At 51.1% G+C, this 230,686-nt stretch carries 221 protein-coding genes and 3 pseudogenes (1 of these 224 cut by a window edge); 116 read left to right on the forward strand and 108 right to left on the reverse strand.

What is annotated here, in order from left to right; translation table 11 throughout:
• The first annotated feature begins 72 nt into the window (after positions 1–72).
• A protein-coding gene (locus tag OGX89_RS05590) for an IS3-like element ISSen4 family transposase (protein ID WP_136754148.1) occupies positions 73–1,193 on the forward strand; the annotation gives its coding sequence in 2 pieces (ribosomal slippage) (positions 73–331 and positions 331–1,193; 1,122 coding nt in all).
• Positions 1,194–1,688: 495 nt separating this feature from the next.
• Here OGX89_RS05590 and silE read toward each other — a convergent pair.
• From silE to silR, 3 genes are all read right to left on the reverse strand, one after another.
• The gene (silE, locus tag OGX89_RS05595; protein ID WP_000790483.1) at positions 1,689–2,120 is read right to left on the reverse strand and encodes a silver-binding protein SilE; all 432 of its coding nucleotides are present in this window, start codon (positions 2,118–2,120) and stop codon (positions 1,689–1,691) included.
• Between the two features lie 250 nt (positions 2,121–2,370).
• Entirely contained in the window at positions 2,371–3,846 is a 1,476-nt protein-coding gene (gene silS / locus OGX89_RS05600; RefSeq protein WP_032433718.1) for a copper/silver sensor histidine kinase SilS, read from the reverse strand.
• Positions 3,839–4,519 (reverse strand): copper/silver response regulator transcription factor SilR, encoded by a 681-nt coding sequence (gene silR, locus OGX89_RS05605; protein ID WP_038633715.1) that lies wholly within the window; start codon positions 4,517–4,519, stop codon positions 3,839–3,841. Before silR ends, silS begins: the two co-directional genes overlap by 8 nt.
• 189 nt (positions 4,520–4,708) lie before the next feature.
• On the opposite strand from silR, the gene silC reads away from it, so the two are divergent.
• The 7 genes from silC to OGX89_RS05640 all read left to right on the forward strand — a co-directional run bounded on the left by silC (position 4,709) and on the right by OGX89_RS05640 (position 14,378).
• Positions 4,709–6,094 carry a Cu(+)/Ag(+) efflux RND transporter outer membrane channel SilC gene (gene silC / locus OGX89_RS05610; protein WP_126957227.1) on the forward strand — a complete coding sequence of 462 codons (1,386 nt, stop codon included), beginning with the start codon at positions 4,709–4,711 and terminating at the stop codon, positions 6,092–6,094.
• Between the two features lie 28 nt (positions 6,095–6,122).
• Positions 6,123–6,476, forward strand: coding sequence for a cation efflux system protein CusF (gene cusF, locus OGX89_RS05615; protein ID WP_008786772.1), 354 nt, complete (start codon positions 6,123–6,125; stop codon positions 6,474–6,476).
• A 113-nt stretch (positions 6,477–6,589) separates the two neighbouring features.
• Positions 6,590–7,882, forward strand: coding sequence for a Cu(+)/Ag(+) efflux RND transporter periplasmic adaptor subunit SilB (silB, locus tag OGX89_RS05620; protein ID WP_000157620.1), 1,293 nt, complete (start codon positions 6,590–6,592; stop codon positions 7,880–7,882).
• A 10-nt stretch (positions 7,883–7,892) separates the two neighbouring features.
• Complete coding sequence (gene silA / locus OGX89_RS05625; protein ID WP_000574029.1) at positions 7,893–11,039, forward strand: Cu(+)/Ag(+) efflux RND transporter permease subunit SilA; 3,147 nt, start codon at positions 7,893–7,895, stop codon at positions 11,037–11,039.
• An 86-nt stretch (positions 11,040–11,125) separates the two neighbouring features.
• Positions 11,126–11,566, forward strand: a complete 441-nt coding sequence (locus OGX89_RS05630) for a DUF411 domain-containing protein (protein ID WP_126957225.1) — start codon at positions 11,126–11,128, stop codon at positions 11,564–11,566.
• A 126-nt stretch (positions 11,567–11,692) separates the two neighbouring features.
• Entirely contained in the window at positions 11,693–14,140 is a 2,448-nt protein-coding gene (gene silP, locus OGX89_RS05635) for an Ag(+)-translocating P-type ATPase SilP (RefSeq protein ID WP_049042645.1), read from the forward strand.
• Positions 14,141–14,180: 40 nt separating this feature from the next.
• Complete coding sequence (locus OGX89_RS05640; protein WP_004388331.1) at positions 14,181–14,378, forward strand: DUF2933 domain-containing protein; 198 nt, start codon at positions 14,181–14,183, stop codon at positions 14,376–14,378.
• Between the two features lie 33 nt (positions 14,379–14,411).
• Here OGX89_RS05640 and OGX89_RS05645 read toward each other — a convergent pair whose 3' ends face one another.
• Entirely contained in the window at positions 14,412–15,149 is a 738-nt protein-coding gene (locus OGX89_RS05645) for a peptidoglycan DD-metalloendopeptidase family protein (RefSeq protein ID WP_004388332.1), read from the reverse strand.
• 288 nt (positions 15,150–15,437) lie between these two features.
• A complete protein-coding gene (locus OGX89_RS05650) occupies positions 15,438–15,887 on the reverse strand; it encodes a PcoE/SilE family metal-binding protein (protein ID WP_126957221.1) in 450 nt (149 codons plus the stop codon).
• A gap of 234 nt (positions 15,888–16,121) precedes the next feature.
• On the opposite strand from OGX89_RS05650, the gene pcoA reads away from it, so the two are divergent.
• The 10 genes and pseudogenes from pcoA (at position 16,122) to OGX89_RS05700 (ending at position 25,535) form a co-directional block, all read left to right on the forward strand.
• The gene (gene pcoA / locus OGX89_RS05655) at positions 16,122–17,939 is read left to right on the forward strand and encodes a multicopper oxidase PcoA (RefSeq protein WP_000925242.1); all 1,818 of its coding nucleotides are present in this window, start codon (positions 16,122–16,124) and stop codon (positions 17,937–17,939) included.
• A 5-nt stretch (positions 17,940–17,944) separates the two neighbouring features.
• Positions 17,945–18,835: a copper resistance outer membrane transporter PcoB gene (gene pcoB, locus OGX89_RS05660; RefSeq protein WP_001378118.1), complete on the forward strand. Its 891-nt coding sequence runs from the start codon at positions 17,945–17,947 to the stop codon at positions 18,833–18,835.
• Positions 18,836–18,874: 39 nt separating this feature from the next.
• Entirely contained in the window at positions 18,875–19,255 is a 381-nt protein-coding gene (pcoC, locus tag OGX89_RS05665; RefSeq protein WP_000025662.1) for a copper resistance system metallochaperone PcoC, read from the forward strand.
• Positions 19,256–19,310: 55 nt separating this feature from the next.
• Positions 19,311–20,189 (forward strand): copper resistance inner membrane protein PcoD, encoded by an 879-nt coding sequence (gene pcoD, locus OGX89_RS05670; RefSeq protein ID WP_229692861.1) that lies wholly within the window; start codon positions 19,311–19,313, stop codon positions 20,187–20,189.
• Positions 20,190–20,243: 54 nt separating this feature from the next.
• Positions 20,244–20,924 (forward strand): copper response regulator transcription factor PcoR, encoded by a 681-nt coding sequence (gene pcoR, locus OGX89_RS05675; protein WP_001188930.1) that lies wholly within the window; start codon positions 20,244–20,246, stop codon positions 20,922–20,924.
• Positions 20,921–22,321 (forward strand): copper resistance membrane spanning protein PcoS, encoded by a 1,401-nt coding sequence (gene pcoS / locus OGX89_RS05680; protein ID WP_049042647.1) that lies wholly within the window; start codon positions 20,921–20,923, stop codon positions 22,319–22,321. Before pcoR ends, pcoS begins: the two co-directional genes overlap by 4 nt.
• 215 nt (positions 22,322–22,536) lie before the next feature.
• Positions 22,537–22,971 (forward strand): copper resistance system metallochaperone PcoE, encoded by a 435-nt coding sequence (gene pcoE, locus OGX89_RS05685; RefSeq protein WP_004388336.1) that lies wholly within the window; start codon positions 22,537–22,539, stop codon positions 22,969–22,971.
• Positions 22,972–23,200: 229 nt separating this feature from the next.
• Positions 23,201–23,605 (forward strand): IS66-like element accessory protein TnpA, encoded by a 405-nt coding sequence (tnpA, locus tag OGX89_RS05690; protein ID WP_003031976.1) that lies wholly within the window; start codon positions 23,201–23,203, stop codon positions 23,603–23,605.
• The gene (tnpB, locus tag OGX89_RS05695; protein ID WP_021563201.1) at positions 23,602–23,949 is read left to right on the forward strand and encodes an IS66 family insertion sequence element accessory protein TnpB; all 348 of its coding nucleotides are present in this window, start codon (positions 23,602–23,604) and stop codon (positions 23,947–23,949) included. The genes tnpA and tnpB overlap by 4 nt, the downstream gene beginning before the upstream one ends.
• Positions 23,950–23,997: 48 nt before the next feature.
• Positions 23,998–25,535: pseudogene (locus OGX89_RS05700) on the forward strand (IS66-like element ISKpn24 family transposase).
• Between the two features lie 159 nt (positions 25,536–25,694).
• Here OGX89_RS05700 and arsC read toward each other — a convergent pair.
• From arsC to arsR, 5 genes are read right to left on the reverse strand one after another with little or no spacing between them, the layout of a single operon-like run.
• On the reverse strand, positions 25,695–26,120 hold the full coding sequence (gene arsC / locus OGX89_RS05705) for a glutaredoxin-dependent arsenate reductase (protein WP_031591991.1): 426 nt from the start codon (positions 26,118–26,120) through the stop codon (positions 25,695–25,697).
• 12 nt (positions 26,121–26,132) lie between these two features.
• Positions 26,133–27,422 (reverse strand): arsenic transporter, encoded by a 1,290-nt coding sequence (locus tag OGX89_RS05710; RefSeq protein ID WP_031591992.1) that lies wholly within the window; start codon positions 27,420–27,422, stop codon positions 26,133–26,135.
• Between the two features lie 46 nt (positions 27,423–27,468).
• Positions 27,469–29,220, reverse strand: a complete 1,752-nt coding sequence (gene arsA, locus OGX89_RS05715) for an arsenical pump-driving ATPase (protein WP_031591994.1) — start codon at positions 29,218–29,220, stop codon at positions 27,469–27,471.
• Positions 29,221–29,236: 16 nt separating this feature from the next.
• A complete protein-coding gene (gene arsD, locus OGX89_RS05720; RefSeq protein WP_049015829.1) occupies positions 29,237–29,599 on the reverse strand; it encodes an arsenite efflux transporter metallochaperone ArsD in 363 nt (120 codons plus the stop codon).
• Positions 29,600–29,646: 47 nt separating this feature from the next.
• Positions 29,647–30,000, reverse strand: a complete 354-nt coding sequence (arsR, locus tag OGX89_RS05725; protein WP_025376942.1) for an As(III)-sensing metalloregulatory transcriptional repressor ArsR — start codon at positions 29,998–30,000, stop codon at positions 29,647–29,649.
• A gap of 261 nt (positions 30,001–30,261) precedes the next feature.
• On the opposite strand from arsR, the pseudogene OGX89_RS05730 reads away from it, so the two are divergent.
• From OGX89_RS05730 to OGX89_RS05750, 6 genes and pseudogenes are all read left to right on the forward strand, one after another.
• A pseudogene (locus OGX89_RS05730) lies at positions 30,262–30,444 on the forward strand (amidohydrolase); the annotation flags it as partial.
• A gap of 25 nt (positions 30,445–30,469) precedes the next feature.
• Positions 30,470–31,783 (forward strand): LLM class flavin-dependent oxidoreductase, encoded by a 1,314-nt coding sequence (locus OGX89_RS23840; RefSeq protein WP_003833079.1) that lies wholly within the window; start codon positions 30,470–30,472, stop codon positions 31,781–31,783.
• Positions 31,784–31,795: 12 nt separating this feature from the next.
• Positions 31,796–32,728 (forward strand): ABC transporter substrate-binding protein, encoded by a 933-nt coding sequence (locus OGX89_RS23845; protein WP_003833078.1) that lies wholly within the window; start codon positions 31,796–31,798, stop codon positions 32,726–32,728.
• Between the two features lie 10 nt (positions 32,729–32,738).
• Positions 32,739–33,248: a GNAT family N-acetyltransferase gene (locus OGX89_RS05740; RefSeq protein WP_003833076.1), complete on the forward strand. Its 510-nt coding sequence runs from the start codon at positions 32,739–32,741 to the stop codon at positions 33,246–33,248.
• Between the two features lie 9 nt (positions 33,249–33,257).
• Positions 33,258–34,184, forward strand: coding sequence for an amino acid ABC transporter permease (locus OGX89_RS05745; protein WP_063940764.1), 927 nt, complete (start codon positions 33,258–33,260; stop codon positions 34,182–34,184).
• Entirely contained in the window at positions 34,168–34,941 is a 774-nt protein-coding gene (locus OGX89_RS05750; RefSeq protein WP_003833073.1) for an amino acid ABC transporter ATP-binding protein, read from the forward strand. Before OGX89_RS05745 ends, OGX89_RS05750 begins: the two co-directional genes overlap by 17 nt.
• Positions 34,942–35,068: 127 nt before the next feature.
• Here the strand turns inward: OGX89_RS05750 and OGX89_RS05755 are convergent, their stop codons facing one another.
• Genes OGX89_RS05755 through tssD form a run of 3 tightly spaced genes read right to left on the reverse strand, consistent with a single transcriptional unit; the run spans position 35,069 to position 36,356 of the window.
• Positions 35,069–35,500, reverse strand: a complete 432-nt coding sequence (locus OGX89_RS05755; protein WP_003833070.1) for a hypothetical protein — start codon at positions 35,498–35,500, stop codon at positions 35,069–35,071.
• Positions 35,497–35,853 (reverse strand): tlde1 domain-containing protein, encoded by a 357-nt coding sequence (locus tag OGX89_RS05760; RefSeq protein WP_003833068.1) that lies wholly within the window; start codon positions 35,851–35,853, stop codon positions 35,497–35,499. The genes OGX89_RS05755 and OGX89_RS05760 overlap by 4 nt, the downstream gene beginning before the upstream one ends.
• Before the next feature lie 11 nt (positions 35,854–35,864).
• Entirely contained in the window at positions 35,865–36,356 is a 492-nt protein-coding gene (tssD, locus tag OGX89_RS05765; RefSeq protein ID WP_126957215.1) for a type VI secretion system tube protein TssD, read from the reverse strand.
• A gap of 253 nt (positions 36,357–36,609) precedes the next feature.
• Here tssD and OGX89_RS05770 point away from each other — a divergent pair, with 253 nt between their 5' ends.
• On the forward strand, positions 36,610–37,227 hold the full coding sequence (locus tag OGX89_RS05770) for a glutathione S-transferase family protein (protein ID WP_126957212.1): 618 nt from the start codon (positions 36,610–36,612) through the stop codon (positions 37,225–37,227).
• Positions 37,228–37,296: 69 nt separating this feature from the next.
• On the opposite strand, the gene OGX89_RS05775 is transcribed toward OGX89_RS05770, so the two are convergent.
• A complete protein-coding gene (locus OGX89_RS05775; protein WP_003833063.1) occupies positions 37,297–38,607 on the reverse strand; it encodes an MFS transporter in 1,311 nt (436 codons plus the stop codon).
• 74 nt (positions 38,608–38,681) lie between these two features.
• On the reverse strand, positions 38,682–39,878 hold the full coding sequence (locus tag OGX89_RS05780; RefSeq protein ID WP_126957210.1) for an L-talarate/galactarate dehydratase: 1,197 nt from the start codon (positions 39,876–39,878) through the stop codon (positions 38,682–38,684).
• 319 nt (positions 39,879–40,197) lie between these two features.
• Between OGX89_RS05780 and OGX89_RS05785 the strand changes: the two genes are divergently transcribed.
• Together OGX89_RS05785 and pptA are read left to right on the forward strand one after the other, a co-directional pair.
• Positions 40,198–41,202 carry a LacI family DNA-binding transcriptional regulator gene (locus OGX89_RS05785; RefSeq protein WP_185879292.1) on the forward strand — a complete coding sequence of 335 codons (1,005 nt, stop codon included), beginning with the start codon at positions 40,198–40,200 and terminating at the stop codon, positions 41,200–41,202.
• Positions 41,203–41,236: 34 nt separating this feature from the next.
• Positions 41,237–41,464, forward strand: coding sequence for a tautomerase PptA (pptA, locus tag OGX89_RS05790; RefSeq protein ID WP_003833058.1), 228 nt, complete (start codon positions 41,237–41,239; stop codon positions 41,462–41,464).
• A 37-nt stretch (positions 41,465–41,501) separates the two neighbouring features.
• On the opposite strand, the gene OGX89_RS05795 is transcribed toward pptA, so the two are convergent.
• Positions 41,502–43,478: an alkyl/aryl-sulfatase gene (locus OGX89_RS05795; RefSeq protein ID WP_126957206.1), complete on the reverse strand. Its 1,977-nt coding sequence runs from the start codon at positions 43,476–43,478 to the stop codon at positions 41,502–41,504.
• 213 nt (positions 43,479–43,691) lie between these two features.
• The gene (locus OGX89_RS05800; RefSeq protein ID WP_126957204.1) at positions 43,692–44,264 is read right to left on the reverse strand and encodes a flavin reductase family protein; all 573 of its coding nucleotides are present in this window, start codon (positions 44,262–44,264) and stop codon (positions 43,692–43,694) included.
• A gap of 157 nt (positions 44,265–44,421) precedes the next feature.
• Between OGX89_RS05800 and nhoA the strand changes: the two genes are divergently transcribed.
• Complete coding sequence (gene nhoA, locus OGX89_RS05805) at positions 44,422–45,267, forward strand: N-hydroxyarylamine O-acetyltransferase (RefSeq protein WP_126318064.1); 846 nt, start codon at positions 44,422–44,424, stop codon at positions 45,265–45,267.
• Between the two features lie 58 nt (positions 45,268–45,325).
• Here nhoA and OGX89_RS05810 read toward each other — a convergent pair whose 3' ends face one another.
• The 7 genes from OGX89_RS05810 to OGX89_RS05840 all read right to left on the reverse strand — a co-directional run bounded on the left by OGX89_RS05810 (position 45,326) and on the right by OGX89_RS05840 (position 55,245).
• Positions 45,326–46,219 (reverse strand): PhzF family isomerase, encoded by an 894-nt coding sequence (locus OGX89_RS05810; protein ID WP_126957202.1) that lies wholly within the window; start codon positions 46,217–46,219, stop codon positions 45,326–45,328.
• 99 nt (positions 46,220–46,318) lie between these two features.
• Positions 46,319–46,999 (reverse strand): respiratory nitrate reductase subunit gamma, encoded by a 681-nt coding sequence (gene narI / locus OGX89_RS05815; protein WP_003833047.1) that lies wholly within the window; start codon positions 46,997–46,999, stop codon positions 46,319–46,321.
• Complete coding sequence (narW, locus tag OGX89_RS05820) at positions 46,996–47,691, reverse strand: nitrate reductase molybdenum cofactor assembly chaperone (RefSeq protein ID WP_003833045.1); 696 nt, start codon at positions 47,689–47,691, stop codon at positions 46,996–46,998. The genes narI and narW overlap by 4 nt, the downstream gene beginning before the upstream one ends.
• Positions 47,691–49,235, reverse strand: coding sequence for a nitrate reductase subunit beta (gene narH / locus OGX89_RS05825; protein ID WP_003833042.1), 1,545 nt, complete (start codon positions 49,233–49,235; stop codon positions 47,691–47,693). The genes narW and narH overlap by 1 nt, the downstream gene beginning before the upstream one ends.
• Positions 49,232–52,972, reverse strand: coding sequence for a nitrate reductase subunit alpha (locus OGX89_RS05830; protein WP_126957200.1), 3,741 nt, complete (start codon positions 52,970–52,972; stop codon positions 49,232–49,234). The genes narH and OGX89_RS05830 overlap by 4 nt, the downstream gene beginning before the upstream one ends.
• Before the next feature lie 96 nt (positions 52,973–53,068).
• Positions 53,069–54,454: a NarK family nitrate/nitrite MFS transporter gene (locus tag OGX89_RS05835; protein WP_063940753.1), complete on the reverse strand. Its 1,386-nt coding sequence runs from the start codon at positions 54,452–54,454 to the stop codon at positions 53,069–53,071.
• Positions 54,455–54,666: 212 nt separating this feature from the next.
• Positions 54,667–55,245 carry a TetR family transcriptional regulator gene (locus tag OGX89_RS05840; protein WP_003833036.1) on the reverse strand — a complete coding sequence of 193 codons (579 nt, stop codon included), beginning with the start codon at positions 55,243–55,245 and terminating at the stop codon, positions 54,667–54,669.
• A gap of 117 nt (positions 55,246–55,362) precedes the next feature.
• Here OGX89_RS05840 and OGX89_RS05845 point away from each other — a divergent pair, with 117 nt between their 5' ends.
• A complete protein-coding gene (locus OGX89_RS05845) occupies positions 55,363–56,847 on the forward strand; it encodes an MFS transporter (RefSeq protein ID WP_126957199.1) in 1,485 nt (494 codons plus the stop codon).
• 3 nt (positions 56,848–56,850) lie between these two features.
• Here the strand turns inward: OGX89_RS05845 and OGX89_RS05850 are convergent, their stop codons facing one another.
• The 3 genes from OGX89_RS05850 to yddG form a co-directional block, all read right to left on the reverse strand.
• Positions 56,851–57,291: a GFA family protein gene (locus OGX89_RS05850; protein WP_003833032.1), complete on the reverse strand. Its 441-nt coding sequence runs from the start codon at positions 57,289–57,291 to the stop codon at positions 56,851–56,853.
• An 83-nt stretch (positions 57,292–57,374) separates the two neighbouring features.
• Entirely contained in the window at positions 57,375–58,469 is a 1,095-nt protein-coding gene (gene ompD, locus OGX89_RS05855; protein WP_063941987.1) for a porin OmpD, read from the reverse strand.
• A 460-nt stretch (positions 58,470–58,929) separates the two neighbouring features.
• Positions 58,930–59,811 (reverse strand): aromatic amino acid efflux DMT transporter YddG, encoded by an 882-nt coding sequence (gene yddG, locus OGX89_RS05860; protein ID WP_063941986.1) that lies wholly within the window; start codon positions 59,809–59,811, stop codon positions 58,930–58,932.
• Positions 59,812–60,099: 288 nt separating this feature from the next.
• Here yddG and fdnG point away from each other — a divergent pair, with 288 nt between their 5' ends.
• The 4 genes from fdnG (at position 60,100) to OGX89_RS05880 (ending at position 65,426) form a co-directional block, all read left to right on the forward strand.
• On the forward strand, positions 60,100–63,147 hold the full coding sequence (gene fdnG, locus OGX89_RS05865) for a formate dehydrogenase-N subunit alpha (protein ID WP_126957197.1): 3,048 nt from the start codon (positions 60,100–60,102) through the stop codon (positions 63,145–63,147).
• Positions 63,148–63,160: 13 nt separating this feature from the next.
• Entirely contained in the window at positions 63,161–64,045 is an 885-nt protein-coding gene (gene fdnH, locus OGX89_RS05870) for a formate dehydrogenase N subunit beta (RefSeq protein ID WP_003833024.1), read from the forward strand.
• Complete coding sequence (gene fdnI / locus OGX89_RS05875) at positions 64,038–64,694, forward strand: formate dehydrogenase-N subunit gamma (RefSeq protein WP_003020054.1); 657 nt, start codon at positions 64,038–64,040, stop codon at positions 64,692–64,694. The genes fdnH and fdnI overlap by 8 nt, the downstream gene beginning before the upstream one ends.
• Before the next feature lie 129 nt (positions 64,695–64,823).
• Positions 64,824–65,426, forward strand: coding sequence for an inorganic diphosphatase (locus OGX89_RS05880; RefSeq protein WP_003833020.1), 603 nt, complete (start codon positions 64,824–64,826; stop codon positions 65,424–65,426).
• A gap of 80 nt (positions 65,427–65,506) precedes the next feature.
• On the opposite strand, the gene OGX89_RS05885 is transcribed toward OGX89_RS05880, so the two are convergent.
• From OGX89_RS05885 to sra, 3 genes are all read right to left on the reverse strand, one after another.
• Positions 65,507–67,219, reverse strand: coding sequence for an ABC-F family ATP-binding cassette domain-containing protein (locus tag OGX89_RS05885; protein WP_126957195.1), 1,713 nt, complete (start codon positions 67,217–67,219; stop codon positions 65,507–65,509).
• A 309-nt stretch (positions 67,220–67,528) separates the two neighbouring features.
• Positions 67,529–69,226 carry a malate dehydrogenase gene (gene maeA / locus OGX89_RS05890; RefSeq protein WP_020996397.1) on the reverse strand — a complete coding sequence of 566 codons (1,698 nt, stop codon included), beginning with the start codon at positions 69,224–69,226 and terminating at the stop codon, positions 67,529–67,531.
• Positions 69,227–69,405: 179 nt separating this feature from the next.
• Entirely contained in the window at positions 69,406–69,546 is a 141-nt protein-coding gene (gene sra / locus OGX89_RS05895) for a stationary-phase-induced ribosome-associated protein (RefSeq protein WP_003833009.1), read from the reverse strand.
• 227 nt (positions 69,547–69,773) lie between these two features.
• Here sra and osmC point away from each other — a divergent pair, with 227 nt between their 5' ends.
• Positions 69,774–70,205, forward strand: coding sequence for a peroxiredoxin OsmC (gene osmC, locus OGX89_RS05900; protein ID WP_003833007.1), 432 nt, complete (start codon positions 69,774–69,776; stop codon positions 70,203–70,205).
• Between the two features lie 84 nt (positions 70,206–70,289).
• Here osmC and OGX89_RS05905 read toward each other — a convergent pair whose 3' ends face one another.
• From OGX89_RS05905 to OGX89_RS05930, 6 genes are read right to left on the reverse strand one after another with little or no spacing between them, the layout of a single operon-like run.
• Complete coding sequence (locus tag OGX89_RS05905; protein ID WP_257661977.1) at positions 70,290–71,060, reverse strand: 3-hydroxybutyrate dehydrogenase; 771 nt, start codon at positions 71,058–71,060, stop codon at positions 70,290–70,292.
• Between the two features lie 11 nt (positions 71,061–71,071).
• Positions 71,072–72,466 (reverse strand): GntP family permease, encoded by a 1,395-nt coding sequence (locus OGX89_RS05910; RefSeq protein WP_196776256.1) that lies wholly within the window; start codon positions 72,464–72,466, stop codon positions 71,072–71,074.
• A 37-nt stretch (positions 72,467–72,503) separates the two neighbouring features.
• On the reverse strand, positions 72,504–73,427 hold the full coding sequence (locus OGX89_RS05915; RefSeq protein ID WP_003833002.1) for a 3-hydroxyacyl-CoA dehydrogenase family protein: 924 nt from the start codon (positions 73,425–73,427) through the stop codon (positions 72,504–72,506).
• The gene (locus OGX89_RS05920; RefSeq protein ID WP_126957191.1) at positions 73,420–74,622 is read right to left on the reverse strand and encodes an acetyl-CoA C-acetyltransferase; all 1,203 of its coding nucleotides are present in this window, start codon (positions 74,620–74,622) and stop codon (positions 73,420–73,422) included. Before OGX89_RS05920 ends, OGX89_RS05915 begins: the two co-directional genes overlap by 8 nt.
• Before the next feature lie 10 nt (positions 74,623–74,632).
• A complete protein-coding gene (locus OGX89_RS05925) occupies positions 74,633–75,289 on the reverse strand; it encodes a CoA transferase subunit B (protein WP_063941979.1) in 657 nt (218 codons plus the stop codon).
• Positions 75,290–75,291: 2 nt separating this feature from the next.
• Positions 75,292–75,999 carry a CoA transferase subunit A gene (locus tag OGX89_RS05930; protein ID WP_003020020.1) on the reverse strand — a complete coding sequence of 236 codons (708 nt, stop codon included), beginning with the start codon at positions 75,997–75,999 and terminating at the stop codon, positions 75,292–75,294.
• A gap of 142 nt (positions 76,000–76,141) precedes the next feature.
• Between OGX89_RS05930 and OGX89_RS05935 the strand changes: the two genes are divergently transcribed.
• Positions 76,142–77,032 carry a LysR family transcriptional regulator gene (locus tag OGX89_RS05935; protein WP_003020016.1) on the forward strand — a complete coding sequence of 297 codons (891 nt, stop codon included), beginning with the start codon at positions 76,142–76,144 and terminating at the stop codon, positions 77,030–77,032.
• A gap of 19 nt (positions 77,033–77,051) precedes the next feature.
• Here OGX89_RS05935 and OGX89_RS05940 read toward each other — a convergent pair whose 3' ends face one another.
• The 7 genes from OGX89_RS05940 to OGX89_RS05970 are packed head-to-tail and all read right to left on the reverse strand — an operon-like array spanning position 77,052 to position 83,969.
• The gene (locus OGX89_RS05940; protein WP_126957189.1) at positions 77,052–77,987 is read right to left on the reverse strand and encodes an ABC transporter ATP-binding protein; all 936 of its coding nucleotides are present in this window, start codon (positions 77,985–77,987) and stop codon (positions 77,052–77,054) included.
• Positions 77,980–78,966 (reverse strand): ABC transporter ATP-binding protein, encoded by a 987-nt coding sequence (locus OGX89_RS05945; RefSeq protein WP_003832994.1) that lies wholly within the window; start codon positions 78,964–78,966, stop codon positions 77,980–77,982. Before OGX89_RS05945 ends, OGX89_RS05940 begins: the two co-directional genes overlap by 8 nt.
• Positions 78,963–79,859, reverse strand: coding sequence for a D,D-dipeptide ABC transporter permease (ddpC, locus tag OGX89_RS05950; protein WP_126957187.1), 897 nt, complete (start codon positions 79,857–79,859; stop codon positions 78,963–78,965). Before ddpC ends, OGX89_RS05945 begins: the two co-directional genes overlap by 4 nt.
• Positions 79,856–80,878, reverse strand: a complete 1,023-nt coding sequence (locus OGX89_RS05955) for an ABC transporter permease (protein WP_126957185.1) — start codon at positions 80,876–80,878, stop codon at positions 79,856–79,858. The genes ddpC and OGX89_RS05955 overlap by 4 nt, the downstream gene beginning before the upstream one ends.
• A gap of 44 nt (positions 80,879–80,922) precedes the next feature.
• The gene (locus tag OGX89_RS05960) at positions 80,923–82,485 is read right to left on the reverse strand and encodes an ABC transporter substrate-binding protein (RefSeq protein WP_126957183.1); all 1,563 of its coding nucleotides are present in this window, start codon (positions 82,483–82,485) and stop codon (positions 80,923–80,925) included.
• 15 nt (positions 82,486–82,500) lie between these two features.
• Positions 82,501–83,088: a D-alanyl-D-alanine dipeptidase gene (gene ddpX / locus OGX89_RS05965; RefSeq protein WP_232397875.1), complete on the reverse strand. Its 588-nt coding sequence runs from the start codon at positions 83,086–83,088 to the stop codon at positions 82,501–82,503.
• 14 nt (positions 83,089–83,102) lie between these two features.
• A complete protein-coding gene (locus tag OGX89_RS05970; protein WP_003020002.1) occupies positions 83,103–83,969 on the reverse strand; it encodes a MurR/RpiR family transcriptional regulator in 867 nt (288 codons plus the stop codon).
• A 401-nt stretch (positions 83,970–84,370) separates the two neighbouring features.
• Between OGX89_RS05970 and hdeB the strand changes: the two genes are divergently transcribed.
• The 4 genes from hdeB (at position 84,371) to OGX89_RS05990 (ending at position 88,557) form a co-directional block, all read left to right on the forward strand.
• On the forward strand, positions 84,371–84,700 hold the full coding sequence (gene hdeB / locus OGX89_RS05975; protein ID WP_003019999.1) for an acid-activated periplasmic chaperone HdeB: 330 nt from the start codon (positions 84,371–84,373) through the stop codon (positions 84,698–84,700).
• Positions 84,701–84,855: 155 nt separating this feature from the next.
• Positions 84,856–86,799 carry a methyl-accepting chemotaxis protein gene (locus tag OGX89_RS05980; protein WP_126957179.1) on the forward strand — a complete coding sequence of 648 codons (1,944 nt, stop codon included), beginning with the start codon at positions 84,856–84,858 and terminating at the stop codon, positions 86,797–86,799.
• 179 nt (positions 86,800–86,978) lie between these two features.
• Positions 86,979–87,293, forward strand: a complete 315-nt coding sequence (locus tag OGX89_RS05985; protein WP_003832988.1) for a helix-turn-helix domain-containing protein — start codon at positions 86,979–86,981, stop codon at positions 87,291–87,293.
• Entirely contained in the window at positions 87,286–88,557 is a 1,272-nt protein-coding gene (locus OGX89_RS05990; RefSeq protein ID WP_126957177.1) for a type II toxin-antitoxin system HipA family toxin, read from the forward strand. The genes OGX89_RS05985 and OGX89_RS05990 overlap by 8 nt, the downstream gene beginning before the upstream one ends.
• Positions 88,558–88,653: 96 nt before the next feature.
• On the opposite strand, the gene OGX89_RS05995 is transcribed toward OGX89_RS05990, so the two are convergent.
• The 5 genes from OGX89_RS05995 to OGX89_RS06015 form a co-directional block, all read right to left on the reverse strand.
• On the reverse strand, positions 88,654–90,021 hold the full coding sequence (locus OGX89_RS05995) for a glycoside hydrolase family 10-like protein (protein ID WP_003832985.1): 1,368 nt from the start codon (positions 90,019–90,021) through the stop codon (positions 88,654–88,656).
• Positions 90,022–90,033: 12 nt separating this feature from the next.
• A complete protein-coding gene (locus OGX89_RS06000; RefSeq protein WP_032943454.1) occupies positions 90,034–90,321 on the reverse strand; it encodes a VF530 family protein in 288 nt (95 codons plus the stop codon).
• 134 nt (positions 90,322–90,455) lie between these two features.
• A complete protein-coding gene (locus OGX89_RS06005) occupies positions 90,456–91,784 on the reverse strand; it encodes an HlyD family type I secretion periplasmic adaptor subunit (RefSeq protein ID WP_185879291.1) in 1,329 nt (442 codons plus the stop codon).
• Positions 91,784–93,523 (reverse strand): type I secretion system permease/ATPase, encoded by a 1,740-nt coding sequence (locus tag OGX89_RS06010; RefSeq protein WP_057067763.1) that lies wholly within the window; start codon positions 93,521–93,523, stop codon positions 91,784–91,786. The genes OGX89_RS06005 and OGX89_RS06010 overlap by 1 nt, the downstream gene beginning before the upstream one ends.
• 10 nt (positions 93,524–93,533) lie before the next feature.
• Positions 93,534–98,867, reverse strand: coding sequence for a peroxidase family protein (locus OGX89_RS06015; protein ID WP_126957175.1), 5,334 nt, complete (start codon positions 98,865–98,867; stop codon positions 93,534–93,536).
• A 633-nt stretch (positions 98,868–99,500) separates the two neighbouring features.
• Between OGX89_RS06015 and OGX89_RS06020 the strand changes: the two genes are divergently transcribed.
• A complete protein-coding gene (locus tag OGX89_RS06020; RefSeq protein ID WP_063941973.1) occupies positions 99,501–100,688 on the forward strand; it encodes an OmpP1/FadL family transporter in 1,188 nt (395 codons plus the stop codon).
• Positions 100,689–100,925: 237 nt separating this feature from the next.
• Positions 100,926–101,555: a winged helix-turn-helix transcriptional regulator gene (locus OGX89_RS06025; protein ID WP_003832974.1), complete on the forward strand. Its 630-nt coding sequence runs from the start codon at positions 100,926–100,928 to the stop codon at positions 101,553–101,555.
• A gap of 116 nt (positions 101,556–101,671) precedes the next feature.
• Here the strand turns inward: OGX89_RS06025 and OGX89_RS06030 are convergent, their stop codons facing one another.
• On the reverse strand, positions 101,672–102,058 hold the full coding sequence (locus tag OGX89_RS06030) for a KPN_03583 family lipoprotein (RefSeq protein ID WP_063941972.1): 387 nt from the start codon (positions 102,056–102,058) through the stop codon (positions 101,672–101,674).
• A 255-nt stretch (positions 102,059–102,313) separates the two neighbouring features.
• Here OGX89_RS06030 and OGX89_RS06035 point away from each other — a divergent pair, with 255 nt between their 5' ends.
• From OGX89_RS06035 to OGX89_RS06045, 3 genes are all read left to right on the forward strand, one after another.
• Complete coding sequence (locus OGX89_RS06035; RefSeq protein WP_003832969.1) at positions 102,314–104,296, forward strand: alkyl/aryl-sulfatase; 1,983 nt, start codon at positions 102,314–102,316, stop codon at positions 104,294–104,296.
• A 153-nt stretch (positions 104,297–104,449) separates the two neighbouring features.
• Positions 104,450–104,716, forward strand: coding sequence for a type II toxin-antitoxin system TacA family antitoxin (locus OGX89_RS06040; RefSeq protein ID WP_008784769.1), 267 nt, complete (start codon positions 104,450–104,452; stop codon positions 104,714–104,716).
• Positions 104,704–105,186, forward strand: coding sequence for a GNAT family N-acetyltransferase (locus tag OGX89_RS06045; RefSeq protein ID WP_063941970.1), 483 nt, complete (start codon positions 104,704–104,706; stop codon positions 105,184–105,186). The genes OGX89_RS06040 and OGX89_RS06045 overlap by 13 nt, the downstream gene beginning before the upstream one ends.
• A 250-nt stretch (positions 105,187–105,436) precedes the next feature.
• Here the strand turns inward: OGX89_RS06045 and OGX89_RS23850 are convergent, their stop codons facing one another.
• Positions 105,437–105,664, reverse strand: coding sequence for a hypothetical protein (locus OGX89_RS23850; RefSeq protein WP_003832964.1), 228 nt, complete (start codon positions 105,662–105,664; stop codon positions 105,437–105,439).
• Positions 105,665–106,098: 434 nt separating this feature from the next.
• Here OGX89_RS23850 and OGX89_RS06055 point away from each other — a divergent pair, with 434 nt between their 5' ends.
• Together OGX89_RS06055 and OGX89_RS06060 are read left to right on the forward strand one after the other, a co-directional pair.
• The gene (locus OGX89_RS06055; RefSeq protein WP_003832962.1) at positions 106,099–106,476 is read left to right on the forward strand and encodes a hypothetical protein; all 378 of its coding nucleotides are present in this window, start codon (positions 106,099–106,101) and stop codon (positions 106,474–106,476) included.
• A gap of 52 nt (positions 106,477–106,528) precedes the next feature.
• Positions 106,529–107,365, forward strand: a complete 837-nt coding sequence (locus OGX89_RS06060; RefSeq protein ID WP_286560080.1) for a DMT family transporter — start codon at positions 106,529–106,531, stop codon at positions 107,363–107,365.
• Positions 107,366–107,374: 9 nt separating this feature from the next.
• Here the strand turns inward: OGX89_RS06060 and OGX89_RS06065 are convergent, their stop codons facing one another.
• The gene (locus tag OGX89_RS06065; protein WP_003832958.1) at positions 107,375–107,896 is read right to left on the reverse strand and encodes a GNAT family N-acetyltransferase; all 522 of its coding nucleotides are present in this window, start codon (positions 107,894–107,896) and stop codon (positions 107,375–107,377) included.
• Between the two features lie 110 nt (positions 107,897–108,006).
• Between OGX89_RS06065 and tam the strand changes: the two genes are divergently transcribed.
• Together tam and OGX89_RS06075 are read left to right on the forward strand one after the other, a co-directional pair.
• Complete coding sequence (tam, locus tag OGX89_RS06070) at positions 108,007–108,765, forward strand: trans-aconitate 2-methyltransferase (protein WP_003832955.1); 759 nt, start codon at positions 108,007–108,009, stop codon at positions 108,763–108,765.
• Between the two features lie 131 nt (positions 108,766–108,896).
• On the forward strand, positions 108,897–109,274 hold the full coding sequence (locus OGX89_RS06075) for a GFA family protein (protein WP_003832953.1): 378 nt from the start codon (positions 108,897–108,899) through the stop codon (positions 109,272–109,274).
• Here the strand turns inward: OGX89_RS06075 and OGX89_RS06080 are convergent.
• The 7 genes from OGX89_RS06080 to sad all read right to left on the reverse strand — a co-directional run bounded on the left by OGX89_RS06080 (position 109,271) and on the right by sad (position 116,983).
• A complete protein-coding gene (locus OGX89_RS06080; RefSeq protein ID WP_063941590.1) occupies positions 109,271–110,185 on the reverse strand; it encodes a bestrophin family protein in 915 nt (304 codons plus the stop codon). The genes OGX89_RS06075 and OGX89_RS06080 overlap by 4 nt on opposite strands.
• A gap of 215 nt (positions 110,186–110,400) precedes the next feature.
• Positions 110,401–111,852, reverse strand: a complete 1,452-nt coding sequence (locus tag OGX89_RS06085) for a tagaturonate reductase (protein WP_126957173.1) — start codon at positions 111,850–111,852, stop codon at positions 110,401–110,403.
• 106 nt (positions 111,853–111,958) lie between these two features.
• A complete protein-coding gene (locus tag OGX89_RS06090) occupies positions 111,959–112,486 on the reverse strand; it encodes a GNAT family N-acetyltransferase (RefSeq protein ID WP_003832948.1) in 528 nt (175 codons plus the stop codon).
• A 79-nt stretch (positions 112,487–112,565) separates the two neighbouring features.
• Positions 112,566–112,925, reverse strand: coding sequence for a DUF4186 domain-containing protein (locus OGX89_RS06095; protein WP_126957171.1), 360 nt, complete (start codon positions 112,923–112,925; stop codon positions 112,566–112,568).
• Positions 112,925–113,851 (reverse strand): glutaminase B, encoded by a 927-nt coding sequence (gene glsB / locus OGX89_RS06100; RefSeq protein WP_003832944.1) that lies wholly within the window; start codon positions 113,849–113,851, stop codon positions 112,925–112,927. The genes OGX89_RS06095 and glsB overlap by 1 nt, the downstream gene beginning before the upstream one ends.
• A gap of 62 nt (positions 113,852–113,913) precedes the next feature.
• On the reverse strand, positions 113,914–115,491 hold the full coding sequence (locus tag OGX89_RS06105) for a methyl-accepting chemotaxis protein (protein WP_003832942.1): 1,578 nt from the start codon (positions 115,489–115,491) through the stop codon (positions 113,914–113,916).
• A 103-nt stretch (positions 115,492–115,594) separates the two neighbouring features.
• The gene (sad, locus tag OGX89_RS06110; protein WP_126957169.1) at positions 115,595–116,983 is read right to left on the reverse strand and encodes a succinate-semialdehyde dehydrogenase; all 1,389 of its coding nucleotides are present in this window, start codon (positions 116,981–116,983) and stop codon (positions 115,595–115,597) included.
• Positions 116,984–117,085: 102 nt separating this feature from the next.
• Between sad and ptrR the strand changes: the two genes are divergently transcribed.
• Together ptrR and OGX89_RS06120 are read left to right on the forward strand one after the other, a co-directional pair.
• Positions 117,086–117,961, forward strand: a complete 876-nt coding sequence (gene ptrR / locus OGX89_RS06115) for a putrescine utilization regulator PtrR (RefSeq protein WP_003032431.1) — start codon at positions 117,086–117,088, stop codon at positions 117,959–117,961.
• 222 nt (positions 117,962–118,183) lie between these two features.
• The gene (locus OGX89_RS06120) at positions 118,184–119,380 is read left to right on the forward strand and encodes a sugar transporter (RefSeq protein ID WP_126957167.1); all 1,197 of its coding nucleotides are present in this window, start codon (positions 118,184–118,186) and stop codon (positions 119,378–119,380) included.
• 43 nt (positions 119,381–119,423) lie between these two features.
• On the opposite strand, the gene OGX89_RS06125 is transcribed toward OGX89_RS06120, so the two are convergent.
• Positions 119,424–120,089 carry a MarC family NAAT transporter gene (locus tag OGX89_RS06125; RefSeq protein ID WP_063941584.1) on the reverse strand — a complete coding sequence of 222 codons (666 nt, stop codon included), beginning with the start codon at positions 120,087–120,089 and terminating at the stop codon, positions 119,424–119,426.
• Between the two features lie 257 nt (positions 120,090–120,346).
• Here OGX89_RS06125 and marR point away from each other — a divergent pair, with 257 nt between their 5' ends.
• Genes marR through marB form a run of 3 tightly spaced genes read left to right on the forward strand, consistent with a single transcriptional unit; the run spans position 120,347 to position 121,432 of the window.
• Positions 120,347–120,781 (forward strand): multiple antibiotic resistance transcriptional regulator MarR, encoded by a 435-nt coding sequence (gene marR / locus OGX89_RS06130; RefSeq protein WP_003832935.1) that lies wholly within the window; start codon positions 120,347–120,349, stop codon positions 120,779–120,781.
• Between the two features lie 18 nt (positions 120,782–120,799).
• The gene (gene marA, locus OGX89_RS06135; RefSeq protein ID WP_003032424.1) at positions 120,800–121,183 is read left to right on the forward strand and encodes an MDR efflux pump AcrAB transcriptional activator MarA; all 384 of its coding nucleotides are present in this window, start codon (positions 120,800–120,802) and stop codon (positions 121,181–121,183) included.
• A gap of 30 nt (positions 121,184–121,213) precedes the next feature.
• Positions 121,214–121,432, forward strand: coding sequence for a multiple antibiotic resistance protein MarB (marB, locus tag OGX89_RS06140; RefSeq protein ID WP_003832934.1), 219 nt, complete (start codon positions 121,214–121,216; stop codon positions 121,430–121,432).
• 30 nt (positions 121,433–121,462) lie between these two features.
• Here the strand turns inward: marB and eamA are convergent, their stop codons facing one another.
• Positions 121,463–122,362 (reverse strand): O-acetylserine/cysteine exporter, encoded by a 900-nt coding sequence (eamA, locus tag OGX89_RS06145; protein ID WP_126957165.1) that lies wholly within the window; start codon positions 122,360–122,362, stop codon positions 121,463–121,465.
• Positions 122,363–122,560: 198 nt separating this feature from the next.
• On the opposite strand from eamA, the gene ydeE reads away from it, so the two are divergent.
• Positions 122,561–123,748, forward strand: coding sequence for an efflux MFS transporter YdeE (gene ydeE / locus OGX89_RS06150; protein ID WP_003832932.1), 1,188 nt, complete (start codon positions 122,561–122,563; stop codon positions 123,746–123,748).
• A 40-nt stretch (positions 123,749–123,788) separates the two neighbouring features.
• Here ydeE and urtE read toward each other — a convergent pair whose 3' ends face one another.
• From urtE to urtA, 5 genes are read right to left on the reverse strand one after another with little or no spacing between them, the layout of a single operon-like run.
• Entirely contained in the window at positions 123,789–124,487 is a 699-nt protein-coding gene (urtE, locus tag OGX89_RS06155) for an urea ABC transporter ATP-binding subunit UrtE (protein ID WP_003832931.1), read from the reverse strand.
• 9 nt (positions 124,488–124,496) lie between these two features.
• Positions 124,497–125,294: an urea ABC transporter ATP-binding protein UrtD gene (gene urtD, locus OGX89_RS06160; protein ID WP_063941582.1), complete on the reverse strand. Its 798-nt coding sequence runs from the start codon at positions 125,292–125,294 to the stop codon at positions 124,497–124,499.
• On the reverse strand, positions 125,294–126,367 hold the full coding sequence (gene urtC / locus OGX89_RS06165) for an urea ABC transporter permease subunit UrtC (RefSeq protein WP_003832929.1): 1,074 nt from the start codon (positions 126,365–126,367) through the stop codon (positions 125,294–125,296). Before urtC ends, urtD begins: the two co-directional genes overlap by 1 nt.
• Positions 126,367–127,941, reverse strand: coding sequence for an urea ABC transporter permease subunit UrtB (gene urtB, locus OGX89_RS06170; protein ID WP_126957163.1), 1,575 nt, complete (start codon positions 127,939–127,941; stop codon positions 126,367–126,369). Before urtB ends, urtC begins: the two co-directional genes overlap by 1 nt.
• A gap of 43 nt (positions 127,942–127,984) precedes the next feature.
• On the reverse strand, positions 127,985–129,256 hold the full coding sequence (urtA, locus tag OGX89_RS06175) for an urea ABC transporter substrate-binding protein (RefSeq protein ID WP_003832925.1): 1,272 nt from the start codon (positions 129,254–129,256) through the stop codon (positions 127,985–127,987).
• 486 nt (positions 129,257–129,742) lie between these two features.
• Between urtA and mgtS the strand changes: the two genes are divergently transcribed.
• The gene (mgtS, locus tag OGX89_RS06180) at positions 129,743–129,838 is read left to right on the forward strand and encodes a protein MgtS (protein WP_003032406.1); all 96 of its coding nucleotides are present in this window, start codon (positions 129,743–129,745) and stop codon (positions 129,836–129,838) included.
• Between the two features lie 285 nt (positions 129,839–130,123).
• Here mgtS and OGX89_RS06185 read toward each other — a convergent pair whose 3' ends face one another.
• Positions 130,124–131,050 carry a diguanylate cyclase gene (locus OGX89_RS06185; RefSeq protein WP_126957161.1) on the reverse strand — a complete coding sequence of 309 codons (927 nt, stop codon included), beginning with the start codon at positions 131,048–131,050 and terminating at the stop codon, positions 130,124–130,126.
• A 531-nt stretch (positions 131,051–131,581) separates the two neighbouring features.
• Positions 131,582–133,627 (reverse strand): peptidyl-dipeptidase Dcp, encoded by a 2,046-nt coding sequence (dcp, locus tag OGX89_RS06190; protein ID WP_126957159.1) that lies wholly within the window; start codon positions 133,625–133,627, stop codon positions 131,582–131,584.
• 137 nt (positions 133,628–133,764) lie between these two features.
• Here dcp and ydfG point away from each other — a divergent pair, with 137 nt between their 5' ends.
• The 3 genes from ydfG to ydfZ all read left to right on the forward strand — a co-directional run bounded on the left by ydfG (position 133,765) and on the right by ydfZ (position 135,679).
• On the forward strand, positions 133,765–134,511 hold the full coding sequence (ydfG, locus tag OGX89_RS06195) for a bifunctional NADP-dependent 3-hydroxy acid dehydrogenase/3-hydroxypropionate dehydrogenase YdfG (RefSeq protein ID WP_003832919.1): 747 nt from the start codon (positions 133,765–133,767) through the stop codon (positions 134,509–134,511).
• Between the two features lie 86 nt (positions 134,512–134,597).
• Positions 134,598–135,284: a GntR family transcriptional regulator gene (locus OGX89_RS06200; RefSeq protein ID WP_003032396.1), complete on the forward strand. Its 687-nt coding sequence runs from the start codon at positions 134,598–134,600 to the stop codon at positions 135,282–135,284.
• Between the two features lie 191 nt (positions 135,285–135,475).
• Positions 135,476–135,679: a putative selenium delivery protein YdfZ gene (ydfZ, locus tag OGX89_RS06205; protein ID WP_003032393.1), complete on the forward strand. Its 204-nt coding sequence runs from the start codon at positions 135,476–135,478 to the stop codon at positions 135,677–135,679.
• Between the two features lie 74 nt (positions 135,680–135,753).
• Here the strand turns inward: ydfZ and OGX89_RS06210 are convergent, their stop codons facing one another.
• The 4 genes from OGX89_RS06210 to OGX89_RS06225 all read right to left on the reverse strand — a co-directional run bounded on the left by OGX89_RS06210 (position 135,754) and on the right by OGX89_RS06225 (position 140,425).
• On the reverse strand, positions 135,754–137,220 hold the full coding sequence (locus OGX89_RS06210) for a mannitol dehydrogenase family protein (RefSeq protein WP_126957157.1): 1,467 nt from the start codon (positions 137,218–137,220) through the stop codon (positions 135,754–135,756).
• A 161-nt stretch (positions 137,221–137,381) separates the two neighbouring features.
• Positions 137,382–138,716: an MFS transporter gene (locus OGX89_RS06215; protein WP_063941577.1), complete on the reverse strand. Its 1,335-nt coding sequence runs from the start codon at positions 138,714–138,716 to the stop codon at positions 137,382–137,384.
• Positions 138,717–138,776: 60 nt separating this feature from the next.
• Positions 138,777–139,991, reverse strand: coding sequence for a starvation-sensing protein RspA (gene rspA, locus OGX89_RS06220; protein WP_003832907.1), 1,215 nt, complete (start codon positions 139,989–139,991; stop codon positions 138,777–138,779).
• A gap of 107 nt (positions 139,992–140,098) precedes the next feature.
• On the reverse strand, positions 140,099–140,425 hold the full coding sequence (locus OGX89_RS06225) for a YnfA family protein (protein ID WP_003832904.1): 327 nt from the start codon (positions 140,423–140,425) through the stop codon (positions 140,099–140,101).
• Positions 140,426–140,578: 153 nt separating this feature from the next.
• Here OGX89_RS06225 and OGX89_RS06230 point away from each other — a divergent pair, with 153 nt between their 5' ends.
• Both OGX89_RS06230 and speG read left to right on the forward strand, forming a co-directional pair.
• Positions 140,579–140,920, forward strand: a complete 342-nt coding sequence (locus OGX89_RS06230; protein WP_003032382.1) for a DUF1283 family protein — start codon at positions 140,579–140,581, stop codon at positions 140,918–140,920.
• A gap of 35 nt (positions 140,921–140,955) precedes the next feature.
• On the forward strand, positions 140,956–141,516 hold the full coding sequence (gene speG / locus OGX89_RS06235; protein WP_003832900.1) for a spermidine N1-acetyltransferase: 561 nt from the start codon (positions 140,956–140,958) through the stop codon (positions 141,514–141,516).
• A gap of 6 nt (positions 141,517–141,522) precedes the next feature.
• On the opposite strand, the gene OGX89_RS06240 is transcribed toward speG, so the two are convergent.
• A complete protein-coding gene (locus OGX89_RS06240; RefSeq protein ID WP_126957155.1) occupies positions 141,523–142,233 on the reverse strand; it encodes a YnfC family lipoprotein in 711 nt (236 codons plus the stop codon).
• A 102-nt stretch (positions 142,234–142,335) separates the two neighbouring features.
• On the opposite strand from OGX89_RS06240, the gene OGX89_RS06245 reads away from it, so the two are divergent.
• The 6 genes from OGX89_RS06245 to clcB all read left to right on the forward strand — a co-directional run bounded on the left by OGX89_RS06245 (position 142,336) and on the right by clcB (position 148,787).
• Positions 142,336–142,644, forward strand: coding sequence for a DUF1161 domain-containing protein (locus tag OGX89_RS06245; protein ID WP_126957152.1), 309 nt, complete (start codon positions 142,336–142,338; stop codon positions 142,642–142,644).
• Between the two features lie 148 nt (positions 142,645–142,792).
• On the forward strand, positions 142,793–145,234 hold the full coding sequence (ynfE, locus tag OGX89_RS06250; RefSeq protein WP_126957148.1) for a selenate/tellurate reductase subunit YnfE: 2,442 nt from the start codon (positions 142,793–142,795) through the stop codon (positions 145,232–145,234).
• A gap of 10 nt (positions 145,235–145,244) precedes the next feature.
• Positions 145,245–145,862 (forward strand): DMSO/selenate family reductase complex B subunit, encoded by a 618-nt coding sequence (locus OGX89_RS06255; protein WP_126957146.1) that lies wholly within the window; start codon positions 145,245–145,247, stop codon positions 145,860–145,862.
• A gap of 1 nt (position 145,863) precedes the next feature.
• Positions 145,864–146,718: a dimethyl sulfoxide reductase anchor subunit family protein gene (locus OGX89_RS06260; protein ID WP_126957144.1), complete on the forward strand. Its 855-nt coding sequence runs from the start codon at positions 145,864–145,866 to the stop codon at positions 146,716–146,718.
• Between the two features lie 42 nt (positions 146,719–146,760).
• The gene (gene dmsD, locus OGX89_RS06265; RefSeq protein ID WP_063941575.1) at positions 146,761–147,375 is read left to right on the forward strand and encodes a Tat proofreading chaperone DmsD; all 615 of its coding nucleotides are present in this window, start codon (positions 146,761–146,763) and stop codon (positions 147,373–147,375) included.
• Positions 147,376–147,497: 122 nt separating this feature from the next.
• On the forward strand, positions 147,498–148,787 hold the full coding sequence (clcB, locus tag OGX89_RS06270) for a voltage-gated ClC-type chloride channel ClcB (protein WP_032934569.1): 1,290 nt from the start codon (positions 147,498–147,500) through the stop codon (positions 148,785–148,787).
• On the opposite strand, the gene bioD is transcribed toward clcB, so the two are convergent.
• From bioD to ynfL, 3 genes are all read right to left on the reverse strand, one after another.
• Positions 148,743–149,438: a dethiobiotin synthase gene (bioD, locus tag OGX89_RS06275; protein WP_126957142.1), complete on the reverse strand. Its 696-nt coding sequence runs from the start codon at positions 149,436–149,438 to the stop codon at positions 148,743–148,745. The two genes, clcB and bioD, sit on opposite strands and share 45 nt — an antisense overlap.
• A 125-nt stretch (positions 149,439–149,563) precedes the next feature.
• Positions 149,564–150,784 carry a sugar metabolism global transcriptional regulator Mlc gene (gene mlc / locus OGX89_RS06280; protein WP_048214222.1) on the reverse strand — a complete coding sequence of 407 codons (1,221 nt, stop codon included), beginning with the start codon at positions 150,782–150,784 and terminating at the stop codon, positions 149,564–149,566.
• Positions 150,785–150,912: 128 nt separating this feature from the next.
• Positions 150,913–151,812, reverse strand: coding sequence for a multidrug efflux transcriptional activator YnfL/SxtR(Kp) (ynfL, locus tag OGX89_RS06285; RefSeq protein WP_003832887.1), 900 nt, complete (start codon positions 151,810–151,812; stop codon positions 150,913–150,915).
• Positions 151,813–151,919: 107 nt separating this feature from the next.
• Here ynfL and ynfM point away from each other — a divergent pair, with 107 nt between their 5' ends.
• Entirely contained in the window at positions 151,920–153,173 is a 1,254-nt protein-coding gene (gene ynfM / locus OGX89_RS06290; RefSeq protein WP_003832886.1) for a multidrug efflux MFS transporter YnfM/SxtP(Kp), read from the forward strand.
• A gap of 33 nt (positions 153,174–153,206) precedes the next feature.
• Here ynfM and OGX89_RS06295 read toward each other — a convergent pair whose 3' ends face one another.
• The 3 genes from OGX89_RS06295 to OGX89_RS06305 form a co-directional block, all read right to left on the reverse strand.
• Positions 153,207–153,893 carry a CPBP family intramembrane glutamic endopeptidase gene (locus OGX89_RS06295; protein WP_003832885.1) on the reverse strand — a complete coding sequence of 229 codons (687 nt, stop codon included), beginning with the start codon at positions 153,891–153,893 and terminating at the stop codon, positions 153,207–153,209.
• A 143-nt stretch (positions 153,894–154,036) separates the two neighbouring features.
• Positions 154,037–155,527 (reverse strand): sensor histidine kinase, encoded by a 1,491-nt coding sequence (locus OGX89_RS06300; RefSeq protein WP_063941572.1) that lies wholly within the window; start codon positions 155,525–155,527, stop codon positions 154,037–154,039.
• On the reverse strand, positions 155,524–156,246 hold the full coding sequence (locus OGX89_RS06305) for a winged helix-turn-helix domain-containing protein (protein ID WP_126957231.1): 723 nt from the start codon (positions 156,244–156,246) through the stop codon (positions 155,524–155,526). The genes OGX89_RS06300 and OGX89_RS06305 overlap by 4 nt, the downstream gene beginning before the upstream one ends.
• Positions 156,247–156,434: 188 nt before the next feature.
• On the opposite strand from OGX89_RS06305, the gene msrP reads away from it, so the two are divergent.
• The 6 genes from msrP to OGX89_RS06330 all read left to right on the forward strand — a co-directional run bounded on the left by msrP (position 156,435) and on the right by OGX89_RS06330 (position 161,226).
• Complete coding sequence (msrP, locus tag OGX89_RS06310) at positions 156,435–157,439, forward strand: protein-methionine-sulfoxide reductase catalytic subunit MsrP (protein ID WP_003832879.1); 1,005 nt, start codon at positions 156,435–156,437, stop codon at positions 157,437–157,439.
• Positions 157,440–158,066 carry a protein-methionine-sulfoxide reductase heme-binding subunit MsrQ gene (gene msrQ, locus OGX89_RS06315; protein WP_008784717.1) on the forward strand — a complete coding sequence of 209 codons (627 nt, stop codon included), beginning with the start codon at positions 157,440–157,442 and terminating at the stop codon, positions 158,064–158,066.
• A 47-nt stretch (positions 158,067–158,113) separates the two neighbouring features.
• Entirely contained in the window at positions 158,114–159,601 is a 1,488-nt protein-coding gene (locus OGX89_RS06320) for a carboxypeptidase M32 (RefSeq protein WP_126957140.1), read from the forward strand.
• A gap of 137 nt (positions 159,602–159,738) precedes the next feature.
• Entirely contained in the window at positions 159,739–160,134 is a 396-nt protein-coding gene (gene asr / locus OGX89_RS06325) for an acid resistance repetitive basic protein Asr (protein WP_048214236.1), read from the forward strand.
• 86 nt (positions 160,135–160,220) lie between these two features.
• Entirely contained in the window at positions 160,221–160,304 is an 84-nt protein-coding gene (ydgU, locus tag OGX89_RS23855; protein WP_049259791.1) for a small membrane protein YdgU, read from the forward strand.
• Positions 160,305–160,404: 100 nt separating this feature from the next.
• Entirely contained in the window at positions 160,405–161,226 is an 822-nt protein-coding gene (locus tag OGX89_RS06330) for a trypsin-like serine peptidase (RefSeq protein WP_063941568.1), read from the forward strand.
• Positions 161,227–161,260: 34 nt separating this feature from the next.
• Here OGX89_RS06330 and mdtI read toward each other — a convergent pair whose 3' ends face one another.
• From mdtI to OGX89_RS23860, 3 genes are all read right to left on the reverse strand, one after another.
• Positions 161,261–161,590: a multidrug/spermidine efflux SMR transporter subunit MdtI gene (gene mdtI / locus OGX89_RS06335; RefSeq protein WP_003832870.1), complete on the reverse strand. Its 330-nt coding sequence runs from the start codon at positions 161,588–161,590 to the stop codon at positions 161,261–161,263.
• The gene (gene mdtJ, locus OGX89_RS06340; protein ID WP_162623449.1) at positions 161,577–161,942 is read right to left on the reverse strand and encodes a multidrug/spermidine efflux SMR transporter subunit MdtJ; all 366 of its coding nucleotides are present in this window, start codon (positions 161,940–161,942) and stop codon (positions 161,577–161,579) included. Before mdtJ ends, mdtI begins: the two co-directional genes overlap by 14 nt.
• Positions 161,943–162,049: 107 nt before the next feature.
• Positions 162,050–162,220 (reverse strand): protein YdgV, encoded by a 171-nt coding sequence (locus OGX89_RS23860; protein WP_087050578.1) that lies wholly within the window; start codon positions 162,218–162,220, stop codon positions 162,050–162,052.
• Positions 162,221–162,358: 138 nt separating this feature from the next.
• On the opposite strand from OGX89_RS23860, the gene OGX89_RS06345 reads away from it, so the two are divergent.
• Entirely contained in the window at positions 162,359–163,393 is a 1,035-nt protein-coding gene (locus OGX89_RS06345; RefSeq protein ID WP_126957138.1) for an AI-2E family transporter, read from the forward strand.
• A gap of 31 nt (positions 163,394–163,424) precedes the next feature.
• Here OGX89_RS06345 and OGX89_RS06350 read toward each other — a convergent pair whose 3' ends face one another.
• On the reverse strand, positions 163,425–164,621 hold the full coding sequence (locus OGX89_RS06350) for a multidrug effflux MFS transporter (RefSeq protein ID WP_126957137.1): 1,197 nt from the start codon (positions 164,619–164,621) through the stop codon (positions 163,425–163,427).
• 262 nt (positions 164,622–164,883) lie between these two features.
• Here OGX89_RS06350 and OGX89_RS06355 point away from each other — a divergent pair, with 262 nt between their 5' ends.
• The gene (locus tag OGX89_RS06355) at positions 164,884–165,735 is read left to right on the forward strand and encodes an aldo/keto reductase (RefSeq protein ID WP_063941566.1); all 852 of its coding nucleotides are present in this window, start codon (positions 164,884–164,886) and stop codon (positions 165,733–165,735) included.
• Positions 165,736–165,776: 41 nt separating this feature from the next.
• Here OGX89_RS06355 and pntB read toward each other — a convergent pair whose 3' ends face one another.
• On the reverse strand, positions 165,777–167,165 hold the full coding sequence (pntB, locus tag OGX89_RS06360) for a Re/Si-specific NAD(P)(+) transhydrogenase subunit beta (protein WP_003832859.1): 1,389 nt from the start codon (positions 167,163–167,165) through the stop codon (positions 165,777–165,779).
• A 10-nt stretch (positions 167,166–167,175) separates the two neighbouring features.
• Entirely contained in the window at positions 167,176–168,705 is a 1,530-nt protein-coding gene (gene pntA / locus OGX89_RS06365; RefSeq protein WP_003832858.1) for a Re/Si-specific NAD(P)(+) transhydrogenase subunit alpha, read from the reverse strand.
• Positions 168,706–169,230: 525 nt separating this feature from the next.
• Here pntA and ydgH point away from each other — a divergent pair.
• From ydgH to folM, 6 genes are all read left to right on the forward strand, one after another.
• Positions 169,231–170,175 carry a DUF1471 family protein YdgH gene (gene ydgH, locus OGX89_RS06370; RefSeq protein WP_003832856.1) on the forward strand — a complete coding sequence of 315 codons (945 nt, stop codon included), beginning with the start codon at positions 169,231–169,233 and terminating at the stop codon, positions 170,173–170,175.
• 245 nt (positions 170,176–170,420) lie between these two features.
• Positions 170,421–171,803 carry an amino acid permease gene (locus OGX89_RS06375; protein WP_126957135.1) on the forward strand — a complete coding sequence of 461 codons (1,383 nt, stop codon included), beginning with the start codon at positions 170,421–170,423 and terminating at the stop codon, positions 171,801–171,803.
• A 718-nt stretch (positions 171,804–172,521) separates the two neighbouring features.
• Positions 172,522–173,586, forward strand: a complete 1,065-nt coding sequence (locus tag OGX89_RS06380; protein WP_126957133.1) for a hypothetical protein — start codon at positions 172,522–172,524, stop codon at positions 173,584–173,586.
• Positions 173,587–173,658: 72 nt separating this feature from the next.
• A complete protein-coding gene (locus tag OGX89_RS06385; protein WP_003832852.1) occupies positions 173,659–174,186 on the forward strand; it encodes a hypothetical protein in 528 nt (175 codons plus the stop codon).
• Positions 174,187–174,239: 53 nt separating this feature from the next.
• Complete coding sequence (locus tag OGX89_RS06390) at positions 174,240–174,719, forward strand: hypothetical protein (protein ID WP_003832848.1); 480 nt, start codon at positions 174,240–174,242, stop codon at positions 174,717–174,719.
• 278 nt (positions 174,720–174,997) lie between these two features.
• Positions 174,998–175,720, forward strand: coding sequence for a dihydromonapterin reductase (gene folM, locus OGX89_RS06395; protein WP_003832846.1), 723 nt, complete (start codon positions 174,998–175,000; stop codon positions 175,718–175,720).
• Here folM and OGX89_RS06400 read toward each other — a convergent pair.
• Positions 175,717–176,052 carry a GlpM family protein gene (locus OGX89_RS06400; RefSeq protein ID WP_003832844.1) on the reverse strand — a complete coding sequence of 112 codons (336 nt, stop codon included), beginning with the start codon at positions 176,050–176,052 and terminating at the stop codon, positions 175,717–175,719. The genes folM and OGX89_RS06400 overlap by 4 nt on opposite strands.
• Before the next feature lie 117 nt (positions 176,053–176,169).
• On the opposite strand from OGX89_RS06400, the gene rstA reads away from it, so the two are divergent.
• Both rstA and OGX89_RS06410 read left to right on the forward strand, forming a co-directional pair.
• The gene (gene rstA / locus OGX89_RS06405) at positions 176,170–176,913 is read left to right on the forward strand and encodes a two-component system response regulator RstA (protein ID WP_003832842.1); all 744 of its coding nucleotides are present in this window, start codon (positions 176,170–176,172) and stop codon (positions 176,911–176,913) included.
• Positions 176,914–177,159: 246 nt separating this feature from the next.
• Complete coding sequence (locus tag OGX89_RS06410) at positions 177,160–178,500, forward strand: L-cystine transporter (protein WP_126957131.1); 1,341 nt, start codon at positions 177,160–177,162, stop codon at positions 178,498–178,500.
• 52 nt (positions 178,501–178,552) lie between these two features.
• Here the strand turns inward: OGX89_RS06410 and OGX89_RS06415 are convergent, their stop codons facing one another.
• Entirely contained in the window at positions 178,553–179,581 is a 1,029-nt protein-coding gene (locus tag OGX89_RS06415) for a HoxN/HupN/NixA family nickel/cobalt transporter (protein ID WP_126957129.1), read from the reverse strand.
• A 120-nt stretch (positions 179,582–179,701) separates the two neighbouring features.
• On the reverse strand, positions 179,702–180,544 hold the full coding sequence (locus OGX89_RS06420) for an aminoglycoside phosphotransferase family protein (protein WP_003832836.1): 843 nt from the start codon (positions 180,542–180,544) through the stop codon (positions 179,702–179,704).
• Positions 180,545–180,732: 188 nt separating this feature from the next.
• Between OGX89_RS06420 and OGX89_RS06425 the strand changes: the two genes are divergently transcribed.
• Positions 180,733–181,524 (forward strand): MBL fold metallo-hydrolase, encoded by a 792-nt coding sequence (locus OGX89_RS06425; RefSeq protein WP_063941560.1) that lies wholly within the window; start codon positions 180,733–180,735, stop codon positions 181,522–181,524.
• A 26-nt stretch (positions 181,525–181,550) separates the two neighbouring features.
• Here OGX89_RS06425 and OGX89_RS06430 read toward each other — a convergent pair whose 3' ends face one another.
• The gene (locus OGX89_RS06430; RefSeq protein WP_279893193.1) at positions 181,551–181,895 is read right to left on the reverse strand and encodes a DUF1294 domain-containing protein; all 345 of its coding nucleotides are present in this window, start codon (positions 181,893–181,895) and stop codon (positions 181,551–181,553) included.
• Positions 181,896–182,129: 234 nt separating this feature from the next.
• Between OGX89_RS06430 and OGX89_RS23770 the strand changes: the two genes are divergently transcribed.
• From OGX89_RS23770 to tus, 3 genes are all read left to right on the forward strand, one after another.
• A complete protein-coding gene (locus OGX89_RS23770; RefSeq protein WP_126318184.1) occupies positions 182,130–182,648 on the forward strand; it encodes a hypothetical protein in 519 nt (172 codons plus the stop codon).
• Between the two features lie 230 nt (positions 182,649–182,878).
• Positions 182,879–184,180 carry a two-component system sensor histidine kinase RstB gene (gene rstB / locus OGX89_RS06440; RefSeq protein ID WP_003832829.1) on the forward strand — a complete coding sequence of 434 codons (1,302 nt, stop codon included), beginning with the start codon at positions 182,879–182,881 and terminating at the stop codon, positions 184,178–184,180.
• A gap of 73 nt (positions 184,181–184,253) precedes the next feature.
• The gene (gene tus, locus OGX89_RS06445) at positions 184,254–185,183 is read left to right on the forward strand and encodes a DNA replication terminus site-binding protein (RefSeq protein WP_003832827.1); all 930 of its coding nucleotides are present in this window, start codon (positions 184,254–184,256) and stop codon (positions 185,181–185,183) included.
• Here the strand turns inward: tus and fumC are convergent.
• A complete protein-coding gene (fumC, locus tag OGX89_RS06450; protein ID WP_003832824.1) occupies positions 185,180–186,583 on the reverse strand; it encodes a class II fumarate hydratase in 1,404 nt (467 codons plus the stop codon). The two genes, tus and fumC, sit on opposite strands and share 4 nt — an antisense overlap.
• 141 nt (positions 186,584–186,724) lie before the next feature.
• Entirely contained in the window at positions 186,725–188,371 is a 1,647-nt protein-coding gene (gene fumB / locus OGX89_RS06455) for a class I fumarate hydratase (protein ID WP_063941558.1), read from the reverse strand.
• 262 nt (positions 188,372–188,633) lie between these two features.
• Between fumB and manA the strand changes: the two genes are divergently transcribed.
• Positions 188,634–189,809 (forward strand): mannose-6-phosphate isomerase, encoded by a 1,176-nt coding sequence (gene manA, locus OGX89_RS06460; protein ID WP_126956320.1) that lies wholly within the window; start codon positions 188,634–188,636, stop codon positions 189,807–189,809.
• 106 nt (positions 189,810–189,915) lie between these two features.
• On the forward strand, positions 189,916–191,424 hold the full coding sequence (locus tag OGX89_RS06465) for a YdgA family protein (RefSeq protein ID WP_126956318.1): 1,509 nt from the start codon (positions 189,916–189,918) through the stop codon (positions 191,422–191,424).
• A 47-nt stretch (positions 191,425–191,471) separates the two neighbouring features.
• On the opposite strand, the gene OGX89_RS06470 is transcribed toward OGX89_RS06465, so the two are convergent.
• Positions 191,472–192,500, reverse strand: a complete 1,029-nt coding sequence (locus tag OGX89_RS06470; protein WP_126956316.1) for a Mal regulon transcriptional regulator MalI — start codon at positions 192,498–192,500, stop codon at positions 191,472–191,474.
• Between the two features lie 169 nt (positions 192,501–192,669).
• Here OGX89_RS06470 and malX point away from each other — a divergent pair, with 169 nt between their 5' ends.
• From malX to OGX89_RS06485, 3 genes are all read left to right on the forward strand, one after another.
• A complete protein-coding gene (gene malX, locus OGX89_RS06475; RefSeq protein WP_048226592.1) occupies positions 192,670–194,262 on the forward strand; it encodes a maltose/glucose-specific PTS transporter subunit IIBC in 1,593 nt (530 codons plus the stop codon).
• Positions 194,263–194,272: 10 nt separating this feature from the next.
• On the forward strand, positions 194,273–195,445 hold the full coding sequence (locus OGX89_RS06480; RefSeq protein ID WP_126956315.1) for a MalY/PatB family protein: 1,173 nt from the start codon (positions 194,273–194,275) through the stop codon (positions 195,443–195,445).
• A 373-nt stretch (positions 195,446–195,818) separates the two neighbouring features.
• Positions 195,819–196,991: a GGDEF domain-containing protein gene (locus OGX89_RS06485; RefSeq protein ID WP_232397869.1), complete on the forward strand. Its 1,173-nt coding sequence runs from the start codon at positions 195,819–195,821 to the stop codon at positions 196,989–196,991.
• A 44-nt stretch (positions 196,992–197,035) separates the two neighbouring features.
• On the opposite strand, the gene OGX89_RS06490 is transcribed toward OGX89_RS06485, so the two are convergent.
• The 3 genes from OGX89_RS06490 to OGX89_RS06500 form a co-directional block, all read right to left on the reverse strand.
• Complete coding sequence (locus OGX89_RS06490) at positions 197,036–197,212, reverse strand: hypothetical protein (protein ID WP_232397868.1); 177 nt, start codon at positions 197,210–197,212, stop codon at positions 197,036–197,038.
• 12 nt (positions 197,213–197,224) lie between these two features.
• Entirely contained in the window at positions 197,225–197,452 is a 228-nt protein-coding gene (locus tag OGX89_RS06495; protein WP_232397867.1) for a hypothetical protein, read from the reverse strand.
• A gap of 219 nt (positions 197,453–197,671) precedes the next feature.
• Complete coding sequence (locus tag OGX89_RS06500; protein WP_063941553.1) at positions 197,672–197,896, reverse strand: hypothetical protein; 225 nt, start codon at positions 197,894–197,896, stop codon at positions 197,672–197,674.
• Between OGX89_RS06500 and add the strand changes: the two genes are divergently transcribed.
• A complete protein-coding gene (add, locus tag OGX89_RS06505) occupies positions 197,895–198,896 on the forward strand; it encodes an adenosine deaminase (protein WP_126956313.1) in 1,002 nt (333 codons plus the stop codon). The genes OGX89_RS06500 and add overlap by 2 nt on opposite strands.
• A 104-nt stretch (positions 198,897–199,000) precedes the next feature.
• On the opposite strand, the gene OGX89_RS06510 is transcribed toward add, so the two are convergent.
• The gene (locus OGX89_RS06510) at positions 199,001–200,041 is read right to left on the reverse strand and encodes an oxidoreductase (RefSeq protein ID WP_003832806.1); all 1,041 of its coding nucleotides are present in this window, start codon (positions 200,039–200,041) and stop codon (positions 199,001–199,003) included.
• 240 nt (positions 200,042–200,281) lie between these two features.
• Here OGX89_RS06510 and blr point away from each other — a divergent pair, with 240 nt between their 5' ends.
• The 12 genes from blr (at position 200,282) to gstA (ending at position 210,633) form a co-directional block, all read left to right on the forward strand.
• The gene (blr, locus tag OGX89_RS06515; protein ID WP_003029134.1) at positions 200,282–200,407 is read left to right on the forward strand and encodes a division septum protein Blr; all 126 of its coding nucleotides are present in this window, start codon (positions 200,282–200,284) and stop codon (positions 200,405–200,407) included.
• 290 nt (positions 200,408–200,697) lie between these two features.
• Complete coding sequence (gene ydgT / locus OGX89_RS06520; protein WP_003832804.1) at positions 200,698–200,913, forward strand: transcription modulator YdgT; 216 nt, start codon at positions 200,698–200,700, stop codon at positions 200,911–200,913.
• Positions 200,914–201,004: 91 nt separating this feature from the next.
• On the forward strand, positions 201,005–201,445 hold the full coding sequence (locus OGX89_RS06525; RefSeq protein ID WP_003832803.1) for a DUF2569 domain-containing protein: 441 nt from the start codon (positions 201,005–201,007) through the stop codon (positions 201,443–201,445).
• Between the two features lie 76 nt (positions 201,446–201,521).
• Complete coding sequence (gene rsxA, locus OGX89_RS06530; protein WP_003029144.1) at positions 201,522–202,103, forward strand: electron transport complex subunit RsxA; 582 nt, start codon at positions 201,522–201,524, stop codon at positions 202,101–202,103.
• Entirely contained in the window at positions 202,103–202,681 is a 579-nt protein-coding gene (gene rsxB / locus OGX89_RS06535; protein WP_126956311.1) for an electron transport complex subunit RsxB, read from the forward strand. The genes rsxA and rsxB overlap by 1 nt, the downstream gene beginning before the upstream one ends.
• Complete coding sequence (gene rsxC, locus OGX89_RS06540; RefSeq protein WP_126956309.1) at positions 202,674–204,791, forward strand: electron transport complex subunit RsxC; 2,118 nt, start codon at positions 202,674–202,676, stop codon at positions 204,789–204,791. The genes rsxB and rsxC overlap by 8 nt, the downstream gene beginning before the upstream one ends.
• The gene (gene rsxD, locus OGX89_RS06545; protein ID WP_003832796.1) at positions 204,792–205,844 is read left to right on the forward strand and encodes an electron transport complex subunit RsxD; all 1,053 of its coding nucleotides are present in this window, start codon (positions 204,792–204,794) and stop codon (positions 205,842–205,844) included.
• A gap of 9 nt (positions 205,845–205,853) precedes the next feature.
• Complete coding sequence (rsxG, locus tag OGX89_RS06550) at positions 205,854–206,474, forward strand: electron transport complex subunit RsxG (protein WP_063941551.1); 621 nt, start codon at positions 205,854–205,856, stop codon at positions 206,472–206,474.
• A gap of 2 nt (positions 206,475–206,476) precedes the next feature.
• Positions 206,477–207,169 carry an electron transport complex subunit E gene (locus tag OGX89_RS06555; RefSeq protein WP_126956307.1) on the forward strand — a complete coding sequence of 231 codons (693 nt, stop codon included), beginning with the start codon at positions 206,477–206,479 and terminating at the stop codon, positions 207,167–207,169.
• Positions 207,169–207,804 (forward strand): endonuclease III, encoded by a 636-nt coding sequence (nth, locus tag OGX89_RS06560; RefSeq protein ID WP_003029161.1) that lies wholly within the window; start codon positions 207,169–207,171, stop codon positions 207,802–207,804. Before OGX89_RS06555 ends, nth begins: the two co-directional genes overlap by 1 nt.
• Positions 207,805–208,417: 613 nt before the next feature.
• Complete coding sequence (dtpA, locus tag OGX89_RS06565) at positions 208,418–209,923, forward strand: dipeptide/tripeptide permease DtpA (protein WP_003832789.1); 1,506 nt, start codon at positions 208,418–208,420, stop codon at positions 209,921–209,923.
• A 104-nt stretch (positions 209,924–210,027) separates the two neighbouring features.
• A complete protein-coding gene (gene gstA, locus OGX89_RS06570) occupies positions 210,028–210,633 on the forward strand; it encodes a glutathione transferase GstA (RefSeq protein ID WP_003832787.1) in 606 nt (201 codons plus the stop codon).
• Positions 210,634–210,716: 83 nt separating this feature from the next.
• Here gstA and pdxY read toward each other — a convergent pair whose 3' ends face one another.
• The 5 genes from pdxY to anmK form a co-directional block, all read right to left on the reverse strand.
• The gene (gene pdxY, locus OGX89_RS06575; RefSeq protein WP_003832785.1) at positions 210,717–211,577 is read right to left on the reverse strand and encodes a pyridoxal kinase PdxY; all 861 of its coding nucleotides are present in this window, start codon (positions 211,575–211,577) and stop codon (positions 210,717–210,719) included.
• A 64-nt stretch (positions 211,578–211,641) separates the two neighbouring features.
• Entirely contained in the window at positions 211,642–212,916 is a 1,275-nt protein-coding gene (gene tyrS, locus OGX89_RS06580) for a tyrosine--tRNA ligase (RefSeq protein WP_003029168.1), read from the reverse strand.
• A 126-nt stretch (positions 212,917–213,042) separates the two neighbouring features.
• Positions 213,043–213,699, reverse strand: a complete 657-nt coding sequence (gene pdxH / locus OGX89_RS06585) for a pyridoxamine 5'-phosphate oxidase (RefSeq protein WP_003029169.1) — start codon at positions 213,697–213,699, stop codon at positions 213,043–213,045.
• Positions 213,700–213,758: 59 nt separating this feature from the next.
• On the reverse strand, positions 213,759–214,088 hold the full coding sequence (mliC, locus tag OGX89_RS06590) for a C-type lysozyme inhibitor (protein WP_003029170.1): 330 nt from the start codon (positions 214,086–214,088) through the stop codon (positions 213,759–213,761).
• Positions 214,089–214,175: 87 nt separating this feature from the next.
• Entirely contained in the window at positions 214,176–215,297 is a 1,122-nt protein-coding gene (anmK, locus tag OGX89_RS06595; RefSeq protein WP_003832781.1) for an anhydro-N-acetylmuramic acid kinase, read from the reverse strand.
• A gap of 274 nt (positions 215,298–215,571) precedes the next feature.
• Here anmK and slyB point away from each other — a divergent pair, with 274 nt between their 5' ends.
• A complete protein-coding gene (slyB, locus tag OGX89_RS06600) occupies positions 215,572–216,039 on the forward strand; it encodes an outer membrane lipoprotein SlyB (RefSeq protein ID WP_003029175.1) in 468 nt (155 codons plus the stop codon).
• Positions 216,040–216,085: 46 nt separating this feature from the next.
• Here slyB and slyA read toward each other — a convergent pair whose 3' ends face one another.
• Positions 216,086–216,526: a transcriptional regulator SlyA gene (gene slyA, locus OGX89_RS06605; protein WP_126956305.1), complete on the reverse strand. Its 441-nt coding sequence runs from the start codon at positions 216,524–216,526 to the stop codon at positions 216,086–216,088.
• Positions 216,527–216,718: 192 nt separating this feature from the next.
• Here slyA and OGX89_RS06610 point away from each other — a divergent pair, with 192 nt between their 5' ends.
• From OGX89_RS06610 to OGX89_RS06620, 3 genes and pseudogenes are all read left to right on the forward strand, one after another.
• Positions 216,719–216,955, forward strand: coding sequence for a DUF1656 domain-containing protein (locus OGX89_RS06610; RefSeq protein WP_063941548.1), 237 nt, complete (start codon positions 216,719–216,721; stop codon positions 216,953–216,955).
• A 2-nt stretch (positions 216,956–216,957) separates the two neighbouring features.
• Positions 216,958–217,821: an efflux RND transporter periplasmic adaptor subunit gene (locus tag OGX89_RS06615; protein WP_032934449.1), complete on the forward strand. Its 864-nt coding sequence runs from the start codon at positions 216,958–216,960 to the stop codon at positions 217,819–217,821.
• Positions 217,818–219,858: pseudogene (locus OGX89_RS06620) on the forward strand (FUSC family protein). The gene OGX89_RS06615 and the pseudogene OGX89_RS06620 overlap by 4 nt, the downstream one beginning before the upstream one ends.
• On the opposite strand, the gene sodC reads toward OGX89_RS06620, so the two are convergent.
• From sodC to OGX89_RS06635, 3 genes are all read right to left on the reverse strand, one after another.
• The gene (sodC, locus tag OGX89_RS06625; protein WP_126956303.1) at positions 219,834–220,358 is read right to left on the reverse strand and encodes a superoxide dismutase [Cu-Zn] SodC; all 525 of its coding nucleotides are present in this window, start codon (positions 220,356–220,358) and stop codon (positions 219,834–219,836) included. The pseudogene OGX89_RS06620 and the gene sodC overlap by 25 nt on opposite strands.
• Before the next feature lie 81 nt (positions 220,359–220,439).
• Entirely contained in the window at positions 220,440–221,336 is an 897-nt protein-coding gene (locus OGX89_RS06630) for an aldo/keto reductase (RefSeq protein ID WP_126956301.1), read from the reverse strand.
• A 49-nt stretch (positions 221,337–221,385) separates the two neighbouring features.
• Positions 221,386–221,625: a DUF1289 domain-containing protein gene (locus OGX89_RS06635; protein WP_003832768.1), complete on the reverse strand. Its 240-nt coding sequence runs from the start codon at positions 221,623–221,625 to the stop codon at positions 221,386–221,388.
• Between the two features lie 101 nt (positions 221,626–221,726).
• On the opposite strand from OGX89_RS06635, the gene OGX89_RS06640 reads away from it, so the two are divergent.
• The 4 genes from OGX89_RS06640 (at position 221,727) to rnt (ending at position 224,726) form a co-directional block, all read left to right on the forward strand.
• Positions 221,727–222,326 carry a TetR/AcrR family transcriptional regulator gene (locus tag OGX89_RS06640; RefSeq protein WP_003832766.1) on the forward strand — a complete coding sequence of 200 codons (600 nt, stop codon included), beginning with the start codon at positions 221,727–221,729 and terminating at the stop codon, positions 222,324–222,326.
• Between the two features lie 54 nt (positions 222,327–222,380).
• Positions 222,381–223,478, forward strand: coding sequence for an alkene reductase (locus OGX89_RS06645; protein WP_063941544.1), 1,098 nt, complete (start codon positions 222,381–222,383; stop codon positions 223,476–223,478).
• Between the two features lie 97 nt (positions 223,479–223,575).
• A complete protein-coding gene (gene gloA, locus OGX89_RS06650) occupies positions 223,576–223,983 on the forward strand; it encodes a lactoylglutathione lyase (protein ID WP_003832762.1) in 408 nt (135 codons plus the stop codon).
• 95 nt (positions 223,984–224,078) lie between these two features.
• Entirely contained in the window at positions 224,079–224,726 is a 648-nt protein-coding gene (rnt, locus tag OGX89_RS06655; RefSeq protein ID WP_003029200.1) for a ribonuclease T, read from the forward strand.
• A 53-nt stretch (positions 224,727–224,779) separates the two neighbouring features.
• Here rnt and grxD read toward each other — a convergent pair whose 3' ends face one another.
• Positions 224,780–225,127: a monothiol glutaredoxin 4 gene (gene grxD, locus OGX89_RS06660; protein WP_003832760.1), complete on the reverse strand. Its 348-nt coding sequence runs from the start codon at positions 225,125–225,127 to the stop codon at positions 224,780–224,782.
• A gap of 334 nt (positions 225,128–225,461) precedes the next feature.
• Between grxD and OGX89_RS06665 the strand changes: the two genes are divergently transcribed.
• Positions 225,462–226,292 carry a C40 family peptidase gene (locus OGX89_RS06665; protein WP_003832759.1) on the forward strand — a complete coding sequence of 277 codons (831 nt, stop codon included), beginning with the start codon at positions 225,462–225,464 and terminating at the stop codon, positions 226,290–226,292.
• A 127-nt stretch (positions 226,293–226,419) separates the two neighbouring features.
• A complete protein-coding gene (sodB, locus tag OGX89_RS06670) occupies positions 226,420–227,001 on the forward strand; it encodes a superoxide dismutase [Fe] (RefSeq protein WP_003029205.1) in 582 nt (193 codons plus the stop codon).
• A 39-nt stretch (positions 227,002–227,040) separates the two neighbouring features.
• On the opposite strand, the gene OGX89_RS06675 is transcribed toward sodB, so the two are convergent.
• Both OGX89_RS06675 and cydH read right to left on the reverse strand, forming a co-directional pair.
• Positions 227,041–228,210 carry an MFS transporter gene (locus tag OGX89_RS06675; RefSeq protein ID WP_003832758.1) on the reverse strand — a complete coding sequence of 390 codons (1,170 nt, stop codon included), beginning with the start codon at positions 228,208–228,210 and terminating at the stop codon, positions 227,041–227,043.
• Between the two features lie 175 nt (positions 228,211–228,385).
• Complete coding sequence (cydH, locus tag OGX89_RS06680; RefSeq protein WP_003029209.1) at positions 228,386–228,475, reverse strand: cytochrome bd-I accessory subunit CydH; 90 nt, start codon at positions 228,473–228,475, stop codon at positions 228,386–228,388.
• 297 nt (positions 228,476–228,772) lie between these two features.
• Here cydH and purR point away from each other — a divergent pair, with 297 nt between their 5' ends.
• Positions 228,773–229,798 carry an HTH-type transcriptional repressor PurR gene (gene purR / locus OGX89_RS06685; RefSeq protein WP_003832757.1) on the forward strand — a complete coding sequence of 342 codons (1,026 nt, stop codon included), beginning with the start codon at positions 228,773–228,775 and terminating at the stop codon, positions 229,796–229,798.
• Here purR and punR read toward each other — a convergent pair.
• Positions 229,795–230,686 carry the 3' portion of a DNA-binding transcriptional activator PunR gene (punR, locus tag OGX89_RS06690; RefSeq protein WP_003029215.1) on the reverse strand. Its footprint extends 41 nt past the window's final position, so the window shows 892 of its 933 coding nt (coding positions 42–933); the start codon falls outside the window, past its right edge — the gene reads right to left on this strand; it ends in the stop codon at positions 229,795–229,797. The genes purR and punR overlap by 4 nt on opposite strands.

A 230,686-nucleotide genomic window follows, 5' to 3' on the forward strand; every position in this document is an offset into this window, starting at 1 on the left:
TTGACCTGCTCCCCGTTGATTAGTACACCCCGATGTTAGTAATGTCTTCATAAGCCACATGAGGACATCCCCATGAAGAAGCGTTTTTCCGACGAACAGATCATCAGTATTCTCCGCGAAGCCGAAGCTGGGGTACCCGCCCGTGAACTCTGCCGCAAGCATGCCATTTCCGATGCCACGTTTTACACCTGGCGTAAGAAGTATGGCGGTATGGAGGTGCCTGAAGTTAAGCGCCTGAAGTCGCTTGAGGAAGAGAACACCAGACTCAAGAAGCTGCTTGCCGAAGCCATGCTGGATAAAGAGGCGCTTCAGGTGGCTCTTGGGCGAAAGTACTGACGACAGACCAGAAGCGGGAAACCGTGATGTTGATGTGTGATGCGACCGGTCTGTCGCAACGTCGTGCCTGCAGGCTTACAGGTTTATCCCTGTCGACCTGCCGCTATGAGGCTCACCGTCCGGCTGCTGATGCGCATTTATCAGGGCGCATCATTGAGCTGGCACTGGAGCGCAGGCGTTTTGGCTACCGTCGTATTTGGCAGTTGCTGCGCCGTGAAGGGCTTCATGTTAATCATAAGCGCGTGTACCGGCTTTATCACCTCAGTGGCCTGGGCGTAAAACGCAGAAGACGTCGTAAAGGGCTGGCAACAGAACGTCTGCCGCTGCTCCGTCCGGCGGCGCCCAATCTGACCTGGTCGATGGATTTCGTCATGGACGCACTTTCCACCGGTCGCAGGATCAAGTGTCTTACCTGCGTCGATGATTTCACAAAGGAATGCCTGACGGTCACTGTTGCCTTTGGGATTTCAGGCGTTCAGGTCACGCGTATTCTGGACAGCATTGCACTGTTTCGAGGCTATCCGGCGACGATAAGAACTGACCAGGGGCCGGAGTTCACTTGCCGTGCACTGGATCAATGGGCCTTTGAGCATGGTGTTGAGTTGCGCTTAATCCAGCCGGGCAAGCCAACGCAGAACGGATTTATTGAGAGCTTTAACGGACGATTTCGCGATGAATGTTTGAATGAGCACTGGTTCAGCGATATCGTTCATGCCAGGAAAATTATTAATGACTGGCGGCAGGATTATAACGAATGCCGCCCGCACTCCACGCTGAATTATCAGACACCGTCTGAATTTGCAGCGGGCTGGAGAAAGGGTCATTCTGAGAATGAAGATTCCGACGTTACTAACTGAGTGTTGTATCTAATCGTGGGGGCAGGTCAATCACAGAAGGAAAGCAGACAGAGCTGCGCGGCAAAGCAACAAAGGGAGGATATACTGTATGGAAAATGAAATCTGGGCATCCTACCCCAATTTATGTGGCGGATTTAGACAAAGCTGTTAGGGAATGTCTAAAATAGCGAAGCCATAGCATAGAATTTTTAATGGCATTATGATCAGGACATAAAGGACTTCATGCAGGGAAAAAATATCCCAAAAGAAACTGGTCATGTCAGCACACCAAAGGATCCTCGCCGGATCCTTTGGTTTTTCTCAGCCACAATCGCTTAACGTGAGTTTTCGTTCCACTGAGCGTCAGACCCCTATAATAATTCCTTTCAGACAGGTACCGGTTAAGTGTAGCTGAGTCAGACAAAAAAGCCCCCTGACGGGGGGCAAAAATGTAGCAACGTTGTTTCAGGAAAATCTATCAGGGAAAAGGTAACAGCACGGATACTACCGTCGCATTCAGCCTGCATTGATCATGCGGCGGTGCGCTTCGGCCATGGCCTGATGTGGGCCGGATTGCCCGTTATTCATGAATTCATGGGCAACCGCTGCTCTTTCATGCTCATTCATCGCCGCGTAAGACGTTGACGGGACGGTCGTGGATACCGTGTTATTTCCCATCATCTTCTGATGACTTTCCACCATTTTCTGGTGCGCATCCGCCGAACCGTTCGTCATGGTTTCATGAGCAATAATGGCCTGTTCATGCTGGTCCATACCGGTCATACGAGGAGCAGTCCCCTGGATCCCGACAGGAGCCGCAGCAGACTGCATCTGGTGAGCAGGAGCCTGTGCATTGTTGACGCGATCATGGATATTCACGGTTTCAGTGGCCCAGGCCGATGAAATTAAACCAAAGCCCAGCAAAGATGCTAATACGATATTTTTCATGATAACTCTCCATTTCTGAATTAGTGATGTCCGGGGAAGTACAACCGGTGTTTTCAGTTCCATAACTGAAACAAGTTCGGCAGCGTTTATTTCTCCGGAAGAGGGCTGGATATTCATTTCCTGGCGTACTCTGACGCCGGGTATTGATGAAGCAATCCAGCCTTCCTGATAAGTTGCACTAATTATATCGAATGGCTTCTGTTTGCTGCATGACAGGCTAATGACATCTTTGTCATTTACATCTTTATTTTCAGCATTGGGTTTCCGGGATCATTTTCTCCAGTCTGGGCACGGATAAGATAAAACGCGTGGAGCGTACGTCTGATTCCACCTGCACTCTTCCGTGATGTGCTTCCACGATTGACTTCACAATCGCAAGGCCGATGCCGCTGCCTTCTCCTTTTCGTTGTCTGGATGGATCCACCCGATAAAAACGGTCAAACAGCCTTGATAAATGTTCTTCAGGGATCGGTTTCCCTGGATTTTCAATCACAAGGTCAAAAAAGCTCTCCTGCTTTCTTATTGAGACTGTGATGGCCTGTCCCTCCGGGGTATAACGCAGGGCATTGGATAACAGATTATTGATCGCTCTTCTGAACATTTGTGGATCTCCCTCAACCAGGCAGGGCATCCCGTTAAATTTGAGCGTGATATTGCGTTCTTCGGCCCAGGCTTCGAAAAACTCGAAGACTTTCATGACTTCTGCTCTGAGGTCAAAACGGACCCTGTCAGGTATAAGCTGGTTATTGTCCGCCTGTGCCAGAAACAGCATGTCGCTGACCATTTTGGTCATCCGGTTATACTCTTCAAGACTGGAGTAGAGGACATCCTCAAGTTCCTTCTGGGTTCGATCCTGACTCAGTGCGATTTCAGTCTGCGTCACCAGATTGGTGATGGGCGTTCTGATCTCATGCGCGATATCGGCAGAGAAATTGGCCTGGCGGGTAAAGACGTCCTCAATCTTTCCAATCATATGATTGAACGAGATAACCAGTTGCTCCAGCTCAATGGGAACGCGTGTCGGTTCCAGCCGCGCATCAAGATTCTCGGAGGTGATGTTTTTAATGGCATTGCTGACATTACGAAGGGGCAGGTGCCCCTGACGGACAGCGATGCGAATGATCAGAACAATCAGCAGGCTTATCACGACGGCGATCGCAATCAGATTTTTTTTCAGCGCATCGAGGTAATGGAGATGGAAATTAATGGAGAGGCCAGTCAGCATGACATAATTCTGCTGTTTGCCCTGAAATATCGCCTGGCCAGAGGAGGCGATAATCCGGTATGTTTCCATCTTCATTTCAGACCCGGTATCCATCGGTCTCGCAGGATCCTCCACCGTCCAGAGAAAGACATCCCGTGCGCGGCTGTGCTCGCTAAAATCTGCGGAATTCACGGCCGGGTGTAGTGCCGCCCCCTGCGCTGAACTAAAGAGCACTTCCCCCCTGGGATTGAGGAGCAAAAGGGCAACGTTGCGGTAGCTGGCAATCGACTCCTTTATTTTGCTTACTTTTTTTTCATCCGGATCCACCGGGGACTGCAGTATACGGTTCAGGGTAGTGCTGATTTGTTGAAGATCGCTGACATCCTGCTCGGCAAAATGATTTTCAACAGAATGCAGCATAAACCAGGTGAAGGCGATAAAAGCCAGTATCGTGGACAGGCTGATAAAAAAGGTCAGCCGCAGGGCGAGTGAGAAAGGGCGCCTGGAAGGTTTGCTATGCATCCGGGGCCTCCAGCATATAGCCCACGCCCCGGACAGTCTGGATCAGCTTTGTCCCGTAATCGTTGTCTATTTTAGCGCGGAGTCGCTTTACGGCGACATCAATCGCGTTAGTGTCGCTGTCAAAATTCATGTCCCAGACCTGAGAGGCAATCAGGGAACGGGGAAGAACCTCGCCCTGATGGCGAATGAAAAATTCCAGCAGGCTGAACTCTTTACTGGTGAGCACAATGCGGTTTCCGGCGCGACTGACTTTTCTGGATACGAGATCCATCGAGAGATCAGCCACCCTAAACTGGCTTTCCGTGATCATCGCGTTTCCCCGCCTCAGAAGGGTTCTCACCCGGGCCAGCAGTTCGGCAAACGCAAAGGGTTTAACCAGATAATCGTCCGCACCCAGTTCCAGTCCTTTGACCCTGTGTTCGATCGTGCCGAGGGCCGTCAGTAGTAAGACCGGCATACCCTTTCCGGCAGTGCGCAGCATGCGGATGATATCCCAGCCGTTCACATCAGGCAGCATGATGTCCAGAATGACTAAATCATACTCGGCTGTCATGGCGAGATGATATCCGGTAAGACCATTATCAGCGTGATCCACTACGAACCCTGCCTCTGTAAGCCCTTTGCTGAGATATTCACCTGTTTTAATTTCGTCTTCGACGATCAATATTTTCATCTTGCTCCCCGTCTGGCTGCTAATGTCATTCTATTGCGCACACGATCGTAATCAACGAATTACCGTAAAAATGACAACATTGTCATTATTCTGTCACCCGACAAACAGAGTGCATTCTGTAAAGTAACCCTGGTAATACTCTGAACTTCATTTGAACCATTTACCAGGTCTGCCTGGACGAGAAGCAATATGTTCAAATTAAAACTACTCAGCATCAGCACAATCTTCATTCTGGCTGGTTGTGTCTCTCTGGCGCCTGAATATCAGCGTCCGGCAGCACCGGTACCCCAGCAGTTTTCACTGTCCCGTAACAGCCTGACGCCAGCGGTGAATGGCTATCAGGATACGGGCTGGCGTAACTTTTTTGTCGATCCCCAGGTCACCCGGCTGATTACTGAAGCCCTGACTAATAACCGTGATTTGAGAATGGCTGCACTGAAGGTTGAAGAGGCCCGGGCCCAGTTCAACGTCACGGATGCAGATCGTTATCCCCAGCTGAATGCCTCATCCGGGATCACATACAGCGGTGGTCTGAAAGGTGACAAGCCGACCACACAGGAGTACGGCGCAGGTCTGGAGTTCAGTTATGAGCTCGATTTTTTCGGCAAACTTAAGAACATGAGTGATGCTGATCGCCAGAACTACTTTGCCAGCGAAGAAGCCCGTCGGGCCGTACACATCCTGCTGGTATCCAACGTTTCACAAAGCTATTTCAGCCAGCAACTGGCGTACGAACAACTTCGTATTGCGCGGGAAACGCTGAAAAATTATCAACAGTCCTATGCTTTCGTTGAGCAGCAGCTCGTGACCGGGAGTACGAACGTTCTGGCACTTGAACAGGCGCGAGGACAAATCGAAAGTACCCGCGCCGAAATAGCCAAACGAGAAGGCGATCTGGCTCAGGCAAACAATGCCCTGCAACTGGTGCTGGGAACGTACCGCGCACTTCCGTCAGAAAAAGGGATGAAAGGCGGGGAGATAGCCCCAGTAAAATTGCCACCAAATCTGTCTTCACAAATTTTGCTGCAGCGACCGGATATTATGGAAGCGGAATATCAGCTGAAAGCGGCTGATGCCAATATTGGCGCAGCGCGAGCGGCCTTTTTCCCCTCAATTACCCTGACCAGTGGTCTTTCCGCAAGCAGTACGGAGCTGTCCAGCCTGTTTACGTCAGGAAGTGGAATGTGGAATTTTATCCCTAAAATTGAAATTCCTATATTTAATGCTGGCAGGAATAAAGCCAATCTGAAGCTGGCTGAAATTCGCCAGCAACAGTCGGTGGTTAATTACGAACAAAAAATTCAGTCAGCCTTTAAGGATGTTTCCGACACGCTTGCGCTGCGCGACAGCCTTAGCCAGCAACTTGAGTCACAGCAGCGTTATCTTGATTCACTTCAGATAACTCTCCAGCGTGCCAGAGGATTATATTCCAGTGGTGCTGTCAGTTACATTGAAGTGCTGGATGCAGAGCGTTCTCTCTTCGCTACGCAGCAAACCATTCTCGATCTTACCTATTCCCGGCAGGTTAACGAAATTAATCTGTTTACCGCACTGGGTGGCGGTTGGGTAGAGTAAATTTATTTCATTAATCAGGAAATTTAAAATGCGTAATTCACTTAAAGCCGTTTTATTTGGTGCCTTCTCTGTCATGTTTTCTGCCGGTCTTCATGCTGAAACACATCAGCATGGCGATATGAATACTGCCAGTGATGCTTCGGTACAGCAGGTTATCAAGGGCACCGGTGTCGTTAAAGAAATTGATATAAATAGTAAAAAGATCACCATTTCGCACGAAGCAATCCCTGCGGTGGGCTGGCCTGCAATGACCATGCGCTTCACTTTTGTTAATGCAGACGACGCTATCAATGCCCTGAAAACCGGCAACCATGTCGATTTCTCGTTTATTCAGCAGGGTAATATTTCTTTACTTAAAAGCATTAACGTGACGCAGTCCTGATTGGCTGTCCGGAGCGATTACATCCTGTGCGCCTGTACATTCACATAGGTATATGTGTGAGTTAACCGTCAGGCGCATATGCCAGGTGTTTTGATTTTTTAGCGGAAAATTGTATGGCTTCTTTAAAGATAAAATATGCTGCAATAATTATCAGCAGCCTCATAGCAGGGGGGCTGATATCGGTTACTGCCTGGCAGTATGTAAACTCAGCACAAAAGACAGAAAAAACAGAACAAAAGGCACCGGAACGAAAGGTGCTTTTCTGGTATGACCCAATGAAACCGGATACCAAATTTGATAAACCCGGAAAATCGCCCTTTATGGATATGGACCTGGTGCCAAAATATGCTGATGACAGTGGCGATAAAAGCAGTGGCGGGATCCGTATCGACCCAACCCAGGTTCAGAATCTGGGATTAAAAACGCAAAAAGTCACGCGAGGAATGCTGAATTATTCTCAGACAATCCCGGCTAATGTCAGCTATAACGAGTATCAGTTTGTTATTGTGCAGGCGCGTTCTGACGGGTTTGTCGAAAAAGTCTACCCCATGACGATTGGCGATCATGTGAAGAAGGGGACGCCACTTATCGATATTACCATTCCGGACTGGGTGGAAGCACAGAGTGAATTCCTTCTGTTATCCAGCACCGGTGGTACTTCCACGCAAATTAAAGGCGTTCTGGAACGGCTTCGCCTGGCAGGTATGCCGGAAGAGGATATTCAGAGACTGCGTTCTACCCGGAGCATTCAGACCCGTTTTACCATTAAAGCACCTATTGATGGTGTCATTACTGCATTTGACCTGCGCACCGGCATGAATATTTCGAAAGATAAGGTGGTGGCTCAGATTCAGGGGATGGACCCGGTCTGGATCAGCGCTGCAGTGCCAGAATCTATCGCCTATCTGCTGAAAGATACGTCGCAGTTTGAAATTTCGGTACCGGCTTATCCGGATAAAACATTCCATGTCGAAAAATGGAACATTCTTCCCAGCGTGGATCAGACAACCCGTACGCTTCAGGTCCGTCTCCAAGTTTCTAATAAGGATGAGTTTCTCAAACCGGGCATGAATGCCTATCTCAAACTGAATACCAGAAGCCAGGAGATGCTGCTAATACCAAGCCAGGCCGTTATCGATACCGGCAAAGAACAGCGCGTGATTACTGTTGATGATGAAGGCAAGTTTGTGCCGAAACAGATCCACGTTCTGCATGAGTCACAGCAACAGTCCGGCATCGGCTCCGGCCTGAATGAAGGCGATACCGTGGTGGTCAGTGGCCTGTTCCTCATTGACTCTGAAGCCAATATTACGGGCGCACTGGAACGTATGCGCCACCCTGAAAAAACAGAAAGCAGTATGCCAGCAATGTCTGACCAGCCTGTAAATATGCATTCAGGGCACTGAGGAGACGACGATGATTGAATGGATTATCCGGCGCTCTGTCGCCAACCGTTTCCTGGTCATGATGGGGGCCCTGTTTCTCAGCATCTGGGGCACATGGACGATTATTAACACGCCTGTCGATGCCTTGCCTGACCTGTCAGATGTGCAGGTCATTATCAAAACCAGCTATCCCGGCCAGGCCCCGCAGATTGTAGAAAACCAGGTCACCTATCCACTTACCACCACCATGCTGTCCGTGCCTGGCGCAAAAACCGTGCGTGGTTTTTCACAGTTCGGTGATTCGTATGTGTATGTCATTTTTGAAGACGGCACCGATCTGTACTGGGCCCGTTCCCGCGTGCTGGAGTACCTGAACCAGGTACAGGGAAAACTGCCCGCCGGTGTGAGTTCTGAAATCGGTCCGGACGCCACGGGGGTGGGCTGGATATTTGAATATGCCCTTGTCGATCGCAGCGGAAAACACGACCTTTCAGAACTGCGTTCTCTGCAGGACTGGTTCCTGAAATTTGAGCTGAAAACCATCCCGAACGTGGCTGAGGTCGCTTCGGTTGGCGGCGTGGTGAAACAGTACCAGATTCAGGTCAATCCGGTAAAACTGTCTCAGTATGGTATCAGCCTGCCCGAAGTGAAACAGGCCCTTGAATCGTCTAACCAGGAGGCCGGTGGCTCATCCGTTGAAATGGCCGAAGCTGAGTATATGGTCCGTGCCAGCGGTTATCTTCAGAGCATTGATGATTTTAATAACATCGTCCTGAAAACAGGCGAGAACGGCGTGCCGGTTTATCTGCGGGATGTTGCCCGCGTGCAGACCGGGCCTGAAATGCGGCGTGGTATTGCCGAGCTGAACGGCCAGGGCGAAGTCGCTGGCGGCGTGGTGATCCTGCGGTCGGGTAAAAATGCACGCGACGTTATCACGGCAGTGAGGGATAAACTTGAGACGCTGAAGGCCAGCCTGCCGGAAGGCGTTGAAATCGTGACCACCTACGATCGCAGCCAGCTCATCGACCGGGCGATTGATAACCTCAGTTCCAAACTTCTGGAAGAGTTTATCGTGGTGGCCATCGTCTGTGCCCTGTTCCTGTGGCACGTACGTTCTGCCCTGGTGGCGATTATCTCTCTGCCGCTTGGTCTGTGTATCGCCTTTATCGTCATGCACTTCCAGGGACTGAACGCCAATATCATGTCGCTGGGAGGGATAGCGATTGCCGTCGGTGCGATGGTGGATGCCGCCATTGTGATGATTGAGAATGCGCATAAGCGGCTTGAGGAGTGGGATCATCAGCATCCGGGTGAGCAGATTGACAACGCCACCCGCTGGAAGGTGATTACCGATGCCTCCGTTGAAGTGGGACCCGCACTGTTTATCAGCCTGCTGATCATCACCCTGTCCTTTATTCCTATCTTTACCCTGGAAGGTCAGGAAGGACGTCTGTTTGGCCCGCTGGCATTCACGAAAACGTACTCCATGGCGGGCGCGGCCGCGCTGGCCATCATCGTCATTCCGATTCTGATGGGATTCTGGATCCGGGGGAAAATTCCTGCAGAGACCAGTAACCCCCTGAACCGGGTACTGATCAAAGCGTATCATCCATTGCTGTTGCGGGTTCTCCACTGGCCAAAAACAACCCTGCTGGTTGCGGCCTTGTCCATTTTCACCGTTATCTGGCCGCTGAGCCAGGTGGGCGGTGAGTTTCTGCCGAAGATTAACGAGGGCGACCTGTTGTATATGCCGTCGACCCTGCCGGGTGTCTCTCCGGCTGAAGCTGCAGCGCTCCTGCAGACGACGGACAAGTTAATCAAAAGCGTTCCTGAAGTGGCCTCTGTATTTGGCAAGACCGGTAAAGCAGAGACCGCCACGGATTCCGCACCGCTCGAAATGGTTGAAACCACGATCCAGCTCAAACCAGAGGATCAGTGGCGTCCAGGCATGACGATTGACAAGATTATTGAAGAACTCGACAGGACCGTCCGTTTACCGGGGCTGGCAAACCTCTGGGTGCCGCCAATCCGTAACCGTATTGATATGCTCTCAACCGGGATCAAAAGCCCGATAGGTATCAAGGTGTCCGGAACGGTTCTGTCCGATATCGATGCAACGGCGCAGAGTATCGAAGCGGTCGCCAAAACCGTACCCGGCGTAGTGTCTGCTCTCGCAGAGCGACTGGAAGGCGGGCGCTACATTGATGTGGATATCAACCGGGAAAAAGCCTCCCGCTACGGAATGACGGTGGGCGATGTGCAGCTGTTCATCTCATCAGCCATCGGCGGCGCGACGGTAGGGGAAACGGTTGAAGGCGTGGCCCGGTACCCGATTAATATCCGCTATCCGCAGGATTACCGGAACAGCCCGCAGGCCCTGAAACAGATGCCGATCCTGACCCCGATGAAGCAGCAGATCACGCTGGGCGATGTTGCGGATATTAAGGTCGTTTCCGGGCCGACTATGCTGAAAACGGAAAATGCCCGTCCAGCCAGCTGGATTTACATTGACGCGCGCGGCAGGGATATGGTGTCGGTGGTTAATGACATTAAAACGGCGATCAGTCAGAAAGTGAAACTGAGACCGGGTACCAGCGTGTCATTCTCCGGACAGTTTGAACTGCTTGAGCATGCCAACAAGAAACTGAAGCTGATGGTGCCGATGACGGTGATGATCATCTTCATCCTGTTGTATCTGGCATTCCGCCGGGTTGATGAAGCCCTGCTGATCCTGATGAGCCTGCCGTTCGCCCTGGTTGGCGGGATATGGTTCCTGTACTGGCAGGGCTTCCATATGTCTGTCGCAACCGGAACGGGGTTTATCGCTCTGGCCGGGGTGGCAGCAGAGTTTGGCGTGGTCATGCTGATGTATCTGCGTCATGCCATTGAAGCGCACCCGGAATTGTCCCGTAAAGAGACGTTCACACCGGAAGGTCTTGATGAAGCCCTCTATCATGGTGCCGTGCTGCGTGTCCGGCCGAAAGCCATGACCGTGGCGGTGATCATTGCGGGTCTGCTGCCAATACTCTGGGGAACCGGTGCAGGTTCAGAAGTCATGAGCCGTATCGCGGCACCCATGATTGGTGGGATGATCACGGCTCCGCTGCTGTCCCTGTTCATAATTCCTGCCGCCTACAAATTAATCTGGCTGCGCAGACATAAAAAAAGCGTGTCATAACCCTGTAAGGGCATCCTCTGTGGGTGCCCTTCTGTACTGATTCATCCTGACGTCAGGGGTTATATCGATAATATACAGAGGTGAGTATGAAAAAAGTGGTCCTGGTGGCCCTGGCTCTCGGCCTTTCACTGCCCGCAATGGCGAGTGAAAAAGTGATTGATATGTACAAATCTGAAAACTGTGGCTGTTGTTCCCTGTGGGGCAAGGCGATGGAAAAAGACGGGTTTGAAGTACGAACTCACGTCATGAATGATCAGGCGCTGTCAGCCCTGAAAGAAAAGCATGCTATTCCTGCAGGACTACGAAGTTGTCATACCGCGGTTGCCGGTAATTTGATCATTGAAGGCCATGTGCCTGCGACAACGATACATAAGGCAATGCAGTCTGGTTCGGGTATATACGGTCTCGCCACCCCCGGTATGCCAGCAGGAAGTCCTGGAATGGAGATGGGAGCCCGAAAAGAGGCTTACGATGTTATCGCATTCTCACCGGATGAAAGTAAAAAAGTCTTCCAGCGAATCGAATAGTCAGCGGAACGGCTGATAACGGGACGCCGGTAGCAGGCACTCCTGTGCCGGCGATATTCGTGGTAATCGCATCCATGACATACCCTGAAGACAGAAGATGCTTCGGTATGCATAAGGAGAGTTACTGTGAAAAATGACAATGCAGTGCAACACAACAACCAGACTGCTTCTGAGCAGACATTATCCCCGGACGAGGGCCACGTATTGCATAAGGTGAGAGATCCCGTGTGCGGGATGGCCATCCTGCCCGACAGGGCGCACAGCAGCATTCGATACCAGGACCATCAACTTTATTTCTGCTCCGCCAGCTGTGAGAGTAAATTTAAAGCCCATCCCGATCGTTATCTTACCGAAGATGCCAGTGAACATTCCCATCACCATCACCACGATCATCACGAAGTCAGCCCTGATCAGATAAAACAGCCTCACCACCAGGCGGAGAAAGAGAATTCTGAAGGTGTGTGGACATGTCCGATGCACCCGGAGATACGCCGCAGTGGTCCCGGAAGCTGTCCTGTCTGTGGAATGGCACTGGAGCCGCTCGTAGCTACGGCATCCACGGGGCCAAGTGATGAACTTCGCGACATGACAAGACGCTTCTGGCTGGGGTTGTTGCTGGCGTTTCCGGTTCTGGTACTCGAAATGGGATCTCATCTGTTTCCCGCCTTGAGGAATACAGTACCGCCACAGTACAACACATGGCTGCAGCTGCTTCTGGCCTCTCCTGTCGTGTTGTGGTGTGGCTGGCCATTCTTCGCCCGGGCCGGAATGTCGTTACGTAACCGCTCCCTGAATATGTTTACCCTTGTTGCAATGGGCACCGGCGTAGCCTGGGTGTACAGCGTCATTGCAACCGTCTTCCCCTCCTGGTTTCCTGCATCGTTCAGAAACATGGATGGCCTGGTGGCCGTTTATTTTGAAGCCGCAGCAGTTATTACGGTGCTTGTTCTGCTGGGACAGGTTCTTGAGCTGCGGGCACGGGAACAAACCTCAGGTGCCATTACTGCACTACTGAATCTTGCCCCCAAAACCGCCAGGCGGCTGGATCATGACGGTCATGAAACGGATATTAATGCGGAAGATGTTCTGCCTGGCGATAAGCTCCGCATCAGACCAGGAGAGAGTATTCCGGTCGACGGTATTGTGATCGAAGGCAAAACAACCGTTGATGAATCGATGGTGACCGGGGAATCTATGCCGGTTACCAAAACGGAGGGTGACCCTGTCATCGGGGGGACCATTAATCAGACAGGGAGTCTCATCATCCGTGCAGAGAAAGTCGGTGATGAAACAATGCTCTCACGAATTGTTCAGATGGTCGCTGATGCACAGCGTTCGCGTGCCCCCATCCAGAGAATGGCTGACAGCGTTTCAGGCTGGTTTGTTCCTCTGGTGATACTTATCGCGGTTGTTGCTTTCGTGATCTGGTCTGTCTGGGGGCCCGAGCCCAGGATGGCGCACGGTCTCATTGCGGCTGTGTCGGTCCTGATTATTGCCTGTCCCTGCGCGCTGGGGCTGGCCACGCCGATGTCGATAATGGTGGGGGTGGGCAAAGGAGCCCAGGCCGGGGTGTTAATCAGGAATGCCGAAGCCCTTGAGCGTCTTGAAAAAGTGGACACGCTGGTTGTCGACAAAACAGGCACGCTCACGGAAGGTTCGCCTACGGTGACAGGGATTATCAGTCTCAATCCGGGTGGGGAAACATCTCTTTTGCGTGTAACAGCCGCAGTGGAAAAAGGCTCGCAGCATCCGCTGGGTATGGCAGTAGTTAAAGCAGCACAGGAAAAGGGGATCGCAATACCCGCAGTCACTCATTTCGATGCACCGTCGGGTAAAGGTGTCTCAGGCGATGTCGAAGGTCAACGGGTTGTTATTGGTAATGAACTGGCTATGCAGGAAAACAGTATCGTTATTGATAATCAAAAGGCCGTTGCGGATACGTTGCGGATGGAAGGCGCTACCGTTATCTATGTGGCCACAGACGGGGACCTTGCAGGCCTGATAGCTATCTCGGATCCCGTGAAAACAACCACGCCGGATGCGCTTAAAGCTTTGCGTCAGGCGGGGATCCGCATTGTTATGCTCACCGGGGATAACCAGCTTACTGCTGAAGCAGTCGCACGGAAACTGGGAATAGATGAGGTTGAAGCCGGAATTCTGCCGGATGGCAAAAAAGCAGTGATAACCCGACTGAAAGCGTCTGGCCATGTGGTTGCGATGGCCGGAGACGGTGTGAATGATGCCCCGGCGCTGGCAGCGGCTGACGTGGGTATAGCCATGGGAACGGGTACAGATGTGGCAATTGAAAGTGCCGGAGTCACCCTTCTCAAAGGCGACTTGATGATACTGAACAGGGCCCGTCATCTGTCAGAAATCACCATGAAAAATATCCGACAGAATCTGTTTTTTGCATTTATCTACAACGCACTTGGCGTGCCTGTGGCTGCAGGTCTGCTTTATCCTGTGTATGGAATACTGCTGTCGCCAGTTATTGCGGCGGCGGCCATGGCTCTTTCCTCCGTCAGCGTCATTGTGAATGCGTTGCGTCTGAAAAGTGTCAGGCTCGGGAAATAACCCTGAGTGAAGGGTCAGTTACGAACAGAAGGAGTCCGGTATGAAAAGTACCACCTATGCGCTTATTGCTGTCGCCGCGATTGCGGCATTTGCTCTCCTGCGCGAACACTGGTCACATGTGGCAGGCTACTGGCCATATCTGTTACTGCTGCTTTGTCCGCTCATGCATCTTTTCCACGGTCACGGGGGGCATGGAGATCATCAACATCACGGAAGTGAAAACGATAAAAAAAATTAATCCGGCAGACGGGACCGCGTCGCGGTCCCGTTATCAGTCCAGGTATCGTTCGTAGTCTCTGGCATGCGCAAAGGCATGCTGTTCGAGTTTGTTATCAGCGGGTGCCGCCGTCCGGAACGCCAGTGAGTTAACAGGATTGTTATTGATGACCAGCTCGTAATGCAGATGAGGACCGGATGAACGTCCGCTGTTACCGGATAACGCAATAGCGTCTCCCCGGGTAACCCTGGCCCCTTTAGTAACGAGTATTTTATTGAGGTGGAGATAGCGAGTTTTAACACCGGCTTTTCCCGTTACTTCAACAAAATATCCCATGGTACTGTTGTATTCGGCCCGGGTGATTTTTCCGTCGATGACGCTGACTATTTTCGTGTTCATGGGCATGGAATAATCAATGCCATTATGGGGACTCACTTTTCCCGATACCGGGTTAAGTCTTGCAGGATTGAAAGGCGAACTGAGTCTTGCTGTGGCCGGTAACGGATAATCGAGACTGCCTTTCCCGGAAGTATCGGAAAGGTTATAGAACTTTTTATCTGATATACGATACGCCGTGTAATTAAATGAACCGGACGTAAATTTATAGGCCACGACACGTGATTTTCCCGCTTTCTTTTGCAGTACGAGTTTTAATGATTCATTTTTTTTCAAATGCCGCAGATTAAACCGGGAAGGCAAGGAGCGCTGAAGAGTAGCGATCTCGTTCGATTCCAGCCCCGAGCGGGTGGCTGAAAGGTAGGCATTTTCTTTTACGACATCGGTAGAATACATTTACTGGAATTCGCCGTTAGCATGAACACTGCGGCGTATGCTAGGGGTTTTCAGGAGGCGTGTCATCTGTCAGTTAATCGGGAGCACCGTTGATGGTCGTCATTTTTGTAACATATCTTGTTTCCCGTTTGCTCCTGAAGCTCTGGGAACTGTATGACCAGCCCGACGGTGATGATTAACGGGACTGAAACAGGTTACGGCAGAGCAATATGGGGCTCATGTCCTGCTACGTAACCCGTCAGTAAAGCCCTGCTGCGCACCTGACGCTAAGCACTAACCCGCCTGCAGTTACCTGGTCGAATACAGCCCGCGAAGCTTTCTTGCCTGCGTCTGATGTGCTTCCGCACCGGCATTATTGACCTGCTCATGCACGAGAGCGGCTTTTTCTCCGGCATTCAGTTCGTTAAAAAAAGAAGACGAGGTCTTTGAATTTGCATCACTGCCGGACAGCATTTTTTTATGTTCCTCAATCATTTTCTGATGCGCATAGGACGCGCTGTTGTTCATAAATGAATGAGCAACAATGGCCCTTTCATGTTCATTCATTTCAGAGAATGAGGGCGTGTTGTTTTTATTAACCCTGTCCGGTAAATTTTCATGCGTCGAGGAATTCACATGACTGACGGCTGAGGCATTATTAACAAATCGATGTGCTTCATGGGCAATATCACTGGACTGAGCAAAAGCTGCCCCACAAAATAAAGCTGTAAACGCAGTGGTCGTGATTAATATATTCATGTGTAATTACCTTCTGAGGTACATAAAAGATGTCCTTATGATCATATATAAAAATAATCAACCTGTGGGGAAGATGACGTAAATGTAATACAGCTATGTACATTACACGATTGTAATGAATTTGTTTCTTAAGGTGTGCTAGATTCATTTCATTGTAAGTGGATGAACCAGTAATTTAATTTAAATCGGTTCTCGAATTCTGTCAGTAACCATACTTTAAATAAGGGAATGCGCATGCTGTTGAAAACGTCTCGACGAACTTTCCTGAAGGGGTTAACCCTCTCTGGCGTAGCCGGAAGTCTTGGCGTATGGAGTTTCAATGCGCGTTCCAGTCTGAGCCTGCCAGTTGCCGCATCCCTGCAGGGTACTCAGTTTGACCTGACCATTGGTGAAACGGCCGTCAATATCACGGGCAGTGAGCGTCAGGCCAAAACAATCAATGGAGGCCTGCCGGGGCCCGTTCTTCGCTGGAAAGAAGGTGACACCATTACCCTGAAGGTCAAAAACCGTCTTAATGAACAGACGTCCATTCACTGGCACGGCATTATTCTTCCGGCCAATATGGATGGTGTTCCGGGGCTGAGTTTTATGGGCATAGAGCCTGATGATACCTACGTTTACACCTTTAAGGTTAAGCAGAACGGGACTTACTGGTACCACAGCCATTCCGGTCTGCAGGAACAGGAGGGGGTATACGGTGCCATTATCATCGATGCCAGGGAGCCAGAACCGTTTGCTTACGATCGTGAGCATGTGGTCATGTTGTCTGACTGGACCGATGAAAATCCTCACAGCCTGCTGAAAAAATTAAAAAAACAGTCGGATTACTACAATTTCAATAAACCAACCGTTGGCTCTTTTTTCCGCGACGTGAATACCAGGGGGCTGTCAGCCACCATTGCCGATCGGAAAATGTGGGCTGAAATGAAAATGAATCCGACTGACCTCGCGGATGTCAGTGGCTACACCTACACCTATCTCATGAACGGGCAGGCCCCGCTGAAAAACTGGACCGGACTGTTCCGTCCCGGTGAAAAGATACGCTTACGGTTTATCAACGGCTCGGCAATGACCTATTTCGATATCCGTATCCCCGGGCTGAAAATGACGGTCGTGGCTGCAGATGGCCAGTATGTAAACCCGGTTACCGTTGACGAATTCAGGATTGCCGTTGCCGAAACCTATGATGTCATTGTGGAGCCTCAGGGTGAGGCCTATACCATCTTCGCACAATCCATGGACAGGACCGGTTACGCTCGAGGGACACTGGCCACGAGAGAGGGGTTAAGTGCTGCCGTTCCCCCCCTCGATCCCCGTCCTCTGTTGACCATGGAAGATATGGGTATGGGGGGAATGGGACATGATATGGCAGGAATGGACCACAGCCAGATGGGAGGCATGGATAACAGCGGAGAGATGATGTCTATGGACGGTGCTGACCTTCCGGATAGCGGGACATCCTCCGCGCCCATGGATCACAGCAGCATGGCCGGTATGGATCATTCCCGGATGGCCGGAATGCCGGGTATGCAAAGTCATCCTGCGTCAGAAACGGATAACCCACTGGTTGATATGCAGGCGATGAGCGTCTCTCCGAAATTAAATGATCCGGGTATTGGTCTTCGAAATAACGGAAGAAAGGTTCTCACGTACGCGGATTTGAAAAGCCGCTTTGAGGATCCTGACGGACGTGAACCTGGCCGTACCATAGAACTGCATTTAACCGGCCACATGGAAAAGTTTGCCTGGTCATTTAACGGAATCAAGTTTTCAGATGCCGCACCGGTGCTGCTGAAATACGGTGAGCGGCTCAGGATCACGCTGATCAACGATACCATGATGACTCACCCCATTCACCTGCATGGTATGTGGAGCGATCTGGAAGATGAAAACGGTAATTTCATGGTTCGTAAACACACAATAGATGTTCCCCCTGGTACAAAACGCAGTTACAGAGTGACAGCAGATGCGCTTGGCCGCTGGGCGTATCACTGCCATTTGCTCTATCACATGGAAATGGGAATGTTTCGTGAAGTCCGGGTGGAGGAATGATGCGAATGAAGAGAAATTTGAAGGCCATACCTGTTCTGGTCGCCGGTTTGTTTACCTCACAGCTTTCTATTGCGGCGGGCTCCGTCTCTGCAGATCCCCACGCCGGGCACGACATGTCTGCCATGCAGATGCCAGCAGATGAGAATTTCACTGAGATGACGTCAATGGAGCCCATTGTAACTGAGAGCAGAACGCCAATTCCGCCTGTTACCGATGCCGACCGGAAGGCTGCATTCGGCAATTTACAGGGGCATGCGATTCACGACAGTGCGATTAATTATCTGGTTCTGCTGGATCAACTGGAATGGCAACGGTCGGATAACACCAACAATTTCAGCTGGAGTGTTAACAGCTGGATTGGAGGCGACACAGATCGGATTTGGCTAAAGAGTGAAGGTGAACGAAGCAATGGGGAAACGGAGGCGGCTGAAGCGCAGTTACTCTGGGGACATGCGGTTGGCCCATGGTGGGATTTGGTTGCGGGTGTCAGGCAGGATTTCAGACCTGCTTCTGCCCGGACCTGGGCTGCTGTCGGTTTTCAGGGGCTGGCACTCTATAATTTTGAGTCTGAAATTACGGGTTTTGTCAGTAATGGCGGAAAAGCAGCCCTTCGTCTGGGAGGAGAATACGACGTTTTACTGACTAACCGGCTCATACTCCAGCCATCCTATGAGGTGAATTTCTACAGTCAGGATGATGAATCGCGGGGTCGCGGCAGGGGACTGACTGACACAGAGCTGGGGCTCCGGCTGCGCTATGAAATACGCCGTGAGTTTGCACCCTATATAGGCGTTTCCTGGAATCAACTTTACGGGAAAACATCCGATATGGCGAAAAGAGAAGGTGAGAAAGACCATCAGGTAGTATTCCTGGCGGGAGCCAGAATCTGGTTTTAACGCACTGATATAAAACACTCAACTAAACAGGTAAATAAAATGTCGATTTTAAATAAAGCCATTCTTACAGGTGGCCTCGTTATGGGCGTTGCTTTCTCTGCTATGGCCCATCCGGAATTAAAAAGCTCTGTGCCACAGGCTGATTCAGCCGTAGCGGCCCCGGAAAAGATTCAGCTTAATTTCTCGGAAAATCTGACCGTGAAATTCTCAGGTGCAAAATTAACGATGACGGGTATGAAAGGCATGTCATCACATTCTCCGATGCCGGTCGCGGCAAAAGTGGCGCCAGGCGCTGACCCTAAATCGATGGTCATTATTCCGCGAGAGCCTTTACCCGCTGGCACTTATCGTGTTGACTGGCGCGCGGTTTCTTCAGATACGCACCCTATTACCGGTAATTACACCTTTACAGTGAAGTAATATTATGAACGACCTGATTATGATTGTTATTCGTTTTCTTCTTTATCTGGATTTGATGGTAATATTTGGATTGCCATTTTTTCAGATATATGGAATAAGTGGTGTCAGACATGAAACCTATAACCTGACTAATTTCAGGTCGTTTATAACCTTTGCTGTTGTTACAGGCATCATTCTTACTGGCATTAATATGCTCCTGGTATCTAATGCCATGAGTGGAGTAACTGACCTCAGAGAATTATCCATCCATGTTATCGAGATGGTGATAGAAGAAACTGATGTGGGTATTAGCTGGATTGTCAGGCTCTGTGCCCTGTTTACCACACTCGGTGCTTTGTTCCTTTACACTAATAAGAGAGTATTGTCCTGCCTGCTGATGACGATGAGTGGGGGCGTGGCGCTGGCTACACTTGCCTGGGGAGGACACGCCGTTATGCATGACGGTCTGCATTACTATCTCCATTTACTGAGCGATCTGACCCATCTCGGCGCTGCAGGTGCCTGGACAGGTGCTCTGGTTGCATTTGCTATCCTGCTGATGCGCAGAAACGAGCATAATGCACAGAGCGTCATTGTGATATCTGACTCCCTGGCAAAATTTGCCACGGCAGGAACGGTGATTGTTGTAGCCCTGATCCTGAGTGCGCTGGTCAACTATCTGTATATTGCTGAGGGTAACTTAACTCCCTTATTCAACAGTTCCTGGGGGAGGATATTGCTTGCCAAGACGGCTCTGTTTGTTCTGATGCTTCTTCTGGCTGCAGCAAACCGGTTTCACCTGGGTCCCCGGCTTGAAGTTATGGTCAGGGAAGGGAATTATGATCGCAGCGTTGCCCTGATGCGAAACAGCATCCTGACAGAATTCGTTGTTGCGATTATCATTCTGGGCGCCGTAGCGTGGCTCGGAATGCTTGCTCCGTCTCAGGTCAGCTAGGGGACAGCCAAAGCTCATGCGTGAGATTTTTACTTTCATATCAGCGAGTTGACCATGCAGCGTATTTTAATCGTTGAAGACGAACAAAAAACAGGTCGTTACCTGCAGCAGGGACTGGTTGAGGAAGGCTATCAGGCCGATCTCTTTAATAATGGCCGCGATGGTCTCGGGGCCGCGTCGAAGGGACAGTATGATTTGATAATACTGGACGTGATGCTGCCTTTCCTCGACGGGTGGCAAATCATCAGCGCACTGAGGGAGTCCGGGCACGAAGAACCGGTCCTGTTTTTAACCGCAAAGGACAACGTGCGGGACAAAGTGAAAGGACTGGAGCTTGGCGCAGATGACTACCTGATTAAGCCCTTTGATTTTACGGAGCTGGTTGCACGTGTAAGAACCCTACTGCGCCGGGCACGCTCGCAGGCCGCAACAGTCTGCACCATCGCCGATATGACCGTTGATATGGTGCGCCGGACCGTGATCCGTTCGGGGAAGAAGATCCATCTCACCGGTAAAGAATACGTTCTGCTTGAGTTGCTGCTGCAACGCACCGGAGAAGTGTTACCCAGGAGTCTTATCTCGTCCCTGGTCTGGAACATGAATTTTGACAGTGATACGAATGTGATTGATGTCGCCGTGAGACGTCTGAGAAGTAAAATTGATGATGACTTTGAGCCAAAACTGATCCATACCGTTCGCGGTGCCGGATATGTCCTGGAGATCAGAGAAGAGTGAGGTTCAAAATTTCCCTGACCACACGCCTGAGCCTGATTTTTTCTGCGGTGATGCTTACGGTATGGTGGTTATCAAGTTTTATCCTGATTAGCACCCTTAATGGCTATTTCGATAATCAGGACCGCGATTTTCTGACAGGTAAACTTCAGCTCACCGAAGAGTTTCTTAAAACAGAGACGTTCCGGAACAAAACGGATATTAAGTCATTATCAGAAAAAATAAACGATGCGATGGTAGGGCACAATGGTTTATTCATTTCTATAAAAAACATGGAAAATGAAAAAATTGTTGAACTCTATGCCAAAAATTCTGTTGTTCCAGCGGTCCTGCTTAATAAGTCGGGTGATATTCTCGACTATATGATCCAGACGGAAGAAAATAACACCGTGTACCGCAGTATCTCGCGGCGGGTTGCCGTGACGCCGGAACAGGGTAAAAGCAAACATGTCATCATTACGGTTGCCACGGATACTGGGTATCACACCCTGTTGATGGACAAACTCAGTACCTGGCTGTTCTGGTTCAATATCGGTCTGGTCTTTATTTCTGTTTTTCTGGGCTGGCTGACCACACGTATTGGTCTGAAACCGTTACGGGAAATGACCAGTCTGGCTTCCTCCATGACTGTACACAGCCTGGATCAGCGTCTAAATCCCGATCTGGCTCCGCCGGAAATCTCTGAGACCATGCAGGAGTTCAATAATATGTTTGATCGCCTGGAGGGGGCATTCCGGAAACTGTCAGATTTCTCGTCTGACATCGCGCATGAGCTGCGCACACCAGTCAGTAATCTGATGATGCAGACGCAGTTTGCACTGGCTAAGGAAAGGGATGTTTCGCATTACCGCGAAATTTTATTCGCTAACCTGGAAGAACTGAAAAGGTTGTCACGAATGACCAGTGACATGCTTTTTCTGGCACGTTCAGAGCATGGTCTGCTGCGGCTGGATAAACATGATGTGGATCTGGCAGCCGAACTGAATGAATTACGTGAGTTGTTCGAGCCCCTGGCAGACGAAACAGGAAAGACAATCACGGTTGAAGGAGAGGGCGTTGTTGCCGGAGACAGCGATATGCTCCGACGTGCTTTCAGTAACCTGCTTTCCAATGCAATCAAGTATTCTCCCGATAACACCTGTACAGCGATACACCTTGAGCGTGACAGTGACTGTGTGAACGTGATGATTACGAATACGATGTCCGGCCAGGTTCCCGCTAATCTGGAACGTTTGTTTGACCGGTTCTATCGCGCAGACTCATCAAGGTTCTACAACACGGAAGGCGCGGGGCTGGGATTATCAATTACAAGGTCGATCATTCATGCTCACGGCGGCGAGCTGTCAGCAGAACAGCAGGGGCGGGAAATTGTGTTCAGTGTGCGTCTGTTAATGGATTAATACCGTTATTCAGGAGAAACCCGGAAGGTGACAAAAATGTCATCGTTCAGTCACGCGATAAACAGAGGCGGTTTTTTATAATCAGCCATAAATCAGGACAGCGTGATAATTCAATCGCCCGGTTCCTGGCGTGATGATCAACCAGCCCTGAGATCAAATGCTTTCTCTGTTATAAGCATTGATTGTTCGGGTATGAAAACACCGGAGACCCAACCATGAAAAAGATCCTTGTATCCTTTATTGCCATGATGGCTGTCGCTTCATCTGCCTGGGCTGCAGAGACAATGAACATGCATGACCAGGTAAATAATGCCCAGGCGCCTGCCCATCAGATGCAATCATCCGCTGAAAAAAGTGCAGTTCAGGGGGAGAGCATGAAAATGATGGATATGAGCGGTCACGATCAGGCCGCAATGTCCCATGAAATGATGCAAAACGGCAATTCTGCTGCCCATCAGGACATGGCTGAAATGCATAAAAAAATGATGAAATCCAAGCCAGCAGCTTCTAACGAAACAGCAAAATCATTTTCCGAAATGAACGAGCATGAGAAAGCCGCTGTTGTGCATGAGAAGGCGAATAATGGTCAATCTTCCGTTATTCATCAGCAGCAGGCTGAAAAGCATCGCAGCCAGATCACCCAGAATTAACCCGCAGCTCCACTTGTTAGACCCTCATTTGACGCCGAAGTCACTGGCTTACGCTCCCGTCCGGGAGCGTTTTTTTCCCATATATCAAACTTTAACTCTGAAGAGGTGGAAGTATCTGACCAACACTGTCACGTAACGCCAGATAACTGTAAGCGTCGTCTCAGCACCGTCTGGCAGATCCTGAAATTCCTGAGAGGATAATGGACACCAAATATGGTGGACGCTATCCATGAAATCATTAACCGCAGTGCGTAAAAAAAGCCCTAATTATCCCGTTGAGTTCAAAATCAAAATGGTTGAACTCTCGCATCGACCAGAGATCTCCGTAGCGCAACTCGCTCGTGAGCATGGGATCAACGATAATTTGCTGTTCAAGTGGCGCCAGTACTGGCGCGAAGGAAAACTACGTCCTCCTTCAACAACAGAAAACAACGTGCCTGAGCTGCTCCCGATAACACTTGATGCCGAAGATGTTGTCCCTGCAACCTCCCCCCGGTCACAACCTGTAGCTGCTGCGGCACCTGAATCACTCAATATCAGCTGTGAAGTGACGTTCCGGCACGGATCACTCCGTCTGAATGGTGCCATCAGCGAAAATATCCTGAACCTGCTGATACGGGAGCTCAAACGTTGATCCCATTACCATCAGGGACAAAGATCTGGCTGGTCGCTGGCATCACCGATATGAGAAACGGCTTCAACGGCCTGGCGGCAAAGGTGCAGACGATGCTGAAAGACGATCCGATGTCAGGTCACGTTTTTATCTTCCGTGGGCGTAATGGCAGTCAGGTAAAGCTCCTCTGGTCTACCGGCGATGGACTGTGTCTGCTGACCAAACGGCTGGAGCGCGGCCGCTTCGCCTGGCCGTCAGCCCGGGATGGCAAAGTGTTCCTCACACCGGCACAGCTGGCGATGCTCCTTGAAGGTATCGACTGGCGGCAGCCTAAAAGACTGCTTACGTCACTGACTATGTTGTAGGCCTCTTTATCCTGGTCGACGCTGAATGAGCCTGGTAATATACCCGGTATGAACAGCTTACTTCCTGACGATATCGATGAACTGAAACGTCTCCTTGCCGAACAGGAGGCGCTGAACCGTGCCCTTCTGGAAAAGCTGAACGAGCGTGAACGCGAAATAGATCACCTGCAGGCGCAACTGGATAAGCTGCGCCGGATGAACTTCGGCAGCCGCTCCGAAAAAGTCTCCCGCCGTATCGCGAAGATGGAAGCCGACCTTAAGCAGTTGCAGAAAGAAAGCGATACCCTTACCGGCCGGGTGGATGACCCGGCCGTGCAGCGCCCGCTGCGGCAGACCCGTACCCGCAAACCGTTCCCTGAATCACTTCCCCGTGACGAAAAACGGCTGCTGCCGGCAGCGTCATGCTGCCCGGAATGTGGTGGTGCGCTGAGTTACCTGGGTGAAGATGCCGCCGAACAGCTGGAGCTGATGCGCAGCGCCTTCCGGGTTATCCGGACAGTACGTGAAAAGCATGCCTGTACTCAGTGCGATGCCATCGTGCAGGCCCCCGCGCCTTCACGGCCCATCGAGCGGGGTATCGCAGGACCGGGGCTGCTGGCCCGCGTGCTGAGTTCAAAGTATGCAGAGCACACCCCGCTGTACCGCCAGTCTGAAATATACGGCCGCCAGGGTGTGGAGCTGAGCCGCTCACTGCTGTCGGGCTGGGTGGATGCGTGTTGCCGGCTACTGTCACCGCTGGAAGGGGCGCTTCAGGACTATGTGCTGACTGACGGTAAGCTCCATGCTGATGACACGCCTGTCCCGGTGCTGTTGCCAGGTAATAAGAAAACGAAGACCGGGCGGTTGTGGACGTACGTTCGTGACGACCGTAACGCCGGGTCAGAGCTGGCGCCGGCAGTGTGGTTCGCTTACAGCCCGGACAGAAAAGGTATCCACCCGCAGAGCCATCTCGCTGGCTTCAGCGGTGTTCTGCAGGCGGATGCGTACGCCGGGTTCAACGAACTGTACCGCAATGGACAGATAACGGAAGCTGCCTGCTGGGCTCATGCCCGCCGCAAGATCCACGATGTGCACGTTCGCACCCCGTCAGCGCTGACGGAGGAAGCCCTGAAACGGATCGGTGAGTTATATGCCATCGAGGCGGAAATAAGGGGGATGCCGGCGAAGCGACGCCTTGCAGAACGTCAGCAAAAAGCTAAACCGCGGCTGAAATCCCTGGAAAGCTGGCTGCGTGAAAAGGTGAAAACGCTGTCGCGACACTCAGAACTGGCGAAAGCGTTCACGTACGTACTGAACCAGTGGCCGGCGCTGGCTTACTATACTGACGACGGCTGGGCCGAGGCAGATAACAACATAGCTGAGAATGCGCTACGGATGGTCAGCCTGGGCCGCAAAAACTACCTGTTCTTCGGTTCGGATCATGGAGGGAGCGGGGAGCGCTGCTGTACAGCCTGATCGGGACATGCAAACTGAACGGAGTGGAGCCAGAAAGCTACCTTCGCCATGTGCTTGATGTTATAGCTGACTGGCCGATAAACCGGGTCAGCGAACTACTCCCCTGGCGCGTAGCACTGCCAACTGAATAACACATCCCCGTCAATACGGTTCTCGCTGCACGCTTACCCTGTGCAGGCATCATTCCTTTTTGCACGTGACTCATAAAAAGCAGAATAATGTCGCTATGGAAAGCATCATCAAGGGTGGCTGGCAAAGTAAAATATAAAGGGGCAAATGCCCCTTAGGATTTATTTCAGTCGTTTACCTGCATCATCAACGACTTTTTCACCATCTTCTTTGGTGAACGCGTGTTTTTGTGCATCCGGAAGAATATCCAGCACCACTTCTGAAGGACGACACAGCCGGGTCCCCAGTGGCGTCACCACAATCGGGCGGTTAATCAGAATAGGATGCTGTAACATAAAGTCGATTAACTGATCGTCAGTAAAGCGATCTTCCGCCAGCCCTAATGCTTCAAAAGGCTCGACATTCTTACGCAGCAGCGCTCGTACTGTGATCCCCATATCCGCAATAAGTTTAACCAGTTCATCGCGTGATGGTGGTGTCTCAAGATAATGAATAACGGTCGGCTCTGTACCGCTGTTACGGATCATCTCAAGCGTGTTGCGAGAGGTGCCGCAGGCTGGGTTGTGATAAATGGTAATGTTGCTCATATCAGTATCTCATTACAAAGTGAAAGAGAGACGTAGCGCCAGCGCGGCCAGCGTTACAAACAGCACAGGCAGAGTCATGATAATCCCGGTGCGGAAATAGTATCCCCAGGTGATTGTCATGTTCTTCTGTGAAAGTACATGCAGCCAGAGTAGCGTTGCCAGGCTACCAATAGGCGTAATTTTAGGTCCCAGATCGCAACCGATGACATTGGCATAAATCATTGCTTCTTTGATGACACCCGATGCGGTGCTGCCATCGATCGACAATGCGCCAATCAATACAGTAGGCATGTTGTTCATGATGGATGACAGGAATGCTGTCAGGAATCCCGTGCCAAATGTGGCAGCCCAAAGTCCTTTGTCTGCAAATAAATTCAATACGCCAGAGAGGTATTCTGTCAGCCCGGCATTACGCAACCCATAAACAACCAGATACATTCCCAGTGAGAAAATCACAATCTGCCACGGTGCACCACGCAGGACTTTACCGGTGTTAATGGCATGACCTTTTTTAGCCACGAAAAAGAGGATAGCAGCACCCACAGCCGCAATAGCGCTGACAGGAATACCCAGCGGCTCAAGCACAAAAAAACCTACCAGCAGAAGGATTAATACAATCCAGCCAGTTCTGAACGTCGCCGGGTCTTTGATAGCAAGAGCCGGTTCTTTCAGTCGGTTCAGATCATAGGTCGGTGGGATATCTTTGCGGAAAAACAGATGCAGCATCACCAGCGTGGCAATAATGGCGGCAATATCCACAGGCACCATCACGGAGGCATATTCCGTGAATCCCAGATGGAAGAAGTCAGCAGAAACAATATTGACCAGGTTCGACACAATCAGCGGCAGGCTGGCGGTATCGGCAATAAACCCTGCAGCCATTACAAATGCCAGCGTAGCGCTTTTACTGAATCCCAGAGCCAGCAACATGGCAATAACGATCGGCGTCAGGATGAGAGCTGCACCATCATTGGCAAATAGCGCTGCTACCGCAGCACCGAGCAGAACGATATAAGTAAACAGCAGGCGACCCCGGCCATTTCCCCAGCGGGAAACATGCAATGCTGCCCATTCAAAAAAGCCAGACTCATCCAGCAGCAAACTGATGATAATCACGGCAATAAAGGTTGCTGTGGCGTTCCAGACGATATTCCATACCACCAGAATGTCGGTAATGTGTACTACACCAGATATGAGTGCCAGTATTGCGCCAAATATGGCGCTCCAGCCAATCCCTAACCCCTTCGGCTGCCAGATAACCAACACGATGGTCAGGATGAAAATTGCTCCTGCCAGTAACATAAAACCTCCTGACAGGGCAGCATGACTGCCCTGTATATAGTAAAAATTAACCTGCGAGCTGTTTGAGTTTGTCTATACCGGTTGGCTCTGCCGCAAGAACAGGAACCAGTGCAACACGGGTAGCATGCTGGTTCTTTACAGCCTCGATTTGAGGCAGTTCCTGCTGCGAGCGCTGACGAAGCAGCGGTGAACGGGTTTCAGCGATGGAAAGACTGTTATTGATAATCCAGCCCCATGGATGAATCCCGGCACGTTCAAGATCGGCTTGTAAATTTGCAGCCTCAAGAACGGGGGTCGTTTCCGGCAGAGTGACCAGTAATACTTTTGTTCTTTCCGGATCCTGAAGCTGCATCATTGGCGTAGAGAAATGGCCTTTATCTCCCATTTTCTTTGCTATCTCCCGGTGATATGCCCCGGTAGCATCAAGCAGCAACAATGTATGTCCTGTCGGTGCCGTATCCATGACGACAAACCGTTTACCCGCTTCACGGATCACCCGTGAGAAGGCCTGGAACACAGCAATCTCTTCGGTACACGGAGAGCGTAAATCCTCTTCCAGCAGATGTTTCCCTGCTTCATCCAGGTCACGTCCTTTCGTTTCAAGGACATGCTGGCGATAACGTTCTGTTTCATCATGAGGGTCGATTCTGCTGACCTGCAGGTTATTGAGGCTTCCATTGAGGGTTGTGCTCAGGTGTGCAGCAGGATCTGACGTCGTGAGATGCACATCAAATCCCATTTCGGCCAGTCTGACTGCAATGGCCGCAGCCATGGTTGTTTTACCCACGCCACCTTTACCCATCAGCATAATCAGGCCGTGTTCATTAAGGGCAATCTCATCAACCAGAGCAGACAACGACGATATCGCTGGTTTTTGCAGGGCGGACACTTCAGCAAATGAAGCCGTCTCAGGTTGGGAGGTGAGAAGTCCCCTTAAAGCAGACACACCGACCATATTCACTGGTTGAAGGAATAATGTGTCAGTAGGGAGAGCGTCCAGACCAGCGGGAAGACTTGCCAGCGCCTCCTGCTCCCGGCCCCATATTGCAGCCGCCAGAGTATCGTTGACTGCTTCTGTCTCAGGTAACACGCCGTTGATGACCAGATACTGATTTTTGAGACCTATCGCCGCAAGCTCATCATGAGTACGGGCGACTTCCTGAAGCGTTGATTTTTGCAGTCGAGCCACTAAAACCAGCCTCGTACGATCCGGATCAGACAATGCCTGGACGGCGTGTGAATACTGCTCACGCTGTTTCTCCAGCCCTGCCATCGGGCCAAGACAGGAAGCACCATCAGGATTGCTCTCAATGAAGCTACTCCACGCACCGGGCAACTGGAGAAGACGAATAGTGTGACCGGTTGGCGCGGTATCAAAGATAATATGGTCAAAGCGGGTCAATAATGATGCGTCAGTCAACAGACCGGTAAATTCATCAAAAGCTGCAATTTCGGTGGTACATGCACCAGAGAGCTGTTCGTTAATACTGTTAACGACATCATCCGGCAGAATGCCTTTGATAGGATCAACGATTCTGGCCCGATATTCCTGGGCGGCGGCCTGAGGATCAATTTCCAGCGCTGAAAGACCCGGTACAGAGGCCACCGGCAGAATGGTATTGCCAATAGTCTGGCTGAACACCTGGCCTACGTTTGAAGCCGGATCGGTGCTGACAAGCAAAACCCGCTTGCCTTGTTCCGCCAGGCTGATAGCGGTGGCACAGGAAATAGAGGTTTTACCGACGCCCCCTTTACCGGTAAAAAACAGGTAAGGTGGGATATTCTGTAAGAATTTCATATGTCCTCCTGACATTTCAGCAACAAGAAGTATTACCACCGCAGCAGCTTTTAGATGCTAATCCTACTTTATCCAGCGGTATTCCGAACCAGCGGGCCAGCTCTGCACGTTTCGGATAACGCCCCGCCATCACCATTTCGCCGTCCAGCAACAACAATGGAAGCCCTTCAGCCCCGGATGCCTCAAGGAATGCTTTGGCTTTTTCGTTCTGTACAAAGCTCATGGGTTGCTGTGCCAGGTTATAACGATCAACCTGAATTTCACGCTGTTTTAGCCACTGAACATCCGCAGAAAAATCAACCAGAACCTGATCAATATCTGTACCGCAGACGCCGGTACTGCAACACATAGCCGGGTCAAACACCGTTAACGTTTTCATCATGAACACCTCACATTTGAAAAATCATATATGTTCAGGCAAATTTTTTAGATGCAGACAGCCTTGCCGCTACCAGAGCAGTTAGCTGATGCCAGCTTATGGGCGATAGCCTGTACGTCGTCCTGTTGGCTTAACCAGGCCTGCTCAATAACCTGAGCAGCCCATGAAGGAATATGCGGAGATAAGCGGTAGTGAACCCATTTCCCATTCTTGCGATCCAGCAACAATCCGCTTTCACGTAGCATTGCCAGATGACGGGAGATCTTAGGCTGCGACTGTTCCAGCGCCGTGCAGAGATCGCATACGCATAGTTCACCCATCTCTTTGAGGAGAAGGACGATACCCAGACGGGTTTCATCGGACAGGCTTTTAAAGAGTTGTAGGGGTGAAATTGATGACATCGTGACCTCCTGCGTTGAATGAATAGTGTCGCGCTTCTAAACCAGGAAGTCAAAAACATATATGTTATATCGAATTCGTTTAGTGTTAATTCTTCATTGGTAGATAACAGGAACAACGGAGTCGGAGCAATACGGGCAAAATTTCATCTTTGTTGTGAAAAGAAAAAGTTTAACGATAGGGTACTGATAAGTAAGGCAGCACCATACAATGAACAATAAATCACCTTAGCGTGGGATTTTTTCCGTTTTCCAAGCGGACCCCTGCATATGGGCGGGGAGGATTTTGCCGTCTACCTGCAAAATACGCCTGGCGCATTTGTCAGTATTGGCAGCGCCAGTGAATACGGATTACATCACCCGGGATTCAATCCGGACGAGCGTTTAATTGAACCTGCCGCGCATTACTTTACGCAGTTAGCAAAAACGGCATTCGCACACCTTTAAGTTTACCTGTTGGGTAGGGGTTATTATGGCTGAAAATCGACAACTACGGCTCGGCACTATTCTGCATGGCGCATCGGGAAATATGTCCGCATGGCGCCATCCAGCGGCTCAGGCTGATGCCAGTATTAATTTTGATTTTGTCAAAGAGACGGCGCTTATTGCGGAAAAAGGGAAGCTGGATTTTATTTTTGTCGCCGATGGTCTGTATATTAATGAAAAATCAATCCCGCACTTTTTAAATCGTTTTGAGCCGCTGACAGTATTATCCGCTTTGGCCAGCATCACTCAGAATCTGGGGCTGGTTGGCACAGTGTCCACATCATACAGCGAGCCGTTTACGACCGCACGGCAGTTCGCTAGCCTGGACCATCTCAGCCAGGGGCGCGCCGGGTGGAACGTGGTTACGTCTCCTCTGGAAGGATCGGCAAAAAACTATTCTCGCGCTCAGCATCCAGAGCATGCCCAGCGTTATCGTATTGCCGATGAATATTTACAGGTAGTGAAAGGGCTGTGGGATTCCTGGGAAGACGATGCGTTTACCCGTAATAAAACAAGCGGGGAATTTTTTAATCCGCAAAAACTACACACGCTTAACCATCATGGAGATTATTTCCAGGTTGCCGGACCGTTAAATATTGGGCGTACGCCACAAGGCCGTCCGATTATATTTCAGGCGGGAGCTTCAGCAGATGGCAAGAAATTAGCGGCGCAGCATGCTGATGCCATTTTTACCCATCAGGAGTCGCTGGCAGAGGCTAAAGCGTTCTATCAGGAAGTAAAAAGCCAGCTGGAAGTGGCCGGACGACATCCCGATCAACTGCATATATTCCAGGGCGTCAGCGTTATTGTTGGCGACAGCGCAGAGGACGTTGAGCAGCAGTATCAGACTACCGCTGCGCTGGTCTCCGTTACTGACGCGCTGAACTATCTTGGCCGCTACTTTGAACATCATGATTTTGCCCAATATCCGCTGGACGCACCGTTCCCGGATCTGGGCTCTCTCGGACAAAACAGCTTTCGCAGTACGACTGATGAGATCAAGCGCAACGCACGCGAGCGTGGTTTAACACTTCGTCAGGTTGCTCTGGAAGCGGCAAGTCCTCGTCCGCGTTTCAGCGGCACGCCACAACAGGTTGCCGACGGACTGCAGCAGTGGTTCGACGAAAAAGCCGCAGACGGTTTTATCATCCAGGGTGGCACGCCGGATACCTTTCCGCGGTTTGTCGAACAGGTTGTCCCCGAGCTTCAGGCGCGCGGTCTGTTCCGCCATGAATATCCCGGTACGACCCTGCGCGCAAGCCTGGGATTAGCGACACCTGCAAATCAATTCACACAATAAGAGAAAAACGCTATGCAGAAAAAATCACTATTCCTCGCGCTGTCACTGGCTTTCAGCGCTACCGTCTGGGCAAATGAGGTGACGATTAACGGCACGGGCGTAAGCCTGGAAGCGAATAAAGCGCCGATTAATACGGTAAAAAATCCGCAGGCGATTGCGCAGTTACCCGCAAACCTGCACCTGGCCGTACCGGGTAAATTCACCGTGGCGATTGCCGGGCTCAGCCAGCCGCCGCTGACCGTCTTTGCCGATGACAATAAAACGCTGATCGGCAGCGAGGCGGATATCGCGCGTCTGGTGGCTGACAGTTTGGGGCTGGAACTCAACGTTGTACCTACGTCATGGGAAGACTGGCCGCTGGGCGTCACTTCCGGCAAATACGATGCCGCGATCAGCAATATTACCGTCACCAAAGCACGCAAAGAAAAATTCGATTTCGCGACGTATCGGAAGGACTCTCTTGGCTTTTATGTCAAAACCGGTAGCAAGCTGAAGAAAATCGAGCAGGCGGAAGATATCGCAGGACTACGCATTATCGTCGGTTCGGGGACAAACCAGGAAGCCATTCTGTTGGCCTGGAACGATGAGAACGTGAAGAAAGGGTTACAGCCGTTTACGCCGGTGTATACCAAAGATGATGCCGCGCAAACCCTGGCCCTGCAGTCAGGCCGCGCCGATGCCTACTTCGGTCCTAATGTAATCGGCGCGTGGAAAGCTGCACTCAACGGTAAAACGCGATTAGTGGGTAGCGTTGATGGCGGTTGGCCAAAAGCGGCACATATCGCTGTGACGCTGAAAAAAGACAGCGGTCTGGTTCTGCCGGTACAAACCGCCCTCAACGGCGTGATTGGCAACGGCGACTATGACAAGGTTCTGAATCGCTGGGGAGAAGGGGTGGAACGCATTCCACAATCTGAAATCAACCCGGCCGGTTTAGGCGACTAAGGAGGTCATCGTGAGCGATCAATTTCGCGTGCTCTCACCGGAAGCCAGCGAGCTGCAGCCCATTTTGAACGGTCTGTTCGGTGAATATGCCGCCCGCTATGGCGATTACTTTTCTCGCGACGCTGAAGTGGAACTGACCGAATGGTATCTGGCGCCGCAGGGACTTTTTGTGGTACTGGAGCGCCGCGGCGAAATTATCGCCACCGGGGCTTACAAACCTTACGACAAGGACACCGCCGAGATTAAGCGTATCTGGACAAAAAGCAGCCTGCGTCAGCAGGGGCTGGCGGCGCGCGTGGTGCAGGAACTGGAACGTAGAGCGCTGCTCGCAGGCTACAGCCGGATTTATCTGACCACGGGATTTCGCCAGCCGGAGGCCGTCAGACTTTATTTAAGCCAGGGCTACGATCCGCAATTTGATACGACGCGCGATCCCGAAGAGTACAGCCTGCCGCCGTTTGATGGACGGCTGCGCTTTACCAAACTGCTGACTATTGCCGGTCAGGCCAGAATCGCCTGAGGAGAGAAAATGAAAACGACAGATAGCATTAGAGTCGTACCGGCACGTTATCCCATGCGTACCGTAGGCGCGGTCATTGCCTTATTTGCCCTTGCGGTAATTCTCCAGTCCGTGGCGTTTAATCCGCGCTGGGAATGGAGCGTGTTTGCCCGCTGGTTCTTTGATCCGGTTATCTTGTCCGGCCTCGGGCAAACGCTGTTACTGACGCTGATCGGGACGCTGTTGAGTATTCTCATCGGCGGTCTGCTGGCGTTGGCGCGGCTTTCATCTTCCTGGCTGTTGAACGGTCTGGCATGGGGATACATCTGGCTGTTTCGTTCGTTACCGCTGATTGTAGTGCTGATCGTTTTGTACAACTTCTCCTATCTGTACGACACGTTGACGATTGGTATTCCGTTCACTCCCATTCAGTGGGGAAGTTTTGAGACCATCAATGTACTCGGTCAGTTTTCCACTGCGGTGGTTGGCCTGACGCTGGTACAAAGCGCCTATACCGCTGAAATTATTCGGGGTGGATTTTTAGGGGTCGATCACGGTCAGTACGAGGCAGCGGCAGCACTGGGCTTACCGGCAGGGCGACGTACGCTGCGGATCATTCTGCCGCAGGCGCTGCGTACCATTTTGCCTGCTGGATTCAATGAAATCATCAGCCTGGCGAAAGGGACGGCGATGGTATATGTGCTGGCAATGCCGGAGCTGTTCTACACCATCCAGATGATCTATAACCGCACGCAGGAAGTGATCCCGCTGCTGATGGTGGGTGCGGTGTGGTATCTGGTGATCACCAGCGTCCTGTCGTTAATTCAGCACCTGGTTGAACGTGCATTGGCACGCAGCGAACGACGTTCAGCGATCAACACAACCCGGGTGAGGCGTGCGGAAAAACGCAGTCGTCAACGTCCACAGCAGGAGGCCGTCCATGTCCCACTCGCCTGAAGGCCATATTTCTATTACCGGCGTTAGCAAATACTTTGGTCGCCACAAAGCGCTGGATAATGTGTCGCTGGAGATCCCTCCCGGTACGGTAACGGTTATTCTTGGCCCGTCCGGTTCAGGGAAATCCACACTCTTACGAACCATCAACCATCTGGAACGCGTCGATGAGGGGTTTATTCAAATCGATGGCGATTACATTGGCTATCGTCGGCAGGGAGACAAACTGTATGAGCTGAAAGAGGCGGAAATTTTGCGCCAGCGCGTTAACGTCGGCTATGTGTTCCAGAACTTTAATCTGTTCCCGCACTTAACGGTTCTGGAGAATCTGATTGAAGCGCCCATTGCGCACGGACTGGCAACGCGTAAAGCCGCCACCGAGCGGGCATTAACACTGCTTGATGCGGTAGGGTTACGGAATAAAGCCGATGCCTGGTCGCGTCACTTATCCGGCGGTCAGCAGCAGCGTATCGCTATTGCCCGTGCGCTGGCGCTAAATCCGCGCGTCATGCTGTTTGATGAGCCTACATCTGCACTGGATCCTGAACTGGTCGGTGAAGTACTGGATGTCATTAAAGCGCTGGCGAAGTCGGGAACCACGCTGGTTGTGGTAACGCATGAGATTGGCTTCGCCCGAGAAGTCGCAGATCAGGTGGTGTTTATGGTCGATGGCAAAATCGTCGAGCAGGGCAGCAGCGAGCAGGTGCTGAATCATCCATGCCACACGCGCACTCAGCAGTTTTTGTCGAAAGTGCTTTGAGATACATTGCGGCACAATGCTGTGCCGCACAGAGGTTATACAGTGACGACGATTTTGCCTACCTAAAAATCAAAAGTAAGCGGAAGAAAAAACGGCCATGTGATGACCAATGATCGGGTTGGCTATCTTACTTAACCTTGCGGGCGTTGTCTGTCTTCAGTTCGTCATAAGAGGCTTCAAGAATCCAGAGGCATTTTGCCCCAGCAGCCGTGCTCAGTAGTGCCTGACGCGTCCGCTGGTAAAATGCGTCCACCTTGTCCGGGGTTTCCGTCGGCGGGGTGCATACGATATCGGAGCCAATCATGTGGGGCCAGTGTCCGGCGTCGAGAACGTCTAACGCCCTCAGTGCGCCGGTGGTGTTTGCTGTCAGTGCCGCCGCGAGCGAATCCTCAAGTATCTGAGCCTGTTTAACGTCGGCAACTGCTGCTAGTGCCGGAACCTGCTCAAGCCATTGAACCTCACCAGCAGCAATGCCTCGGAATGCGTCCGGCCAGTCAGTGGCTCCTGCCATCGCAGGGAGTGACAGCGCTGCCAACAGTAGAATGGACAGGCGCTTCATCGAACGACCTCAAGGTCGCCACCATCGCGGAGTATCAGTCGTCGGGTGGTCAAGGAGAGGATAATACAACCCTCCGAGGCAAAGCCCGCTGGACCGTGCTTGCGCTCGCCGTGAATGCGGAATTCTGAACGTCCGAAAGTCTCCCCGGAGGTCTGCTCCAGAATGATGGTCACAGGTCCTTTAGAGGTTGAATGGCCCGCTATTTTATACGTTCCACGCGGAAGCGGCCCAAGTCCTTTAACCTGCTGGCGGTCCGGGTTGTTTTTATTGGTAAGTGAACCGGAGTAGCCGCTCTCTATCAGTTTACCGTCTTTATACATGTTGCCGGTCGACTGCTCATACTTCCATCCCATAGTATTTCTCCTTATGCGGTCGCGCGTTCGTTCCAGCTATCTGAGTGCATGATGTTACCGTCGGCATAACGCCAAGTGATTTTTTCGTACAACAGCTCGACCAGCTCAATGTGATTATGTTTCTCATAGCACGGGTCTTTGATGTCCAGCATCATCGGGCAGACGCTGACAATCGTCACGCCTTCCATCAGGGTGGAAAAGTATTCAACCTCCTGACCGGCATTATTAATACGGTAAAATTTCACCTCGGCGGATTTGAGTTTCTGGCCAGAGCTAACGGCCTTGTAGAGATACGGGCTAGAGGAGTCGATCTCCTTGTCGAACGAATAAGGAGAATAGACGCGGAGACTGGTTGCCTTGCCATTGTGTTTATCGGTGGGCTGCATGACGCCATGATTCAGGCCAATAATTTCGATACTTCCTTCACGGCAATGAATGTCGACAGAGCCTTTGATATCAGCGCCGCCGTCGTCTTTTAGCCACAAATACGTGGGAATTGCCATTTGTTTAAAACTCCATTTAAGAAAATTCTATTTAAAGTCCTGTAGTGTTAATCAATTACGCGCCGCACCCACGCTATCGCCTATAAAATCACCCGTCAATTTTGTGCGATGAGGATACAAAGCGATCTAAATTTTCTTTGATACAAATAAAAAAAGGCCGGAATAGTCCGCTCCCTATTTCTGAAAAGTTGGTCCAGAATTGATCACCTCCCCACATGCTCTACACTTAGGGTTTTAACTTTGGGGTTGCTGCATGATTAAGGTCTATGGGGTGCCGGGCTGGGGATCGGCCATCAGTGAAGTGATGCTCACACTGGCGGATATCCCTTACAGCTTTATTGATGTGGACGGTTTTGACAGCGATGGTCCTTCGCGGGAGTTGCTTAAAACAATGAATCCACTATGCCAGGTGCCTACGCTGGTACTGGAAAATGGCAGCGTGTTGACGGAAACGGCAGCGATCGCGCTGATGATCCTCGATCGTCGCCCCGAACTTTCACCACCCGTTGGACACGCCGAACGCCAGCAGTTTCAGCGTCTGCTGATATGGTTGGTGGCAAATGTCTATCCCACGTTTACCTATGCCGATTATCCTGATCGATGGGTACCGGACGCCCCGGCTCAGTTGAAAAAGAACTGTATCGAGTACCGTAAATCCCTCTATATGTGGCTGAACAACCAGCTAAGCGCCGAGCCGTACGCATTTGGGGATCAGCTAACACTGCTGGACATTTACATTGCCGTTATGCGCACCTGGGGACCAGGGCATGACTGGTTTCAGGACAACACGCCGAATATTAGCGCCATCGCTGATGCGGTTTGTCAGCATCCGAGACTGCGTACTGTACTGAAAAGCAATAAGATTATTTGAATAAAAAAACGCTGTTCCGCAGGAGTGCAAATCCCGGAACAGCGGGCGAACTATCGCCATAAGTTTAAATTACGCGACAGAAGGGGTCAGCGTAATACGATCCAATGGACCCACGATAAACAGATAAGAAATCAGGCCAATCAGCCCCATCGAACCGACGTACAGAATGGCGTAATCAAAAGACTGGGTATTCGCCAGAATGACGCCAATTACCAGTGGCGTGATGATACTGGCCATATTGCCGCACATATTGAATACGCCGCCTGCAATACCGAGCACTTCTTTTGGCGAGGTATCGCTAAGTACGCACCATCCCAGATTGCCAAAGCCTTTGGCGAAAAACGCCAGACTCATCGCCGCGATCACCACAAATTCTGACGAAGTGTAGTTGGCGATAACGATGACGCAGGAAAGTAACATCCCGCAGATAACAGGCAGCTTACGGGCAATCGTCAGGCTGTAGCCGCGTTTTAAAAGCCAGTCGGAGAAAACGCCGCCTAATAATCCACCAATAAAACCGGCAATGGCAGGGATACTGGCGACAAACCCCACTTTGAGGATCGACATGCCTTTCGCCTGATACAGATAGGTAGGGAACCAGGTCAGGAAGAACCAGGTAATTGACGTTACGCAGAACTGTCCGATGTAAACGCCAATCATCATGCGGTTGACGCAGACGCTTTTAATTTGCGCAAAGGTAATCTTCTGTGGTTCTTTTTTATTACCCAGCGACGGTTCACCACCGCCTTCCCGGATATAGTCAATTTCCTGCTGGTTCACCTTTGGATGATGCATGGGATCTCTGACTTTGACCAACCAGAAGATGCCAAGAAGAACGCCTATTGCCCCAATGTAATAAAACACAAAGTGCCAACTGAGATTATGCAAAATAATCGTCATTAACGGCGTAATAATCCCTAACGAGATATATTGCGCGGCCTGATAGACTGAGGTAACAAAGCCCCGTTCGTTATTAGGAAACCACTGCACGCTTAATCGGCTATTGGCCGGAAAGGCCGGAGCTTCAATCGCCCCCATCAGTAATCGTAAGATAATCAATACGACAAGCGGGCTGGCGTACAGATAAATGGTGCCCTGAAACATAGTCACCAGCGACCAGCCAATCAGTGCGCAGCCGTATACCAGACGCGAGCCATAGCGATCCAGCAGCCAGCCGCCGGGTAGTTGCATAATGACATAAGAAATACCGAAGGCAGAAAAGGCCAGCCCCATAGCTTCAGGATCAAAACCTAATTCTTTGCTCATAATCGGCGCCACGACGGATAACGTCGCGCGATCGGCATAATTAAATACGGTCGCAAGAAACAGAAATATCAGAATGCCGTAACGCACTTTTGTGCGCTTTATTATTGTGTTCATCACCCACTCCTTTCATAAGGTTGAGAGCGTTTTTGTAGGGGAGGAGGGCGGGTATTGCTTACCCGCCAAATACATTAAGGTCGTTTGCCAAACTCGCAGGTTAATTGCGTCCAGCGGCGCGCCTGCTCGCTAATGCTGAAGCCCAGACCGTGACGATCGGAAACCCACATCCGGCCATCACGCAGCTCAAGTTGTTCATTAAATAACGGGTTCAGCCATTCGAAATGCTCCAGCCATGGTTCGAGTGGATAAGCGGCGGACAGATGCAGGTGAACTTCCATAGCGAAGTGCGGAGCCAGTTTGCGACCATGTTTAGCCGCCAGGTCCATAATTTTCAGGAACGGTGAAATCCCTCCCACACGCGGTGCATCGGGCTGCACAAAATCGCTGGCATTGCCGAGGATCAGCTGTTCATGTTCGCGGAAGCTGGTCAGCATTTCACCGGTGGCAATCGGGGTATCAAGCGCGGCGGCCAGTTGGGCGTGGCCTTCAACATCGTAGGCGTCCAGCGGCTCTTCAATCCAGATTAGATTAAACTGCTCCATTTTACGTCCCATACGGATGGCGGTTTCCCGATCCCACTGCTGATTGGCATCGACCATTAGCGGGAAGTCATCCCCCAGCGCTTCACGCACCGCGGTTAAGCGGCGAATATCCTCGGCGCAGTTTGGCTGACCAACCTTGAGTTTGATACCACCAATGCCGTTTTCACGGGAAATAACCACGTTTTTTAGCACCTGATCCAGCGGCGTATGCAGGAATCCACCGGAGGTGTTGTAGCACTGCACGGAGTCCCGATGCGCGCCAAGCAGTTTTGCCAGCGGCAATCCTGCACGCTTGGCTTTCATATCCCATAATGCGATATCGATAGGGGAGATGGCTTGTACCGCCATGCCGCTGCGCCCCACGGAAGCGCCAGCCCACAGCAGCTTGGTGTAGATCTTGTCAATATCGTTTGGATCTTCGCCTAACAGGTTATCGGCAATTTCTTTGGCATGCGCATAGATTCCCTGGCCGCCAGCCCGCTTGGAGTAACTAAATCCCACGCCTTCAAACCCGTCGCGGCTGCGGATCTCGGCGATGATTATGGCGACTTCAGTTAGCGGTTTCTGGCGACCGGTGAGCACTTTGGCATCGCTCACGGGTGTTGCCAGAGGAAGGAAAGCCAGAGACAGTTTTACCCATTCAATACGGTCACCGGTTTCTGCTGCGGTTTTAGCGTTAGTCGATTTGGCATAGGTCACGGCATCGGAATTGGCACTTAAAGACATATTGTTCTCTCCTGGTGATAACAAATGATTGCGCTATCATTTTTAATGTTAGCGCAATCACTGTGCCAGCGAATTGACTGCGATTTGAACAATTGCTCACAAATTCAGAGAGAGAAGGGTGGTAAATTATAAACGACGTCACATTCCAGTACTTTATGGAGAAATGCACAAATCATTGTGATTGCGCTATCATTTTGAGTGGCGATAATTAACTAAGCTGCTGTTTTCCCTGCGTTATCACTGAGCAACGCTGGCAATAGCCAAAATCATGATGAATAATGCCAAGATAAATCAGCGATTTTTGACAAGGGCATCGACAGTGAAAAATCCCAAACCACCGCGCGCTCCCACGCTGGAAGATGTTGCCCGTACCGCGGGATTGTCACCCATGACGGTGAGCAGGGCGTTGAATACCCCGCAGCTGGTGCGCCCGAAAACGGTTGAAAAAGTGATGCAGGCGGTGCGCGCCACCGGCTATATTCCCAACGCACTGGCTGGGGGACTGGCGTCACGTCGCAGCAAGCTTATCGCCGTGGTTATTCCGCAAATTAACAACAATATGTTTGTCGATACCATCCAGTCATTAAGTGATGAACTGGCAGAACGCGGATACCACATTTTGCTCTGCGTGTCGGGTTATACGCCGCAAACAGAGGCGGAGCTGGTGGCGACGCTGCTTTCTCGTCGCCCGGATGGCGTAGTACTTACCGGTATTCATCATACCGCCGAGCTGAAAAAGGTGATTCTTAATGCGGCCATCCCGGTCGTGGAAATCTGGGATTTAACCCCAACACCCATCGATATGCTGGTCGGCTTTTCGCATGAAAAGGTCGGGCAGGCGGTGGCAGACTATCTGTTGGAAAAAGGTTATCGACGTCCGGGGTTGTTATGGACAGCCGATCGCCGGGCAGGCCAGCGTAAACAAGGACTGTGCGATGCGTTGAGTCGTCATGGTATTGCGGCTGACGCACAGGTGGATGTCCCACTTCCGGCCTCTCTGGCATTGGGGCGCGCAGGATTGACGCAGCTATTGGCGGATCGCGAGTTTGATGTCATTGTCTGTAGCTCAGATACGTTAGCTCAGGGGGCGATCATGGAAGCCGAGAGCCGCGGTATACGCGTGCCGCAAGAGTTAGCGGTAATCGGTTTTGGCGATCTGGATTTTGCTGCCAGCAACCGGCCCGCCATCACCACCGTCAGCGTCGACAGACGGGCCATCGGGCAACGCGCCGCCTCACTGCTTGCCGATCGTATCGAACAAATTCCGCGTGAAGACGATATTATTGATGTCGGTTTTCATCTGGTAGAACGAGAGTCCGCATAAGTTACCTGCAATCCAAAACTATAAGGAATCTGCTATGCCGCACGTTGATATTAAATGTTTTCCTCGCGCTCTTACCGACGAACAAAAAACCGCCCTGGCGGCGGATATTTCCGAGGTTATTATTCGCCATTTGCAAAGCAAAGACAGTTCAGTCAGCGTGGCGCTCAATGAAGTTGAGCCAGAGGCGTGGCAGGGCGTGTGGGATACGGAAATTGCGCCGCAGATGGCGAGATTAATTAAAAAACCTGGCTACAGCATGTAAGAAAAAACGGGCGGATTTCCGCCCGTTTTCGTTGTGCTTATGGTGTAACGATGTTGAACCAGAATTCGAATTTATCCATATAGCCGAGCATAGCATCAAGCTTGGCGCCGTCACCGGTAATCTTCACATCACCACTGTCTTGTGCCTGTTTCAGCGTCACTTCTTTAAGGATGATTTTGTTCAGCGTATCGCGATTAAGCGTGACAGTGGCGTCGGCATCTTTCGCTTCGGCATTGGCGGTATGGTTCAGGACGCCATTCTCCAGTTCAAGCTTATATTTACCGCCATCACTGCCAAGATCGATGTTAAATACAGACTTCGCATCACCCGCTTTTTGTCCGTTAATATGCACTGCCAGATAATCGAAGAACATTTCCGGCGTCATAGCACGAACGGTATCCGGGCTGGCGGTATTCGGGGTTGGGCCTTTGACTACGCCGTTTCGCAGCTCTTGCGCCCCGGTCAGATAGAAGTTACGCCACGGGCCGGATTCAGCCTGATAACCCAGTTGCTCCAGCGCATCCGCTTCCAGATTACGCGCGGCCTGGTTATTTGGATCGGCAAATACCACTTTGCTCACCACCTGAGCCACCCAGCGATAGTTACCCTGGTCATAGTCGGTTTTGGCTTTCTGCAAAATGGCGTCAGCGCCGCCCATGTAGTCGACAAATTTCTTCGCAGACTCTTCCGGCGGCAGCTCATCCAGCGTTGCCGGGTTGCCGTCAAACCAGCCGAGGTAGAGCACATAGGTCGCTTTTACGTCATGGCTCACGGAACCATAGTAACCGCGGTTAGCCCAGGTATGGGCCAGTGAGTCCGGCAGCTTAAAGTTGGTGGCGATTTCATCGCGGGTCAGACCTTCGTTAGCCATGCGTAACGTCTGGTCGTTGATGTAACGATACAGATCGCGCTGGCTTTTCAGCAGGCTGACCACCTTGTCATTACCCCAGGTTGGCCAGTGGTGCTGCGCCATCAGCACTTCGGCTTTATCACCCCAGCGCACAATCGCTTCGTTGATGTATTTGGACCACGGCAGCGGCTCACGAATTTTGGCCCCGCGCAGGGAGTAGGTATTGTGCAGGGTGTGGGTGACATCTTCAGCGGATTCAATCAGTTTCTTCTCTTCGATGTACCACAGCATTTCCGACGGTGCTTCTGAACCCGGGGCCAGCATGAAGTCATAGGTCAGGCCGTCGATGACCTCTTTTTGTCCATCTTTCTCAATGATATTTGTTGGCGCAATCAGGGTAACGGTTCCCGCTGAGGTCGTGGTTCCCAGTCCCGCGCCGACCTGGCCTTTGGCATCAGGTTTTAGCAGGTTGCCGTACATGTAGCTCGCGCGGCGGCTCATGACGTTACCGGCCATGATATTCTCAGCGACCGCAGCTTCCATAAAGCCAGCTGGCGCATAAACTTTCACTTTGCCCGCTTTAACGTCGGCTTCATCGACAACGCCGCGTACGCCGCCGTAATGGTCAACGTGGCTGTGGGTGTAAATCACTGCGACAACCGGTTTTTGACCGCGGTTTTTAAAGTAAAGATCCATCCCGACTTTGGCTGTTTCTGCCGAGACCAGCGGGTCAACAACGGTGATGCCTTCTTTACCTTCAATAATGGTCATGTTTGACAGATCGAGGTTACGAATCTGGTAAACGCCATCCGTTACTTCAAACAGCCCGCTGATGTTGATCAACTGAGACTGACGCCACAGGCTCGGGTTTACCGTATCCGGGGCTTTGTCGCCTTCTTTGATGAACGCATATTGCTGCGGATTCCAGATAACATTTCCCTGTTCGCCTTTGATCACGTCCTGCGGGAGTGGAGCGATAAAGCCTTTGTGGGCGTCGGTAAAGTCGGTGTTATCGGAGAAGGGCAGTTGGTTGTAAAGCGCGTTGTTGGCTTGTTGCGTGGCGGCAGTTGCGTCTTTAGGGGCTTCAGCGGCCATAACGGGAACAGAAAACGATGTGAGTAACCCAGCAAGTATAAAACTTTGTGCGATTCTATTAAGTTGCATCGTAAAACCTCTCTGACACTTCAAAAGTCCAGTTGGGGATGCTGCTTTGACGGATAGCGTTTTGATTAGGTATTTGCGTTAGTGCAAGATTAACTATAATTCACATGAATGATTCAGCAAGGAAGGGCGAGTAATTTATCTAACTGGTTTTTCAGAAGTTTTAAGAAAACAGTTGCGGATGACAGAGCAGAACTGCCATCCGTTAGCATACTATCATTCACCTGCGATAATGCGTTTCCCGCTGGAGATAAACGTTCCTGCCCCAAGGTGATGCAGAGTATTGAGCTTGCCATCATCAAACTGCCAGCGTCCTTCCACGAAGGCTCGCTCATCAGCGGCAGCGGAGACCACTTCCCCAAACAGAGTGTCATATTTTTCCTGTGCCGCCGTGGCTGGCAACAGGCGACACTCCATCCAGGCCAGACATTTCGCTTCTATCAGCGGTAAACCTAGCACTGGTCCTTGCACCACGGGAATGCCGTAACAGTTGAATTTATCTTCCACGCGACCGGAAACGCTGCCTACGGCCCAGGTCCAGTTGACGGCGGCGATACCCGGAATAACGATGCCGAATTTACCGCTACGTTCAATGAGATCCCGCGACCAGGCGGTCTTATCAACAACAATTGCTACCCGCGGCGGCTCAAATTCCACGGGCATTGACCACGCCGCAGCCATCACATTTCGCCGCTCGGTATGCTCATCCCGGCTGGTTATCAATATCGTTGGGCCATGATTGAGTAGCCGACTGGCATGTTTTAATTCGATCGAACGAAAATGGCTCATGGATGCTCCTTGGCTGAGAGATAACACACCACAATAAACATAGATATTAACGGTATTAGCGATTTTGTCGCCTCACAGGAATTAACAACGCACAAAATCGACAGCGTAAAACGAAAAATACGTTATAAGTACTGCATTAATCGAACAGGAACTCCGTATGACGCCTTTTTTAACCGCTTACTTTGCCCGTATTGGCTGGTCAGATTCGGCCAACGTCAACATTGAAACCTTGCAAGCGCTGCATTTACTGCATAACGCCGCGATTCCATTTGAAAACCTGGACGTATTACTGCCAAGAGAGATGCAGCTTGACGATTTGTCGCTGGAAGAGAAGCTGGTAACGGCGCGTCGTGGCGGTTATTGCTTTGAACAGAACGGCGTGTTTGAACGCGCGCTACGCGAAATCGGTTTTAACGTACGTAGCCTTCTCGGTCGCGTGGTACTGGCAAATCCGTCAAGCCTGCCGCCGCGCACGCATCGTCTGTTGCTGGTTGAATTGCAGGGAGAGCAGTGGATCGCCGACGTTGGTTTCGGCGGACAAACGCTGACGGCGCCGATTCGTCTGCAGGCTAACACTGAGCAGAAGACGCCACACGGCGAATACCGGCTGATTCAGGAAGGTGAAGATTGGATCCTCCAGTTCCGTCATCACGAACACTGGCAGTCAATGTATCGTTTCGATCTGGTCGTGCAGCATCAGAGCGATTATCTGATGGGCAACTTCTGGTCCGCACACTGGCCGCAATCACATTTTCGCCATCATCTGCTGATGTGCCGTCATCTGCCCGACGGCGGGAAATTAACGTTAACCAATTTTCACTTTACCCATTATCAGGATGGACATGCGGTAGAGCAGATTAATTTGCCTGACGTCGCCAGTTTGTATGCGTTGTTGCAAGAACGATTTGGACTGGGTGTGGATGACGTGAAGCATGGGTTTACCGAAGATGAGTTAGCGACGGTAATGGCGGCGTTTGATACGCATCCGGAGGCGGGGAAATAGGGGCATCGGAAGTCATGCCGGATGCGGCGTCATCGCCTTATCCGGCTTTCGGGAACAATTAAAAATCTATCGCCCATTCTGCGTGAAACAGGATCACCGCCGAACCGGTAATGGTGACTTTTTTCGGCTGGTTTTCACAGATAGTCACCGTCACATCAACAATCCCGTCGCGCCCGAGCGCACGGCCCTGATGCCCCTGAACACGTAACGTTTTCCCATCATGCGCCATCAGCCCATGGTGGACCAACCATGCGCCCATTGGACCGTTGGCATTGCCGGTAACCGGGTCTTCCACAATACCAATAGCAGGTGAAAACATGCGGCCATCAGTGGCGTTTTCGCCCTCGCGGATTTGAAAAGGGAAGAAACCGTTACAGCCAATTTGTTGGCTGATGGCGGTCAAAGCCGGTAAATCAGGGGAAAGGGCGTCGAGATCCACCTCAGGTTTCAGTGGAATCATCACTTTCGAATGCCCGGTCGTGGCAACCTGAATGGGTAAGCCTGCCAGCATATCGTCTTCGCTCAGGTGCAGCGCATCGAGAATCGCAGTACGAACAGCGCCCTCCAGCGGAGGTTCAAAACCCGGTTCACCTTGCTCAAGGCTAATGCGATAGTCGTTCCCGGTAGCGTCAATATCCACGCGATGACGTCCGGCCAACGAGGTTTGCCAGACCGTGCAGTTACCCAGACTCAGCACCCTGGCCCGCACGTAATGCGCGGCGACGGTAGCATGCCCACAGATAGGAACTTCGACCGTCGGGGTGAAATAGCGGATGCGAACATCGCTGTCGTCACTGGTCAGCAGAAATGCGGTTTCTGAATGACGCAGCTCGCGAGCGATGAGCTGCATCTGCGCGTCGCTCAGTCCATCAGCATGTAAAACCACACCTGCTGAGTTGCCGCGAAAAGGGACCGGGGTAAAGGCATCGACGTGGTAAACCTGTGGTTTCATTAGCGTTCTCCCTGAAATGGAGAAGCATCATAACGCACAAAAAGCGGGATAGCGATGCAGGCCCGGTAAGCGTAAGCGCTACCGGGCATCAGAGTTCAATTATCGGCGGGAACGCACTATTTGGTAGCGACGGGTAAAGTACTCAAACGGCGCACTCCAGACGTGGACCAGGCGAGTGAACGGGAACAGCAGGAAGATAGTCATCCCCAGAACCAGATGCACACGGAAAATCAACGCCACGCCATCCAGATGCGCAGATGCGCCGCCCTGGAAAGTCACCACCGACTGCGCCCAACCGACCAGTTTCAGCATTTCACTGCCGTCTGGATGTTGCGCAGAGAACGGGATGGTGGTTAAGCCGAGGATACACTGAATCAACAGAACGCAGAGGATCAGAATATCGGCGGTGGAAGATGTCGCACGAATACGCGGGTTGGTCAGACGGCGCACCAGTAAACCTGCGCCACCAACCAGCGTTAGCACGCCGCATAGCCCACCGGCAATCATTGCCATCTGTTGTTTCACCGCAATCGGCAGGAACCAGGCATACATCCAGTGCGGCGTTAGCATGCCGAACAGGTGACCGAAAAAGATCCCCAGAATGCCGATGTGGAACAGGTTTGACCACAGCACCATGCCGCGTTTGTCCAGCATCTGGCTGGAAGAGGCGCGCCAGGTATATTGCCCGTAGTCATAGCGTAGCCAGCTGCCGAGGATAAACACCGTACCGCACAGGTACGGGTAGATATCGTAAAAAAAGACGTTCAGGTACTGTATCATTTCGGGCCTCCCGCGCTGACGTCGACATACTGCGGCGCCACGTCCTGGCTAAAGCGTCGTTGATAGTTTTGTAACGGTGAACTGTCGCAGGCGGTGGCGTTATCCTCGATAAACTTCACCTGTTCCTCTTCCCACACCGCATCCAGCGCCTGACGGGTATCATCGCGGGTTTCAGCACCAACCTGCTTAGTGACACTGTCACTCGAAAGAGGGCTTCCGGCAAGCAGCAGCAGGGCGTCAAACAGTTGATACCACGGCGTATCGCGCTGTTTTAAGCGCCCGCCCAGCAGAGCCAGAATCGGTGCAACGTTCTGCAGTCCTTCTTTGGCCTGGTCCTCCGGCAACACGCTCAAATACTCCAGATACAACGGCAGATGATCAGGCAGTTCGCGGCAGTCGAGCTGTAGCCCGACCTTTTCATACTGAGCCAGCAGATCAACCATCGCCTGACCCCGGTCACGGGACTCGGCGTGCACGTGCTCAAACAGCAGCAGAGAGGTGGCCCGGCCCCGGTCAAAGATTTCGCACCATTCCGCTTGTTTATCCAGCAGTGGCGCATTGAGCAATCCCTGGCTAAATTCGGTAAGCATGGGGGCATCGCTGGCCACAAGCGCCAGCGCGTCGTCTTTACACTCCCACAGCAGCTCGTCGGGATATTCCATCAGCAGGCCGATAACCTTCAGGATTTGCATTATTCACCCTCCGCTTTATCGCGCACTTCGGTGATGTCGATCGCATCAATACGGCTACTGTTAAACAGGTTGAATTTGGTATCTGAGCCATGGCAGCCGTCACCGAAGGTAAATCCGCAGCCGTTTTTCTCCGGGAAGGCATCGCGCGCCATTTCACGGTGGCTGGTCGGGATCACAAAGCGGTCCTCATAGTTGGCGATGGCCAGATAGCGATACATCTCCTCAACCTGCTCAACGGTCAAACCCACTTCCTCAATCGCGCGGGTGTCCGTCACACCTTCCACTGTTTGCGCACGCATATAGTGACGCATGGCCATCATACGTTTCAGCGCGCGCAGCACCGGACCGGTATCTCCCGCACTGAGCATGTTGGCGAGGTACTGAACCGGAATTCGCAGCGACTCAACCGCCGGCAAAACGTTACCATTGTGCGGCAGTCCGCCCGCGTCGGCGACCGACTGAATCGGTGACAATGGCGGTACATACCAGACCATCGGCAGGGTGCGATATTCCGGGTGCAGCGGCAGCGCCAGTTTCCAGTCCATCGCCATTTTGTAGACTGGCGAACGTTGGGCCGCTTCGATGACGTTATGCGGAATACCTTGTTTTAACGCCTCTTCAATGACCGCCGGATCGTGCGGGTTGAGGAATACATCGCACTGACGCTCATAGAGATCGGTCTCATGCTCGGTGCTGGCCGCTTCTTCGATGCGGTCGGCGTCGTAGAGCAATACGCCGAGATAACGGATACGCCCAACGCAGGTTTCCGAACATACCGTCGGCTGGCCGGACTCAATACGCGGGTAGCAGAAAATGCACTTCTCAGACTTACCGCTCTTCCAGTTAAAGTAGATTTTTTTGTACGGACAGCCGCTGATGCACAAGCGCCAGCCGCGACATTTGTCCTGGTCGATCAGCACAATGCCGTCTTCTTCACGCTTATAGATAGCACCGCTTGGGCAGGTGGCGACACAGCTTGGGTTCAGGCAGTGCTCGCACAGGCGCGGTAAATACATCATGAAGGTGTTTTCGAACTGGCCGTACATCTCCTTTTGCATCTTCTCGAAGTTACGGTCGCGGGCACGTTTTGAAAATTCGCCGCCAAGCAGTTCTTCCCAGTTTGGACCCCAGATAATCTTGTCCATCCGCTTTCCATCAATCAGCGAACGCGGACGCGCGGTGGGCTGATTCTTGCTTTCCGGCGCGCTATGCAGATGCTGATAATCATAGGTAAACGGCTCATAGTAATCATCGATTTGCGGGATCACCGGGTTGGCGAAAATTTTGGTGATGACGCCCATCTTACCGCCCAGACGCGGTCTTATCTTGCCGTTAACATCGCGAACCCAGCCGCCTTGCCACTCTTCCTGATCTTCCCAGTTTTTTGGATAACCAATCCCCGGCTTAGTCTCGACGTTGTTAAACCACGCATATTCCATCCCTTCACGCCCGGTCCAGACGTTTTTACAGGTGACGGAGCAGGTGTGGCAGCCGATGCACTTATCCAGATTAAGAACCATGCCTACCTGTGAGCGTATTTTCATTTTTTCGCCTCCTGTACCTGATCGCGACCTTCATCATCCAGCCAGTTAATATTTTTCATTTTTCTAATCATGATGAACTCATCGCGGTTAGAGCCGACCGTACCGTAATAGTTGAAGCTGTATGCCAGCTGCGCATAGCCACCTATCATGTGCGTGGGTTTCGGGCAAACGCGGGTCACCGAGTTATGGATCCCGCCGCGCATCCCGGTCACTTCTGAGCCAGGGATATTCATGATTCGCTCCTGAGCGTGATACATCATGGTCATTCCCGGTGGCACGCGTTGACTCACCACTGCACGCGCGGTGAGCGCACCGTTGGCGTTGAAGGCTTCAATCCAGTCGTTATCCTCAATACCCAGCTCTTTGGCATCGGTTTCACTGATCCAGACAATCGGCCCGCCGCGCGACAGCGTCAGCATTAGCAGGTTTTCGCTATAGGTGGAGTGGATCCCCCATTTCTGATGCGGCGTCAGGAAGTTGAGCGCTTTTTCCGGGAAGCCGTTAGGCGGAACCTCGCGCATTTCACTGACGCTTCGGGTATCGATAGGTGGACGATACGCCACCAGACTTTCACCAAACGCACGCATCCACGCATGATCCTGATACAACTGCTGGCGACCGGACAGGGTACGCCATGGGATCAGCTCGTGGACGTTGGTATAGCCTGCGTTATAGGAAACATGTTCACTTTCCAACCCGGACCAGGTGGGGCTGGAGATGATTTTGCGCGGCTGCGCCTGGATATCGCGAAAACGGATCTTCTCGTCTTCTTTGTTCAACGCCAGATGCGTATGGTCGCGTCCGGTCATCGCCCCCAGCGCTTCCCAGGCTTTCACCGCCACCTGACCGTTTGTTTCCGGTGCCAGGGCAAGGATCACCTCAGAGGCATCCAGCGCGGTGTCAATCAGCGGGCGTCCTTTTGCCGGGCCTTCGCGCTTGGTGTAGTTCAGCTTGCCGAGGAAATCGACTTCCGCCTGGGTATTCCACGCAATGCCTTTCCCGCCATTACCGAGTTTGTCCATGAGCGGGCCAAGTGAAGTAAAGCGTTCGTAGGTGGCGGGGTAGTCACGCTCCACAACGGCGATATTCGGTGCCGTTTTGCCCGGGAGGAGATCGCATTCGCCTTTGCGCCAGTCCTGAATGTCAAACGGCTGCGCCAGCTCTGCCGGAGAGTCGTGTTGCAGCGGTTGCAACACGACATCCGTTTCTTGTCCAAGGTGTCCGACGCAAACCTCAGAAAATACTTTGGCGATGCCTTTATAAATTTCCCAGTCGCTCTTCGATTCCCATGCCGGGTCGACCGCCGCAGACAACGGGTGAATAAACGGATGCATATCCGAGGTATTCATATCGTCTTTTTCATACCAGGTAGCGGTTGGCAGAACGATATCGGAGAACAAACAGGTGCTGGACATACGGAAATCGAGCGTGACCAGCAGATCGAGCTTGCCCTCTATCGCCGCCGACTGCCATTCAACCTCTTCAGGTTTAATACCCTCGCTTGAACCGAGCGCTTCCCCCTGGATCCCGCTTTCGGTACCCAGCAAATATTTGAGCATGTATTCATGCCCTTTACCGGAGGAGCCGAGCAGGTTAGAGCGCCAGACGAAGAGGTTGCGCGGATGGTTTTTGCCGTTATCAGGCTGTTCGCAGGCAAAACGAATATCACCCGACTTCAGCGCCTGTGCGGTGTATTGCGCAGGAGATAGTCCTGCATGTTCGGCTTTTGCTTTAACGGTCAGAGGGTTGAGGTTAAGCTGCGGCGCAGACGGCAGCCAGCCCATTCGTTCAGCCCGCACGTTAAAGTCAATCAAATGTCCGCTAAACTTCGACGCATCGGCCAGCGGAGAGAGGAGTTCCTGCGCGGTGAGTTTTTCATAACGCCACTGGCTGGAGTGGTTGTAGAAAAACGAAGTGCTGTTCATCTGACGCGGCGGACGATTCCAGTCCAGCGCAAAGGCCAGCGGCAACCAACCGGTTTGCGGACGCAGTTTCTCCTGACCCACATAGTGCGCCCAGCCGCCGCCGCTTTGTCCCACGCAACCACAGAACACCAGGATGTTAATCATGCCACGGTAGTTCATATCCATGTGATACCAGTGGTTGACGCCAGCCCCGAGAATGATCATCGAACGGCCATGCGTTTTGTGCGCAGTATCGGCAAACTCACGGGCGATCTGTTCGATATGACGGCGTGGCACACCGGTAATTTGCTCGCCCCAGGCCGGGGTGTAGGCTTTCACTTCGCTGTAATCTTGTGCGCTATGAACGTCATCCAGACCACGGTCGAGGCCATAATTCGCCAGCACCAGATCATAGACGCTCACTACCGGGCAACGGCTACCGTCAGCGAGGGTAAGATGTTTTACCGGCAGTTGACGGATCAGCACCGGTTCTTGTTTTACACTGCGAAAATGTGGGTTTTCGTTGCCGCCAAAATAGGGGAATGCGACGCCGGTCACTTCATCATGCAGACCGAGCAGCGAAAGAGAAAGTTCAGTTTCAGCGCCAGCCGCCAGTGGTTCCAGGTTCCATTTGCCTTTCTCCCCCCAGCGAAAACCGATAGATCCGTTCGGGACAACCAGTTCACCTGCGCTGTTAAAGGCTACCGTTTTCCACTCTGGATTGTTGCTTTCGCCCAGACCATCGACAAGGTCTGAAGCACGCATCATGCGTCCAGGCACGTAGCTGCCATCTTCCCGGGCATCCAGTAAAACCAGCATCGGCATGTCGGTATAGCGACGGCAGTAATTGAGGAAATAATCGCTGGGATTGTCGAGGTGGAACTCTTTCAGGATGACGTGGCCCATCGCCATTGCCAGCGCGCTGTCGGTCCCTTGTTTAGGTGCCAGCCACTGGTCGCATAGTTTAGCGACTTCCGAGTAGTCCGGCGTAATGGCAATCGTCTTGGTGCCTTTGTAGCGTACTTCTGTGAAAAAGTGCGCATCCGGGGTACGGGTCTGCGGCACGTTAGAGCCCCAGGCGATGATATAGCTGGAGTTATACCAGTCGGCGGATTCAGGAACGTCGGTCTGCTCGCCCCAGGTCATCGGTGACGCGGGCGGTAAGTCGCAGTACCAGTCATAGAAGCTCAGACAGGTTCCGCCGATTAGCGAGAGATAGCGTGTGCCGGCGGCATAGGAAACCATCGACATCGCAGGGATCGGGGAAAAGCCGACCACGCGATCCGGGCCGTAGGTTTTCACCGTCCAGACGTTGGCGGCAGCAATCAGCTGATTAAGCTCTTTCCAGTTAGAACGGATAAACCCACCGCGCCCGCGTACCTGCTTGTAGCTCTGGCATTTTTGCGGGTCGTTCATAATGGATTCCCAGGCCAGCACCGGATCGGGCTGGCGGGAGAGGGCGTCGCGCCACAATTCGATTAAGCGTTTACGCACCAGCGGATATTTCAGGCGGTTCGCGCTATAGAGATACCACGAGTAACTGGCGCCGCGTGGACAGCCACGGGGCTCATGATTTGGCAGGTCAGGACGGGTACGCGGGTAGTCGGTTTGCTGCGTTTCCCAGGTCACCAGCCCGTTTTTAACGTAGATCTTCCAGCTGCATGAGCCGGTACAGTTAACGCCGTGGGTAGAACGCACAATTTTGTCGAACTGCCAGCGCTGACGATAGCTGTCTTCCCAGTCCCGGTTGGTGTGCATTACTTGCCCATGCCCCTCGGCAAACGTATCGCCCTTTTGTTTAAAGTAGCGAAAGCGGTCTAACAGTTTACTCATGACATAACTCCTGCTTCGATAATATTGCCGACGGTGAATCGAACGCCAGGCCTGATCCGGCCTACCTAAATGTCCGATCCTGCGGTATCCATTTTGTTATTTTTTTTGTGATTTACGGCCATAGACCAACCAGGTCACCAGCACGCAGACGATGTAAAACACGAGGAATATTTTCATGGCACCCACAGGAGAGCCGGTCAATGCCAGCGATGAGCCAAACGCTTTAGGAATGAAGAAGCCCCCCACAGCGCCAATGGCGGAGATAAATCCCAGGGCGGCTGCGGTATCGGTTACCGCTTCCCGCTGAGCTTGCTCTTCAGTACCGCCATGCAGCTTCACCCGATAAATTGTGATTTTGCGAAAGATCACCGCAATCATCTGGAAGGTTGAACCGCTACCCAGACCCGCGGTCAGGAACAAGCCCATAAACACCAGGTAAAACGCGATAAAGCTACCTTCGCCCGAGCCGGGCAAAGTGAGAAACAGCAGGGCGCTGAACAGTGCCATAAAGATGAAGTTAATTAAGGTGACACGTACACCACCAAACTTGTCAGAGATAACACCGCCCGCCGATCGTGCAAGCGCGCCGATGAAGGGGCCGAAGAACGCCAGTTGCAGGATATTCACGTCGGGGAACTGGGTTTTCGCCAGCATGGCAAAGCCTGCCGAAAAACCGATAAATGAACCGAAGGTGGCGAGATACAGCAGACTTAATAACCACAGATGAAAACGCTTGAGGACCGGTAACTGGGAGGCAATTGAGGCCTTCGAGCTGGCAATGTCGTTCATTCCCATGCCCGCTGCCACGGTGGCTATCAGCAGTAACGGCACCCAAATCCATGCGGCATTGGCCAGCGACAATAACGAGCCATCAGCTTGTGGTACGCCCTGTACGCCCAAAAAGGTAAATATGGGCAGAAAGATCACCAGTGGCGCGATCAACTGCATCACGCTGACGCCGAGGTTGCCGAGACCACCGTTAACGCCTAATGCGCTACCTTGCTTCGCTTTGGGGAAGAAAAAGCTGATATTGCCCATGCTGGAGGCAAAGTTAGCGCCAGCAAAACCACACATCAGCGCAATGATAATAAATACACCGAACGGAGTAGTGGTATTTTGCACGGCAAATCCGAGCCAGACACAGGGAATAACCAGAATAATCGTACTAAAAATGGTCCAACGACGCCCACCAAATATAGGTACCATAAAGGAGTAGGGAACGCGCAATATTGCACCAGAAAGAGAAGGCAGTGCCGTTAATAAAAACAGTTGGTCGGTGGTGAAATTAAAGCCAATTTTATTCAGATTTACGGCAACGGCGCTGAACAACATCCAGACGCAGAACGCAAGCAGCAGGCAACTTACTGATATCCAGAGATTTCTGCGCGCAATGTGCTTGCCTTTATTTTCCCAAAAGCCGGGGTTCTCTGGTTTCCAGTCCGTTAAAAGATAACGATTATTTTTCTCATTTGATGATGACATATTATTCTCCATGCACATGCCGTTCATGAAAAAGAAATAAACGCATGCAGCGCCGCGCGGCTTCTTTTTAGAAACTATTGAAAAGTTTTAGGAATATTGACTGAAAGAATAGATAAAAAAGTGCAATAACGCGGCGTGATAGGAGAATTACACGTTGCTTAAGTGTTACTAATTGTAAGCATAAAAGATGTATTGTTAATTCATCTATTACATCAAATAAATAACTCCTGCGTAATCATACGATCAAGATGACGATCGAATGCAGGATCGGCCATTTCCTCAATACCTAATATGTACATACCATCCAGGCCGCAGACTAATGCGATTAAACGCCATGCGACGTCGGCGGCATCAGGCGTGGATGAGAACTCACCGGCTTTCTGTCCTTGGGTAATAATGTTGGCGGTTTCTTCGTGCCACATTCGCATGGTCAACAGATAGGCGCTTTTAATTTCCGGATCTTTACCCGCAACAACCTGTGCTTCACGCCATAGCTTAATATAGGGTTCCAGACCACCATCTTCACTGCCTAGCATCGCATGCAGTCGCTCACGGAAACTGGCGTCTTCGCTGACCAGTTCGGCATCAAGTAGGGTGCGGATAAGGCGCACAAATGCCTGGGATTTGAGCTCACCGGCAGAGGCGAAATGGTGATGTAGCTGGCCCGTCGCGACGTGAGCTTCAGCAGCAATGCGTCGAACCGTCATGGCGGAAAATCCTTCTTCAAGTGCGACACGCATTGCCGCTTGCAGAATCACTTCCCGACGTTCATCCCGATTTAGATAGCTCATCATTCCTCCTGTATCCGTATAGATCGCAGTCTAACAAAAAGTTGGACATATGTTCAATTTTCCGTAGGATCGCTAAAGCTGGACATATGTCCAGTTTTGGTTTCGTTAGGGAGTTTTATGTTTCGTCAGTGGTTAACGTTAGTCATTATTGTGCTGGTCTACATCCCTGTTGCGATTGATGCAACGGTGCTGCACGTTGCCGCGCCCACGCTGAGTATGACGCTGGGTGCCAGTGGTAACGAGCTGCTGTGGATCATTGATATTTATTCCCTGGTAATGGCCGGTATGGTATTGCCAATGGGCGCGCTGGGGGATCGCATCGGCTTTAAACGTCTGCTGCTATTAGGCGGTGGATTATTTGGTCTCGCATCGCTGGCGGCCGCTTTTGCTCATAGCGCAAGCTGGCTGATAGCCACCAGGGCAGTATTGGCGATTGGCGCGGCGATGATTGTTCCGGCAACGCTGGCAGGTATTCGCGCCACGTTCGCTGAGCAACGGCATCGTAATATGGCGCTCGGCGTCTGGGCAGCGGTCGGTTCCGGCGGTGCGGCGTTTGGTCCACTGGTTGGCGGGATGCTGCTGGAGCATTTCTACTGGGGGTCCGTATTCTTAATTAATGTGCCAATTGTCCTGGTGGTAATGGCCTTAACCGCACGCTTAGTGCCACGCCAGGCCGGACGTCGCGATCAATCGTTAAATTTTGGTCATGCGATCATGCTGATTGTTGCCATTCTGCTGTTGGTTTACAGCGCCAAAACCGCGCTAAAAGGGCATACGGCGACCGTTGCCATCGCCCTGACGCTGTTAACCGGCGCTTTACTGTTGTGGCAGTTTGTCCGTATCCAGCTTGCGGCAGCCCGCCCGATGATTGATATGCGTCTGTTCACGCATCGCATTATCTTAAGTGGCGTAGTGATGGCGATGACCGCGATGATAACGCTGGTGGGTTTCGAGTTGCTGATGGCACAGGAACTACAGTTTGTTCACGGTTTAACACCGTATCAGGCAGGGTTGTTCATGCTGCCGGTGATGCTGGCCAGTGGTTTCAGCGGACCGATTGCCGGTATGCTGGTTTCACGCCTGGGATTACGTTGTGTGGCAACGGCGGGCATGGCGCTGAGCGCTGTTAGCTTTTACGGTTTGGCGATGACGGATTTCAGTAGCCAACAGGTACAAGCATGGATTTTGATGGCTTTGCTTGGTTTTAGCGCCGCCAGTGCGCTCCTGGCCTCAACGGCGGCAATCATGGCAGCAGCGCCGGCGGAAAAAGCCGCGGCCGCTGGCGCCATCGAGACAATGGCTTATGAACTGGGGGCAGGACTTGGGATCGCTATCTTTGGCTTACTGCTGAGCCGTAGCTTTTCTGCATCGATTCTGCCGCCAGCCGGACTTAATGCGCAGGAAATGGAACGTGCCTCATCGTCAATGGGGGAGGCGGTACAACTGGCGCACTCGCTCCCGCCGTCACTGAGTGAAGCATTGCTGACGGCTGCCAGAGAAGCGTTCACCTGGTCACATAGCGTGGCATTAAGCAGCGCCGGCAGCATGCTTATCGTATTAGCGATAGGAATGTGGTTCAGTCTGGCAAAGGTACAACGTTAATAACTAGTGAGCTAAATGACAGGGGTAATCCATCTCTTCGACTTCTTTCCCACTCAGTCGAGCGTATTGCCCCGTCAATCTCCAGAACGCAGGCTGTGTTTCCGTATAGATTTCTGCCGCTAATATCAGGCGGCGGCGATCTACCTCATTAAGTTCCAGAAGTGTCCACGGAATAAAGTAGCGATCGCTGTCCGTCAACGTAAACCACAGTGGGCATCCGCAGCCGGAACAGAAGAACCGTTCACCACGATTTGAAGAAGGGAAGTGCGAAGGTTCTGCCGATTCTGGCGACATCAGCGGGTGAGCGCTGGCTTCCAGATACATGGCGATGCCGCCTGACCATTTCTGACACAGCGTACAGTGGCAGGCATAGACATCCAGCATTTCGACGTCAACGGTAAAATGACTCTGTCCGCAAAGACAACGACCAGTGAATGTCTGCACGGCATACTCCTTATGACCGAGTCTACATTAAGAGAAAAAGCCAGCCCTGGAAGGACTGGCTTTGTATTCAGACTACAACAAAATTAGAACTGGTAGTTCAGACCAACAGCAACGATGTTGTCGGTGCTCACGCCGGCAGCGCGAGTGAAGTTGTTGTCATCCAGCAGGTTGATTTTATAATCAACGAAGGTAGACATGTTTTTGTTGAAGTAGTAGGTAGCACCCAGGTCTACGTATTCAACCAGATCCTGGTCGCCGTATACTGCAATGTCTTTACCTTTGGATTTCAGGTAAGCAACGGACGGACGCAGACCAAAGTCGAACTGGTACTGAGCAACAGCTTCAAAGTTCTGTGCTTTATTTGCAATACCGTTGATCTTCTTACCGTTAACAGTACCACCAAAGGTAGTCATGTTACGGGTTTCAGAGTAGGTAGTTGCCAGGTAGATGTTGTTCGCATCATATTTCAGGCCAGCAGCCCAAACTTCAGCGTTCTTACCGTCAGCTTTGAACAGACCATTGTGGTTGTTCTGGGAATCAGTACGGTCAGATTTCGCATAGGTAGCACCTACGCCGAAGCCTTCATACTCGTAAGTAGAAGACAGACCGAAACCGTCGCCATTAGCTTCTTTGTCGTTGTCACGGTCATTTTTGCCCTGGTACTGAGCAGCAAAGTTCAGACCTTCAACCAGACCGAAGAAGTCGGTGTTACGATAGGTTGCAACGCCGGTAGCACGCTGGGTCATGAATACGTCGGTCTGGGTCCAGGTATCACCACCAAACTCAGGCAGGACGTCGGTCCATGCGCCGATGTCGTAAGCTACGCCGTAGTTACGACCGTAGTCGAAAGAACCGTATTCAGCGAATTTCAGGCCAGCGAATGCCAGACGGGTTTTGTCTGCTTCGGAACCCTGGCTTTCGGAACGGTTGCCTTTGAATTCATATTCCCACTGACCAAAACCAACCAGTTGGTCGTTGATCTGAGTTTCGCCTTTGAAGCCCAGACGTGCGTAGGTTTTGTCGCCATCGCTGCTGGTGTCGTCAGAGAAGTAATGCTGAGCGTGAACTTTACCGTAGATATCCAGTTTGTTTGCGTCTTTGTTATATACCTCAGCTGCGTTTACCGCACCTGCCGCCAACAGGCTAGTCACTGCCACTGCAACTAATTTAAGTTTCATTCTAAATAATCCTTATAATTTTTTCTTGGTGTGTTTCCTAAACCATTGCTAAACGAAGGGGTTCGTCAATGGCAAACTATTTTTAAATGACGCAGTGGTATAAGTTCAATAATAAGTTTCATAATATTGCGAAATATTTGAGTTTGTGTGATCCAGATCTACATAATATAGCTGATTGTATTAATCTTTATATGTGACAAATCTGAATGGGTATATTTACGTAGGGGACTATTGTGCCGTCTATGGTTTAAATGGCGTTAGTCACGCAGGTATAATATATACATACTGAGGAATATAGATAAGCATGCAATATTTTCGGGAGTTGATTAATCACCAATTATTTAACATTAAATTAAACAAAAATAAACATAAACCACAAGTGGAATGAACATTTATTATTCATTAATTTGATTACAGTGTAGCCGGGTTTTAGATTTGCGCGATAAAACCCGGATTTTTTTCAGGCGCGGCGTGTTGCCAACCAGCAAAGTAGCGAACCCGCACAAACCATCAATGCCCCCTGCCAGAAAGATAGCGACAACGGGGCGCTGAGTAACACAGCAGCCAGGGCGGAGGAGAGCACTGGGGTAAAATAGGAACCTACGGCCATGATGGTCACGTTGCCATGCAAAATGCCAATATTCCACGCCGCATAGGCAAATCCTAACGTTAATGCCGCTGAGAACATTTTAATAGTCACCGAAGTGCTGAAAATCATTTCTGGTTGCGGAGTCATAAAATAGTAAACCCACAAACTTGCGGCCGTCAGTAAAACGAATACCGTAATGCCGTTAAAGCCTTTTGCATATTTATTGGTCACCGTGCAATACGTTGCCCAGATAAATGCGCCCAAAAAGGCAAGGAAATAGCTCAGCGGACTGCTGGCAACGTTGTTTATAATTTCACCAGGATTAAGGCCGTTTTCACCACCCAATACCCAACAAACCCCGGTCAATGCGATAATTAATCCAGGGATCACCAGCCAGGTTGTTTTTTGACCATTAAATAAAATAGCAAACAATATCGTTAAACTCGGCCAGAGATAATTGACCATACCGACTTCAATAGCCTGGTGACGAGTAGCCGCATAACCGAGAGCCAGCGCTAAACATATTTCATAGGTAACAAAAAGCACGCTACCCGCGATTAAATAACGCACAGGAATCTTTCTTATATTCGGAAAGCCGACGGTAAAAATCAGCAACAGGCCACTTAACGAAAAAATCATTGCTGCGCCGCCCGCAGGACCCAGTCCTTCACTTACCCCACGCATGAGTCCGACCATCGTACTCCAGAGCACAATGGCAATGAGCCCAATTAGCGTTGCTTTTTGTTTTGTCATTCTGATTGTCTGTCCATGGTACTGGCAAAAATTTAAGCTGAAATTTATAGCACCTTTACACCGTAGCGCGCTAATTAATTGCTTTTCACATACTCCCTTATGGGTACAAAGGTTAAACAAAGTGCACTATTTAGTAGCGGAACCGTTTCGTTATTGATTTGACGCAAAAAAAATATGGATATAGCTGATAGTTTCGTCGCGAAGTTGTACATGTCATCTTTCAATTATGCCGCGCTGGCGCGATTTGAGAGATGTCCTGTACGAATCCCTGCAAAAAAGAGGAAAGCAATGGACGTCAGCCGCAGACAATTTTTTAAAATCTGCGCGGGCGGTATGGCGGGAACAACAGTAGCCGCTTTGGGTTTTGCACCCAAAATGGCACTGGCTCAGGCGCGAAACTATAAGCTGTTACGCGCCAAAGAGATCCGAAACACCTGCACATACTGTTCCGTAGGTTGTGGGCTATTAATGTATAGCCTGGGAGATGGAGCAAAAAACGCCAAAGAGTCGATTTACCATATTGAAGGGGATCCGGATCATCCGGTGAGCCGCGGGGCATTATGTCCTAAGGGCGCAGGATTACTGGATTACGTGCACAGTGAAAACCGTCTGCGTTACCCGGAATATCGCGCTCCTGGTTCCGACAAATGGCAGCGTATCAGCTGGGATGAAGCATTCACCCGTATCGCGAAGCTGATGAAAACTGACCGTGACGCCAACTTTATTGAGAAGAATGAGCAGGGCGTAACGGTAAACCGCTGGCTTTCAACCGGGATGTTGTGTGCCTCTGCGGCAAGTAATGAAACCGGCATGCTGACGCAAAAATTTGTGCGCTCACTCGGCATGCTGGCAGTAGACAACCAGGCGCGCGTCTGACACGGACCAACGGTAGCAAGTCTTGCTCCAACATTTGGTCGCGGTGCGATGACCAACCACTGGGTTGATATCAAAAATGCTAACGTCGTGATGGTGATGGGCGGTAACGCCGCTGAAGCACATCCGGTGGGATTCCGCTGGGCGATGGAAGCCAAAAACAACAATGATGCCACGCTGATTGTTGTTGACCCTCGTTTTACACGTACAGCTTCGGTGGCGGATATCTATGCGCCAATTCGTTCCGGCACGGACATTACGTTCCTGTCCGGCGTCTTGCTGTACCTGATTGAAAATAACAAAATTAACGCTGAATACGTTAAGCATTACACCAACGCCAGCCTGCTGGTGCGGGATGACTATGCTTTTGAAGACGGTCTGTTCAGCGGGTATGACGCGAAAAAACGCCAATACGATAAATCGTCCTGGAACTACCAGTTCGATGAAAACGGCTACGCGAAACGCGATGAAACGTTAAGCCATCCTCGCTGTGTCTGGAACCTGTTAAAACAGCACGTTTCCCGCTACACGCCGGATGTGGTGGAAAACATTTGTGGTACGCCGAAAGAAGACTTCCTGAAAGTCTGCGAAGTGCTGGCTTCCACCAGCGCAGCCGATCGCACCACCACGTTCCTGTACGCGCTGGGTTGGACTCAGCATACCGTCGGGGCACAGAACATCCGCACCATGGCGATGATCCAGTTGCTGCTCGGCAACATGGGGATGGCAGGTGGCGGGGTCAACGCCTTGCGCGGCCACTCCAACATTCAAGGGTTAACCGACTTAGGTCTGCTCTCTACCAGCCTGCCGGGCTACCTGACGCTGCCGTCAGAGAAACAGACAGACCTGCAAACCTATCTGGCCGCAAACACGCCAAAAGCGACATTGGCCGATCAGGTTAACTACTGGGGCAACTATCCGAAGTTCTTCGTCAGCCTGATGAAATCTTTCTACGGCAATGCAGCGCAGAAAGAAAATGACTGGGGCTTTGAGTGGCTGCCGAAGTGGGATCAGTCCTACGACGTCATTAAATACTTCAACATGATGGATAGCGGGAAAGTCACCGGCTACATCTGTCAGGGCTTTAACCCGGTTGCGTCCTTCCCGGACAAAAACAAAGTGGTGCAGTGCCTGAGCAAACTGAAGTATCTGGTGGTTATCGATCCGCTGGTGACCGAAACCTCAACGTTCTGGCAGAACCACGGTGAATCAAACGACGTCGATCCGGCATCGATTCAGACCGAAGTCTTCCGTTTGCCATCGACCTGCTTTGCAGAAGAGGACGGCTCCATTGCCAACTCCGGCCGCTGGCTACAGTGGCACTGGAAAGGTCAGGACGCACCGGGTGAAGCCCGCAACGACGGCGAAATTCTGGCCGGTATTTACCATCGTCTGCGCGACATGTATCGCACTGAAGGCGGTAAAGCTGTAGAGCCCGTTCTGAAAATGAGCTGGAACTATAAGCAGCCGGACGAACCGCATTCCGAGGAAGTGGCAAAAGAGAACAACGGCTATGCGCTGGAAGATCTCTATGATGCCAACGGCGTGCTGGTTGCGAAAAAAGGTCAGTTGCTCAACAGCTTTGCGTTGCTGCGCGATGATGGTTCTACGTCATCGTCCTGCTGGATTTATACCGGTAGCTGGACCGAGCAGGGCAACCAGATGGCCAACCGCGATAACGCCGACCCGTCAGGTCTCGGTAATACGCTGGGCTGGGCCTGGGCATGGCCGCTGAACCGTCGCGTACTGTATAACCGCGCTTCGGCGGATCCGCAGGGTAAACCGTGGGATCCAAAACGCATGCTTATCCAGTGGAACGGTACGAAGTGGACGGGGAACGATATCCCGGACTTCAACACCGCGGCACCGGGCAGTGGCACCAATCCGTTTATCATGCAGCCGGAAGGGCTGGGGCGTCTGTTTGCTATCGATAAGATGGCGGAAGGTCCGTTCCCGGAACACTACGAGCCGATGGAAACGCCGCTGGGTACTAACCCGCTGCACCCGAATGTGATCTCCAACCCGGCAGCACGTCTGTACGAAGCGGATAAACTCCGTATGGGCACGAAACAGGACTTCCCGTACGTCGGGACGACCTATCGTCTAACCGAACATTTCCATACCTGGACCAAGCACGCATTACTGAATGCGATTGCCCAGCCAGAGCAGTTTGTGGAAATCAGCGAAACGCTGGCGGCAGCGAAAGGGATCAACAACGGCGATCACGTCAAAGTTAGCAGCAAGCGTGGATTTATTCGCGCAGTTGCCGTGGTCACTCGTCGTCTGCGTACCCTGAACGTCAACGGTCAGCAGGTTGAAACGGTTGGGATCCCAATCCACTGGGGCTTTGAAGGAGTCGCGCGTAAAGGCTTTATCGCCAACACCCTGACGCCGAATGTCGGTGATGCAAACTCGCAAACGCCGGAATACAAAGCGTTTTTAGTTAACATCGAGAAGGCGTAAGGGAGGCGAACATATGTCTATGGAAACGCAGGACATCATCAAACGGTCCGCAACAAACTCCATCACGCCGCCGCCTCAGGCCCGTGATTACAAAGCAGAAGTCGCGAAGCTGATCGACGTTTCCACCTGTATAGGTTGTAAGGCCTGTCAGGTGGCATGCTCAGAGTGGAACGATATCCGCGATGAAGTTGGCCACTGCGTCGGGGTGTATGACAACCCCGCCGATCTCAGCGCCAAGTCCTGGACGGTGATGCGGTTTACCGAAACCGAACAGAACGGCAAGCTGGAGTGGTTGATTCGTAAAGACGGCTGTATGCACTGTGAAGATCCGGGCTGCCTGAAGGCGTGCCCGTCTGCCGGGGCCATCATCCAGTACGCCAACGGGATTGTCGATTTCCAGTCAGAGCACTGCATCGGCTGCGGCTACTGTATTGCCGGGTGTCCATTTAATATTCCGCGCCTCAATAAAGAGGATAACCGCGTGTATAAATGTACGCTGTGTGTGGACCGAGTCAGCGTCGGGCAGGAACCTGCCTGCGTGAAAACGTGTCCGACCGGGGCAATACATTTCGGCACCAAGCAGGAAATGCTGGAAATGGGCGAACAGCGTGTGGCAAAACTGAAAGCACGCGGTTTTGAACATGCCGGTCTTTACAACCCGGAAGGTGTGGGCGGCACGCACGTCATGTACGTTCTGCATCATGCCAACCAGCCTGAACTGTATCACGGTCTGCCAAAAGACCCGCAGATAGATACCTCTATCAATCTGTGGAAAGGGGCGCTGAAGCCGCTGGCCGCTGCCGGATTTATCGCCACCTTCGCCGGACTGATTTACCACTACATTGGTATTGGTCCGAATAAGGAAGTGGACGACGACGAGGAGGATCATCATGAGTAAGTCGAAAATGATTGTGCGCACGAAATTTATCGACCGCGCCTGTCACTGGACGGTGGTGATCTGCTTCTTCCTGGTAGCGCTGTCGGGGATTTCATTTTTCTTCCCGACTCTGCAATGGCTGACGCAAACCTTCGGTACGCCGCAGATGGGACGCATTTTGCATCCGTTCTTCGGCATACTGATCTTCGTGGCGCTGATGTTCATGTTTGTACGCTTTGTGCACCACAACATCCCGGATAAGAAAGATATTCCGTGGCTGAAAAACATTGTGGAAGTACTGAAAGGCAATGAACACAAAGTGGCGGATGTGGGCAAATACAACGCCGGGCAGAAAATGATGTTCTGGTCGATTATGAGCATGATTTTCGTGCTGCTGATTACCGGTATCATTATCTGGCGTCCGTACTTTGCGCAGTTCTTCCCGATGCAGGTCGTGCGCTATAGCCTGCTGATCCATGCGGCTGCGGGGATTATCCTGATGCACGCCATCCTCATCCATATGTATATGGCATTCTGGGTGAAAGGATCGATTAAAGGCATGGTTGAAGGGAAAGTGAGCCGTCGCTGGGCGAAGAAACATCACCCGCGTTGGTATCGCGAAGTTGAAAGACAAGAAGCGAAAAAAGAGAGCGAGGAGGGGGTTAACTAATCCCTGATGTTCCCTCTACGCAATGGCGCTACATCGGTAGCGCCATTTTTTTGCCAAAAAAACGTCATGTTTCTGTCATCTGCTGAACGTAAGGTGTTGTCTTTCCGATAATAGAAGAGTTAAAAGACAATGCATCTGGTGAAAAAATTACTCGCTGTCAGCGTGTTTCTTTGTGCTTCAGCTCAGGCGCAGAACATCCTCGAATTTCCTCAGCCGGAGAACAACCCGGAAGAGTTTTATGCCGTAACCGAAATCCCGGCAGGCGGAATGATTAAATATGAAACCGACGCCAAAACCGGTTTTATCGTTGCCGATCGCTTCCAGTCAATGCCGGTTGCCTATCCCGCCAACTACGGTTCACTCACCCAGTCTTTAGCCGGTGACGGCGACCCGCTGGATGTCATTTTTTATACCCGTGCGCCGCTTGCTCCGGGAACGTTGATTAAGCTGCGCGCTATTGGCGTACTGAAGATGATCGACGGCGGTGAAAAGGACGACAAAATTGTCGCTGTTCCGGCCAGTAAAATTGACCCCACTTATGACGACATCAAAGAGTTAAGCGATCTGCCCAAGATTGAAGTTCAACGTCTGGAATCTTTCTTCCGCGTGTACAAAGATCTGCCGGAAGGGCGCAAGAAGGTCGAATTAAACGGTTTCAATGATGCCGCTACGGCAAAGCAAGAGATCAAACAGGCCTGGGATGCCTGGAAAGAGAAAAAACCGCAGCAATAACGCATTGCCGGATGGCGCTTGCGCTTATCCGGCCTACGTTTTTGTAGGCCCGGTAAGCGTCGCGCCACCGGGCGTTGCTATCAGAGTTTCGCCGTTATCTCCTCTATCTCCTTGCGCCATTGCGCCTGTAACAACGGTTTTTGATGTTTCGGCTTGCGGGCGAGATCGTCGGCCAGACGCTGCTCAAGATCGAGAAGTTGTTCCAGCAATCTATCGCTGTCACCGCTTATTTCAGTTTTCTCTACGACCGCCGTTTTGGGAACGGTTATCTCCGCGGACGTTTCCCGAATACGCGCATTGACCGCCTCCAGATCGTGCCATTCACTGAGTTCGCCATTGTCGATTAACCAGAACCGATTACAGCTTTGGCTGATAAGCTGCCGGTCGTGACTGACCAGCAACACGCCGCCGTTATATCTTTGTAGCGTTTCTGCCAGCGCCTCTTTGCCTTCCATATCCAGATGGTTGGTCGGTTCATCAAGCATCAGCAGACTGTAGCGCGCAAGCGTCAGCCCAACAAACAGTAGCCGGGAGCGCTCACCGCCGCTTAATGTACTGACCCGCTGCGCATGACGAACCCACGGAAATCCTGCGCTAATCAGCGCCATCTTGCGAATCTCTGGCTGCGGGGCAAACGCTTCCAGCGCGTCAAACAATGAATCGTTATCGGCAAGCTGATGCAGCGTCTGGTCGTAATAACCCAGCGTAACGCGCGGGTGTAACACCAGTGAAGTTGATGCTATCTGTGCCTGGAACTGTTGCCAGATAAGCCTTAACAGCGATGATTTCCCGCAACCGTTACGCCCGACAATCGCCACGCGATCGCCGCTTTTTAACCGGATACCGGCAATGGAAAACAGTGTATCTGCACCAGGAGCAGGGGCTACAGACAGATTGGTCATCTCCAGCAAACGATCTGCACGCAGGGCATCACCCTGCAATGTTAGTGCCCACTGACTTCCTGACGTCACTTCTGTTTGTACCTCTTTCAGGCGCTGTACCTGTTTTTCCATCTGCTTGGCCTTGCGGGAGAGATCTTCGTTGTCGTAGACCCGCCCCCAGGTTGCCAGCCGTTTGGCGCTGGCAGTCACCCGGTCTATTTCTTTTTGCTCAGCCTTGTGGCGCAGAGCATCGCTGACATCTCTTTCTGCCAGAGCCTGACGCGCTGCACTACAGGGTAGATCAAACGCATGGAGGGTGCGATCGCGCAAGATCCAGGTTCCGTGAGTCACCGCATCCAGCAGTTGCGGGTCGTGGGAGACCACCACAAAACTGCCAGACCAGTTCTGTAAGAACTGCTCAAGCCACAGTAATGTAGGCAAATCCAGGTGGTTACCCGGCTCATCCAGCAGCAGCAGGTCAGGATTACGCATCAGTGCCCGCGCTAATAGCAAGCGCGTGTGCTGGCCACCGCTCAACGTTTGCGCTGTAAGAGATAAATTCTCTGGCGTAAAACCCATTTCGGCAAGCAGTGCTTCAACTCGCCACTGCTGAGCTGCGCGTTCATGCTCGGGAAGTTGAGCGAGAACGGCTTCCTGCAGCGTAAGAGGCAGTATATCGTCAGGTAGATGTTGTTCTACACGCGCGAGATGGCAGTGATTCGCCTGCGCGATTGCCCCACTGGTGGGCGAGATCGTGCCATCGAGCAGTTTTAACAGCGTGCTTTTGCCGCAGCCGTTGTAACCGATAAGCCCGATGCGGTCGCCTTTTTTCAGGGTAAAGGAAAGATCGTCGAATAGCGTGCCGAATGCCGTATCAACGTGTAAGGATTGTGCGGTTAGTAATGTGCTCATTGTTGCTTACTCAAGAGTTACAGGCGAAAAAACGCCTCGTCAAACATCGCTGACGATAACCCGGTAAGCCCGAGAGAAGGGGATTTAGAAGTTAGCTTCGCTCAAGCGGAAGTTATCGCAGCACGATACCGATAACGCTTGAGCACTGGCGATCGCCAAAAGCATGTGAAACGATAAAACGTTCACAGTACAGCATAAGTATCCTCCTTTTGTTTTTCAGAATGTTAATCGGTGGTGAAAGTGTAATCGTAAGTTGCGCAAAAGCGCAAGTGTTGAACGCCCGGCAGCAGTTTGCCGCCGGGCAAAGCGTCAGATAGAGGTACGACGGTAGTCGCGATATTCTGCTTGCCAGAAATTATCGTCAATCGCCTGTTGCAGCGCTTCGGCGGAGGTTTTCACCGCCACACTTTGCTGCTGCGCCATTTTACCGACGGCAAAGGCAATGGCGCGAGAAACGGTCTGAATATCTTTCAGTTCCGGTAGCACCAGGCCTTCGCCGTTGAGCACCAACGGTGAATACTGTGCCAGCGTTTCACTCGCCGACATCAGCATTTCATCAGTGATGCGCGACGCGCCAGACGCAATCACACCCAGACCAATACCCGGGAAGATATAGGCGTTGTTACACTGGGCGATTGGGTAAATTTTATCTTTCCACAGTACCGGTGCGAACGGACTACCGGTCGCAACCAGCGCGTTACCTTCGGTCCAGGCGATAATATCCTGTGGCGTAGCTTCAACACGGGAAGTGGGATTAGACAACGGCATGACGATCGGACGCGGACAATGCTTGTGCATTTCGCGGATGATCTCTTCGGTAAACAGGCCGGTTTGTCCGGAAACGCCGATCAGGATGTCAGGTTTAACGTTGCGGACCACGTCGAGCAACGACAGCACATCTTCTTGTGTATCCCAGTGCTGGAGATTTTCGCGTTTTTGCACCAGTTTGGTCTGGAAGGAGAGCAGGTTCGGCATTTTGTCTGTTAACAGGCCGAAGCGATCGACCATGAATACGCGTTGACGCGCCGCTTCTTCGCTTAAACCTTCACGCTGGATCTGCGCAATGATCTGCTCGGCAATCCCGCAACCGGCGGAACCCGCACCGAGGAAGACGATGTTCTGTTCGCTCAACTGGCTACCGGCCGCGCGGCTAGCCGCAATCAGCGTACCGACGGTAACCGCCGCGGTGCCCTGAATATCGTCGTTAAACGAGCAAATTTCATCACGATAACGGGTCAGCAGCGGCATGGCGTTTTTCTGGGCGAAATCTTCAAACTGCAACAGCACGTCCGGCCAGCGATGCTTCACGGCCTGGATGAATTCATCAACAAATTCGTAGTATTCATCATCAGTGATACGCGGATTGCGCCAGCCCATATACAGCGGATCGTTCAGCAGTTGCTGGTTGTTGGTCCCCACGTCCAGTACCACCGGAAGAGTATAGGCCGGGCTAATTCCGCCACATGCGGTATACAGCGACAGTTTACCGATTGGAATGCCCATCCCGCCGATCCCCTGATCGCCAAGACCTAAAATACGTTCGCCATCGGTGACAACGATGACCTTGATGTTGTGGTTAGGGACGTTTTGCAGGATATCGTCCATATTGTGGCGGTTCTGATAAGAGATAAACACGCCGCGCGCACGACGATAAATCTCAGAGAAACGCTCACAGGCCGCGCCGACCGTTGGGGTATAGATAACTGGCATCATCTCATCCAGGTGATTATGCACCAGTCGGTAAAACAGGGTTTCGTTGGTGTCCTGGATGTTGCGCAGGTAAATATGTTTGTCGATTTCGGTTTTGAATCCCTGATATTGGATCCAGGCGCGTTCAGCCTGTTCCTCAATCGTCTCGACCACTTCCGGCAGTAACCCCAGCAGGTTGAAGTTACGGCGTTCTTCCACACTGAAGGCGCTCCCTTTATTCAGTAAAGGGAATTCCAGCAGTACAGGGCCAGCGTAGGGGATGTAAAGGGAACGCAGTTTTTTGGTTTCGTTTTCCATGTCACTCACTCTTTTTTGAATAACCGTCCCTGGCGCTCTTTATGATCGTATGTGGCCTGTCCGCCAGGGAAACGGGCGAAGTATAAAGCATTGTGAATGGGTTAAGGGGTTTTATAAGCAAAAACACCACTGCGGTTGCAATGGTGTTTATCTCGTTACTCAGTCAGACGTGCGAAAGGCTACTTGCCGTCAGTGCGGCGCTTTCTTCCAGTAGGATTATTGACCACGTTGGTTTTGTCACCTTCGGTCACGATTTTACGTTGATTTGAGATTTTGTGGTCCAGTCCGAGAATATGACGGGCCTGACGGTTCGATTTCATTCTAACTCCTTAATCCTGTTACTGGTTTCAAGGGCGAGCCCGTATGAGAACGGACGAAATACAACCTGATATAAAGCCGATGTTCAACATAACGGCTTTCTGGATGGTCGGTCATTTTATCTGAAAGGTCAATGCTTAAGCGGCAAATGAGAACTATCCCGTATGTAACATGCTTTTTCCCGGGCGTCCTATACTAGTAACTCCGACGACAACACAGGAGAGCGGTAATGACTATCCATAAGAAAGGTCAGGCACACTGGGAAGGCGACATTAAGCGCGGCAAAGGCACTGTGTCGACCGAAAGTGGCGTGTTGAATCAGCAACCGTATGGGTTTAATACACGGTTTGAAGGTGAGAAAGGCACCAATCCTGAAGAATTGATTGGCGCGGCCCATGCAGCCTGTTTCTCGATGGCGCTTTCGCTGATGCTGGGCGAAGCGGGGTTTACCCCAGATGCCATTGATACCACTGCCGATGTTTCTCTGGATAAAGTAGATGCCGGGTTTGCGATCACTAAAGTCGCGTTGCATAGCCAGGTGAGCGTGCCGGGGATAGACGCCGCCACGTTTGACGGCATCATCCAGAAAGCAAAAGCCGGATGCCCGGTATCGCAGGTACTGAACGCGGAAATTACGCTGGATTATCAGCTGAAGTCTTAATCGTGGCGTGCCGGATGCGACTGCGTCTTATCCGGCCTACGACTGTGCCGGATGTAAGTCAGTCTTATCCGGCACCTGATGATGTTATTGCGCTACCCAACCGCCATCCATATTCCACGCCGCGCCGCGCACCTGCGCCGCACCGTCTGAACATAAGAATAACGCAAGATTCCCTAACTGCTTTGGGGTAACGAATTCACGCGACGGCTGCTTTTCCGCCAGCAGGGCGTCACGCGCAGCCTCAGGCTCTGCGCCTTCGGCAATACGCTTATCGATCTGTTGCTGAACCAGCGGCGTGAGCACCCAGCCGGGACACAGTGCATTACAGGTGACACCCGTCTGCGCGGTTTCCAGTGCGATAGTCTTGGTGAATCCCACCACGCCGTGCTTCGCCGCTACGTAGGCAGATTTCTCTTTTGAAGCCACCAGGCCGTGAACAGAAGCGATATTAATGATGCGCCCCCAGTTTCGCGCGCGCATACCAGGAAGCGCCAGACGCGTGGTGTGAAAAACGGAAGAGAGATTAATAGCGATAATCGCGTTCCATTTATCAATCGGGAAGGTTTCCACCGGGGATACATGCTGGATCCCCGCATTGTTGACCAGAATATCAACACCGCCGAATTCGCTCTCGGCATAGCGCATCATGTCGGCAATTTGCGCTTCATCGCTCAGATCCGCGCCATGATAACCTGGCGTTTTGCCATATTGCGCAACAGCGTCTTTAGCGGCATCCACATCACCAAACCCGTTAAGGATCAGGGTAGCGCCCGCTTGCGCCAGCACCTGTGCGATACCTAATCCGATACCGCTGGTCGAGCCGGTAACCAGAGCGGTTTTTCCCGTTAAGTTCATGATGATTCTCCTTAAACAATTCCGGTAGTGTAGAAGACGCCGATGACAAACAGTACGGCCAGACTTTTAATGACGGTAATAGCGAAAATTCCGCCATACGCCTGACGATGGCTGAGACCGGTGATAGCCAATAAGGTAATGACCGCGCCGTTATGCGGCAGGGTGTCCATACCGCCGCTGGCCATAGACGCCACGCGGTGGAAGACTTCAAGTGGGATATTGGCAGCGTGAGCGGCCGCGATAAAGGTGTCAGACATGGCGGCAAGGGCAATACTCATCCCGCCAGACGCCGAACCGGTGATCCCGGCGAGCGTAGTGATACTGATAGCTTCATTGAGCAGCGGGTCAGGAATAGCCGCCAGTGCTTTTGACAGTACAAGGAAACCTGGCAGGGCGGCGATCACTGCGCCAAAACCGTACTCTGACGCGGTATTCATCGCCGCAAGGATCGCACCGCCAACCGCCGTTCTGCTGCCTTCCGCCAGGCGACCTTTAATGTTGCGGTAGCCGAAGAGCACCACCAGCAGGATCCCAGAAATCAGCGCCGCTTCCACTGCCCAGATAGCGGTGATTTTACCGACTTCGGTGGTAATCGGCTTGGCAAGGCCCGGAAGTTCAAGCTGATGCGTGGCGCCATACCATTGTGGGATCCAGCGGGTAAACAGCAGGTTAAATACCCCAACCAGGATCAGCGGAGAGATCGCGATGATCGGGTTCGGCAGATTAATGTTATCCGGCGTTTCCGGCTCGTTTAACAGTTCAGTGCCATAACCCTCATTCTTAGCCTGTGCTTTACGACGCTGACGTTCGAGATAAACCAGACCAACAACGATGATAAATACGGAACCTATCAAACCCAGCCACGGCGCGGCCCAGGCGTTGGTACCGAAGAAACTGGTCGGAATAATGTTCTGGATCTGCGGTGTGCCTGGCAGGGCATCCATGGTGAAGGAGAAGGCACCCAGCGCAACGGTTGCCGGGATCAGGCGTTTAGGAATATTGCTCTGACGGAACAGTTCAGCCGCGAACGGATACACCGCAAAGGCCACCACAAACAGCGATACGCCGCCGTAGGTCAACAGCGCACATACCAGCACAATCACCGGGATGGCATGACGACGACCGAGGATGTTGATAGCGGCGGCAACAATGGAACGTGAAAATCCAGATAACTCGATTAACTTGCCAAACACTGCCCCCAGCAGGAACACCGGGAAGTACAGCTTCACAAAACCGACCATTTTTTCCATAAACAGGCCGGTGAAGGCAGGGCCGACGGCGCTGGGTTCGGTAAGCAATACAGCACCTAATGCCGCGATGGGGGCAAACAGAATGACGCTGTATCCGCGATAGGCTGCCAGCATCAGCAGGCCCAGCGCTGCCAGGGCGATTAATACACTCATCATGACTCCTTATTATTATATTGGGGTACAGAAAGAGACGTTATGGTTTCAGAGCAAAACGCAGCTGATGCTCTCTGCGTTGCTGGATGTACTCCTTGCGCGAATCATCCCAGCGATAAAATCCCTGACCGCTGCGTAAACCGGTATCACCGTTGGCAACCTTGTCAGCGACCAGCGACATCATGTCGCTGCCGGTTGCCAGTTCCGGAAGCAGATGCCGACAAATGTCCTGCACCGTAGAAAGCCCAGTCATATCAGCAGCCTCCAGCGGACCGACCATTGCATAGCGACGTCCGAGCGAGGCGCGCATCACCTGATCAACCACTTCTGCGCTGGCGATGCCGCTTTTAACGATATGTAGCGCTTCGCGTAGCAGGGCAAACTGTAGTCGGTTGCCGACAAACCCTGGGGCAGCGCGGTCGAGCACCACCGCCTCAAGTTGCATCGCGATCAGCATTTGTTGTAATTCATGGAGATATTCCGGCTTCGTTGCGGTGCCAGGCACAATTTCGACCAGCGGAATAAAATGAGGCGGGTGCCAGAAATGGGCTATCAGCAACCGTTCAGGATGGGCGAGCTTTTCCGCCAGTGCATCCGGCGGCAGGCCGCTGGTGTTACTGGCAATAACGGCCTCCGGCGCGATCAGCTCTTCCAGTTGGGCATACAGTGCATGTTTGAGTTCGAGCCGCTCCGGGATCGCTTCAATCAGTAACCGGCATGCGGCAATATCCTGTAGCGAGGTCGTGCCGTGCAGGCGAGACACGACCGTCGTTTTTTCACCAATGGCAAATTGGTCGGTGGCTATCAGCTCATCCAGGATACCGCCGGCAACCCCGCTTATTTCTGCAATTCGGCTGCTATCGGTATCGTATAACCAGACATCGTGACCATAACGGGCGAAGTGGGTAGCAATGCCGACGCCCATTAAACCCGCCCCCAGGACGCAGATAGGTTTACTATGCATGAGATACCTCCTGTGAACGCTCTACTGCCAGCGCCACACCTTGACCGCCGCCCACGCACAACGTAGCCAGCCCTTTTGCGGCGTTGCTGCGAGCCATTTCGTGCAGCAGTGTTACCAGAATCCGGCAACCTGATGCGCCAATCGGGTGCCCTAGCGCAATTGCGCCGCCGTTCACGTTCACCCGGTTGCTGTCCCAGTTCAGGGATTCGCCAACCGCCAGCGCTTGTGCGGCAAATGCTTCGTTGGCTTCGATAAGATCCACGTCATTCAGCGTCCAGCCAGCACGTTTCAGGCACTGGAGTGATGCTTCTACCGGCCCAATCCCCATAATGGCGGGATCGACGCCAGAAACCGCGTAGCCTGCCACCCGGGCAAGCACCGGCAAATTGAGTTCTGCGGCTTTGGCTGCGCTCATCAACATCACCGCGGCGGCACCATCATTGATGGATGAGGCATTTCCGGCGGTCACCGTACCGTTACCTGGACGAAATGCTGGTTTAAGTTGCGCCAGCTTGTCGGCCTGAGTATCCGGGCGAGGCTGTTCGTCACGATCCACCACACGTGGCGGTTTTTTGCCCTGCGGGACGCTAACCGGCGTGATTTCCGCGCTAAAACGACCCGCTTCAATGGCGGCGGCGGCTTTTTGCTGGGAGCGCAGGGCAAAAGCATCCTGCTGCTCACGGCTGATAACAAACTTATCCGCCAGATTTTCGGCAGTAATTCCCATGTGATAGTCGTTGAACGCATCCCACAGACCGTCATGCACCACGCTGTCTTTCATGCTGGCATGACCCAACCGCAGACCGGCCCGCGCCCCGTCGAGAAAATAGGGCGCATTACTCATGCTCTCCTGGCCTCCGGCAATCACGATTTGCGCATCGCCACAGCGAATCGCCTGTACCGCCTGATGCACCGCCTTCAGACCCGAACCACACACCAGATTAATGGTTAGCGCGGGCGTGGTGACTGGCAGACCTGCGCGTAACGCCGTTTGTCTGGCCGGATTCTGACCGCAGCCCGCGGCCAGAACCTGACCTAAGATCACCTCATCAATTTGCTCGGGTTCCACAGCCGTTTTTTCCAGCAGCGAACGGATCACCACTGAACCAAGCTCAACCGCGGAAAGTGGTGCCAGCGCGCCATGAAAACTGCCAATCGGGGTGCGCGTTGCCGCGACAATGACAACATCCTGCATGGTCAGCTCCTCAGCTAAATTGCATTTCTGGGACATTTTCGGGAACGATGAGATTACCGGCGGTTCTGGCGACAATCTCATCCACGCTGATGCCCGGTGCACGTTCACGCAGAATGAATGCACCGTTGGCAATTTCCAGCAGAGCCAGGTCGGTAAGCACGCGTTTGATGCAGGCCACGCCGGTCAGCGGCAGGGTGCAGGCGGGAAGCAGTTTCGACTCACCGCTTTTGGAAGCATGGGTCATTACCACGATGATATTGTCGGCTCCGGCAACCAGGTCCATCGCGCCGCCCATGCCTTTCACCATTTTTCCGGGGATCATCCAAGAGGCGATATTGCCGTTAACATCGACTTCAAACGCACCGAGCACCGTCAGATCAACGTGGCCGCCGCGGATCATGGCGAAGGATTGCGCTGAGTCGAAAATCGCCGCGCCTTTGCGCGCCGTCACTGTCTGTTTCCCGGCGTTGATCATGTCGGCATCAATTTCGTCTTCTGTGGGAAACGGGCCCATACCCAGCAAACCGTTTTCTGATTGCAGCATCACGTCCATGCCATCAGGGATGTAATTTGCCACCAGCGTGGGAATACCGATCCCAAGGTTGACGTAATAACCGTCGCGCAGCTCGCGGGCGACGCGCATCGCCATTTGTTCACGCGTTAACATGGTCAGGCTCCTTTCTGGCGCAGGGTGCGTTGTTCAATACGTTTTTCAAACTGCCCCTGAATAATGCGGTTAACGAAAATTCCGGGAGTGTGAATCGCCGCAGGGTCCAGTTCTCCGGGAGGGACAATCTCTTCAACTTCCACGACGGTAATGCGCCCGGCGGCGGCCATCAGCGGATTAAAGTTCTGTGCGGTGTGGCGATAGATGACGTTGCCGTACCAGTCGGCTTTCCAGCCTTTAACCAATGCAAAATCGCCGGTTATCGCCTGCTCAAGAATGTAAGGGCGTCCGGCAAACTCGCGAACCTCTTTACCTTCCGCCACGGGAGTTCCATATCCGGTCGCGGTAAAAAATGCAGGGATCCCCGCGCCGCCCGCGCGCAACTGCTCTGCCAGCGTACCCTGCGGCGTCAGGATGGCTTCCAGTTCGCCGCTAAGCACCTGTTTCTCAAACAGGGCGTTTTCCCCTACATAGGACGCGACCACTTTGCGCACCTGACGCGTTTCCAGCAGCACGCCAAGACCAAAGCCATCCACACCACAGTTGTTAGACACAACGGTAAGTCCCTGAACCTCCCGACGGCGGACTTCGGTAATCAGGTTTTCAGGGATCCCACATAAACCAAAACCGCCCGCCAGCAGCGTCATGTTGTCGGTCAGTCCCTCCAGCGCCTCTTGATAAGTGGCAACACGTTTATCCAGTCCAGCCATACACTTGCCTCCCAAGTTGTCCTTGCCGACATCATTGGGGGTGAAAAATGATTTGTTAATTTTAAATTTGTGACTCACTCATTGGGTTTTTTTATCAATTTAATGTTAATTAAAGGTATTCAACAAGTTAAAGGAATGCGAAATGGGAATGAGCATCAAACAGTTACGCGCGTTTTTAGCGGTAGCTCACACTCTGAATTTTGCTCATGCCAGCGAAAGACTGAATATGTCGCAACCCGCGTTAAGCCTGGCGATTAAAGGACTGGAGGATTCGCTGGGTGGGGCGTTACTGTTAAGAACGACCCGCAAAGTGACCCTGACGCAGGAGGGAGAAACGCTGCTGAATATGGGGCGACAGCTGCTGGCGGACTGGGAGAATACGGAAGAAGCCATGCGCCAGCGCTTTACGCTGCAGCGCGGTAAAATATCGATTGCCGCCATGCCCTCATTTGCCGCTAACGTCCTGCCATCGGTACTGAAAACATTTCGTGATTCTTATTCCGGTATCAACGTAACGGTTCATGATGTGATCAATGAACACGTGATTGAAATGGTCAGTGAAGGGCGGGTCGAGATGGGCATAGCCTTCGAGCCGGACTATTCGGGACATCTGCATTTCACGCCGCTCGGTGTGGATCGTTTTATCGCGATTGTGCCGCCAACCTGTCGACTGGCAGACAGGGATCGTATTGCGTGGCGCGAACTGCTGACGCTGGATTTTATCACCCTGCAACGCCCGTCCGCCGTGCGGCTGATGCTGGAAGAACAACTGGTGCAAAGCGGACATACTCTGGAAGTAGCGCTGGAGAGCCATCAGCTGGTGACCGTTGGCCGCCTGGTGGCTAACGGCCTGGGCGGTAGCGCCGTACCTGCACTATGCCGCACGCAAATGACAGAGTTAGGCGCAACCTGTATCGATCTGGATACGCCGGTGATCCAGCGTCGGATCGGGGTTTTGCGTTCGGCGCATCATAAATTATCTACCGCTTCCGAGGTGCTGGTGGATTCACTGAAAAAGGCGTATCGCACCTGACTTTTCTCAACGGCTCTGGTCATGTAACCGCCCGCCAGCAGCGAACGTCACAGCCGGTATCACTCTTCAGCAATGCCTGTTTTTTCTCACAACCGTGGGTTGCCAATGGACATCTGTCACGGAAAAAGCAGCCCTGGGGCAACGTTCGGTTTCCCGGTAGCTCAGTCTTACGTAACACCAAATCTTCCGCCAGCGGTGCGCCCGTTTTAGGGACCGAGTCCAGCAATAATCGTGTGTACGGATGGGCGGGGTGAGTGAGAACCTGTTGGGCATCGCCCAGCTCAACAATTTGCCCGAGATACATCACCGCCACACGGTCACTCATATGGCGGACCACCGACACGTTATGCGATATCAATACGTAGGTCAGGTTTCTACGCGCCTGTAGCGACACCAGCAGGTTGAGAATTTGCGCCTGCACGGAGATATCCAGTGCTGAAGTTGGCTCATCAAGGACGATAACATCCGGCTCTGACGATAGCGCCCGGGCAATAGCAATACGTTGGCGCTGTCCACCGGAAAACGCGTGCGGCAAGCGGTCGAGATATTCAGGACGAATACCCACCTGCCGTGCCAAATCCTCGGCAAGCATGCGTCGTTCACGCTCCGGACTCCGTTTTTGGATCCACACCGGTTCGGTAATTATCCGCCACACCGGTAAGCGCGGATCCAGCGATGAAAGAGGGTCCTGAAAGACCATTTGCATACCGTTATGCTGTTTTTCACCACGGCGAGAATAGCTTCCCTGGCTGGGTTTCAACATGCCCATCAGCAGTAGCGCCAGCGTACTTTTTCCACAGCCGGATTCGCCAACAATCCCCAGCGTTTCACCCTGGTGAATCTGTAAATCCAGACCGTTGAGCGCATGCACCCGTTCCGTAACCTTGCCAAGCCAGTTTTTACGCGCAGGAAAGTTGACATGAACATCCTGCAGCGCCAGTAAATAATCAGACATGTGTTGTCTCCAGTTGCGGATACCAGCAGGCAGATTGTTGATCCGCGCCTCCCTGACTACTTAACGCAGGCATCTCTTCACAACGAGGACCAGCGGCAAAGCAGCGTTCGCGAAACGCGCATCCGGCAGGTAAGCAGGTTAGGTTCGGCACGGTGCCGGGAATGGCGGGCAGCAATGCGCGCGGTTCGCCGTGTTCCGGTGCACATTTCAGCAAGCCAATGGAATAGGGGTGCGTCGGGCGTTGAATAACGGTTTGCGTCGGGCCACTCTCAATCACGCTCCCGGCATACATGACATACAACCGGTCGCATAACTGTGAAACCACCGCCATATCATGGCTGATAAATAACACCGCTGTTCCGCTGGCGCGCGCTTTTAACTTCAGCAAACGCAGCACCTGCAGTTGCACCGTGACGTCCAGAGCAGTGGTCGGTTCATCGGCAATGATAAGCTCCGGCTCGCACGAAAAGGCCAGCGCAATCATCACGCGTTGGCGCATACCGCCGGAAAGCTCAAACGGAAATCGTTTCATGACCTCCGGCGCGTCCGGGATTTGCATCTCTTCGAGTAGAGCAACAGCTTTCTGGCGGGCATCCGTTCGGCTTAACGCCTGATGATGGCGGATCACCTCCACCATTTGCTGGCCGATACGGCGGGTCGGATTCAGTGCCGTCATGGGCTCCTGAAAGATCATCGCGACGCGTGCGCCGCGCCATTGGCGCATTTGTTTCTCACTGGCGTTGAGCACATCTTCACCCAGCAGCGAAACGCGTCCCTGGTGAATACGATAGCTTCCCTCCGGTAGCAGACGCATGGTGAGCATGGCGGTCACGGACTTACCGGAACCAGATTCACCCACCACACCAACAATTTCTCCGCGGTTGATGTGCAGTGATACATGGTTCAGCGCATGCACGTCAGCTTTATAGCCGGGGAAACTCAGATGCAAATCTTCGATTTCCAGTACGGGTTGTGTCATGACTGTTTTCCTCCGGCTTTCGGATCAAGCAGATCGCGAATACCATCGCCAAAGAGATTAAAGCCCACGGCGGTAATCAGAATGGCGGCGCCGGGAAAAGCACAATACCACCACTGATCAAGCACGTAATTGCGGCCAATTGCGACCATCGCACCCCATTCAGCGCTGGGCTGCTGCGCGCCCAGACCGATAAACCCGAGCGTGGCGGCCATCAGGATCGCACTGCCGATATCCAGTGATGCCTGCACAATGAGCGGCGGCAGAGAATTGCGTAAAATGTGCCAGCTAATCAGATGCCAGCGTGAAGCGCCGTAGGTCCGGGCAGCCTGTACATAAGTAAACTGGCGCACCACTAACGTCTGGCCACGGGCGAGGCGTACATAGAAAGGGATACGGACGATTGCAATCGCCAGCATGGCGTTAAACAGGCTGGGGCCCAGCGCGGCGGCCAACGCCATCGTCAGCACCAGCGAAGGGATGGACAGCATAATGTCCATCATCCGCATAATTATCGCGTCGGCACGCCCGCCCATGACACCCGATAAGCAACCCAGCAGTGAGCCCAATCCCCCGGCGATACCCACTACCACCAGACCCGCAACGACAGATTGCTGACTTCCTACCAGGACGCGGCTGAACAGATCGCGACCGACTTCATCGGTTCCAAACCAGTGAGCGGCTGACGGGGGCAGCAGGCGCGCACTCAAATTGATGGCATTCGGATCGTGGGGTGTTATCCACGGCGACAGCACCATCAGCAGCAGTATCAATACGATAATGATCCCGCCAACCAGCGTCAGCGGGCTACTTTTCATCATCCAGAACAGTTTGGCCCAGTCCGTGCGGCGGCGTGCAGTCTGAGGGGCGGTCGGTGTTTCTTGTGTGAGCATCATTCAGCACCTCCACGTCCAATTCGAGGGTCTACCCACAGATAGAGTAAATCCACCACCAGGTTGACCAGCACATAGGCGAACGAGACCACCACCGCAAATCCCATTACCGCCGGGAAGTCGAGTGCCTGAATTGAGGTCACCACCCAGGCGCCCATGCCTGGCCAGGCAAAGACCGTTTCGGTCAATACCGCACCGTAGAGCAGATCGCCCAGCGCCAGGCCGAGGACGGTGATTGATGGAATAAGTGCGTTAGGCAATGCATAGCACAGCACGATGTACCAGCCCGGGAGCCCGCTGGCGCGGGCGGTACGTATGTAATCTTCACTCAGTTGCTCCAGCATGGCGGAACGAATCTGACGGGCAACGATCCCAAGATGCACAAAAGCCAATGTCAGCGATGGCAAAATCAGGTGCTGAAGCGCATTGAAAAAGACTTCGCCGTTGCCTTCCAGCAGAGCATCAATCAGGTAGAAACCGGTGACGTGAGCAGGTGGATCCAGCCAGTCGTCTAAACGCCCACCGCCGGGTAAAATTTGCAGATGACCGTAAAACAGCACGATAACCCCCAGCCCCAGCCAGAATGCAGGCGTGGAGATACCGGTAATTGCCATTAGCCGAACAAGGTGATCAAGCCAGCGGTTACGCCAGACCGCAGATAAAATACCCAGCGGGATACCTATCACCAGCGCCAGCAACAAAGAGCAGAAAGCCAATTCAAGGGTCGCGGGGAAGAAAATGCGCAGCTCATCCAGTACCGGACGTCCGGTGCGAATGGAAGTGCCTAAATCGCCGTGAAAAATATCGCTGACATAGCGAAAAAACTGGACATACAGCGGTTGATTCAGCCCCAGCTGTTGGCGAATATTTTCGACAATTTCATCACTGGCGCGATCGCCCGCCAGCAGCCGCGCGGGGTCGCCAGGTATCAGGTGTGAAATAATAAAGGTGATTACGCAAACACCGATAACCACCAGAATAAGTCCCCAGCATCGCTGGCGTAAAATATTCCAGAACGTCATTAGCTTCCCCTTGCGGAGCCAGAGCGGCTCCGCATAAACGTGGCTTATTTACTCATGGTGGAGATATTGAAGACCTGTTCCAGCATGGGGTTGAATACAAATCCTTTGACATCTTTGTTCATCGCCAGCTGATAGTTTTTCTGGAATAAATAGACGTAGGCCGCTTCATCAATCACGATGGTTTGCGCCTGCTGGTAGTCATTGGTTCTGGCCACCTGATCGGTCGTGGCCAGCGCGCTGCGCAGCAGTTTATCGACCTCACCGTTTTCATAGAACGAACGGTTACCCGGCAAGCCTTTCTTATCTGACTCAAACCAGTAGTTCATAAACATGTACGGGTCGGCAAAATCCGGACTCCAGTTGCCAATGGCAATGTCGTAATCGCCTTTGCCCACGCGGTCGCGCATGGTGGCGTTTGCCAGTTTTTCCAGTTTCACCTTAATACCCAGTTTGCCAAGGCTAGCCTGGGTGGCGAGCGCGATAGGTTCCCAGTTAGGGTCATTATCAGAGTACAGGAAGCTCAGGCTTTCAGGTTTGCTGGCAACTTTGTCCCACGCGGCTTTGGCTTTGGCTTCATCAAAGCTGTACTGCATGGCTTTATCGTCAAAACCCCACATGCCTTCAGGGATCGGGCCACGCATTTGCTTTCCGTTGCCGCTCAGGATCCCGTTGACCATGCCCTTATAATCGGTGGCCCACGAGATGGCGCGGCGTAAATCCACCTGATTAAGCGGGGCCTTACTGTTGTTGAGATACAGATAGGTCACGCGCAATGAGGGATAATCCGCCACGTTCACTTTGCCTTCCTGTTTTAAAGCGGCAAGCTGGTCAACAGGAAGCGCATCGGCAATGTCGATATCGCCACGTGACAGTTGCAGGCGACGGGAGGCGCTTTCACCAATGATTTTGACTGAGACACGCTTAAATGTCGGTTTCGCCCCGGCATAATGCGGATTCGGCACCAGTACCAGTTGTTGTCCCTTTTGCCAGCTCTTCAGCATAAAGGGACCAGAGCCTGCCGTGTTCTGCGCGAGGAATCCGCGGGCATCGTCTGCGGCATGCTCTTTTAAGATGGCCGGGTTAATGATTGAGGCACCGTCATTTGCCAGCGTATACAGAAACGGGGCAAACGGCTGGCTGAGGGTAAATTTCACCGTATTGTTATCAATGACGTCGACCTTCAGATCTTTTGGGAAAGCCTCCGCAGGTCCCTGACCAATTTTGAGCAAACGTTCAAAGGATTGCTTTACCGCATCTGCCGTTACCGGCGTTCCGTCGGCGAATTTGGCATCGTTTTTCAGGGTAAACGTCCACTCTTTCTGATCGTCAGAGGCTTTCCAGCCGCTGGCTAAATCACCTTCAACTTCCGTGGAGCCTTTACCTCCGTCGGTTTTGTATTGAACCAACCGCTGGTAGGAGGGATAGGTGACTGTCCAGTCATTGTTATCGATGGTCACGGCGGGGTCGAGCGTCTGCGGATCGGCGGCTTTACCAATCACCAACATATCTTTGGGAACGGCAGCCTGTGCGGCGGGCAGGGCAAACGCTAACGCAACGGCTATCAGAGCGGGGCGGAAAAAGGCGTTTAACGCAGGTGTAGTCTTCATAACCAGGCTCCAGAATTAAAGTGGATGTTGTGTTGTTATTGGCGTGACAGTGTAACAATCCATTTGATCGTCAAGCAGCGGGTAACGGGCGGCATCAGGTAATTCAAAATGCCACCATTCACTGTTAATACCGACAAAACCACCACCAAACATAATGGCATTGAGCAACAGGCGGTTACGCTGCGCTGCCGGAGGTACAGACGGGTGCCAGGCGTGGGAACGGTCATGCATTTCATCAAAACCGGCACCCATATCAAGGAGATGGCCGCGATCGTCCATCAACGTGACGTCAATGGCCGTACCCCGACTGTGATTGGAACCAATCGCGACATCGACAACATACTGCGGGTCGGGACAGGCATTCCACAGTATCGCCTGCGCCTGCTGGGGGCGATACGCGTCGTACACCACAAGCTGCAGGCCGGCCAGTTGCGCAATACTGATGCTTTTAGCCAGCGCGGTAACCGCCTCAGTGTGCAACAGACAACGCGCTTCCCGGTAGATTGGTGCGCCGGTAATGTTGTCGGCAGTGGCGTATTTAAGATCGATATGCAGCGACGGAAATATCACCGACAGATCGACCAGTTCTGGGAGTTCTGACATAGCACGTATCCTGTTTATTGTTCGAATTGACCAAATTGTTGTTGTAACTGGCGATTGGTTTGCAGGCGTCCTGCGAGGGCGTCACCCAGTTGTGCCACCACCGCAGAAAGTAATAAGTTGAACAGACAGCTCACAGGCGCCAGTGAGTCCCAGAAATGTCCGGTGTCGGTTTTTACCTGTAGTAAATCAATGGAATAATCCCTGGCCCATGGGCACCACACATCGGTAATTAGCGCCAGCGGAATGCAGCGCTCTGTGGCGACACGGCAATATTGTCGCGAAATAGCGGAGTAGGCGCGCATATCGGTAATAACCACGTAAGGCTGGCTGAATCCCGAGTTCAGCGACTCTACCCAACTGCCGGAAAGGCCTTCGGAGTAGCTGACTTTAGGTCGCAGGTATTCCAGGTGACTAAAAAAGGCGTTGGCGATCCCGCGGGTGGACTGGATCCCGAGGATGTACACGGCTTCCGCATGCGCCAGTTGCTGTGCAATGCGTAAAAACGTTTCGCCTTGTGCGAGCTGGTAGACGTGGGTAATAGCGTCGATCTCCAGCAACAGCGACTGATGCGCCCGATCCGGCAGGCTTTGTTGCTGGTGCCAGGAGTCCAGTCGTTCGTTCATTCCCCAGGGCTGATAGGGAACAACGGGAAGCTCACGCAGACTGGCTTTTGCATCCTCCAGGTTACGAAAGCCCAGTTTACGCAGATAACGTCCGACGGTAATGCCGCTGGTGCCGGTTGCTTTGGCGATGCCATCTGCGGTTTCAAATGGGATCTGCACAGCATGGGCTAACAGCCACCCGGCCACGCGCTTTTCGCTGGGCGTCAGCTGGCTAAAGGTTTGCTCTATGCGGGTAAATAACTCTGGTTTGGCTGTCATTACCTTCTCGCTGTTAGTTGCCTGTCAGATACCGTATTTCTGTTAGCGAATTAACAATGCAGGACGCGTGCCATGTGCGTAACAGCGGCACGTCGGCTGTTTTTGTTAAAAATAAACCGATATTCATTAACCAATGATCAACATTTGTGCAATGTAGTTCAGTTTTGGTGCAACGGCAGAGGAAGAGGGGTATGAATCTGCTGATTTCGTCGGAACGATCACATTGTGGGCAACATTTACCCCTCAGACATAAGAATCAGTAATGGGAAATATAAATTTCAGCCATATCAATAACAGTAATCTTTATTCTTATGATGGTAGGGGTATTATTTTTCGCGAGCTACATTAACGGTGTTAAGCGCAAGTGTAGATATTATTTATATTATAAATGGAGTACTACAATGAATAAATTCTCCCTTTCTACAGCAGGTATTCTGGTCGCAGCGCTGTTAACCAGTGTCAGCGTCAATGCAGCAACAGATAACGCTAAAACTGAAGTGACTCCAAAAGGCATGAACTGCCAGGAGTTTATTGATTTAAACCCACAAACTATGGCTCCAGTGGCCTTCTGGGTGCTCAATGAAGACGAAGACTTCAAAGGTGGTGACTACGTCGACTATAACGAAACCGTTACGACTGCAGTTCCTCTGACCGTTGAACTTTGCAAGAAACATCCGCAGAGTGAATTAAGTAAAATAAAAGACGAAATCAAAAAAGAATTATCCAAATAAGATTTAACTGTTATTAAAGCCCAGCCAAAGTGCTGGGTTTTGTTATTTGTGACACTGTCACTAATTTGTTTTGCAATACTTAAGAAAACTTTATAAAGATATAAACGCCTGTGCCGATACTGGATAAAAGTTAGCCTTTTGCAGAAGGAGTTTGTATGGCCTGGTATCCTACTCATATTTCAACGCGTTTAACCATCGGCGGCATTCTGCTGCTTGCAGTAACGAGCCTTGTTATCGTGGTGATTATGCTCTGGCGCGGTCAGCCGCGCGTCGTTGAAATCAACACCGCTCTGATCGAAGAAACAGGGCAAGGTTTAACCCGTCAGTTGAGTACCGTATTGTCCCGAATTGAAGGTGAGACCGTCAGCCTGTCGCGACTGGCTGAAGTGTTGCCTAACGATGAATCACTGTACCAAAGCGTTGTTCCGCATCTTATTGGTGAAGGTAAAGACTCGATTATTACCGGCGGCGGCATCTGGCCAGAACCAGACGCCTTCACCGCAGGTGTGGAGAAAAGAAGCTTTTTCTGGGCGCGTAATGCTGAAGGAAAGCTGGTGTATTCCAATGATTATAACGTCGAAGGATCGAGTGGATACCACAATGAAAGCTGGTATCAACTGGCCAAAGGCCATTCACAAAACAGCTGTTTATGGTCTGACGTTTACCAGGACGCCAGTTCAGGCGTCAACATGGTGACATGCAGCGTGCCTTATCAACAGGCGGGCAAGTTTGCCGGTGTCGCTACCACCGATATCCGTCTGGATAACGTCGCCACTTTCATGCAGCAGCAGGGAAACAGCACCGGTGGTTACGCGTTTGTGGTAGACAAGCAGGGACAAATTCTCTATTTCCCGCAGGCCGACCTGGCAAAATATAAAACCATTAACGATTTGGCGCAAAGCGCGCAGTGGCTTATCCCGGTGCAAAACGGTCTGAAATCCTTGCGCCCGGCGGATGGAGTGAAGACGATTACGCTTGCGAACGACAACGTGTTGAATACGCCATCCCGGGTAATGCTGTTCCCGATGGCGGATACCGGCTGGGTCGTGGGGCTGGTGACACCTGAATCACGCATCGTCGGTCTCGCCAAAGTGATGATGCAGGATGTTCTGGAAGTATTGATCCCTGTCATGACGCTGTTGCTGGTGGGATCATGGCTGGTGGTTCGCCGACTGATTTCGCGTCTCGATGAAACTCGCCAGGCACTTGATGATATTGCGCAGGGCGAAGGCGATCTTACCCGTCGTCTGGATGTTCGTGGCAAAGACGAGATTTCAGCTATCGCCGAGGCGTTTAACCTGTTCGTCGATAAAATCTCGGCCATCCTGATCACCGTCAGAAGCAGTAGCACAGTGGTAGCGAATAACGCCGTTAGCCTGGCTGACAGTAATATGGAGCTTTCATCTCGCGTCACGCAGCAGGCCGCTGCGCTGGAAGAGAGTTCGGCGGCGATGGAACAGTTAAATGCGACCGTTCATCAAAACGCCAGTAATACACAACTGGCGGATGAGCTATCCGATAGCACCGCGCAAACGGCCAACCGCTGCGGCGATGTGATGCAGGGCGTGATCTCAACAATGGATAACGTCAGCGCCTCATCCGGCAGAATGGTGGAAATTGTCGCGGTCATCGACAGCATTGCATTCCAGACCAATATTCTCGCCCTGAATGCCGCGGTTGAAGCCGCCAGAGCGGGGGATGCTGGCAGAGGGTTTGCCGTCGTGGCCTCCGAAGTGCGCACGCTGGCTCAGCGCAGTGCCACCGCCGCCCAGGAAATTAAAACGTTGATTGATGAATCTGTTTCTCATGTAGGTAGCGGAAGTCAGCAAATCCACACTGCCGGCGAACGTCTGGGAGAACTGGTCAGCAATGTGCGTCAGGTGCGCCAGTTGATGGGGGAAATACGCGTTGCGGGTGAAGAACAACGTAAGGGCGTTTCCGAAGTCACGCTGGCCGTTACCGAAATGGACAGCACCGTTCAGCAGAATGCCTCGTTAATTGATGATGCCGCAGCACGGACGCAGGCGCTGAAAGAGGAGGCGGAACAGCTGGCACTGCTGGTCTCATCCTTCAGGTTACCTGAGCCTTCCGTTGCCTGATAACCACACCATATCCGGGTACAGACCTTGTGCCCGGATAACTCCATTATAATGGCTTTTAAGTAAATTTTTCCGGTTTAACTCCCTTTTATTGTGTTTTATAAGATTTTGAATTCCCCACCATTTAACTCTATAATATTGGGTGTAAAGTAGCTTTTATTCTTATAAGGGCCAATATTATGGATTTAACGCTCAATACAGCTGCTGATATCGTCAAACTACTCTGTGACAGATTGCGTAAAGAACGACTCGCGCGGCAAATGACGCAGGCTGATGTTGCCGCGCGTTCAGGTGTCGGTGTGAATACCGTTTCAAATCTGGAAACAGGTAAGAATGTAGGATTTGAGAATCTGGTCAAAGTCGCGATGGTGTTAGGCTATGGCGATGCACTGGAGGGGTTATTCAAACCCAGGATTGATAGTCTGGATGATATTTTGCGTTACGAAAAGAGCGCAACGCGCCAGCGGATCAAAAGGAAAAAACCTGATGCCTGAACAAGTTGATGTCTTCTATGAAGGTTGGGGTGAAAAATGGCTGTGGGGAAAACTGGTGTCTTCCACAGCCCTGACCGGACGTCCGTTGATCGCCTTTGAATACAGTGAAGACGCCTTACGTAGGGGCCTGGAGCTGTCCCGTCTGATGTTACCGCTGAACGGTCCTCGTTTGCGCAGGGATTTCCCGGCTCATCAGTTGGGATTACCCGGACCGGTCTATGATTCGCTACCTGACGGCTGGGGCATGCTGTTGATGGACCGATTATTTAAACGCCGCGGACTCAACGCAGCACGCATAGGTCCATTAGAGCGTTTAACCTGGGTCGGCAACAACGCGATGGGTGCCATGACATTCCAGCCCGTTCAGTCAGATGTCGAGATGCTTTCAAAAGAGGATGTTCCTCTCGAACAACTGTCCGCTGAGGTTCAGGAAGTCCTGAGCGGTGAAGGCGGGGAATTTTTGCACAAACTGCTCCAGATGGGCGGTTCGCCACAAGGAGCAAGGCCTAAGGCGCTACTTTATCGTGACACTGTCACGTCTAAATTCACCACGGTGCCGCAACCCGGGAGCGAAAGCTGGCTGATTAAATTTCCCGCCAGGCATGAGCATGCTGAGGTATGTGCCATCGAAGCGGTTTATGCTGAATGCTTGCGCCAATGTGGGATCACCACGCCTGATACGGCGTATTTCAATCTGCCCGGCGGACAGGCGGCATTTGCCACTCGCCGTTTCGACCGTGACCAGTCGATACGTATTCCTATGCAGAGCCTGGCGGCACTTACCGGGGCAAATTACCAGATACCCGGCGCTTTAGACTACCGGGATTTTCTGCGCGCCACGCAGATTTGTACCAATGATGTCAGAGAAAAGGCAAAAGCGTTCGAACGCGTGGTTTTCAACGTGGCTTTTAACAACCGCGATGATCATCCGAAGAATTTTGCCTATTTAATGTCAGCCGATGGAAACTGGACTCTGGCTCCGGCTTACGACGTCACCTGGTGCGAAGGGCCAGGTGGGTATCACCAAATGGACGTGCTGGGAGAGGCGCTGGATATCGAAAGAAAGCACCTTCAGTCGCTTGGCGTTCAGGAAGCTGAGTTATCTGCTGACCATGTGAACGGCATAATCGAAAAAGTCTGTCACTTTGCCACTGCATTGAGCGCTATCGCCAGGGACAAATACCCCGATCAGATAACGCTATCTACGCTGAAGACGATTCAGAAACAAATTAATGATAATGTCCGCCGGCTAATGTCCCGGTGACGCAGATACGGCCGCAACACTTCCCGGAAAATTAAAGCTGAGCGGGGCAAGGTTTCCCCGCTACATTTCCTCGCTAAACTGACCAGAGGACAACCATTAACGTCCCCAACGATTGCGAATATAGGTCACAGCTTCCTGCGTTTGCGGTTGATTAAGATAATCTTCGCGAAACAGGATCGTGCCGTTGATGTACGGTTCGGATTCGTTTAAATCGAGCTGCTTTTTCAGTTCCGGCACACCGCCTTTTACCGTCCAGTCCGGCTCTTTTCTCGATGGTTCACCGACTTTATACAGCGCTACACCAATGTAGAGGCGAGTGTTGGTTGATTTTACGACATCTGCCCACCATTTTGCCAGTACATCGTAACGCGCTGCGTCACGGGCAAAAGGCCAGTAGAGTTGCGGTGCAATGTAATCCAGCAAACCTAATTGCACCCAACGGCGGGTGTCTGCATACGACTCATCATACGCTGCCGCGCCGCGCGTGTCGGAGCCCGCTGGATCGTGCGAACGGTTGCGCCACACGCCCGCAGGACTAACGCCAAACTCGACTTCAGGCTTGAGTTTCTTGATGGTCCGCGATACCTGGGCAATCAACCTTTGCGTGTTATCGCGCCGCCAGTCAGCTTTGGAAGCGAACCCCTGACCGTATCTTCTGAAGGTCTGGCTGTCATTGAGCGCAGAGCCGGGAGATTCGGTATAGAAGTAATCATCAAACTGCACGCCGTCAACCGGGTAATTCTCAACCACTTCCGCCACGATGCTGGTGATCCAGTCGCGCACGTCGGGAATACCGGGGTCTAACACAAAACGCTCGCCCGCAGTGCGGATCCAGTCCCGATGCAGGACGTATACGCTGGACGGCGTCTGTGACAGCGTGCTGTTTAATTCAGTGACCGTCGAAGGTTTGGTGTTTACGGACACGCGATAGGGGTTAAGCCAGGCATGAACTTTCATTCCGCGCTTATGCGCTTCATCGAGCATAAACTTCAGCGGATCGTAACCCGGATCCTGGCCAATCGTACCGGTCAGGGTATCTGACCACGGTAGAATTTTTGACTTCCACAATGCGGTCCCATCGGGCTTAACCTGGAAAAAAACGGTGTTAATACCAAGCCGTTTCAGGTTGTCCAGCTTATCCGTCAGCGCTTTTTGCTGCAGGCTGATGCGTACGGCAGGCGAACTGATGTTCACGGATGAAATCGGCGGCCAGTCAAGACGTGAAACCGTCGCCAGCCAGATCCCGCGCACTGGCTCCTTGCTCTGCTGGGGTTTGCTCACCGGAGGTAGCGGAGTGGTCTTGTGACCGGGTGGTTGTGAAGAACAGCTGCCAAGTAACAACATACTGCCTACAAGTACAGCAAACCATTTCATGTTGGTCAGCGGTAGTCTGGCACGAGAACGGGCGAGAATCTTCGCCAGTTTTTTCTGATAATTTCCTGAAAAGAAACCGGATGCTGCCATCTGATTTTGCTCTTATTTCTTTTTATTGCGGCTGTTAGCCCAGGGATCGAAGGCCGGTTCGGGGGTGTTGTTTGAGGCCAGGTCATGCAGCGAATCAAGGTACAGCGCTTCAACTTCAGCCCGCGCCCACGGCGTACGGCGCAGAAACTTCAGACTGGATTTAACGCTCGGTTCATTTTTAAAGCAGTTGATATTAATGCGTTGCGCCAGTTCAGCCCAACCATAACGTTCAACCAGGGCATTGACCTGCATTTCAAGCGTTACGCCATGTAAAGGGTCTTTAGAAATATGAGCATTCATATGAAGTCCAGTTCAGTGGTTCCAGATTTTGTCAGTAGTGTGACGGGAAGAAGGTTACAAGAAAGCAAAGCTGCCAGCAACGGCAGAAAGCGGTATGGCGCGACAAGCCGTACGCCATACCGGCAATGGATGGCTCAATACTCTTTAAAAGCCAGTTCCAGACGGGCAATCAACGGTTTAAACAGGTAACTCATCAGGGTTCGTTCACCGGTCTTGATCGTCACGCTGGCGGGCATTCCCGCTTTAATTTTGTAATCGCCCAGCAAACGCGCGCCCTCTGCTGAAACCTGTACTTCCGCAAGGTAGTAAGGCTGCTGAGTGGCTTCATCAATTAAGCGGTCCGCCGAGATAGTCAGAACCCGGGCCGGAACCGACGGCAACAGGGCATGGTTAAGGGCAGGGAAAAGCACATCAACGGTTAAGCCGGGGACCAGTTTATCAATGGCATGCACGGGTATTTTGGCATCAATTTGCATCGGTTGTCCGGCAGCAACGATATCCATAAGATGTTCGCCGGGTTGAATGACGCCGCCCACGGTACTGACTTTAACATCCAGCACAATACCGTTAATCGGTGAGCGAATCTCGGTGTTATCCAGCTCGTGACGGGTGGACGCCAGTTCATCCTCCAGCATTGCCACTTCTTTTTGGTTTTCCGTCAGTTCAGACTCAACTTCACGTAAATATTGATGACGCACCTGGTAGGCTTTAATTTTTAATTCGTTTTGCTGCGATTTCAGTTTGGCAATGTTAAGAATATCTTCTGAAACGCTGCCAGATATTTCTGCTGCCTCGCGCTCCAGCACCAGTAATTGCGCTTTGGGATAATAGTTTTTTTCGCTCAGCGCGCGAATAGCCCCTAACTCCCGGTTAATCAGAGAAAACTGGTGGTCGCGATAGCCTTTTATTTTATTGAGATTATCCGTTTGTCCTACCAGACCATCGAGCGTTTCCTGAATCATCGACAGTTCATCCTGAATCGTTTTGCGACGGGTATCGAAAAGTTTAGCCTGCAGATTTCTGACTTCTGCCAGCCGTTTATTGCCAGATAATTGCTGCGTCAGCGTCGTATTAAAGACGATCGCATCCAGGCCATCGCGTTCTGCCAACAGGCGATCTTCGATACTTTTTGCAGAAATATACTGGGCATTTAACGCGCTGAAACGCATTTCAAGCTGCATTTTATCCAACCGGACGAGGACCTGATTTTTCTTCACCAGGTCGCCTTCTTTGATAAAGATATCCGTTACCCGACCGCCGCTCAGATGCTGAATGGTTTTGCGGTTACTCGATACGGTTACCGTACCATCGGCGACCACGCCCGCATCTAACGGCGCTTGCACTGCCCAGAGGATAAAACTACCGACACCAAGCACAATGACGATCACGCCCCGGATAATCGGCGACCAGATATTAGTATCAACGCCAGCAGAGGCCGCGTTCTCAGATTTCTTTTTCATCATCAGGCCTCACGTTGCTGTTCAGTCGTGGATGGAGAAGGCGTAGCCACTGGTTTCAGTACGTTGGCCTGACGCAAATGGGCAAAAACCTGATCGCGGGTACCAAACTCCTGTATAGCGCCATCGTTAAGCAGCAAAACCTTATTGACCACGCCGAGCAGCGTCGGGCGGTGTGAGATAATGACAGTGGTTTGTCCCTGGGTACGCAGGGTATTGATGGCTTTAACGAGTGCGAATTCGCCCGCGTCGTCAAGATTGGCATTCGGTTCATCAAGCACGATGAATGCAGGATTGTTATACACGGCGCGTGCCAGCCCGATGCGCTGCCGCTGCCCGCCGGAGAGCTGATATCCACCTGCGCCCAACAGCGTGTCATAACCTTGTGGCAAGCGCAGGATCATCTCATGAACGCCTGCCAGTAATGCGGCGGCGACGATAAGCTCACTGTCATTCTGCGCGAAGCGGGCAATGTTTTGCGCGATGGTACCGTCAAACAGTTCCACATCCTGCGGCAGATAGCCAATAGACGGGCCCAGCAGCGCTTTATCCCACTGACAAATATCTGCGCCGTCTAATCTGACTTTCCCTGATAGCGGTTTCCAGACGCCAACCAGAACCTTTGCCAGCGAGGTTTTCCCTGAGGCTGAGGGGCCGATAATCCCCAGAACTTCACCTTGCTCCAGCTGGAATGAGATATTACGCAGTAGCGGGGAAGGCTGGCCGGGGGCTGCGGCGAAGACGCTTTCGACGCTGATGTTGCCGTTAGGACGCGGCAGGGTCAGTACCTCTTTCGGTGCCGGATACTCCTTCAGCAAGGTTGAGAGCTGATGCCACGCGCTACGAAACTGCACGAACTGCTTCCAGCTGCCAATGACTTGTTCTACCGGATTGAGGACGCGGCCAAGAATGATCGAGGCGGCGATCATCAGGCCCGGAGTAATATGGCCGCCGATCACCAGTAAAGCCCCGGCGCCCAGCGCAATAGATTGCAGCAACACCCGCACAAAGCGGCTGAGACTGCTTAACCCGGCCGTTTTGTCGGCAATCTGCGTTTGTAGCGCCAGCACTTTGTTATGTTGCTCCTGCCAGTTGGACTTCAGGGTCGAAAGCATCCCCATCGCTTCAATGGCATCGGCGTTTTGCAGCTGTTTATTCAGTTTGCTGGCATTGTTAATGGTTAAGGCGTGCGCTTGCTGAATCGGGCGCTTGGTAGAGATTTCAGATACCAACGTCAGAATAAATAATAATGTTATTCCGCCGAGAGAAAGATATCCCAGCAGGGGATGGACCAAAAAGGCGATGAACAGATATATTGGCGTCCAGGGAATATCCAGTAAGGCGAACAGGCTATTCCCGGAAAGAAACTGACGAACCTGATCTAATTCGGCTAAAGATTGCGCTGGGTTGTTATCACCGGTAACCATCTTTCTTTTAAAGGCTGCGTTAAAAACCAACTGGCTTAGCTTTATATCCAGCCTGTTGCCAAGCCTGACCATAACCTGCGCGCGGGCAGATTCAATCATGGCAATAACGATGTACAAGCCGACAATCAATAAGGTCAACATTAACAGCGTGGTGGTATTTTTACTGACCAGCACACGGTCGTAAACCTGTAGCATATAAATTGCCGGCGCCAGCATAAGCATATTAATCACACAACTAAAAAACAACAGCATCAGAAAAGTGGGTTTCGTTCCCTTTAATGCATCATTCAGTTCTGTTGGCGTATGCTGGCGCGACATAGTCATCTCCTTATACGATCAATGAACTATTGCCATTGTTACTGGCAAGGGTAGTGGGCATTTCCAGATAAAAGTCACCAATATTCACGGTGTTCGAATTGACGCCCACCAATGTGATGGTATCTGTACCGATAGTCACAATGGTGTTGCCATTGTTTCCGGTGATAGACACGCTGCTGGCAAAATTACCCGCGTTGATACCTAACAAGACGAGATCAAGGAAGTCCTGCCCGCCGTTGGGGTTACTGTCAAAACCGGTAATTCGGTCCTGCCCAAAGTTGGCACCAAAGGCGAAGATATCGCTCCCGGCACCACCGTCCAGAATGTCGTTACCTTCCTGACCATTGAGAATATCGTCCCCGCTACCGCCGGAGAGGGTATCCGCGCCCGCACCGCCAATCATGACGTCGTTACCAACCCCGCCTTGCAGGTTATCAGCGCCATCTCCGCCATCGAGGAAGTCATTCCCGATACCACCAAACAACTGGTCGTTACCGCCCATACCGAACAGATAGTCGTTACCGGTCCCTCCCGTAATGGTGTTCGCAATGGCATTACCGGTACCGATAAAACTGCCGCTGCCGGTAAATACCAGTTCTTCCACGTTATCGGTGAGGTCGTAGCTGCTAATGTTGGTTCGGACAACGTCCGTGCCCCCATTCACACCTTCGATAACTACATCACCGAAATCATCAACGATGTAGGTATCATCGCCCGTGCCGCCGGTCATACTGTCGGCACCAAGCCCGCCATCAAGCGTGTCATTACCAGCATCACCTTGCAGAATATCTTGCCCCGCCTGACCAGAGAGGTTGTCGTTTCCCGCACCGCCGATGAGCAGATCGTCACCTGCACCGCCGAGTAAGGTGTCATTACCGCCTTCACCGCGTAGGATATCGCTCCAGGCAGTGCCGACGAGGGTGTTAGCCCCGTTGGTACCCACAATCAGATCGCCCACGGGCTGGGTGGTGGTCGACGTCAGGACAACAGGGGGGTTGCCTTCATCGTCGACGACGGTAACGACCACCTGCAACGTTCTGCCAACCATAGCCTGACCCGGCGTATAGGTGGCGGAAGTCGCACCGTTAATGTTGACGAATCCGGTTGGCGAACTCATTCTCCATTGATAAGTGAAATTACCGCCGCTCAGACCATCGGCGTCAGCAATGCCTGAAACCACCGCGGTCAGCGTCAGGCTTTCAGTTGGGGTGAGGTCGTTAATTACCGGCACACCGGTCGTGGCCTGATTTCGCGGTAGGATCGCCTGAGTTTGTGCCGACACCAGGGTTTCAGCGTCACCCATGCGGTCGTTAAAACTGGCTACCACACGCAGCGGAGCACCCTGAATAGTGCCAGGCACTCTGAACTCAACACCGGTTGCCTGATCTCGCCATTGGCCGTTGACGAATGCCTGCCAGGTCATGGTGATGGCCACATCCGCCGCCAGGCCGTTACCATCCAGCAAGTTCGCCACGTTGACGCGCAGCAGGTCGCCCACCGAAGGGTTAGGATTGCTGATGGTCAGATCGCCCGTCGCTTGCTGCGCCGTCACCCACAGCTGCTTCCCATCGCCAAACTCCAGTTTTTCGATGTTCAACAGACGATCGATGCCATCATTCAGGTTCAGCGCGGCATCCGGCGTGGCGTGATCGACGCGCAGGCTACCGTCCGCCATACGGGTAAAGACATAGTTGCTGCTGACATCACGGTACACCGCGACGTCAGTTTCCGTGCCGTTACCTTCATGCAGGATTTCTCGCACAATCGACAGCTGATTCGGTTTCAGCGTGCCGGCCAGCATGTACGATTTCAGTTCGGCCATACCTTCGGCGCTGGTGAGTCCCGCCATACCTGTAACGGCAATACGCACGTTGAGCCATGCATCACCATCAATGATATCGTTACCGGCTTTACCCATAATGCGGTCGCTACCGCCACCGCCGAGTAAAATATCGCTACCATCATCAGGGTTCAGTAGTACCGCGTTCGGATTTGTAGAACGCTCTACGCCGAGAATAGCCTGTAAACCGGTGATCCTGTCCGCACCTTCCTGGGTCAGGTTGTTAGAGAGGGGAACGCCCTGAACAGGCGCAGTACCTATCGGCTGTTCTGTCCCGGTCAGGATATCGTCGTATTTCCAGCCTGACAGCCCTTCAACAAGATCAAAACGGTCGCGTAGAATAAACTCCTGCTGGTTGACGAAAATAGGGATCCCAAGGTCAGAGTTAGCGCCATTTGGGTCGCCTTTATGGATAGCCCAGTCGAAACCGGCCATGCCATTATTGCGCTGGATCCCCGCGCCCTGAATCATGATGTCGTCACCGGCTTCGCCATCGTAGTCGGTGTCGTTACCCTGACCGTTGAGGACATCGTGACCGATAATGGTACTGTTGAAGAACAACTCAGAGTTGTCACCCGCCAGCGTGTCAAACCCGTCGCCGCCTTCCAGCCAGTCATCACCTTCGTTGCCCATCAGGAAATCACCACCCGAGCCGCCAAGTGCAAAGTCGTTATCCTGGCCCGAGAAGACCTCCTGTGCATCTTCGCCGACCACCACGAAGTCACTACCGCTGCCACCAAAGACCAGATCGTTTCCGTTACCGGAGAAGATAACGTCATGTCCGGCATCACCGTGCAGGAAGTCCGCATCACCAACAGGCGTACCGGTATCGGTAATAATGTCATCACCGTCACCACCATGGACCACGTCTGCTTCGTCGCCGCCGTCCAGTCGGTCATCTCCGCCATCACCCCACAGACTGTCGATCCCTTTACCGCCGATTAACGTATCATTGCCTGCCGTCCCTCCAAGCACCACATGCCCATCGCCGGTATATTTCAGATACCCGCCATCGGCAAAACTATCGCCGTCAACATCCACTCCTGGGTCGCGACGCACCAACAACGGCGAGAGCAGATCCTTCAGCGGATTACCCCATTTCGGGTCGATTTCCGTTTGCAGCACGCGGTTCACTTCAAAAATATGGTCCGGTGTCTGGAACAGATTAGCGGGCAGGTGGGAGGATCCCTCATCACCAAGATCGCTGTTACGCATTACCAGCGCGGAAAACGAGTTGGCCTCCAGTTCATTGAGTAAGTTCAGTCCCTGAACGCGGCTCAGATAGTAGAAACGATCGCCGTCCTGAAGCATTTCCATTTGTGTTTCAAAGACGAAGTTGAAGGTTGAGCCGAGCATGCCGCCAAATTCATTTTTGCGCTCTGCCAGCCCGCCAATCCAGAAATCGACCATATTCAGGCCGGTCTCTTTGGTTGCCCACGCTCCGGTACTGTTAAAGAAATCCATCGCATCCGCAGGCGGGGCATTGTTAGCATCACCAAACAACAGGAAGTTTACCGCTGCACGCTTACCTTCAAGGCTGGTGGCATTGAGGATCAGCTCATGCTGACCATAGGCGGCCATAAAGTTAATGATTGAAGCGGGATTTTTCAGGTAGGTAGTGAAGTCAGCCCAACTGGTATAAGGCTTCAGTTGACTATCACCGCTTAATGCAAAAAACTGCTCGCGGGCCTGGTTCAGCGTCGGCATTGCGGTGTCACGGCCACGGGCTATATTAAGCGCGCCTAAATCGAGGGGCAGGCCGATGAGATTATTACGCAGCGCATCGGTAATAAATTCATCAATTTCGTTACCCACCTGACGCGTCATACCACGCACAATTGCGCCAATAGCCTGATCGTCCGTGACGGTGGCCCCGTTGATTTGATTAAATGCTACCGGATTCAGGAATGCTGAAATCAGGTCAATATCACCGCTTTGCATATCAATGTCGGTGCGCGCCACGGTTTCTGTCAGCATTGAATGCCCGAAACGGTAAACCACATGCGCAAACTCGGCAAAGATCATCGGGTTTATATCCGCCGTGTTGGAGAAAACAAACGGATCGACGGCGGGTTGAACGGTACGGGCAAACTCCTCGAATACGAGGTGCTGATATTGCATTTCCGTGGAGAAGCGGCCTGCCTGGAATAAGTACTCACCGTTCCATACCAGCGTACTGGTATCGGCAGGTAATTCCGTGATTTGATGATTGGGCATCAACCACTGATTAATGAGGTCGATATCACCGGTTTCCAGCAGTGTTGTTTTATATTGCTCAACCAGACGGTTATGCTCGCTGTGAAAAACGGCGTGCACCGCGGTTAAACCTATATTTTCGTTCCCACGCCCGTCACCGGTAATAAAGTGACGATCGAGCAGTTCGTTATCATAGGTTCCTGCCGGTTGCGCTCCTTCGCCCCCAATCGCAGTGTCATCATCTGCCAGCAGACCCACTTTGGGCGCGGCAGTATGCGCAATATCATCAAGAAACGCATGGCCGGTGCGGAATGTTCCCTCAGGCAACAGACCGCCGTTTGCTTCAACCAGTCCCCCGGTGGTAACAATCTGTACCTTTCCATTTTCACTTAAAATCAAATTACCGTAGCGGTCCGTTGCCAGCAGGGGAACATTAAACACATCCTGATCGGTGAGTTTAATGCCTAGCAGAGTTTCAGCCTGGTTTTTAACGTCGGCCCAGGTCGCCAGTCCACCGTTCGCACCGCCTAATAAATTCCCGGTAGGCTCAGGTTTCCCATCAATAATGACGTATTCGCGGATGAAAATCTGATGTGAAGGATGGGAGGTGTAGGTTTGGTTTTGGTCGATGAAGGGGGTCGTCAGGTTTACTGTCTCTCGGTTTTCATCCACCGTTGCCCGGGTTAATAGCATAAAGTTTGTCGACGACCCTTCCACATATAAAGGGTCATCCGGCTGTAGCGGAATGAAAACGATACCGTTGCCGCCTTTGGGAATCAAATCCAGACCGTGGTCAAAAAACTGGCCAAAGAAGGTCATCCAGCCGTTAAAAGCAGGGGAGAGACCGATATCGGGAGACTGGTTAGGAATGGATAACGTTTCTCCGTCTCCTGTAATAGTCCCCCCGCCGGGAGCATCTTTTAACGCGTTAAATACCTCCAGTGCGGCTGGGTTAGATGCCGTTTGATCGGAAATTAAGTTACTAATAATACGTGGGTCGGCATCAATAACGGTGCCACCAATTTGGATATAACTGGTCATTTGGTCCGCATCTTGCCAGTTTAACGCGGTTAATCTCGGCATTGTCTGGTCGGCAGAGCCATATAACTCCTGGCCTGGTAGAAGATTATTCCATGAACCATCTACCGTGCGAAGTCCATAAGGCAATAGCGGACTGGAAACTAATTCTCTAAGCAATTCAGCATTAACGCTACCATCCGGGTTAGTTGCCGCTTCGGATATTTTGATCTGCTTAAGAATAAAAGCAAGATCGTGCAGAGTGACAGTAAAGTCATATTGTGAGGCCATAAGTCATTACCCCTATCTTTACCTGTATTAGCTATCATCACTCTTTTCTTCCACTTACAAAAACTGACAGAAGAATGAGTCGTATAAGATACCTGATTGTTATTACATGATTAAAACTCCATATTTAAAAAAATGAAGTATCTACGACTTGATTAGCATTATTCTCCTGAAATTTAGTTAGCACAGTAAGATATGCACCTCACTTATATATTAGGTTTGAGCGGTTGATGGTCTTCGTGCCCCATTGAAATTAAAGGTATATTCGAGACACGCAGTTTTGAGAAGACAAGGTCTCCTCAAGGCTGTAAAGGTTTTACTTTTTAAAACGCATATTACAGTTATGTGATGATCATAACTATGGTTTTTCCGTTGGCGACTTCACTCATACTTTATTATGAAAAGATTAAATTTTCATTTCTTTACATTAGAATTTATGTCAAATCTCTTCTTAAGAAGAATTCTCATTAAGTCGACTTTTAAGATGTCATTGTGTTGAATTATAAAATTTAATATTGGATGAAATTTAACACGACATCATTCCTGATGCCTGATTATGCTATTAGCATAAATCAATACAGTGTGATAGCTGACCCTACGTTTAGTAACGAACGCCCCCTCCAAACAGGTAATGCAATGAAAAAAAATATAATTTTTCTCTCCGGGATGATTTTTTCGTCAGTCGGTCACGCCAGTGCGCTCTACTTCTATGAAGTCGGAACGGAGGATACCGCACTGGCTGGTGCAGGGCAGGCCGCTCGTGCTCAGGATGCCTCTACGCTGTTAACGAACCCTGCGGGGATGACCCGTTTACCTGACCATATGGTCAGCGGAGGATTACAGGCGATGGGCGGAGATATTCCCTATACGCTGAACAATACGACAGATGGAAGGCAAAGCCCCGGTAATGTAATGACGCTTTTCCCCAATGCCAGCATGTTTTATACGCAACGGTTAAGTGATACCGTTTCTGCCGGTTTGGGTTTGTACGGCAACTATGGGTTAGGCATCGACTTCGGCAACTGGGCAGGGGATCGGTTAATTAAACAAAGTACCATGGTTGCGATGACGCTGAGTCCCGCCGTTGCATGGAAACTAAGTGATAAGGTGTCGGTTGGCGCAGCTGCAGGGCTAAACTATGGTTTTCTGTCGCTAAGCAGAGATGTCGATGGCCACGATGAGAAACAAAGCGATCATGACTGGGCGATGAATTACCACCTTGGCTTATTAATGGATTTAACCGACAAAACGCGGGCGGGTGTAACCTGGACCAGTAAGACTGATTATCATTTCAATATTGACGGGACAGCGCGTTTTCCCAATATACCTAATATTGGATATGATCTGCCGATCTCCACACAGGTCCGTGCTCCGCAGCAGGTGATGTTTAGTCTGGTTCACGATATCAACAGTCAATGGTCAGTGATGGGCGATCTTGGCTGGCAGGACTGGAGCCAGTTTGGCAGCCCGCAGATTACAATAAATGGTCAGCAAAGCGATCGTGATAATCGTCTGAAAGATACATGGCATACAGCGCTGGGCGTGCAATATCATCCCGATGAGCAGTGGCGCATTAATGCCGGTATTGCCTATGACAGTTCACCGTACAAATCGCAAAGTGATGTAGCGCTTTCGATGCCAACCGGCGATGAATGGCGACTTGCCACCGGTGCACAGTACCAGATTACGCCAGCCAGCAATATTGGCGTTGCCGTTGAGTATTTGCACATGCAGTCGTCAAACGTCAAATCTGATATCTTTGCAGGCCAATATAAGAACCCGTGGTTATGGTTTGCCAGTGTCAACTACAGCTATCAATTCTAGCGCCGTTATTCCCGATTAACTATCTCACGCATTGTTAATAGTCACCATGGCGGATTATCTATCCGACAGTGTCTGGTAACCGTCTGCTGGTGGTCTTATCACACACGCTGGTTTAAATAAAAATAAATTTCTACTTTTATTATTGAGCAATTTATGGTTTTAATATGAATCTGTACTACCTTCATGGAATATAGGTAAAAGTATATTGTTTTCAATCTAAATAATACAGGTTTGATTATGCAAATTTCACCTCCGGTACGCCCAGAACAAAGCATACAACGCTTAATGCAAGCACTTGAACCGATTGCAGAAAAGATGAAGGTTGTGCCGCGGCGGCGTATCATGTGGAAATACAAGAATAAGCCTCAACTCTACCTTTTTTTGCAAGGGGAGCTGTCTATTTTACGTTCTTCTGATGGTCTGTTAATCGTGACCGTCTATGAACCCCATTTGTTCGGTATTGCCGAAATGATCCAACCGGTACACGGCCATTTATTGCGCGCTGAAGCTGAGTCAACATTATTACGCGTCGATGCCGATAAAGCACGAGAACTCTTTCATCAACAAGGCTTGTGGGAAGATGCGGCGGCAGTGCTTTCATATCATACGGGCTATCTCTTTTATCGTGATGATTTAGTCGTACAGCAGCGTACTTATTCAGTGATACGTAACCACCTCGAAGAGATGATTTTGTTGCCGGAAGAGACGCGCACGCGAGTCTCTATTTTAGATTATATTCAGGATCGGACCCACTTATCGCGCAGCAGTGTTTTAAATGTTGTGTCTGCGTTAAAAAAAGGAGGGTATATTGATTTTGAACGCGGAGGGTATCTTACTTCCATCAATAAATTGCCTGAGCGATTTTAAATAAACCCACAAACAAGTTACAAATCGATTATCTAAATTTAATATTCTATTGTTGTGGTATGCCATATATCAATCGTAAGAAATCCTCCTCATCATTTTCTGAGGAGGATTTCTTGTTATTCAATAAGAGAGTTCACGGACTGATTAATGCTTAACAGTCCTGTTTGATTATGCTCCTTATAATAAAAATTGTTCATTTGCTGCATTTGTTCGAGCTTGGTTAAAGAAGCATAAACCTGGTATGCCTGGCTATGAACGTCAAACATCTCTCTTGGCTTAACCTCATGAAGATATTCATTTTTTAATGAACTCGCGACGTTTTCAATTTGCTGTTTATTATCCTGATATAAGGACAGGGATGCCGAGTCACTACTTGATTTTGACTCGGGTTGTGCCTGAACAACAGGGATCACCATTTTATTGATTTTAACAACTTTCTCTGGGGGAGAAGTATTACAGCCAGAAAGTATCCCAACGATGAGAAGTAGATAGAGAGTGCGCATATATAGTGTTCTAAAGACAATGGATGCCAGCTATTATCTTTTTATACAGTCAGGTGTCTACAGCTATTTTGTTTAAATAAAAACAAAAGGAAATTTAAAATTAAATGCCATTGCATTACATTGTTTCATAAGACCATGTTAGCCTACGAGGCATTAGATCATAGAAACCTGATAAGTACAGTATTACGGAAGCTTCTCAACAATCAGAACTGCAGGATTTCTTTCTTCTGGATAATATATTATTAGCGAGGATTTATGAAACTTAATAAACTAGTAAGTTATCTGACTTTAGCTGGCGTGTGTTCAACATCATTAATATCACTACCTGTATTGGCACAGGAAGGAGCAAAAGATGCGACTGCTCAGACCAAAAGTGCGAATGACGCATTATATGGTCAATTGCCATTCACTGATAAAACCGATTTTATGAACGCACATAAAGGTTTTATTGCTCCGCTTCCCAGTGAATTGATTAAAGGGAAGCAGGGAAATGTTGTCTGGGACCCTCAGCAATATGCCTTTATCAAAGAGGGCGAAAAAGCCCCCGACACGGTTAATCCAAGCCTGTGGCGTCAGTCGCAGTTGATCAATATTGGCGGTTTGTTCCAGGTCACTGATGGCGTGTATCAAATCCGTAATCTTGATCTCTCGAATATGACAATTATGGAAGGGAAAGAGGGTATTACGGTCATTGATCCGCTGGTATCTGCAGAAACCGCGAAAGTGGGAATGGACCTTTATTATAAGAATCGCGGTAAAAGACCCGTTGTTGCCGTCATTTATACGCACAGCCATGTTGACCACTACGGTGGTGTCCGCGGCGTGATTGATGAAGCGGATGTGAAATCCGGTAAAGTGAAGGTATATGCACCGGCTGGTTTTATGAAGGAAGCTGTATCTGAAAATATTATGGCAGGTAACGCCATGAGTCGCCGAGCTAGTTACATGTATGGCAATCTGTTGAAACCGGATGCAAAAGGTCAGGTCGGTGCGGGTCTGGGGACGACAACCTCCGCCGGTACGGTGACGCTGATTGAACCCACTAACTATATTACCCACACCGGGCAGAAAGAAGTTATCGACGGTCTAACCTATGACTTCATGATGGCACCGGGATCGGAAGCACCTTCTGAAATGCTGTGGTATGTAGAAGAGAAGGGAATGATCGAAGCTGCAGAGGATGTCACCCATACGCTACATAACACTTATTCATTACGTGGCGCGAAGATCCGCGATCCGCTGGCATGGTCAAAATATATCAATGACGTTATTGGCCGCTGGGGTGGAAAGGCAAACATTATTATTGCTCAGCATCACTGGCCGACCTGGGGTAATGAAAATGTGGTGAAGTTAATGAAAAGTCAGCGTGATATGTACCGTTACATCAACGATCAGACGCTGCGTATGGCTAACCAGGGGCTGACCCGTGACGAAATCGCCGCTAACTTCAAACTGCCGTCTGGTCTGGAAAAATCATGGGCCAGCCGTGGATACTATGGTTCTGTAAGCCATGATGTGAAAGCAACGTATGTCTTTTACCTCGGCTGGTTCAACGGTAATCCGGCAACACTGAATGAATTACCGCCCGTTGATGCCGCGAAGAAATATGTCGATTACATGGGCGGCGCTGATGCAATCATGCAAAAAGCGAAAACGGATTACGCCCAAGGCAATTACCGTTGGGTGGCGCAAGTCACTAACAATATCGTCTTTGCTGATCCGAGCAATAAAGAAGCCCGTAATCTGGAAGCCGATGCCCTTGAACAAATGGGTTACCAGGCTGAGTCCGGTCCATGGCGTAATTTTTATCTGACAGGTGCACAAGAATTACGCAACGGTGTGGTAAAAGGCGCGACGCCAAATACCGCCAGCCCGGATACCGTTAAGGCCATGTCGCCGGAGATGTTCTTTGATTATCTCGCGGTACATATTAACGGAGAAAAAGCGGCAAATGCGCAGGCAGTCTTCAACATCGATTTAGGTGCTGACGGCGGTAAATACAAACTGGAACTGGAAAACGGTGTTCTTAACCATAGCGCTGATGCACAGGCCAGTAATGCTGACGCCTCCATTACGCTTAACCGTGCAACGTTGAACAAAATCATTCTCAAGGAAGAATCGCTGAAACAGGCAGAAGAGAAGGGTGATGTACAAATTTCCGGCAATCATGCCAAGCTTGATGAGTTCCTCGGGTATTTAGATAGCTTTGATTTCTGGTTTAACATGGTAACGCCTTAACTGTAGAGACAAACCATGCCATAACCCGCCAGCACTGGCGGGTTTTTTATTGTTGCTTATCAGAGTATTGAGTTGAACGATGCTGTATAGCAGTTGCTATACATAAGCCTTATGATATGCTTGTAAAGCAATTGCTATACAAGAGGCTTAATAATGAAATCAGATGTCCAGCTCAACCTTAGAGCTAAAGAATCCCAACGCGCGCTTATTGATGCGGCCGCAGAGATTCTACATAAATCGCGTACAGACTTTATTCTGGAAATGGCCTGCCAGGCGGCAGAGAACGTCATTCTCGATCGCCGAGTGTTTAATTTTAATGATGAACAATACGCTGAGTTTATCGAGATGCTTGATGCTCCGGTTGCCGAAGATCCCGCTATCAGGAAGCTACTGGCAAGGAAACCACAGTGGGATTTGTAACCGCACCGGAACCACTAACTCACATTCATCAATTAGCGGAATTTGTCAGCGGAGAAATTGTTCTCGATGATTGGTTAAAGCAAAAAGGGCTAAAAAATCAGGCTCTCGGCGCAGCCAGGACGTTTGTTGTCTGCAAAACAGACACGCGACAAGTCGCTGGCTTTTATTCACTGGCCACAGGTAGCGTCAACCACACAGAAGCAACAGGCAATCTTCGGCGTAACATGCCAGATCCAATCCCCGTAATTATCCTTGCCAGATTGGCCGTAGATCTTTCTGTTCGTGGAAAAGGGTTAGGGGCCGATCTGCTTCACGATGCGGTACTGCGGTGTTACAAAGTGGCAGAAAATATTGGCGTGCGTGCCGTTATGGTACATGCGCTCACAGACGAAGCTAAACGTTTTTATCTTCACCACGGATTCAAAGCATCTCAACTGCAGGAACGAACTCTGTTCCTCAGGCTTTCATGATTGTAATGAGCAGAGGAGGTCAATGGCCAAACGTGGGCCACATGGAGTCTCAACTGAGTACGCAGCAATTGTATTTAACATAATATACATTATGCGCACTAACATAGATAAAGGCGGAATCTGCTGTTTTATGGTCATCCTTGTGCTGCTCAATAATGACGCCTCAAAACTCTTTCAAGCGCAGTTGCCTCAACAGCGCTAACAGTTTTGGATGATGGCTCTCGACTACAGCTGGTTATGCAGTACCGTTTTACGTTCCGCCACCGCCAAACGCGCTCATGGCCGGGGGAATAAACTGCCCATCAACCTGTCGTCCCTTGCCATGCAGAAACAGACCGAACAGGCCGCCGCCATAACCAACGGCCTCCTGAATATTGCTATGCAGTTCATTACGGGCATCTGCCAGTGATACATCCGGCAGCAGGCGCACCTGCAATTCATAGGAAATATACCAGTCCATCAGACTCAGCTGACGCACCAACGGCGGCTGTGAAAGATCAGCACATTAAAAAAGCGATCACAATCCTGTTCATATTCGCCACCGAAAACGCGAGAATTATCGTTATTATTCAAAAAGCCAACGCAAATTTGATTGCTTTTTTAGCATAGACCAGCCTTTCACTTACGCAATGTTAGTGAGAATGAGATCTTCATTTGATGTGAAAGATGACATTTCTCTGGGAAGGCTCTTATCTTCATCGTCGCTAATTTGAAATGCATATCTCTGACCAAAAGTACATAGTCTCAATTATTACGTCATGAGATTCTGTCTTTAGTAGCTTTCATTTAAAAATATAAAGCCGCACATCTGTGATTTTTAAGCAATGGTATGTAATCGTTCGTTATATACTGAACCAGGTGACTTCACTTACTTTCAAAAATACGATAATAAAATTGAGTACATATCGGACAATGCGAAACAAAAAAAGCAAAACCATCCTACGCTTCGCGCTCTTGCTACTATTTACCTCTACGCTGTCGAGCTGCACATTAACCCGTGTTTCCGACAGCACACTCGCCAAAGAGGTCGATGAGCTGAATGTTATTGGTCTGAGCCTGGAGGCAGCAAGGCAAAGAGCAACTGAAAAAGGTTTTGTGTGCAGCGAATACGGAAACGTGAACACGGTTGTAACCGAACAGGGTGAGCATCGATGGCTACAAACTGAGTGCAGCAAGAAAAGTGCAGAGCTGTTCTGCCCGCAAATGCGTTTTGTCGTTCTTAATGTCGAGCCCAGCACGAACACAGTCGTTGATGTTGGTAACTATATTAATCAACACACCTGTTTTTGAAGGCAACACCTGCATATTGCGCTAAACCTCGTATTGACTAAAGGACGCTATCTTGCTCATCAGAATCATCATCGCAATGATCGCATTTGCTGGAAATTCAGTGCGTTGCCGACTCGCATTGAAGGGTATGCATGCTGATGCTATCTCATTCAGCAGCATCAGATTGATAAGTGGCGCAATTGCCCTTTTTTTATTTATCGCGATAACATCTGACAGCAGAAAATTTGAGTTCAAGTGGTTAAATGCCCTGCTCCTTTGCATCTATGTTTTTTCATTCTCCATTGCCTATGTTTCTCTTAGCACCGGCGCTGGTGCCCTGCTGCTCTTTGGTACCGTTCAGCTCGTCATGACGGTATGGGGAATAGCCCAGGGAGAGAAACTCGTAATTTTAAAAATAACAGGAATACTCGGGGCATTGGCTGGAATAGCGATTTTGCTATTTCCTGGTGTGGAGCGTCCTTCCTTTTATGCCGCAATAATGATGGTTATTGCTGGGTTAGCCTGGGCTTTCTACAGTATCACAGGGAAGAAAATCACGGATGCTGCTGCCTCAACCGGGGGGAATTTCATCCTGGCAATCCCGGTCGCATTGATTATTCCTCTGTTCTTCCGCTCTCATCTTCATATTGATATATATGGACTAGTTCTGGGCGTGCTTTCTGGTGCAATTACATCGGGAGGTGCATATCTGCTCTGGTATTCATTGCTCCCCTTACTCCGGTCCACAACGGCCAGTACTATTCAACTCAGCGTACCTTGTCTGGCCACTCTCGGTGGGATCATATTTTTGGGCGAAACGCTCACCGTCAGAATCCTTCTCGCAAGCGTCATTATTTTGGCTGGAATTGGCTTAGTTATTTTCTCTGATATGAGAAAAGGAGCAAAATAGACTGATTAATTATCGGCAAAGACGATACAGAACATGTTGTGCCAATCGATGATCTGGCGGCAACGCGGGATGCGTAAACTCTTCTGTTTTATTCATACCAATTCGTATCATCAGATCCTCTGACGGTTTATTCAGCACAGAAGTAAATGAAACGACTTCATTTAGCGCCAGTACGTCAAAAGCAAATGCAAGACTCGCTTGCGCGGCTTCTAACGCCAGACCCTGGTGCCAGTATGCTTTAGCAAGGCGCCAGCCTATTTCGGTGCAGGGTGAAAAATGAAATTTATCAGGTTGTGGATGTAACCCCACACAGCCCACAAACTGGTGTGTTTCTTTTAGCTCTACGGCCCAAAATCCCCAGCCGCGTTCTGCAATACCTTCACTAAATCTATCGGCCAGGTTATCGCTTTCAGCTTTCTCTAGCGGTGCGGGGAAAAAGCGCATCACGTCAGAATCGGCATTGAGTGCAGCAAAAGGGGCCCGGTCTTTAGCCTCCCATTGTCGTAATATCAACCTTGATGTTTCCAGCATATTCCTGCCCTTATCATTCATTTTCATATAATCTTCTAAAATAAGTGGCTCATCGGCAAGGTCTTATACCGTCCTTTTCCGACTTTTCCTCTCATACTGGAGATTTATAAATGGCCGACTGGAACCCTTCGCTTTATCTGCAATATGCAACTGAACGTTCAAGACCCGCAGCAGAATTACTCAGCCGTGTGGCGTTAGAAAATGTCCGCTCAGTTGTTGATCTTGGTTGTGGTCCGGGAAACAGTACGGCATTGCTGCATCAGCGCTGGCCCACGGCAAAGACAACAGGTGTCGATTCTTCACCTGCTATGCTGAATGAAGCGCGCAACGCATTACCTGACTGCCATTTTCTCGAAGCGGATATTAGCCAGTTTAAGCCCGAGCATCCCGTAGATCTGCTTTATGCAAATGCGTCGTTACAGTGGGTGCCCGATCACTATGACTTATTCCCACATTTGGTCTCACAACTCGGTCACAACGGCGTTCTGGCCGTGCAAATGCCGGATAACTGGCTGGAGCCCACGCATGTACTGATGCGCGAAGTGGCTTATGAACAAGATTACCCCGACCGGGGGCGTGCTCCGCTTCCTGGCGTTCACGCCTACTATGATATTTTGACCGAAGCGGGTTGTGATGTGGATATCTGGCGTACAACGTATTATCACATTATGGATTCGCATCAGGCGATTATCGACTGGGTAAGCTCAACGGGACTCCGCCCCTGGCTGCAGGATTTGAGCGAAAGCGAGCAACGTCATTACCTGGCTCGCTACCATGAACTGCTCCAGGAACAATATCCGTTGCAGGAAAACGGCAATATTTTGCTGGCATTTCCGCGGTTGTTTATTGTAGCCAGACGCAATAGTTAAGCGTTTATCATCAGACAGATCACAGGATTGGGCTACCGAGTATGCGCGCCCTCGCCTTTTTATCATAAGGATCTAGTGGCTATGTCAGGCATCTGCTAGTGTCTTGCCACATGTTTCTGACGGGAGTTGTTATGTCTAAAGTCTACATTGGTGGGTGTCTGTGTGGCTCGATCCGTTTCACAGCCAGCAGTCCTAATAATTCCCATACCTGCTCCTGCGATATATGCCGGAAACATACTGGTGCCCCGACCGTCGTCTGGATTGAGTTTGATGCAGAAAATGTAGAATGGACGGGAAAAGCCGGAAAACCGACAACCTGGCGCTCATCTGAAACCACCAGTCGGGCTTTTTGCCCTCAGTGCGGGAGTTCCGTGGGCGCCATCGATGACGCTCCGGTCATTGCGCTTTTAGCCGGCGCTTTTGACGATCCTAATGATGAAGATCTGGCGCCGGAGTTTCATTCGTTTTCTGATATGAGGCCAGCATGGTGGGAAACAGAACGAAACTAAGTTAGTTGGTAATGTTTATCCGGCATATGTTTTGCTGGCACATTGGTTTCATCGTTCATTTGCAGTAAATCGATTTCGATTGCATTGCAAATCGCATCCAGCGGCAGGTCATTGTTCTCAGTACCAAACGGATCTTCTAGCTCTTCCGCAAGCGCATCGAGCGAGATAAAAGTATAGGAAATAAGCACTGAAATAAACGGCGTCATGTAGTGAAGATCCACCACTAACGCGAATGGCAGCATGATACAAAACAGATAAACAGTGCGATGAAGGATCAAAGTATAAGCAAACGGCACTGGCGTATTCGCAATTCGCTCACAACCTGCCAGTACTGCCGACATATCATTTAATCTGTTGTTTAAACTATGAAATAATATATCGGACAGCTGTCCATCACGTCTGCGCACGGCCAACCACTCCCCCATCAGCAACAAAATGCGGTTTGCTGGCGATTGTGCGGAAAATACCGTCTGCAGATCTTTCTCGCTGAGATATTTCGCCAACGGCTCTGCCTGTGGGTTTCGACGTAACGTCATGCGTAAACAGTGGGCAAATGCGATTTGCAGACGAACAAACTGCCCCAGTTCGGCGTCATCCGGTAAGGTGGTTTTCACCTCGCGAAGTAGTGATCGGGAAGCAATCATCAACTGCCCCCACAGGTGTCGGGCTTCGACATAACGTGAATAGCAGGCGTTATTGCGAAAACCTAAAAAGATAGCAATCGCCACGCCCAGAATACTGAACGGTGCCAGGGTAAATTTGATACCCAACATCGTATACCAGGGCAACATGATGATAACGGCGATGGAGAGCAGGAAATTCAGCAGTAGTCGTGAAAATATTTTAGATAATACGGAACCATGCCAGACGAATATCAGGCGCAGCCAGTGTTGTTGGGGACGAACGATCATGGTTATCTTCGGGAAAATGTGAAATCCGTCACATTAGACGCGATAGCGATCAATGTTGCAAGTTAATCGCAACATTATCTCAACAACTTTTGTCCTGCTTAAAACGAAGTCGCACCTAAGTCACAGACCGGGTTTATGATATAAACCACAAAGTATGTTGTAACTAATGTATATCAAGAAAAAACCCGGCCTGAGCCGGGTTGTCGGTAGTCGTCTTAGCACAGTGGCTTAACGGCTTCACGCATACCTTTTGCCAGAATGGTCTCCAGATCGGCAGAGACCTGTTCCACCAGTCCAGAAACCTGCGTCAGATCTTGTTCCCAGTGATCTTTAACACCCAGTACAGATTTGACCAACGCTTCGGTGCTTATCTGGCGATCGCGATGCTGAGACCACAGCTGTTGAAAACGTTCAATCCAGTGCGCATCATCCTGAACCGGATAAGACTCACCGTTGCGCTCTCCACGATAAAAAGCAATTAACGCAGCAAGCGCAAACGTTAAACGCGCCGGCAGTTTACCGCTGGTCTGTTGCCCTGCCAGCAGTTGCGGCAATATACGGGTGCGGAACTTGGTCATGCCATTCAGGGCAATAGACAGCAGCTGATGCTTGATATACGGGTTGCAGAATCGACCGGTTACCGCGCTGGCAAAAGAAGCTAACTCATCACGTGGCAAATCCAGTACCGGAATGATCTCTTCATAGATCGCTTTCTCCACGAAAGCACAAATCTCAGCGTCATTCATCGCCTCACCCACGGTGTCCAACCCTGCCTGCCAGGCAACAGGGACCAGCGCGGTGTGAGCACCGTTGAGAATCGCCACTTTGCGCTCTTTGTACGGTTTGATGTCATCCACGATCAGGACATTCAGCGGATACTTATCCAGACGTAGTTCTGCGGCTAATGACTTCGGCCCCTGAATGACAAACAGATAGAAATGTTCTGCGGTATCGAGGAAAGTATCATGATAGCCCAGTTCAGCTTCGAGCTTAGCTACCTCATCACGCGGATAGCCGGTAACAATACGGTCCACCAGCGTGGAGCAAAATGCATTGGCCTGATCCAGCCACTGAATAAACGCTTCCGGCAGCGCCCATTCCTGAGCGTAGCGCAGAACCAGTTCACGCAGCGCATCACCGTTATAATCAATCAGTTCGCAAGGGATGATAATCCAGCCTTTATCCAATGCGCCGTTAAAATAGCTGAAGCGTTCGAACAGCAGACGCGTCAGTTTAGCCGGATAACTAACCGCTGGCGCGTCGTCAAACTTATCGCCCGCGTGGTAACTGATACCTGCTTCCGTGGTGTTAGAGAACACAAAACGCATATCAGGATTATGCGCCAGCTTCAGGAACTCATCGTATTCGCTATAGACGCTGATTTCACGGTTAACTGAACGAATTAGACGGGCATCACTGACGGCCTCGCCCTTCTCATTCAAACCACGAATGATAGTGGTATAGAGGCCATCCTGCGTACTCAGCGATGGCGGGAAGGAACTTTCGATAGGACGAACAATGACCACACCAGCGTTCAGATCGGTATGTTCGTTGAGCAGATCTACCTGCCAGTCTACAAAGGCGCGCAGGAAGTTTCCTTCACCAAACTGAATAATGCGTTCAGGATACTGAGCACCGGGGAAATCGCGACGATTTAGTGTTTGCACAATGGGTTCCCTTTATGATTAGTCATACAACCTGATTGAATTGGTCCAATAGGTTAGCAAACTTTAATACATTGAAACCCTGTTTTGATCAATCCCCGGCGACAAATTAGAGCGTTTTATAGAAAAGTGTGGTTCCGGTCAGCGTCCCATCGGGCATTTGGGCATAGTCAGGTATCACCCCTACCTTTTTCCACCCGCAATTGTGGTAGAACAACTCCGCACCACTGCCAGTCGCCGTATCAAGCACCAGCAGCGTTTTACCTTGTTGACGCGCGCAACTTTCCAGTTCGTTCATCAATTCACGGGCCAGGCCACCGCGTCGCACTGAGGGGTGAACCAGCAGTTTGGCGACATCAGCACGATGAGGTTGATTTTCGGGTTGATCGATAATGAGTTGGACGGTACCGACAAGCACCCCCTGCGCATTCTGCGTACCAAGAACGATCCGTTCTCCGCGAGAAACACTTTGCGCGACCTTCATCCAGAAAGGCTCTGATTTTTCGCGATTAAAGGGCAGCATAAAACTGATGGAGGCGCCGTCATTGACGCACTGTTCAAGAACATCGCTGAGCTCGTCGATTCGCGACAGAATCTGTGTCGCGCTCAGCACAAAGCAGGGTTTGCCGGAAGCCATGGTTTCTCCTTAGATTGACCCCTTCATACTGCTTTTAACAATTACACAACACAAGGGGCATATCATAGTAAAATATTATCTATGGCTTGTTCATTTGGAGTACTAACCAGTGGTAAATAACCGTGACAACGTAACGTTGCTGTTCATCGTTTAGCACTACATCCTGAGGTATATCATGCCATTTCGCCAGACACCCTCGACAGCACGTCGCCGTAGCATGTTGAGCGATAAATACTGGGTGACCACGCATAGGAGTCTGTTTACCATCATTGGCGGGAAACGCAGGTGCTAGTCGTTTAGCTATAAAATCCGCAGCATGTTGTTCGATAACTGGCGCCCCTTTATTCAGACAATACTGCCTTTCTTTCTGACCAAGACGAAACCGCGAGCGAAACGTTGATTTCGCCAGCCGGGCAAAAAGAGGATCGAGCGTTTTCATCAGTAAACCGAGCGCCCCAGCTGTTGTGTTAATTGTTCCAGCACGGCGATACCGGCCAGTGAATTTCCCGCCGGATCCAGTTCCGGACTCCAGACAGCAATCGCCATCTCGTGTGGCACGATCGCCACGATGCCGCCGCCGACGCCAGATTTCGCCGGAAGCCCAACCCGCCAGGCAAATTCCCCTGCGTTCTGATACATGCCGCTGGTCGCCATCAGCGCATTGATCTGCCGGGCCTGCATCGGTGTGACCACAGGCTCCGCAAGATGAAAGGCATGCCCTTGATTTGCCAAAAAGACAAAAGTCCGCGCCAGTTCCACACAGCTCATTTTCAGCGCGCAGTAGTGAAAATAGTTCTGCAAAACGGTGGGCACGTCATGGTGAAAATTGCCGAAGGATTTCATCAGCCATGCAATAGCGGCGTTACGCGCCGAGTGCTCAAACTCCGATCGCGCGACCGTCGCATCATAGGCGATATCCGAAACGCCGCTTAATGCCCGCACCACTTCCAGCATCCGTTGACGAGGTGCGCTTAGACGCCCTTGCAGCATATCGCAAACCACCAGCGCCCCGGCATTAATAAAGGGGTTGCGAGGGATACCCTGCTCCATTTCCAGCTGCACCAGGGAGTTAAATGGATGACCGGAAGGATCTTTGCCGACGCGCTGCCAGATCTCCTCTTCCTGATAGTGACGCATCGCCACGACCAGACTGAGCACCTTTGAAATTGACTGAATAGAAAAACGTTCTTGCGCATCTCCCGCCTGATAGTGCTGCCCATCAACGGTACAGATAGCAATACCCAGTTTTGAACCGTCGACGGAGGCTAATGCCGGAATGTAATCAGCGACTTTACCCTGACCAATCAGCGGACGAACCTGCTGCACAATGGTCTCTAAAATTGAATTGTCCATGGCCCTGGCCACAACATGCTCCTTGCTCGCAGGTATGAAAGGCCTGCGAGTATAACAGAGCTGAATACTCAACGTCAGGCCGGAAGGCGGAATCTGGCCACGGCCTGCATAAGCTGGTTAGATTCATGGTGAAGCTGTAAGGAAGAATCAGATGCAGCATTCACCAGATCACTGGTTTGTCGGGCTTCGCCGTTCAGGACATGGAGCTGACGGGTTAACTGGTGAATACTGTTCCCCTGATTTAACGTTGCAGTCGAAATGTCGTTCAGTAACGCGCCGAGGTTTTCCACCAGTGCGATAACCTGCTGCAAATTCTTATCCAGTCCATTAACCGCGTGAAAGCCCTCTTCAATGCCCTGTAACGAGTGTTTAATCAGTGTCTGAATGTTTTGCGTAGACTGACCGCTTTTTCGCGCCAGCAGCCCAACTTCTTTCGCAACCACGGCAAACCCGCGCCCTTGCTCCCCGGCATGTGCTGCCTCGATTGCGGCGTTGAGAGCCAGGATATTTGTCTGAAATGCAATGTTGTCGATAAGCGTTGTAATCCCTCGCATTTCAGACGAGCGAGTCACAATCGCCTGCATTGACGCATTTACCGTCGCCATCATTCGGTCTCCACCTGCCGCAATATCACGCGCCTGCACTGCGCGTTGATTCGCCAGTTCAGCAAAGCCACTGTTATCCTCAACATGCGTTTCCAGAACCGAAATATGCGATGTCACAGTGCTCAACTCTTCACTTTGTTTTGCCGACTGCTGGTATAGCTGTTTATTGTTCTGCGCAAGTTCGTTGATATTTCCTACCATTGCGGTGGTGGCATCATTCACCTGCCGTACCAGCGCGCAGAGCCCCTGCTGCATTGCAGCAATACGCGAACTTAATTGCGTCACTTCCCGATTAAACTGACTCACCTGCGGGGCTGGCCGGGAAAGATCACCCGCCGCTAAAATATCGATATGATCGATCAGCCGTCGCAGCGGCATAATCACCCAACGGAACATACTACGCCAGACCAGAAAGGCGATAACCACCAGTACCAGAGGAATAAACAAAAATAGATTCTGTAAACGCTCAAGACTGGTCAACAGCTGCTGACGCCCAACTTCCGCATGTCGCCCACTGCCCTGCTGAAAGCGCGCGTAATTACCGTTAAAGTCTGTCTGAAAGGCCTGCACGGGTACGGCAAAAAACGCATCAATGGAACCTGACTGCATCAGCCCGTCCGCCTGCTCCTTAATACCGCTATAAAAACGCTGATAGCTCTCTGTTAGATCCGGATCCGACTGCGGCTTCATATCCCGCCAGGCATCCCATGCAATTTTTGACTGCGCCAGCGCCCGATACGCCTCTTCCATTAACGGACGCCAACTCCCGTCCGATCCGGTGGCGGCATCCTGCATAAAATAAATCCCCGCACGGTTAAGTAAATCGCTGGCAGATAATAACGCCACCCGCGCTTCATCGACCTTTGCCTGCTGCAAAAGCGCGAGTTGATTACGCCCTTCATTCTGCTGTGCGTCACTGACTGAGACCGAGAGCATCAAGGAGGACACGACCTGCAAAATTGAGAACAGCGCAATAATGCAAAAAATGCCCGTTAACAGACCGAACTGACGGGGTATTAGACGATGGGAAATTTGCGTTATGTTCATATTACTCTTCTGTATCAAAGCGTTAGTCGCGAGTGTACGGAGAGTAAATGACAGAAAAATTGCAGAAATAAGACAGGTGCCCCCAGCGGAGGCACCCACACCATCAAAGGCGGTTTTTCCAGACGGTCTGCACGTTACAAAACTCATGCAGGCCAAAGTGAGAAAGTTCGCGGCCAAAGCCACTTTTCTTCACACCACCAAACGCAACGCGAGCATCGCTGGCGCTGTAACCATTGATAAATACGCCACCACACTCCAGGCGTGACGCCATCTTCTGCGCCAGCGCTTCATCCGCAGTAAACACCGTGGCGGATAAGCCGAAATCACTGTCATTCGCCAGCGCTAACGCATGTTCCGCATTCTTCGCCACGGTAATTGCCGCAACCGGACCAAACAGCTCCTGGCGGAACGCCGTCATCTCTGGAGTGACATCGCCCAGTACCGTCACGGCATAGTAATTGCCCTGACCCGCAATTTTTTCCCCGCCGAGCAGTAACCGTGCCCCTTCGGCAAGGGTGGCTTCTACCTGCTGGTGCAGTTCGTCACGCAGATCAAATCGCGCCATCGGCCCCAGATCGTTTTCTTCGTTCAGCGGATCACCCATTTTGAGCGCACTCGCAGCGGCCACAAAGCGTGAAGTAAATTCTGCCGCAATCCCTTCTTCGATAATAAAGCGCTTGGCTGCCGCACAAACCTGCCCTGTGTTCTGATAACGCCCAGCGACCGCCGCCTTAACGGCCAGATCGAGGTCAGCATCATTGAGGACAATAAACGGATCGGAGCCGCCCAGTTCAAGCACACATTTTTTCAGCGCGGCACCCGCCTGGGCGCCAATCGCCGCACCGGCACGTACGCTTCCCGTTACCGTTATCGCCGCGATACGCGGGTCATTGATCATTTGACTGACCCCGGCGTTATCGGCATTCACCCAACCGTAAACCCCCGCGGGTACACCAGCATCAGCGAAAACCTGCGCAATAATTGCAGCACAGCCGGTTACGTTAGGCGCATGCTTTAACAGATAGCCATTTCCGGCCAACAGAATCGGGACGGCACCTCGCATTACCTGCCAGAGCGGGAAGTTCCACGGCATGATCGCCAGAATGGTTCCTACCGGACGATACTCAATCACCGCCTGGTTATTCTCCACCAGCGTGGGTTCCGGATTGAGCATCGCCGGTCCATGCTCGGCGTACCAGTCACACAATGCAGCTGACTTGGCGACTTCAGCACGCGCCTGCTTAATGGGTTTACCCATTTCACGTGAGATACACTCCGCCATCTCTTCCGCACGATGGCGCAGAGCTTGCCCGATCTGGCGCAGCGTTTGCGCACGGTGCTCAACGGAAGTATGTTTCCATTCGTTATAGCCATTCGCGGCAAGGTTCAGCGCATGATCAATCTCTTCCGCGCTTGCCCACGGCGTCGCCGTCAGCCTTTCACCGCTGGCAGGGTCAAAGGAAATCGCATGTGTTGCTGCTGTGATAGTCATAAGTGCCTCTCTTTATCGCAGGGTATGGTTATATCATGAGCATATTTACTCTTTCTGAAAAATGAATAATATTAACCATACCATTCACGAATAGAGAATATTATGGATCTGACGCAGTTGGAAATGTTCAATGCCGTCGCGGAGACTGGCAGTATTACGCAGGCCGCCGCGAAGGTGCATCGCGTGCCATCCAATCTCACCACCCGTATACGTCAGCTTGAAGCCGACCTGGGTGTTGATCTGTTTATTCGTGAAAACCAGCGCCTGCGGCTTTCCCCATCCGGGCACAACTTTTTGCGCTACAGCCAGCGGATCCTGGCACTGGTTGAGGAAGCCAGGATGGTCGTCGCCGGGGATGAGCCGCAAGGACTCTTCTCTCTCGGCTCGCTTGAAAGTACAGCAGCAGTTCGCATCCCCGCCACGCTGGCTGAATATAACCAGCGTTACCCCAAAATTCAGTTCGCGCTGGCGACAGGTCCTTCAGGCACAATGCTGGACGGCGTGCTCGACGGTACATTGAACGCTGCCTTTGTCGATGGTCCAATTACCCATCCGGGACTTGAAGGAATGCCTGTCTACCGTGAAGAGATGATGATTGTCACGCCTAACGGTCATCCCCCCATTCAGCGGGCCAGCGACGTCAACGGTTGCAGTATTTACGCCTTTCGCGCCAACTGTTCCTATCGCCGCCATTTTGAAAGCTGGTTTCATGCCGATCGCGCCATGCCCGGCACCATTCATGAAATGGAGTCATATCACGGCATGCTGGCCTGCGTCATTGCCGGCGCGGGTATCGCACTGATCCCGCGTTCGATGCTGGAGAGCATGCCAGGGCATCATCAGGTCAACGCCTGGCCGCTAAGCGAGAACTGGCGCTGGCTGAATACATGGCTGGTCTGGCGCAGAGGTGCAATGACACGTCAGCTGGAAGCGTTTATTGAGGTGTTGAACCCTCAGTTATCACAGAGCCCGGAGTAACTGGCGCTCCTCAAAGAACATGAATACCTGTAAATCCGGGTGAAGTCATACGCCCGGAATTTCATTATTATTGAAATACTTAAAAATACGAGGAATGTTCGGCAGCAAATTGTGGCGCCCTGCCAATGAAATGAGATCCGCATCACAAAATGATTGTATTTTCGCCAGCAAACGTTTTAAGATCGTGACCTTACCTTTTCGCAGCTAATCCTCTTATTTGATATGACAACAGACACTGTTTCCCGCAAGGTCGCGTGGCTACGGGTAGTTACGCTTGCCATTGCCGGTTTTATTTTCAATACCACAGAGTTTGTCCCTGTCGGCTTGCTGTCCGACATCGCACAAAGCTTTAATATGCAGACTGCTCAGGTCGGGATCATGCTGACGATCTACGCCTGGGTTGTCGCCCTGATGTCGCTCCCTTTTATGTTACTTACCAGTCAGGTGGAGCGCCGAAAACTGCTGATCTGTCTGTTTGTTGTGTTTATCGCCAGTCATGTTCTCTCTTTCCTGGCATGGAATTTTACCGTGCTGGTAATTAGCCGTATTGGTATTGCCTTTGCGCACGCTATTTTCTGGTCGATCACCGCATCGCTGGCGATCCGCCTGGCTCCTGCCGGTAAACGTGCACAGGCTCTCAGCCTGATTGCCACCGGCACCGCGCTGGCTATGGTATTGGGCCTGCCCATCGGGCGCATTGTCGGTCAGTATTTTGGCTGGCGCACCACCTTCTTCGCCATCGGCATGGGGGCGTTAGTTACCCTGCTTTGCCTGATTAAGCTCCTGCCCAAACTACCCAGTGAGCACTCCGGCTCTTTAAAAAGCCTGCCGGTGTTATTCCATCGTCCGGCATTGATGAGTCTGTATCTACTGACGGTGATTGTGGTCACCGCACATTACACGGCCTACAGCTATATCGAGCCGTTTGTGCAGACCGTCGCGGGTCTGAGCGCAAACTTTGCTACCGTGCTGTTGCTGGTTCTGGGTGGCGCGGGAATTGTCGGTAGCGTCATTTTCGGTAAGCTGGGGAATCTGCATGCTTCCGTACTGATTAGCAGTGCCATTGCCCTGTTGACGGTATGCCTGGTGTTGTTACTTCCCGCTGCTGACAGCGAAATGCACCTTGCTATCCTGAGTATTTTCTGGGGCGTCGCCATCATGCTGATAGGTCTGGGCATGCAGGTGAAAGTGCTGGCGCTTGCTCCTGATGCGACTGACGTCGCAATGGCACTGTTCTCAGGCATCTTTAATATCGGTATTGGCGCTGGCGCGCTGGTAGGCAATCAGGTGAGTTTGCACTGGTCAATGTCTACGATTGGTTACGTCGGCGCAGTGCCTGCCGTGGTGGCGTTGATATGGTCGGTGATTATCTTTCGTAAATGGCCGGTATCGCTGGAAGAACAGCCTCAGCATTCGTAAAAAATGTGCCCGGTAGACATTACCGATTACCGGGCATAGTGTTCTAAGCGTAGGTTTTAATAATTTCCAGCACGCCGTTAATAATAAACTGCACGCCCATACACACCAGCAGGAAGCCCATCAGACGAGAAATCGCTTCGATACCACCTTTGCCGACGAGGCGCATGATCCCCCCGGAACTGCGCAAACAGCCCCACAGGATAATCCCAACAACCGCAAAAATAATCGGCGGCGCGATCATGATCACCCAGTCCGGAAATTCGGAGCCATGGCGCACGGTTGACGCGGAACTGATGATCATCGCAATCGTCCCCGGACCGGCAGTGCTTGGCATAGCCAGCGGTACAAAGGCGATATTGGCAGTCGGCTCGTCTTCCAGCTCTTCTGACTTGCTTCTCGCTTCCGGAGAATCATGTGCCTTCTGCTGCGGAAACAGCATCCGAAAGCCGATAAACGCAACGATTAACCCACCCGCAATACGGAGTCCGGGAATCGAAATCCCGAAGGTATTCATCACCAGTTGCCCGGCATAGTACGCCACCATCATGATGGCAAACACGTAAACAGATGCCATGAGTGACTGACGGTTACGCTCTGCGCTGTTCATGTTGCCCGCGAGGCCAAGGAACAACGCCACGGTGGTTAACGGGTTTGCCAACGGTAACAGGACTACCAGCCCCAGCCCTATTGCTTTAAACAAGTCCATCATAATGTCATCTTTCCTGTGCGTTAATCGTCAACGGCAAGTATACGGTGAAATCCAGAAGATAAGCCATTTTCGCGATGTAAGGATTCATTTTTCATCCGCACGTATAAACCATAATTATCAGATCGTTAAATTTCCACATTCCAGGTATTGAGTCTGATGATTTAGCAAAACGTGGCATTTGCGGATTCATTCGTTTGACTTATATTTGCCTAAGCAATAATATCAGCCGTGACTAACTACTTGCCAGGGCAACCATTGTGAAAAACACCAGTGATCTGTTTAACGAAATCATCCCACTGGGTCGTTTGATCTATATGGTTAATCAGAAAAAAGATCGTTTGTTAAACGACTATTTGTCACCGCTGGATATCACGGCATCGCAGTTCAAGGTGCTCTGCTCCATCCGTTGCGCGGTGTGCATCACCCCTGTCGAATTGAAAAAAGTGCTGTCTGTCGACCTTGGCGCCCTGACGCGGATGCTGGACAGACTGGCCTGTAAAGGCTGGATAGAAAGGCTTCCGAATCCACATGATAAGCGTGGCGTGCTGGTGAAACTCACCGAGCATGGCGCAGCAATTTGCGAGCAGTGTCATCAATTAGTAGGGCAAGACCTGCACCAGGAACTAACAAAAAACTTAACGGCGGATGAAGTAGCCACACTTGAGCACTTGCTTAAGAGAATCCTGCCGTAACCAGAAAGAGGTATGACGATGTCCAGACGCAATACTGACACAATCACTATTCATAGCATTTTGGACTGGATCGAAAATAACCTTGAATCGCCGCTCTCACTGGAAAAAGTGTCAGAGCGTTCAGGTTACTCCAAATGGCACCTGCAACGGATGTTTAAAAAAGAAACCGGTCATTCACTGGGTCAATACATTCGCAGCCGTAAAATGACTGAAATAGCGCAAAAACTAAAAGAAAGTAACGAGCCTATTCTTTATCTGGCAGAGCGTTACGGTTTTGAGTCTCAGCAGACGCTGACCCGGACATTCAAAAACTATTTTGATGTTCCGCCGCATAAATACCGTATGACGAATATGCACGGCGAATCACGCTATTTGCTCCCACTTAATCAATGTAATTGCTAAACGCCAGTTAACGACGTAACCGAGGAAATCATGAAACTTCTGTCTTATGCAATGCTGGCCCTGCTGTTTGTTGTTTCGGGCCAGAGCATGGCGGAACAGACCGCGCAACCTGCCACCCAGAACAGTCGCGACGCGATGATTATGCCCCCTGCGCACGATCAGTCCCCGTTCGATTTTAATCATATGGGTGCAGGCAGCGACAAGTCCGACGAATTAGGTGTGCCTTATTACAATATGCGCAACCTGTAATTATATTGCCCCGCCACTGCGGGGCTTTTTTTAGCCCCTCACCGACGCAACCTTACGCAACCGAAAGCCAAACACATTGATATACAACCCAGCCATGATCAGTAGCGCACCGAGCAGTTGCAATCCGGTCAGCGTTTCATCCAGCAGCACAACCGCACTCGCCAGTCCAACGACCGGCACCAACAGCGACAGCGGCGCTACACGCCAGGTCTCATAGCGTCCGAGTAACGAACCCCAGATACCATAACCCACGATGGTCGCCACAAACGCCAGATAAACCAGTGACAGAATGGTGGTCATATCTATCGCCACCAGACTTTGGGTAATTTGCGCTGGACCATCGAGAATTAATGAAGCAAGGAAGAACGGAGCAATAGGGATTAACGCGCTCCATACCACCAACGACATAACGGCCGGGCGCGAGGTATGCTGCATGATTTTTTTGTTAAAGATATTGCCACAGGCCCAGCTTAGCGCCGCCGCCAACGTCAGCATAAAACCGAGCATGCCAACATGCTGCCCGTTCAGACTGGCCTCAATCAGCACCAGCACGCCAAATACCGCCAGCGCAATGCCTACCAGCTGTTTACCCTGCAGACGTTCGCCAAAGGCGAATGCCCCCAGAATGATGGTGAAAAACGCCTGAGCCTGTAATACCAGAGAAGCTAACCCGGCAGGCATACCGAATTTGATAGCGCTAAAGAGAAACGCAAACTGCCCAAAACTGATGGTCAGCCCATAGCCGAGCAACAGCGAAAGTGGGATTTTCGGCCTGGCAACAAAGAGTATTGCCGGGAACGCCACCAGTAAAAAACGCAGCCCTGCCAGCATTAAAGGGGGCATATTATGCAGCCCCACTTTGATGACCACAAAGTTCAGTCCCCAAACCACAACGACCAGTAACGCCAATAACCCGTCTTTACGCGACATACCACCGCCCCTGCAAATATTAAATTTTTGTAAACAAGTTAAAGTAACGGAAATCGTTGTGCCGTAACAGATCATTATTTCAGGTAGGCTACGCAAGGCATTTTCGGACAACTTATTGAGTGTACATCACAGTTTTAGCATGCTATTTGTTTCTTATATCTAAAAAAAACATAACAACATGCATTGTCGGGCAGGAAAATGAATATCTCTCTGAGAAGGTCCACTCTCGCGTTACTCGCGTCATCTTTGTTATTAACAATTGGCCGTGGCGCCACTCTGCCATTCATGACGATTTACCTCAGTCGTCAGTATGGCCTGGGTGTCGATCTGATCGGTTATGCAATGACAGTAGCACTGACTATTGGCGTCGTTTTCAGTCTTGGATTCGGCATCCTGGCCGATAAATTTGAAAAAAAACGCTTTATGCTGCTGGCAATTTGTGGCTTTGCGTCCGGCTTTATTGCGATCCCACTGGTGCATAACGTGGTGGTCGTGGTTTTGCTCTTTGCTCTGATCAACTGTGCCTACTCCGTCTTCGCCACGGTGCTGAAGGCCTGGTTTGCCGATAATCTGTCTGCTACCAACAAGACTAAAATTTTCTCGCTTAACTATACCGTGCTGAATATTGGCTGGACCGTTGGTCCACCGCTGGGCACGCTGCTGGTGATGCAAAGCATTAACCTGCCATTCTGGCTGGCTGCCGCCTGTTCAGCATTGCCACTGGTGTTTATCCAGACCTGGGTAAAACGTTCAACAGCACCATCAGAAGGTTTAAACGCCGCGGTGTGGTCCCCTTCGGTACTCCTGCGCGACCGGGCATTATTCTGGTTTACGTTGTCGGCCTTTCTGGCATCGTTTGTTGGCGGTGCTTTTGCGTCCTGTATTTCACAATACGTTATGGTGGTCGCCGATGGCGATTTTGCCGAGAAAGTCGTGGCGGTGGTCCTGCCCGTGAACGCCGCCATCGTAGTATCACTGCAATACGCACTTGGCCGCAGGCTCACCGCCACGAATATCCGCCCGTTAATGACAATGGGTACAGTCTTCTTTGTCGTTGGCCTGATCGGTTTCGCCTTTTCCGGCAACAGTCTGTTGTTATGGGGAATTTCTGCTGCCTTTTTCACTATCGGCGAAGTCATTTACGCGCCGGGCGAATATATGCTTATCGACAACATCGCGCCAGCAGGCATGAAAGCCAGCTATTTTTCCGCCCAGTCGTTGGGCTGGCTTGGCGCAGCGGTTAACCCATTAGTCAGCGGCGTCATTTTAACCACATTGCCGCCATGGTCGCTGTTTGTCGCGCTGATAGTGGCGATCGTTCTTGCCTGGGCGCTCATGATAAAAGGCATGCGCGCCAAGCCCTGGGGGCAGACGGCAGTCTGCTGATGAGTATAGCGACAGAGCCGAAACCGCTCTGTCGCATACCTCAGATTGCAACCAGTCCCCGTACGCCCTCGGCCTCCATATTTTTACCGTCGCCGCGTTGAATAATGCTGCCCCGCGACATCAGCAGGTATTTGTCGGCTAGCTGCTGCGCAAAATCATAGAACTGCTCCACCAGCAAAATGGCCATATCACCCCGGTGCGCCAGTTGAGAAATAACCTGACTAATCTCTTTAATTACCGAAGGCTGAATCCCTTCGGTGGGCTCATCGAGGATCAACAGCTGTGGGCGACTTGCCAGCGCTCGCCCAATCGCCAGTTGCTGCTGTTGCCCGCCGGACAAATCTCCGCCTCGCCGATGCTTCATCTCCTGTAAAACCGGAAAGAGCGCGTAAATATCATCTGGCACATGCCGGGCCTCCGGTGCTGAAAAACGGGAAAGACCGAGCAGCAGATTCTCTTCTACCGTCAAACGCGGAAAAATATCACGCCCCTGTGGGACATACGCCACACCGGCCCTGACCCGCTGATGCGGCTTCCAGTGAGTGACATTTTTATCCTGCCAGAGCACGCTTCCGCTACGGGCCGGAATAATCCCCATCAGACACTTTAGTAGTGTTGTTTTCCCCACGCCGTTACGCCCCAGCAGGCATGTCACCTCGCCGATACGCGCTTCAAAGCTCACCCCGCGCAGAATATGGCTGCCACCATAATATTGATTTAGTTCTTTCACCTGCAGCATATGAACTCCTTAACGCCCGAGATAGACTTCAATAACCTGCTCGTTGGCCTGCACATCGCGAAGGCTCCCCTGAGCGAGGACACGTCCCTGATGTAATACTGTGACGCGATCGGCAATGGTTTCAACAAATCCCATATCGTGCTCAACAACCATCAGAGAGTGCTTACCGGCAAGCTGGCGAAACAGCTCCGCCGTGTATTCCGTTTCCGCATCCGTCATCCCCGCCGCGGGTTCATCCAGTAGCAGTAAATGCGGCTCCTGCACCAGCAGCATGCCAATTTCGAGAAACTGTTTTTGCCCATGCGAAAGCAGTCCGGCGCGGCGGGTCCGCTCATTACCCAGCCGCAACAGCGCCAGTACTTCATCAATATGATCCCGTTGTTCGCCTGAGAGTCGTGCCCGTAGAGAACCCCAGACAGATTTATCATTTTTCAGCGCCAGCTCCAGGTTCTCCTCCACCGTTAATGCTTCAAATACCGTGGGCTTCTGAAATTTCCGTCCAATCCCCTGACGCGCGATGGCGATGGGATCCAGCGTTGTTAAATCGGTCGACTGGTCGTATATCGCACGACCACTTTGCGGTCTGGTTTTACCGGTTATGACATCCATTAACGTCGTCTTCCCGGCGCCGTTGGGGCCAATAATACAGCGCAGTTCCCCGACGCCAATATTGAGCGAGAGATCCGTTAACGCCTGGAATCCGTCGAAATTAACGTTAATTTTTTCCAGTTGGAGTACCGGGTCCGTTTGTTCGCGAAACCGATCGCCCGGCATCTGGCGTGTAAAAAGTCCTTCATCCGGCTGCATTATTTGTCTCCTTTGCGAAACAGGCCAATCACACCACTAGGTAAAAAAAGCGTAACGCCAATAAAGATCAGGCCAAGAAACAGCTGCCAGTATTCCGGCATAATGACGGTAAACAGGCTTTTAGCACCGTTCACCAGTACTGCGCCAAATACCGGGCCGATCAGGGTTCCACGTCCGCCCAGAGCAACCCAAATCGCCGCTTCAATCGAGTTGGTCGGCGACATTTCGCTGGGGTTGATAATCCCTACCTGCGGGACATAAAGCGCCCCGGCCAGGCCGCACAGTACAGCTGAAAGCGTCCACACCAGTAACTTGAAACCTTTCGGATCGTAACCACAGAACATCAGACGGTTCTCGGCATCACGCACGGCGGTCAGAATACGACCAAACTTACTGCGGGCCAGCGCAAGTCCCAGCCATATTGCCAGCACCAGCAGCATAACCGTCGCCAGAAACAGCGCGATCCTGGTGGACGTCGCGGTCACCGGAAACCCCAGAATGGTGGTAAAACCGGTAAAACCGTTATTTCCACCAAAGCCGGTTTCATTGCGGAAAAACAGCAGCATTCCGGCGAAAGTCAGGGCCTGGGTCATGATGGAGAAATAGACCCCTTTGATTTTTGAACGGAAGGCAAACCAACCAAATACCAGCGCCAGCAGGCCCGGCACCAGAACAACCAGCAGCATCGCCCAGAGAAAATGTTGCGTCCCCCACCAAAACCAGGGCAGCTCGCTCCACGACAGGAATGACATAAAGGCCGGTAATCCTTCGCCGGAAGCCTGACGCATCAGGTACATTCCCATCGCATAGCCCCCCAGCGCGAAAAAGATACCGTGTCCCAGCGAGAGCATTCCGGCATAGCCCCACACCAGATCCAGCGCAACGGCCACAATGGCATAGCAGAGAATTTTCCCGGCCAGCGTCAACGTCCACACCGATATGGCCAGCGGATGCTCCGCGGGTAACAGCGCAAGAAACGGCAAAATAATCAACGCCAGCAGTAAGCCCAGACCCAGCACGCGTGTTGCACGCGGCGCTTTACGCGCCAGCGTTATTGTCATTGGCATCGTCATCAGTCAATAACCCTCCCTTTCAGCGCGAACAGTCCCTGAGGTCGTTTCTGAATAAACAGAATGATCAGCACCAGGATCATGATTTTGCCGAGAACCGCCCCCACCTGAGGCTCCAGAATTTTATTGAAGATCCCCAGCCCAAATGCCGCAGCCACGCTCCCGGCAAGCTGTCCAACGCCGCCCAGTACCACCACCAAAAACGAATCGATAATGTAGCTTTGCCCCAGCTCCGGTCCTACGTTACCTAGTTGCGAGAGCGCCACGCCTCCCAGACCGGCAATTCCTGAACCAAGGCCAAAGGCCAGCATATCGACTCGTCCGGTGGGTACGCCGCAGCAGGCCGCCATATTGCGATTTTGCGTCACGGCACGCACGCACAGCCCGAGGCGCGTTTTATTCAACAGCAGCCAGGTGAAGAACAGCACCAGCATGGCAAAGCCAAGCACCACTATTCGGTTCCATGGCAATATCAGATTGGCATAAACCTGAATACCGCCGGAAAGCCATGCCGGATTGGCGACTTCCAGGTTTTGCGCGCCGAAAGTCATTCGCACCAGTTGGATGAGCATCAGGCTGATACCCCAGGTCGCCAGTAGCGTTTCAAGCGGACGGCCATATAAATGGCGTATCACCCCTCGCTCGAGCAGCATTCCTACTGCCGCAGTCAGCAAAAAGGCGACCGGAAGTGCAATAACCGGATACCAGGCTAACCCGTGCGGGAAAAACTGCCCCATCAACTGTTGCACCATCCAGGTACAGTACGCCCCGAGCATTAACATCTCGCCATGCGCCATATTGATGACGCCGAGCAATCCATAGGTTATCGCCAGACCCAATGCCGCCAGCAGCAAAATAGAACCCAGTGACAGTCCCATGAAAGCCTGCCCTAGAAGATCCCCAACCTTCATGCGATGCGAGATGGAATTCAGACTTTCGTCAGCGGCAGCACGCACTCGGGCATCGGGTTCATGTTCAGCCCGGGTGAATGGCTGCAGGCGCGCCTGAGTTTCAGGATCATTTGACGCCCCTAATAGTTCGATTGCCTGAAGCCTGACCTCCGGCGAGGTGCTACTCAGTTGCAGATTTGCCAGTGCAATAGCGAGTGCGGATTTCACATCACCATCTGACTCCTGAGCCAGTCGTTGTTGTAAAAACGGCAGCATGCCCGGCTGCGCCTCACGCTGTAATGTACGAGCTGCCTCTCCCCTTACCGTGACACTGTCACTTAAAAGCTGATGGACAGCCAACGCTCCGGCTACCAAATTACGCAGGCGGTTAGTCAGGCGAGTTTTTTTTAGCTCGCCGTTTGGGGCTGTCGCTGTTCCTAACGGCTGTACGTGCGAGCCGTTCATGATGAAGGCATTTTTCGTGTTATCGGTCAGCAGGTTCTCATCTCGCAGCGCGCTGAGCAGCGGGATGCGCTGAACGTCGGGATTCACCGCCCATTGTTCAAGCAAGGCGGCCTGCTGAGCACGGTTGGCGGCGGTAAAGGAATCAGCATCTGCGGCCTGGGCTATCCACGGCAAAAACCACATCAGCAACAACACACCACGAATCAAGCGCATAGCTTTCATGAGCGTTCTCCAAAGCATTACCCTCCCGCAGGAGGGCGTTAGATCAGTTGCTGGCGGTTTTCACAGGCTGTTCAGATTTTTTATCATTACCAGCGATGTACGGACTCCACGGCTGGGCGCGGACCGGCTCATCGGTTTGCCACACCACGTTAAACTGGCCGTTGCCTTCAATCTCGCCAATCATGACGGGTTTATGCAGGTGATGGTTGGTCGCATCCATGGTCAGGGTAAAACCTGATGGTGCAGCGAAGGATTGCCCCGCCATAGCAGCACGAACTTTATCCACATCGGTAGTTCCGGCTTTTTCTACCGCCTGCGCCCACATGTGCAGGCCAACATATGTGGCTTCCATTGGGTCGTTCGTCACTACCGAATCAGCATTCGGTAATTTGTGCGCTTTGGCATACGCCCGGTAATCAGCGACAAACTTCTTGTTGGCCGCATTATCGACGGACTCAAAGTAGTTCCAGGCGGCAAGGTTGCCCACCAGCGGTTTGGTATCAATACCGCGTAGCTCCTCCTCACCCACGGAAAAAGCCACCACCGGCACATCGGTGGCTTTCAGCCCCTGATTCGCTAACTCTTTATAGAACGGTACGTTAGAATCCCCATTGATGGTTGATACCACCGCCGTTTTTCCCCCTGCGGCGAATTTTTTAATGCTGGCGACAATGGTCTGGTAATCGCTGTGTCCGAATGGGGTGTACACCTCTTCGATGTCTTTATCGGCGACCCCTTTTGAGTGCAAAAAGGCGCGTAAAATTTTGTTGGTCGTGCGCGGATAAACATAATCTGTGCCCAGCAGGAAGAAGCGTTTCGCGCTACCGCCGTCCTCACTCATCAGATACTCAACCGCTGGGATCGCCTGCTGATTGGGGGCTGCGCCAGTATAGAAGACGTTAGGCGACATCTCCTCACCTTCATATTGCACCGGGTAAAACAGCAGACCGTTCAACTCTTCAAATACCGGTAGAACCGATTTACGCGAAACCGATGTCCAGCAGCCGAAAACTGCCGCCACCTTGTCCTGACTCAGCAGTTGTCTTGCTTTTTCAGCAAATAACGGCCAGTTCGAGGCCGGGTCAACCACCACCGGTTCCAGCTTTTTACCCAACACACCGCCCTGAGCATTTATTTCATCGATGGTCATCAACGCCACATCTTTTAGCGGCGTTTCGGATATGGCCATCGTGCCGGATAACGAATGCATGATGCCAACTTTAATGGTGTCGGCTGCCTGAACGCTAAAACTCACGCCCATTGCGACAACAGAGGCAGAAAGTGCAAAAGCTTTTAAAAATGTACGACGCTGCATAGTTTCACTCCTGAAATTAGACTTGCTGAAAGCTCCGGTGCAGCCGGGCAGACAAAACGGTGCAAATTAAGGATGTTCAGAAGTGATAAGGCAAAAACGATGCCAGATATTAAAATATCATATAAAATCAATAAATTAGCATCTCACGCACAAAAATCAGTATTACATTTTCCCGCCAAAAGGATTAATCAAACGAAAAATTGAACCACCATGAGACAACTCTGCATTATAAACGTGCAACAATCTGTATCAGCAGCACACCGTCATAACAGCGTCTCAGGGTTTAAAAACAGGGTTGTTTGTGCGCAGATAAATGTGTCTCGTCACTATTATTTATTTTATTCGACGTGATCATGTCAAAAATTTACTTTTCAGTCGAAATAATCACACAGTTCAGCCTTTGTTTAAGATTGAATTGCTACTATAGTCATAAGCGAGGTGAACTTAAGGTAAGAGAGGAAACTCACAGATAAAGGAGCATTTACTATGCTGGGTAATATGAATATTTTTATGGCTGTTCTGGGAATTATTTTATTTTCCGGTTTCCTGGCCGCGTATTTTAGCCACAGATGGGATGATTGATGAACGGAGATAGTCCTGCACCGACCCGGCCCCTTGTTGCGTAGCTGCACAAGGGGCCATTTTTTTTACCTGAATCGCACTCGCTGTGCCTTTTTCCTGATTTACAGATAAAAAAAACCGCCGGATAAACCAGCGGTAAATGCTTGCATGGATAGATTTGTGTTTTGCTTTTATACGCTATCTGGCAATTCCCTGCGAAGATAACGGATAGTCAGCTAACCTATCATCGACAACCCCAATGAAAGTTAAACGAAACGCAACTACCTCAAAGCGTTTTTCGAAAACTCACGCACTGAGGGGATACGAGGTTCCGTCATTGGTGTCCACCAACGCAATTTGCTCATTTTCATCCATAAACATGCAGCGATTCCTGCCGGTCTGTTTCCCCTGATACATCGCCCTGTCGGCCCGACCAAGCACAGTATCCAGCGTTTCACCCTGTTGAACCCGGGTTATGCCTGCCGTCACCGTGATACCGATCTCTCCCTCAGCGTAGGGAATTTTTTTCTGACCAATCAGACGACAAAGTCGCAAACCCGCCTGGCATGCCTGCTCGTCCGTTTTTGTTCTGATGATGATAATGAACTCTTCTCCACCGTAACGGTACGCCGCCTCATCATATCGCGTCCATGACAATAAATTTGATGCCAGAGCGCGCAATACCACGTCACCGACCAGATGACCGTATGTATCGTTAACGTATTTAAAACGATCGATATCCAACAACAATATATAGAGATTAAGCGGTTCGGCGTCGAGCAACTGCCGATCAAAAGACTCATCGAGCATTCTTCTGCCAGGTAAACCTGTTAATACATCGATATTACTGCGGATACTCAATAAATATATTTTGTAGTCCATTACAGATGAGGTAAATGCCAGAAGCGCGTCCTGGAAACTGTCGAAATGCCATGAATGGCTACGTTTCTCCACTATAGCCAATAGCAACTCCTTGCCTAATAAATGCATCTTTTCGTGAGTGGCACTTATCTTGCTCACGTAACTACAATCATCCTCATTGTACCGCGATTGATTATTAAGCCACAGTCCAAATCGACAAACAAAATGCGAGTTTTCACCCATAATATCAGGCTGTGTTACATCTGAAGACACCACGCAGCGGAACATCTTTACCAGCCATTTGTAGTGGGCATCAATGGACTTGTTCAACTCAATCAAAATTGTATCTATTTCCTTCGTATTTCTCATCATCACGTTCTCTCTCCCTGTTCGAGCGTTTCTGATGGAATTATCTTAACGATAAAAAAGAAAATTTATGTAAATTTTTTAATAGTAATTAATAAGCCGCGATTAACAATAGCATTGCGCTATGCCACTGGTCGCGGCATAGCGTACATCACTCAGTTCATACCAGACTCAAATTGAACACGGCCATTGAGCCTTTTATTTTCGCGGATAGATAAAAACCGCTAAGAAAGCTGATGTGTATGCTTTAAGCTTTTTATAGCTATCTTTTTCCGATTAGAGACCTAAATTGCAAGGTTATTTCTTAGGTAATATAAAAACCGGGCGTTACACCCGGTTGGGAATGCACGAAACGATAGTGAGCAGTAGGCCGGATAAGGCGTTTACGCCGCCATCCGGCAATCTGTTACAAGCAGCCGGATGGCGCTTCGCTTATCCGGCCTACAGCGTAATTCCCTTTTCAGCACAATGATGAATTTATCGGCGTCATTATGTTTAGCTAAGCTGAATTGAGGACTTTCCCCCTCTGAACAAACCTTACGCGCTCAAACCACGATGTTCCAGCATCGGCTCCATTCGGGGATCGCGCCCGCTCCACTGGTGATAGAGTTCAGCTAAATCAGTACTGTTACCGCGGGACAAAATAGCTTCACGGAACTTTTGCCCGTTTTCACGAGTTAATCCGCCCTGCTCTACAAACCACTGATAGCCATCATCGGCCAGCATTTGCGTCCACAAATAGGCGTAATAACCTGCGGCATAACCGCCGCCGAAGATATGGGCAAAATAGCTGCTGCGATAACGAGGCGGCACAGCCTTGAGATCCAAACCTTCAGCCGCCAGCGCCTGCTGTTCAAATTGATAGACCGAAAGAGATAACGCGCTCTTTTCCAGACTGTGCCAACGCATATCCAACAATGCGGCACTGAGCAGTTCGGTCATGTCGTAACCTTTGTTAAACAGGCTGGCCCGCTGCATCTTATCCCGCAACGCCTGTGGCATTTGCTCCCCGGTATCAACATGACGAGCAAAACGAGCAAAGACCTGCGGATGACTCGCCCAGTGTTCGTTGATCTGCGAAGGAAACTCAACAAAATCACGCGGAGTGTTGGTCCCTGAAAGCGTGGCATAACGCTGAGTGGCGAACAGGCCATGCAACGTGTGCCCAAACTCATGAAATAACGTAATAACATCATCCCACAATAACAATGCAGGCTGACCTTTTGCCGGTTTTTGATAATTACACACGTTGTAAATAACCGGCCGGGTTTCATTGAGTTGCGATTGCTCAACAAAATTGCCCATCCAGGCACCACCGCTTTTCGATTCCCGGGCAAAGAAATCGCCGTAAAATAACGCCAGCCCTACGCCATCGTGATCGAATATTTCCCATACCCGAACATCCGGGTGATAAACAGGAATGTCGAACCGTTCTATAAATTTTATGCCAAAGAGTTGATTAGCTGTCCAGAAAACGCCCTCGTTCAGCACCGTATCAAGGGCAAAGTAAGGTTTGAGCTGCGCCTCATCAAGTGCATATTTCTCACGACGAACCTGCTCGGCATAAAATGCCCAGTCCCAGGCCTCGACGTTAAATTTCCCCTTTTCGTGATTTATAACATTCTGGATTTCGGCCTGTTCATCCAATGCCCTGGCTCGCGCAGCGGGAACAATCGCCCGCATGAAATTGAGTGCAGCTTCCGGTGTTTTTGCCATCTGATCGGCAATTTTCCAGGCGGCGTAATTGGCAAAACCGAGTAGTTTCGCCTGCTGCATTCGGATCTCGACCAGTCGCTGAATAATCGCCCGAGTATCGTTAGCGTCATTGTTTTCTGCTCTCGTCCATGCGCGGTTGAACAGATTCTCACGGGTCTGGCGATCGCGTAACGCCGCAAGCGCCGGTTGCTGAGTCGTGTTCAATAGCGGGATAACCCAACGCGCTTCAAGCCCTTTCTCCTTTGCAGCTTCGGCGGCAACAGCAATTTCCTCTGCGCTGAGTCCGTCCAGGTAACGTGCATCATCCACCACCAGAGCACCGGACTTGTTCGCCGCCAGCAGACGTTGATTAAACTGGCTGGTCAACGTGGCGGACTCTGTATTGAGCGCTTTAAGGTTCGCTTTATCGACCTCATTCAGACGCGCGCCGGCTAATACAAAACGCTGGTGGATGACCTCCAGCAAGCGTGATGATTCGCTATCCAGCCCCAGTGAACCTCGCTGTTGCCAGACCGCTTCAACGCGCGAAAAAAGCGCGTCATTAAGATAAATATCATTGGCAAGGCTCGCCAGTTCCGCGGAAAATTCTTCGTCAAGGCGCTGTAGTTCATCGTTGGTGTGTGCCGCCGTCATCGCGAAGAAAATGCTGGTTACGCGTGTGAGCAGCGTGCCACTTTGTTCAAGCGCCAGCAACGTATTGGCAAAATCAGGGGCCTGCGGGTTTTGCACAATCGCCTCGATCTCTGCACGTTTTTGCCGCACGCCTTCATCGAACGCTGGGCGATAGTGCTGCACCTCTATCTGATCAAACTGCGGGGCCTGATACGGCAATGTGCTGTGGTGTAAAAAGGGATTCGTTAACGACATCTTCCACTCCTGAAAACGATTTGTTTACCAGAGTAGACTTCCCGGGAATCAACCGCAATCGCGTTACGCAGGAATAGCTCTGAACGGAAATGACGTGCTATGGTAGTACTACATAAAAAGCGTTGAGGAACAGTGAGATGATCGTTTTAGTAACCGGAGCAACCGCAGGTTTTGGTGAGTGCATTACGCGTCGTTTTATTGAGAATGGGCATAAAGTTATTGCCACCGGACGCCGCCAGGAGCGCCTGCAAGAGCTCAAAGATGAGCTGGGTGACCGCCTCTATACCGCGCAACTGGACGTACGTAATCGTGCATCGATTGAAGAGATGATGGACGCCTTACCCGCAGAATGGCGCAATATTGATGTTCTGGTCAACAACGCAGGTCTGGCGCTGGGCCTTGAGCCTGCTCACAAGGCCAGCATTGAAGACTGGGAGAATATGATCGACACCAACAACAAGGGGCTGGTTTATATGACCCGTGCCGTTCTGCCTGGTATGGTTGAACGCAACCGCGGTCATATTATCAATATCGGTTCTACCGCGGGCAGTTGGCCATACGCTGGCGGTAACGTCTACGGTGCGACTAAAGCGTTTGTTCGCCAGTTTAGCCTGAATTTACGTACTGATTTACACGGCACTGCAATTCGCGTTACCGACATCGAGCCGGGTCTGGTTGGCGGTACGGAGTTCTCTAATGTCCGTTTTAAAGGTGATGACGCCAAAGCTGAAAAAGCCTACGAAAATACCACGGCGCTGACTCCGCAAGATGTTACAGAAGCGGTATGGTGGGTGGCTTCTTTACCGGCTCATGTCAATATCAACACCCTTGAAATGATGCCTGTCACACAGTCTTTTGCCGGGCTGAGTATCCACCGGAGCTAATTTCTCTGCCCGGCCTTGTGCCGGGTATAGATAGCCTGAAAGAAGTGATAAAATATCCGGGTTAACTCTCTAAAAAGTAAGAATGAATGACCGTAGAAACGCAGCTCAACCCTACACAACCAGTAAATCAACAGATTTACCGTATTCTTCGCCGTGATATCGTGCATTGTCTGATTGCACCCGGTACACCGCTGTCGGAGAAAGAGGTTTCTGTACGATTTAATGTGTCACGCCAGCCGGTACGAGAAGCATTCATCAAACTGGCTGAGAACGGTCTGATTCAGATCCGCCCGCAGCGTGGCAGCTACGTGAATAAAATTTCGCTGTCGCAGGTGCAAAACGGCTGTTTTGTTCGCCAGGCAATTGAATGTGCCGTGGTACGCCGCGCCGCATCGCTGATCAACGATCAACAGTGCTATCAGCTTGAACAGAATTTGCATCAGCAGCGCATCGCAATTGACCGAAAACAGATTAATGATTTCTTCCAGCTTGATGATGAGTTTCATCAGAAACTGGCTTTAATCGCCGAGTGCCAACTCGCCTGGGATACCGTTGAGAATATAAAGGCTACAATTGACCGCGTTCGTTATATGAGCCTGGATCATATTTCCCCGCCTGAAATGCTGCTACGCCAGCATCACGATATCTTTGCCGCCCTTGAGAAGCATGATGGCGATGCGGTCGAGCGCGCAATGATGCTCCATCTTCAGGAAATTGGTGAGTCCGTTCAGCTTATTCGTCAGGAAAATAGCGACTGGTTCAGCGAAGATTAATACTACGCTCACCTCACTCCGGGGTGAGTTTCTCCTGCGTTTTCCCCTCTCCCGCATAACTGCATAAAAAAAGCTGTGATTTTGATCGAAAACAAAAAAAATCATTAACGAGAAGCGTATTTATATTGCGCCCGTTACGTGGGACTAAAAGCCCACGGGCTTTGACGGTAAGTTGGAAAGGAGAAAACACCATGAAAACATACGATCGTAACCGTAACGCAATCACCACTGGCAGCCGCGTCATGATCAGCGACACCGGACTCACAGGCCGCATTACAGCGATAGATACCGATGGCCTGACCGCTGAGCAGATTCGCCGCGGGAAAACAGTGGAAATCGAAGGATGTGAAGGCAAATACGCCCCCCTCGAGCTGATTCGTTTAGGCATGAACTAATTGGTGTGAATGCCAGAAAACACAGCGCCATCTGGCCGTTGCAAGCCAGATGGCGACATAAAGCATAATCTTCGTTACATCAGTTTTGCTGCATACTTCGCAACCGTCGCCTTCGCCCCTTCAGCCAGTAAAGTAAGATACGCTTGTGTGACCTGACGGTTGAACAGCTCAACCTGCGGCAGTTCGCGACCAAAAATAGCATCAATTGCCAGCAGCGCCTGAACGCGCTCTTCGCCCTCGTTACTGCTACGCACGGCATTCTGGATCACCGGCAACAATGGATCGCTAATTTCAATCGCCTGGCCCTGTTCATCCACACCACCGACGTAACGCATCCAGCCAGCGACACCCAGTGCCAGCAGCGCAAAGTCACTACCGTGCACAATGTGCCAACGAATGGAATCAAGCATACGCTGCGGCAGTTTTTGGCTACCGTCCATGGCGATCTGCCAGGTACGATGACGCAGCGCCGGATTGCTGTAGCGTTCAATTAACAGATCGGCGTAGCGCTGTAGGTCAACACCTTTTACTTTCAGCGTAGGTGCTTGTTCCTGCAACATCAGCGCACGTGCAGCAAGACGATAGTTTTCATCACCCATGCAATCGTTAATATGTTGATATCCCGCCAGATACCCAAGATACGCAAGGAAAGAGTGGCTGCCGTTGAGCATACGCAGTTTCATCTCTTCAAACGGAATGACATCAGCCACCAGTTCCGCCCCGGCCTTTTCCCATTCAGGACGGCCGGCAACAAAGCTATCTTCAATTACCCACTGGCGGAACGGTTCGCATGCCACGCCTGCCGGGTCGCGTACACCGGTGATATGTTCAATTTTGTCCAGTGTCTCCTGCGTAACTGCCGGGACAATGCGGTCAACCATGGTTGATGGGAATGTCACATGTTGTTCGATCCACGCGGCCAGTTCCATATCCACCGCTCGGGCATATGCAGTGACAACATTGCGCATCACATGACCGTTTTCTGGCATGTTATCGCAGGACATCACGGTAAAGGCGGCTAAACCCGCAGCTTTGCGACGAGCCAGGGCTTCAACCACCACGCCCGGCGCAGTTTTAGGCTGTTTGGGGTTTTGCAGATCGGCTGCAATCATTGGATTGTCTAACATCAGTTGGCCGGTCGCCGGAGAATGGCAGTATCCTTTCTCGGTGATGGTCAGGGAAACGATCGCGACCTGCGGTTCACACATCGCTGCCAGTACGCTTTCCAGACCATCAACCTGCGCATGCAATGCATTTTTCACCACGCCCACGACTCTCGCAGTCCAGGCATCAGCAGACATCTCTGCAACGGTATACAGATTATCTTGCTGTTTCAGATCGAAAATCTGCTGCTCGCCGCCAATCAGGTTCACTTCGCAGTAACCCCAGTCACTGCCGTGATCGGCGGCCAGAATGTCAGCGTAAACACCCTGATGTGCGCGGTGAAACGCGCCAAACCCCAGATGAACAATACGCGGAACCAGTTTTGTACGATCGTAGTCAGGAAGTGCAGCCTTAGCCGCTAAGAGCTTGTTTTGCATGGTATGGCCTACTTATAAATGAAATCAGGACTGTTCCAGAGTAACGCCTGTATGGTTGTATGTTTTGATTTGCATTAAGCTTTTTATGATTGGTATGACATCATTTATTGAGTTATGAACCAAAATCGGTGAGTTTGGCGGCATACTGCCGCCAATCGATATTAGTGTTTCTGCCACTGCTGATATTCACGTTTAAGTCTTTGCGGTGCAGTTTCCGGCATCATCAACAAACCAATAATTGAAATAACTCCAAGCACAATCACATAGGTTGCAAGTCCATAGTAATGTCCACCTGTTACTTGCAGAATTTTTACTGCTACTAAGCCAAGAATCCCGCTGCCTATTAGCGACCCCAGTTGCCAAATTAATGCTATTCCGCTACAGCGAATATGAGTTGGGAAAAGCTCTGGAAAATAAGAGGCCTGAGGTGCGTAGCACATACTATGCCCAATACTCAGAACCAGGATCATTACTATTTGTGTAAGCCAAAAACTATCCTGATTAATCGCAAGAAAGAAAGGAATAATCATAACGACCTGCAGCAACGCGCCGATAATATAAACTGGTTTACGTCCAATTTTATCGCATAGCGACCCCATCAACGGTATTGCAATGATTTCTATTATGACCGCAACGATCATTGTCTCCATCAAAATATTAGCATCAAGATTGTTTGCCTTACCGTAAGCCAAAACAATCACTGTGAACATTGCAAATGTGCAAGCTTCAATTAGTTTCGCACAGACCCCCTTGACAACAATGCCAGGAAAATCGCGGATAACTTCAACTAATGGACGTGATTCTTCTGCTTTTGTCTCCCTAATCTGAGCAAAGACCGGTGACTCATCAATTTTTAAGCGGATAAACAGCCCTACAATAACCAGTAACAGACTCAAAAGGAACGGTATACGCCACCCGTAATCCATCATTGCCTCTGGAGAAAGTGTGGCATTTAACAGCGCAAAGAGTGCTAACGGCAGAAGAAAACCAACCGGGGCACCAATTTGAACCCAACTGGAAAAAAATCCACGATTTTTGGGTTCAGAATATTCAGCAGTCATCAGTACTGCACCGGCTTGCTCTCCTCCAACACCAAATCCCTGTAATACACGAATAAAAATAAGTAAAGCTGGAGCCCAGACACCAATTTTCTCATATGTAGGTAATAACCCGATACAAAACGTCCCCAAACCTACAATTAATATGGTAATAACCAGTGCTTTTTTACGCCCAACCTTATCGCCAATATGACCAAAGACAATTCCTCCTAATGGTCTTGCGAGGAAACCAACAGCATAGGTTGCAAAAGCAGCGAGAGTACTTATTAACGGATCATCACTTGGGAAAAATAAATGACCAAAAAAGAGTACAGCAGCTGTCCCGTATGCAAAAAAATCATAATACTCAGCTGCTGTACCAATTGCGGATGCTGAAGCCACTCGGCGAATAATGGGCTTATTATCTACGTTATCTTTAATATCGACTGAACTAACCATAAGTTTAACCTTCTGTAGGGTATTGGGTTAATCAACATCTTTCGTACGTAAAATTTATATTTACCAGTTCCACAGCGTGCCATCTTCCAGGCGAGCAACGGGCAGATATGCAGGGTCATACGGATATTTCGCCGCCAGTTTTTCGTCAAACTCGATCCCAAGACCAGGTTTGTCTCCTGGGTGCATATAGCCGTTATCAAAGGTCCAGTTATGTGGGAACACTTCCAGCATTTGCTCGGAATAGCCCATATATTCCTGTACGCCGAAGTTCGGCACCCACAGATCAAAATGCAGCGCGGCGGCCATGCACACAGGCGACAGATCGGAAGGTCCATGTGAACCGGTACGAACCTGATACAGCGACGCGAAATCGGCAATCCGGCGCATACCGGTGATACCACCCGCATGGGTGATGGTGGTGCGGATATAGTCGATCAGTTGTTCTTCAATAAGCTGTTTACAGTCCCAGATACTGTTGAACACTTCCCCTACCGCAATCGGCGTGACCGTATGCTGGCGGATCAGGCGGAAGCACTCCTGGTTTTCAGCTGGCGTTGGGTCTTCCATCCAGAACAAACGGTACTGTTCAATGCTTTTGCCAAAACGGGCCGCTTCAATTGGCGTCAGACGGTGGTGCATATCGTGCAGGAGATGTTCGTTGAAACCAAACTTGTCACGCACGGCAGCAAACAATTTTGGTGTGAAATCCAGGTATTTCTCCGTTGACCACAACTGCTCTTCCGGCCATTGCCCTTTGGTGGCGGGTTCGTAGGCCAGTCCTTTGCCTTTAGACATACCGTAAGTGGTTTTCATACCCGGCACGCCGCACTGCACGCGAATAGCTTTAAAGCCCATTTCTTTATGACGCGCATAATCTTCGAGTACGTCATCAACGGTATGGCCTGTGGTGTGACAGTAGACCATAACCCCTTCACGAGAAGCACCGCCGAGCAACTGGTACAACGGCATATTCGCCGCTTTCGCTTTGATGTCCCAGAGAGCCATATCCACCGCAGAAATCGCCGACATGGTGACCGGACCACGACGCCAGTACGCACCTTTGTAGAAAAACTGCCAGATGTCCTCAATACGATGCGCATCGCGACCAATAAGCTGCGGACACACGTGATCTTTCAGATACGACGCCACGGACAACTCGCGTCCATTTAACGTGGCATCTCCCAGCCCGGTGATCCCATCTTCTGTGGTAATTTTCAACGTTACAAAATTACGCCCAGGACAGGTGACAAACACTTCAGCCCCAACAATCTTCATTTCTTATTCCCTACATCTGTTCTTGTGATGCAGGAAATTTACTCAACTGAGCTACTACCATACAAGTATAAAGATCAAAAAAACGCTGTTTGATCACAAAAAAGGCGCTATGCGCGCCCCCATCCAGCCACAATGATCAACATGCCGCACAATGCCACCAGCGCGCCAGACCAGTCATATAAACTGAGTTTTACACCATCGACAATGCGTAGCCATAGCAGCGCGGTCACCACGTAAACACCGCCATAGGCTGCGTATACACGCCCGCTGGCTGCCGGATGCAGCGTCAGCAACCAGACGAATACAGCCAGTGATACCCCGGCGGGTATCAGCAACCAGGCTGTAGCCCCTCGCTTAAGCCAGAGCCAGGGTAAAAAGCAGCCAATGATTTCGCATAACGCGGTGACGAAAAAAAGAAATGTGGTCTTAAGCATTGATGTTATTCAGTTACCTTCGGTTTAACCATGATACGACAGAATCTCGTTAACGTATCCATATCTACCGGGTGGGTATGCCCGCAAACTGGAATAGTGTAGAATTTAACCCTGTTTTATCGTTTTTACCCTTTCCCATAAAAGGAATTCACCATGAAAATTACACTGACCAAACGCCTGTGCCTGACGGCTATGCTGACGCTGGCTGCGGCTGTGTACACCTCTTCCGCATTTGCTGAAACCAGTAAACTGGTCATTGAATCCGGAGACAGTGCGCAAAGTCGTCAACAAGCCGCAATGGAAAAGGAACAATGGAACGATACGCGCCAGCTTCGCCAGAAAGTCAATAAACGTGCAGAGAAAGAATGGGACAAAGCCGATACGGCCTTTGATAGCCGTGATAAGTGCGAGCAGAGCGCTAATATTAATGCATACTGGGAACCTAACACCCTGCGCTGCCTCGACCGCCGTACTGGCCGCACCGTTGCCCCATAATCATTGCACTTTGAAGGATATTGAAAGGATACGATATGACTAGCGCCCTCAGTGTTAAGTTGCGCCCGCTGGAGCGTGAAGATTTACGATTCGTCCATCAGCTTGATAATAATGCCAGCGTAATGCGCTACTGGTTCGAAGAGCCTTACGAAGCGTTTGTTGAGCTGTCAGACCTGTATGACAAACATATCCACGACCAAAGCGAACGTCGCTTCGTGGTGGAGTGCGACGGTGAAAAAGCCGGGCTGGTGGAGCTGGTTGAAATTAACCATGTGCACCGCCGGGCCGAATTTCAGATCATTATTTCGCCGGAATATCAGGGGAAGGGTCTGGCCTCACGGGCGGCTAAGCTTGCGATGGATTACGGCTTTACCGTGCTCAACCTCTATAAGTTGTATCTGATCGTCGATAAAGAGAACGAAAAGGCTATCCACATTTACCGTAAACTCGGTTTTATGGTGGAAGGCGAGCTGATTCATGAATTCTTTATCAACGGCCAATACCGCAACACTATCCGCATGTGCATCTTCCAGCAGCAGTATCTGGCAGAACACAAAACGGCAGGCCCTAACCTGTTGCAACCTACCGCTCAGTAAAGGCGATTAGTAGTAATCGATAGTGTTTTCAATCGAGTAATGATGTTCAACTGCCGGCTTCACGCTCTCGTCAACGATAACGAGCTGGCAGTTGACCGGATTTGCGTATTCATCGTATTTGCACGTTTGTTTGACATTGCCTAACGGATGATTGTTGAGCAGGCTCACCGCGGTGTAATCCAGCTTCTTCAACGGGTCGACCGACGGTTTGGCATCAACCTGTAAGGTATTGTCCTTACTGACGGTTGTTTTACCCAGCGGGTAGCCTTCGGCATCATATCGATACTGCACCTTCATCTCTTTCCCCGTGGCGGAAACGACAAAGCCGTTATCGTCGGTATCCCACACCACACCGGCAGCAGGCAGTTCCGCTAGCTGGCATTTACCTTGTAAGCGGATCTTTTTTTCCAGCGTTTCGGCATCCCGATAGTAGTTAGCATCCAGGACCAGCGCCATACCGGTATTGTTTTCGATATCGTGCAGTTCAAGTGTATCGAAACACCCTTCCTGTGACAGGGTACCAGCGACGCGCTTGGTGACCTCACCTTTGTCGTTGAGCAGCGTCTGACTGAAATCTTTCACCGGCCCGCGCAGCGGATCGAAATCAAATTCATTGGAAAAACTGGCCATTTCCGGCGTAAAGGAAACCAGCCCTTTGGCATTATCACACCCAACCAGCACGACACACAGGAAACCTAACAGGGTCTGTTTCTTCACATTTTTCACCGGGATAAGAAGATAATTCTCAATCATATTAGCAAATACAGTTATTTACACCAGAAATGCTAATCTTAGTCTATGTCGATCATAAAGGAGCTGATGATGAAACACGTAACAGGAATTGCTGCGATCCTACTGGCAGTTGCATCCCCACTGGTTCTGGCGGCGCCCGCGTCATGCGAACGCGTGAAAAGCGATATCGAGCAGCGCATCATCAATAATGGCGTCGCAGAGTCCAGCTTTACGCTGAACATTGTCCCCAACGATCAGGCCGATCAACCTGATTCACTGGTGGTAGGACATTGTGCAAACGATACGCACAAAATTCTCTACACCCGGACTAACAGTGGAAACGCCCCTGCCAACAGCTCGCCTGCACAGGACGGGCACGTCGCCGAACCGCAATAAATCATACCCTCCGTACGCGGAGGGTTACTCCAGTTTGATATGCATTAAAATGCCATACTCATAAATGGGTAAACTCACTCTATTATTAGCATGCTATTAATTTCGCTATAGATATTAATATATAGCGATAACTATAATGGAGTGAGTTATGTCTGATACTGAGCGATATGGAAGTATTAGCCGCAGGATGTTAGTGAAATCCTCGGCTATAGGTTCGTTGGCGCTTGCCGCTGGCGGGTTATCGTTACCTTTTGGGATGCGCACCGCAGCTGCTGCTGCGGTACAACAGGCGATACAACCGGCTGAAGAGAAAGTGGTTTGGGGTGCTTGTTCCGTGAACTGCGGAAGTCGTTGTGCCCTGCAACTCCACGTCAAAGATGACGAAGTCGTATGGGTGGAGTCTGATACGACCGGAGACGATATTTATGGTCAGCACCAGGTGCGCGCCTGTTTGCGTGGACGCTCAATCCGTCGACGGATCAATCATCCGGATCGCCTCAATTATCCTATGAAGCGCGTGGGCAAACGCGGTGAGGGTAAATTCAAACGCATAACCTGGCAGGAAGCACTGGATACCATCAGCACCAGTTTAAAAAATACCGTACAGAAATACGGTAATGAGGCCGTGTATATCAACTACACCTCTGGCATTGTCGGCGGCAATATTACTCGCTCCTCCCCTTATGCCTCGCTGGTCGCTCGATTGATGAACTGCTATGGCGGATTCCTGAGCCATTACGGCACATACAGTACCGCACAAATCGCGGCGGCAATGCCTTACACCTACGGCTCAAATGACGGCAACAGTACATCCGACATTGAAAACACGAAGCTGGTGGTGATGTTCGGCAATAACCCTGCCGAAACGCGCATGAGCGGCGGTGGCATAACATACTTCCTTGAGCAGGCCCGGGAGCGTTCTAACGCCCGCATGATCGTCATCGACCCGCGTTATACCGATACCGCTGCGGGTCGTGAAGATGAGTGGATCCCTATCCGTCCGGGAACCGATGCCGCACTGGTGGCGGGAATCGCCTGGGTCCTGATTAACGAAGATCTCGTCGACCAGGCGTTCCTCGACACATATTGCGTCGGTTATGACGAGAAAACCCTACCCGCTGACGCTCCCGCTAACGGACATTACAAGGCCTATATACTTGGCAATGGCGATGACGGTGTCGCTAAAACGCCCCAATGGGCCTCGCATGTCACAGGGATCCCGGCCGAGCGCATCATTAAACTGGCACGGGAAATCGGTAGTACAAAACCGGCGTATATTTGTCAGGGTTGGGGTCCACAACGTCAGGCTAACGGCGAACTGACTTCGCGCGCGATCGCAATGCTGCCAATCCTGACCGGCAACGTTGGCATCAACGGCGGCAATAGCGGTGCGCGAGAATCAACCTACACCATCACGATTGAACGTATGCCGCTGCCGGATAATCCCATCAAGACCCAGATATCCTGCTTTAGCTGGACCGACGCCATCGCCCGGGGTCCGGAAATGACCGCAACCCGCGATGGCGTGCGCGGGAAGGATAAGCTCGATGTACCGATTAAATTTATCTGGAACTACGCGGGCAACACCATTACTAATCAGCACTCAGATATCAATAAAACGCATGAGATCCTTCAGGATGATACGAAATGCGAAATGATAGTGGTCATCGAAAATTTCATGACATCTTCGGCGAAATATGCCGATATTCTGCTGCCGGACCTAATGACCGTCGAACAGGAAGACATCATTCCTAACGACTATGCAGGCAACATGGGATACCTCATTTTTATTCAACCCGCGACGTCACCGAAGTTCGAACGCAAACCGATCTACTGGATAATGAGCGAAGTCGCCAAACGCCTTGGCAATGATATCTATCAACGGTTTACGGAAGGCCGTACTCAGGAACAGTGGCTCCAGTATCTGTATGCAAAAATGCTGGCCAAGGACCCCGCGCTCCCTTCTTATGACGAGCTGAAAAAAATGGGGATCTATAAACGCAAAGATCCTAACGGGCATTTTGTCGCTTATAAAAAATTCCGCGACGATCCGCAGGCCAATCCGCTCAAAACACCCTCTGGAAAGATTGAAATTTACTCCAGCCGACTGGCGAAAATTGCCAACACCTGGGAGTTGCAAAAGGACGAAGTAATTAGCCCGCTTCCCGTCTACGCCTCCACGTTTGAAGGGTGGGACGATCCCAAACGCAGCGCATTTCCGCTGCAGTTGTTTGGCTTTCATTACAAATCCCGTACGCACTCCAGCTACGGCAATATCGATGTTCTGCAGGCGTCCTGTCGTCAGGAAGTGTGGATCAATCCCGTCGATGCCCAAAAGCGTGGTATTGCAAATGGCGATATGGTGCGGGTCTTTAACGATCGCGGGGAAGTACGTATTCCGGCCAAAGTGACGCCACGGATCCTGCCTGGCGTCAGCGCAATGGGCCAGGGTGCATGGCACGATGCAGATATGGCCGGCGACAAGATTGACCATGGCGCCTGCGTCAATACGCTGACAACACAGCGCCCTTCACCGCTGGCAAAAGGTAACCCACAGCATACTAATCTGGTCGAGATCGAGAAGGTTTAAGGACTAACCCATGACAACTCAGTATGGATTTTTTATTGATTCCAGTCGTTGCACCGGGTGCAAAACCTGCGAGCTGGCCTGCAAAGACTACAAAGACCTCACTCCTGACGTCAGTTTCCGGCGGATTTACGAATACGCAGGTGGTGACTGGCAGGAAGACAACGGCGTCTGGCACCAGAACGTTTTTGCCTACTATCTCTCCATCTCATGTAACCACTGCGAGGATCCGGCCTGCACCAAGGTTTGTCCAAGTGGTGCGATGCATAAGCGTGAGGATGGTTTTGTGGTGGTCGATGAAGACGTGTGCATTGGCTGTCGCTACTGTCATATGGCCTGCCCGTACGGTGCGCCACAGTACAATGCTGCGAAAGGACATATGACCAAGTGTGATGGCTGCCATGAACGCGCGGCAGACGGCAAAAAGCCCATCTGCGTCGAGTCCTGTCCGCTGCGTGCGCTGGATTTTGGCCCCATCGACGAACTGCGCAAAAAACATGGTGAACTGGCTGCCGTCGCCCCGCTGCCGGGTGCGCACTTCACCAAACCAAATATTGTGATCAAACCAAACGCCAATTGCCGCCCGACCGGGGATACCACGGGTTTTCTGGCTAATCCAAAGGAGGTGTAAAATGGGAAATGGATGGCATGAATGGCCGCTGGTACTGTTCACGGTGCTGGGACAGTGCGTAGCCGGGGCGCTGATCGTAAGTGGTTACGGCTGGCTGACCGCTAAGGATGGGCTGGTAAAACGACGTATCGTTCGCAGTATGTTTTTTCTCTGGCTGGTGATGGGCATCGCCTTTCTCGCCTCGGTCATGCATTTAGGTTCGCCGCTGCGCGCGTTTAACTCACTGAACAGAATTGGCGCATCGGCGCTGAGTAACGAAATCGCCGGTGGTTCACTGTTTTTCGCCGTCGGTGGCCTGTGGTGGCTGGTGGCGTTTCTCGGTAAAATGCCCGCAGCGTTAGGTAAAATCTGGCTGCTGTTGAGCATGCTGCTGGGCCTGGTATTTGTCTTTGCGATGACCAACGTCTACCAGATAGACACCGTCCCAACCTGGTATAACGGCTATACTACACTGGCATTTTTCATGACGATGCTGCTCAGTGGACCGCTATTTGCCGCTCTGCTGCTGCGTGCTGCAGGTGTTTCTTTTAACGCCGCCAGATTCGCCGGTATCAGCGTGCTGGCCCTGCTGGTGACCGTGGCGGTTATTGTGCTGCAGGGACTGTCACTCGGCGAGATCCACAGTTCGGTACAATCCGCCAGCGCGCTGGTTCCCGACTACGGCAGTTTACAGGTCTGGCGAGTCCTGCTGCTGGCTGCGGGTCTGGGTTGCTGGATATGTCCGTTGATCCGTTGCAAAGGACCGTCCGTTGGCGGGTTGGCACTCGGATTAATTCTGGTGCTTGTCGGTGAAATCATTGGCCGCGGATTGTTTTACGGTTTACATATGACAGTCGGAATGGCTGTCGCAGGTTAACTTTCGGGTGCGGGGCAACCCGCACTGTTCAGGATTGTTTGCATGACCCATTTTTCACAACGAGACAACTTTTCTACTGCAGCGCGTGTGCTCGGCGCGCTGTTTTACTATGCCCCAGACAGTGCCGAAGCTTCGGCACTGGTCAGTGCGTTAAGAACCGATGGCTGGCAGGCGCAGTGGCCGCTTGAAAAGACAACGCTTTCGCCGTTAGCCGCTCAGTTTCAGGCTGAGGCCGATGAGTCTCTCCCGCAGGCCTGGCAACGTCTGTTTGTTGGTCCTTATGCGCTCCCTTCTCCGCCATGGGGATCCGTCTGGCTGGATCGTGAAAACGTGTTGTTTGGCGACTCCACGCTGGCATTACGTCAGTGGATGCGGGACAACGGCATCCAGTTTGCGATGCAGCAAAATGAGCCAGAAGATCACTTTGGTTCGCTGCTGTTGCTGACGGCCTGGCTTGCCGAGAACGAACGCCACACCGAGTGCGAGCAACTGCTGGCCTGGCATCTCTTCCCATGGTCATCACGCTTTCTTAATGTGTTTATCGAAAAAGCCGACCACCCGTTCTACCAGGCGCTGGGTGAGCTGGCGCGTCTGACGCTGGCACAGTGGCAATCACAGTTACTGATCCCGGTAGCCGATAAGCCTTTGTTCCGTTAATTTCGTCACAGGCAGGAATTGTCCTGCCTGTGGTGCATCATCCTGTTGCGCACGCTGAGCTTTTGCTTCTGTTGCCTAATAGCCGCAAAATAGAGCGTCTGAATTTTCCAGTCTGGCCACTCATGCATCATTTACATGCTTACCCTGACCTGCGTGCCATGTTCCGCCGCCTGCTGATCGCCGCGTTGATTGGCGTCCTTGCTGCGCTGGCCGTCGCAGGATTTCGTCATGCCATGCTGCTTCTCGAATGGTTGTTTCTGAGCAACAACACGGGAAGTCTGGTCAACGCAGCGACAAACCTTTCGCCTTTAAGGCGTATGCTTACACCTGCACTCGGCGGCCTGGCGGCTGGATTACTACTGTGGGGTTGGCAAAAATTTAACCGTTTACGTCCGCAGGCTCCCACTGATTATATGGAAGCCCTGCAAACCGACGGACAATTTGACGTCAGTGCAAGCCTGGTGAAATCGCTGGCCTCGTTACTGGTCGTCGCCAGCGGGAGTGCCATCGGACGTGAAGGTGCCATGATTTTACTGGCGGCCCTGGCGGCCTCCTGCTTTGCTCAACGCTTTACCCCGCGTACAGAATGGAAGTTATGGATTGCCTGCGGCGCTGCTGCAGGTATGGCTGGAGCCTATCATGCCCCGCTGGCGGGCAGTTTATTTATTGCCGAAGTATTGTTTGGCACGCTGATCCTCGCCTCACTGGGACCGGTAGTGGTATCCGCCGTAGTCGCATTACTCACCACCAATCTGCTTAGCGACAGCAATGCGCTGCTGTATACCGTGCACCTGTCGCGGGAATTACATGCTCTGGAATACGTTATGATTGTCAGCACCGGTCTGGCTGCTGGCATCTGCGGACCGCTCTTCATGTGGTTGATGACTGCCAGCCATAATGTATTTTTGCGCTTAAAACTCTCGCCGCCGTGGCAACTGGCGCTTGGCGGGCTGATCGTTGGCCTGCTTTCATTGCTCACGCCAGCGGTCTGGGGTAATGGCTACAGCGTGGTGCAGTCATATTTACTTTCACCACCGCTGCTGGCCGTGGTTAGCGGGATTTTTATCTGCAAATTACTGGCGGTGCTTGCCAGCAGTGGATCCGGTGCGCCAGGTGGCGTGTTTACGCCAACGCTGTTTGTCGGCTTGTCGGTGGGCATGTTGCTGGGTCAGGTATGGGGATTATGGCTTCCAGGCTCGGATGAAATTGCCATTTTGCTGGGATTAACGGGGATGGCCACGCTGCTGGCGGCTACCACGCATGCACCAATAATGTCGACGTTGATGGTTTGTGAAATGACCGGGGAGTATCGCCTGCTCCCCGGATTACTGATTGCCTGTGTCCTGGCGTCGGTGCTGTCGCGTACGTTACGCCACGACTCTATCTACCGACAGCACGCTGCCGAGCATTGACAGGCGGATGTACTGCGACAGTTCACGCTGCTCTGCACGAGGCAGATAAGGCAGTTCACCGATCAGCGGTGCAGGTAATTTTTTACCCAGCACATCAATGATTTCCGCATAATGCGCCAGCCCAGGATTAATGCGATTCGCAACCCAGCCAATCAACGGCAGTCCGTCGCTGGCTATCGCCTGCGCGGTGAGGATCGCATGATTAATACAGCCTTCCTGGATACCCACTACCATCAGCACCGGCAGTTGTTCCTGCACCACCCACTCCGATAACGGACGCAGATCGTTCATCAAGCTCCGCCAGCCTCCGGTGCCTTCCACGACAACGTGATCAACTTTTTCGCTGAGGCTTGCGAGACCGTTGGATAACAGGGTGTAATTGACCGGACCACTATGCGCCACGCTACTTTCATCTTCGCTCAACGCAATTGGGTTAATCGCCTCATAGGGCAGCTCGATAGATGACACACTTTGCAGTACCAGTGCATCTTTGTTGCGCAGACCTTCGGCCGTCTCTTTGCTGCCTTTGGCCACAGGTTTGTAACCCGCAACGCTTTTACCCCCTGACGCTAACGCTTGTAGTAATGCGCGGGAAACCACGGTCTTCCCAACAGAAGTGTCTGTACCTGTAATAAAGAAACGCTTCAGCATCACTAACTCCACCGTTATGCTTTGAAAATATAAGTCAGGAAAATAAAACAGTGGAGAAAGTCTAAGGTATGACGACCAGGATCAGCTTGAGATAGCGCAATTTTTCGTACAACAGTTAAAAAATGTTAACCCTGTAATAGACGAATCAACAAAGAACCGTTATACATCGCGTCCTTCACGAGTGCCGCCCCTGCCATCGTCCCCTGATTGGTAAACTGGGTACTTTCAACGACTATATGCTGACTGTAAGCCGGAAGCGCCTGCTGACGAATGCTGTCAGCGATGGTTGGGAACAAGATATCTGCCGCTTTACTGAGCGGAGAGCCAATCAATATCTTTTGCGGGTTGAACAAATTCACCATGATGGCAAGAATTCGACCGACGTGGGTCCCGACGCCGCTAATGATATCTTTCGCCAATAAATCACCCTGCATGGCCGCCAGACACAGCGCGTCTACCGTTAACGGTTGTCCATGTAGAGAAGAACTCATTGACTGCTTCAGCCGCACCTGCGCCAATTCGAGCACGCTGTCGACGCTGGCGATTGTTTCCAGACAACCATGGTTGCCGCAGTAGCAGCGTTTACCGTAGGGATCGACCTGCGTATGGCCAATCTCCACCAGGCTACTGCTGCCTGCATGCAGCAAATGCCCGTCAGTGATCACCCCTGCACCCACGTTATGATCGATCACCACCTGAATGACGTCGCGAGCACCACGCGATGCGCCAAAAAGCGCCTCGGCCATCGTCCAGGCGCTGATATCGTGCTGAATATACACCGGCACACCGGTATGGTTCTCAAGCGCTTCGCCCAACGGCATCTCTTTGACATCTTCATAAAATGGCATGCGATGAACGATACCGTTTTCAGTATCAATAATGCCGGGTAAGGTGATGGCAATGGAGGTTAAGCGCTCCAGCTTTTGCTGGTGGCGGATGAAAAACTGATCGACCTGCGTAATCACGCGATCCAGCAACGGCGTTTCACTGACCAGTGGCATGTCCAGGCAATCTTCAACCACCAGCTTGCTGCTCAGATCGCGTAGCGCCAGAAAAATCTCGCCGCGACTGATACGAATGGATAAGTAGTGCCAGGCCTCCGTTTCGACAACCAGCCCAACGGCCGGACGACCACGGCTACCCGCTTCCTTGATTTCCAGCTCTTGCACCAGATGCGCTTCGAGCATTTCGCGGACAATTTTGGTAATGCTGGCAGGCGCCAATTGTGCCAGGCGAGAGAGATCAATACGCGATACCGGACCCAGCTGATCAATCAGGCGATAAACCGCGCCCGCATTGGTCTGCTTAATTTGATCGATATGCCCAGGCTGACTATCAGCAACCACCACTTACTCCCTTTATTTTCGCGCTCCGAAATAATCTGCGGGCTATGGTGAAGCACTTCAATGGCTTCCGTCAACTTTTTACTTAGCCTTGTGATTTACTGCACATTTTCGCCCATTTTTAAACTAAATTAACCGCCCTGAACGGCCGCCAGCAACTGCTCACGAAAGCGTTGCGCGGCGTGACTTTGCTCATGGTGCTTTGGCCACACTAACCACATTTCCGAGACAGCATCTTCTTCCGCTATCGGGATCCAACACATTTCATACAGCTGCACCCGTTTAAAAGAAGCAGGAAGTATAGAAACCCCTAATCCTGCGGCCACCAGCCCAATGATAGTCATCGCCTCGCCAACCTCCTGCGCAATCGTCGGTTTCAGTCCATAGCGACGCATCAGGCCCAGAATATCGTCATACAACCCTGTCCCCACATGGGGGTCAAAAAAGACAAATGGCTCATTCGCCAGTTCGGCCAACGTAACCACGGGTTTTTGCGCCAACGGATGCGCACGTGGGATCATTGCCATCAGTGGTTCATGCAGAATGATTTCACGCTCCAGTGTATCCGGTAGCTGCGTATTGCGCAGAAGTCCCAAATCCAGCGTTCCTTCATTGAGCGGGGCAATTTGCTCACGTGTGTTCATTTCACGGGTTTGCATATGCACTGCCGGGTAGCTTTGGCGAAACAGAGATAACGTATCTGAAACCGCTTTGATAAACGGCGCGGACGACGTAAAGCCAATACGCAATTCCCCTGCTTCTCCCAGATGCAAACGCTCAGCCCTGGCGGCGGCTTCATTAACCAGCCCGAGGATCTGCCGACTGTCCGCCAGAAACTGCTTTCCGGCAGAGGTCAGCGCCACGCTACGGTTAGTTCGGGCAAGTAACCGGGCGCCAACCTGCTGTTCAAGGATCTGGATCTGCTGGCTTAGCGGCGGTTGCGAAATGTTTAACCGCGCCGCCGCCCGACCAAAATGCAGCTCTTCGGCAACGGCCACAAAGTAACGTAAATGACGCAGTTCGATATTCATATTTTTAAAATATTATTTGAGATTATTAATATATTAGACAGAATATTGTGATTTTCATACTCTTATGGCTGGTCCTGTAGACGTAATTGAATGAGCAAGGATTTCAAGTGAGCCGTACAACAACTGTCGATACCGCGCCAACAAGCGATGTTGATGAACAGATAGTTACCCCGCCGGATGGTTTTATCAAACGCGGAACATCCCCATTTATGCGCGTCACGCTGGCGCTGTTTTCCGCCGGGCTGGCGACTTTTGCCCTCCTCTATTGCGTACAACCTATACTGCCAGTGCTTTCGCACGAGTTTGGGGTATCTCCCGCCAGCAGCAGTATTTCGCTTTCCATATCAACGGCGATGCTGGCGATAGGGTTGCTGTTTACCGGCCCACTTTCAGATGCTATTGGCCGCAAGCCGGTGATGGTTACCGCGCTGCTGCTCGCCTCTTGTTGTACGCTGCTTTCAACGATGATGACCAGCTGGCACGGTATTTTAATCATGCGTGCTCTGATAGGACTTTCACTGAGCGGCGTCGCGGCGGTAGGGATGACCTATCTGAGTGAAGAAATTCATCCCAGTTTCGTCGCCTTCTCAATGGGCCTGTATATCAGCGGTAACTCGATTGGCGGTATGAGTGGTCGCTTGATCAGCGGCGTATTTACCGACTTTTTTAACTGGCGTATCGCGCTGGCGGCGATCGGCTGTTTTGCCCTTGCCTCTGCACTGATGTTCTGGAAAATCTTACCGGAATCCCGACATTTCAGACCTACGTCGCTGCGCCCGAAAACGTTGTTTATCAACTTCCGCTTGCACTGGCGCGACAAAGGTTTGCCGCTGCTGTTTGCGGAAGGTTTTTTGTTGATGGGGTCGTTTGTCACGCTGTTTAATTACATCGGCTACCGCCTGATGCTCTCCCCGTGGGAGCTCAGCCAGGCGGTTGTAGGTTTGTTATCTGTGGCGTATCTGACTGGGACCTGGAGTTCGCCAAAGGCGGGTTCTATGACCACTCGTTATGGCCGTGGCCCGGTAATGCTCTTTTCAACAGGCGTGATGCTGGTTGGACTGTTAATGACCTTGTTCACATCGCTATGGCTGATCTTCGCCGGGATGCTGCTCTTTTCAGCCGGGTTCTTTGCCGCGCACTCCGTAGCAAGCAGTTGGATTGGACCACGAGCAAAACGCGCTAAAGGCCAGGCTTCTTCCCTGTATCTGTTCAGCTATTATCTCGGATCCAGTATTGCCGGTACGCTGGGCGGTGTGTTCTGGCACAGCTATGGCTGGAACGGCGTGGGCGGATTTATCGCCCTGATGCTGGTGTTGGCGTTGCTGGTCGGTGCGCGTTTGCACCATCGTCTGCACGTATAATCCACGATGCCCGGGTTCCGGGCATCACCTTCATCACCCTGGCTGTAACGTCTGAGCCGCCATCTGCAGAGCAACAACCGTCCCGTTCATCACTATATGCAGCAAAATTGGCATCAACAGACCGTTGCTTTTCAGTCTGGCCAGGATCAACACCTGCGACACAAGAAACAACATCAGCAACGTGCGTAGATCCACATACTGCGTATGCATGATGGCAAAAATGACCGATACCACCACTGACGACAGCCAGGTTTTATTATTGAACCAGTACTGGAACGCGTTGAATAAACAGCCTCTGAAAACAATTTCTTCATAAACTGGCGCGATAAATATCAGGGTCAACGTAGATAACCACAACGCATAACTACTTAAGGATATTTGGCTGGTCACCCACGCTTCAGTTTGTCTGAGACCCAAAATCAATGGCAGGATAAGCTGAATAAACAGCAGCGCCGCGAACAAAATGGCAAACCACCTGGCGTTGAAAATGCCTTTGCCCAGTCCCTCTCTTTTTCTAAAGAAGAAATAATACAGCGGAACCAGCACAACAAATTCCAGCGCAAACAGCAGCGGAAAAAGTAACCCTTTGGCAAGCAGGTCCTGACTCGCGGGGAAAAACAACGGGGTAAACGTGAGGCCAAACATCAGTAAAAACATTGAAAAGCAGCCAGCAACTGCTTTGGTCCTGGCGATATACAGGTTGTCGGCATCCTGTGACATACGATCTCCTTGCGCTCATCGAAGATAAGTTGATGAATTATCTATGCATGATAAAAATTCTCATTATCACTGACAACCTACCAACTTTTACGCAATGCCCATGGGTACAATGCCAAAACCCTCTTTACTCCGGAATTTCACCGTCAGCTACTCAGAGGAGAATCCGCCAGCGGCAACGAGAAACGGAAGCAAGCCCCTGCCGTTGAGCTAACCAGATGGATATCCCCTCCATGCAGCTCGAGCATTCTACGCACGATCAGTAAGCCCAGACCGCCGCGCTCAGCCCGCTGCTCACGGGGAATTAACGCGGTCGGGCGCTGAAACAATACTTCTCGCACAGCTTCTTCTACCCCTGGCCCACTGTCCTGCACTTCGGCTAATAAACGGTCTTCATCACGCCAGACTTTTAGCCGTACTTCGCCTCCGTCAGGCGTATGACGGATAGCATTATCCAGCAAATTCGTCACGACTCTTTCTATCATCGATAAATCGGCATTCACCAGCGGTAAAGGCCCCGTTACGTCAAGGTGCAACTGCAAATGACGCGTGGCAACAGGGAGATCAAATTTCTGTGCCACGTCCTGGATCAATTCACCAATAGCAAAACGTTCACGCTGCGGTTTTATACCGCCATGCTCCAGCCTTGCCAGCTCAAACAGCTGTTGTGACAGATGGCGAACTTTATGCCCCTGGCGCAGCGCGATGCTAAGATAATGCCGATTTTCCTCAGGCGTCATCGTATCGGCTTTCAGCGACAGCATTTCCAGATACCCCAACAGTGAAGTCAACGGCGTGCGTAAATCGTGCGAAATATTGGCAATAAACTCTCTGCGCTGACGATCACTGTCTGCTAATAAATCCCACTGCTGGGCAATTTTCTGCGCTAACTCGATAAACGCATTGTTCAGCAGCGCTATTTCATTCTCCGGTACCGGTTCGGGATTTTTTTGCGCCAGCTGTTTGATGACGCTAATGCTGTCCTGTTCCAGTTTGACCACCTGCCCAGTCAGCCTTTTCACTGGATTCGTCACCCATCGCCACACCAGGAATCCAGCGATTGCACCAGCTAATAAAACCAGTATTAACGTCCAGGCCACGGTATTCCAGAGCGTTTTTTGCCAGGCGGTATTCGCCAGCATATTCAGGTCTTCACCCTGCAGAATAATGTACAAATAGCCATGTAGCTCACCGTTATATAAAACCGGCGCTGCGCTGAATACCTTTTGCTGGCTGCTACGCGGATCGTTGCCATAGACGGGCAACGCATCTGAGTTAAGGAAATCCTGGATCGGCTGCACGCTAATTTTCTGCCGCTGGATATGCCCCGGCGGTGCGGCATCAGCAAGTATTTCACCTGACGGTGAAATCAGATACAGCTCCACGCTGGGGTTGAGCGTCATCAGGTGATTAAACAATCCTTTTAAGGTCTGGCGATTAATCTGCCCGCTGGTATCAATAAGCGACTCACTTTTGACAATCTTGCTCGCCAGCTCCAGCGAGAGCCTTTGCACCATGGCGTCACCATACTGTTTACTGCTGCGGATCTGGACAACACTGACGGTAACCGCACAAATCAGCATAATGGAGGTAAAGACGAGGGTCAGACGCTGGCTCAGCGACAGGCGATAAATCATGGCTGATGCTCCGCGTTAACAGCAGCAAGCTTATAGCCTCGTCCCCAAACCGTGAGAATAATTTCCGGCTCCGCAGCATCCTTTTCAATTTTGGTCCGCAGGCGATTAATATGACTGTTCACCGTATGCTCATACCCTTCATGCTGGTAGCCCCACACCTGATCTAACAGCGCCTGACGCGAAAAGACCTCGCCTGGATGACGGGCGAAAAAATAGAGCAGATCGAATTCGCGCGGCGTTAAATCGAGCGATTTACCATGCAGCCGGACTTCCCGGGCTAATGGGTCAATCTCTACGCCATGAACGGTGATAATCCCCGCCTCCATACGCAGGTTCTGACTCATCGCTTCCTGGCGGCGAAACAATGCCTTTACCCGGGCCATCAACTCCAGCACCGAGAAAGGTTTGGCCAGATAATCATCGGCACCCATTTCCAGCCCCAATACACGGTGCGTTTCGCTGTTGCGGGCGCTGATGATAATGACGGGCAAATAAAAACTCATTTGGCGAATGCGACGACAAATCTCCAGCCCGTCGACACCCGGCAGCATCAGATCGAGGATAACGGCATCCCAGACGTGTTTCTCCAGTTGTTCAAGCGCACGAGCTCCGTCTGCTTCATGAACAATTTCGTAACCCTCATCCTTCAGGCTAAGCTGCAAAAGTGAGGCAATATCGCTGTCATCTTCCACCAAAAATATCTTTTTCGCGCCTGCCATCAGTGTCATCCCCCTCTCGTCGTGCTGAAAGCTTACCTCAGGCAAGGGGCGGAAGTTATCACAAAATTTTTAACTTTTCGTGAGGATCCAGGGATACGCATACGCGCAGTATGTCGTTATAGACACGTCAGACATCAACAGGGAAACGTCGCTTGTTTTCCTTAACATGAAAATAAGAAGGATAATTCATGCTAAAAAAACGTCCACTTCGGGAAGCAGATGTTACAGCCGAGTCAGTATTTTTTATGCAACGACGACAGATCCTCAAAGCACTTGGGATAGGTGCTGCTGCGGCCACGCTGTCCTCCCCTACACAGGCTAATTTGCTGGATTGGTTTAAAGGCAACGATCGTCCACCGGCCCCCGCAGGCAAAGCGCTTGAGTTCACAAAGCCCGAGCGCTGGCAAAACAGCCTGTCACTGACGCCAGAAGACAAGGTGACGGGCTACAACAATTTCTACGAATTTGGTCTGGATAAAGCCGATCCTGCCGCCAATGCCGGTAGCCTGAAAACCGATCCCTGGACGTTAACCATCAGCGGTGAGGTCAACAAACCTTTAACCTTGGATCATGATGCGCTGACCACACGCTTTCCATTAGAAGAGCGTATTTATCGGATGCGTTGCGTTGAGGCCTGGTCGATGGTTGTGCCGTGGGTGGGTTTTCCGTTGCATAAATTACTGGCGCTGGTTGAGCCAACCAGTCACGCCAAATACGTCGCTTTTGAAACACGCTACGCCCCTGATGAAATGCCGGGTCAGAAAGACCGCTTTATTGGCGGTGGGTTGAAATATCCCTATGTCGAAGGTCTGCGATTGGATGAGGCTATGCACCCACTCACACTTCTCACCGTAGGCGTATATGGCAAAGCATTGCCACCGCAAAACGGGGCGCCGATACGCCTGACCGTACCCTGGAAATACGGCTTCAAGGGCATTAAATCGATAGTCAGTATTAAGCTGACGCGTGAGCAGCCGCCGACGACCTGGAATATGTCAGCACCGAATGAATACGGATTTTACGCCAACGTAAATCCGCAGGTTGATCACCCTCGCTGGTCTCAGGCTACTGAGCGTTTTATCGGTTCCGGTGGCATTCTTGATGTACAGAGACAGCCCACGTTACCTTTTAATGGTTATGCCGATGAGGTGGCATCGTTATATCAGGGCATGGATCTTCGGGAGTATTTTTAAGTGAGGTTGACTGCAAAACAGATAACCGGCCTGAAAGTGCTGCTGCATCTCGCCGGTTTTTTACCCCTGCTATGGCTCTTCTGGGCCGCGCAGCATGGCGGGTTGGGTGCCGACCCGGGAAAAGATATCCAGCACTTTACGGGCATTACCGCGCTGAAGTTTTTGCTGGCTACCCTGCTGGTATCGCCGCTCGCACGCTATGCAAAGCAGCCTTTGTTATTTCGTACCCGGCGGTTGTTAGGTTTATGGTGCTTTGCATGGGCCACACTGCATATTACCAGCTATGCTCTGCTGGAACTGGGTATACAAAACCTGGGATTGTTGGGTCGTGAACTGGTTTCACGCCCATGGCTGATGCTGGGTATGGCCGGTTGGATTATCTTATTCCTGTTGACGTTGACCTCGACACAAGCCGCTCAGCGTAAAATGGGCAAACGCTGGCAAACATTGCACAACTACGTCTACCTGGCCGCCATTTTGCTACCGCTGCATTATCTGTGGTCGGTAAAAGTGTTATCACCGCTCCCTATTATCTACGCCATCTGTTTTGTGGTTCTGCTGGCTTTTCGCTATAAAAAGCTGTTACGGAAAACCGGGTACAAAGGTGTGTTTATGAAAAGTGAGTGAATCACGGTAAACTTCTTAACCACACCTAAACAGAACGAGAACAAAAAATGAGTAACAATGATAATTACCATCAGCTCACCCGCACGTTCCAGCGGCTCTCTCGCTTCTCCCACCTCTCGGCAATCGCCAGTTGGGACATGTTTACCATGATGCCGCCAGGAGGCAGTAAAGCCCGAGGCGAAGCGTTGGCCGAGCTGAGCGTGCTTGAACACCAACTGTTAACTGACCCGAAAGTGGCAACGTGGATCGCCGCAGCGCAACAGGAAGATCTCAACGATGTAGAACAGGCGAACCTGCGCGAAATGTCGCGATTGCATCACCAGGCATCCTTGTTGCCCGAATCGTTGGTAGAAGCAAAATCTCTTGCGGGAAGTCGCTGTGAGCATGCCTGGCGTAGCCAGCGACCAGCTAATGACTGGGAAGGATTTTCCGATAACCTGAAAGAGGTTGTGAAGTACAGCCGCGAAGAAGCCCGACTGCGCGCAGAAGCTAAAGGTTGTTCGCCGTATGACGCGCTACTGGACATCTTTGAACCAGGAATGACCAGCGCTCAGTTGGATGTCCTTTTCGCAGACGTTAAAAGCTGGCTGCCCGATCTGCTAAACAAGGTGGTGGCAAAGCAGTCTCAGCAGTCGCTCATTGCCCCGGTGGGTCCTTTCCCAACCGCAATCCAGCGGAAGCTGGGCCTTGAAACGATGGCACAACTCGGTTTCGACTTTACCGCTGGTCGGCTGGATATCAGTGCACATCCTTTCTGTGGCGGCGTACCAGAAGATGTTCGCATTACCACCCGCTATGATGAAAACGAATTACTCAGCGCGCTGTTTGGCGTGATCCATGAAACCGGTCACGCGCGCTACGAGCAAAACCTGCCACGCAGCTGGTCTGGGCAACCTATTGCTCTGGCACGCTCAACCGCCATTCATGAGTCCCAGAGTCTGTTCTTTGAGATGCAACTGGGACGCAGTAAAGCCTTTCTGATGCGGTTGATTCCGGCTGTAACGCGCCACTTTGGCGATCAGGCAGCGTTTGAAGAAAGCAATTTCATCGCCTGGAACCAGCAGGTCAAGCCCGGGTTTATCCGTGTTGATGCCGACGAGGTAAGCTATCCCGCTCACGTGATCCTGCGTTATGAAATCGAACGTGCGCTTATTAATGGCGATATTGAAGTGGATGATATCCCGGCATTGTGGAACGAAAAAATGCAGTCCTGGTTGGGGCTGTCAACGATCGGAAACTATCGTAACGGCTGTATGCAGGATATTCACTGGACCGATGGCGGCTTTGGCTACTTCCCTTCCTATACCCTGGGCGCCATGTATGCGGCGCAGTTGTTCAGTGCCGCTAACCGCGCATTGCCTGATTTGAATCAGTCTATTGCACAAGGTGAGTTTGGTCCCCTGTTTGACTGGCTACGTCAGAACATCTGGCAGCATGGCAGCCGTTTTACCACTGAACAGCTTATTACCCAGGCCACCGGCGAACCGCTCAGCAGCCGTTATTTCCGCGCTCATCTGGAAACCCGCTATTTGTAATCTCATACCGTGAGTCATTGTACATATCGTTACACGCCGAAACCAATGACTCACGGAAGCCCTCTGATTACAGCGATATAGTTATTTCAACGGCCCCGCAGTGGGGTTGAATGAAAAACCAAATCGAGGGTATGAGAATGAAAAAAGTATTAGCTCTGGTTGTTGCCGCTGCTATGGGTCTGTCTTCTGCTGCGTTTGCTGCTGAGACAACTGCTACTACCGCTCCGACTGCTGCTGCAACCACCAAAGCAGCGCCGGCAAAAACCACGCATCATAAAAAACAGCACAAAGCAGCGCCGCAGAAAGCGCAGGCTGCCAAGAAACACGCTAAAAAATCCACCACTAAACCGGCTGTAGAACAAAAAGCGCCAGAGCAAAAAGCTCAGGCTGCTAAAAAACACACCAAAAAAGCGGCAACCAAGCCAGCAGCAGAACAAAAAGCACCAGAGCAGAAAGCTCAGGCCGCTAAAAAACACACCAAAAAAGCCGTAAAACACGACACCGCTAAACCAGCAGCTCAACCTGCAGCATAACGCATTTGTAGTCACTATGGCGTCCCCCACGCCATAGCATACGGCGCTAGATCGACCTGATGTAGCGCCGCCTTTCGGAGGGTAAAATGGTGTCACATTACCGCTTTGAGTTCATTCTTATTACTCTGATAATTTGCGCCCTCATCGCCATGCATTTTTATCTTTCCTGAGTGTAGTTATCTGATTTTACTCCCACTTTCTCGCCGTCTTGTCTATAGTATTAACTGAGGGTTTGCTGTTTATAATCATAATTCCCCACCAGAGTGTGATATGCATAAAACCATTGCTGTATTACTGGGCTCAATTTGTTTTTTTCCCGTTGGTGCGCATGCGGATCAGCCAGCAACGACTACCGCTGAAGCAGAAAACATAAAAACGCTGTTTTTTGGTCATGACGATCGCACAAAAGTGACTGATCCAACGCAATCACCATGGGACGCTATTGGGCAACTGGAAACCGCCAGCGGTAATCTGTGTACCGCCACGCTCATTTCACCGCATCTGGCCCTGACTGCAGGACACTGCTTGCTCGCTCCACCGAAAGGCAAACCGGATAAAGCCGTCGCGTTACGCTTTGTGTCGAAAAAGGGTGTCTGGCGCTATGAAATCCATGGAATCGAAGGACGGGTTGATCCCTCACTTGGTAAACGCTTAAAAGCCGATGGAGATGGATGGATTGTGCCGCCATCAGCAGCCCCGTGGGATTTTGGTCTGGTGGTGCTGCGTTACCCGCCTTCCGGAATCACGCCCCTACCATTATTTGAAGGTGATAAAGCGGCGTTAACCGCGGCGTTGAAAACCGCCGATCGCAAAGTCACACAGTCGGGCTATCCGGAAGATCATCTGGACGATTTGTACACCCATCAGGATTGTGTAGTGACCGGCTGGGCGCAGAATACCGTCTTGTCACACCAGTGCGACACGCTCCCGGGCGACAGCGGTTCACCGTTGATGCTGAAGACAGATTCAGGCTGGCAGTTGATTGGCGTACAAAGCTCCGCTCCAGCGGCGAAAGATCGCTGGCGAGCCGATAATCGCGCCATATCCGTGACCGGTTTTCGCGATAAGCTGGAAGCGTTGGCGAAGGAGTAACACATGCTGCCCGCATTAACGGGCAGCACGGATATCAGGCAAGTTTAATCATCACCATTCCGGCCAGCAACAGCGCCACGCCAATCCAGCCTTTGTTATTCAGGCGCTGACCAAACAACACCCAACCAGCCGCTAACGTCGCGGCAATCCCAAACCCGCCCCACAAGGCGTAGGCAACAGAAAGGTCAATACCTTTTACCGCCTGCGACAGCGCGCTAAAGGCCGCTAACACGGCAGCCAGCGACAGCACGCCATAAATCTTGCGGCGAAATCCATCTGAAAACTTCAAAAAGACGTTAGCGACTATTTCCAGCACGATGGCCATGCCAAGCCAGGCACCATGAACCCACTCAAACTGCTGCATGGGTCACCTCTTTGCTCGTTTTGGCAGGTTTTCGAGTACCAGACTTGATCAGCACAATGCCTAATACCAGCGAGACCAGTCCAGCCACTTTCATCGTGGACAAGGTTTCGTCAAATAACAACACACTAAACAGCGTAATAAATAAAATACCGATACCTTCCCACAAGGCATAGGCCACACCAAGGGCAATTTTTTTAACGGCGAAACTGAGAAAAATATACGATAAGGCGATCATTACCAGCATTAAAATAAAGCCCGAATTACCATGACCGACGCTTGCCCATTTCATTGACAGCGTGCCAGTAATTTCAGCCGCGATGGCCAGACCTAATAATATCCAGTAAAACATGATGCTTCTCCTGCTTGAGAATATAGTCCTTTAGGCCTACTGCATGCAGTAAACCAAAAAATAAAATTAGTTAGCTAAGCGCACAGCGCCAGCTCAGGCAGAAGAAGGGACTAAAGCGCGTTGCGCCAGTGTTGCTCACCCGCAAGCAAGAAAGTGGAGGAGGTACGAAGAAGTGTAGGTAAACGCAAAAACATCCTGAACATATTGTCCATAATATTACAATTATCCGCAGTGTTGCTTCTCATCATCGCGGATGATAATTGTCCTCGGTAGTTAAACACAGATGATTTGTATCATAGCTTCAAGACGAACTCAAAGTCTTTTCACTTCTTTACCTGCCCCGTTTGATTTTTGTTATAACGGCTCGACGCAAATCACATTATTATGCAGATTCAAAAATGAAAAATGCGGGAATACACATGGCGAAACCGATCATCACGCTTAACGGTCTAAAAATAGTCATTATGCTGGGCATGCTGGTTATCATCCTGAGCGGTATTCGCTTTGCCGCAGATATCATCGTCCCCTTTATTCTGGCGTTATTTATAGCCGTTGTGCTCAATCCCGTTGTGCAGCGGATGGTCAAGCTTCGCATACCGCGCGTAATTGCGGTGTCATTGCTTATCGTTATTATTGTAATGTTAATGGTGCTGCTGTTGGCGTATTTAGGTACATCCTTAAATGAACTTGCGCGAACGCTACCGCAATATCGCTCTTCACTGGTTATCCCACTGAAAAATCTTGAACCATGGTTACAACGCGCAGGGATCGGCGTTTCCGTGGACGAACTCGTCAAATATATCGATCCGAACGCGGCAATGACGCTGGTGACCAATTTACTGGCGCAGCTTTCAAATGCTATGTCATCGATATTTTTACTGCTACTGACGGTAGTTTTTATGCTGCTGGAAGTACCGCAACTGCCCAACAAACTCAAACAAATGATGAGTCGCCCCATTGAAGGTATGGCGGCGATTCAACGCGCCATCGACAGCGTCTCCCACTATCTGGTGCTTAAAACGGCAATCAGCATTGTGACCGGGTTGGTCGCCTGGGGCATGCTTGCTGCATTGGATGTGCGCTTTGCCTTTGTCTGGGGATTACTGGCCTTCGCCCTGAACTACATCCCTAATATCGGTTCTGTATTGGCGGCCATTCCCCCTATTGCTCAGGTGCTGGCATTCAGCGGTCTTTACGATGCGCTGGTGGTTCTGGCAGGCTATCTGGTCATCAACCTGATATTCGGGAATATCCTCGAGCCGCGGATCATGGGCCGCGGGCTGGGGCTGTCCACGCTGGTAGTATTTCTGTCGTTAATCTTCTGGGGCTGGTTGCTCGGTCCCGTGGGGATGCTGCTTTCTGTGCCGCTGACCATCATCGTGAAAATCGCGCTTGAGCAAACCAACGGCGGTCAAAGCATTGCCGTGCTGCTTAGCGATCTGAACAAAGAATGAGTTTTCGCCCCGCCATCGCGGGGCATTGCCTTTATCGTTTCGCGCGAAAAGCCAAAACGGCGCTTAACAGCGTAAATAGCGCTATTATCCACGCCATGGTCCAGGGCGTGCCATCACTGAAGGCCGCCAGCAGCAACGATGAGATAATACCGCTGCCATATTGCAACGCGCCAATCAGCGCCGAAGCTGAACCCGCAATGTTCGGTACCGCATCCAACGCCGCAGCAGTCGACGTTGCAGCAATAATGCCATTCATCGAGAAAAACAGAAAAACAGTGATGATAATGGCAACGACGCCACCTGATTCCAGCTTAACCAGCAGCGCAAGCACAACCGCAGCCAGCGCCGCCAGCAGCGTCGCATATTTCAGCAGCTGTTCCAGAGCGTGCCGTTGCACCAGACGGCGGTTAACCACGCTCATCGCCATAACACCGATAATGTTTAGCGCAAACAACCAGCCGTAATGCTGTGGATCAACATGGTAATAGCTAATATAAACAAACGGTGACCCGGTAATAAACGCGTACGCACCGACGTAATAAAACGTCAGGCTCAGGGTATAGCGCATAAAACGCCCATTCGTTAACAACGAACGGTAATTACGAAATGCGCCAGCCAAAGAGGCTTTCACCCGTTTATCTTCCGGCAATGTTTCGGGCAGCCAGTTTAGGGAGATAAACATCAGCGCACCAATCACCACCAGCAGCCAAAAAATAGAGTGCCAGGTGCTCAGGCGAATAATTTGCCCGCCAATCAACGGTCCGGCGATTGGCGCAATCGCCATAACCAACACCAGGGTTGAGAGCATTTGCGCCGCACGAGTACGTGCAAAGAGATCGCGGATCATCGCTCGCGCCAGCATAGGCCCGGTACAGGCTCCAAGCGCCTGAAATACCCGCCAGAAAACAATTTGCGTGATGCTTGTAGACAGCGCACACCCTGCGGAACCAATGATAAATAGCACCATGCCGATAAACAGCGGCTTACGCCGCCCCATATGATCGCTAATCGGCCCCCAAATCAACTGTGCGATAGTAAAACCAATTAAGAAACCAGTAATCGTCAGCTCAACATTGCCATGTAAATCCTCGGCCATCGTCGGCATTGCTGGAAGATAAATATCGGTAGAAAGCGATGTAAAGGCCATCAGGCCACTGAGGATCAGAATAAAAGTAAGACCGGTCTGGCTTGCGGTAGTTACCGGTGAGGCATGTTCACGTGTACGCATAGTGCCCTGTCATGTTCTAAAAAGTCAGGTCGCAGTATATAGACAACGTATTGCCGTGATTAGACGGTTAAAACCGCATGAGTTTATGAACTGAAATCATGAATGGTGAAATCATAGGCGTCATATTTTGTGACTAACTTCCAACAATTACCTTTCAGAAATGAATTCTACTCATAGGTCCATGCGAATTTCACAGACTAATCGTATCAACACAGATTTGCTAATCTGCAGCCAATGCAACGATGATGCTCAGGAGAACCCAATGAATACAACAGTTCTGAATAACGGTGTTGAGATGCCCCTGCTCGGATTTGGCGTTTATCAAATGACCGATGCCAGCGAATGTGAGCAAGCCGTACGGGATGCCATTGATACAGGATATCGCCTGATTGATACCGCTGCCTCCTACCAGAATGAAACTCAGGTCGGCAACGCACTTAAGCAAAGCGGAGTCCCCCGCGAGGCGCTTTTTGTGACTACCAAACTGTGGTTACAGGATACCAACTATGCAGGCGCAAAGGCGCAATTCGCACGTTCTCTGCAACGGCTTCAACTGGATTATATTGACCTTTATTTGATTCATCAGCCCTATGGCGATGTGCACGGTGCCTGGCGTGCGATGGAAGAATTATATGAAGAAGGGAAAATCCGCGCGATTGGCGTGAGTAACTTTCATCCGGATCGTCTGGCGGATTTAATCGCTTTCAATCGCATTATCCCAGCCGTTAACCAAATTGAGGTGAATCCTTTTCATCAGCAGCCGCATGCAGTAGCCTGGATGCAGAGCCGGAATATTCAACCGCAAGCCTGGGCACCGTTCGCTGAAGGACGCAATGACCTGTTTCAGAACCCAGTCTTATCGGCTATTGGTGAAAAATATGGCAAAAGCGTTGGTCAAGTCGTGCTGCGCTGGATTTATCAACGTGGGATTATTTCGCTGGCGAAAACCGTGCGTAAAGCGCGGATGGCCGAGAATATTCAGGTGCTGGACTTTGCCCTAACGGCGGAAGAGATGACGCAAATTGCCGCGATGGACAGCGGAACCAGCGCGTTCTTCTCGCATCGCGATCCGGCTCGTGTGGAATGGATCACCCAGCGTAAACTGGATGTTTAAAAAAACGGCCTCCGCAGAGGCCGTCTTACTTTTACTGGCAATTACAGCGCTTTCAGGATCGCATCCACGCTGGCTTTGGCATCACCAAACAGCATATGGGTGTTATCTTTAAAGAACAGTGGGTTCTGCACACCTGCATAGCCGGTGTTCATCGAACGTTTGAACACGATGACGTTCTGCGCTTTCCACACTTCCAGTACCGGCATGCCGGCGATTGGGCTGCGCGGGTCATCCTGCGCCGCCGGGTTTACCGTGTCGTTGGCACCAATAACCAGTACGGTATCGGTATCGGCGAAATCATCGTTGATCTCATCCATTTCCAGCACGATGTCATAAGGTACTTTGGCTTCCGCCAGCAGCACGTTCATATGACCTGGCAACCGCCCTGCTACCGGGTGAATACCAAAACGCACTTTGATGCCGCGCGCGCGCAGTTTCTCAGTGATTTCCGCGACCGGATACTGTGCCTGAGCCACTGCCATGCCGTAGCCCGGGGTGATGATCACGGAGTGCGAGTTCTTCAGCATTTCTGCTGTGTCTTCCGCAGTAATCTCACGATGTTCACCCACTTCTTCATCAGACCCGGTAGAAGAACCGTCAGAACCAAAGCCACCCGCAATAACGCTGAAGAATGAACGGTTCATCGCCTTACACATAATGTAAGACAGGATCGCACCAGAAGAACCGACCAGCGCACCGGTAACGATCAGCAGATCGTTGCTCAGCATGAAGCCCGCTGCCGCCGCCGCCCATCCTGAATAGGAGTTAAGCATTGACACGACAACCGGCATATCCGCACCGCCGATGGAGGCCACCAGATGCCAGCCAAAGGCCAGTGCAATAATGGTCATCACCAACAGTGCCAGAACCTGCAGGCCCACGCTTTCGGTACGAACAAACACCACCAGCAGCAGGAAAGAAACAACCAGCGCCGCCAGGTTCATTTTGTGACGATTCGGCAGCATCAGCGGTTTAGAGGAAATCTTGCCGCGCAGTTTGCCAAAGGCCACCACAGAACCGGTAAAGGTTACCGCACCGATGAAGATACCCAGGAACACTTCCGTCAGGTGAATGTTCACCAGAATCGGTTCCAGGCCCGTATCGTGATACAGGTAGCTGTTGAAACCCACCAGTACCGCAGCCAGACCGACGAAGCTGTGCAGAATCGCCACCAGCTCCGGCATCTCGGTCATTTCGACTTTCTTCGCCAGACGAATACCAATCGCGCCGCCAATGATCATCGCCACCAGGATCCACGCAACGTTGCCGGTATCCGGACCAAATATCGTGGCAATCAGCGCAATCGCCATCCCGGCGATGCCGTAGTTGTTACCCTGCTGAGAGGTTTCGTGTTTCGAAAGCCCCGCCAGACTAAAAATAAACAGGATCGCGGCAACAATGTATGCAGCTGTAACTAATCCTCCAGACATATGTTACCCCTTAGTTTTTCCGGAACATTTTCAGCATGCGCTGAGTCACGGTGAAGCCACCGAAAATATTAATGCTGGCAATAAGCACCGCGATAAAGCTCAGGAAACTCACCCAGCCACCCTGGCCAATTTGCAATAACGCCCCAACCACGATAATCCCCGAGATGGCGTTAGTCACAGACATCAGCGGAGTATGCAACGCATGTGACACATTCCAGACCACGTAGTAACCCACCACGCAGGAAAGCGCGAACACCGTAAAGTGACCAAGGAACTCTTTCGGCGCGACGTCGGCGAGCCAGCCAAACAAAATCACTACCAGCGCCATCAGCGCATATTTGCGCCACGGAGAGACAGGTTTTTTCTCTTCTTTCGGCGCAGGTGCGGCTTTTGGCGCTGCCTGCGGCTGAGCAGAAACCTGGATCGGCGGCGCAGGCCAGGTGATTTCACCCTCGCGAACCACCGTGACACCACGCACAACCACGTCGTCAAAATCGACAGTGATATTGCCGTCTTTCTCTTTGCACAACAGTTTGAGCAGGTTGACGAGGTTCGTGCCGTACAACTGGGAAGATTGCGTTGGCAAACGGCCAGGCAGATCGGTATAGCCGATAACCTTCACCCCGTTCTCGGTGGTGGTCACCTGATTAGGTACGGTATATTCGCAGTTACCGCCGTTTTGCGCGGCAAGATCGACAATTACGCTGCCCGCTTTCATCGAATCGACCATTTCACGGGTGATCAGTTTCGGGGCCGGTTTGCCCGGGATCAGCGCAGTGGTAACGATAATGTCGACGTCTTTCGCCTGCGCGGCGAAGAGTTCCATTTCGGCTTTGATGAACGCTTCGGACATCACTTTGGCATAGCCATCGCCGCTGCCCGCTTCTTCTTTAAAGTCCAGTTCGAGGAACTCTGCGCCCATACTCTGCACTTGTTCTTTCACTTCCGGACGGGTATCAAAAGCGCGCACGATAGCGCCCAGGCTGTTTGCCGCACCGATCGCCGCAAGACCAGCCACCCCCGCACCAATCACCATGACCTTGGCAGGTGGAACCTTGCCTGCGGCGGTGATCTGGCCGGTGAAGAAGCGACCGAATTCATGTGCAGCTTCAACAATAGCGCGATACCCGGCGATGTTCGCCATCGAGCTTAAGGCATCCAGCGACTGTGCGCGTGAAATACGCGGCACGGAGTCCATCGCCATAACGGTCACGTTGCGCTCTGCAAGTTTTTGCAGCAGCTCAGGGTTTTGCGCGGGCCAAAGAAAACTCACCAGCGTCGTGCCCGGATTAAGTAACGGAATTTCCGCCTCCTCCGGCGCATTGACCTTCAGGATGATCTCTGACTGCCAGACTGCATTTTCATCAACAATTTCTGCGCCTGCTTGAACAAACGCCTTATCGTCAAAACTCGCCAGTTGACCTGCACCGCTTTCAACCGCGACGCTGAAACCCAGTTTAAGCAGCTGCTCAACCGTCTTCGGCGTGGCTGCAACGCGGGTTTCATTGGTTAACCGTTCTCTTGGTATGCCAATTCGCATAATGTTCCCTTCCATCTGTAATTATGATGATGGTTTATCAATGTTCGCACGAGGCATGCGCGCACTCTCGAGAGAGGTCAGTGTTACCTCAATAAAATAAAACAGTAACAAACTCTGTATAACCTACTGAAAATGACGCCTGTGATCTAGCGCCAAAAAACAGTATTTATTATGAAATTCGCGAAATAGAGATGAATCGAACCTCAGACAGATAAAATGCCCTAAAAATAGCCCACAAAGGCTGATAATTCGCTCAAGCGAAGCGGCAAAACATGATTACCTACCTGTCAAAAACAATTGATTAACATTAAATTAACTTATGAAATTCAACTGCTTTATCAGTTTTGGTCACCAAACGCCGAAATTTTCGGCATATCACAAAATGTTATCGCTGTTGTTACCTAACGTGACACGATGAGTGAAAAATGACGCAGACACTGACACAATTTAAATGCAATAATCAGCGACGTTTCTAGTCAATAACAATACCAGTACCTGGTTTGCGCAAGGCGAAGGATTATTTTTATGAAGCTTAAGAACACTCTCCTGGCGTCCGCACTAATTTCTGCGACTGCTTTTTCTGTAAATGCAGCGACAGAATTGACGCCGGAGCAAGCGGCTGCCCTGAAACCCTATGACCGCATTGTGGTCACCGGTCGTTTTAATGCTATCGGTGATGCGGTTGCTGCCGTTTCGCGCCGTGCAGATAAAGACGGTGCAGCCTCCTTTTATGTTGTTGATACCTCAGATTTTGGCAGCGGCGGTAACTGGCGCGTTGTTGCCGACGTCTATAAAGCCGACGCTGAAAAAGCGGAAGCGTCAAAAAACCGTGTCATTAACGGCGTTATGGAATTGCCAAAAGATCAGGCCGTTCTGATAGAACCTTACGACACCGTTACAGTGCAAGGTTTCTACCGTAGCCAGCCGGAAGTAAACGATGCCATCACCAAAGCAGCGAAAGAGAAAGGTGCTTACTCCTTCTATATCGTGCGTCAGGTCGATGCCAACCAGGGCGGCAACCAGCGTATTACTGCATTCATCTATAAAGCTGATGCGAAAAAACGCATTGTACAAAGCCCTGATGCGATCCCAGCAGATTCAGATGCTGGTCGTGCCGCATTAGCAGCAGGTGGCGAAGCCGCGAAGAAAGTTGAGATCCCGGGCGTAGCAACTACCGCTTCTCCGAGTGCTGAAGTCGGCCGCTTCTTCGAAACGCAATCCACCAAAGGCGGACGTTACACTGTCACGCTGCCGGATGGAACCAAAGTTGAAGAGCTGAACAAAGCGACCGCCGCCATGATGGTTCCGTTCGACAGCATCAAGTTCACCGGTAACTACGGCAACATGACGGAAGTCTCTTATCAGGTAGCAAAACGCGCAGCGAAGAAAGGCGCGAAGTACTATCACATTACCCGCCAGTGGTCAGAACGTGGTAACAACGTGACGATCAGCGCCGATCTGTATAAGTAATACCCAATGCCTTATCAGGTCTACAGTCCTTGTAGACCTGATAATTTCGCGCAGTTCTGTTTCCAGACAAAACAAAAACAGCAGTATTAAGACAACTTTTCACACTATTAGTCACAAATCTCTCTATCCCCATTGCATGCGTTCTCTTCTCTCCGTAAAATCCCGCGCCTTAGTGGCTTTCACCATTTTTATGCGGTTTGCCAAAATAATTATTCTCTCACTCTCGTTTTTGTAACTGGATACAAATGGAAAAGAAATTGGGTCTGAGCGCACTGACCGCGCTGGTTTTAAGCTCAATGCTCGGCGCTGGCGTTTTCAGCCTGCCACAAAATATGGCGGCAGTAGCCAGTCCGGCTGCGTTACTGATTGGTTGGGCGATTACCGGTGCGGGTATTCTTTTGCTCGCCTTTGCTATGCTGATCCTGACGCGTATCCGTCCTGAACTGGACGGCGGCATCTTCACCTATGCACGCGAAGGTTTCGGCGAGTTGATTGGCTTCTGCTCTGCGTGGGGATACTGGCTGTGCGCTGTTATCGCTAACGTTTCGTATCTGGTCATCGTCTTCTCTGCGCTCAGTTTCTTTACCGACACACCGGAATTACGTCTGTTCGGCGACGGTAATACCTGGCAGTCGATTGTCGGCGCATCGGTACTGTTATGGATAGTCCATTTTCTGGTGTTGCGGGGAGTACAAACCGCGGCCAGCATTAACCTGGTTGCTACTCTGGCAAAACTACTGCCGCTAGGCCTGTTTATCGTGCTGGCGTTCATGCTGTTCAAGCTCGACACCTTTACTCTCGATTTTACCGGCGTCGCGTTGGGCGTGCCTGTCTGGGAGCAGGTCAAAAATACCATGCTCATCACCCTGTGGGTTTTCATCGGTGTGGAAGGCGCGGTGGTGGTATCTGCCCGCGCCAGAAATAAACGCGATGTAGGTCGCGCCACGCTGTTGGCTGTACTCGCCGCACTGGGCGTTTACCTGTTAGTCACCCTGCTATCTCTCGGGGTTGTCGCACGGCCAGAACTGGCGGAGATCCGCAATCCATCAATGGCCGGTCTGATGGTTAAAATGATGGGGCCATGGGGCGAAATTATTATTGCTGCCGGTCTGATTGTTTCCGTGTGCGGGGCCTATTTAAGCTGGACGATTATGGCGGCGGAAGTGCCGTTCCTCGCCTCCACGCACAAAGCGTTTCCGCGTATTTTTGCGCGACAGAATGCACAGGGTGCGCCATCGGCATCGCTGTGGCTAACCAACATCTGTGTACAAATCTGCCTTGTGCTAATCTGGCTCACAGGCTCAGACTACAATACGTTACTGACTATCGCCTCAGAGATGATTCTGGTGCCCTATTTGCTGGTCGGCGCATTTCTGTTAAAAATTGCCACCCGTCCAATTCATAAGGCTGTCGGTATCGGCGCGAGTATTTATGGCATATGGTTATTGTATGCGTCAGGTCCGATGCATCTGTTGCTGTCTGTGGTGTTGTATGCGCCAGGACTGTTGGTTTTCCTTTATGCCCGTAAAACGCACACGCATGAAAACGTATTAAAACGCCAGGAGATGGCGCTGATCGGCCTGCTGCTTGTTGCTGCTGTGCCGGCTACCTGGATGCTGATGGGGTAACGTTATACCCATCGCTGGCATCGGAAAATATCGGACTATGAATATCCTGATAAAGGATTATCGGGATATCATGGTTAACGCTGATTAATCGAAAATAATAGTTCTCACTCTCCCTTCTTACCCCCACATTATTTGTTGCTGCGTGCGAAACGCTTTGCGCGGTTCCTCAAATGATGAATCATCACATGCCGATGATCACCTCTATTGAGTCCGAGTCATTCTTTCTACACTTCACAATCGCAGACTGCTTTACGACATAACGATCAGTCACGATCATCTGTCTTATCTTCTTATGAATCACAACATAACACACTGAAACACATCATTACTTTCTCAATTTTTTGTTCACTTTTCATATTTGTAAAAGATAAAGGCGAAACACTTAGCGAACACATACAAAGCATAATACATGCATAAGATACGCATAAGGAAAAGAACAATTAATCATCATACAATTAACTATTTGTGCTTTATCTTGTGTTGCATTGATCTTGGCGTTGTGTTGATATTTATGTTTGATGATAATGAAACCCGTGCGCTGGTCCCACCAGCTCCCCCTCCTCGTCAATTATGTCGGAAATTAAATAGGTTTATTAATAGCTGTTACTGCATCGATTAATTATGTAATCGGCAGCATTCAGTCATTGAGGGGCAAACAAAATGATAAATAAAGAATTAATGATGACACCTCCCTATTAATCCTAAATGGAGTATTAAAATGTTTAAGAAATCAGTGGTTGCAGTATTAATGGTTCTTCCAATATCTGCTTTTGCTCATGGTCACGGTGGCCATGGCGGTATGGGCGGTCACAATTTTGGTGGTCATGGTCATGCTGGTAACATTGGTCATGCTTTTAGTGGTCATTCGTTTGGTGGTCACTTTGCGGAGCGCATGAATGCAGGTGGTGGATTCACAGGATTCTCTAAAGGCTCCATCAATATGAGCGATCACCCCATCGCTGACAACACGACACGTTCCATCAGTGTGAAAGATGGTGTCGTCACTAAAAACATTGCCTATAACGGTGTTAATGAACAATATTCCGCGACAACGACAATCAGCAAGGATGGTGCAATGCGTACCTCCACAGTGAATCGTGATGGAGTGACAAAAGAAGCATCAACTGTTGTGTCTGCTGATATGCGCTCTCATAGCGTAGCTGTAACCAATGGCACCGAAACAGCAATGTCGATTCATAGCTATGATGAAGGTGTTGGTGGTCTGAATGTTCATGCTTACAATGATGGTGTAAACACCTATGGCAGCGTTCATGCTTACAATGACGTAGCTAATGCAGCCTACTCCGCCCACGTCATTCATAATGACGAGCTTACGCGTATTGGCTACAACGTTGTTTCTCCAACCCAACGCTCTCACACTGTAGCTGTGAAAGATGGCGATTATACTCACGTTCACACTGCGGGTTATATTGGTAACGAAGATGTTGGATTTGGTTGGAACAAAGGCATCACTCGAGATGGCCAATACGGTTTTGAGCATTCAGTTAATAGTCTTGGGATTGCAACAATCGGTAACTTTGGACCCACTTATTACGGAGAAAAAGCGGCTAACCTGAAAACAGGTGAAGTGAAAACGATCACCAACTATCAACCAGCACCACAACCCACTCCAGTGGTAATTCATGTTACCCCTGCGGTAGTTGTTCATGTTGTCCCAGCATCAATCGTAACCCCTGTTACACCATCTTCTGATGTAACACCAACGACCACTGTGTACCGCGATGGACACGGCGATAGCGTCACCTTGTATTGGAATGCCTAAGAAAGAGTACAGTTTTGTACCTTTAAAAATAATAAGGCTGGACTAATCCAGCCTTTTTTAGAGGAAATAATTATGTCAGATTTAACAGCAGCAGATTTTTTAGAACTTATTGATCTTGAACCATTTAAGAAGCCTAACAATGAAACAGGAGTTTCGGTTCAACGAAGTATTGAGTTAGAAAAACTACGTCATGCTGTAAAAGAAGGTCATGTAAACCTCCGTTTTTTCCTCAAATGGTTAAATGCTGCAGCTGGTTGCCGCTTACAAGAACGATGGTTAAACAAGTTTTTTACCGATGACCTCAGAGAATTTCCCGTACGATCACAGCAACACACTAGTAAGAGCACAGAGGAAAAGCTAAAGGAAGAAGTTGCTCGTCTTACAGAGCAACTAAGAGCATCACAAGAACAGAATCAGGTTATTGCGTCTATCGCTTCAGAAGACAATCAGAAAGCCATTTTTGCGGGTATCGTCGAACGTATCGAAGAAGAATCACAAGCTGAACTAAAAGCCTTTGCAGAGAAAGCAGCAACACAGGCAAAACAGAAAGCAATAGATATGATGATAGCTATCTTTCCTAATTGGAAGCCATCAGATTGAACACAATAGGCTGTGTGTATTATCATGCTTCCTTAATCATTTAAGGGTAGACAATGAAGAACGTAAATCTGATCTTACTCGGAGACAGCACACAGCCACAAGAACGCCGAATGAAAGAAGCGTTAAAGATAAGCAAGGACGTAAAACCTGCCGCTGTGTTAGATGCTGTGAAAGAGGCGTATGAAGGTACAGGCAAGAAACCTAAGCTGAACTATGCACAACTATCACGATGGAGAAAAGGTTTAACCTTCTATCGTTCACCCCCGCCAGAAGACGCTGTAGATCAGTATTCAGATTTATTTTCCCCACTCTACCAACTATTAGAGAATCCGGTGATTGTTGCTTCCATCGACATAACAGAATTTGAACAGAGATTGAAGATTCAGATCAAAGAACGAGAACAGAGATTGATTGAAGCAAGAAGGATTGAAGCAGAGCGTATTCTGCAAGAAGCAGAAGAAAGAGATCACAGAAAGTTTACAGAAGAATTTAATAAAATAATGGATAAGCTGAGAGAGCTTAGGAAGACCTAGTTAAAATGGGGAGCCTGTTTTCTGGTTCCCTTTTTTATTGACTAATCATTGTTAATCCCTCTCTCTCTATTACTCCTGCGACTAAACCCCGACTATAAAGCGGGATTTAACAAGCTCTGCGCTCGCCGCTAAATCAGGATGCTGTAACAAACCCCCAACAACTTTTTTCCTGTGTGCTACTGTGTACAAATGAGTTTGCACCACTCATCAATGTTTCATACACCACTTACACCCTTTATCTTGTAAGATGCTGTTTTTAATGGAGCCTGAGTATAACAATGGGTAAAAAACCTCCTTTGCCAATTCTTATCACCGGAGGTGGTCGTCGTATCGGCCTCGCCGTCGCATGGCACTTTCTGAACCAAAAACAGCCAGTTATCGTCAGCTACCGTACACACTATCCTGCCATTGACGGCCTGCGAGAAGCTGGCGCGATTTGTATCCCTGCTGACTTTTCCACGGATGAAGGCGTGCTGGCCTTTGCTGATGAGGTCAAAGCACAAACCGATGGCTTGCGCGCCATTGTGCATAATGCCAGCGCCTGGCTTGCAGAAAAGCCCGGTACGCCGCTGACTGACGTGCTGTCAGCAATGATGCAGATTCATGTCAATACGCCCTACCTGCTCAACCACGCGCTGGAAGGATTGCTACGCGGTCATGGGCACGCAGCCAGCGACATCATCCATTTTACGGATTATGTTGTGGAGCGCGGCAGCGACAAGCACATTGCTTATGCTGCCAGCAAAGCGGCACTGGACAATATGACCCGCTCGTTCTCGCGCAAACTGGCACCGGAAGTGAAAGTGAACGCGATTGCCCCCTCACTTATCCTGTTTAACGAGGGTGACGATGCAGAGTATCGCCAGCAGGCACTGAACAAATCACTGATGAAAACTGCGCCTGGTGAAAAAGAGGTCATAGATTTAATTGACTACCTACTAACCAGTTGTTTTGTCACCGGACGTAGTTTTGCCCTTGATGGCGGGCGTCATCTGCGTTAGTGCAGTTTGATCCAACAAAAGATCAGCAACCACGCGCTCAGGCTCCAGCACACTACTGCACCGCCGAGCGCGACGGGTAAGCGCATAAACCCGGTGAAATACCACAGTGAAACAAGGTAGACAAAATAGGGAATAATCGACCACATACTGAATACAATGGTTGTACGTAACGCCTCGATCCCACGCTCACTGGCCACGATGTAGTGGGCAATCAACGCAAACGTCGGGAACAGTGGAATTAATCCAGCAATATAGTAATTCTTTGTTTTCGCCAGCAAACCAATCAACACCACCACCAGCGCACCAAGCGCCGCTTTTATAACGAGTCCCATCACTCTGCCTTAACACATCAATAACATCAGCCTCTAGCATAACGGAAGCGTTCTTGTTTAGAAAAGATTAATGGAAGGAAAAACCGGGGCGGTGTATGTTGGCGTTTTATATTCAAAATGAATGATATGAACACCATCGTATTTGTTGAAGATGATCCCGAAGTTGGCTCACTGATTGCAGCCTATCTGGCCCGGCATGATATTGAGGTTATCCTTGAACCTCGTGGTGATTTGGCCGAGGAGAAAATCCTGCACGTTCAACCCGATCTGGTGTTATTAGATATCATGCTGCCGGGAAAAGACGGGATGACTATCTGCCGCGATTTACGCGGGCGCTGGCAAGGCCCGATTGTCCTGCTCACCTCGCTGGACAGCGACATGAACCATATCCTTGCGCTGGAAATGGGCGCCTGTGACTACATCCTGAAGACAACGCCGCCAGCTGTGCTGCTGGCTCGCCTGCGCCTGCACCTGCGCCAGAATGAACACTCAGCACAGTCTAAAGGCATTCAGGCGGCAACCATCACACCGCACACAACGCTGCGCTTTGGCACACTCACTATCGATCCCACCAACCGCTCCGTGCTGCTCGGCGGCGAGCAAATCTCTCTTTCCACCGCTGATTTTGAATTACTGTGGGAGTTGGCAACCCATGCCGGGCAGATTATGGACCGTGATGCGTTGCTAAAGAACCTGCGTGGCGTAAGTTATGACGGTATGGATCGCAGCGTCGATGTCGCGATTTCCCGCTTACGCAAAAAACTTCTCGATAACGCGACTGAACCCTATCGAATCAAAACGGTACGCAACAAAGGTTATCTGTTCGCACCGCACGCCTGGGACGACGAGCCGCAGAAGTAATGCCACCGGGCCGATCTCATTGGTCGGCTGGATTATTCGCAATACGTTACACTGTCACGTGCAATCGTCTACAGAACAGGCATATAAACGCCATCCGAAGCCGTTCCACACTTTTTGTGTGGCTGTAGCCCACCCCCCTCCCTATAATCCGTCGCGGTCCTGAACCCTTATGGTTCATAGGTTTTTTTCGCACTAACAAAACTCTTTCCGGCATTTCAGGTGCTGAATGAGGCAAGAGGCTACAATATGTTCGTAACGCTTGCGTATATCGCGTTCTTTTTGGTTTGTTCATGGGCAATTTTTAGAATCAACCAAAAAAGTCACTCTCTTTCAAAAAGCGTCTTCATCGCTATTTTTATGGGTGCCGTTATCGGCTTATCCCTGCATCTCATTGCTGCTGACGAAAGTAAAACAGTTATCGACTGGTATAATGTTATCGGCAACGGTTATGTTAATTTACTGAAACTGGTTGCGGTTCCGCTGATTTTCATCTCTATTCTCTCAGCCATTAATAAGCTCGAAAACAGCGCTGGCATTGGGAAAATGTCGTTAACCATTGTCGGATGCATGCTCTGTCTGGTAATGATTGCCGGTTTTATTGGGCTGTTGACTGCGCATGTATTAGGTCTGGACGCCAGTGCGTTTGTTCATATGCAGTCCACACTGACTGCAGACGATGTGAGTAAAACTGCCGCCATTTCACTACCTAAACTGGTTACATCTCTGATCCCCACGAATATCTTCCTCGACCTAACAGGAGCCAGAAGCGTTTCCGTCATTGGCATTGTTATCTTCACCCTGCTTGCCGGCGTGGCATTATTAAAGGTCAAACAAGACGCCCCGCAAGAAGGTGAAAAATTAAGTGCTGGTATTAACGCTATCCAGATTTGGGTGATGAAAATGGTGCGCATCGTTATTGCCCTCACTCCTTATGGTGTGATGGCATTAATGGCAGGCGTATTTTCCGCATATCGATTTGAACAATTTGCCAGTTTGTTAGGCTTTATTGCTGCCTGTTACCTTGCGATTCTGATGATGTTTATCGTCCACGCACTGATACTGGTTCTGAGCGGAAATAATCCCGTTCACTATTTTAAAACTGTCTGGCCAGTATTAACTTTTGCATTTGTTTCACGCAGCAGTGCAGCATCTATTCCACTGGCTATTTCCGCACAGGAAAAATTTGGCGTGCAAAACACCATTGCTAATATTGCGGCTTCATTCGGCTCCAGCATGGGGCAAAACGGCTGCGCCGGGATCTATCCGGCTATTATGGTGGCGATGATTGCTCCAACAATTGGGATTGATTCGCTATCAGTACATTTTTTGCTCGCCATGCTACCTGCGATTGCGCTGGGTTCTATTGGGGTGGCGGGTGTAGGCGGTGGCGGAACATTTGCTGCGCTGATCGTCCTTTCAACGCTGAACTTCCCGGTCGCGCTGGTGGGGATTTTCATTGCTATCGAGCCTGTCGTCGATATGGCCAGAACGGCATTAAACGTGAACGGTTCGATGATGTCTGGCGTGCTGGCTAACCGGATCCTGAAAAAGAGTACTGAAAAACCACAACCCGTGAACGCGAATTAGTCAGTTCTAAAAAGATCAAAGCCTTCCTGTTCCTGGAAGGCTTGCTTTTGTGTCAACCAAACGTCAGTCCGTCGTATTTTTTCCAACGGTAGTTTACGGCGGAGATAATCCAGCAGCTGATAAAGACGCCAATAATCGCAAAACCGACATTCCCCATATGGTCACTCAAATTGCTTACGGTATCCCACAAACCACCCTGGAGCGAAAACGCGTCAGAGAGAAGTCCCAGCGCCTCCAGCCCGCCAATAAATAGCGCAACAATCACGGAAGTCCCGGTAATGGTCATATTGTAATAGAGCTTGCGTTGCGGCTTATTGAACGCCCAGCCGTAGGCCTCAACCATCAGAATACTGTCGAGGCAATCAATTAACGCCATACCGCAGGTAAACAGCGCCGGGAACACGAGAATTGACCAAATCGACATGCCACTGGACGCGCTTGAAGCAGAAATTCCCAGCAAAGAAATTTCAGTGGCGGTATCAAAACCCAGACCAAACAGAAAACCGACAAAATACATATGCCAGTCTTTACCTACCAGCCGAAACGCTGAGCGGAAAAGCCAGTTCAGAGGGCCTGAAACCGTAATATCTTCCGTGGAGCCATCGTAAGTACCGGTGCGTTTAAGATGGCGGAATGCCTTCCAGACCTGGCAGAAAATAATGAGATTAATGGTAGCCAGAATCAGCAAAAATACGGCAGAAACCGTAGTTCCTATCAGACCGCCGACATTCTGAAACCATGCCATATGTTGCTTAAACACGCTGGTGGTCAGTGCAATGCCAATGCTTGCCAGTACCACAATGGTGGAGTGCCCCAAAGAAAACCAGGCTCCCGTCGTCAAGGCACGTTTTTTCTGCTGCATGAGTTTACGCGTCGCGCTGTCTATCGCGGCGATATGATCGGCATCTACGGCATGGCGCAAACCATAGCACCACGCAATCAGACTCAGTGCCAGTAATGACGTGTTGTTGCCAAACGCGGTGAAAGCCCATAGCCACGCCACAATGTTTGCCCCGATGAGTAAGACCATCAACAAAACAATATTCGGGCGTTTTTTAAATAATGAAAACAATGCGTTCATTGTTTCCCGCCGATTACATTTGAGCTAAACAACACACCACACCACCGTTCACTGATTAATTAATATAACGTTTATCAGGCTAATGATAACTCTTAAGAATTACTAACCCAGTGTCGTAGATCAAAGTTGATTACCACCTGAAGCAAGTTCCGCCATCGCTAGCTCCGCAATACGCAGAGGTACCGTTGCGCTGTCACCCTCTTGCAGAAACCAGACGGACGACAACCCACACCAGGCAACAATCCACATCAGTAAACGCTGCCGTTCAATTCTGGCGATTTCAGACACAATGTTGACTCGTTGCGTGAATCTTTCCGGCTCAATGGCGACAGGTCTGGTAGGTTCGGCAAGATCGGGGTTAGTAAAGATATTGGCGTAATCAAAGCCACGCTCGCCCACCAGCCCTTTGGGATCGATAGCCAGCCATCCCCTCGTTCCGAAATCAAGAATATTGCCGTGGTGTAGATCGCCATGTAATACGACTTCATCATGGGGTGAAGATAGCAGTACGTTTGCCACCGCAGCACAACGCGTCAGGATACCGCCATGCTTTTTCGCGGCAGGAGCCAGATCGCGAAACCAATGGTGCAGAGGTGTTAACGCAGGCGTAGACGCATTTCGGGAGAGATGGAGTCTACTGGCAGCATGGCAAATAATGCGACAGGCCTGCGCATCGTTGCCAGTCCAGGACATGTCCGCTAAAGACTCTGTCCCTGTCGCACGTTCCAGCAGAATCGCCCCTGCTGCATGAGCAAGTACTTTCGCTGCGCCATTTCCGTTCCACCAGACCATGAGTTCACAGCCGATCCGTTCACTGTCATCGTCGGTAATCTTTAGTATGGCTTTCTGCCCGTCCTTGACCACCACCACAGGCAAAAGCTGCGATGTGTGCGTTTCAAACGGTTCACCATCTGGAGTGAGCCCCCAACGGTTGAGCCAGGTGTTGAACAGACGATTTTCCAAACAATATCCTCATTTTTCTCTGGAAGATGGTAACCAAAGGATCCGTGTCGGCATTATTCCTGTTTTCTTTTGGTTGAGCCACAACCCCCACTTCCATCATCACTGACTTATCGGGTAGAGCACTAACAGGCACATCCTTGTGTATCTGTGTGCCATGCTGACTGTGTTCGGTATATGAGGAGGACACGATGATCTCGTTATGCAAAACCTGTGGAACATCCTATGAGGTAGCTGGCGCCCATCCGGAACATTGCGATATCTGCCTGGATGAACGTCAATATGTCCCCACAAGCGGGCAGAAATGGATCGATTTTGACACCCTGTGTGCATCGCATACAAATAAGTGGAAGCAACACGACAGTACTCTCCTCAGCATCCGCACCGTTCCTGATTTTGCAATTGATCAGCGCGCGTTTCTTGTGCGCACCCCAGAAGGAAATATTCTGTGGGACTGCATTGCCACGCTCGACGATGCCACAAAAACGCTAATAACGTCCCTTGGCGGCCTTAAGGCTATCGCGATTTCGCATCCTCATTACTACACCACCATGCAGGACTGGGCTGCGGAATTTAACGCGCCGATTTACCTTCATGCCAGCGACAGAAGGTGGGTAATGCGCGACAGCCCGTGGATTAGATTCTGGGATGGCGACACCATTGAGTTAACCCGTGACGTCAAGGTGATACGTCTCGGCGGACACTTTGCTGGCGGCTGCGTCCTGCACTGGGCGCGTGACGAAGGCGTCGTGCTTTCTGGCGACATCGTTCAAGTTACACCAGGTGCCCATGCAGTCTCATTTATGTGGAGCTACCCCAATATGCTACCGTTGCCAGCCGCAACCGTCAGCGACATCATCCAACGCCTGAGAACAGTGAAATTTAAGCAACTTTACGGCGCATTTGAAGGAAAAAATATTACGCAAAATGCCGATGAAATTGTGCGCCGTTCAGGTGAAAAATATATTTCCTGCCTCAAATAAACCGGCAGTTTATTCACCAACCATGCTCAGGAAGGTAAAAATGGATAGAACTTATAAATCACGCCTATCACAGAAATACTCACTATCACACTGATAATGAAGTAGGTTTTGAAAGGCTGCTTTTGTGTTTTATGGCGAAAGATTTGTTGACCCGCTATCGCGCCGCCCCACCCGCCCACAACGCCAAACACCAGCAATGTGGATTCCGGCACTCTGCGCCAGTCCTTACGTGCCGCCATTTTGTCCACGCCGTATAACAGCAGCGTCAAAACGTTGGCGAGTAGAAACCATATAACAAGAGGATAAGCGGTGAAAATGCAGCCGACCGCTGCGAAAATGAGTAGCGAATAACAACAGCGATTGAGATTCATATTTTCAGTCACAGCACTTTTCAGGAAGTATCGACACGCATTATACGCAAGGTCAGTCATCCCTGCCACGGGTGAGAATATCCCTTTTATTATTATGCCTATATCCCCAAAGATAGCGCAAATTCTCTGGTCTGCGGCGTACCTAACAATTCAAACAAGAGAGCCGTTTTCATTATTCAAAACAAATGGTAATTTATTAAACCCAAATGGAGAAATTGTTCTGGAGTCGCAAGGATGAGAAAATACTCATATCCATATTTGTTTTTTGTTACCGTCTCATCTCTCGGCGCAATTTTTCTCTTTTATTGGTGGAGGGTAACGATATACAGAGCGACATTTCTCTACCCGCTCACATCCAAATACCTCATGCTTATTTCTCTGGCAGTGTCATTGTTAATTACCTTATTTCTGGTAGGAAATGGGATAATGAAAAAAAGTCCCTTCCAAACTTATCTAAAATTATTTGGTGGTATCAGCATTGCCATGGTGCTGTTTTCAGTGATCATGGTTATGGCGATAACCTGGTTCATTCCGGGTGTCCCCTCGTCCTATACCACCACATACGTCTATGCTACAGGAAGTTCGAAAAGCTGTTCGGGGGCTGATGTTGACGATCCAGACCTTGGGACTAATATCAGAATTTGCTATCCCGAAGGTAACTACGAATATAACAACACCATCTACGTTGAGAAACGAAGTAACCTTTTAGGTGCGGTCGTGACGTACGCCAGAACAACCCCATCCCGATTTTGATTAACTTACAGCATAGAAAGCAATGCGTGATCCAGCGAAAGGTCATTCTGCGCCCGTAGGGGCCATAAGAATGCAGAAAAGAGATATACAGTGTACTCTGCGTGGACAAGCACGCCGGATGGTGATCGGAGAACCTTTCTGAACCCACGCATCGGCGGATACTGCTGTGCCCACTTTTCCCCTGAGGGACACGTGCACTCGCTAACTTATTGAGCATTCGGTGATTTTTTATGAAGAAACTGTTTGTGCAGTTTTACCTCCTGCTGTTTGTCTGCTTTTTGGTGATGACCCTGTTGGTCGGTCTGGTATACAAATTCACCGCAGAACGCGCAGGCAGACAGTCGCTCGACGATTTGATGAAAAGCTCGTTGTACCTGATGCGCAGTGAACTACGCGAAATCCCGCCACGCGACTGGGGTAAGACGCTGAAGGAGATGGATTTAAACCTCTCATTTGACCTTCGCGTTGAACCGCTGAATAAGTACACACTGGATGCCCCAACCATGCAGCGTTTGCGCGAAGGCGATATTGTGGCACTTGACGATCAATACACCTTTATTCAACGCATTCCTCGCAGCCATTACGTGCTAGCCGTCGGCCCGGTTCCTTATCTCTATTTTCTTCATCAAATGCGCTTGCTGGACATCGCGCTGATGGCGTTTATTGCTATCTCACTGGCCTTCCCGGTACTGATCTGGATGCGCCCGCACTGGCAGGAAATGCTCAGACTCGAATCCGCCGCACAACGTTTTGGTGAAGGACATCTGAGTGAACGCCTTCATTTTGACAGTGGTTCCAGCTTTGAGCGCCTGGGCGTAGCGTTTAATCAAATGGCCGACAATATCAATGCGCTGATCGCCAGTAAAAAACAGCTCATCGATGGTATTGCCCATGAGCTTCGTACCCCGCTGGTACGTTTACGTTACCGGCTGGAAATGAGTGATAACCTCACCGAGCAGGAATCTCAGGCTCTGAATCGTGATATCGGCCAACTGGAAGCGTTGATCGAAGAGTTACTGACCTACGCCCGCTTGGATCGCCCGCAAAATGAACTGAAACTCAGCGTACCGGACCTACCTGCTTGGTTAACCACCCATCTGGAGGATGTGCAAAGCGTGAATCCTGACCGTGTGGTGCAATTACGTCATCTCGAAACTGGCGACTACGGCGCGTTGGATATGCGCCTGATGGAGCGGGTCCTGGATAATTTGCTGAACAATGCCCTACGCTATTGCCAGTCTACAGTGCAAGCCAGTCTGCTGCTGAGCGGCAATCAAGCCACGCTGGTAGTGGAAGACGACGGTCCCGGTATTGCACCAGACGCACGTGAACAGGTTTTTGAACCGTTTGTACGCCTTGATCCCAGCCGCGATCGGGCGACCGGGGGTTGTGGGCTTGGGTTAGCCATCGTCCACTCAATAGCGTTGGCTATGGGAGGGACGGTCGTCTGTGGTGAAAGTGAACTTGGCGGTGCCCGTTTTACTTTCCGTTGGCCCGTCTGGCATAACATTCCTGAAATTTCAGCTGCCTGACCTATTCTGCTCGGTGGTCAGGCGATGGATGTTGTGTTATAAAAAAGTATGTTGTAACTAAAATGGTAAACCTATGGCCCGTTACGATCTCGTTGACCGCCTGAACGGCACCTTTCGCCAGATGGAACAAGAACTGGCGCTTCTGAACGAAAACCTGTTGCAGCAGACGCTGCTTATTGCCCGCGTATTCTCGTTACCGGAAGTGGTCAAAGAGGCAGAGCATGCCCCTCTGCAAAACATTGATGTTAAGCAGCACTTAGGCAAAGAGGCTGAAGCGCTGGCATTGCGTCATTACCGTCACCTGTTTATTCAGCAGCAGTCCGAAAACCGCAGCAGCAAAGCGGCCGTCCGCCTACCGGGTGTATTGTGCTACCAGGTTGATAATGCGGCGCAATGTGCTCTGGAAGAACAAATCCAGCGTATAAACCAGTTGAAAACCACCTTCGAGCGCATTGTTACAGTAGAATCAGGGCTGGCGCCGGCAGCACGTTTCGAATGGGTGCATCGCCACCTGCCGGGGCTGATTACACTGAATGCCTATCGCACGCTCACCGTTGTCAGAGATCCTGCCACCCTCCGGTTCGGCTGGGCTAACAAGCACATTATTAAAAACCTGAAACGCGATGAAGTACTGCAGCAACTGGAAAAAAGCCTGACCTCACCGCGCAGCGTACATCCCTGGACTCGTGAAGAATGGCAGCAGAAGCTTGAACGCGAATATCAGGATATCGCCGCCTTACCGCAGCAGGCCCGCCTGAAGATCAAAAGGCCGGTAAAAGTGCAGCCTATTGCCCGCGTCTGGTACAAAGGAGAGCAAAAACAGGTGCAATATGCCTGCCCGACACCACTGATTGCTTTGCTTAATAACGACAACGGTATGACCGTACCGGATATCGGCGAGTTACTGAATTACGATGCCGAAAACGTTCAGCATCGCTTTAAACCTCAGGCGCAGCCGTTGAGATTGATTATTCCCCGGCTGCACCTGTACGTTGCGGATTAACTGCCTGGCCGCATGCTGCCAACCATCAGCTCCGGACGTACCCAGCTGTCGAACTCCGCTTCGGTTAGATATCCCAGCGCCAGAGCGGAGGCTTTTAGCGTCAGCCCTTCTTTATGCGCTTTTTTGGCAATTTCAGCCGCTTTATCGTAACCGATATGGGTGTTGAGCGCGGTCACCAGCATCAGCGACTCATTGAGCAGTTGATCTATTCGTTCACGGTTGGGCTCGATTCCCGTCGCACAATGTTCATTGAAGCTTTCCATACCGTCCGCCAGCAGGCGTACCGACTGCAGGAAGTTGTGGATGACCATCGGTCGATAGACGTTGAGCTCAAAGTTACCTGACGCCCCGCCCATATTGATGGCGACATCGTTGCCCATCACCTGGCAGCAAAGCATAGTCAGCGCTTCACACTGGGTAGGATTGACTTTACCCGGCATGATCGAGCTGCCCGGTTCGTTTTCCGGAATTGAAATTTCGCCAATACCACAGCGCGGGCCAGATGCCAGCCAGCGTACATCGTTGGCGATTTTCATCAGCGATGCTGCCAGCCCTTTTAGCGCTCCGTGGGCATGAACCAGCGCATCGCAGGTGGCCAGCGCTTCAAATTTATTCGGAGCGGTAACGAACGGCGCGCAGGTAATGACCCGCAGTTCATCCGCGACCCGGCGGGCGTATTCGGGATGAGTGTTCAGTCCTGTACCTACCGCGGTTCCCCCCAACGCCAGTTCTGCCACATGCGGTAAACTGTTTTCAATGTGTCTGAGGTTATGTTCAAGCATTGCTACCCAGCCGGAAATCTCCTGGCCAAGCGTAAGTGGAGTTGCATCTTGCAGATGTGTACGACCAATTTTAACGATATCGGCGAAAGCGTGGGACTTATCACTGAGCGTTTTGGTCAACACATTTAATTGTGGGATCAAAGATTTACGCAGCGCCAGCAGTGCGGCAACGTGCATTGCCGTCGGGAAGACATCGTTCGAGCTTTGGCTTTTATTGACATCATCGTTGGGGTGTACTTTCCGCTCCATTCCCCGCTCACCGCCCAGCAACTCGCTGGCCCGGTTTGCCAGCACCTCGTTCATGTTCATATTGCTTTGCGTGCCGGACCCAGTTTGCCAGATGGCCAGCGGAAACTCATCGCGGTGTTTATCTGCCAACACTTCATCTGCAGCCTGCATAATAGCCCTGGCTTTATCCTCCGCCAGCAGCCCCAGATCCTGGTTAACCTTTGCCGCAGCGCGTTTCGTCAGCGCCAGCGCATGGATCAACGAGACCGGCATTTTCTCCGTTGAGATACGAAAATGCTCCAGTGAACGTTGGGTTTGCGCGCCCCAAAGCTTATCGGCAGGAACATCAATCGCCCCCATTGAATCATTCTCGCGGCGTACCGTTACCATTACCTGCTCCTTACATTAACAGTTGATTAGGTTATGTTTCGACATTGCCCATTTGCATTGGTCTTATGAGTATTAACGAGGTTAAATCTGTCGTTTGGTGGTTCGTGCGGTAAAAAAAACCGCCCCGAAGGGCGGCTGACGTTACTTAACGCAGCGTGCGCACTGCGACGTCTGAATTTGCTTGAAGAAATCGTTGCCTTTGTCATCCACCAGGATAAACGCCGGGAAATCTTCCACTTCAATTTTCCAGATGGCTTCCATCCCGAGTTCCGGGTATTCCACGCACTCCAGACTCTTGATACTGCCCTGGGCCAGCACCGCGGCGGGGCCGCCAATACTGCCTAAATAGAAGCCGCCATGCTTATGGCAGGCATCGGTCACCTGCTGGCTGCGGTTGCCTTTCGCCAGCATGATCATGCTTCCACCAGCAGCCTGAAGCTGGTCAACATACGAGTCCATACGCCCGGCCGTGGTTGGCCCCAGCGAACCCGAAGCATAGCCTTCCGGCGTTTTTGCCGGACCTGCGTAATAGATCGGGTGATCTTTAACATACTGCGGCAAACTTTCGCCGTTATCCAGACGTTCTTTCAGTTTCGCATGCGCAATATCACGGCCAACGATAATTGTACCGTTGAGCGACAGTCGCGTGGAAACCGGATACTGGGAAAGCTGAGCCAGGATCTCTTTCATCGGACGATTGAGGTCAACGCGTACCGCTTCGCCCTCTCCCGCCTGGCGCAGCTCTTCCGGTATAAATTTGCCAGGATTATGTTCCAGTTTTTCGATCCAGATACCTTCACGGTTGATCTTGGCTTTGATATTTCGATCGGCTGAGCAAGAAACACCCATACCAACCGGACATGACGCGCCGTGACGCGGCAGGCGGATCACGCGGATATCATGCGCGAAATACTTCCCGCCAAACTGCGCGCCCAGTCCCAAATTCTGCGCCTCAATCAGCAGCTCTTTTTCCAGCTCTACATCGCGGAATGCCTGACCATGTTCGTTACCTTCTGTCGGCAGTTCGTCGTAGTATTTTGCAGAAGCCAGTTTGACCGTTTTCAGCGTGGCTTCTGCCGATGTTCCACCGATTACGAACGCGATGTGATACGGCGGACAAGCCGCAGTGCCCAACGTACGCATTTTCTCAACCAGGTAATTTTTTAATTTGCCCGGCGTTAGCAGCGCTTTGGTTTCCTGGTACAGATAGGTTTTGTTCGCCGAACCACCACCTTTGGCAATACACAGGAATTTGTATTCATCGCCGTCGACGGTATACAAATCGATTTGTGCTGGCAGGTTGGTACCGGTGTTCACCTCTTTATACATATCCAGCGCTGCGTTTTGTGAATAGCGCAGGTTGTCTTCGATGTAGGTGTTATAGACGCCTCGTGCCAGCGCCTCCTCATCGCCCCCACCGGTCCAGACGCGCTGACCTTTTTTACCTACGATAATCGCAGTTCCGGTGTCCTGACAGGTCGGCAAAACGCCTTTTGCCGCGATGTCAGAGTTACGCAGAAATTGCAGAGCCACATACTTGTCGTTTTCGCTGGCTTCCGGGTCGCGCAGAATATCGGCTACCTGCTGTTGATGTGCGGGACGCAGCATAAACGACGCATCATGAAAGGCCTGACGAGCCAACAGGGTTAAGGCTTGCGGTGCAACTTTAACAATCTCCTGCCCTTCAAATTCGGCAACAGAGACATAGTCGCTGGTCAGCAGATAGTATTCGGTATCATCCTTTTTGAGGGGGAAAGGATGCTGATAATGAAAGGGTTTGTTTGACATTGTGCTCTCACTTACTGCTCGGTCTGGTTATTCTCTGGGCAGATGTTCCATTGCCCTGCTTCCCTGCCGCAGATCCGGTTGTAGAAGGAAGAGCTTTCTGCAACCGGAATTACTCAGGGTATTAAAAGCGAGTCACCATATCCTACACATTTTTTTAACAAAAACTGAGACAAGTACGACTTTTTACATGTGCAGGTTACTTCGCTCAGGGTTTCTTGGTTTAATAGCCGTAGAAAATTCAACATTGAAACAGGGCTTGATAATGCAAAAACTCATCAACTCAGTGCAGAACTACGCCTGGGGAAGTAAAACGGCGTTAACGGAACTCTATGGCATTGCCAACCCCACTCAGCAACCGATGGCTGAGCTGTGGATGGGGGCGCATCCGAAAAGCAGTTCGCAGGTTCTCGGCGCTGACGGTCAGACGGTTGCTCTGCGCGACGTTATCGAGCACGATAAATCCGCACTGCTGGGCGATGCCGTTGCCCAACGTTTTGGTGAACTGCCCTTCCTGTTTAAAGTGCTCTGCGCTGCTCAACCGCTTTCGATTCAGGTTCATCCTAACAAGCACAACTCTGAAATTGGATTTGCCAAAGAAAACGCCGCAGGGATCCCGATGGATGCGGCCGAGCGCAACTACAAAGATCCTAATCACAAACCAGAACTGGTATTTGCTTTGACGCCTTTCCTGGCGATGAACGCATTCCGCGAGTTCTCTGAAATTGTTGCATTGTTACAACCCGTTTCCGCCGCACATCCGGCTATTGCGCATTTCCTGGAAGAGCCGAGTGCGGAACGTCTGAGCTATCTTTTCGCCAGCTTGCTGAATATGCAGGATGAGGAGAAATCCCATGCGTTGGCGATCCTGAAATCGGCGCTGAACAGCCAGCAGGGTGAACCATGGCAAACCATCCGTCTGATCGCTGACGTCTACCCGAACGACAGTGGGCTCTTCTCCCCGCTGCTGCTCAATGTGGTGAAACTCAATCCAGGCGAGGCTATGTTCTTATTTGCCGAAACCCCGCACGCTTACCTGCAAGGAGTGGCACTTGAGGTGATGGCTAACTCGGACAACGTGCTGCGCGCCGGACTGACGCCAAAATATATTGATATTCCGGAACTGGTCGCCAACGTGAAGTTTGTCGCCAAGCCAGCAAACCAGTTACTGACCACGCCGGTTGAATCTGATGGTGAACTGGACTTCCCGATCCCGGTTGACGATTTTGCGTTCTCCCTGCATGACCTTACTACCAATGGCGCAGATATCAGCCAGCAAAGTGCAGCCATTTTGTTCTGCATAGAGGGTGAAGCTGTATTGAGCAAAGGTGAGCAACGCCTGGTGCTGCTACCGGGTGAATCGGCCTTTATTGGCGCGAATGAATCGCCGGTTTACATCAGTGGCGCAGGTCGTTTAGCACGGGTTTATAACAAGCTATAGCAAGATACTGATATTTTTAACAACTCTTGCTAAGCTGTAGTGAGTTAAAGACATGTCACTCCTCCAGGCGTCTTCAAACGCCTGGTTTTATTTTATGGATATCGAAATGAAAAAATCGCTGGTAGCTGCGGGTGTGGTGGTTGCGCTGGGTATCGTCTGGACGGGCGGTGCCTGGTATACAGGTAAGAAACTTGAAACGCATCTCACCGAGATGGTGACACAGGCAAACGATCAGTTAAAACGTTTCTCCCCTGAGGCGGGCATTGAACTGAGTTATCAAAACTACCAGCGCGGGGTGTTCAATAGCCAACTGCAATTGGTGGTGAAACCCATCGCCGGGCAGGCAGATTCCTGGCTAAAATCGGGGCAAAGTATCGTCCTGAATGAAACCGTCGATCACGGTCCATTCCCGCTGGCACAACTGAAATCACTGAATCTGGTCCCGGCTATGGCCTCCGTGAGAACGACGCTGGTCAATAACGACGTTACCAAACCGCTGTTTGATATTGCCAAAGGTGAGTCGCCATTTGTCATTAACTCCCGTATCGGCTACAGCGGCGATACCCGTTCCGATCTCTCCCTTAAACCACTGAACTATGAGAAAGGCGACGAAAAAGTAGCCTTCAGCGGCGGGGAATTCCAGTTTACAGCAGACAAAGAAGGTAACGCTGTCTCGCTGACAGGCAATGCGCAAAGCGGCGTGGTCAATGCGGTCAACGAGTATGACCAGAAAGTACAGATGACTTTCAATAACCTGAAAACTGAGGGTTCCAGCAGTATTGCCAGCTTTGGTGAGCGCATCGGCGACCAGAAATTGTCACTCGATAAACTGTCGATTTCCGTCGAAGGTAAAGAGTTAGCGGTTCTGGAAGGCATGGGTATTGATGGTAAATCCGATCTGATCAACGAGGGTAAAACTGTCAACAGCCAGCTGGATTACACGCTGAACAGCCTGAAATTACAGGGGCAGGACATGGGTAGCGGTAAACTGACGCTGAAAGTTGGCCAGATTGACGGTGAAGCACTACACCAGTTCAGTCAGCAGTATAGCGCCCAAACCAAGGCGCTGATGGCGCAGATTGATGTGGTACAAAATCCTGAGCTTTATCAGCAAAAAGTCACTGAAGCCTTCTTCAATGCACTGCCGATTCTGATGAAAGGCGAGCCGGTTATCACCATTGCCCCGCTGAGCTGGAAAAATGCAAAAGGTGAAACCGCATTTAATTTGTCACTGCTGCTAAAAGATCCGACAGCAAATACTGAGGAACCACAAACGCTGGCTCAGGAAGTGGATCGTTCGGTCAAATCACTGGATGCTAAGCTGACGATTCCGGTTGATATGGCGACTGAGTTCATGACGCAGATTGCCAAAATTGAAGGGTATCAGCAGGAACAAGCGGCCGATCTGGCGAAACAACAGGTGAATGGCCTGGCGGCAATGGGTCAGATGTTCCGTATTACAACGATGCAGGACAACGTCATCGGTTCCAGCCTGCAATACGCAAACGGCCAGGTTACGTTAAACGGACAAAAAATGTCGCTGGATGAGTTTGTTGGCATGTTCGGTATGCCTTCTCTCGGCGAACCGGATGCCCCGGCTATCCCGCAACAGTAAATACGCGTGACAACAGGCCCGATAACCGTGTGCTTATCGGGCCTGTTTTATTTTGCCACCACCAGCCGGGCGGAAAGCGTCAGGTTACGCGAATGACCATCATCGTGCCCAATGCGCTGTAGCATGCGCTCAGCAAGGGTATATCCCATTTCACGCGCGGGCGTGCAGGCCCAAATAATGGGGATATCGTCCAGTGCATTTTCCGCTACATCGGCAAATCCGGCTAACGAGATCTGCTGTTCGAAGTAGCGATCTACGCCAATTTCACCACTCTGACGCCCTGCTCTCATCAGGCCAAACCAGGCGCCAACGGCTATCGTTTCGTTGTAGCATACCACTGCGCTGATCGTTGGGTTACGACGTAACAGCGCAGTCACCTCTTCTGCGGCCTGCTTTTGGCTGGATGAGCACTCCAGCACCCAGTCGCTATGAAACGGTAAACCATACTTTAGCAACGTCGTACAATAGCCGCCGACACGCTCTGCGCGAGTCAATGAAGAACTCTGCCCCCCCAACCATGCGATGCGCTGATGCCCATGGCGTATCAGATGTTCAACCAGCAATTGCGCTGCCTGCATGTTGTCAGGCCTGACGGTGTCAACGTCATCCAGGTAGCTGGCCCGAGACGCAAACACTACCGGAATCCCCTTATCGGCGGCCAGTTGTTGCAGGTCGTCGCTACTGCCGGCAGCTCCGGCGATCACCACACCATCAACCCCTTGATTAAGCAGCATAGCGAAACGCTGCGCCAGCTGTTCGCCATCTTTGCCGCCATGTAATAAAAATACCATGCGCCCCTGTGCTTCTAATGCTTCCGTCAGACCCGCCGTCAACTCGGCGTAAAACGGGGTGGAAAGGTCGCGCACGATCAAACCAATTACCCCGCTCTGCCCACCACGCAGCGCTGATGCCTGGCGATTACGCACAAACCCCAGTTGCTCAATAGCGGCATTCACCCGTTCGCCGGTCGCGGATGAAATACGGCCTTTTCCACTAAGCACCAATGAGACGGTACTAACCGAAACGCCCGCGGCCAGCGCAACATCATGGATAGTTATTTTTTTGGCTATAGCCATAAAAACGGAAAACTCCCTGATAACGTGACGGATAAAACGTTTTATCAATCACTTATATTTATACGCTCTATTATCGTTCGATAATGTGATTTGTACCGCACTAAAATTAGGTAAAACGTTTTATCTTCTCGCCATCATTAGTCAGCTAGCTTTTACGAGGAGTCGTTTGATGACGACGAGAACCACACCAAAAATTACGTTATGGGAATTTTTCCAGCAGTTGGGCAAAACCTTTATGCTGCCCGTGGCTCTGCTCTCATTCTGCGGGATCATGTTAGGGATCGGCAGCTCGTTAAGTAGTCATGATGTCTTAACGCTGATCCCGGCATTGGGTAATCCGGTACTGCAGGCTATTTTTACCTGGATGAGCAAAGTAGGCTCATTTGCGTTTAGCTTCTTACCTGTGATGTTCTGTATTGCCATACCTCTCGGCCTGGCTCGCGAGAACAAAGGCGTAGCGGCATTTGCCGGTTTTGTTGGTTATGCGGTGATGAACCTTGCCGTCAACTTCTGGTTAACTGCGAAAGGTATCTTACCTACCACAGATGCCGCGATCCTGAAGGCCAACAACGTGCAGAATATCCTGGGGATCCAGTCGATCGACACCGGGATCCTCGGCGCTGTAATTGCCGGGATCATCGTCTGGATGCTGCATGAACGTTTCCACAACATCCGCCTGCCGGATGCACTGGCCTTCTTCGGCGGTACCCGCTTTGTGCCAATTATCTCTTCGGTGGTGATGGGACTGGTCGGCCTGGTTATTCCCCTGGTTTGGCCGGTTTTCGCCATGGGCATTAACGGGCTCGGCCACATCATCAACAGCGCGGGCGAATTTGGTCCAATGCTGTTTGGTACCGGTGAACGTCTGCTGCTGCCCTTTGGTCTGCATCATATTCTGGTGGCGCTCATTCGCTTCACCGAAGCTGGCGGCACGCAGGAAGTCTGCGGTCACAGCGTAAGCGGCGCACTGACTATTTTCCAGGCTCAACTGAGCTGCCCGACAACACAAGGTTTCTCTGAAAGCGCAACCCGCTTCCTGTCGCAGGGTAAAATGCCGGCGTTCCTCGGTGGTTTGCCGGGGGCAGCGCTCGCGATGTACCACTGTGCTCGCCCTGAAAATCGTCATAAAATTAAAGGGTTGTTAATTTCTGGTCTCATTGCCTGCGTGATCGGCGGTACAACCGAACCACTCGAATTCTTATTCCTGTTCGTTGCCCCTGTTTTGTATGTAATCCACGCCCTGCTGACCGGTCTTGGTTTCACCGTGATGGCGGTGTTAGGCGTCACCATCGGTAACACGGACGGTAACCTGATTGACTTTGTGGTATTCGGCATCCTGCACGGACTCTCTACCAAGTGGTATCTGGTCCCTGTTGTGGCGGCGATCTGGTTCGCGGTGTACTACGTGATCTTCCGTTTCGCCATCACACGTTTCAATCTGAAGACCCCGGGTCGTGACGTCGAAATTGCCAGCAATATCGAAAAAGTCATGGCGGGTGCACCGGGTAAATCCGGTTACAACGTCCCTGCCATTCTGGCGGCGCTGGGCGGTGCGGAAAACATTGTCAGCCTGGATAACTGCATTACCCGTCTGCGCTTGTCAGTGAAAGATATGTCGCTTGTTAACGTACAAGCGCTGAAGGACAATCGCGCCATTGGCGTAGTACAACTCAATCAGCATAACCTTCAGGTCGTTATTGGTCCGCAGGTCCAGTCAGTGAAAGACGAGATCGCCGTTCTGATGAACACCGTACAGGCATAAGGACAACAGTATGTTTGATTTTTCAAAGGTGGTGGACAGGCACGGTACCTGGTGTACCCAGTGGGATTACGTTGCCGACCGTTTTGGTTCAGCCGACCTGCTGCCGTTCACCATCTCCGATATGGATTTTGCCACCGCACCTTGCATTCTGGAGGCGCTGACTCAGCGCCTGTCACATGGCGTGCTGGGTTACAGCCGCTGGAAAAATGATGAATTTCTGGCGGCAATTAGTCATTGGTTTCTTACGCGTCATAATACCCAAATCGACCCTCAGTCGCTGGTTTATGGCCCCTCGGTCATCTATATGGTGTCGGAGCTGATCCGCCAGTGGTCTTCTGCGGGTGATGCGGTGGTAATTCATACACCGGCGTACGACGCGTTTTACAAAGCGATTGAAGGTAATCAGCGCCAGGTATGCGCTGTCGGACTTGAAAAGCGCGCTGACGGCTGGGTTTGCGACATGGTTGCGCTGGAAAAAGCGCTCTCCAGGCCTGAAAGTAAAATTCTTCTGCTTTGCAGTCCGCACAACCCAACCGGTAAGGTGTGGACGCGCGATGAACTGGAAACCATGGCGGAACTGTGTCAGCGCCACGGTGTAAAAGTCATCTCTGATGAGATCCATATGGATATGGTATGGGCAGACCAGCCGCACATCCCGTGGAGTAACGTCGCGCGCGACAGTTGGGCGCTGTTCACCTCCGGTTCAAAGAGCTTCAATATTCCGGCGTTAACCGGGGCTTACGGGATTATTGGGGATGAGCAGAGTCGCAACGATTACCTCAGTGCGTTAAAGGGTCGGGATGGTCTTTCCTCACCTGCAGTGCTCGCGCTTAGCGCACATATCGCAGCCTACCAACAGGGCGCTAGCTGGCTTGATGCGCTGCGGGATTACCTTGTCAGTAACCTGCATTACATCGCGCATGAGCTGAATAACGCATTCCCCGAACTGAACTGGCAGGTTCCGCAATCCACCTATCTGGCATGGATTGACTTGCGTCCACTCAACCTTGATGACCATGCACTGCAGGAAGCACTCATCCATCAGCAGAAAGTCGCCATCATGCCCGGATACACATACGGAGAAGAAGGACGAGGTTTTGTGCGCCTCAATGCCGGATGTCCACGTTCCAAACTTGAAAAAGGCGTTCAGGGGTTGATTAACGCCATCCGCACAATACGTTAAATAGTCTTGCGCAATGAAGAACTCATTGCGCAACTCCTTATATAAAAAAACAAATCTTTTTTCTATCGTTTTTTTAATACCAATTCCTCCCTGACTTTTCCTGCCAGTAAAAATCAACAGCAATAAAAATCAAAAAGACAAAATACAAAGCTGAGAAGATAGCCGAAATATAGCGCTGTTTTATATACATAAAAATCATGAATACAACACAAATAAACATTCACAAAAAGAATTTAACTTTTTTTTACTCCTGTCCCTAACGACATCCATTTTTCTTTGGTATATCCCTTTTAGTAATCAGCGTTATAGCCTCTCTTTTTATCCGGTTATTGCAACCTTTGCTGGTGTATTGCACATTCAGACGGGGTGCTTTATGACGATGAATTACATGAGTTATCGGCGCAAAAAATATCTTTTACCCCTGGCCTGCGCGTTTTATTTCTCGGGGGTTTTCTTATTTCTTGCGCTCTATATTTATTTTTATAAAAACGGCCTTCCTGGTGTCATCTACAATGACATTGCTGTTTTATACTTTATGAGGAACATGTTAATTACGGGGCTGTTTTTTGCAACATACTATTTATATACGTTTAAAAATAAAAAAGAAAAGCATGGTAAAACAGTTATTTACGCCACTTATTTATGGTGCATGTTGCATCTGGTAATGGCTATCCTCTACTCCATCCGTATTACGCCAATATCGTTTCAGTTGGTTGATACAGAAACGTTTGAATGGCTTAGACCCTGGCGTGGTAGCTTTATTTATGTCCTCATTATCTTGTGGACCTGTATCGTTTTATTAGGGGCAAAATTAACCCAGCTAAAAACACAGTTTTGGGTAAGTATGTCACTGGTTGCCCTGAGCAATCTGTTAAGTGTCATCATTATGCTGAAGTACACGCATATAGACTCCGCTGGATGGTATCTCGCCAGAGGCCTGGAGTGCCTTAGCGCAATGGCCGTGATGATCGTGCTCATGTCTGATATTTTCAAGCGCTACAAAGCCTCACGTCAGGCCTATGAATTATCCTATGAAAATTCAGTCCGCGACCCGATGACCCGACTTTTCAACCGTGGCTATTTTTATAACGCACTCAGCAATGAGATTAAAATGACAGCAACCCATAAACCCCTGAGCATTGTCTTTTGCGACATTGATTTCTTTAAGTCGGTCAATGAAACCTGGGGACATTTGCAGGGTGACAGAGTGATAATTAAACTGTCAGAAATTATGCAGCGACTGAGTCGGCGTAACGACATCGTGGCGCGTATTGGCGGAGAAGAGTTTGCTATTTTGCTACCTGAAACTAACGCTGATGCAGCATTTAACATCGCAGAGCGAATCAGAAAACACGTAGAACAACAAACTCAGACCACGACTAAAGGTGATTTTCCACGCATCATCACCATCAGCCTGGGTATCGTAACCTCAGTTGATAACCGTTCAGCCCCTGAACAACTTGCTGATTGCGCAGACCGCGCCCTGTATATGGCAAAAAACCGAGGCCGTAATTGCGTTGTGGCCTATTCTGGTGAAGAAGTTTAATAGCAAAGGAAAAGATCACCACCAGGGCGATCTTTTCCTCATGATCAGTTGGTAATTTTCATGTGCAGCTGGAATGCGTTAGTTTTCCCCTCATCCTTCGCCGCACCTTTTTGATATATTCTGATGGTATACTTACCGCTGGCAGGCAGTGTATTTTTATAAGTGTCACCACTCATCATGCCATCAAAAATGAATTGTTCGCCCGGCGCAATAATACTCATGAAAGGATGAGGCTAGGCGCTTTTCAAAACTGCTTGCATGGTCTGCCCTTTTTTGGCGACAAACGTATAATCTTTTGTTTTATCGCCCGTAATTGTCCCCTTGATATCTGCGCCACTGGTACCTTTCTTAAACTGGATTACATGCGTTTCATCCGCTTTATACGCCGCATGCGTAGGCACAGCTGCCAGCAGCAAACTTCCACAGAACATTGTACTGACAATTAGCTTTACACTTTTCACTTTATTAATACCCTCAGTCGTTATTGTATTTTTATAACATACCTCGCTGCACATTCATAAACTGGAAAGTGTCCATTTTTCGCTATTAGCAATGTTACTCAATAAATATCTGAATAAAATAACACTGACAGGCAGTAATTATATAAAAACGAGGTAAATAATCTTAAAATAAAATCCCTTCATTACACACATGCTGCAGGAAATGCGTTATTGCTTACTTTACGCCCATCTTGCCACCGCAAGGCAAAAGCAGCGTGATACGGTCTCAAGGATCAGGCCGTCGGAACACCACTCTGTTGGAGCGCTAACAGCATGGTCAACAATTTGGCGATACTTGCTTCCCCATACCCCCGAACTCTGCACTGCTTTTTTTAAAGTTTTTAGAGGAACATTTTTCTGTTGTATAATGGCCTGCACTTTACCTAAATACACGAGTGCGACCATGATTGATACTTCCCTCCCCCTGACCGACGTCCATCGCCACCTTGATGGTAACATCCGTGCACAAACGATCCTGGATCTGGGTCGTAAGTTCAACTTAACGCTTCCGGCGCAAACGTTGGAAACGCTGATCCCTCATGTGCAAGTCACATCAACTGAGCCGGATTTAGTGAGCTTTTTATCCAAGCTCGACTGGGGCGTGAAGGTACTGGCCTCGCTGGATGCGTGTCGTCGCGTGGCATTTGAAAATATTGAGGATGCCGCACGTAACGGCTTGCACTATGTTGAACTGCGTTTTTCCCCAGGATACATGGCGATGACGCATCAGCTCCCGGTTGCAGGTGTGGTTGAAGCCGTCATCGCAGGTGTACGCGAGGGTTGCAAGACCTTTGGCGTCGAAGCACGCTTAATTGGCATTATGAGCCGTACTTTTGGCGAAGCCGCCTGCCTGCAGGAACTGGATGCGCTGTTAGCCCACCGAGACCATATTACGGCACTGGATCTTGCCGGTGACGAACTGGGGTTCCCGGGCAGCCTGTTCCTGTCCCATTTCAACCAGGCTCGCGACGCCGGCTGGCGTATTACCGTTCATGCGGGCGAAGCCGCGGGACCAGAAAGCATCTGGCAGGCCATTAAAGAGCTAGGCGCTGAGCGTATTGGTCACGGCGTTAAAGCCGTTGAAGATCGTGCGTTGATGGATTACCTCGCCGAGCACCGTATCGGCATCGAATCCTGCCTGACATCAAACATTCAGACCAGCACCGTTGCCTCACTAGCGAACCATCCGCTGAAAACGTTCCTTGAGCATGGCGTTATCGCCAGTTTGAATACGGACGACCCGGCTGTTCAAGGTGTGGATATTATTCACGAGTACACCATTGCCGCACCCGCGGCAGGGTTAACGCGTGAACAGATACGTCAGGCCCAAATCAACGGTCTGGAAATGGCATTCCTGAGTAACGAAGAAAAACGAGCCTTGCGCGAGAAAGTCGCCGCAGCGTAACAGGTAAAGTGCCGGATGGCGCTAACGCTTATCCGGCCTACGTTGGTTTTGATTGTAGGCCGGATACGATGCCAGGAAGGTATCGCCTTGCGCCATTTACCTAATCAGGCAAGGCACAGCGTCGAACGATGTTTCGCGGATTCGAGACCCAGCTCAATCAGCTCCATAATTTGGATAGCCTGTCTCGCCGGTACCGGGTTTTCACCGTTACCATTTAGCGCATCACGAATGCCAGCATAGTACGCCGGATAGTTGCCCGGTACAGTAAGCCAGGTTTCTTCGACCTGCTCTTCGCCTTCTACTCGCGTCAATACGCCATCGCGCATATCATAACCCCAGTCTTCCTGTGGCAGTCGTTCGCCATTTTTCAGGCGCTCTTCCTGCGGGTCAAGACCATACTTCACATAGCTGCCACGCGATCCGTGCACAATATAGCGGGCCGATTCTGCGGCAGCGAGCATGGTGCCATGCAAGATCACACGACGCTGCGGATACGTCAGGATGGCATGGAAGTAATCCGTCGCCTGCGCGCCCGGGCGCAGCTGGGCAAGGTCTACCGTCAGGCTGACGGGCAAACCAAACAGGTTAATCGCCTGATCCAAAAGATGCGGTGCTAAATCGTACCAGATACCGCTTCCCGGACCGCCCTGTTCACGCCAACGATCACGAACCTGCGGGCGGAAACGATCGAAATGGGATTCGAAATACGCCACCTCTCCCAAAACACCATCCGCCAGCAGAGCTTTCAGCGTCAGAAAATCACTGTCCCAGCGACGGTTATGGAACACAGACAGCACGCGCCCGAGGCTGCGCGCCAGCGCATCCAGCTCACGAGCTTGTGACAGTGTCACGGTAAAAGGCTTATCAACAACCACGTGTTTGCCCGCTTCCAGCGCAGCTTTCGCTAACGGAAAGTGCGTGTCGTTAGGCGTGGGGATCACAATCAGGTCGATATTTGGATCGTTAAAAAGATGCTTAGGCTCAGCAACAACCGCCACCGTAGGCCAGTCTGCCTTCACTTTTGCTTCATCACTACTGGAAACCGCAGCCAGTTCCAGGCCCGGCGTGCCCACAATCAGGGGGGCATGGAAGGTTTTGCTGGCATAACCATAGCCAATTAGCCCAACACGGATGTTGTCACTCATATTATTGCCTCTCAATTCAGGACTGACCTATTTCACACCATACCTTGCAACGTCTCAATAGTTTAATAACCTTTGCGCTACAAAGGTTGTTTTTAACTTAAGTCAAACATATGCCACTTATGCTTAACTTGCAGCGAAAAAGAGGTAGAAATCGTTCCCAATCATCTTGCTGTATTAATGAGAGATTAGTAACATTTGCAGCCTGTGTTTATGGATAAATCAAAGCAAATGTCATCAGTAATGAATCGTCTTATTGAATTAACAGGTTGGATTGTTCTCGCCGTCTCCGTGATCCTGCTGGGTGTTGCCAATCATATTGACAATTACCAGCCGCCAGAGCCCGTTGCCGCAGTGCAGAAAAAATAAGCATCCGCAGCCTTTTATTGCCCGGCAATTAACATTGGTAGTTGCAGGGCTTGCCGGGAAAAGATCGCTTTCTGTCAAAAAAAGGGAATTATGCCGCATCCCGCTCCGCTGCATATTGCCAGCGATCGCTAAGCGCGTTACCCTTGCCAAAGACGCGCATAGCGCCTGCTTTTCACAGGTATGAACACTCTTCTTAAATTTGCACGTAAATCCGCTTTTACCTGTGCACGTTGTTTATTTTTATATTTTCTACTCCGTTGGTATTATTTTATTAATATGGATCTGCATTTATGACTGTTCAGGATTACTTATTAAAATTCCGCAAAATCAGTTCACTCGAAAGTCTGGAAAAGCTGTTCGACCATCTAAACTACACGCTCACCGACGATAGCGACATCATCAATATGTACCGTGCCGCAGACCATCGCCGTGCGGAGCTTATATCCGGAGGCCGTCTGTTTGATGTTGGTCAGGTACCTAAATCAGTCTGGCATTACGTGCAATAAAGAAGAAAGTAGCGCTCAACGTTAAAAGCTTTATAATAATTGCCCCAAAATGAATGGCATGATTGATTGCGCGCGTAAACCTGGAGAAGAGATGACTACCACACCGGCACAACGTATCGGAGGCTGGCTACTTGGGCCACTGGCCTGGCTGTTAGTCGCGTTGTTGAGCGCTTCGCTGGCGTTATTACTTTATGTCACTGCGCTGGCTACACCGCAAACCTTCAAAACGCTGGGTGAGCAAAGTACGGCAAACTTGCTGTTATGGGGCGTCTCTTTTGTTACCGCGATCGCCATGTGGTATTACACACTGTGGCTGACGATTGCGTTTTTCAAACGCCGAGCCTGTGTGCCTAAGCATTACATTCTGTGGCTGCTGATCTCCGTGTTGCTGGCGATTAAAGCGTTTGCGTTTTCACCCGTTCCAGACGCTTTTGCCGTGCGCCAACTGCTGTTCCCATTACTGGCCGCAGCACTGTTGGTGCCCTACTTCAAACGATCGCAGCGCGTTAAATCGACGTTTGTGAACCCGTAATAACCCTACAGTTAACCTGTTGTCGCCTGTTGTAGATTGTCAGATAATAGGCGGCTTTTTTATTTCAGGCCGAAAAATGACTGATTACCTGCTGCTGTTTGTCGGAACTGTACTGGTCAATAACTTTGTACTGGTCAAGTTTCTGGGCCTCTGCCCGTTTATGGGTGTTTCCAAAAAACTGGAAACCGCAATGGGTATGGGCCTTGCCACGACGTTTGTCATGACGCTGGCCTCCATTTGCGCATGGCTGATTGATACCTGGATCCTAATCCCGCTCAATCTCATCTATCTGCGCACGCTGGCTTTTATTCTGGTTATCGCCGTCGTCGTGCAGTTTACCGAAATGGTTGTGCGTAAAACCAGCCCTGCGCTGTACCGCCTGCTGGGGATCTTCCTACCGCTGATCACCACTAACTGCGCAGTGTTAGGTGTGGCGCTACTGAACATCAACCTCGGCCATAACTTTTTACAGTCGGCGCTATACGGTTTTTCCGCCGCCGTCGGCTTCTCGCTGGTGATGGTACTGTTCGCTGCGATCCGCGAACGCCTCGCCGTAGCGGACGTCCCAGCGCCGTTTCGCGGCAATGCGATTGCGCTGATTACTGCTGGTTTAATGTCATTGGCCTTTATGGGCTTTAGTGGTTTGGTGAAGTTGTAATGAATGCTATCTGGATTGCCGTTGCCGCAGTGAGTCTACTGGGTCTGGCGTTCGGCGCTATTTTGGGGTACGCCTCGCGACGTTTTGCCGTTAAAGATGATCCGGTCGTGGAGAAAATTGATGAAATTCTCCCGCAAAGCCAGTGTGGACAGTGCGGCTATCCGGGCTGTCATCCTTACGCTGAAGCGATAGGCTCTCAGGGTGAAAAAATTAACCGTTGCGCCCCCGGTGGCGAAGCGGTGATGTTAAAAATTGCCGCTCTGCTGAACGTCGACCCGCAACCTATTGATGGCGATGAACAAGACGTTACGCCGGTGCGAATGCTGGCGGTCATTGATGAAAATAACTGTATTGGGTGCACTAAGTGTATTCAGGCCTGCCCGGTCGATGCGATCGTGGGCGCGACCCGCTCCATGCACACGGTAATGAGCGATCTCTGCACCGGGTGCAACCTGTGCGTTGACCCGTGCCCGACGCAATGTATTGAATTACGCCCGGTAGCCGAGACACCCGATAGTTGGAAATGGGATTTAAACACCATCCCTGTGCGCATCATTCCCGTGGAACAACATGTTTAAGTTATTCTCTGCATTCAGAAAAAATAAAATCTGGGACTTTGATGGCGGCATTCATCCACCAGAAATGAAAACCCAGTCAAACGGAACGCCGTTGCGACAGGTTCCGCTGGCGCCGCGTTTCGTTATTCCGCTGAAACAACATATTGGTGCGGAGGGTGAACTGTGCGTAAACGTGGGTGACACCGTGCTGCGTGGTCAGGCCTTAACCCGCGGGCGTGGCAAAATGCTTCCAGTCCATGCGCCAACATCAGGCACCGTGGTTGCTATTGCGCCGCATTCCACCGCACATCCTTCGGCACTCGCTGAGCTGAGCGTCATCATAGACGCCGATGGCGAAGACCGCTGGATCGAGCGAGACGGCTGGACCGACTACCGCTCCCACAGCCGGGAAGAGCTGATTGCGCGTATTCATCAGTACGGCGTCGCCGGACTGGGTGGCGCGGGTTTTCCCACCGGCGTTAAACTGCAGGGCGGTGGAGATAAAATTGAAACCCTGATCATTAACGCCGCCGAATGCGAGCCGTACATTACGGCAGATGACCGCCTGATGCAGGACTGTGCCGCTCAGGTCGTCGAAGGTATCCGCATCCTGGCGCACATTCTTCAGCCACGCGAGATCCTCCTTGGTATCGAAGATAACAAACCGCAGGCAATATCTATGCTGCGCGCGGTGCTGGCTGATTCACACGACATTAGCCTACGCGTGATCCCCACCAAGTACCCGTCCGGCGGGGCCAAGCAGTTAACACAAATCCTGACCGGCAAGCAGGTTCCCCACGGCGGACGCTCCTCTGATATCGGCGTATTGATGCAAAACGTCGGAACCGCCTATGCAATTAAACGGGCAGTAATTGACGGAGAGCCGATCACCGAACGTGTCGTGACGCTTACCGGTGAAGCCGTCAGCCGTCCGGGCAACGTCTGGGCGCGTTTAGGCACGCCTGTTCGTCATCTGCTCAACGATGCGGGCTTCTGCCCTTCCGCCGACCAGATGGTGATTATGGGCGGGCCGCTGATGGGCTTTACGCTGCCGTGGCTGGATGTCCCGGTGGTGAAGATAACCAACTGTCTTCTGGCACCCTCTGCCAGTGAAATGGGTGAAACACCGGAAGAGAAAGGCTGCATTCGCTGTAGCGCATGCGCCGATGCCTGTCCGGCGGATCTCCTGCCACAACAACTTTATTGGTTCAGTAAAGGGCAACAGCACGACAAGGCAACGGCCCATAATATCGCCGACTGCATTGAGTGCGGTGCCTGCGCCTGGGTATGCCCAAGCAATATTCCGCTGGTGCAATATTTCCGTCAGGAAAAAGCCGAGATTTACGCCATTAGCCAGGAAGAAAAACGCGCCGCTGAAGCGAAAGCTCGGTTTGAAGCCCGCCAGGCGCGCCTTGAACGTGAAAAAGCAGCGCGTCTTGAACGCCATAAGAGCGCTGCTGCTCAGCCGGCGGCCAAAGATCATGATGCCATTGCTGCCGCGCTGGCTCGTGTAAAAGAAAAGCAGGCTCAGGCGCTACAGCCAGTGATCATTCAGGCAGGCGTAAAACCTGACAATAGTGCCGTGATTGCCGCACGCGAGGCGCGTAAGGCGCAAGCTCGTGCCTCCCGTAAGGAAAATCCGCCGCAAAGTGATGGCAGCAGCACGGGTACAGACCCGCGTAAAGCCGCCGTGGAAGCGGCAATTGCCCGTGCCAAAGCCCGCAAACTTGAACAAGAACTGGTAACGGAAACGGCCGAACCGGCTGATCCGCGTAAAGCCGCCGTGGAAGCGGCAATTGCCCGCGCCAAAGCCCGCAAACTTGAACAAGAACAGGTAACGGAAACGGCCGAACCGGCTGATCCGCGTAAAGCCGCCGTCGAAGCGGCAATCGCCCGCGCCAAAGCCCGCAAACTTGAGCAAGAAGCGGTAACGGAAACGGCTGAACCGGTTGATCCGCGTAAAGCCGCCGTGGAAGCAGCAATCGCCCGCGCCAAGGCCCGCAAGCTCGAGCAGCAGGCGGTAGCTGAAACAGCCGAGCCGGTTGATCCACGTAAAGCCGCCGTCGCGGCCGCTATCGCACGCGCTCATGCTAAGAAAGCCGCACAGCAGCAGGTTGTAAACGAGGAATAAATGGTATTCAGAATAGCAAGCTCCCCTTATACCCATAACCAGCGCCAGACATCGCGTATCATGATGCTGGTATTACTTGCTGCATTGCCGGGGATCGCCGCTCAGCTGTGGTTCTTTGGCTGGGGCACGTTGTTCCAGATAGTTCTCGCATCCATCAGCGCTATTGCTGCCGAAGCGGGTGTGCTTAAACTGCGTAAACAACCCATTGTGCCGATTTTAAAAGACAACTCTGCGTTACTCACCGGGTTGCTTTTGGCCGTCAGTATTCCGCCCCTCGCGCCATGGTGGATGGTGGTATTAGGCACGGTATTTGCGGTTATCATTGCGAAACAGCTGTATGGCGGGCTCGGGCAGAACCCGTTTAACCCTGCCATGATTGGTTATGTCGTGCTGCTCATCTCATTTCCGGTACAGATGACCAGTTGGCTGCCGCCGCATGAAATTGCGGCCACGGTGCCTGGTTTTTTTGACGCCCTGAACGTTATCTTTAACGGACATACCGCCAGCGGTGGGGATATGAATTCGCTGCGTATGGGCATCGATGGTATCAGTCAGGCAACGCCTCTTGATACCTTTAAGACATCCCTGCATGCAGGACGTACCGTTGAGCAGGTGATGCAATACCCGATCTACAGCGGCATGCTGGCAGGCGCTGGCTGGCAGTGGGTGAACCTTGCCTGGCTGGTGGGCGGTATCGTGCTGTTATGGCAAAAAGCGATTCGCTGGCATATCCCGGTTAGCTTCCTGCTGTCACTCGCCGTTTGTGCCACTTTGGGCTGGATATTTTCGCCAGAATCGCTGGCCTCGCCTCAGTTGCACCTCCTTTCCGGCGCGACAATGTTAGGTGCGTTCTTTATTCTTACCGATCCCGTTACGGCATCAACAACCAACCGCGGTCGCCTGATTTTTGGCGCACTTGCTGGCCTGTTAGTATGGTTGATTCGCAGTTTTGGCGGTTATCCTGATGGCGTGGCTTTTGCCGTATTGCTGGCGAATATCACGGTTCCCCTGATTGATTATTACACTCGCCCTCGCGTGTACGGACATCGCTAAGGAGTCCCTATGCTGAAAACGATTCGTAAACACGGTATTACGCTGGCGCTGTTTGCCGCAGGCTCGACGGGGTTAACTGCAGCAATCAATCAATTAACCAAGTCAACCATTGATGAACAGGCCGCGATACAGCAAAAAACGCTGTTCGATCAGGTTCTGCCTGGCGATCGCTACAATAATAACTTGTCTGAAAGTTGCTATCTGGTCGATGCACCGGCGTTGGGCAAAGGTACGCATCGCGTATATATTGCCCGCCAGGACGATCGCCCCGTTGCAGCAATTCTTGAAGCTACGGCGCCAGATGGTTATTCCGGAGCGATTCAACTACTGGTGGGTGTCGATTTCACGGGTACCGTGTTGGGTACGCGGGTTACCGAACACCATGAAACGCCGGGGCTGGGCGATAAAATCGAACTGCGCCTGTCCGACTGGATCACCCATTTTAGCGGTAAAACAATCGCGGCGGGTAATGACTCTCACTGGGCTGTGAAAAAAGATGGCGGCGACTTTGACCAGTTTACTGGCGCAACCATTACACCCCGTGCAGTAGTTAACGCGGTTAAACGTGCCGGCCTGTATGCGCAGACACTGCCTGCGCAACTCCCTCAACTTAGCGCCTGTGGAGAATAACCATGAGCGAAATTAAAGACGTTATTGTCCAGGGGTTATGGAAAAATAACTCCGCGCTTGTGCAGCTACTCGGGATGTGTCCGCTGTTAGCCGTCACCTCTACCGCCACTAACGCGCTGGGTCTGGGACTCGCGACTACGCTCGTCCTGACGCTGACCAACCTGACGATTTCAGCACTCCGTCGCTGGACACCGCCTGAAATTCGCATTCCGATTTATGTCATGATCATCGCCTCCGTGGTGAGCGCGGTGCAGATGTTGATCAATGCCTACGCCTTCGGCCTGTATCAATCTCTGGGCATCTTCATCCCGCTGATTGTGACTAACTGTATTGTTGTTGGCCGTGCAGAAGCCTTCGCCGCCAAAAAGGGCCCTGCGTTATCCGCACTTGATGGTTTCTCTATCGGCATGGGCGCAACCGGTGCCATGTTTGTTCTGGGTTCGCTGCGTGAAATAATTGGTAACGGTACACTGTTTGATGGTGCAGACGGTTTGTTGGGTAGCTGGGCCAAAGTCTTGCGCGTTGAGATCTTCCATACTGATACGCCGTTTCTGCTGGCCATGCTGCCACCGGGCGCGTTTATTGGCCTGGGTCTGATGCTGGCAGTGAAGTATCTGATTGATGAGAAAATGAAGAAACGTCGTGCCGAGGCGGCTGTCGCGGACAGTCCCGCGGGTGAAACAGGGAATGCGTAATGAACAAAGCAAAACGTCTGGAAATACTGACGCGCCTGCGGGATAACAACCCGCATCCGACAACCGAGCTTAATTTTACATCGCCGTTTGAACTGTTGATTTCAGTCTTACTCTCCGCACAAGCGACCGATGTCAGTGTCAATAAAGCGACGGCTAAGCTATATCCCGTCGCCAATACGCCTGCCGCGATGCTGGAGCTCGGTGTTGAAGGTGTTAAGTCCTACATCAAGACAATCGGTTTGTTTAACAGCAAAGCGGAAAACGTAATTAAAACCTGCCGCATTCTGCTGGAACAACACAATGGTGAAGTACCTGAAGACCGTGCGGCGTTAGAAGCTCTCCCCGGAGTTGGGCGAAAGACAGCTAATGTGGTGTTAAATACCGCCTTTGGCTGGCCCACTATCGCTGTAGATACCCACATTTTTCGCGTCTGTAATCGCACGCAATTCGCCCCGGGTAAAAATGTCGAGCAGGTTGAAGAGAAGCTGCTGAAAGTCGTACCCAGTGAATTTAAAGTCGATTGCCATCACTGGTTAATTCTTCACGGCCGCTACACCTGCATCGCCAGAAAGCCGCGCTGTGGTTCCTGTATTATTGAAGATCTCTGCGAATTCAAAGAGAAAGTCGATATCTAATGCTGCCGGGGCATCCTCCTCGGCCCTTACATACATAACGATTAGTTATGCACTCCCCAGCGTTTATTTTCCCGACAATGATGCCATTCAATTGCTCATATCTAATGCAATATTCTTGTTAATTAACACCTGAGCAGGTTAATCGTTTTTTTAGCAAAAGAAATTTCTATCTATACGTGATCCAGATCATCCAGCTAACACAATGTTAATAAATTTTTATTTTTTAGTTAAGGTGACAATTGGATGACCTAACTGCACAGTTTCCAAACAAAACATTACACTGCCTATTTTTCAGATAATGGCCTATATCACTGGATTCAACCTTAAATAGCAGAACATATCGCCACATTGCGGTTTTGACGGTGATTAAACAGTGTAAAAATCTGCCATTTTAGAAATGAAGAAATTTAACGCTAGATAACATTTCACCGCCCCGACGATTTCACCAGTCATGATATATGTAACAGATTATTACAAACCACTTGTCTGAAGGGTCAAGATAGTGAACATTACTTGCCGTTTCCCCTCCCACTATAACAATCGGACGGATGAACTTGACTCATCACGTACCTGAACACCCCCGTTGATATGGGATGTAAAAAAAGAGGTAAAAGTGTCTACTGCAAACAATAAACCAACAGAAAGCGTAAGTTTAAACGCCTTCAAACAACCAAAAGCGTTCTATCTCATTTTCTCTATTGAGCTGTGGGAACGTTTTGGTTATTACGGCCTGCAAGGGATTATGGCCGTCTACCTGGTTAAACAGCTGGGTATGTCAGAAGCGGATTCCATCACCCTTTTCTCGTCCTTTAGCGCCCTGGTGTACGGTCTGGTTGCCATTGGCGGCTGGTTAGGTGATAAAGTTCTGGGAACAAAACGTGTCATTATGCTGGGTGCCGTTGTGCTGGCCATCGGTTATGCGTTGGTAGCATGGTCCGGTCACGATGCGGGTATCGTTTATATGGGCATGGCGGCCATCGCTGTCGGTAACGGCCTGTTTAAAGCAAACCCATCCTCCCTGCTCTCTACCTGCTATGCCAAAGATGACCCGCGTCTTGATGGTGCATTTACCATGTACTACATGTCCGTCAACATCGGTTCATTCTTCTCTATGCTGGCAACGCCATGGTTAGCTGCGCGTTACGGCTGGAGCACCGCGTTCGCTCTGAGCGTCGTGGGTATGCTGATTACCGTTGTTAACTTCGCATTCTGTCAGCGCTGGGTTAAACAGTACGGTTCTAAACCTGACTTTGAACCGATCAACTTCCGTAACCTGCTGCTGACCATTGCTGGCGTTGTGGTACTGATCGCGATTGCAACCTGGTTGCTGCACAACCAGCAGATCGCACGTATGGTTCTGGGCGTCATTGCGCTGGGTATCGTGTTCATCTTCGGTAAAGAAGCCTTCACCATGCAAGGTGCTGCGCGTCGCAAAATGATCGTCGCCTTCATTCTGATGCTGGAAGCGATTATCTTCTTCGTGCTGTACAGCCAGATGCCGACCTCACTGAACTTCTTTGCGATTCGTAACGTTGAGCACTCTATTCTTGGCATTGCTTTCGAACCTGAACAGTACCAGGCACTGAACCCGTTCTGGATCATCATTGGTAGCCCAATCCTCGCCGCTATCTATAACAAAATGGGCGATACCCTGCCGATGCCGACCAAGTTTGCGATTGGTATGGTGCTGTGTTCCGGTGCATTCCTGATCCTGCCGCTGGGCGCGAAATTCGCTACCGATGCGGGCATCGTTTCCGTTAACTGGCTGATCATCTGCTACGGTCTGCAAAGTATCGGTGAGCTAATGATCTCCGGTCTGGGTCTGGCAATGGTGGCACAACTGGTTCCGCAACGCCTGATGGGCTTCATCATGGGTAGCTGGTTCCTGACCACCGCCGGTGCAAACATCATCGGTGGCTACGTCGCTAACATGATGGCTGTACCAGAGAATGTGACTGACCCGCTGATGTCCCTTGAAGTCTACGGTCGTGTGTTCCTGCAGATTGGTGTCGCAACGGCTGTTATCGCTGTTCTGATGCTGCTGACGGCTCCGAAACTGAACCGTATGACTCAGGACGATGACGTCAATGAGAAAGCCTCTAAGGCCGCGACAGCGTAATTCTCAGGGAAACTCATTTTCAGGCCGCTAACTGTTGTTAGCGGCTTTTTTTTTGCCTGAGGTAGCACTACCATACGATATACCTCAGCCAAAAGGAGTTACCGATGAAACTGTTCTACAAACCGGGCGCATGTTCTCTCGCTTCCCACATCACACTTCGTGAGAGCGGTAAAGATTTCACGCTGGATGGTGTTGATCTGATGAAGAAACGTCTGGAAAATGGCGATGATTTTTTCGCGGTAAACCCAAAAGGGCAAGTTCCCGCACTGTTGCTGGATGACGGTACGCTACTTACCGAAGGTGTCGCCATCATGCAATACCTGGCGGACAGCGTGCCAGACCGCCAGCTCCTTGCCCCTACCAGCAGCCTCTCCCGTTACAAAACCATCGAATGGCTTAACTACATTGCGACAGAACTGCATAAAGGCTTTACGCCACTGTTCCGTCCCGATACGCCGGAAGACTTCAAGCCAACCGTTCGCGCGCTACTGGAGAAAAAAATGCAGTATGTGAACGACTCGCTGAAAGATAACCAATGGATCTGCGGCCCGCGCTTCAGCATCGCCGATGCATATCTGTTTACCGTACTGCGTTGGGCCTATGCGGTTAAGCTGAATATGGCAGGATTAAGTAATATTGACGCCTATATGGCGCGAATGGCTGAACGCCCGGCGGTTGCTGCTGCGCTTAAAGCAGAAGGCTTAAATTAATTGTTGTTGCCGGGTGGCACTTGCACATACCCGGCCTACAGCTAAAAATATGCCCGATAAGCGTGAGCGCCATCGGGCATCGATTACAGCTGAGTTGCGCTAAAGTAGTGTTCAGGCTTGGCGATACGGTCCTGCGCGGCCACGACCTGTAGCTCATACTCATGCATCTCTTTGGTAGTGATCATCACTTCGTACACCGCCGCAGTCACATGCTCAAGCGCCTGCTGTAAAGACGCGCCCTGCAGCAGTTTCACCAGTAACAAGCCACTCGTCACATCACCCACACCAACCGGTTGACGTGCGCCAAAATCGACTAACGGGCGACTGATATGCCACGCTTGTTCAGCGGTGACCAGCAGCATCTCGAAACGGTCGGTGCTGATACCTGCGCGTGCCAGATGCTTCACCAGTACAATTTCAGGTCCCTGAGCGATCAGTTCACGCGCAGCTGCAACGGCCTCACCGACATTGTTCACCGCATGCTCGCACAGAATTTCGAGCTCAACCAGATTTGGGGCAATAATGTCACTGGCCGGAAGCGCATGACGTACATGAAATTCCGCCACTCCGGGTGCGACGATACACCCCTTTTCAGGGTGTCCCATCACAGGGTCGCAAAAGTATTTTGCCTGCGGGTTTGCCGCTTTTACTTTGCGAACAATACCCAGAATATGTTCGCCCTGTTCTGCTGAGCCAAGATAGCCGCTCAGTACTGCGTCGCAGGTCTGGAGTTTATCAATATCAGCAATGCCCTGAACAATTTCAGTCAGGTGGCTCGGCGGCATAACGCAACCGGTCCATTTGCCATACTGCGTATGGTTTGAAAACTGAACGGTATTCAGCGGCCAGACATTTGCGCCAAGACGACGCATCGGAAATTCTGCTGCACTATTGCCCGCATGACCAAAAACAACGTGGGACTGGATGGCGAGGATATTCTTCATTTTACTTACCACAACCCTGAAAAAATAAAGGGGCGTAGTTTCCCACGCCCCTGCTAACTCAATCTTACTTCCAGCAAATCAGACAATAGTTCTTCTTGCCACGGCGCAGTAAGGTATAGCGCCCGAACAGGATATCACTCTCCTGGAAGAAATATTCCGGATCGGACTGCTTCTCACCGTTGATGGTCACCGCGTTTGACGCAATGGTCTTACGTGCCTGACCGCGAGAAGGCTGCAGCTCAGAGTCCACCAGCGCCTGCATCAAATCGGCACCTTTGTCCATCTCGATCATCGGCACGCCATCCTGCGCCAGCTGTTCGAAATCTGCTTCACTCAAATCGCTGAGATTGCCGTTGAACAAGCTTTCGGTAATGCGTTTTGCCGCGACCAGACCTTCTTCACCGTGAACCAGACGCGTAACCTGTTCGGCCAGAACATACTGGGCACGCGGCGCTTTACCGCTGTTTTTATCTTCTTCTTCCAGCGCATTGATCTCTTCAATGTCCATGAAAGTGAAGAATTTCAGGAAGCGATAAACGTCCGCATCGGCGGTGTTGATCCAGAACTGGTAGAATTTATATGGACTGGTTTTCTTCGGATCCAGCCACACTGCGCCGCCTTCCGTCTTACCGAATTTGGTGCCGTCAGCTTTAGTAATCAGCGGAACGGTCAGACCAAACACCTGATTCTGGTGCAGACGACGGGTCAAATCGATACCCGAAGTAATGTTACCCCACTGATCAGAACCACCAATCTGCAGTGCCACGCCGTGCAGTTTGTTCAGGCAGGCAAAGTCATAACCCTGCAGCAGGTTGTAAGAAAACTCGGTAAAGGAGATCCCCTGATCGTCACGGTTCAGACGCTGCTTAACCGCTTCTTTGTTGATCATCTGGTTAACGGAGAAGTGTTTGCCGATATCGCGCAGGAAAGTCAGTACGTTCATACCGCCAAACCAGTCGTAGTTGTTCGCAGCAATCGCCGAGTTGTCGCCACAGTCGAAATCGAGGAACGGTGCAACCTGTTTGCGGATTTTATCCACCCACTCCTGCACGGTGTCTTCGGTATTCAGTTTACGCTCGGCGGCTTTAAAGCTCGGGTCACCAATCAGACCGGTTGCGCCACCTACCAGTGCAACAGGCTTATGGCCTGCCTGCTGGAAGCGTTTCAGGCATAACAATGGAACCAGATGCCCCAAATGCAAGCTGTCAGCGGTAGGATCGAAGCCGCAATAGAGCGCGATCGGGCCTTGCGCCAGTCGCTCTGCTAACGCTTCCTCGTCCGTCACCTGGGCCACCAGCCCCCGCTCTTGCAATTGTTTAATCAAGTTACTGCTTGCCATCAAAATCTCCATGTATAAAACGACTGCACCTTTGCCGGTACACGACTTTTCGCCTGATGCGAAAGAAACATAGAATAAAGCGCCGGATTGATCAGCACCAGCGCTTAAAACAAGAAATTTGCATCTTTAGGGGGCCAGGCGATCAATTTTCCACGCGTTATCTTCGCGTTGGTATAAAAAACGATCGTGCAGACGGTTTTCACCGCCCTGCCAGAACTCCATTTGTTCAATACTCACGCGAAAGCCGCCCCAGAAACTGGGCAGAGGAACTTCCCCTTGCTGAAACTTCTGCTTCAGTTCGAGGAATTTGCTTTCGAGAATACCGCGCGCGGAGATCCGACTGGATTGTTTTGAGACCCAGGCGCCAATCTGACTGTCGCGTGGGCGACTGTGGAAGTATTTCACCACTTCGAGTGTGGAAAGACGCTCTGCCTTGCCGATCACCATCACCTGCCGTTCCAGCGTATGCCAGGGAAATAAAAGGCTGATGCGTGGATTTTTCTCGATCTGATGCGCCTTACGGCTGCCAAGGTTGGTATAGAACACCAGCCCTTTGTCATCATAATGTTTGAGTAACACGATACGCTGATAAGGCTGGCCATTTTCATCAACGGTCGCAACGACCATTGCTGTGGGATCGGCCAGTTTGGCATCACAGGCTTGCCCCAGCCAGCGCTCAAACAGCGCAAGGGGTTCGGCGGGAAGATCGCGGCGGCGAAGACCGCCTTTCGTGTATTCACGGCGCAGATGCGCGATTTGCTGCAATTCGTCGTTATCAGACATGATGTTTGGCTACGGATTGTCAGTGGGTGACGCTATTGTGCGCCGCCCAGGTGAAAATCTCAACGCTTCGGGTTCTGTAACTGACAGTTATTTAGCACAATTCTGTCTCGTTTATAGACCGTTGCCTCGTCGCCTTTAGACCAAAATACGTAGATACCATCGGTATAACGTGCACCTGATGCCGACACGCCCTGTTTGAGGTTCAATAGTTGATTATCATAAACAAAGCTTGCCGTCTGGCGGGTATTGTTCAGCTTCACGGTCAGCGGTTTTTCGTCGCAGCGGTATTCAAGCGTATCCGTTTGCATACGCTCGACAAATTGGTTGTACACACTACAACCGCTAAGTAGTACGGGCAGACACACTAACAACAGTTTTTTCATAGCCATATCCTGAAGACTTTCCTGGTCCTGGAGGGTAATGGCACCCTCCCTAATATCCTTAGTTTACCGGCATACCGCGCTGAATAATTTCAGTTAACTCTGAGTTCGCGGATTGGCAGGATAAATTGCCCCTAAAACACTCGGCTCTGACGCCCCAGTCACAGACGGTAAATTTCCCGGCAATCCGGCCAGTGTTCGCCACGCCAACCATGCAAAGGCTAACGCTTCCATATCATCACCGCTGATCCCGGCTTCATCGGTTGAGGTGACCTCTGTACCCGGTAATAATGCCGCCAGACGCATCATCAGCAGTGGATTACGACTGCCACCACCACATACCATGAGTCGATCACAGCCGCCGCTTAACAAGACCTGCTCTGAAATGGTTACTGCCGTCAGTTCGGCAAGCGTCGCCTGTACATCTCGTGGGCTAATTCCCGGAAACTGCGCCAGATGACGCTCTATCCAGCCGTAATTAAAATACTCACGGCCGGTGCTTTTCGGCGCAGGCGCGGAAAAATAAGGGTCGTTAAGCATATTCTGCAGCAACGGTAAGATCACCGTTCCTGAAATGGCCCACTGCGCATCTTTGTCGTAGGGCTGGCCACATTGCCGCCAGATCCAGGCATCCATCAGCATATTGCCCGGCCCGGTGTCGTATCCGCGAACGGGTTGTTGCGGAATAAGCAGAGACAGATTGGCAATCCCGCCGATATTTAACACCATTCGCCGTTCCGTTGGATGTGCCAGCAGTGCCTGATGAAACGCGGGAACGAGCGGTGCACCCTGCCCGCCAAGGGCGATATCACGTCGACGAAAATCGCCGACTACGGTTATCCCGGTACGCGCGACAATCTGGTTGTTATCACCAATTTGCAGCGTGTGCGGCGCAGCACCGTTCGGTTCATGCCACACGGTTTGCCCGTGACAACCAATCGCAACGATATCCTGCGGTTTCAATTTTTCTTGCACCAACAGCGCATTCACCGCCTCAGCAAATAGATAACCGAGCTGTGCATCTAACTGACCAAACTGAGAAAGTGTAAGCTGCTGCCCCTGGCAGATATCCAGAATCGCTTGTTTAACATGAATGGGGATGGGCCAGGTCAGACTCGCCTGCTGCGCAACCATCGTTTCATCTATTGTCGCCAGCACAACATCGACGCCATCAAGGCTGGTTCCAGACATTACACCGATAAAACGGCCCGATTTCATAGGTCATCCTTTTAAGCAAATTAGCCTTGACACTCAACCATAAAGTGTCGACTAATGCCATGCTTCCTTAATGATTTTTGGTGGCTAATCATTACAATGATCGTTTAATTACATCAATTACATGAATGATTCGTTTATACTCGGTTGATCCGATTTCGGTTAAGATTTTCATATTGTTCCAGTAGAACATGTGACCTTAGGCTCACAAATGCCATATAATTTAACCATGAAGGGTGTTTTATTAGCGTTTCGTGGTGACAAAGGAGATTTGTAAATGATTAAACGTGTGCTGATTGTTTCATTAATGGGCGTATCTTTAGCGGGTTGCGTTAACAATGATAGCCTTTCAGGTGACGTGTATACCGCATCCGAAGCGAAACAAGTTCAGAACGTTACCTACGGTACGATTGTTCATGTTCGTCCGGTGCAAATCCAGGGTGGCGATGACGCAAACGTGATTGGTGCTATTGGTGGTGCGGTACTCGGCGGGTTCCTTGGTAACACCGTCGGCGGCGGTACGGGTCGTTCATTAGCGACGGCTGCAGGTGCAGTTGCCGGTGGCGTAGCGGGTCAAGGCGTACAAGGTGCGATGAATAAAACCCAGGGTGTGGAACTGGAAATCCGTAAGGATGATGGTAATACCATCATGGTGGTTCAGAAACAGGGTGCGACCAAGTTTTCAGCCGGCCAGCGCGTTGTTATGGCTAACAACGGCAGCCAGGTTACCGTGTCTCCACGCTAATCGAATTCACGTGTGGTCAGGCTCTGGCCACACGTAACTTATCGTTTCAATCCTGTAACTGCAGTTCAATAATATTGTGTTCGAGTTTGGCAACCAGCTTAATCAGCAGATCAATTTCCTCAGCTGAAATCCCTTCCAGAATTTCTCCACGTGTTTTGTTGATCACCGCTTCCATATCAGCGATCAGCGGCTCAGCCTTCTCTGTCAGTTTAATTCTCTTAGCTCGACGATCGCTGGCGCAAGTCTGTCGTGAAATGAGTCCCTTTTCTTCCAACTGGTCAAGCGTACGTACCAGCGAAGGCTGCTCGATGCCAATCGCTTTAGCCAGCTGAATCTGCGATTGATCCGGCGGCAACTGATGAATGTTGTGCAGCGTAACCCAATGCGTCTGCGTCAACTCCAGAGGTTTCAGGCGATGGTCAATCAGAGCACGCCAAATGCGCACCAACCGTGCCAGATCAGAACCTAATGGCGATTCCAATTTCATCTCCTTATAATTAGCTTGCTAAGTTATTGTGCTGATTTTAGAATAGTGTGCAGCATTTGTATTCCCAAAACAAATGTATTGCCAAATTTGCTTACCGGCTGACATTTTTTCAGACATTATGCGTTACAGAGACTCATTGTCTCTTTTTTGCTAAACCTATAGCAATGCTCTCTTCCGTCAAGGATTTTGCCCGTGAAGTTTATATTTAATGCAACAGGATTGCCCCTACAGGATTTAATGATCGGCGCATCTGTCTACTTCCCTCCTGTTTTCAAGTCGATTGTAGCAGGATTTATTCTCTGGCTGGTTGTTCATCGCCTGCTGCGCGACTGGATTTACTCCGGCGAAATCTGGCATCCCCTGCTAATGGATCTGTCACTCTTTACGCTTTGCGTATGTCTGGCCTTTGTTATGCTGATAGCGTGGTGATTATGTCGCTTAAAACCGTTAAATACTTCTCCACTATTATAGTCGCTGCAATCGCAGTTTTCGCCGGATGGTGGATGTGGAATTACTATATGCAATCGCCCTGGACACGTGATGGCAAAGTACGTGCTGAGCAGGTCAGCATCACGCCGCAAGTGTCAGGCAGCATTAGCGAACTCTATATAAAAGATAACCAGTTTGTGAATAAAGGCGATGTCCTTTTTATTATCGACAAGACGCCATTTCACATTGCTGAACTGAATGCGCAAGCGCAACTGGCAAAAGCGCAGTCTGACCTGGCGAAAGCCAATAACGAAGCCAACCGCCGCCGTCATTTATCGCAAAATTACATCTCAGCCGAGGATCTGGATACCGCAAATCTCAACGTAAAAGCCATGCAGGCAAGCGTTGAAGCGGCTGAGGCCAGTTTGCGCCAGGCCCAGTGGCAACTGACGCAAACGGTGGTCAAAGCCCCCGTAGCGGGTTGGGTCACAAACCTGTCTACCCGTACCGGTGATTACGCCTCAACCGGTAAGCCCCTGTTTGCCCTTGTCGACAGTCACTCTTTTTATGTGATGGGATATTTTGAAGAAACTAAGTTACGCCACATTCGCGAGGGTGCGCCCGCCCTTATCACGCTCTACAGCGGCGATATAAAGTTACAGGGTCACGTTTCCAGTATTGGCCGTGCCATCTACGATCAAAGTGTGGAAAGTGATTCCGGCCTGATTCCCGACATCAAACCCAACGTGCCGTGGGTGCGTCTGGCGCAGCGTGTCCCGGTACGCATCGAATTCGACGCCCTGCCGCGGGAGGTCACGCTGGTGTCAGGTACAACCTGCAGCGTATCCATCGGCCAGCGTAAATGAAACTGCCCCGCCTGACACCAGGCAATTTGCCGTGGTTTAAAGCCACGGCGGCACAGTGGCGTTATGCGCTGCGTAACACCATTGCGATGTGCCTCGCGTTAACTTTTGCTTATTATCTGAATCTGGATGAGCCCTACTGGGCGATGACCTCGGCGGCGGTGGTAAGTTTTCCCACCGTTGGCGGGGTTATCAGCAAAAGTCTGGGTCGCGTGGCGGGTAGCCTACTGGGAGCCACCGCCGCATTGATTATTGCCGGTCATACTCTCAATGAGCCGTGGCTGTTTTTGCTGAGCATGTCAGTGTGGATCGGATTTTGTACCTGGGCCTGTGCGCATTTCACCAATAACGTTGCCTACGCCTTTCAACTGGCGGGTTATACGGCGGCGATCATTGCGTTTCCCATGGTCAATACCGTGGAAATTACACAGTTATGGGATATCGCGCAGGCACGTGTGTGTGAAGTCATCGTCGGTATCCTGTGTGGCGGCGTGATGATGATGATCCTGCCCAGCACCTCCGATGGCACCACGTTACTGACTGCATTGAAAAACATGCATTCACGTTTACTGGAACATGCCAGCCTACTCTGGCAACCAGAAACCACGGATGCCATTCGCACAGCCCATGAAGGTGTTATCGGGCAGATTCTGACCATGAACCTGCTGCGTATTCAGGCTTTCTGGAGTCATTATCGTTTTCGTCGCCAGAATGCTTTGCTCAATTCGCTGTTGCACCAGCAGTTACGCATGACCAGCGTGATTTCCAGTCTGCGCAGGATGCTGCTGAACTGGCCTAATCCTCCGTCCAATACCCGGGAAATCATCGAACAGTTGCTCAGCGAACTAATCAAATCCAATGCGAATAGCTACACTGTCGCACGTATTATTGCCCCACTGCGGCCCGTCGATGCCCGCGACTATCGACACGTCGCCTTCTGGCAACGACTGCGTTATTTTTGTCGGCTCTACCTGCGCAGCAGCCATTATCTGCATTTACTGGAAAATGGTGTTACCGCCGAGCGTATTAATATCGCCCGCACGCCGGGGCTTGCCCGTCATACCGATAATGCGGAAGCTATCTGGAGCGGGTTGCGTACGTTCTGCACTTTGATGCTTATCGGCGCATGGAGCATTGGCGCACAATGGGAATCAGGCTCTGGCGCACTCACGCTCGCTGCGATCAGCAGTGTGCTGTATTCCGCCGTTGCCACACCGTTCAAGTCGCTTTCTTTGCTGATGCGTACGCTGGTTCTACTGTCGCTATTTAGCTTTGTGGTTAAGTTTGGCCTGATGGTGCAAATTTCCGACCTCTGGCAGTTTATTCTCTTTCTTTTCCCGCTACTCGCCACCATGCAACTGTTGAAGCTACAAATGCCTGCCCTGGCAGGTCTTTGGGGGCAGTTGATTGTATTTATGGGTTCGTTTATCGCGGTAACCAATCCGCCGGTATATGATTTTGCTGATTTCCTGAATGACAATATGGCGAAAATCACCGGCGTGGCGCTGTCATGGCTGGCCTTCGCCATTCTGCGCCCCGGATCGGATGCACGGAAAAGTCGCCGCCATATTCGCGCCCTGCGCCGGGATTTTGTCGATCAGCTCAGCCGACATCCATCACTCAGTGAAAACGAATTTGAATCGCTGACCTATCATCACGTCAGCCAGCTCAGCAACAGTCAGGATGCGCTGGCGCGACGCTGGTTATTACGTTGGGGGGTCGTTTTACTGAACTGCTCGCACGTGGTGTGGCAACTGCGTACCTGGGAGGCGCGTTCCGATCCGCTGGCTCGCGTCAGGGACGTGTGTATCTCGCTGCTGCGCGATGTAATGAGCGAGCGTGGCGTCCAGCAACGACCACTGAATGCCACACTGAATGAGCTACAGCGCATCTGCGATACGCTTGCCCACCATCATCAACCCGCTGCGCAGGAACTGTCGGCACTGGTCTGGCGGCTACACTGCTCGCTTTCACAACTCGAACAGGCGCCGCCGCCGGGCACTCTCAGTCGTTGATTATTTGATAACACCACAGGCATAGCGTGCTCCGCCACCGCCAAGCGGTTTCGGTTGATCGGACATATTATCGCCGCCCACATGGATCATCAGCGCTTTACCTTTAACCTCATCGAACGTTTTAAGCCGCGGCGCAACGACCGGCGTTGTAGCGTTACCGTCGTTATTCACCACCAATAGCGGCAGGTCGCCCATATGACCTGCGCCTTCCGGGCCTTCATGTTTGCCGGTTTGGTGCGGATCATAATGGCCGCCAGCCGATTCTGCGGCTGAGGCTTTCCCATCTTTAATTGCCGGTTGGCAGCTGCCGTTCATATGCACATGGAAGCCATGTTCACCTGGCGGCAACGCCTTCAGATCGGGCGTAAACTCCAGCCCCTTTGCGGTTTCAGCAATAGTGACCGTACCAATCGCCTGGCCGACGCCTTGCGATGTGACCAGATTCATCGTCACTTTTTCTTCACTGGCAGCCTGCGCACCTGCACAGGCGAGTAGAGTGATAATGGCCAAACTCAAACGCTTCATAAGACCTCCGTCCAAAAGGTGTCTGATTGTTAAGTGTAAACCAGTGACACAAATTTGAACGGAGATGCGCCAAAAACGCGATTAGGGTACGTCGTAACCCAGCGCCGCTTTACGAATGCGGAACCATTGCTGGCGAGACATGTTCAGCGATTCAGACTCAATGGCAGCACGTACACGCTCTATTTTTCCTGAGCCAATAATCGGCAGCGGCTGAGACGGCAGACGTAAAATCCAGGCGTATACCACCTGTTCAATAGACTGCGCATTCAACTCCTCTGCGATCACGGCAAGCTCATTACGTAAAGGCTGGAAAGCATCATCATTAAACAGGCGACCACCGCCGAGACAGGACCAGGCCATCGGGTGAATACGTAACTGTTGCAGTTGATCTAAAGTACCATCCAACAGGAGCGGCTGATGTACTGGTGAAATTTCTACCTGGTTGGTCGCCAGAGTAAACGGCAGACGCGATTGCAGCAGCGAAAACTGTGAAGGGGTAAAGTTGGAGACGCCAAAGTGACGCACTTTGCCACTATGGTGCAATTTTTTAAAAGCGTCGGCGACATCGTCAGCATCCATAAGCGGATCGGGACGGTGGATCAGCAGCAGATCAATATGATCGGTCGCCAACAGCCTCAGCGACTCTTCTGCACTGGCAATAATATGTGCACTGTCGGTGATGTAGTGGCCCAGCGCATTTTCCGCGCGCGCCGTCGTCGCGATCCCGCATTTGGTCACAATCTGCATTTTTTCACGCAAATGCGGAGCCAGCTTCATTGCCTCACCAAACGCCGCTTCACACTGGTATCCACCGTAAATATCGGCGTGATCGACGGTGGTCACGCCAAGATCCAGATGCTCTTCAATAAAGCTGACTAGCTGGCGCGCGGACATATTCCAGTCCATCAGGCGCCAGTACCCCATCACAAAGCGAGAAAATTCCGGGCCTTGCGGCGCAATAGTAATACGCTGAACCATAGCAGCTTCCTTTTAAGTGAATGTGCCTCGAGTATACGCAATTACGCTTTTAAAAGAGTGAAGGTTGTTGCGGTTCTTCCGAAGGGTTGGCTTTGTTTGCTCGTAATTTACGCATCAGGCGCTGACGACAAAGCCGCAGCACTTCCTGCTTTTGGGTATCACTCATCTTTTGCCAGTTAAAACGCTCATCCCGACTGCGAAAACAGCCACGGCAAAAGCCGCGTTCGTCAGACTGACATATACCACGGCATGGGCTCTGGACGGGGAAAAACTCCAGCTGTTCGGCCACATCCCCTCCTTTAATAAGATTGATATACCTATTGAAGACGTTAACTGAATTTCTCGCAAGCGCTATTGCATTAGACCGACTGGTCTATTACACTCGTTTTCATGAACAAAATCACTGAACACGATACACGCGAACATCTGTTGGCGACTGGCGAACTGCTGTGTATGCAGCGCGGCTTCACCGGCATGGGTTTAAGCGAACTACTGAAAACCGCTGAAGTACCCAAAGGTTCGTTTTATCATTACTTTCGCTCTAAAGAAGCGTTCGGTGTCGCGATGCTGGAACGCCACTATGCTGCCTATCATCGGCGACTGGCTACGCACTTTGATACGGGAGCGGGAAACTACCGCGACCGCATTCTGGCCTACTATCAGGAAACCCTGAACCAGTTTAGCCAGCACGGCATTATTAGCGGCTGTTTAACAGTAAAACTGTCTGCCGAAGTGTGCGATCTGTCAGAAGATATGCGCACTGCGATGGATAAAGGCGCGCGGCACATTATTGTGCTGTTAGCGCAGGCGCTGGAGAAAGGTCAGGCCAGCCATTGTCTGTCTTTTGTTGGCGAGCCGTTACAGCAGGCGCAGGTACTGTATGCGCTGTGGCTTGGCGCCAACCTGCAGGCCAAGATTTCTCGTAGCGCCACTCCGCTGGAAAATGCGCTGGCGCACGTTAAAAACATCATCACAACGCCTGCCGTTTAACAGGCGTTTTTATTTTCTTTATTACTAGACGACCGGTCTATTCAGGAGTATCACATGTCATCTGAAAAACTGTTTTCCCCACTGAAAGTGGGTGCCATTACGGCAGCAAACCGCGTATTTATGGCGCCACTGACGCGTCTGCGCAGTATTGAGCCTGGCGACATCCCTACTCCGCTGATGGCCGAGTATTACCGTCAACGCGCCAGCGCGGGTCTTATCATCAGCGAAGCGACGCAGATTTCCGCACAGGCGAAAGGCTATGCCGGAGCACCCGGCTTACACAGCGAAGCGCAAATTGCCGCATGGAAGAAAATCACTGCTGCCGTACACGCTGAGCAAGGTCATATTGCTGTCCAGTTGTGGCACACCGGACGCATCTCTCACGCCAGTCTGCAGCCAAACGGCCAAGCTCCAGTTGCACCTTCCGCGATTAGCGCTGGAACCCGCACCTCGCTACGTGATGAAAACGGCCTGGCAACGCGTGCCGATACTTCAATGCCACGTGCGCTGGAAACAGAAGAGATTCCGGGTATCGTTAATGACTTCCGTCAGGCGATAGCCAATGCGCGCGTGGCAGGTTTCGATATGGTTGAACTGCACTCTGCCCACGGCTACCTGCTGCACCAGTTCCTGTCGCCAACGTCTAACCAGCGTACCGATCAATACGGTGGCAGCGTCGAAAATCGTGCGCGTCTGGTGCTGGAAGTGGTTGACGCCGGTATTAAAGAATGGGGTGCCGATCGCATTGGTATTCGCGTCTCCCCGATTGGCACTTTCCAGAACGTTGACAACGGTCCGAACGAAGAAGCCGATGCGCTGTATCTGATTGAACAATTGGGCAAGCGCGGAATCGCTTACCTGCACATGTCTGAGCCGGACTGGGCCGGTGGCGAGCCGTATTCCGATGCGTTCCGCGAAAAAGTTCGCGCACGCTTCCACGGTCCTATCATTGGTGCTGGTGCTTACACCCCAGAAAAAGCAGAAGCGCTGATCGAGAAAGGTCTGATCGACGCCGTTGCTTTTGGTCGCGCCTATATTGCTAACCCGGATCTGGTGGCGCGTCTGCAACGCAAAGCAGAACTGAATCCGCAACGTGCCGAGAGCTTCTACGGCGGCGGCGCGGAAGGTTACACCGACTATCCTACCCTCTAACGTCACAATCTCCGTTCTGACATTGATAGCGGCGTAACAACGCCGCTATACTAAAACAACATTTTGAATGTATTAGCCATTTTTGAAGGGGAAAAAGATGCGTTTACTCCATACCATGCTGCGCGTGGGTGACCTGCAGCGTTCCATCGAGTTTTATACCAACGTGCTGGGCATGAAGCTGCTGCGTACCAGCGAAAACCCTGAATACAAGTACTCTCTGGCTTTTGTCGGCTACGGTCCTGAAACCAGTGAAGCAGTAATCGAACTGACCTATAACTGGGGTGTCGACAAGTATGATCTGGGTACTGCCTATGGCCATATAGCCCTGAGCGTAGACAACGCGGCTGAAGCCTGTGAACGTATTCGCCAGAATGGCGGTAACGTAACGCGTGAAGCAGGTCCAGTAAAAGGCGGCACCACAGTGATTGCGTTCGTTGAAGATCCGGACGGCTACAAAATTGAGCTGATCGAAGAGAAAGACGCCGGGCGCGGCCTGGGCGATTAATCTCCCCCTCGGGCGCAGATCGTCTGTGCCCATAGTTTTATACTCATCATTTTGCCATAATACGCGCTGCAATTTTCCCGTATTAAGAGACCCAGATGTCCGATAACGCTCAACTTTCCGGTCTGTGTGACCGTTTTCGTGGTTTTTATCCTGTCGTCATTGATGTCGAAACCGCAGGGTTCAATGCCAAAACCGATGCGCTGCTTGAGATTGCCGCCATCACACTGAAAATGGATGAACAAGGCTGGCTGATGCCGGACACGACGTTACATTTCCACGTAGAGCCGTTTGAAGGTGCCAATTTGCAACCGGAAGCGCTCGCTTTTAACGGTATTGACCCTAACAATCCGCTACGCGGTGCGGTCAGCGAATATGATGCTCTGCATGCCATCTTCAAAATGGTGCGTAAAGGCATTAAAGACAGCGGCTGCAATCGGGCGATCATGGTGGCGCATAACGCTACGTTCGACCACAGTTTCATGATGGCTGCAGCAGAACGCGCCTCACTCAAACGTAATCCATTCCACCCATTTGTAACCTTTGATACGGCGGCATTAAGCGGCCTGTCTCTGGGGCAGACTGTGTTATCAAAAGCGTGCCTGGCGGCGGGAATGGAGTTTGACGGGAATCAGGCGCACTCGGCGCTGTATGACACCGAACGTACGGCCGTGCTGTTTTGCGAAATCGTTAACCGCTGGAAACGTCTCGGCGGTTGGCCTCTTCCCGTGCCTGAAGAAGCGTAACGGCGATATAAAAAAAGCGACCATTTCAGGTCGCTTTTTTACTTCTGCTGGTATTACTCAGCGTCCGGCTCTTCGGTTTTGTATTTCGCTGCTGTTTCTTTAATCAGCTGCTGCAACTCACCGCGCTGGTACATTTCGATCAAAATGTCACAACCGCCAACCAGCTCACCATCAACCCACAGTTGCGGGAAGGTCGGCCAGTTTGCGTATTTCGGCAGTTCGGCGCGAATATCCGGGTTCTGCAAAATATCAACGTAAGCAAAGCGTTCACCACAGGCTGACAGCGCCTGCACAGCCTGTGCGGAGAAACCGCAGCTTGGCAGTTTAGGGGAACCTTTCATGTACAGGAGAATCGGGTTTTCAGCGATCTGGCGCTGGATTTTTTCGATAGTGGTGCTCATTATCTTGCTTCCTTAAACTTCTTTTACGGCAGTAGTCTGACATTGTAACGGGTCAGACAGGCAACGGAAAATAACATTTTCATTACGCGTTATTATTTTATCCCCTGACGCTAAAAGTTGCATTCACAATCTCACTTATCCCCTTCAAACATGTGGATTTGATTATCCGTTCACCAACTCAAACGTTAATTGCTGTTTTTTTTTGCGGTCGGTTACGAAACATAGTTTTAAACAAAAAAAGCTATTAACTTTCCCTCTTTCTATAGATTAGAATCATCAAGTTTTGAAAATCACACGCAGGCACGATAGACCTGCCTTACCAGAGGACTGCTCAGTGGCGCGGATAAACCGAATCTCGATCACGCTCTGTGCTTTGCTTTTTACTACACTGCCCTTTACGCCTATGGCTCATGCTTCCAAGCAGGCCAGGACGACACCTACCAATTCTCACACCATCAAAACGGTAGATAAAAAGAAAAGCGCAACAACCAGCCAAAAAACAACAAAGACCAGTAAGAAAACGGCGACAAAGACCACCAGCAAAACCAGCACCAAAACCGCTTCCTCTTCTAAAAAACGCACTGCCACTCCGGCAAAGTCGACTAAAACTGCAAATCGCCGTGGTAAAACTGCCGCAGCACAAACCGCAGCCGTTACCTGGACGGAAAAATGCACACCGCGCAAAGGTCATAAACCACGCTGCGTGAAGGTGAAAACCACTGCACCGACTACGCTTGCTGACGCACATAAAGTGAAAGTGCAGAAAGCGACTAAAACAGCTATGTCCACCTTGATGAACCAAATCGGTAAACCTTATCGTTGGGGCGGCTCCTCGCCAAGAACCGGGTTTGACTGCAGCGGTCTGGTTTATTACGCCTATAAAGATCTGGTGAAGTTCCGCATTCCGCGTACCGCGAATGAAATGTACCATCTGCGTGATGCCGCACCAATTGAACGTGGCGAACTGAAAAATGGCGATCTGGTATTCTTTCGTACCCAGGGTCGCGGCACAGCCGATCACGTCGGCGTCTACGTCGGCAACGGTAAGTTTATTCAGTCACCGCGCAGCGGGCAGGAAATTCAAATCACCTCTCTGAGCGAAGATTACTGGCAGCGCCACTATGTGGGCGCTCGTCGGGTAATGACGCCAAAAACAATTCGCTAAAAACTTACCCTACAGAACATACTGTAGGGTAAGTTCTTCTTTTGCATAACCTTTCAATTTGCTACCCTATCCTTACTCACAATGAGGCTATTGTGTGTACTCAATATAAATAATAAGGAGAGAAGCAATGTCGTTTGAATTACCTGCATTACCGTATGCCAAAGATGCTCTGGCACCGCACATTTCTGCCGAAACGCTGGAATATCACTATGGCAAACACCATCAAACCTACGTGACCAATCTGAACAATCTGATTAAAGGCACGGCGTTTGAAGGCAAATCACTGGAAGAGATCGTTCGTAGCTCTGAAGGCGGTGTATTCAATAACGCAGCACAAGTATGGAACCACACGTTCTACTGGAACTGCCTGGCACCAAACGCAGGTGGTGAACCGACCGGTAAACTGGCCGATGCAATCGCCGCTTCCTTTGGCAGCTTTGCAGATTTCAAAGCGCAATTCACCGATGCCGCTATCAAAAACTTCGGTTCTGGCTGGACCTGGCTGGTTAAAGGAACGGATGGCAAACTGGCTATCGTCTCCACCTCCAACGCAGGTACTCCGCTGACCACCGACGCGACGCCGCTGATGACCGTTGACGTATGGGAACACGCCTACTACATCGATTATCGCAATGCTCGTCCTGGCTACCTGGAACATTTCTGGGCACTGGTGAACTGGGAATTTGTTGCGAAGAACTTCGCAGCATAAAAAAGATAACGCAGAAGGACTTCCTTCTGCGTTTTTGCATTAATTCGCGGTAGTGAAAGCCTCTTCAGGCTGTCTTCTTGCGGAAATGAACACCAGCAGCAGCGCAAGACCCGCCACAATCGCCCCCATTACCGGCACAAAACTGTAGCCCAGGCCGCCAGATATTACCGCCCCACCGGCCGCAGCCCCCAGTGCGTTCCCCAGATTAAACGCGCCAATATTGACTGACGATGATAATCCAGGTGCTTCGCTGGCAACGCGCATCACACGCATCTGCAACGGTGGAACGACCGCAAACGTCGCCGCGCCCCAGACCACCATACTGACCGCCGCTCCCAACTCATTACGCGCAAGGAAAGGAATGGCCAGCATAATAACCATCAGCAGCAGTAAAAAGCCTTTTAGCGTACCGTTGACTGAACGGTCAGCCAGTTTGCCGCCAAAATAGTTACCGATCGAGAAGCCAACACCTATCAACACCAGCATCCCGGTAACAAATGCCGGTGTAGCATGAGTGATAGTATGCAGAACCGGCGAGATGTAGGTATACAGCGTGAACATCGCCCCAGCACCCAGTACGGTAGTCAGTAACGCCGACAGCACCTGCGGGCGCATAAGTACCGCCAGTTCGCTACGGACATCCGGGCGCTCTCCTGCTCCACCCTTGGGTAATGAGAAGAACAGGCTGACCATCGCAATGACGCCCAGCCCTGCAGTGGCCATAAACGACATGCGCCAGCCGATGGTTTCACCAAGCCAGGTCGCCGCCGGAACGCCGCCAATATTGGCGATAGTTAACCCCATAAACATCGTTGCCACAGCGCTGGCCTGCTTATGTTTGGGTACCACACTGGCTGCAACCACAGAACCGAGACCAAAAAAGGCTCCATGGTTAAGACTGGTCAAAATACGCGATAGCATCAGCGTGGTGTAATCCGGCGAGATAGCCGAAAGCACATTACCCAGCGTGAAAATCGCCATCAGGAATATCAAAGCATTACGTCGCGCACGATGAGACAGCAGCAATGTCATCAGCGGTGCACCTACCATCACACCTACTGCATAAGCGCTGATCAGCATGCCAGCCGCCGGAATCGAGACGTCCACACCTTTGGCAATGACGGGCAATAACCCCATTGGCGAAAACTCGGTGGTGCCAATACCAAACGCCCCGATTGCCAGCGACAGTAAAGGGTAATTGATTTTCATATTTCGACTCCGTATCGTCGAGCCGTGGCACGACATAAAATAAGAGTCAAAAGCATGACATTGATCGCAAAATTAATAAAGTTAACAAAACTGCAAAAGACTTTTGCTTATTCGCAAACAATAGAGGGGAAAAACGAGTCGAAGGGATGAGGGAGAGCTAACTCCCTCGGGGAAATCAATGCAGCGCTGCGGTCAGACCACCCGCGACGATCAAACCCAGAACAATAATGGTAGTCACTAACGAAAATTTCAGATCGGTGCTCATCAAGTTTTCTCCTTTTTATTCCCACACAAAAAGTGATATTGCGCATTTTTACACACTTGAAAGCAAAAATCTCTCACGATTTATATTGATAACTGCTTTTAACTCTTCCCCTTTTCGTTAAGATCAGACAAAATTCCACGCTTACTTGATTAGCGTACCGGCCATTGACCCCTTCCTGACGTTCCGTGTCGTTTTCCCGGCGTGCCGCAACCCTTACGTTGCGATAAGGGTGTGTAAAGGCAAACGTTTACCTGGAGTATTCTCAGGAGCTTAGGATATGGTCTGGAGTGAGATGTAATGGCAACAATTAAAGATGTAGCGAAGCGAGCAAACGTTTCCACTACAACCGTATCACACGTAATTAACAAGACGCGCTTTGTCGCGGAAGAAACACGTAATGCTGTCTGGGCAGCAATCAAAGAACTGCACTATTCTCCGAGCGCAGTTGCCCGCAGCCTGAAGGTAAATCACACCAAGTCTATCGGCTTGCTGGCGACCAGCAGCGAAGCGGCCTATTTCGCCGAAATTATCGAAGCCGTTGAGAAAAACTGTTTCCAGAAAGGCTATACCCTGATCCTGGGTAACGCATGGAACAGTCTCGAAAAGCAGCAGGCTTATCTGTCGATGATGGCGCAAAAGCGCGTTGATGGTCTGCTGGTGATGTGTTCTGAGTATCCGGAGTCTCTGCTTTCGATGCTCGAAGAGTATCGCCATATCCCGATGGTCGTCATGGACTGGGGCGAAGCAAAAGCCGACTTTACCGATACGGTCATTGATAACGCCTTCGAAGGCGGTTACATGGCGGGCCGGTATCTGGTAGAACGCGGTCATCGTGAGATTGGCGTGATCCCTGGCCCAATGGAACGTAACACCGGGGCCGGGCGTCTGGCTGGCTTTATGAAAGCGATGGAAGAAGCGCTGATTAAAGTGCCTGAAAACTGGATTGTCCAGGGCGATTTTGAGCCTGAATCCGGCTATCGCGCCATGCAGCAAATTCTGTCGCAGTCTCATCGTCCGACCGCGGTCTTCTGCGGTGGAGATATTATGGCAATGGGTGCGCTGTGCGCCGCTGACGAAATGGGACTGCGCGTACCGCAGGATGTCTCACTCATCGGCTACGACAACGTGCGCAACGCCCGCTTCTTCACGCCGGCCTTGACGACCATTCACCAGCCGAAGGATTCACTGGGTGAAACGGCCTTCAACATGCTGTTAGACCGTATCGTGAATAAACGTGAAGAGTCACAGTCTATCGAGGTGCATCCGCGCCTGGTTGAGCGTCGCTCCGTTGCCGACGGTCCGTTCCGCGATTACCGCCGTTAAGCCTGTTGTGCGGGAGTCTCATCTGGCTCCCGCAGCCATTCCTTGTTCAACGTTTCACTATCCCCTAAATAGTCCAGCAGCCAACTCAATGCCGGTGACGTATCGTTCTGCTGCCATGTCAGGCAGCATGCGGCATCAGGAAAAGGGTTCTCCAGTTGCAGCGCAACCCATTTGCCGCTATCGATCCACGGTTTGGCAAAATGCGTCGGTACCATGCCCACGCACAATCCCGCGGACAAACAGGTCGCTGAGGATTCCCAGTCCGGCACGACTACGCGCTTTTGGTTGTCCAGCAGCCAGGTAATACGCTTCGGCAATGTTCGGGAGGTATCTTCGCGCACCAGTGACGGCCAGTTGCGCAACGTGTCATCACTTAGCGGTCCAGGCATTGACGCCAGTGGATGATGGCTGGCTACCACGCAGCTCCAGCTCAGCATTCCCATATCGCGGAAGGTATAGCGCCCCCCGACCGGAATGGCCTGTGTGGCACCGATGGCCAGTTCCACGCGTCCATCAGACAGTGCGTCCCACACGCCGTTAAACACTTCCTGAAAAACTAACAATTCCACATCATCAAAGTGACGGTAGAAATCCACTATCATCTGTCGGGTACGATCCGGGCGGACAATGTTATCGACGGCGATCGCCAGCTGTCCGCGCCAGCCGTTAGCAATTTGCTGACATTGCTGGCGCGTGATCTGCATTTTTTTGATAACAGAGCGGCCTTCTTTTAAAAACCATGCCCCGGCAGGCGTTAATTCAACATCCCGATGGCGTCGCTCAAAAAGTGGCACCGCCAGCCACTCTTCCAGCTGGCGCACGGTGTAGCTTACCGCCGAAGGTACACGGTGCAGCTCCTGCGCGGCCGAACTAAAGCTACCGTTACGC

It is taken from the genome of Citrobacter sp. Cpo103, from assembly GCF_030332605.1.
GTDB lineage: Bacteria > Pseudomonadota > Gammaproteobacteria > Enterobacterales > Enterobacteriaceae > Citrobacter > Citrobacter portucalensis.

Coding starts and splice junctions, on each gene's coding strand:
- hdeB (WP_003019999.1), top strand. CDS start 84,371: ATGAATAAATTCTCCCTTTCTACAGCAGGTATTCTGGTCGCAGCGCTG.
- narH (WP_003833042.1), bottom strand. CDS start 49,235: ATGAAAATACGCTCACAGGTAGGCATGGTTCTTAATCTGGATAAGTGC.
- OGX89_RS05930 (WP_003020020.1), bottom strand. CDS start 75,999: ATGGCTGGACTGGATAAACGTGTTGCCACTTATCAAGAGGCGCTGGAG.
- rsxB (WP_126956311.1), top strand. CDS start 202,103: ATGAATGCTATCTGGATTGCCGTTGCCGCAGTGAGTCTACTGGGTCTG.
- cydH (WP_003029209.1), bottom strand. CDS start 228,475: ATGAGCACCGATCTGAAATTTTCGTTAGTGACTACCATTATTGTTCTG.
- arsC (WP_031591991.1), bottom strand. CDS start 26,120: ATGAGCAACATTACCATTTATCACAACCCAGCCTGCGGCACCTCTCGC.
- urtD (WP_063941582.1), bottom strand. CDS start 125,294: ATGCAGCCGGATGAAGGACTTTTTACACGCCAGATGCCGGGCGATCGG.
- pcoE (WP_004388336.1), top strand. CDS start 22,537: ATGAAAAAGATCCTTGTATCCTTTATTGCCATGATGGCTGTCGCTTCA.
- rstA (WP_003832842.1), top strand. CDS start 176,170: ATGAATGATATGAACACCATCGTATTTGTTGAAGATGATCCCGAAGTT.
- rsxC (WP_126956309.1), top strand. CDS start 202,674: ATGTTTAAGTTATTCTCTGCATTCAGAAAAAATAAAATCTGGGACTTT.
- silR (WP_038633715.1), bottom strand. CDS start 4,519: ATGAAAATATTGATCGTCGAAGACGAAATTAAAACAGGTGAATATCTC.
- OGX89_RS05920 (WP_126957191.1), bottom strand. CDS start 74,622: ATGCAGGATGTTGTCATTGTCGCGGCAACGCGCACCCCGATTGGCAGT.
- OGX89_RS23770 (WP_126318184.1), top strand. CDS start 182,130: ATGAGAAAATACTCATATCCATATTTGTTTTTTGTTACCGTCTCATCT.
- pcoC (WP_000025662.1), top strand. CDS start 18,875: ATGTCGATTTTAAATAAAGCCATTCTTACAGGTGGCCTCGTTATGGGC.
- OGX89_RS05770 (WP_126957212.1), top strand. CDS start 36,610: ATGATTAAGGTCTATGGGGTGCCGGGCTGGGGATCGGCCATCAGTGAA.
- mdtI (WP_003832870.1), bottom strand. CDS start 161,590: ATGCAGCAGTTTGAGTGGGTTCATGGTGCCTGGCTTGGCATGGCCATC.
- tus (WP_003832827.1), top strand. CDS start 184,254: ATGGCCCGTTACGATCTCGTTGACCGCCTGAACGGCACCTTTCGCCAG.
- anmK (WP_003832781.1), bottom strand. CDS start 215,297: ATGAAATCGGGCCGTTTTATCGGTGTAATGTCTGGAACCAGCCTTGAT.
- OGX89_RS05745 (WP_063940764.1), top strand. CDS start 33,258: ATGAAAACGACAGATAGCATTAGAGTCGTACCGGCACGTTATCCCATG.
- fumC (WP_003832824.1), bottom strand. CDS start 186,583: ATGGTAACGGTACGCCGCGAGAATGATTCAATGGGGGCGATTGATGTT.
- tam (WP_003832955.1), top strand. CDS start 108,007: ATGGCCGACTGGAACCCTTCGCTTTATCTGCAATATGCAACTGAACGT.
- OGX89_RS06350 (WP_126957137.1), bottom strand. CDS start 164,621: ATGCGTACACGTGAACATGCCTCACCGGTAACTACCGCAAGCCAGACC.
- tnpA (WP_003031976.1), top strand. CDS start 23,201: ATGAAATCATTAACCGCAGTGCGTAAAAAAAGCCCTAATTATCCCGTT.
- OGX89_RS05970 (WP_003020002.1), bottom strand. CDS start 83,969: ATGACAGCCAAACCAGAGTTATTTACCCGCATAGAGCAAACCTTTAGC.
- sra (WP_003833009.1), bottom strand. CDS start 69,546: ATGAAATCGAACCGTCAGGCCCGTCATATTCTCGGACTGGACCACAAA.
- OGX89_RS05795 (WP_126957206.1), bottom strand. CDS start 43,478: ATGCAACTTAATAGAATCGCACAAAGTTTTATACTTGCTGGGTTACTC.
- OGX89_RS06380 (WP_126957133.1), top strand. CDS start 172,522: ATGTTTAAGAAATCAGTGGTTGCAGTATTAATGGTTCTTCCAATATCT.
- OGX89_RS06010 (WP_057067763.1), bottom strand. CDS start 93,523: ATGTCGCGCCAGCATACGCCAACAGAACTGAATGATGCATTAAAGGGA.
- arsD (WP_049015829.1), bottom strand. CDS start 29,599: ATGAAAACGTTAACGGTGTTTGACCCGGCTATGTGTTGCAGTACCGGC.
- pcoB (WP_001378118.1), top strand. CDS start 17,945: ATGAAGAGAAATTTGAAGGCCATACCTGTTCTGGTCGCCGGTTTGTTT.
- OGX89_RS05835 (WP_063940753.1), bottom strand. CDS start 54,454: ATGTCATCATCAAATGAGAAAAATAATCGTTATCTTTTAACGGACTGG.
- OGX89_RS05985 (WP_003832988.1), top strand. CDS start 86,979: ATGGATTTAACGCTCAATACAGCTGCTGATATCGTCAAACTACTCTGT.
- mgtS (WP_003032406.1), top strand. CDS start 129,743: ATGCTGGGTAATATGAATATTTTTATGGCTGTTCTGGGAATTATTTTA.
- OGX89_RS06105 (WP_003832942.1), bottom strand. CDS start 115,491: ATGAACATAACGCAAATTTCCCATCGTCTAATACCCCGTCAGTTCGGT.
- OGX89_RS06470 (WP_126956316.1), bottom strand. CDS start 192,500: ATGGCTATAGCCAAAAAAATAACTATCCATGATGTTGCGCTGGCCGCG.
- urtC (WP_003832929.1), bottom strand. CDS start 126,367: ATGACGATGCCAATGACAATAACGCTGGCGCGTAAAGCGCCGCGTGCA.
- OGX89_RS06120 (WP_126957167.1), top strand. CDS start 118,184: ATGACAACAGACACTGTTTCCCGCAAGGTCGCGTGGCTACGGGTAGTT.
- OGX89_RS06615 (WP_032934449.1), top strand. CDS start 216,958: ATGTCGCTTAAAACCGTTAAATACTTCTCCACTATTATAGTCGCTGCA.
- OGX89_RS06065 (WP_003832958.1), bottom strand. CDS start 107,896: ATGCTGGAAACATCAAGGTTGATATTACGACAATGGGAGGCTAAAGAC.
- OGX89_RS06525 (WP_003832803.1), top strand. CDS start 201,005: ATGACTACCACACCGGCACAACGTATCGGAGGCTGGCTACTTGGGCCA.
- pcoR (WP_001188930.1), top strand. CDS start 20,244: ATGCAGCGTATTTTAATCGTTGAAGACGAACAAAAAACAGGTCGTTAC.
- sad (WP_126957169.1), bottom strand. CDS start 116,983: ATGACTATCACAGCAGCAACACATGCGATTTCCTTTGACCCTGCCAGC.
- pcoD (WP_229692861.1), top strand. CDS start 19,311: ATGGTAATATTTGGATTGCCATTTTTTCAGATATATGGAATAAGTGGT.
- OGX89_RS06020 (WP_063941973.1), top strand. CDS start 99,501: ATGAAAAAAAATATAATTTTTCTCTCCGGGATGATTTTTTCGTCAGTC.
- ydfZ (WP_003032393.1), top strand. CDS start 135,476: ATGAAAACATACGATCGTAACCGTAACGCAATCACCACTGGCAGCCGC.
- silA (WP_000574029.1), top strand. CDS start 7,893: ATGATTGAATGGATTATCCGGCGCTCTGTCGCCAACCGTTTCCTGGTC.
- ydgT (WP_003832804.1), top strand. CDS start 200,698: ATGACTGTTCAGGATTACTTATTAAAATTCCGCAAAATCAGTTCACTC.
- OGX89_RS05880 (WP_003833020.1), top strand. CDS start 64,824: ATGCATCTGGTGAAAAAATTACTCGCTGTCAGCGTGTTTCTTTGTGCT.
- OGX89_RS06260 (WP_126957144.1), top strand. CDS start 145,864: ATGGGAAATGGATGGCATGAATGGCCGCTGGTACTGTTCACGGTGCTG.
- OGX89_RS06330 (WP_063941568.1), top strand. CDS start 160,405: ATGCATAAAACCATTGCTGTATTACTGGGCTCAATTTGTTTTTTTCCC.
- osmC (WP_003833007.1), top strand. CDS start 69,774: ATGACTATCCATAAGAAAGGTCAGGCACACTGGGAAGGCGACATTAAG.
- OGX89_RS06390 (WP_003832848.1), top strand. CDS start 174,240: ATGAAGAACGTAAATCTGATCTTACTCGGAGACAGCACACAGCCACAA.
- asr (WP_048214236.1), top strand. CDS start 159,739: ATGAAAAAAGTATTAGCTCTGGTTGTTGCCGCTGCTATGGGTCTGTCT.
- silE (WP_000790483.1), bottom strand. CDS start 2,120: ATGAAAAATATCGTATTAGCATCTTTGCTGGGCTTTGGTTTAATTTCA.
- OGX89_RS05940 (WP_126957189.1), bottom strand. CDS start 77,987: ATGTCTGATTATTTACTGGCGCTGCAGGATGTTCATGTCAACTTTCCT.
- OGX89_RS05915 (WP_003833002.1), bottom strand. CDS start 73,427: ATGCATAGTAAACCTATCTGCGTCCTGGGGGCGGGTTTAATGGGCGTC.
- OGX89_RS06125 (WP_063941584.1), bottom strand. CDS start 120,089: ATGATGGACTTGTTTAAAGCAATAGGGCTGGGGCTGGTAGTCCTGTTA.
- blr (WP_003029134.1), top strand. CDS start 200,282: ATGAATCGTCTTATTGAATTAACAGGTTGGATTGTTCTCGCCGTCTCC.
- OGX89_RS06645 (WP_063941544.1), top strand. CDS start 222,381: ATGTCATCTGAAAAACTGTTTTCCCCACTGAAAGTGGGTGCCATTACG.
- maeA (WP_020996397.1), bottom strand. CDS start 69,226: ATGGAAAACGAAACCAAAAAACTGCGTTCCCTTTACATCCCCTACGCT.
- ydeE (WP_003832932.1), top strand. CDS start 122,561: ATGAATATCTCTCTGAGAAGGTCCACTCTCGCGTTACTCGCGTCATCT.
- OGX89_RS05830 (WP_126957200.1), bottom strand. CDS start 52,972: ATGAGTAAACTGTTAGACCGCTTTCGCTACTTTAAACAAAAGGGCGAT.
- OGX89_RS06490 (WP_232397868.1), bottom strand. CDS start 197,212: ATGAGTATTATTGCGCCGGGCGAACAATTCATTTTTGATGGCATGATG.
- OGX89_RS05905 (WP_257661977.1), bottom strand. CDS start 71,060: ATGAACTTAACGGGAAAAACCGCTCTGGTTACCGGCTCGACCAGCGGT.
- OGX89_RS06295 (WP_003832885.1), bottom strand. CDS start 153,893: ATGTCACAGGATGCCGACAACCTGTATATCGCCAGGACCAAAGCAGTT.
- OGX89_RS23845 (WP_003833078.1), top strand. CDS start 31,796: ATGCAGAAAAAATCACTATTCCTCGCGCTGTCACTGGCTTTCAGCGCT.
- OGX89_RS06210 (WP_126957157.1), bottom strand. CDS start 137,220: ATGCAAAACAAGCTCTTAGCGGCTAAGGCTGCACTTCCTGACTACGAT.
- fumB (WP_063941558.1), bottom strand. CDS start 188,371: ATGTCAAACAAACCCTTTCATTATCAGCATCCTTTCCCCCTCAAAAAG.
- silB (WP_000157620.1), top strand. CDS start 6,590: ATGGCTTCTTTAAAGATAAAATATGCTGCAATAATTATCAGCAGCCTC.
- slyA (WP_126956305.1), bottom strand. CDS start 216,526: ATGAAATTGGAATCGCCATTAGGTTCTGATCTGGCACGGTTGGTGCGC.
- OGX89_RS06320 (WP_126957140.1), top strand. CDS start 158,114: ATGAGTAACAATGATAATTACCATCAGCTCACCCGCACGTTCCAGCGG.
- ynfL (WP_003832887.1), bottom strand. CDS start 151,812: ATGAATATCGAACTGCGTCATTTACGTTACTTTGTGGCCGTTGCCGAA.
- OGX89_RS06305 (WP_126957231.1), bottom strand. CDS start 156,246: ATGGCAGGCGCGAAAAAGATATTTTTGGTGGAAGATGACAGCGATATT.
- sodB (WP_003029205.1), top strand. CDS start 226,420: ATGTCGTTTGAATTACCTGCATTACCGTATGCCAAAGATGCTCTGGCA.
- OGX89_RS06675 (WP_003832758.1), bottom strand. CDS start 228,210: ATGAAAATCAATTACCCTTTACTGTCGCTGGCAATCGGGGCGTTTGGT.
- ydgH (WP_003832856.1), top strand. CDS start 169,231: ATGAAGCTTAAGAACACTCTCCTGGCGTCCGCACTAATTTCTGCGACT.
- narW (WP_003833045.1), bottom strand. CDS start 47,691: ATGCAAATCCTGAAGGTTATCGGCCTGCTGATGGAATATCCCGACGAG.
- grxD (WP_003832760.1), bottom strand. CDS start 225,127: ATGAGCACCACTATCGAAAAAATCCAGCGCCAGATCGCTGAAAACCCG.
- ynfE (WP_126957148.1), top strand. CDS start 142,793: ATGTCTGATACTGAGCGATATGGAAGTATTAGCCGCAGGATGTTAGTG.
- silS (WP_032433718.1), bottom strand. CDS start 3,846: ATGCATAGCAAACCTTCCAGGCGCCCTTTCTCACTCGCCCTGCGGCTG.
- OGX89_RS06510 (WP_003832806.1), bottom strand. CDS start 200,041: ATGAGTGACAACATCCGTGTTGGGCTAATTGGCTATGGTTATGCCAGC.
- OGX89_RS05650 (WP_126957221.1), bottom strand. CDS start 15,887: ATGAATATATTAATCACGACCACTGCGTTTACAGCTTTATTTTGTGGG.
- rnt (WP_003029200.1), top strand. CDS start 224,079: ATGTCCGATAACGCTCAACTTTCCGGTCTGTGTGACCGTTTTCGTGGT.
- pdxY (WP_003832785.1), bottom strand. CDS start 211,577: ATGAAGAATATCCTCGCCATCCAGTCCCACGTTGTTTTTGGTCATGCG.
- OGX89_RS05760 (WP_003833068.1), bottom strand. CDS start 35,853: ATGGGATGGAAGTATGAGCAGTCGACCGGCAACATGTATAAAGACGGT.
- rsxD (WP_003832796.1), top strand. CDS start 204,792: ATGGTATTCAGAATAGCAAGCTCCCCTTATACCCATAACCAGCGCCAG.
- OGX89_RS06030 (WP_063941972.1), bottom strand. CDS start 102,058: ATGCGCACTCTCTATCTACTTCTCATCGTTGGGATACTTTCTGGCTGT.
- OGX89_RS06080 (WP_063941590.1), bottom strand. CDS start 110,185: ATGATCGTTCGTCCCCAACAACACTGGCTGCGCCTGATATTCGTCTGG.
- OGX89_RS06075 (WP_003832953.1), top strand. CDS start 108,897: ATGTCTAAAGTCTACATTGGTGGGTGTCTGTGTGGCTCGATCCGTTTC.
- OGX89_RS05995 (WP_003832985.1), bottom strand. CDS start 90,021: ATGGCAGCATCCGGTTTCTTTTCAGGAAATTATCAGAAAAAACTGGCG.
- OGX89_RS05840 (WP_003833036.1), bottom strand. CDS start 55,245: ATGAGCTATCTAAATCGGGATGAACGTCGGGAAGTGATTCTGCAAGCG.
- OGX89_RS06000 (WP_032943454.1), bottom strand. CDS start 90,321: ATGAATGCTCATATTTCTAAAGACCCTTTACATGGCGTAACGCTTGAA.
- OGX89_RS06095 (WP_126957171.1), bottom strand. CDS start 112,925: ATGAAAACGCTCGATCCTCTTTTTGCCCGGCTGGCGAAATCAACGTTT.
- OGX89_RS06015 (WP_126957175.1), bottom strand. CDS start 98,867: ATGGCCTCACAATATGACTTTACTGTCACTCTGCACGATCTTGCTTTT.
- OGX89_RS06410 (WP_126957131.1), top strand. CDS start 177,160: ATGTTCGTAACGCTTGCGTATATCGCGTTCTTTTTGGTTTGTTCATGG.
- dmsD (WP_063941575.1), top strand. CDS start 146,761: ATGACCCATTTTTCACAACGAGACAACTTTTCTACTGCAGCGCGTGTG.
- OGX89_RS06185 (WP_126957161.1), bottom strand. CDS start 131,050: ATGATGAGAAATACGAAGGAAATAGATACAATTTTGATTGAGTTGAAC.
- ddpC (WP_126957187.1), bottom strand. CDS start 79,859: ATGATGCTCACACAAGAAACACCGACCGCCCCTCAGACTGCACGCCGC.
- OGX89_RS05925 (WP_063941979.1), bottom strand. CDS start 75,289: ATGTTAACGCGTGAACAAATGGCGATGCGCGTCGCCCGCGAGCTGCGC.
- ptrR (WP_003032431.1), top strand. CDS start 117,086: ATGGATCTGACGCAGTTGGAAATGTTCAATGCCGTCGCGGAGACTGGC.
- OGX89_RS05710 (WP_031591992.1), bottom strand. CDS start 27,422: ATGTTACTGGCAGGAGCAATTTTCATCCTGACCATCGTGTTGGTTATC.
- pptA (WP_003833058.1), top strand. CDS start 41,237: ATGCCGCACGTTGATATTAAATGTTTTCCTCGCGCTCTTACCGACGAA.
- manA (WP_126956320.1), top strand. CDS start 188,634: ATGCAAAAACTCATCAACTCAGTGCAGAACTACGCCTGGGGAAGTAAA.
- fdnH (WP_003833024.1), top strand. CDS start 63,161: ATGTCTATGGAAACGCAGGACATCATCAAACGGTCCGCAACAAACTCC.
- sodC (WP_126956303.1), bottom strand. CDS start 220,358: ATGAAGCGTTTGAGTTTGGCCATTATCACTCTACTCGCCTGTGCAGGT.
- clcB (WP_032934569.1), top strand. CDS start 147,498: ATGCATCATTTACATGCTTACCCTGACCTGCGTGCCATGTTCCGCCGC.
- OGX89_RS05640 (WP_004388331.1), top strand. CDS start 14,181: ATGAAAAGTACCACCTATGCGCTTATTGCTGTCGCCGCGATTGCGGCA.
- tssD (WP_126957215.1), bottom strand. CDS start 36,356: ATGGCAATTCCCACGTATTTGTGGCTAAAAGACGACGGCGGCGCTGAT.
- malX (WP_048226592.1), top strand. CDS start 192,670: ATGACGACGAGAACCACACCAAAAATTACGTTATGGGAATTTTTCCAG.
- OGX89_RS05955 (WP_126957185.1), bottom strand. CDS start 80,878: ATGACGTTCTGGAATATTTTACGCCAGCGATGCTGGGGACTTATTCTG.
- pcoA (WP_000925242.1), top strand. CDS start 16,122: ATGCTGTTGAAAACGTCTCGACGAACTTTCCTGAAGGGGTTAACCCTC.
- OGX89_RS05885 (WP_126957195.1), bottom strand. CDS start 67,219: ATGAGCACATTACTAACCGCACAATCCTTACACGTTGATACGGCATTC.
- OGX89_RS06345 (WP_126957138.1), top strand. CDS start 162,359: ATGGCGAAACCGATCATCACGCTTAACGGTCTAAAAATAGTCATTATG.
- pntB (WP_003832859.1), bottom strand. CDS start 167,165: ATGTCTGGAGGATTAGTTACAGCTGCATACATTGTTGCCGCGATCCTG.
- OGX89_RS06035 (WP_003832969.1), top strand. CDS start 102,314: ATGAAACTTAATAAACTAGTAAGTTATCTGACTTTAGCTGGCGTGTGT.
- OGX89_RS06485 (WP_232397869.1), top strand. CDS start 195,819: ATGACGATGAATTACATGAGTTATCGGCGCAAAAAATATCTTTTACCC.
- mliC (WP_003029170.1), bottom strand. CDS start 214,088: ATGGCTATGAAAAAACTGTTGTTAGTGTGTCTGCCCGTACTACTTAGC.
- OGX89_RS06355 (WP_063941566.1), top strand. CDS start 164,884: ATGAATACAACAGTTCTGAATAACGGTGTTGAGATGCCCCTGCTCGGA.
- OGX89_RS06245 (WP_126957152.1), top strand. CDS start 142,336: ATGATGAAACACGTAACAGGAATTGCTGCGATCCTACTGGCAGTTGCA.
- OGX89_RS05980 (WP_126957179.1), top strand. CDS start 84,856: ATGGCCTGGTATCCTACTCATATTTCAACGCGTTTAACCATCGGCGGC.
- rsxG (WP_063941551.1), top strand. CDS start 205,854: ATGCTGAAAACGATTCGTAAACACGGTATTACGCTGGCGCTGTTTGCC.
- slyB (WP_003029175.1), top strand. CDS start 215,572: ATGATTAAACGTGTGCTGATTGTTTCATTAATGGGCGTATCTTTAGCG.
- dcp (WP_126957159.1), bottom strand. CDS start 133,627: ATGTCGTTAACGAATCCCTTTTTACACCACAGCACATTGCCGTATCAG.
- OGX89_RS06255 (WP_126957146.1), top strand. CDS start 145,245: ATGACAACTCAGTATGGATTTTTTATTGATTCCAGTCGTTGCACCGGG.
- OGX89_RS05810 (WP_126957202.1), bottom strand. CDS start 46,219: ATGAAACCACAGGTTTACCACGTCGATGCCTTTACCCCGGTCCCTTTT.
- arsA (WP_031591994.1), bottom strand. CDS start 29,220: ATGAAATTCTTACAGAATATCCCACCTTACCTGTTTTTTACCGGTAAA.
- pdxH (WP_003029169.1), bottom strand. CDS start 213,699: ATGTCTGATAACGACGAATTGCAGCAAATCGCGCATCTGCGCCGTGAA.
- purR (WP_003832757.1), top strand. CDS start 228,773: ATGGCAACAATTAAAGATGTAGCGAAGCGAGCAAACGTTTCCACTACA.
- pntA (WP_003832858.1), bottom strand. CDS start 168,705: ATGCGAATTGGCATACCAAGAGAACGGTTAACCAATGAAACCCGCGTT.
- OGX89_RS05755 (WP_003833070.1), bottom strand. CDS start 35,500: ATGAAGCGCCTGTCCATTCTACTGTTGGCAGCGCTGTCACTCCCTGCG.
- OGX89_RS06640 (WP_003832766.1), top strand. CDS start 221,727: ATGAACAAAATCACTGAACACGATACACGCGAACATCTGTTGGCGACT.
- speG (WP_003832900.1), top strand. CDS start 140,956: ATGACTAGCGCCCTCAGTGTTAAGTTGCGCCCGCTGGAGCGTGAAGAT.
- OGX89_RS06465 (WP_126956318.1), top strand. CDS start 189,916: ATGAAAAAATCGCTGGTAGCTGCGGGTGTGGTGGTTGCGCTGGGTATC.
- msrP (WP_003832879.1), top strand. CDS start 156,435: ATGCTAAAAAAACGTCCACTTCGGGAAGCAGATGTTACAGCCGAGTCA.
- nth (WP_003029161.1), top strand. CDS start 207,169: ATGAACAAAGCAAAACGTCTGGAAATACTGACGCGCCTGCGGGATAAC.
- OGX89_RS05945 (WP_003832994.1), bottom strand. CDS start 78,966: ATGACACAACCCGTACTGGAAATCGAAGATTTGCATCTGAGTTTCCCC.
- OGX89_RS06200 (WP_003032396.1), top strand. CDS start 134,598: ATGACCGTAGAAACGCAGCTCAACCCTACACAACCAGTAAATCAACAG.
- OGX89_RS05645 (WP_004388332.1), bottom strand. CDS start 15,149: ATGTATTCTACCGATGTCGTAAAAGAAAATGCCTACCTTTCAGCCACC.
- rsxA (WP_003029144.1), top strand. CDS start 201,522: ATGACTGATTACCTGCTGCTGTTTGTCGGAACTGTACTGGTCAATAAC.
- OGX89_RS05775 (WP_003833063.1), bottom strand. CDS start 38,607: ATGAACACAATAATAAAGCGCACAAAAGTGCGTTACGGCATTCTGATA.
- ompD (WP_063941987.1), bottom strand. CDS start 58,469: ATGAAACTTAAATTAGTTGCAGTGGCAGTGACTAGCCTGTTGGCGGCA.
- urtB (WP_126957163.1), bottom strand. CDS start 127,941: ATGAAAGCTATGCGCTTGATTCGTGGTGTGTTGTTGCTGATGTGGTTT.
- OGX89_RS06425 (WP_063941560.1), top strand. CDS start 180,733: ATGATCTCGTTATGCAAAACCTGTGGAACATCCTATGAGGTAGCTGGC.
- ddpX (WP_232397875.1), bottom strand. CDS start 83,088: ATGTCAGAACTCCCAGAACTGGTCGATCTGTCGGTGATATTTCCGTCG.
- OGX89_RS06400 (WP_003832844.1), bottom strand. CDS start 176,052: ATGGGACTCGTTATAAAAGCGGCGCTTGGTGCGCTGGTGGTGGTGTTG.
- gstA (WP_003832787.1), top strand. CDS start 210,028: ATGAAACTGTTCTACAAACCGGGCGCATGTTCTCTCGCTTCCCACATC.
- OGX89_RS05845 (WP_126957199.1), top strand. CDS start 55,363: ATGTTTCGTCAGTGGTTAACGTTAGTCATTATTGTGCTGGTCTACATC.
- OGX89_RS06005 (WP_185879291.1), bottom strand. CDS start 91,784: ATGATGAAAAAGAAATCTGAGAACGCGGCCTCTGCTGGCGTTGATACT.
- narI (WP_003833047.1), bottom strand. CDS start 46,999: ATGATACAGTACCTGAACGTCTTTTTTTACGATATCTACCCGTACCTG.
- OGX89_RS06040 (WP_008784769.1), top strand. CDS start 104,450: ATGAAATCAGATGTCCAGCTCAACCTTAGAGCTAAAGAATCCCAACGC.
- silC (WP_126957227.1), top strand. CDS start 4,709: ATGTTCAAATTAAAACTACTCAGCATCAGCACAATCTTCATTCTGGCT.
- OGX89_RS06225 (WP_003832904.1), bottom strand. CDS start 140,425: ATGCTTAAGACCACATTTCTTTTTTTCGTCACCGCGTTATGCGAAATC.
- urtA (WP_003832925.1), bottom strand. CDS start 129,256: ATGCAGCGTCGTACATTTTTAAAAGCTTTTGCACTTTCTGCCTCTGTT.
- folM (WP_003832846.1), top strand. CDS start 174,998: ATGGGTAAAAAACCTCCTTTGCCAATTCTTATCACCGGAGGTGGTCGT.
- OGX89_RS06430 (WP_279893193.1), bottom strand. CDS start 181,895: ATGAATCTCAATCGCTGTTGTTATTCGCTACTCATTTTCGCAGCGGTC.
- OGX89_RS06055 (WP_003832962.1), top strand. CDS start 106,099: ATGCGAAACAAAAAAAGCAAAACCATCCTACGCTTCGCGCTCTTGCTA.
- marA (WP_003032424.1), top strand. CDS start 120,800: ATGTCCAGACGCAATACTGACACAATCACTATTCATAGCATTTTGGAC.
- nhoA (WP_126318064.1), top strand. CDS start 44,422: ATGACGCCTTTTTTAACCGCTTACTTTGCCCGTATTGGCTGGTCAGAT.
- rstB (WP_003832829.1), top strand. CDS start 182,879: ATGAAGAAACTGTTTGTGCAGTTTTACCTCCTGCTGTTTGTCTGCTTT.
- OGX89_RS05960 (WP_126957183.1), bottom strand. CDS start 82,485: ATGAAGACTACACCTGCGTTAAACGCCTTTTTCCGCCCCGCTCTGATA.
- OGX89_RS05935 (WP_003020016.1), top strand. CDS start 76,142: ATGGGAATGAGCATCAAACAGTTACGCGCGTTTTTAGCGGTAGCTCAC.
- OGX89_RS05800 (WP_126957204.1), bottom strand. CDS start 44,264: ATGAGCCATTTTCGTTCGATCGAATTAAAACATGCCAGTCGGCTACTC.
- gloA (WP_003832762.1), top strand. CDS start 223,576: ATGCGTTTACTCCATACCATGCTGCGCGTGGGTGACCTGCAGCGTTCC.
- OGX89_RS06415 (WP_126957129.1), bottom strand. CDS start 179,581: ATGAACGCATTGTTTTCATTATTTAAAAAACGCCCGAATATTGTTTTG.
- OGX89_RS06500 (WP_063941553.1), bottom strand. CDS start 197,896: ATGGTCGCACTCGTGTATTTAGGTAAAGTGCAGGCCATTATACAACAG.
- rspA (WP_003832907.1), bottom strand. CDS start 139,991: ATGAAGATTGTTGGGGCTGAAGTGTTTGTCACCTGTCCTGGGCGTAAT.
- OGX89_RS06480 (WP_126956315.1), top strand. CDS start 194,273: ATGTTTGATTTTTCAAAGGTGGTGGACAGGCACGGTACCTGGTGTACC.
- OGX89_RS05780 (WP_126957210.1), bottom strand. CDS start 39,878: ATGTCTTTAAGTGCCAATTCCGATGCCGTGACCTATGCCAAATCGACT.
- arsR (WP_025376942.1), bottom strand. CDS start 30,000: ATGTCATCAATTTCACCCCTACAACTCTTTAAAAGCCTGTCCGATGAA.
- marB (WP_003832934.1), top strand. CDS start 121,214: ATGAAACTTCTGTCTTATGCAATGCTGGCCCTGCTGTTTGTTGTTTCG.
- OGX89_RS06025 (WP_003832974.1), top strand. CDS start 100,926: ATGCAAATTTCACCTCCGGTACGCCCAGAACAAAGCATACAACGCTTA.
- ydfG (WP_003832919.1), top strand. CDS start 133,765: ATGATCGTTTTAGTAACCGGAGCAACCGCAGGTTTTGGTGAGTGCATT.
- OGX89_RS06375 (WP_126957135.1), top strand. CDS start 170,421: ATGGAAAAGAAATTGGGTCTGAGCGCACTGACCGCGCTGGTTTTAAGC.
- OGX89_RS05910 (WP_196776256.1), bottom strand. CDS start 72,466: ATGATGAGTGTATTAATCGCCCTGGCAGCGCTGGGCCTGCTGATGCTG.
- OGX89_RS23840 (WP_003833079.1), top strand. CDS start 30,470: ATGGCTGAAAATCGACAACTACGGCTCGGCACTATTCTGCATGGCGCA.
- bioD (WP_126957142.1), bottom strand. CDS start 149,438: ATGCTGAAGCGTTTCTTTATTACAGGTACAGACACTTCTGTTGGGAAG.
- OGX89_RS06300 (WP_063941572.1), bottom strand. CDS start 155,527: ATGATTTATCGCCTGTCGCTGAGCCAGCGTCTGACCCTCGTCTTTACC.
- OGX89_RS05990 (WP_126957177.1), top strand. CDS start 87,286: ATGCCTGAACAAGTTGATGTCTTCTATGAAGGTTGGGGTGAAAAATGG.
- urtE (WP_003832931.1), bottom strand. CDS start 124,487: ATGCTGCAGGTGAAAGAACTAAATCAATATTATGGTGGCAGCCATATT.
- OGX89_RS06090 (WP_003832948.1), bottom strand. CDS start 112,486: ATGGCTTCCGGCAAACCCTGCTTTGTGCTGAGCGCGACACAGATTCTG.
- OGX89_RS06385 (WP_003832852.1), top strand. CDS start 173,659: ATGTCAGATTTAACAGCAGCAGATTTTTTAGAACTTATTGATCTTGAA.
- ydgU (WP_049259791.1), top strand. CDS start 160,221: ATGGTGTCACATTACCGCTTTGAGTTCATTCTTATTACTCTGATAATT.
- OGX89_RS06215 (WP_063941577.1), bottom strand. CDS start 138,716: ATGGTTAGTTCAGTCGATATTAAAGATAACGTAGATAATAAGCCCATT.
- yddG (WP_063941986.1), bottom strand. CDS start 59,811: ATGACAAAACAAAAAGCAACGCTAATTGGGCTCATTGCCATTGTGCTC.
- OGX89_RS06230 (WP_003032382.1), top strand. CDS start 140,579: ATGAAAATTACACTGACCAAACGCCTGTGCCTGACGGCTATGCTGACG.
- tyrS (WP_003029168.1), bottom strand. CDS start 212,916: ATGGCAAGCAGTAACTTGATTAAACAATTGCAAGAGCGGGGGCTGGTG.
- fdnI (WP_003020054.1), top strand. CDS start 64,038: ATGAGTAAGTCGAAAATGATTGTGCGCACGAAATTTATCGACCGCGCC.
- eamA (WP_126957165.1), bottom strand. CDS start 122,362: ATGTCGCGTAAAGACGGGTTATTGGCGTTACTGGTCGTTGTGGTTTGG.
- cusF (WP_008786772.1), top strand. CDS start 6,123: ATGCGTAATTCACTTAAAGCCGTTTTATTTGGTGCCTTCTCTGTCATG.
- OGX89_RS05750 (WP_003833073.1), top strand. CDS start 34,168: ATGTCCCACTCGCCTGAAGGCCATATTTCTATTACCGGCGTTAGCAAA.
- OGX89_RS05630 (WP_126957225.1), top strand. CDS start 11,126: ATGAAAAAAGTGGTCCTGGTGGCCCTGGCTCTCGGCCTTTCACTGCCC.
- OGX89_RS06630 (WP_126956301.1), bottom strand. CDS start 221,336: ATGGTTCAGCGTATTACTATTGCGCCGCAAGGCCCGGAATTTTCTCGC.
- add (WP_126956313.1), top strand. CDS start 197,895: ATGATTGATACTTCCCTCCCCCTGACCGACGTCCATCGCCACCTTGAT.
- OGX89_RS06555 (WP_126956307.1), top strand. CDS start 206,477: ATGAGCGAAATTAAAGACGTTATTGTCCAGGGGTTATGGAAAAATAAC.